Source organism: Sedimentisphaera salicampi (genome assembly GCF_002117005.1).
Lineage (GTDB): Bacteria > Planctomycetota > Phycisphaerae > Sedimentisphaerales > Sedimentisphaeraceae > Sedimentisphaera > Sedimentisphaera salicampi.
Genome location: NZ_CP021023.1, coordinates 2,422,199 through 2,652,884, shown reverse-complemented (window position 1 = coordinate 2,652,884; position 230,686 = coordinate 2,422,199). Strand labels below are relative to the sequence as shown.

174 protein-coding genes, 7 tRNA genes, 1 other RNA gene and 1 pseudogene (2 of these 183 cut by a window edge) are annotated in these 230,686 nt (G+C 47.3%); 68 read left to right on the top strand and 115 right to left on the bottom strand.

Going from position 1 to position 230,686, the window contains the following annotated elements:
• A protein-coding gene (locus STSP1_RS10090; protein WP_123807034.1) for a hypothetical protein crosses the window boundary here: on the top strand, window positions 1-840 show its 3' portion. The gene continues 45 nt to the left of window position 1, outside the view; 840 of the gene's 885 nt are visible here — the last part of the coding sequence; its start codon lies beyond the left edge, outside the window; it ends in the stop codon at window positions 838-840.
• A gap of 152 nt (window positions 841-992) precedes the next feature.
• Here STSP1_RS10090 and STSP1_RS10085 read toward each other — a convergent pair whose 3' ends face one another.
• The 3 genes from STSP1_RS10085 to STSP1_RS10075 form a co-directional block, all read right to left on the bottom strand.
• Window positions 993-2,159, bottom strand: coding sequence for a DNA-binding transcriptional regulator (locus STSP1_RS10085; protein ID WP_085756215.1), 1,167 nt, complete (start codon window positions 2,157-2,159; stop codon window positions 993-995).
• 155 nt (window positions 2,160-2,314) lie between these two features.
• A complete protein-coding gene (locus STSP1_RS10080; RefSeq protein WP_161491710.1) occupies window positions 2,315-5,557 on the bottom strand; it encodes a discoidin domain-containing protein in 3,243 nt (1,080 codons plus the stop codon).
• A 288-nt stretch (window positions 5,558-5,845) separates the two neighbouring features.
• Window positions 5,846-8,833: an LPS-assembly protein LptD gene (locus tag STSP1_RS10075; RefSeq protein ID WP_123807033.1), complete on the bottom strand. Its 2,988-nt coding sequence runs from the start codon at window positions 8,831-8,833 to the stop codon at window positions 5,846-5,848.
• 546 nt (window positions 8,834-9,379) lie between these two features.
• Between STSP1_RS10075 and STSP1_RS10070 the strand changes: the two genes are divergently transcribed.
• Entirely contained in the window at window positions 9,380-11,191 is a 1,812-nt protein-coding gene (locus tag STSP1_RS10070) for a peptidoglycan D,D-transpeptidase FtsI family protein (protein ID WP_085756213.1), read from the top strand.
• On the opposite strand, the gene STSP1_RS10065 is transcribed toward STSP1_RS10070, so the two are convergent.
• Entirely contained in the window at window positions 11,157-12,197 is a 1,041-nt protein-coding gene (locus STSP1_RS10065; RefSeq protein ID WP_085756212.1) for an FAD:protein FMN transferase, read from the bottom strand. The two genes, STSP1_RS10070 and STSP1_RS10065, sit on opposite strands and share 35 nt — an antisense overlap.
• Before the next feature lie 97 nt (window positions 12,198-12,294).
• Between STSP1_RS10065 and STSP1_RS10060 the strand changes: the two genes are divergently transcribed.
• The 8 genes from STSP1_RS10060 (at window position 12,295) to trpB (ending at window position 19,561) form a co-directional block, all read left to right on the top strand.
• Window positions 12,295-13,953: a sigma-70 family RNA polymerase sigma factor gene (locus STSP1_RS10060; RefSeq protein ID WP_085756211.1), complete on the top strand. Its 1,659-nt coding sequence runs from the start codon at window positions 12,295-12,297 to the stop codon at window positions 13,951-13,953.
• A gap of 802 nt (window positions 13,954-14,755) precedes the next feature.
• Window positions 14,756-14,828 (top strand) — tRNA-Asn (locus STSP1_RS10055).
• Window positions 14,829-14,947: 119 nt separating this feature from the next.
• Window positions 14,948-15,214 (top strand): GIY-YIG nuclease family protein, encoded by a 267-nt coding sequence (locus tag STSP1_RS10050; RefSeq protein WP_226997531.1) that lies wholly within the window; start codon window positions 14,948-14,950, stop codon window positions 15,212-15,214.
• 542 nt (window positions 15,215-15,756) lie between these two features.
• Window positions 15,757-16,308, top strand: a complete 552-nt coding sequence (locus STSP1_RS10040) for a DJ-1 family glyoxalase III (protein WP_085756209.1) — start codon at window positions 15,757-15,759, stop codon at window positions 16,306-16,308.
• Window positions 16,305-17,546, top strand: a complete 1,242-nt coding sequence (locus tag STSP1_RS10035; protein WP_085756208.1) for a hypothetical protein — start codon at window positions 16,305-16,307, stop codon at window positions 17,544-17,546. Before STSP1_RS10040 ends, STSP1_RS10035 begins: the two co-directional genes overlap by 4 nt.
• Window positions 17,547-17,562: 16 nt before the next feature.
• Window positions 17,563-17,931 (top strand): STAS domain-containing protein, encoded by a 369-nt coding sequence (locus STSP1_RS10030; RefSeq protein ID WP_161491709.1) that lies wholly within the window; start codon window positions 17,563-17,565, stop codon window positions 17,929-17,931.
• Window positions 17,931-18,329, top strand: a complete 399-nt coding sequence (locus tag STSP1_RS10025) for an ATP-binding protein (protein WP_085756206.1) — start codon at window positions 17,931-17,933, stop codon at window positions 18,327-18,329. The genes STSP1_RS10030 and STSP1_RS10025 overlap by 1 nt, the downstream gene beginning before the upstream one ends.
• A 32-nt stretch (window positions 18,330-18,361) precedes the next feature.
• Window positions 18,362-19,561 carry a tryptophan synthase subunit beta gene (gene trpB / locus STSP1_RS10020; protein WP_085756205.1) on the top strand — a complete coding sequence of 400 codons (1,200 nt, stop codon included), beginning with the start codon at window positions 18,362-18,364 and terminating at the stop codon, window positions 19,559-19,561.
• A gap of 227 nt (window positions 19,562-19,788) precedes the next feature.
• Here trpB and ssrS read toward each other — a convergent pair.
• The 3 genes from ssrS to STSP1_RS10005 form a co-directional block, all read right to left on the bottom strand.
• Window positions 19,789-19,975, bottom strand: a non-coding RNA gene (gene ssrS / locus STSP1_RS10015) — 6S RNA.
• Window positions 19,976-20,023: 48 nt separating this feature from the next.
• The gene (gene pheT / locus STSP1_RS10010) at window positions 20,024-22,036 is read right to left on the bottom strand and encodes a phenylalanine--tRNA ligase subunit beta (RefSeq protein WP_085756204.1); all 2,013 of its coding nucleotides are present in this window, start codon (window positions 22,034-22,036) and stop codon (window positions 20,024-20,026) included.
• Between the two features lie 139 nt (window positions 22,037-22,175).
• Window positions 22,176-27,209 carry a M26 family metallopeptidase gene (locus tag STSP1_RS10005; RefSeq protein WP_085756203.1) on the bottom strand — a complete coding sequence of 1,678 codons (5,034 nt, stop codon included), beginning with the start codon at window positions 27,207-27,209 and terminating at the stop codon, window positions 22,176-22,178.
• A gap of 225 nt (window positions 27,210-27,434) precedes the next feature.
• On the opposite strand from STSP1_RS10005, the gene STSP1_RS10000 reads away from it, so the two are divergent.
• A tRNA-Ser gene (locus STSP1_RS10000) sits at window positions 27,435-27,519 on the top strand.
• A gap of 47 nt (window positions 27,520-27,566) precedes the next feature.
• Here the strand turns inward: STSP1_RS10000 and STSP1_RS09995 are convergent.
• On the bottom strand, window positions 27,567-27,923 hold the full coding sequence (locus STSP1_RS09995; protein ID WP_085756202.1) for a DUF362 domain-containing protein: 357 nt from the start codon (window positions 27,921-27,923) through the stop codon (window positions 27,567-27,569).
• A 39-nt stretch (window positions 27,924-27,962) separates the two neighbouring features.
• A complete protein-coding gene (locus STSP1_RS09990; protein WP_085756201.1) occupies window positions 27,963-28,166 on the bottom strand; it encodes an FmdB family zinc ribbon protein in 204 nt (67 codons plus the stop codon).
• Window positions 28,167-28,476: 310 nt separating this feature from the next.
• Between STSP1_RS09990 and STSP1_RS09985 the strand changes: the two genes are divergently transcribed.
• A complete protein-coding gene (locus STSP1_RS09985; protein ID WP_085756200.1) occupies window positions 28,477-29,271 on the top strand; it encodes a hypothetical protein in 795 nt (264 codons plus the stop codon).
• Window positions 29,272-29,305: 34 nt separating this feature from the next.
• Here the strand turns inward: STSP1_RS09985 and STSP1_RS09980 are convergent.
• The 7 genes and pseudogenes from STSP1_RS09980 to STSP1_RS09950 all read right to left on the bottom strand — a co-directional run.
• Window positions 29,306-29,419 (bottom strand): annotated as a pseudogene (locus STSP1_RS09980) (DUF1698 domain-containing protein); the annotation flags it as partial.
• A 107-nt stretch (window positions 29,420-29,526) separates the two neighbouring features.
• The gene (locus STSP1_RS09975; protein WP_085755470.1) at window positions 29,527-31,149 is read right to left on the bottom strand and encodes an IS1634 family transposase; all 1,623 of its coding nucleotides are present in this window, start codon (window positions 31,147-31,149) and stop codon (window positions 29,527-29,529) included.
• A 214-nt stretch (window positions 31,150-31,363) separates the two neighbouring features.
• Complete coding sequence (gene cmoB / locus STSP1_RS09970; RefSeq protein ID WP_161491708.1) at window positions 31,364-32,329, bottom strand: tRNA 5-methoxyuridine(34)/uridine 5-oxyacetic acid(34) synthase CmoB; 966 nt, start codon at window positions 32,327-32,329, stop codon at window positions 31,364-31,366.
• Window positions 32,330-32,386: 57 nt separating this feature from the next.
• Window positions 32,387-34,693, bottom strand: coding sequence for a CsgG/HfaB family protein (locus STSP1_RS09965; RefSeq protein ID WP_085756198.1), 2,307 nt, complete (start codon window positions 34,691-34,693; stop codon window positions 32,387-32,389).
• Window positions 34,694-34,707: 14 nt separating this feature from the next.
• Window positions 34,708-35,322: a penicillin-binding protein activator LpoB gene (gene lpoB, locus STSP1_RS09960; RefSeq protein WP_085756197.1), complete on the bottom strand. Its 615-nt coding sequence runs from the start codon at window positions 35,320-35,322 to the stop codon at window positions 34,708-34,710.
• Between the two features lie 15 nt (window positions 35,323-35,337).
• Window positions 35,338-35,760 carry a YcfL family putative periplasmic lipoprotein gene (locus tag STSP1_RS09955; RefSeq protein ID WP_161491707.1) on the bottom strand — a complete coding sequence of 141 codons (423 nt, stop codon included), beginning with the start codon at window positions 35,758-35,760 and terminating at the stop codon, window positions 35,338-35,340.
• A gap of 21 nt (window positions 35,761-35,781) precedes the next feature.
• On the bottom strand, window positions 35,782-37,128 hold the full coding sequence (locus tag STSP1_RS09950; protein ID WP_085756195.1) for a COG3014 family protein: 1,347 nt from the start codon (window positions 37,126-37,128) through the stop codon (window positions 35,782-35,784).
• Between the two features lie 194 nt (window positions 37,129-37,322).
• Here STSP1_RS09950 and galB point away from each other — a divergent pair, with 194 nt between their 5' ends.
• The 3 genes from galB to STSP1_RS09935 all read left to right on the top strand — a co-directional run bounded on the left by galB (window position 37,323) and on the right by STSP1_RS09935 (window position 42,436).
• Entirely contained in the window at window positions 37,323-39,812 is a 2,490-nt protein-coding gene (gene galB / locus STSP1_RS09945; RefSeq protein ID WP_085756194.1) for a beta-galactosidase GalB, read from the top strand.
• A 72-nt stretch (window positions 39,813-39,884) separates the two neighbouring features.
• On the top strand, window positions 39,885-41,213 hold the full coding sequence (locus STSP1_RS09940; RefSeq protein WP_085756193.1) for a YcjX family protein: 1,329 nt from the start codon (window positions 39,885-39,887) through the stop codon (window positions 41,211-41,213).
• 11 nt (window positions 41,214-41,224) lie between these two features.
• Entirely contained in the window at window positions 41,225-42,436 is a 1,212-nt protein-coding gene (locus STSP1_RS09935) for a DUF697 domain-containing protein (RefSeq protein ID WP_085756192.1), read from the top strand.
• Between the two features lie 165 nt (window positions 42,437-42,601).
• Here the strand turns inward: STSP1_RS09935 and STSP1_RS09930 are convergent.
• Window positions 42,602-42,685: transfer RNA gene (locus STSP1_RS09930), tRNA-Leu, on the bottom strand.
• A 571-nt stretch (window positions 42,686-43,256) separates the two neighbouring features.
• Here STSP1_RS09930 and STSP1_RS09925 point away from each other — a divergent pair.
• Both STSP1_RS09925 and STSP1_RS09920 read left to right on the top strand, forming a co-directional pair.
• Window positions 43,257-43,541 (top strand): RNA recognition motif domain-containing protein, encoded by a 285-nt coding sequence (locus STSP1_RS09925; RefSeq protein WP_085756191.1) that lies wholly within the window; start codon window positions 43,257-43,259, stop codon window positions 43,539-43,541.
• Window positions 43,542-43,759: 218 nt separating this feature from the next.
• Window positions 43,760-44,920 carry a radical SAM protein gene (locus STSP1_RS09920; protein WP_085756190.1) on the top strand — a complete coding sequence of 387 codons (1,161 nt, stop codon included), beginning with the start codon at window positions 43,760-43,762 and terminating at the stop codon, window positions 44,918-44,920.
• A gap of 9 nt (window positions 44,921-44,929) precedes the next feature.
• Here STSP1_RS09920 and STSP1_RS09915 read toward each other — a convergent pair whose 3' ends face one another.
• The 15 genes from STSP1_RS09915 to STSP1_RS09845 form a co-directional block, all read right to left on the bottom strand.
• Entirely contained in the window at window positions 44,930-48,781 is a 3,852-nt protein-coding gene (locus tag STSP1_RS09915; RefSeq protein ID WP_085756189.1) for a hypothetical protein, read from the bottom strand.
• 170 nt (window positions 48,782-48,951) lie between these two features.
• Window positions 48,952-50,034, bottom strand: coding sequence for a M24 family metallopeptidase (locus tag STSP1_RS09910; protein ID WP_085756188.1), 1,083 nt, complete (start codon window positions 50,032-50,034; stop codon window positions 48,952-48,954).
• Between the two features lie 18 nt (window positions 50,035-50,052).
• Entirely contained in the window at window positions 50,053-50,487 is a 435-nt protein-coding gene (locus STSP1_RS09905; protein ID WP_085756187.1) for a response regulator, read from the bottom strand.
• Between the two features lie 526 nt (window positions 50,488-51,013).
• Complete coding sequence (gspD, locus tag STSP1_RS09900) at window positions 51,014-53,071, bottom strand: type II secretion system secretin GspD (protein ID WP_161491706.1); 2,058 nt, start codon at window positions 53,069-53,071, stop codon at window positions 51,014-51,016.
• Between the two features lie 14 nt (window positions 53,072-53,085).
• Window positions 53,086-53,622 (bottom strand): hypothetical protein, encoded by a 537-nt coding sequence (locus tag STSP1_RS09895; protein WP_123807032.1) that lies wholly within the window; start codon window positions 53,620-53,622, stop codon window positions 53,086-53,088.
• Window positions 53,612-54,157 carry a hypothetical protein gene (locus STSP1_RS09890; protein WP_085756184.1) on the bottom strand — a complete coding sequence of 182 codons (546 nt, stop codon included), beginning with the start codon at window positions 54,155-54,157 and terminating at the stop codon, window positions 53,612-53,614. Before STSP1_RS09890 ends, STSP1_RS09895 begins: the two co-directional genes overlap by 11 nt.
• Window positions 54,157-55,404, bottom strand: a complete 1,248-nt coding sequence (locus STSP1_RS09885; protein ID WP_085756183.1) for a hypothetical protein — start codon at window positions 55,402-55,404, stop codon at window positions 54,157-54,159. The genes STSP1_RS09890 and STSP1_RS09885 overlap by 1 nt, the downstream gene beginning before the upstream one ends.
• Before the next feature lie 32 nt (window positions 55,405-55,436).
• On the bottom strand, window positions 55,437-56,771 hold the full coding sequence (locus STSP1_RS09880) for a type II secretion system minor pseudopilin (RefSeq protein ID WP_161491705.1): 1,335 nt from the start codon (window positions 56,769-56,771) through the stop codon (window positions 55,437-55,439).
• Entirely contained in the window at window positions 56,755-57,516 is a 762-nt protein-coding gene (locus tag STSP1_RS09875; protein ID WP_085756181.1) for a type II secretion system protein GspJ, read from the bottom strand. The genes STSP1_RS09880 and STSP1_RS09875 overlap by 17 nt, the downstream gene beginning before the upstream one ends.
• A 5-nt stretch (window positions 57,517-57,521) precedes the next feature.
• On the bottom strand, window positions 57,522-57,896 hold the full coding sequence (locus tag STSP1_RS09870; protein ID WP_085756708.1) for a type II secretion system protein: 375 nt from the start codon (window positions 57,894-57,896) through the stop codon (window positions 57,522-57,524).
• The gene (locus STSP1_RS09865) at window positions 57,896-58,393 is read right to left on the bottom strand and encodes a pilus assembly FimT family protein (RefSeq protein WP_085756180.1); all 498 of its coding nucleotides are present in this window, start codon (window positions 58,391-58,393) and stop codon (window positions 57,896-57,898) included. Before STSP1_RS09865 ends, STSP1_RS09870 begins: the two co-directional genes overlap by 1 nt.
• A gap of 2 nt (window positions 58,394-58,395) precedes the next feature.
• Entirely contained in the window at window positions 58,396-58,827 is a 432-nt protein-coding gene (gene gspG / locus STSP1_RS09860) for a type II secretion system major pseudopilin GspG (protein ID WP_085756179.1), read from the bottom strand.
• A 7-nt stretch (window positions 58,828-58,834) separates the two neighbouring features.
• Window positions 58,835-60,037: a type II secretion system F family protein gene (locus STSP1_RS09855; RefSeq protein WP_085756178.1), complete on the bottom strand. Its 1,203-nt coding sequence runs from the start codon at window positions 60,035-60,037 to the stop codon at window positions 58,835-58,837.
• Between the two features lie 9 nt (window positions 60,038-60,046).
• Window positions 60,047-61,729: a GspE/PulE family protein gene (locus tag STSP1_RS09850; protein WP_085756177.1), complete on the bottom strand. Its 1,683-nt coding sequence runs from the start codon at window positions 61,727-61,729 to the stop codon at window positions 60,047-60,049.
• 84 nt (window positions 61,730-61,813) lie between these two features.
• Entirely contained in the window at window positions 61,814-62,356 is a 543-nt protein-coding gene (locus STSP1_RS09845) for a hypothetical protein (RefSeq protein WP_085756176.1), read from the bottom strand.
• 250 nt (window positions 62,357-62,606) lie between these two features.
• On the opposite strand from STSP1_RS09845, the gene STSP1_RS09840 reads away from it, so the two are divergent.
• The 3 genes from STSP1_RS09840 to STSP1_RS09830 are packed head-to-tail and all read left to right on the top strand — an operon-like array spanning window position 62,607 to window position 64,645.
• Window positions 62,607-63,548 carry a hypothetical protein gene (locus STSP1_RS09840; RefSeq protein WP_085756175.1) on the top strand — a complete coding sequence of 314 codons (942 nt, stop codon included), beginning with the start codon at window positions 62,607-62,609 and terminating at the stop codon, window positions 63,546-63,548.
• Between the two features lie 9 nt (window positions 63,549-63,557).
• Window positions 63,558-64,154: an RNA polymerase sigma factor gene (locus STSP1_RS09835; protein WP_085756174.1), complete on the top strand. Its 597-nt coding sequence runs from the start codon at window positions 63,558-63,560 to the stop codon at window positions 64,152-64,154.
• The gene (locus STSP1_RS09830) at window positions 64,151-64,645 is read left to right on the top strand and encodes a hypothetical protein (RefSeq protein ID WP_085756173.1); all 495 of its coding nucleotides are present in this window, start codon (window positions 64,151-64,153) and stop codon (window positions 64,643-64,645) included. Before STSP1_RS09835 ends, STSP1_RS09830 begins: the two co-directional genes overlap by 4 nt.
• Before the next feature lie 31 nt (window positions 64,646-64,676).
• Here the strand turns inward: STSP1_RS09830 and ruvB are convergent, their stop codons facing one another.
• From ruvB to STSP1_RS09810, 4 genes are all read right to left on the bottom strand, one after another.
• Complete coding sequence (gene ruvB, locus STSP1_RS09825; protein ID WP_085756172.1) at window positions 64,677-65,705, bottom strand: Holliday junction branch migration DNA helicase RuvB; 1,029 nt, start codon at window positions 65,703-65,705, stop codon at window positions 64,677-64,679.
• Between the two features lie 159 nt (window positions 65,706-65,864).
• The gene (locus tag STSP1_RS09820; protein WP_085756171.1) at window positions 65,865-67,544 is read right to left on the bottom strand and encodes an arylsulfatase; all 1,680 of its coding nucleotides are present in this window, start codon (window positions 67,542-67,544) and stop codon (window positions 65,865-65,867) included.
• A gap of 125 nt (window positions 67,545-67,669) precedes the next feature.
• A complete protein-coding gene (locus tag STSP1_RS09815; protein WP_085756170.1) occupies window positions 67,670-67,921 on the bottom strand; it encodes an AtpZ/AtpI family protein in 252 nt (83 codons plus the stop codon).
• A gap of 87 nt (window positions 67,922-68,008) precedes the next feature.
• Complete coding sequence (locus STSP1_RS09810) at window positions 68,009-69,778, bottom strand: HEAT repeat domain-containing protein (protein ID WP_085756169.1); 1,770 nt, start codon at window positions 69,776-69,778, stop codon at window positions 68,009-68,011.
• A gap of 354 nt (window positions 69,779-70,132) precedes the next feature.
• Here STSP1_RS09810 and STSP1_RS09805 point away from each other — a divergent pair, with 354 nt between their 5' ends.
• Both STSP1_RS09805 and STSP1_RS09800 read left to right on the top strand, forming a co-directional pair.
• Window positions 70,133-70,687 (top strand): manganese efflux pump MntP, encoded by a 555-nt coding sequence (locus tag STSP1_RS09805; RefSeq protein WP_085756168.1) that lies wholly within the window; start codon window positions 70,133-70,135, stop codon window positions 70,685-70,687.
• Between the two features lie 64 nt (window positions 70,688-70,751).
• Complete coding sequence (locus STSP1_RS09800) at window positions 70,752-71,894, top strand: ribonuclease D (RefSeq protein ID WP_085756167.1); 1,143 nt, start codon at window positions 70,752-70,754, stop codon at window positions 71,892-71,894.
• A gap of 2 nt (window positions 71,895-71,896) precedes the next feature.
• Here the strand turns inward: STSP1_RS09800 and ybeY are convergent, their stop codons facing one another.
• The gene (gene ybeY, locus STSP1_RS09795) at window positions 71,897-72,361 is read right to left on the bottom strand and encodes an rRNA maturation RNase YbeY (protein ID WP_085756166.1); all 465 of its coding nucleotides are present in this window, start codon (window positions 72,359-72,361) and stop codon (window positions 71,897-71,899) included.
• The gene (locus STSP1_RS09790; RefSeq protein ID WP_161491704.1) at window positions 72,288-73,862 is read right to left on the bottom strand and encodes an HD family phosphohydrolase; all 1,575 of its coding nucleotides are present in this window, start codon (window positions 73,860-73,862) and stop codon (window positions 72,288-72,290) included. Before STSP1_RS09790 ends, ybeY begins: the two co-directional genes overlap by 74 nt.
• Before the next feature lie 174 nt (window positions 73,863-74,036).
• Between STSP1_RS09790 and STSP1_RS09785 the strand changes: the two genes are divergently transcribed.
• Window positions 74,037-75,662 (top strand): sulfatase, encoded by a 1,626-nt coding sequence (locus STSP1_RS09785; protein WP_085756164.1) that lies wholly within the window; start codon window positions 74,037-74,039, stop codon window positions 75,660-75,662.
• A gap of 2 nt (window positions 75,663-75,664) precedes the next feature.
• On the opposite strand, the gene STSP1_RS09780 is transcribed toward STSP1_RS09785, so the two are convergent.
• The 13 genes from STSP1_RS09780 to STSP1_RS09720 all read right to left on the bottom strand — a co-directional run bounded on the left by STSP1_RS09780 (window position 75,665) and on the right by STSP1_RS09720 (window position 90,443).
• The gene (locus STSP1_RS09780; RefSeq protein WP_085756163.1) at window positions 75,665-75,991 is read right to left on the bottom strand and encodes an FmdB family zinc ribbon protein; all 327 of its coding nucleotides are present in this window, start codon (window positions 75,989-75,991) and stop codon (window positions 75,665-75,667) included.
• Entirely contained in the window at window positions 75,978-76,691 is a 714-nt protein-coding gene (gene grpE, locus STSP1_RS09775; RefSeq protein ID WP_085756162.1) for a nucleotide exchange factor GrpE, read from the bottom strand. The genes STSP1_RS09780 and grpE overlap by 14 nt, the downstream gene beginning before the upstream one ends.
• On the bottom strand, window positions 76,688-77,845 hold the full coding sequence (gene dnaJ, locus STSP1_RS09770) for a molecular chaperone DnaJ (RefSeq protein ID WP_085756161.1): 1,158 nt from the start codon (window positions 77,843-77,845) through the stop codon (window positions 76,688-76,690). The genes grpE and dnaJ overlap by 4 nt, the downstream gene beginning before the upstream one ends.
• Window positions 77,846-78,069: 224 nt before the next feature.
• The gene (groL, locus tag STSP1_RS09765; RefSeq protein WP_085756160.1) at window positions 78,070-79,686 is read right to left on the bottom strand and encodes a chaperonin GroEL; all 1,617 of its coding nucleotides are present in this window, start codon (window positions 79,684-79,686) and stop codon (window positions 78,070-78,072) included.
• 46 nt (window positions 79,687-79,732) lie between these two features.
• Window positions 79,733-80,020 carry a co-chaperone GroES gene (gene groES, locus STSP1_RS09760; protein ID WP_085756159.1) on the bottom strand — a complete coding sequence of 96 codons (288 nt, stop codon included), beginning with the start codon at window positions 80,018-80,020 and terminating at the stop codon, window positions 79,733-79,735.
• A 76-nt stretch (window positions 80,021-80,096) separates the two neighbouring features.
• The gene (gene groL, locus STSP1_RS09755; RefSeq protein ID WP_085756158.1) at window positions 80,097-81,806 is read right to left on the bottom strand and encodes a chaperonin GroEL; all 1,710 of its coding nucleotides are present in this window, start codon (window positions 81,804-81,806) and stop codon (window positions 80,097-80,099) included.
• 216 nt (window positions 81,807-82,022) lie between these two features.
• Complete coding sequence (locus STSP1_RS09750; RefSeq protein WP_085756157.1) at window positions 82,023-82,535, bottom strand: biopolymer transporter ExbD; 513 nt, start codon at window positions 82,533-82,535, stop codon at window positions 82,023-82,025.
• Window positions 82,535-83,305, bottom strand: a complete 771-nt coding sequence (locus tag STSP1_RS09745) for a MotA/TolQ/ExbB proton channel family protein (RefSeq protein WP_226997530.1) — start codon at window positions 83,303-83,305, stop codon at window positions 82,535-82,537. Before STSP1_RS09745 ends, STSP1_RS09750 begins: the two co-directional genes overlap by 1 nt.
• A 7-nt stretch (window positions 83,306-83,312) precedes the next feature.
• Window positions 83,313-84,563, bottom strand: coding sequence for a vWA domain-containing protein (locus STSP1_RS12760; RefSeq protein WP_085756155.1), 1,251 nt, complete (start codon window positions 84,561-84,563; stop codon window positions 83,313-83,315).
• Between the two features lie 130 nt (window positions 84,564-84,693).
• Window positions 84,694-85,962 carry a L,D-transpeptidase family protein gene (locus STSP1_RS09735; RefSeq protein ID WP_085756154.1) on the bottom strand — a complete coding sequence of 423 codons (1,269 nt, stop codon included), beginning with the start codon at window positions 85,960-85,962 and terminating at the stop codon, window positions 84,694-84,696.
• Window positions 85,963-85,977: 15 nt separating this feature from the next.
• Window positions 85,978-86,562 (bottom strand): 5-formyltetrahydrofolate cyclo-ligase, encoded by a 585-nt coding sequence (locus STSP1_RS09730; RefSeq protein ID WP_085756153.1) that lies wholly within the window; start codon window positions 86,560-86,562, stop codon window positions 85,978-85,980.
• 220 nt (window positions 86,563-86,782) lie between these two features.
• Window positions 86,783-87,982, bottom strand: a complete 1,200-nt coding sequence (locus tag STSP1_RS09725; RefSeq protein WP_085756152.1) for a DNA-binding transcriptional regulator — start codon at window positions 87,980-87,982, stop codon at window positions 86,783-86,785.
• 223 nt (window positions 87,983-88,205) lie between these two features.
• Window positions 88,206-90,443 carry a sialidase family protein gene (locus STSP1_RS09720; RefSeq protein WP_123807031.1) on the bottom strand — a complete coding sequence of 746 codons (2,238 nt, stop codon included), beginning with the start codon at window positions 90,441-90,443 and terminating at the stop codon, window positions 88,206-88,208.
• A gap of 288 nt (window positions 90,444-90,731) precedes the next feature.
• Here STSP1_RS09720 and STSP1_RS09715 point away from each other — a divergent pair, with 288 nt between their 5' ends.
• Window positions 90,732-91,955: an IS4 family transposase gene (locus STSP1_RS09715; RefSeq protein WP_085754774.1), complete on the top strand. Its 1,224-nt coding sequence runs from the start codon at window positions 90,732-90,734 to the stop codon at window positions 91,953-91,955.
• A 330-nt stretch (window positions 91,956-92,285) separates the two neighbouring features.
• On the opposite strand, the gene STSP1_RS09710 is transcribed toward STSP1_RS09715, so the two are convergent.
• Window positions 92,286-94,418 (bottom strand): hypothetical protein, encoded by a 2,133-nt coding sequence (locus tag STSP1_RS09710; RefSeq protein WP_085756150.1) that lies wholly within the window; start codon window positions 94,416-94,418, stop codon window positions 92,286-92,288.
• 197 nt (window positions 94,419-94,615) lie between these two features.
• On the opposite strand from STSP1_RS09710, the gene STSP1_RS09705 reads away from it, so the two are divergent.
• The 3 genes from STSP1_RS09705 to STSP1_RS09695 all read left to right on the top strand — a co-directional run bounded on the left by STSP1_RS09705 (window position 94,616) and on the right by STSP1_RS09695 (window position 98,186).
• Window positions 94,616-95,983, top strand: a complete 1,368-nt coding sequence (locus STSP1_RS09705) for a sigma-54 interaction domain-containing protein (protein ID WP_085756149.1) — start codon at window positions 94,616-94,618, stop codon at window positions 95,981-95,983.
• Between the two features lie 158 nt (window positions 95,984-96,141).
• Window positions 96,142-96,477: a thioredoxin family protein gene (locus STSP1_RS09700; protein ID WP_085756148.1), complete on the top strand. Its 336-nt coding sequence runs from the start codon at window positions 96,142-96,144 to the stop codon at window positions 96,475-96,477.
• Window positions 96,478-96,491: 14 nt separating this feature from the next.
• On the top strand, window positions 96,492-98,186 hold the full coding sequence (locus STSP1_RS09695) for an FAD-dependent oxidoreductase (RefSeq protein WP_085756147.1): 1,695 nt from the start codon (window positions 96,492-96,494) through the stop codon (window positions 98,184-98,186).
• A 59-nt stretch (window positions 98,187-98,245) separates the two neighbouring features.
• On the opposite strand, the gene STSP1_RS09690 is transcribed toward STSP1_RS09695, so the two are convergent.
• The 3 genes from STSP1_RS09690 to STSP1_RS09680 are packed head-to-tail and all read right to left on the bottom strand — an operon-like array spanning window position 98,246 to window position 100,764.
• The gene (locus tag STSP1_RS09690; protein ID WP_085756146.1) at window positions 98,246-99,346 is read right to left on the bottom strand and encodes a tRNA-queuosine alpha-mannosyltransferase domain-containing protein; all 1,101 of its coding nucleotides are present in this window, start codon (window positions 99,344-99,346) and stop codon (window positions 98,246-98,248) included.
• 15 nt (window positions 99,347-99,361) lie between these two features.
• Entirely contained in the window at window positions 99,362-100,297 is a 936-nt protein-coding gene (locus STSP1_RS09685) for a GGDEF domain-containing protein (RefSeq protein WP_085756145.1), read from the bottom strand.
• A gap of 2 nt (window positions 100,298-100,299) precedes the next feature.
• Window positions 100,300-100,764 carry an NUDIX domain-containing protein gene (locus tag STSP1_RS09680; RefSeq protein ID WP_085756144.1) on the bottom strand — a complete coding sequence of 155 codons (465 nt, stop codon included), beginning with the start codon at window positions 100,762-100,764 and terminating at the stop codon, window positions 100,300-100,302.
• 462 nt (window positions 100,765-101,226) lie between these two features.
• On the opposite strand from STSP1_RS09680, the gene STSP1_RS09675 reads away from it, so the two are divergent.
• Entirely contained in the window at window positions 101,227-102,015 is a 789-nt protein-coding gene (locus STSP1_RS09675) for a histidinol-phosphatase (protein ID WP_123807030.1), read from the top strand.
• On the opposite strand, the gene STSP1_RS09670 is transcribed toward STSP1_RS09675, so the two are convergent.
• From STSP1_RS09670 to STSP1_RS09650, 5 genes are all read right to left on the bottom strand, one after another.
• On the bottom strand, window positions 102,002-102,946 hold the full coding sequence (locus STSP1_RS09670) for an aldo/keto reductase (RefSeq protein ID WP_085756142.1): 945 nt from the start codon (window positions 102,944-102,946) through the stop codon (window positions 102,002-102,004). The two genes, STSP1_RS09675 and STSP1_RS09670, sit on opposite strands and share 14 nt — an antisense overlap.
• Window positions 102,947-103,080: 134 nt before the next feature.
• Window positions 103,081-103,986, bottom strand: a complete 906-nt coding sequence (locus tag STSP1_RS09665; protein WP_085756141.1) for a TorF family putative porin — start codon at window positions 103,984-103,986, stop codon at window positions 103,081-103,083.
• Between the two features lie 107 nt (window positions 103,987-104,093).
• Window positions 104,094-112,343, bottom strand: a complete 8,250-nt coding sequence (locus tag STSP1_RS09660) for an InlB B-repeat-containing protein (RefSeq protein WP_161491703.1) — start codon at window positions 112,341-112,343, stop codon at window positions 104,094-104,096.
• 35 nt (window positions 112,344-112,378) lie between these two features.
• Entirely contained in the window at window positions 112,379-113,011 is a 633-nt protein-coding gene (locus STSP1_RS09655; RefSeq protein WP_085756139.1) for an InlB B-repeat-containing protein, read from the bottom strand.
• 173 nt (window positions 113,012-113,184) lie between these two features.
• Window positions 113,185-113,517 carry a hypothetical protein gene (locus tag STSP1_RS09650; protein WP_085756138.1) on the bottom strand — a complete coding sequence of 111 codons (333 nt, stop codon included), beginning with the start codon at window positions 113,515-113,517 and terminating at the stop codon, window positions 113,185-113,187.
• 22 nt (window positions 113,518-113,539) lie between these two features.
• Between STSP1_RS09650 and STSP1_RS09645 the strand changes: the two genes are divergently transcribed.
• The gene (locus STSP1_RS09645; protein WP_085756137.1) at window positions 113,540-113,881 is read left to right on the top strand and encodes a hypothetical protein; all 342 of its coding nucleotides are present in this window, start codon (window positions 113,540-113,542) and stop codon (window positions 113,879-113,881) included.
• Here STSP1_RS09645 and aroA read toward each other — a convergent pair.
• Window positions 113,878-115,173 carry a 3-phosphoshikimate 1-carboxyvinyltransferase gene (aroA, locus tag STSP1_RS09640; RefSeq protein WP_085756136.1) on the bottom strand — a complete coding sequence of 432 codons (1,296 nt, stop codon included), beginning with the start codon at window positions 115,171-115,173 and terminating at the stop codon, window positions 113,878-113,880. The two genes, STSP1_RS09645 and aroA, sit on opposite strands and share 4 nt — an antisense overlap.
• A gap of 176 nt (window positions 115,174-115,349) precedes the next feature.
• Here aroA and iorA point away from each other — a divergent pair, with 176 nt between their 5' ends.
• The 3 genes from iorA (at window position 115,350) to STSP1_RS09625 (ending at window position 119,249) form a co-directional block, all read left to right on the top strand.
• Window positions 115,350-117,101 (top strand): indolepyruvate ferredoxin oxidoreductase subunit alpha, encoded by a 1,752-nt coding sequence (gene iorA / locus STSP1_RS09635; RefSeq protein ID WP_085756135.1) that lies wholly within the window; start codon window positions 115,350-115,352, stop codon window positions 117,099-117,101.
• The gene (locus tag STSP1_RS09630) at window positions 117,094-117,672 is read left to right on the top strand and encodes an indolepyruvate oxidoreductase subunit beta (RefSeq protein ID WP_085756134.1); all 579 of its coding nucleotides are present in this window, start codon (window positions 117,094-117,096) and stop codon (window positions 117,670-117,672) included. Before iorA ends, STSP1_RS09630 begins: the two co-directional genes overlap by 8 nt.
• A gap of 551 nt (window positions 117,673-118,223) precedes the next feature.
• Entirely contained in the window at window positions 118,224-119,249 is a 1,026-nt protein-coding gene (locus tag STSP1_RS09625; protein WP_085756133.1) for an acyltransferase family protein, read from the top strand.
• Between the two features lie 55 nt (window positions 119,250-119,304).
• Here STSP1_RS09625 and STSP1_RS09620 read toward each other — a convergent pair whose 3' ends face one another.
• Together STSP1_RS09620 and STSP1_RS09615 are read right to left on the bottom strand one after the other, a co-directional pair.
• The gene (locus STSP1_RS09620) at window positions 119,305-120,213 is read right to left on the bottom strand and encodes an alpha/beta hydrolase (protein WP_085756132.1); all 909 of its coding nucleotides are present in this window, start codon (window positions 120,211-120,213) and stop codon (window positions 119,305-119,307) included.
• 143 nt (window positions 120,214-120,356) lie between these two features.
• On the bottom strand, window positions 120,357-121,328 hold the full coding sequence (locus STSP1_RS09615; RefSeq protein ID WP_085756131.1) for a tRNA dihydrouridine synthase: 972 nt from the start codon (window positions 121,326-121,328) through the stop codon (window positions 120,357-120,359).
• Window positions 121,329-121,511: 183 nt separating this feature from the next.
• On the opposite strand from STSP1_RS09615, the gene STSP1_RS09610 reads away from it, so the two are divergent.
• The 3 genes from STSP1_RS09610 (at window position 121,512) to STSP1_RS12535 (ending at window position 124,673) form a co-directional block, all read left to right on the top strand.
• Entirely contained in the window at window positions 121,512-122,738 is a 1,227-nt protein-coding gene (locus tag STSP1_RS09610) for a glycoside hydrolase family 88/105 protein (protein ID WP_085756130.1), read from the top strand.
• A gap of 95 nt (window positions 122,739-122,833) precedes the next feature.
• Entirely contained in the window at window positions 122,834-124,456 is a 1,623-nt protein-coding gene (locus tag STSP1_RS09605; RefSeq protein WP_085756053.1) for an IS1634 family transposase, read from the top strand.
• 67 nt (window positions 124,457-124,523) lie between these two features.
• Entirely contained in the window at window positions 124,524-124,673 is a 150-nt protein-coding gene (locus STSP1_RS12535; RefSeq protein WP_161491702.1) for a hypothetical protein, read from the top strand.
• 109 nt (window positions 124,674-124,782) lie between these two features.
• Here STSP1_RS12535 and recG read toward each other — a convergent pair whose 3' ends face one another.
• From recG to STSP1_RS09570, 7 genes are all read right to left on the bottom strand, one after another.
• A complete protein-coding gene (gene recG / locus STSP1_RS09600) occupies window positions 124,783-126,855 on the bottom strand; it encodes an ATP-dependent DNA helicase RecG (protein ID WP_161491701.1) in 2,073 nt (690 codons plus the stop codon).
• An 84-nt stretch (window positions 126,856-126,939) separates the two neighbouring features.
• Complete coding sequence (locus STSP1_RS09595; protein WP_085756128.1) at window positions 126,940-128,358, bottom strand: hypothetical protein; 1,419 nt, start codon at window positions 128,356-128,358, stop codon at window positions 126,940-126,942.
• Between the two features lie 198 nt (window positions 128,359-128,556).
• Window positions 128,557-128,856 (bottom strand): co-chaperone GroES family protein, encoded by a 300-nt coding sequence (locus STSP1_RS09590; protein WP_085756127.1) that lies wholly within the window; start codon window positions 128,854-128,856, stop codon window positions 128,557-128,559.
• A 23-nt stretch (window positions 128,857-128,879) separates the two neighbouring features.
• Complete coding sequence (lptB, locus tag STSP1_RS09585; RefSeq protein ID WP_204845135.1) at window positions 128,880-129,620, bottom strand: LPS export ABC transporter ATP-binding protein; 741 nt, start codon at window positions 129,618-129,620, stop codon at window positions 128,880-128,882.
• A gap of 123 nt (window positions 129,621-129,743) precedes the next feature.
• Window positions 129,744-130,457, bottom strand: coding sequence for a DUF4276 family protein (locus tag STSP1_RS09580; protein WP_085756126.1), 714 nt, complete (start codon window positions 130,455-130,457; stop codon window positions 129,744-129,746).
• Window positions 130,454-131,605 (bottom strand): AAA family ATPase, encoded by a 1,152-nt coding sequence (locus tag STSP1_RS09575; protein WP_085756125.1) that lies wholly within the window; start codon window positions 131,603-131,605, stop codon window positions 130,454-130,456. Before STSP1_RS09575 ends, STSP1_RS09580 begins: the two co-directional genes overlap by 4 nt.
• Window positions 131,606-131,730: 125 nt before the next feature.
• Window positions 131,731-131,803: transfer RNA gene (locus STSP1_RS09570), tRNA-Thr, on the bottom strand.
• 292 nt (window positions 131,804-132,095) lie between these two features.
• Between STSP1_RS09570 and STSP1_RS09565 the strand changes: the two genes are divergently transcribed.
• The 10 genes from STSP1_RS09565 (at window position 132,096) to STSP1_RS09520 (ending at window position 147,933) form a co-directional block, all read left to right on the top strand.
• Window positions 132,096-134,966: a valine--tRNA ligase gene (locus STSP1_RS09565; protein WP_085756124.1), complete on the top strand. Its 2,871-nt coding sequence runs from the start codon at window positions 132,096-132,098 to the stop codon at window positions 134,964-134,966.
• Window positions 134,967-135,321: 355 nt separating this feature from the next.
• Window positions 135,322-135,795 (top strand): MarR family winged helix-turn-helix transcriptional regulator, encoded by a 474-nt coding sequence (locus STSP1_RS09560; RefSeq protein WP_085756123.1) that lies wholly within the window; start codon window positions 135,322-135,324, stop codon window positions 135,793-135,795.
• Window positions 135,796-135,822: 27 nt separating this feature from the next.
• Complete coding sequence (kamA, locus tag STSP1_RS09555) at window positions 135,823-137,136, top strand: lysine 2,3-aminomutase (protein WP_085756122.1); 1,314 nt, start codon at window positions 135,823-135,825, stop codon at window positions 137,134-137,136.
• Entirely contained in the window at window positions 137,111-137,986 is an 876-nt protein-coding gene (gene ablB / locus STSP1_RS09550) for a putative beta-lysine N-acetyltransferase (protein WP_085756121.1), read from the top strand. Before kamA ends, ablB begins: the two co-directional genes overlap by 26 nt.
• A gap of 155 nt (window positions 137,987-138,141) precedes the next feature.
• Window positions 138,142-138,645, top strand: a complete 504-nt coding sequence (locus tag STSP1_RS09545; RefSeq protein ID WP_085756120.1) for a sigma-70 family RNA polymerase sigma factor — start codon at window positions 138,142-138,144, stop codon at window positions 138,643-138,645.
• Window positions 138,645-140,195: a FecR domain-containing protein gene (locus STSP1_RS09540; protein ID WP_085756119.1), complete on the top strand. Its 1,551-nt coding sequence runs from the start codon at window positions 138,645-138,647 to the stop codon at window positions 140,193-140,195. The genes STSP1_RS09545 and STSP1_RS09540 overlap by 1 nt, the downstream gene beginning before the upstream one ends.
• Window positions 140,196-140,251: 56 nt before the next feature.
• A complete protein-coding gene (locus STSP1_RS09535) occupies window positions 140,252-142,576 on the top strand; it encodes a LamG domain-containing protein (protein WP_085756118.1) in 2,325 nt (774 codons plus the stop codon).
• A 73-nt stretch (window positions 142,577-142,649) separates the two neighbouring features.
• On the top strand, window positions 142,650-144,953 hold the full coding sequence (locus STSP1_RS09530) for a LamG domain-containing protein (RefSeq protein ID WP_085756117.1): 2,304 nt from the start codon (window positions 142,650-142,652) through the stop codon (window positions 144,951-144,953).
• Between the two features lie 32 nt (window positions 144,954-144,985).
• Entirely contained in the window at window positions 144,986-146,404 is a 1,419-nt protein-coding gene (locus STSP1_RS09525) for a sulfatase family protein (RefSeq protein WP_085756116.1), read from the top strand.
• A 194-nt stretch (window positions 146,405-146,598) separates the two neighbouring features.
• Window positions 146,599-147,933 (top strand): DNA recombination protein RmuC, encoded by a 1,335-nt coding sequence (locus STSP1_RS09520; protein ID WP_085756115.1) that lies wholly within the window; start codon window positions 146,599-146,601, stop codon window positions 147,931-147,933.
• Between the two features lie 17 nt (window positions 147,934-147,950).
• On the opposite strand, the gene STSP1_RS09515 is transcribed toward STSP1_RS09520, so the two are convergent.
• The 7 genes from STSP1_RS09515 to STSP1_RS09480 all read right to left on the bottom strand — a co-directional run bounded on the left by STSP1_RS09515 (window position 147,951) and on the right by STSP1_RS09480 (window position 153,564).
• Entirely contained in the window at window positions 147,951-148,169 is a 219-nt protein-coding gene (locus STSP1_RS09515; RefSeq protein WP_085756114.1) for a hypothetical protein, read from the bottom strand.
• A 44-nt stretch (window positions 148,170-148,213) separates the two neighbouring features.
• Window positions 148,214-149,332: a hypothetical protein gene (locus STSP1_RS09510; protein WP_123807029.1), complete on the bottom strand. Its 1,119-nt coding sequence runs from the start codon at window positions 149,330-149,332 to the stop codon at window positions 148,214-148,216.
• Between the two features lie 554 nt (window positions 149,333-149,886).
• Window positions 149,887-150,828: a nucleotidyl transferase AbiEii/AbiGii toxin family protein gene (locus STSP1_RS09500; RefSeq protein ID WP_085756111.1), complete on the bottom strand. Its 942-nt coding sequence runs from the start codon at window positions 150,826-150,828 to the stop codon at window positions 149,887-149,889.
• On the bottom strand, window positions 150,825-151,433 hold the full coding sequence (locus STSP1_RS09495) for a type IV toxin-antitoxin system AbiEi family antitoxin domain-containing protein (protein ID WP_085756110.1): 609 nt from the start codon (window positions 151,431-151,433) through the stop codon (window positions 150,825-150,827). The genes STSP1_RS09500 and STSP1_RS09495 overlap by 4 nt, the downstream gene beginning before the upstream one ends.
• A 309-nt stretch (window positions 151,434-151,742) precedes the next feature.
• Entirely contained in the window at window positions 151,743-152,267 is a 525-nt protein-coding gene (locus STSP1_RS09490; RefSeq protein ID WP_123807028.1) for a hypothetical protein, read from the bottom strand.
• Window positions 152,268-152,426: 159 nt separating this feature from the next.
• Window positions 152,427-153,188, bottom strand: a complete 762-nt coding sequence (locus STSP1_RS09485; RefSeq protein ID WP_085756108.1) for a DUF3800 domain-containing protein — start codon at window positions 153,186-153,188, stop codon at window positions 152,427-152,429.
• A 91-nt stretch (window positions 153,189-153,279) separates the two neighbouring features.
• The gene (locus tag STSP1_RS09480; protein ID WP_085756107.1) at window positions 153,280-153,564 is read right to left on the bottom strand and encodes a hypothetical protein; all 285 of its coding nucleotides are present in this window, start codon (window positions 153,562-153,564) and stop codon (window positions 153,280-153,282) included.
• A 388-nt stretch (window positions 153,565-153,952) separates the two neighbouring features.
• Here STSP1_RS09480 and STSP1_RS09475 point away from each other — a divergent pair, with 388 nt between their 5' ends.
• The 3 genes from STSP1_RS09475 (at window position 153,953) to STSP1_RS09465 (ending at window position 158,076) form a co-directional block, all read left to right on the top strand.
• A complete protein-coding gene (locus tag STSP1_RS09475) occupies window positions 153,953-155,374 on the top strand; it encodes a sigma 54-interacting transcriptional regulator (RefSeq protein ID WP_085756106.1) in 1,422 nt (473 codons plus the stop codon).
• 22 nt (window positions 155,375-155,396) lie between these two features.
• Window positions 155,397-156,884 carry a TIGR03790 family protein gene (locus tag STSP1_RS09470; RefSeq protein ID WP_161491700.1) on the top strand — a complete coding sequence of 496 codons (1,488 nt, stop codon included), beginning with the start codon at window positions 155,397-155,399 and terminating at the stop codon, window positions 156,882-156,884.
• Window positions 156,885-156,984: 100 nt separating this feature from the next.
• Window positions 156,985-158,076, top strand: coding sequence for a family 43 glycosylhydrolase (locus tag STSP1_RS09465; RefSeq protein ID WP_085756104.1), 1,092 nt, complete (start codon window positions 156,985-156,987; stop codon window positions 158,074-158,076).
• Window positions 158,077-158,133: 57 nt separating this feature from the next.
• On the opposite strand, the gene STSP1_RS09460 is transcribed toward STSP1_RS09465, so the two are convergent.
• Window positions 158,134-159,093: a metallophosphoesterase family protein gene (locus STSP1_RS09460; protein WP_085756103.1), complete on the bottom strand. Its 960-nt coding sequence runs from the start codon at window positions 159,091-159,093 to the stop codon at window positions 158,134-158,136.
• Window positions 159,094-159,163: 70 nt separating this feature from the next.
• Window positions 159,164-160,144, bottom strand: a complete 981-nt coding sequence (gene rsmH, locus STSP1_RS09455) for a 16S rRNA (cytosine(1402)-N(4))-methyltransferase RsmH (RefSeq protein ID WP_085756102.1) — start codon at window positions 160,142-160,144, stop codon at window positions 159,164-159,166.
• 183 nt (window positions 160,145-160,327) lie between these two features.
• On the opposite strand from rsmH, the gene STSP1_RS09450 reads away from it, so the two are divergent.
• Window positions 160,328-162,064 carry a carbon starvation CstA family protein gene (locus tag STSP1_RS09450; protein ID WP_085756706.1) on the top strand — a complete coding sequence of 579 codons (1,737 nt, stop codon included), beginning with the start codon at window positions 160,328-160,330 and terminating at the stop codon, window positions 162,062-162,064.
• Window positions 162,065-162,349: 285 nt separating this feature from the next.
• Here the strand turns inward: STSP1_RS09450 and STSP1_RS09445 are convergent.
• The 4 genes from STSP1_RS09445 to STSP1_RS09430 form a co-directional block, all read right to left on the bottom strand.
• Window positions 162,350-162,420 (bottom strand) — tRNA-Gly (locus STSP1_RS09445).
• A 131-nt stretch (window positions 162,421-162,551) separates the two neighbouring features.
• Window positions 162,552-163,415, bottom strand: a complete 864-nt coding sequence (locus STSP1_RS09440; RefSeq protein WP_085756101.1) for a metallophosphoesterase — start codon at window positions 163,413-163,415, stop codon at window positions 162,552-162,554.
• Window positions 163,412-164,527 carry a glycosyltransferase family protein gene (locus tag STSP1_RS09435; RefSeq protein ID WP_085756100.1) on the bottom strand — a complete coding sequence of 372 codons (1,116 nt, stop codon included), beginning with the start codon at window positions 164,525-164,527 and terminating at the stop codon, window positions 163,412-163,414. The genes STSP1_RS09440 and STSP1_RS09435 overlap by 4 nt, the downstream gene beginning before the upstream one ends.
• A 227-nt stretch (window positions 164,528-164,754) precedes the next feature.
• On the bottom strand, window positions 164,755-165,549 hold the full coding sequence (locus tag STSP1_RS09430) for an inositol monophosphatase family protein (RefSeq protein ID WP_085756099.1): 795 nt from the start codon (window positions 165,547-165,549) through the stop codon (window positions 164,755-164,757).
• A gap of 62 nt (window positions 165,550-165,611) precedes the next feature.
• Between STSP1_RS09430 and STSP1_RS12530 the strand changes: the two genes are divergently transcribed.
• Window positions 165,612-165,773, top strand: coding sequence for a hypothetical protein (locus STSP1_RS12530; RefSeq protein WP_161491699.1), 162 nt, complete (start codon window positions 165,612-165,614; stop codon window positions 165,771-165,773).
• Between the two features lie 101 nt (window positions 165,774-165,874).
• Here the strand turns inward: STSP1_RS12530 and STSP1_RS09425 are convergent.
• A tRNA-Ser gene (locus STSP1_RS09425) sits at window positions 165,875-165,965 on the bottom strand.
• Window positions 165,966-166,101: 136 nt separating this feature from the next.
• Here STSP1_RS09425 and STSP1_RS09420 point away from each other — a divergent pair.
• Window positions 166,102-166,175, top strand: a tRNA-Arg gene (locus STSP1_RS09420).
• An 87-nt stretch (window positions 166,176-166,262) separates the two neighbouring features.
• Here STSP1_RS09420 and panB read toward each other — a convergent pair.
• The 7 genes from panB to argC all read right to left on the bottom strand — a co-directional run bounded on the left by panB (window position 166,263) and on the right by argC (window position 174,491).
• A complete protein-coding gene (gene panB, locus STSP1_RS09415) occupies window positions 166,263-167,114 on the bottom strand; it encodes a 3-methyl-2-oxobutanoate hydroxymethyltransferase (RefSeq protein ID WP_085756098.1) in 852 nt (283 codons plus the stop codon).
• 3 nt (window positions 167,115-167,117) lie between these two features.
• The gene (gene argH / locus STSP1_RS09410; RefSeq protein ID WP_085756097.1) at window positions 167,118-168,527 is read right to left on the bottom strand and encodes an argininosuccinate lyase; all 1,410 of its coding nucleotides are present in this window, start codon (window positions 168,525-168,527) and stop codon (window positions 167,118-167,120) included.
• Window positions 168,528-168,545: 18 nt separating this feature from the next.
• Window positions 168,546-169,601, bottom strand: a complete 1,056-nt coding sequence (locus STSP1_RS09405) for a site-specific DNA-methyltransferase (RefSeq protein ID WP_085756096.1) — start codon at window positions 169,599-169,601, stop codon at window positions 168,546-168,548.
• A gap of 8 nt (window positions 169,602-169,609) precedes the next feature.
• On the bottom strand, window positions 169,610-170,389 hold the full coding sequence (locus STSP1_RS09400) for a restriction endonuclease (protein WP_085756095.1): 780 nt from the start codon (window positions 170,387-170,389) through the stop codon (window positions 169,610-169,612).
• Between the two features lie 68 nt (window positions 170,390-170,457).
• Window positions 170,458-172,734: a Tex family protein gene (locus tag STSP1_RS09395; protein ID WP_085756705.1), complete on the bottom strand. Its 2,277-nt coding sequence runs from the start codon at window positions 172,732-172,734 to the stop codon at window positions 170,458-170,460.
• An 88-nt stretch (window positions 172,735-172,822) separates the two neighbouring features.
• Window positions 172,823-173,455, bottom strand: coding sequence for a metallophosphoesterase family protein (locus STSP1_RS09390; protein WP_161491698.1), 633 nt, complete (start codon window positions 173,453-173,455; stop codon window positions 172,823-172,825).
• Window positions 173,456-173,477: 22 nt separating this feature from the next.
• Entirely contained in the window at window positions 173,478-174,491 is a 1,014-nt protein-coding gene (gene argC / locus STSP1_RS09385) for an N-acetyl-gamma-glutamyl-phosphate reductase (protein WP_085756093.1), read from the bottom strand.
• 554 nt (window positions 174,492-175,045) lie between these two features.
• Between argC and STSP1_RS09380 the strand changes: the two genes are divergently transcribed.
• The 4 genes from STSP1_RS09380 to STSP1_RS09365 are packed head-to-tail and all read left to right on the top strand — an operon-like array spanning window position 175,046 to window position 180,922.
• Window positions 175,046-176,665: an arylsulfatase gene (locus STSP1_RS09380; protein WP_085756092.1), complete on the top strand. Its 1,620-nt coding sequence runs from the start codon at window positions 175,046-175,048 to the stop codon at window positions 176,663-176,665.
• A gap of 17 nt (window positions 176,666-176,682) precedes the next feature.
• Entirely contained in the window at window positions 176,683-178,080 is a 1,398-nt protein-coding gene (locus STSP1_RS09375; RefSeq protein WP_085756091.1) for a sulfatase family protein, read from the top strand.
• Window positions 178,081-178,082: 2 nt separating this feature from the next.
• Window positions 178,083-179,483, top strand: a complete 1,401-nt coding sequence (locus tag STSP1_RS09370) for a sulfatase family protein (protein WP_085756090.1) — start codon at window positions 178,083-178,085, stop codon at window positions 179,481-179,483.
• Window positions 179,484-179,509: 26 nt separating this feature from the next.
• Window positions 179,510-180,922 (top strand): sulfatase family protein, encoded by a 1,413-nt coding sequence (locus STSP1_RS09365; protein ID WP_085756089.1) that lies wholly within the window; start codon window positions 179,510-179,512, stop codon window positions 180,920-180,922.
• A 27-nt stretch (window positions 180,923-180,949) separates the two neighbouring features.
• On the opposite strand, the gene STSP1_RS09360 is transcribed toward STSP1_RS09365, so the two are convergent.
• From STSP1_RS09360 to STSP1_RS09295, 13 genes are all read right to left on the bottom strand, one after another.
• Entirely contained in the window at window positions 180,950-182,086 is a 1,137-nt protein-coding gene (locus tag STSP1_RS09360; RefSeq protein WP_085756088.1) for a MalY/PatB family protein, read from the bottom strand.
• On the bottom strand, window positions 182,062-183,381 hold the full coding sequence (locus STSP1_RS09355) for an alkaline phosphatase family protein (protein ID WP_085756087.1): 1,320 nt from the start codon (window positions 183,379-183,381) through the stop codon (window positions 182,062-182,064). The genes STSP1_RS09360 and STSP1_RS09355 overlap by 25 nt, the downstream gene beginning before the upstream one ends.
• A 23-nt stretch (window positions 183,382-183,404) precedes the next feature.
• Window positions 183,405-185,654 (bottom strand): S41 family peptidase, encoded by a 2,250-nt coding sequence (locus tag STSP1_RS09350; RefSeq protein WP_161491697.1) that lies wholly within the window; start codon window positions 185,652-185,654, stop codon window positions 183,405-183,407.
• Window positions 185,655-185,921: 267 nt separating this feature from the next.
• Complete coding sequence (locus STSP1_RS09345) at window positions 185,922-186,470, bottom strand: flavoprotein (RefSeq protein WP_085756085.1); 549 nt, start codon at window positions 186,468-186,470, stop codon at window positions 185,922-185,924.
• 11 nt (window positions 186,471-186,481) lie between these two features.
• The gene (locus STSP1_RS09340) at window positions 186,482-186,685 is read right to left on the bottom strand and encodes a DNA-directed RNA polymerase subunit omega (protein WP_085756084.1); all 204 of its coding nucleotides are present in this window, start codon (window positions 186,683-186,685) and stop codon (window positions 186,482-186,484) included.
• A 16-nt stretch (window positions 186,686-186,701) separates the two neighbouring features.
• Window positions 186,702-187,256, bottom strand: a complete 555-nt coding sequence (gene gmk, locus STSP1_RS09335) for a guanylate kinase (protein WP_085756083.1) — start codon at window positions 187,254-187,256, stop codon at window positions 186,702-186,704.
• A complete protein-coding gene (locus STSP1_RS09330) occupies window positions 187,246-188,127 on the bottom strand; it encodes a YicC/YloC family endoribonuclease (RefSeq protein WP_085756082.1) in 882 nt (293 codons plus the stop codon). Before STSP1_RS09330 ends, gmk begins: the two co-directional genes overlap by 11 nt.
• Window positions 188,128-188,230: 103 nt before the next feature.
• Window positions 188,231-188,758 (bottom strand): preprotein translocase subunit SecG, encoded by a 528-nt coding sequence (gene secG / locus STSP1_RS09325; RefSeq protein WP_085756081.1) that lies wholly within the window; start codon window positions 188,756-188,758, stop codon window positions 188,231-188,233.
• Window positions 188,759-188,880: 122 nt separating this feature from the next.
• Window positions 188,881-189,651, bottom strand: coding sequence for a triose-phosphate isomerase (tpiA, locus tag STSP1_RS09320; protein WP_085756080.1), 771 nt, complete (start codon window positions 189,649-189,651; stop codon window positions 188,881-188,883).
• A 54-nt stretch (window positions 189,652-189,705) separates the two neighbouring features.
• Complete coding sequence (gene pheA / locus STSP1_RS09315) at window positions 189,706-190,782, bottom strand: prephenate dehydratase (RefSeq protein ID WP_085756079.1); 1,077 nt, start codon at window positions 190,780-190,782, stop codon at window positions 189,706-189,708.
• A 368-nt stretch (window positions 190,783-191,150) separates the two neighbouring features.
• Window positions 191,151-192,446 (bottom strand): transposase, encoded by a 1,296-nt coding sequence (locus tag STSP1_RS09310; protein WP_085756078.1) that lies wholly within the window; start codon window positions 192,444-192,446, stop codon window positions 191,151-191,153.
• Window positions 192,447-192,988: 542 nt separating this feature from the next.
• Complete coding sequence (locus tag STSP1_RS09300; protein WP_085756076.1) at window positions 192,989-193,675, bottom strand: cyclic nucleotide-binding domain-containing protein; 687 nt, start codon at window positions 193,673-193,675, stop codon at window positions 192,989-192,991.
• Window positions 193,676-194,839: 1,164 nt separating this feature from the next.
• Entirely contained in the window at window positions 194,840-196,393 is a 1,554-nt protein-coding gene (locus STSP1_RS09295) for an alkaline phosphatase (protein ID WP_161491696.1), read from the bottom strand.
• Between the two features lie 172 nt (window positions 196,394-196,565).
• Between STSP1_RS09295 and STSP1_RS09290 the strand changes: the two genes are divergently transcribed.
• The 6 genes from STSP1_RS09290 to STSP1_RS09265 are packed head-to-tail and all read left to right on the top strand — an operon-like array spanning window position 196,566 to window position 204,628.
• Window positions 196,566-197,630, top strand: a complete 1,065-nt coding sequence (locus STSP1_RS09290) for an MraY family glycosyltransferase (RefSeq protein WP_085756074.1) — start codon at window positions 196,566-196,568, stop codon at window positions 197,628-197,630.
• On the top strand, window positions 197,599-199,839 hold the full coding sequence (locus tag STSP1_RS09285) for an O-antigen ligase family protein (protein WP_085756073.1): 2,241 nt from the start codon (window positions 197,599-197,601) through the stop codon (window positions 199,837-199,839). The genes STSP1_RS09290 and STSP1_RS09285 overlap by 32 nt, the downstream gene beginning before the upstream one ends.
• Window positions 199,836-201,185, top strand: coding sequence for a peptide-N-glycosidase F-related protein (locus tag STSP1_RS09280; protein WP_085756072.1), 1,350 nt, complete (start codon window positions 199,836-199,838; stop codon window positions 201,183-201,185). The genes STSP1_RS09285 and STSP1_RS09280 overlap by 4 nt, the downstream gene beginning before the upstream one ends.
• Before the next feature lie 6 nt (window positions 201,186-201,191).
• Complete coding sequence (locus STSP1_RS09275) at window positions 201,192-202,592, top strand: excinuclease ABC subunit UvrC (protein WP_226997480.1); 1,401 nt, start codon at window positions 201,192-201,194, stop codon at window positions 202,590-202,592.
• 26 nt (window positions 202,593-202,618) lie between these two features.
• Window positions 202,619-204,046, top strand: a complete 1,428-nt coding sequence (locus STSP1_RS09270; RefSeq protein ID WP_085756071.1) for a dihydrolipoyl dehydrogenase — start codon at window positions 202,619-202,621, stop codon at window positions 204,044-204,046.
• Between the two features lie 21 nt (window positions 204,047-204,067).
• Window positions 204,068-204,628, top strand: a complete 561-nt coding sequence (locus STSP1_RS09265; protein WP_085756070.1) for an LbetaH domain-containing protein — start codon at window positions 204,068-204,070, stop codon at window positions 204,626-204,628.
• A 21-nt stretch (window positions 204,629-204,649) separates the two neighbouring features.
• Here the strand turns inward: STSP1_RS09265 and STSP1_RS09260 are convergent, their stop codons facing one another.
• The 5 genes from STSP1_RS09260 to STSP1_RS09240 all read right to left on the bottom strand — a co-directional run bounded on the left by STSP1_RS09260 (window position 204,650) and on the right by STSP1_RS09240 (window position 211,914).
• A complete protein-coding gene (locus tag STSP1_RS09260; RefSeq protein ID WP_085756069.1) occupies window positions 204,650-207,061 on the bottom strand; it encodes a ComEC/Rec2 family competence protein in 2,412 nt (803 codons plus the stop codon).
• 25 nt (window positions 207,062-207,086) lie between these two features.
• Complete coding sequence (gene serS / locus STSP1_RS09255; RefSeq protein ID WP_085756068.1) at window positions 207,087-208,352, bottom strand: serine--tRNA ligase; 1,266 nt, start codon at window positions 208,350-208,352, stop codon at window positions 207,087-207,089.
• Window positions 208,353-208,500: 148 nt separating this feature from the next.
• Window positions 208,501-209,112, bottom strand: coding sequence for a CDP-alcohol phosphatidyltransferase family protein (locus STSP1_RS09250; protein ID WP_085756067.1), 612 nt, complete (start codon window positions 209,110-209,112; stop codon window positions 208,501-208,503).
• Window positions 209,093-211,018 (bottom strand): 1-deoxy-D-xylulose-5-phosphate synthase, encoded by a 1,926-nt coding sequence (gene dxs, locus STSP1_RS09245; RefSeq protein WP_085756066.1) that lies wholly within the window; start codon window positions 211,016-211,018, stop codon window positions 209,093-209,095. Before dxs ends, STSP1_RS09250 begins: the two co-directional genes overlap by 20 nt.
• Window positions 211,015-211,914: a polyprenyl synthetase family protein gene (locus tag STSP1_RS09240; protein WP_085756065.1), complete on the bottom strand. Its 900-nt coding sequence runs from the start codon at window positions 211,912-211,914 to the stop codon at window positions 211,015-211,017. The genes dxs and STSP1_RS09240 overlap by 4 nt, the downstream gene beginning before the upstream one ends.
• Window positions 211,915-212,034: 120 nt before the next feature.
• Here STSP1_RS09240 and miaA point away from each other — a divergent pair, with 120 nt between their 5' ends.
• The 5 genes from miaA to STSP1_RS09215 all read left to right on the top strand — a co-directional run bounded on the left by miaA (window position 212,035) and on the right by STSP1_RS09215 (window position 216,347).
• Window positions 212,035-212,979, top strand: coding sequence for a tRNA (adenosine(37)-N6)-dimethylallyltransferase MiaA (gene miaA / locus STSP1_RS09235; RefSeq protein WP_161491695.1), 945 nt, complete (start codon window positions 212,035-212,037; stop codon window positions 212,977-212,979).
• Window positions 212,969-213,586 (top strand): nicotinate (nicotinamide) nucleotide adenylyltransferase, encoded by a 618-nt coding sequence (nadD, locus tag STSP1_RS09230; RefSeq protein ID WP_085756063.1) that lies wholly within the window; start codon window positions 212,969-212,971, stop codon window positions 213,584-213,586. The genes miaA and nadD overlap by 11 nt, the downstream gene beginning before the upstream one ends.
• An 80-nt stretch (window positions 213,587-213,666) precedes the next feature.
• The gene (rsfS, locus tag STSP1_RS09225; protein ID WP_085756062.1) at window positions 213,667-214,050 is read left to right on the top strand and encodes a ribosome silencing factor; all 384 of its coding nucleotides are present in this window, start codon (window positions 213,667-213,669) and stop codon (window positions 214,048-214,050) included.
• 5 nt (window positions 214,051-214,055) lie between these two features.
• Complete coding sequence (gene argS / locus STSP1_RS09220) at window positions 214,056-215,810, top strand: arginine--tRNA ligase (RefSeq protein ID WP_085756061.1); 1,755 nt, start codon at window positions 214,056-214,058, stop codon at window positions 215,808-215,810.
• A gap of 117 nt (window positions 215,811-215,927) precedes the next feature.
• A complete protein-coding gene (locus STSP1_RS09215) occupies window positions 215,928-216,347 on the top strand; it encodes an arsenate reductase ArsC (RefSeq protein WP_085756060.1) in 420 nt (139 codons plus the stop codon).
• A gap of 325 nt (window positions 216,348-216,672) precedes the next feature.
• On the opposite strand, the gene STSP1_RS09210 is transcribed toward STSP1_RS09215, so the two are convergent.
• From STSP1_RS09210 to STSP1_RS12855, 3 genes are all read right to left on the bottom strand, one after another.
• Window positions 216,673-219,678: a metallophosphoesterase gene (locus STSP1_RS09210; RefSeq protein WP_161491694.1), complete on the bottom strand. Its 3,006-nt coding sequence runs from the start codon at window positions 219,676-219,678 to the stop codon at window positions 216,673-216,675.
• Between the two features lie 92 nt (window positions 219,679-219,770).
• Window positions 219,771-220,175 carry a hypothetical protein gene (locus tag STSP1_RS09205; protein WP_085756058.1) on the bottom strand — a complete coding sequence of 135 codons (405 nt, stop codon included), beginning with the start codon at window positions 220,173-220,175 and terminating at the stop codon, window positions 219,771-219,773.
• A 402-nt stretch (window positions 220,176-220,577) separates the two neighbouring features.
• Window positions 220,578-220,742: a DUF4372 domain-containing protein gene (locus STSP1_RS12855; RefSeq protein ID WP_085756057.1), complete on the bottom strand. Its 165-nt coding sequence runs from the start codon at window positions 220,740-220,742 to the stop codon at window positions 220,578-220,580.
• A 133-nt stretch (window positions 220,743-220,875) separates the two neighbouring features.
• Here STSP1_RS12855 and STSP1_RS09195 point away from each other — a divergent pair, with 133 nt between their 5' ends.
• Window positions 220,876-221,796 carry an alpha/beta hydrolase gene (locus STSP1_RS09195; protein WP_085756056.1) on the top strand — a complete coding sequence of 307 codons (921 nt, stop codon included), beginning with the start codon at window positions 220,876-220,878 and terminating at the stop codon, window positions 221,794-221,796.
• Window positions 221,797-222,346: 550 nt separating this feature from the next.
• Window positions 222,347-223,270 carry a hypothetical protein gene (locus STSP1_RS09190; RefSeq protein ID WP_085756055.1) on the top strand — a complete coding sequence of 308 codons (924 nt, stop codon included), beginning with the start codon at window positions 222,347-222,349 and terminating at the stop codon, window positions 223,268-223,270.
• 114 nt (window positions 223,271-223,384) lie between these two features.
• On the opposite strand, the gene STSP1_RS09185 is transcribed toward STSP1_RS09190, so the two are convergent.
• From STSP1_RS09185 to STSP1_RS09175, 3 genes are all read right to left on the bottom strand, one after another.
• Window positions 223,385-225,616: a LamG-like jellyroll fold domain-containing protein gene (locus STSP1_RS09185; RefSeq protein WP_161491693.1), complete on the bottom strand. Its 2,232-nt coding sequence runs from the start codon at window positions 225,614-225,616 to the stop codon at window positions 223,385-223,387.
• Window positions 225,617-225,918: 302 nt separating this feature from the next.
• Window positions 225,919-227,541 carry an IS1634 family transposase gene (locus STSP1_RS09180; RefSeq protein WP_085756053.1) on the bottom strand — a complete coding sequence of 541 codons (1,623 nt, stop codon included), beginning with the start codon at window positions 227,539-227,541 and terminating at the stop codon, window positions 225,919-225,921.
• Window positions 227,542-227,767: 226 nt separating this feature from the next.
• A protein-coding gene (locus tag STSP1_RS09175; protein ID WP_161491692.1) for an alpha-mannosidase crosses the window boundary here: on the bottom strand, window positions 227,768-230,686 show its 3' portion. The gene runs 855 nt beyond the window's last position; 2,919 of the gene's 3,774 nt are visible here — the last part of the coding sequence; its start codon lies beyond the right edge, outside the window; its stop codon occupies window positions 227,768-227,770.

Here is a 230,686-nt window from a genome sequence, read left to right as displayed (position 1 = left end):
TGCCCGGACTATCTTGTTGAAAACCTTCTCGCTCGTACTGAGAAAAGCGGGAGCCAAACCGACCTTGAGCTTCTGCTTGAGAAGGAATCGGCTGCCGAAAGCGATAATATTCGCTTCTGGAATAAGGTAGGAAGGATAGCGGCAGCAGCAGCGATGATAGCCATTATCGCAGCTACCTATTTCCCAGCTACGCAAAAAATGAGAGCGGTTGCAGATTCTATCGCCTGCAAACACAATCTGGCAAGAATCGGAACAGGCCTGCACAACTACGCCTTTGATAACGCAGGGATGATGCCGCTTGCAAGCTCAGGCAGTGATTCTTGGTGGAAAGTGGGCTCGCAGAGAGAAGATGAGTATTCGAATACAAGAAATGCCTGGCTTCTCGTTAAAAACGGATACTGCCAGATGGAGGATTTCGAGTGCCCCGCTAGGCCTATAAAAGCCGAAGCCAAACTTGAGAGAGTCGATGTTTGCGATTACGAGCACGACTTCCCGCACAAAGAATTTATAAACTACAGCTTCCCGGTAATAAACAAGAACGTTAAGCTCGAAAGGGAAAATAAAAGGGCAATAGCCGCAGACTCAAACCCCCTTTTCGAAGGAAACTGCCTCGACCAGCAGACTTTCTTCAAAACTGTTCGGCTTGATGAAAAGATGAAAAACTTCCGCAGCATAAATCACAACGGCGCGGGACAGAACATACTCCTTTTGGACAACAGCGTAAAATTCAGCAGAAACAGCTTTTATAACGGCGATAATTTTTACACTGTAGAAGGATTGAAAACATATTCCGGAAATGAAAGACCCAGCGACAAGAATGACACGTTCCTGGCTCCTTAATACATACATAAAGAGTTTTTAGGATTTCCTTTAAGCCCCCTGCTTTTATTGAGCAAGGGGCTTTATTTTTGGCGGAAAAGCTTCGTGCAGGAATGCCTTTCTAAGCACTGCTGAAATTTTCTGCAGATAGGGCATCGGCTCATCGCAACCTCTTACGGCCGGTATCTCTTGCGGTAGTCGGCTGGATTCAGTCCTTTTACAGAGCGGAAAAAGGCGGCAATATGGTCTGAACTGCCAAAGCCGAGCATTTTTGAGATCTGGGTGATGTTCAAATCCGAATAGAGCAGAAGCCTTTCAATCTCGCTTACACGCACGTTTTTGATATATGTGTAAATGCTTGTTCCAAGGTGGAGGTTGAATTTCATATAGAGGCTTCTCTTTGAAACAGCGGCCTCTTCGAGAACATCGCAAACCTGCAGAGCCCTCATTCTGTTGTCCAGAATAAACCGGACTGCCCGAGAAACGTCCGGATCGGGCACAGCCACGGCATCGGAGGATGTTCTCTCCACTACCTTCAGCGGCTCGATAATAATCGTTTTTGGGGTTCTGTTTTTCGATTTGATCATATTATCGAGATGTTCTGCCGCCTCGTAGCCGGCCTTTTCCAGAGAAAGCGATATGCTGGAAAGCTGAGGGTAGGCGAGTTTGCATATAAATTCGTCATTATCCACACCGATAACCGCAATCTGGCTTGGAATTGTGATCCTCTCCTGCCTGCAGAGCGAAATTATCTGGCTTGCTCTGTCGTCGTTGCATGCCATCACAGCGGCAGGTTTTTTGAGCCTTCGAAGCCAGTCTGCCAGAACAAACTGCTCATTATCCCAAAGCCGGCCGTCGTCGTCTTCTGGCTGGCGATACTCAATCACCTCACAACCGTTAGCAGCGGCCTTTGCCCTGAAGCCCTCAAATCGAATTTGAGACCAGTACATCCCCTCGAAGCCCGCAAAGGCAAGTCTTTTGTGGCCTTTGCTTATGAAGTGTTCAGCCGCCATCACACCGATTTGGTAGTCATCAGTGAGGATTACAGACTTACCCTCCTTGCCCCCGCTGTGGAAGCAGCTCTGAATCACGGGCAGGTCAACGGGAAGCCTCCTTTCTTCATCCTCCCACGTTTCTCTTATGATAGCTCCGTCTGAGAGCCACTTGAGAGGCTGAGAGGTTTCCTTGGCGGGAAGTTCCCTGCCCAGATAAAACAGCGGCTCCAGCTGGATAGACCACGGCCCGTTTCGGGAGGCGTAGCGGGAGATGCCCCGCAAAAGACCTCTTCCGAATTCTCGAGAGGTTTCAAGTAGAAGGAGTATCTGTGGGCAGTGAAACATATATATTCCCCGTTTGAACTGATTTGTGCTTAATATTAAGCTCACCTTGCTGTTTGGTCAAGCAGGTTTTAAGATTTGAAAGGCCGAAAGCAAGAAGGGCAAAGCCGAAATACAGCCTTGCCCCTTTTTGTTTTGCAGTTGGATGCTGGTTTTGGCTACTCAGCAGGCAGAAGCTTAATTTCTGCTATTGAGGTATAGTCATCATCTGCGAAGCCTTCTTCAGAAACAATCCTGAAATACTTCGCCTTTACAGGTTTATCAAAGCTCACCAGCTTTTTCTCCATATTCCTTTTGAAGCTGCCCTGCCATACCGGCTTGCCCCAGCTTCCGCTCTGTTTTGCGTAAACGCTGCATTTCTTGATGTAGCCGTTTGTATTGCCGTCCTGCCTCGGAAGTATTGTGAGCCCCTTTATCTTGGCAGAATAATCAATCTTGAGATGTATCTCGTGGGGATGCGGGATTTTGCCGCCGCCCCAGGAAGTGTGCCAGATGGTAGAAGGCTTGCCGTCGAGGACGTTGCTGCCGCTTCTGCCTGAATGGGCGGAGTTTGTTTTCACAACCTCAGCTCCGGCCTTATCCATAAAGCCCGGATCTCTGAAGAGCTTCTGGATCTGCTCGGCGGAAACGCTAACCTCAGGGGAGAACTTATCTGAGCCCATATACGAAAGCAGGGATGCCTTGAGCTGCCTGATTGACGGTGATTTATCGATGCTGGTTGTCATATCAACGCTTGCAGCAAGGATTTTTCCGCTGCCCACTTTCGCCTCGAATACTATTCCGAGCTTCTCGGGGGCGAACCAGTCCGGAACTATCTGCACAATCGGCTCTACGCCTTCCGGGAGTCTCTCGAGCTTCATCGCAGCTGCGTTTTGAATCGGCAGAGACCACTGCCAGCTGCTGTGGTATTCTGTTGGGAAATGCTTGAGGGCAGGGTGCTGCGGGTCGCAGAGTATTCCGAGGGTATGCGGCGCCTGTCCCTGCGTCCAGGCAGTGTTCCAGAAGATAGAGGAGAAGCCTAGTTCCACATCTGTTTTCACAAGGCTCGGGTCTATCTCCAGAAGCACGTTCCCTCCTTCGCTGAGGTGTTCTAATACCTCTGGATTAAGCGAATTGGCCTGAAGCACCTCTTCGTTTTCTGTTTTCACTTCCTCCGGATACACCCAGATATCCCAGCTGTTTTTCGCCTTTGTGCCTTCGATTTCGGTTTTGAGGGTGTATTTGGAAGGCGCAGGGATACCTGCAAGGTCAAAAGATATATCGCCGAAGGTGTAAAGCCCGCCTGCGGGCATATCATACCTCCACATAACGCCTTTCTTGAAGACCTTGCCGTTTTCGTTTTCAAGGCTCCAGTGAAGTTTAACGTTGTTAAGGTTATCCGCCCCGAAATGGCTTACATCAATCTGGGCGTTAAACGTGCCTGAGGTAGTGAATGTGCGTTTTGCCATTCGTGCAAGCGGCACAATCGCCCCTGAAAACTGCCTGTACTCTTCGGGGGATACATAAGGCTTGCTGTCCCAGAACGGATCCAGCACGCCTACAAGAGCCGTTCCCTGCCCGGGGAAATCGTGGAGGTCGAGCAGCTGGAAGCCGCCGAAGCCCTCAGTTCTGAGAGCAGATTCTATATCCTCCTTGTAGCAGAGGGTTTGGAGCTTGCCCGAGGCCATAAGGAAATCTTCCGCCTTCTCAAGCATACCTTTATCCTTGAGAAGGTCTCTGAACACTTCAAAATTCTTCGGCTTGAGGTATCCATCGTACTTTTTGATCTCATCGAAATTCGGATAAACGCACCACTGCCCTATCTCGTGTGAGATGATGGGGGTGTTGCTGTATTTGCTTATCGGCTTTGAATAATCTGTCTGTGTTTCGGGAGGTTTGCTGTTTATCCGGCTGTTCAGCTCTTCGCCCCAGCCCTGAATACGTACATTATGGTGTGTAACGTGGAACTGGTTTTGCTCTATTACAGGCCAGCCGGCAGCGCTTGTAACAAGGCGTCTTGAGTCTTTCTGCTTGTAATGATTTACCCAGTCTTTGAGGTATTTCCCGCCTCGCTGAGGACCTCCGGGTTCGTTGCCGTAGGCGAACAGGATGAATGAGGGGTGGTTGCCGTATTCTTTGAGCACGGCATCAGCCTCATCGTAAATCCATTCATCAATCGGGAGCCCAACGCCGAGCTTAGTGCTTTGATTGGCCCAGGAAGAACATTCCACCTGATAATAGAAGCCCAGCTTGTCTGCTGCCTTAAAGGCCGCTTCCGGCGGGCACCACGAATGGAAACGTATATGGTTCAGGCCGTGAGCCTTGCAGATTTTGATAATCCTTTCCCACTCATCGGTGGTGGTTGGCGGATAGCCTGTTTTCGGGAATATGCAGCATTCGAGGGTGCCGCGGAAGAATATGTGCCTGTCGTTGAGGTAAAACTTGCTGCCTCTTGTTTCAATCTCACGCATACCGAAATGGGCATCAGCTTTTGAAATAAACTTGCCTGCTTTGAGCTCAGCCTCAACCCTGTAAAGGTTCGGGTTGAATTCATCCCAGCGTTTTTCCAGCCCGCTCAAGATAATCTCAGCGGAAGCGGTTTTGCCGGTGAGCTCAAGCTTTTTGCTCTCCGAACAGGCAAGTTTATCCTTGTAAAATGCTTTCACATTTAGCCTGGTTTCCCTGCTGATACCTGCATTGTTCTTTACGGCAATTTTCACATTTGCCTTATCTGCATCAATATCGGGGTAAACCTGAAGATCTTCAATAAACACCGGCTCTTCTGCCGAGAGCTTAATACTGCCTACAATTCCGTTCCAGTTGGATTGGGTATGGTCTGTTACGCTGTGGGAATTATGCCCCACATCAACAATCATCCTGTTATCCACGCGGATAGTGAGGCGGTGCCTGCCCGGAGTAAGAAGCTCTGAAAGGTCGTATCTGTGCGGGATGGAGAGATAATCACAGCTTCCTGCCCGCTTGGAATCAACCCAAACCGTTGTTTCCCAGTGCGGACGTTCAAGGGTGAGAGTGATATGCTTTCCCTGCCAGTCTTGCGGGATAGTAACTGTTTTCTGCTGCCAGGAAGCACCTTTATAGTATTTGTCCGGCTGAAGGAAGAAAGGAAACTTGAAGTTTTCCTCGGTGCGGTATGGTTTGTATTTCGGGGCATCCCATACATCCTGCCTTACATCGCCCACCCAATCGGTGTCCGGGCCAGGGTCTTCTCCGTAGCCTTGGCTCTGAATCGCTCCCGGGAGCTGGATCTTATCGTCTCCTGGAAGCTTGCCTGCAAACCACTCTTTGGAAACACCCGCATCTTTCTCATCGAGCGAAAAACGCCACTGACCGGATAAATCAATAGTCTGTGCGTTCATACACACGGCAGTTAAAAAAACTGCGGCAGCACTAAAAAACTTCATAAGAAACCTCTCTTAAATTATGTTTATTTTTTCAGATTATACGTTTAGAAATGGTATTATACCAACAAAGAGAGGCTGTTCTACGCAGAATTGTATAAAAAAACCGCAAATTTGTGCAAGCATTGCCCCTGCCGCTCTGAGCAGCGATTTCCCCGCCCACGCTTCACAAAAAACAAGCGCAGAATCGCTCAGGCATGCAGACGCTTGAGAAGCCTTCAAATACCCGAGCGAAGCAGGAATTCAGGGCATTTCACAGCAAATTACCGAAGCCGCTGAGTTTCGCCGAGCTTACTCGTATGATGAAGAGCCAGTAAGGCCTACGTAGGTTCTTGAGCCTACAGCAAGCTCTTTAACCCCCTGCGGCCATATACTCACAGTAACTGAGCTGGAATCCAAAGACTCATCGACACTGTAGCCGAGGCTGTAGAGCAGTCTGCGATATCTGCGTATAAGCACGATCTCGCTCCGCACGCTCTGTCCGAAATCGAAATCGTATTCCTGCGCAGCGGTGATTGTGTATCTCGGGTTCAGCTTGTAGCTCATTGCCGTGCGGAAGGAATTGGTGCCGTGTTCGTAGTAGTAGTCCTGATTGTTCGCAGGGGTTTTGTCTATGTCTGTAAGGATAATATTTTTCAAATGCCGCACTCCGAAATACCAGCTCAAATCAGGCCAGCAGTATCTTGCGAGCCCTGCATCGAATCGCTGAAGCTCACTGCTCTCTAAATCGTAGTTTGCATAGCTGCTGAAGGCAAACGTATCTGAGATGTTCCATAGGTAATCGGCATCAATTGTGTCTCTCTGGAGGGAGAAATCTGCCGAGCCCGAACGCCTGTAGAAGGGCTCATAAGGGCTGCTGAAGATGTATCTGCCCGGGAGGATATCGTCGTCTTCGTCTCTGTCGTCTGAGAGAAGTGTTGCGTTTATATCGAGCCTCATTAGGTCTTCAGTTCTCAGATTATCCTGAGAGCCCCGCCTTGTCTGCCATCTCTGCGAAAGACCAAGATTCACCATATTCCGCATTTCCAGCCCGTCTTCATCGCTCTGAAAAACTGCTGCCTCCATATGCGGACGGATGTAATGGCGGATTCCGTTTATGTCCCAGAAATCACTCTTGACAAACTGCTCTGTCTTCCAGAACTGCGAGGACACCCTGATTCCGGCTTCGCCAAGGAATGCCCCGTTTTCAGGGTCGTTTATCTGATCGCCGTCCAGTTCAGTATTGTAGCCGGTATAGTCGTTATATGCGTATGTTCCGGCGGCATAGGGCACATACTTTGTTTCGCCCCAGATAAACGGATAATCTATCTCGTGCCTTGTGCTTGCGGCGGAGAAGAACCCGCTGCCAGCCATAGCAGAATCGCTGTCGTATCTCTGCCTCGCCCTTGAGAGCTTAGTATCGCCGTAGTAGGTGAAATTATCGCCCAGAATGCTTTCTCCTGTGCGGTGGTATTCAAACGTCGGAAGCTGCTCAAGCTGGTTCTGGAAGTCGTTCAGACGCACCTTTCCAAGCACAGAAAATGCCCTGTTGCCCGTAGAGTTTTTGAGGTAGACCACGCTTTCGGGCTCTTTGTCTGTAAAACGCTCTGATCTGTAGAAGCTCTCGAGGAAATTGCGGTCTGAGAGGTAGTTCAGCTCTGCTGAAAACTGCCATCCATCATCCAGGTATTCCCTGTGCTGAAGCTTAAATCTGCCTCTAAGCTCATTTTCGGGTTCGAGATCCTTTCGCCAGAAACGGTCTCCAAGCCTGTCTTCTCCCGTATCGTGGATCACGTAGGATTCGATGCTGCCGAAGTAGCTGTCGGATTCATATTCGGCATCTATTCCCCCTGCCGGGCCGCGTTTGCTGTAGTAATCGAGGTTCAGCGTCGTATCCAGCCCCTCGGGCTCTTTGAATCCAAGCACCCTCGAGAGATACCAGTTCGTCTCGAGAGAGGTTCCGAAGGCGGTGGAACCGCCGATGCCAACGCTCTTTACCGGAAGCTCGGGTCTTTCGAGCCCAGTAATCATATGGTCTGATTTCAGAAGGGTGTTATTGTAGTACTGCAGGGAAACGTCTTCGAGCTCTGCGGAAAAGCTGCCGGCCTGCGGCTTAGTGTCCACGGCTGAGTTGTCCGTTATAACAACCGAAGAGGCATTAACCGAGAGCTGAGGCACTGCAAATTCATCGCTGGAGATCTCCACACCTTCCGCTGTGAACACTGAATCGCTCTTTTTCTGGAGCTTCTCAGCACGGATGAAGATTGGAATATTGCGTTCGGGATCGTAGCGGGTCATCTCGCTGTTTACTACGAGGGCCTGGGAATTCTGGAAGTTGTAGTAGAGCCTGTCTGCCCGGATTGTGCGCAGGCCTTCAGTGAAAACAATATTCCCTTCGATATATGCCGCTTTGATATCTCCCGAGGCGAGAAGGTCTCTCCTGCCTGTTTCCTCTGCACCTGCCTTAACCTCATCCTGCCCGAGAAACAGCACCGCCCTATCAGCCTGAAATTCCAGAATCCTTCCTGAATCGTCCATCTTTCGCCAGATGTAGAATCTTCCCATAACTGTGATCACCGATTCGCCGTCAGAGAGCCTGCTTCTCTCGATAACAGGGGCAGGCTTCCAAAGCGCTGCTACATTTACAGGGTAATCTTTCTGTTCGTCCGGTTTTGCTGATTCCCTCGAGCCGCCAGCTTCCGGGCTCTTATCGGATTGTCTTGATTTGCCGAGGAGCCTTCCAATAATAGAGCCCCCTTTATCTTCCTGAGCAGTTTGCACGCCCGTCTGCTCCCTTTGGGGGCCGGGAGGGAGAGCCTCTCGTTTGAGCTTTAGGCCTTCACGCCTTCCCCTCGCCGCATCAACGGCATTGCGGTAAAGCTCTATTTCAGCAGCATTTACCTGTTGCTGCTGCCCGCATTCGAGAAAAACCTTCCCCGATACGAAGAAGTCTGCTATCATAGACTTGCCCCGCTCAACAAGGAAGTTGTGCACATCTCCGATGTTGTGTTTGCCTTCCCTGCCCACCTTGATCTGATCTTCAAGATAACAGCGCAGCCTGTATGAATGCGATTCCATCCCGCGAACCAGTTCAGTTTCCTTGCGCACCCAGACAACCGCCTTCTCGCTCTGGAAGGTGCTGGAGGAATACTCCAAACTGAAACCTTCCTCGAAGATCAGTATCTGGCTGCCATCTTCTGTACGGCTCATTTTAACCGTATCAGAGGATATGTAGATATTCTGCCCCGCATTTTCAATCTGCCCGTATGCCGAGCAAAATACGAGTAATGAAATTGTCAAAATTCTCAAATGCAGCAACATATAACTCCTGCAGATTATTAAACGTTAAGAATACATTAACAAGCGGATTATACGTATAAACTGCGAAAAATTCCAACAAAAAACAGCTCATTTAATAAATCGTGTGAGACAATACTTTTTTGCAAAGCTTTTTAAAGCCGAATCTGCCCGCCTGCGGCGGAGAGAGGAGATTTTTTTGACGGGATTTACAGCCCCGAACCGCTTTGGCTGCGGGGCAAGGATTCACGGGATAAATATTAAATAAGGAAAAGGCGGAGAGAAATTTTCAGCCGCTAATCAGCACTAATTTTTGTCTAATGATTTTGCCACGAGCCGCGAATCTATCCGTTTGTTCTCCGCCTGCGGCGGACAGGCTCAATAAATAGACAGCAGTAAATTCTGCAAAGCATTGCAGAATGATGATTTGCATTTTGCCCAAAAAATATTGTCGCACATCTTTGATTCTGCTATTATATTGGACAGCAAAACCGTAATTGCTAAAATTATTTCAGCTAAAATAACCCTCAAAAAAAGCAGGAATAGCCCTTGAAAAGAAACAATCACAGGATGAATTTAATATTTGCCTTAATACTTGCAGCTGCCTGCGCTGCGGCAGTTAAGTGTGTTTTGATTGTTTCAGAGAAAAGGCCTGAATTGGAGGAAAGGCTTGATGCTTTCGAGGTTACAGTGGATAAGCGTGCAAGGAGGGGCGTAATTGTTGATGCAAGAGGCAATCTTCTGGCGGTGAGCAAACTAAAGGAAGATGTGTTCATCGACGGCGCTGCAATGCTGAGCCCCTACAAGAATGAATCACGCCGGCATTACATCGCACGTTACGAAACAATCGCAAAGCTCGAAGAGCTGCTCGGGCTCCCTGATTGCAGCATAGAGAAGAAGATTTACAAAACCCCAAAAGACAGATACAGGCATATCATTGTGGCCAGGGGGATAAATCAGGAGCAGAGAACCAAGTTCGATAAGATTTTTGAGTATCGCTGGGATGAAGACTCAGAGGAGATAACCCGCTCAAGACTGTACGGTACAGGGATAGACTACCGCTGGGAACGTGAATACCCTATGGGCAGGCTCTTCTGCCATACTGTCGGGTATGCAGGCCAGCAGAAGGCCGGCAGCGAGGGTCTCGAGAGGTACTATTTCGACCTGCTCTCAGGCGAAAAGGGGATGCAGAGATTTCTCGTTGATTCAGGACGGAGGCCTGTAAGCAGGCTCGGCGGGGAAACAGGGGCAAAAAACGGCAAAAGCATAATCCTCAATCTCGATTCTGTTATTCAAATGTTCGCAAGCGATGCGCTTGAGAAAAGATGCGAAAAGTTCAAAGCAGAATCGGGCTTTGCAATAGTGATGAACCCGCAGACAGGCGGCGTGATGGCGATGGCAAACTACCCTGATTACGACCCCGAAAACCTTGGGCAGTCTGAGCCTTCCAGCCGGCGAAACAGGGCTGTTACCGACCTCTTCGAGCCGGGCAGTGTGGTTAAGCCGCTGATTATGGCTGGAGCTGTTGATATGGGAGCTGTGAGCAAGGGGAGAATAATAGACTGCGAAGACGGGATGTTCTACAGAAGGGGCTCCGGACGGATTCAGGAATACAACTACCACCGCTACGGGAATCTCCCGCTCAAGGAGATCCTGATCAAATCAAGCAATATCGGAATGGCAAAGATAGGCCTTATTCTGAAAAAGAAAGGGCTTCACGAATGCCTCGAAAAGATCGGCTTTACATACAAGACCGACATAGACCTCCCGGGAGAGAGGAGCCCTAAGATAAGGCCTCTGGACAGATGGACGGGCTATTCAGTTACAAGGATCCCCTTCGGGCAGGAAATCGGGATTACAGGCATACAGATCCTCAGGGCATACTGCGCCGTTGCAAACGGGGGGCGGTCTGTTCGGCCTTATCTTGCCAAGGCCGTAATCGATAACGACGGAAACACTGTACAGCAGCTCGGGGCAGACTTTGAGCGTTACGGGAAGATATTCTCAGAAGACACCTGCGATTTCATAATGGATGCACTTGCCGGAGTAGTAAACTCAGAAGACGGAACAGGCAAGAACGCTGCAATGGAGGATTACACTGTTTTCGGGAAAACCGGCACTGCCAACATATACGACCCTGCCACCGGCCAGTACAGCAATAAGCATTACACCGCTTCTTTTGTGGGCGGGGCTCCATTCAAAGAGCCGAGGGCTGTGGTGCTTGTGTCTATAAGGAAGCCGGACAGGAGCCTCGGGATGGGATATTCCGGCGGAAGGGTATCTGCGCCGGTGGTGAAGGAGATTTTAGATAATACGCTGGACTATCTCAACGTTCCTCCAGAGAAGACCTCTGAGAAGTAAGCTTATCCCAGCCGGAAGATTTTATCTGCTCTCCGTCTTTTGCAGCTATCGCAAAACACTCCGCCCCGTCAATCAATTCAATCAGCTTGAGCCCCTTATCCCTGCCCAAAAGCGAGAACGCTGTTGCCAAGGCATCTGCTTTAGCTGCTCTATGGGCAAACACCGTTGCGCTCTTGAAAGCCGAGCTGCCTTCGCCGGTAGAGGGGTTGATTATGTGGCTCGTTTTTAATCCCCCGATTTCGTAAAACCGAAGATAATCCCCGCTGGTTGCTATCGCCCCCGATTCAGCCTCAAGCACGCTTTCGATATCACTCCTGCCGTTTGCCTCAGGGCTTCGAACGCCAATCTTCCAGCCGCCTTCCCTGCCGTTATCGCCGAAGCACAGTATATCTCCGCCTGCGTTTATAAGCCCGCCCTTTGCGCCGGCTTCTTTCATCGCCTCTCTTGCCTTGTCTAATGCGTAGCCCTTGGCAACTGCGCCAAGGTCTATCTCCATGCCCCTTTCAGCAAGCTTTACCGTCCCTTTGGCGGTGCGCGTTTTAATTTTCCGGTAATCAACGAGAGATTTTGCCCTTCTCATTTCCGCCTGCGTGGGCTTTTGCCCCTTTTCCGCTGCCTGAATCCACAAATCAATCACCGGCGCAATGCTTATATCGAATGCACCGCCTGTTTTATCGCTGAACCGTTTTGAGATTTCGATCACCTCAACGATATCGCTGCCCGCCTTAACCCAGCTGCCGGAGTTTGAATTTATCTGAGAAACTTTAGATGCAGGGTCGTGCCTGTCCATAAGTTTTTCTATGCGTTTGATCTGCGCAAAGCCTGCTTCGATTGCTCGCTCTGCATCACTCTGCGAGCCGGCAGAAGCCGTAATCCTCACAAAAGTATCCATATGCATTCTGCTGCTGCTTGTGCTGGTTTTAACGCCTTCACGCCCGCACCCCGCACAGATAAGCGGCAGAACTAATGCCGCTGAAATACAAATTGTTATGTTTAGTTTGTTCATTGCGTCTCTAATTATTCAAGCTGAATTTCAGGCAGGTTTGTTTTGCCTTGATGTTTCGATTATAATCGCTTTGCAGAGTTTATAAACGGAAAACATTATGGCTGATTTCAGAACAGACAAAATCAAAGGGCTGCTGGCTGATGTACGCTTCTCTCCGATAAGGGTTAAGCTGGAAATGCTCGAGAAGGCCGAATCGCTATACTGCCTCCTCGAGACTAGCAAGCAGTATCCTTATGAATTTGTATGCAGCAAAATCACAGGATACAACCCTGGCGGCGAGGGCGAAATCGAGATCCTAGAAGGCAGCAGCGTTCAGGCCGATGTGAGGCTGTTTATCCTTGAGCTCAGCAAAACAGTAAGCCAGCCTGCAGCAATGCTCAATCAGCCTGCATATTCTATTGCCTCGCTCGCAGAGGAGCTTGGGGTTTGTGATAAGACTATCCGGCGATGGAGAAGCTTCGGGCTTATAGTTAGATACCTCGTATTTGAAGACGGCATAAAAAAACTCGCTGTAACTCAGCAGTCCTTAGAGCATTTCAGGAAGCAGAATCCGGAAATAATTAAGAAGGCATCAAGCTTTAATAGGCTTTCAGAGGAAGACAGGCAGAATATCCTTGAGCTTTCAAAACAGCTCAAAGAAAGCCGGCCGGATATCACAAGAAGCAAAGCAGCGAAACTGATCTCTGAAAAAACTAACCGCAGCTTTGAAACGGTTAGAAGCACCCTGCAAAACGCAGAACAAAAAGAGCAAAGCGATATTTACCTCCCGAGAAAAGGCAAGGTGAACAGCAAAATACAGAAGCAGATCAGCGAGCTTTATGCGGGCGGGAAAAGCGTTTGCGATATCTGCAAAATGTTCGGCTGCAGCCGCTCGAGCGTGTACAGAGCAATCAATCGCAGCAAGGCAAAGAGGATAGAAGCGGTGGAGCTTGGTTTTGTTGATTCGCCTGATTTCCAAAAGCCTGCTCAGATGAGAAAGATTGAAGAGAAAAAAATATTTCTTCCATCTCCGGTTGAGGTAAGCACATCGCCTGATGATGTAAACCGGTATATCAGCAGGATAAATAAGATCCGGCCGGCAACCCGTGATCAGGAACGCGAGATGTTTATTAAGTACAACTGTTTGAAAAAGCTTTATCAGCAGGAAAAACAAACGCTGAATCTTTCCTCGCCTTCAGGGAAGAAACTTCAGAAAATGCATAAGAGGCTCGAAGAAATAGAGAAAATCAAACACGCTGTTTTTCAGTCTAATCTGAGGGTTGTAATAAATATTGCTGCAAAGCATATCGGAAAACACATCTCGTTCGCAGAGCTGATAAGCGAGGGCAATATGGCACTATTCCGCGCAATAGAAGGCTACGACTACACAAAGGGATTTCGATTCTCAACGTATGCCGGCTGGGCGGTGGTGCGAAGCTTCGCAACGCTCACTCCGTCCGATTCGCTGCCTCTGGAAGATTCAGTTCATACGGATATGCGGAATGTGGATGCAAGCTCGGTGCCTGTGGTTGAGCAGGCCGGACGGGATTTGGAGGAGGTGATCTCGGCAAATCTCGAGCCAAAGGAGCAGTTTGTGGTGAAAAGCCATTACGGCCTCGATGACCCATCGCTGATTAAGAAAAAGAAGAAAACACTCAAACAGATTGGAAAAGAGCTCGGCGTGAGCCAGGAAACAGCAAGGCAGATTGAGCTTAAGGCCCTGCAGAAACTCCGCCACTGCCTCTCTGTCGATATGTTCGACAAACTCCTGAAATAAACAGATGCAAATAACAGAAGCTGCGAGGCAGAAAATGCCGGCAGATGGGAGCTGGTGCACTGCGAACAGTACAGCACAAGATCAGAAGCTATGAAACGTGAAGCTTGGCTGAAAACCGGAATCGGAAGAGAATGGCTTGATTTCAACACCGGCAGAACCTGTCCGCCGCAGGCGGATTAACCGCTGGGCTGTGGAGTGCCAAGATTACGCTGCTTGAAATTCCAGCTCAATTTTATGTGTCCTGCGGGAAGGGCAGAAAATTTCACAGTTTTTATGTTCTTTTTTGATTTCTCCGCTTGACACCGAACGTCAAATTAGTAGTATATCCCGTCTATTGCACGCTGAATAGCGTTTATTCCTCGATAGCTCAATCGGTAGAGCGAGTCCGCCGCAGGCGGATTAACCGCTGGGTTGTGCAGTGCCACGATTACGCTGCTTGAAATTCCAGCTCAATTTTATGTGTCCTGCGGGAAGGGCAGAAAATTTCACAGTTTTTATGTTCTTTTTTGATTTCTCCGCTTGACACCGAACGCCAAATTAGTAGTATATCCCGTCTATTGCACGCTGAATAGCGTTTATTCCTCGATAGCTCAATCGGTAGAGCGAGTCCGCCGCAGGCGGATTAACCACTGGGTTGTGCAGTGCCAAGATTACGCTGCTTGAAATTCCAGCTCAATTTTATGTGTCCTGCGGGAAGGGCAGAAAATTTCACAGTTTTTATGTTCTTTTTTGATTTCTCCGCTTGACACCGAACGTCAAATTAGTAGTATATCCCGTCTATTGCACGCTGAATAGCGTTTATTCCTCGATAGCTCAATCGGTAGAGCGAGCGGCTGTTAACCGCTAGGTTGTAGGTTCGAGTCCTACTCGAGGAGTTTTATAATACTCAACCGCTAGGTTGAAAGAAAATCTTAAGTATCATTGAACAGATTAATAATGCGCTGCCGGAGAAATCTTGCAGTGCCTTTTCAATGGAATCTTGGAATTGTTTTGGGTGTATGTAATCATAAATAAAGAAGCTGGCAAGCGATATATCGGTCAGACAGAAAACCTTGGCCGAAGGCTCGCAGAGCATAACGGAGCCAGCATAAACAAGCATAGATTCACTTCAAAATATGCCGGCAGATGGGAGCTGGTGCACTGCGAAAAATACAGCACAAGATCAGAGTCTATGAAACGAGAAGCGTGGCTAAAAACCGGAATCGGAAGAGAATGGCTTGATTCCAAGATCGGTAGAGCGAGTCCGCCGCAGGCGGATTAACCGCTAGGTTGTAGGTCGAAGATTGGCCGAAGGATAAATCGAGTCCTACTCGAGGAGCTTTATAGGGTTTTGCAGGGAAATGCAAAGCCCTGTTTTTTTGCCGCAAAGTCTTGCAATCGCAAGGGTTTATATCACCTTCCGCTTTACCTTCCTGCGTTTCCTTGCAACTGCTTACAGCGGATTTGTGCAGACTTTTTTGCAGACCACCTTTTGCGGTCTCGATTATCTGCTTCTTTCATTTCTGAATCTGTTACCTGTCCATAGTGTTTCAGCGCAACGCCGGCAGAATTACCAATCCAAGCTGTCGCTGCAACAATACCAACTTCTTTGATTAGCTCAGTCACTCTGTGGTTAATATATATATTTCCTCCTGAGTCTGTCCACCGCAGGCGGGACGGAGCACAAAGCTTTGCCCAAAAATAATGTCTCACGCCCGTACTGCCGTATCGTAACATTTTATTTTCTAAATTTGAAGTCTTTGTTATAATGCTCAGGAGCCGGAAAGAAATTTTATTCTGAACTCAAATAGAGGAGAAGAAAAAATGAGCAAAACAGCGCTTTTACCCATTGCAGAGGGCAGCGAAGAGCTCGAAGCTATTACTGTTGTCGATGTTTTGAGGCGAGCCGGCACTGAGCTTACAATAGCTTCGGTGGCCGATATTTCTGTAACAATGAGCAGAGGCACTAAACTCGTGGCTGATGCCCCTATAGAGGTGTGCTCTGGGAATGAATACGATCTTATAGTTCTTCCGGGAGGAATGCCCGGGGCCGAGCATCTGAGAGATTCCAGAATTCTAACCGAGATGCTCAAAACTCAGGCTGAGGCGGGTCGCTTGTATGCTGCAATATGCGCATCGCCAGCGATAGTGCTTGCCTCTCACGGGCTTATGGCGGGCAAAAAAGGCACCTGCTACCCCGGGCTCGAACATTCACTTGCAGACAGCTATCTTGAAGGCGAGGATGTTGTGGCAGACGGAAACTGCATAACAAGCAGAGGCCCCGGAACGGCTATGGCGTTTGCCCTCAAGCTTGCGGAAATGCTCGAAGGAAAAGATACTGCCGAGAATACTGCCAGAGGTATGCTTGCTGAATGAAGGTTTATATAAAATTACTATTGGCAGCCGCCGCCCTTCTAACAGCAGGCTGCGGGAAAACAGCAGACACCACTGAAGCAAACCTCCAGAGCCAGGAGCAAAGCAGTGAAGCAGAGTCTCAAGAGGCCGGCTTAACGTTTATGCTTGAAAAGCTTCCGGCTGTTGAGTCTGTGCAGCTGTGGGAAAATGCCTTCGCAGAAGGCGGGATTGTTATAACCACAGAGCATTATGCGGTGCATTCAACGCTGAAAGACTTCCTGCTCACCCGAAGGATCCCGCTGTTTCTTGAAACGCTTCACAGCCGCTTTCAGGAGGTATCGGGGATAAGCACGGTTTCCCGACGCCCGAGTGATGTGTATCTATTTGCCGAGCGGGAGCAGTGGGAGCTGTTTACCGAGGGCTTCACAGCGGAATACTGGCCGTATTTCAAGAACATAAAAAACGGCGCCTTCTACCACAACGGTGTCTGCGCAGCTTACAATTTGGGACTGAACAAAACGCTCTCGCTTTTAGCCCACGAATGCTGGCATCAGTTCAGCAGAAGGCATTTTCGCTATCAGCTTCCTGCATGGATAGATGAGGGGATGGCGATGAGCTTTGAAGGCGTACGCTTCACCGACGGCGGATTTGATTTCAACCCGAAATACAACAAGCTGCGAATTCAGGGGCTAAGCAAGGCAGCGGCGGATAATTATGAGATATCTTTCACCGAGCTATTGAAAATCAACCCCACCTCGCTTTTCAAAGAGCCCAATCCTGAGAGAACGAACGCCTACTATTCCAAGCTTTACAGCTTTATCAGGTTTCTCAGGGAATACGACAAAGAGAACTACGCCTCCAAGCTCTTTTCCCTTATTCAAGACGGAGCGGAAGGCAAATGGGACATCAGCAGAAACATACTTGTAAATCTCGAAGACAGGAATGTAACGCTGAATACAGCCGTAAACCGCAAAGCGGGAGTAGCTGTGTTCGAGGAGTATTTCGGTTCGAACTACGAAAAGATGGAAAAGCAGTACCAAACCTTCAGCTATTCGCTGATAACAAAGGGCGGCAAAAAAAGCTCAGCCAAAGGCGAACTGGACAGTCCAGGGCTTAGTAGATATAATAAAGGCGGAAGAAATACAGGAAATAAATCCGCCGGGGGAAGCTCGAATGCTTCAGGCAGATTCAAGGGCTTCGGGGAAAAACCCGGCCTCGGCGGCTTCGGCTCTAACAAAGACACTCAGCCCCGGCTGTAAATATCAGGAGATAAATATGAACAACCCAGTAGTAAGTGTCAGATATGCAGGGAAGGTGGTAATAGTAGAGATTACCATCCCAAGGCTTCTTGAAGATGCTCAGATTTTGTCATTGGAAGAAACGCTTAACCCGCTGGTGGAAGAATGCAGGCCTACGAAGATGATTATAGATTTCAGCCGAGTAGAACATCTCAGCAGTTCAGCGCTTGGTGTTTTGATTCGGATAAACAGCGAAATCAAAAAGCAGGGCGGCTTCTTGAGCTTGTGCGGAATTAATAAACGTATCCTGGAAATTTTCAAAATCACCAAGCTCGACCAGGTGTTCACCATTCGCAAGGATGTAAGCGAATCGCATAAGGCAATACTGCTTTCAATTAACGAGTAATGGAGAAATCTGAAACATTGTGCGTCAGTTATCCTGCACAAACCCAGCAGCTTTGCGATAAGATTTTTGCTCCAGCAGGCAGCGAGATTTCATCCGACACTGTCTGGTGGCTGAGGCTCGCGGTTGCTGAGGCTCTTAACAATGCGATTGTGCACGGTAACAAGCGTGACCCGGCCAAGAAGGTTACTGTAAACTTTTCCTGGACAGACCAGGCCTTTTCTGTAACAGTAACCGATCAGGGGGAGGGTTTTGAAAGAGAAAAGCTTATAGACCCTACTGCAGATGAAAATCTGAATAAAACAACGGGCAGAGGTGTTTATATAATCAAATACGTTATGGATGACGTGCAGTATAACGATAAAGGCAACAGCATTACGATGACAAAATATTTTAGTTAAGTTTTAATAAACAAAATTCAGAGGTACTAAAAATGGCATTAGAATTCAGCGCAATGCCCGATAAGGAAGGCTATTTCGGGGAATATGGAGGCCAGCAGATACCGCCTGAGCTGAAGGCGGTTATGGATGACATCTCTGCGGCTTACGAGAGAGTAACAAGCACCGAGGATTTTCAGGCAGACCTTGCCAACCTCTACACTGATTACGTAGGCAGGCCGAGCCCGATCTATTTTGCCAAAAAGATCACAGAAAAGGCCGGCGGGGCAAATATCTACTTAAAACGCGAAGACCTCAACCATACCGGAGCACACAAGATAAACCACTGCCTCGGCGAGGCGCTTCTTGCAAAATATATGGGCAAGACAAAAGTGCTTGCGGAAACGGGCGCTGGGCAACACGGAGTGGCTCTGGCTACAGCGTGCGCGCTGGTTGGAATTGACTGCGAGATCCATATGGGAGAGGTGGATATTGTTAAAGAGCATCCAAATGTTACCAAGATGAAGATTCTCGGATGCAGGATTGTGCCGGTCTCGAGGGGAACGAAAACGCTGAAGGATGCCGTTGACAGCGCATTTGAGGAGTATCTAAGAGACCCAGACAACTTTATGTATGCAATCGGCTCGGTTGTGGGGCCTCATCCTTTCCCGAAAATGGTTCGGGATTTCCAGAGCGTCGTGGGCAGGGAAGCAAGGCAGCAGATTCAGGAAAAAACAGGCAGACTCCCTGACGTTGTTACCGCCTGCGTAGGCGGGGGGTCTAATGCTATCGGCATTTTTACGGCCTTTCTGAATGATGAGGATGTAGAGCTTGTGGGCGTTGAGCCGGCCGGCCACGGACTGAACACAAATGAACACGCCGCTACTATAACAGCAGGGAAAAAGGGAACGATACACGGCTTCAAATGCTATAATCTACAGGACGACAAAGGCAATCCCCTTCCGGTTTATTCGATCGCCTCAGGCCTGGATTATCCGGGCGTTGGCCCGCAGCACTGCTATCTGAAGGACATCGGAAGGGTTCGCTATGAAACTGCTGACGATGAGCAGTGTCTTGAGGCATTTATGCAGCTCTCTCACCTCGAGGGGATAATACCTGCTTTGGAAAGTGCTCATGCCTTGCATTTTGCGATGCAGGAAGCCGCAAGGATAGGCAAAGGCAAGAATATCCTCGTTAATCTCTCCGGAAGAGGGGATAAGGACGTGGATTTTGTAGCTGAAAAGCTTAATCTCTAATATCACGTTATTGCAGAACAAGATTTTATAAGCCGGAAAAAGTTTTTCCGGCTTTTTTTGTTTGCCCTGAATGTTCAACAACTTGGTGGTGCAAGTCCACTGCCGGCTCGGCAGTAGAGACTGCCCCCTTTAGTGCGTCTAAAAGGAGATTCCTTTTCTGAGCTTTATGCTTAAAACCGCTCTGCGAAAAAAAAACAGAGCCCGCCAGAAGCGAGCCCTGCTGATATCTAACCTCCGCGGGTGCCGTTCGGAAAGCGATTGCAAGAACCCTTGCAATCAACGTGGGCAGCCGGCCAAGCAGTTTGAAAGTCCTGGTTTTTCAGGCATTTCCTCCCCGCAGGGCTAACGAGCTTCCCTATATAAACTTCATCGGTTCTCCAATTAAGCTGACCGTAACGAACACCGCAGAAGCTCAATTCTAAAACAGATTATATCATTGCCGAAAGGCCAATTCAAGCAAAATCAGCTTGTTCTCAGCTCTGCATTGAAATTGTTAGTTAAAGCCTTTATGAGAGGCTTTTCAAACTCATCCACCTGTTCGTGGGTGAGTGTGCCGTCGTCATCCCTGAAAACTAACTGCATTGTAAGGCTTTTCCTGCCTGAAGGTATTGGTTTGCCTCGATATGTATCTACATAATCATACTGCTCAAGCTGCTCCGGGGCGTTTTCTTCGATTACCCTTTCGATATCGAGCCATCTGAGCTCTTCAGAAACTATAAGCGAGATATCCCGCTCCACAGACGGAAACTTCTGAAGCCTTGCCACTTTGAACTGCTCGCCCATGAGTGAATAAATCTTATCGAAATCTATTTCAAGCATCGCAGGCTTGGTATCTTTGAGGCCTATCTTATCGCATACGCTTTTTGAAAGCCTTCCGCAGATGCCGACGCTCTCGGAATTTATAAACACCTCGCCTCCCGGCTCAGCCCAGCATACAGAAGCAGGACGCACCTGAACCGATGCTGTTTTGCTGTAGCGGCGAACAAGCCCTTCGACAATGCCTCGCAGCTCTCTGATTTCTGCCTCAGCTATGAATGCGAGTTTGGTTTTTTCGTTTAGTTCAGAACCGTCGAGTTCATAGGTGTCTGCTATCTCGTAAAATTTGCAGCCGGCATTTCCGAAGTTCTTGTTGTTTTTCATAACCTCAGCAAGACTGCCTGCGAGAGTTTGCCTTAAAAGATTAGAGTTTTTCCGCGAAACATCTTTCACTGCCATATATTCCTTCTTAGATCTGCCCGTAAACAGTTTTGCGTTCTGCGGATCTGTGAAGGTTATGCCGAGAGTTTCGAAATAGCCGCAGGCGTTGAGGTATGTGCCCACCTGCTGCATACATTTTTGGCGCGGGTCGGCCTTTGCTGCACGGATTGTAATTTTATCTTCCACAGGAATCTTATTATATCCGTAAACCCGTGCGATTTCTTCAATCAAATCGATTTCTCTTGTGATATCGTTTCTCCAAGTTGGAGACTTACACTTCAACTCACCGCTTTTCTTGTCTGCCTGAGGATTGAAGCCTAAGTCCTCGAGAATGCTGAAAACCTTTTTCTCCGGCACATCAAAGCCGAGAATCTGAGAGAGCCTTGCCGGCCTGAGCGTAATTTCGGGGATATCTTCAAGCTCTGCACAGCTGTCTGCAATGCCCTTTGCTGCCGCCCCGCCGGCAACTGAAGTGATAAGCTGAGCGCACCGGCGAGATGCCCACTCGATGCTGCGGATGTCTATATTCCTCTCAAACCGGAAGCTCGCTTCAGAACCAAGCCCCAGCCTTCTTGCGGTAGTGCGCACACTGACGGGATCGAAGAACGCCTCTTCAAGGAGAATTTTCGTTGTGGTCTGGCTTACTTCTGTCTCAAATCCGCCCATCACCCCTGCAATCGCTACAGGATTCTCCTCATCAGCTATCACAAGCTGATCGGGCTTGAGCTCGCATACGCTGTGATCTATCGAAGTGAGCTTCTCGCCTGAGATTGCCTTGCGTACGTTTATCGTGTCGCCTGAGAGCTTATCATAATCAAAAGCATGCGGGGGCTGTCCGCACTCAAGCATAGCGTAGTTTGTGGCATCAACAACGTTATTCACGCTGCGAAGCCCGCTGGCCTCGAGCCTGCGAACCATCCATTCAGGGCTCGGACCAACCTCAACACCCTCGATATATCTTGCTGTATAACGTTTGCAAAGTTCGGTCTCGTTTATGTTTACCGCCAGATGACGGCCAACCTCAGAATCCAGCTCCTTAAGGCTCACTTCAGGCAGCTTCAGAGGGCTTCCCGTGGCAACGGAAAGCTCCCTCGCAACGCCCATATAGCTAAGGCAGTCGCCGCGGTTGCTCGTTACCTCGATGTCGAGAACCGTATCATCGCCGAAGCTGATCATCTCCTCAAGCGGAAAACCAAGGTCGCTGAGGATATCCCCAATCTCTTCGGGGCTTATGTTCAGGTCTATATAATCCTTTAACCATTCCAGAGAAATCTTCATTTCATCACCAAATTAAATTAGCTTATTTTGCTTGTAAAGCCCTGAATTGTACTGAACGAATTCAATTTCTCAAGGAAAAGCAGTCAGATTCAGATGAAAGACGGGTCTGCATGAGGCAAACCCGCCGCTAACTATTGTTTTAATGTTCCTCTTTAAAATCTTTTGTGTAAATTGCAAAATCCAGCATATCCACTATTCCGTCAGCGTTTATGTCATCGTAGTATTCAGTGCCTTCTGTAAGCCAGCTATCGAGCAGGAGGTTCAGGTCTCCATAACCCACGGCTCCATTCCTGCTGATATCTCCGCCCCACAACGCTCTGAATCCTGCGATAGCAGGCGGGCTGTCCGGTATTGGGATCCATATATCTTCCGTGCCGTTATCAGATTCATTGATAAGATCCCAGCCTTCCTCTTTTAAATCTGAATCAGTAAAGCTGGAAGATTCAACCCCTTCGGGAGGATCGAAATTAGACGGGCATTGATAGTCATAGTCGTAAAGACATGCAATATGCCTGCCATCTGAATAAACCGCAGAGCCGTAAATCTCGCTTACTGCATCGGGGTAAGAGAAATCGGCGAATTGTATTTCAATATCATTTTCCCAATGTTCTGGGAAATTCGTCCAGCTGTCGGTGTATGAGTATTCGATGAGTCCGCTGTTTCTAAAACAGAAACCGGCAAACTTGTCATTGAAATATTCGTTTCCAGCCCCGAGGCCTCCCTGATAATAGCAATTTGATATAGCTGAATTTCTGTCGTTAGCTCCGCAGAAGCCGGCAATCTGGCCGGAAAAGTCTTTGCCGTAAACGTCTGCTTCGCACCAAGATTTCTCAATAATGCCTCCTGATTCGTTGCCTCCGGCAAATCCTGCGGTGTATGTTGAGGCATACCCGCCCACTGCTTCGGCCTTGCTGCATGTCATAGTGATATATCCGCCTGAGTTTACTCCCACAGCCCCACCGAGCATCCATGAACCGTCTGAACCTGTTATGCTGCAGCTTGAGGTGCATTTGGATTCTTCAATTGTGCCCGAATTTCCGCCTGCCAGACCGCCTGTGTACCATGCGCCTTCGGTTGATTCTACTCTGCTGTATTGGAGCTTGCAGTCATAGATAATTCCGCTGTTGAGGCCTGCGAATCCGCCGGTATAATCCCAACCGACAATCAGAGAATTATAAATTTTGCAGCACTGAATTACGCCTTCATTCACATCTGCCAGCGATCCAAGGTTTGGTTGAGTTTTAGAGATTCTGGCGTTATCAATGATAAGATTTCGCACTGCCCCATCTGCAGCGATCTCGCTGAACAGACCTCCTTCGCAGCTCTCGCCGTTTGATTTGAGGTTGAATAATTTAAACCCGTCTCCATCGAACTCACCTGAAAAGGACTCAGGCATACTCGCAGAATAGTTAAAGCCCTTGCAGTTTATATCTTTGATAAGCCTGAAAAAGCCTTGAGGGAAGTCTTTAATTTCAGACAAATCTCCAATTGAGGCAATAAGCAGAGGGCTGGATTCCGTGCCTTCGCCTTTCTCAGATGCCGGGCGGTACTGCGCGGTAACGGTGAGCTCACCGCTTATTACACTGAAATCTGAATCCCAGCCTGTCCACCACCATCCTGAATCCGGCTCAATCAGAGGCGAGCTTGCTGACAGCCCATTCTTTACCTGCTGCACAGAATCGTCTGAGACTATCTGGCCATGCAGACCTGCTGAGAAGGTAACAGTGAATTCATCCTCCTGCTGGTAAGAAAGTTTGGGCAGCTCCCCGGGCACATAATGCCATATATCTTCTGAACCGTTTCTGTGGGAGCCTGCAAAATCCCAGCCGGCATCAAGGAAAGTATCTAAAGATCGCATCTCAGAATCACTTTTACCTTCAGCAGCGTCTTCGCTGGAGGCATCAAAACCCGACTCCGGAGCAGTATTTTCATAATTCCAGAAACAGCTATAAACATAAGAACTGTTGTGATGGATAAATCCATAATTTTTATTTACCTCGTACTTATAATCAAGGTATCCAGAGCTGTAGCAGTTGATAATTATTCCTTCCGGTTCACTTCCTACGAAACCCCCAATATCATTATAAAGATGGGATTGAATTTCAGGTACTGTTATATCTGTGTGAGAATAACAGTTTTGAAATTTGACAACATCGCTAAATAAATAAGCACAGAAACCGCCTGCCGCATAGCCATCTCTAATATTGATGCTGCCCGCTGAAAAACATTGATCGAATAAGGAGAAAGGGCCATAAACACTACTCCCTGTACCACCGGCATAACCTGAAAAACCTCCGGAACTACTCCCGTAATTGCAAATCAAAGGCAACGAGCCGCAGCGAAAGAATTCAGAATTCTCTGTTCTGCCAACTAATCCTCCTAAGCTAAAACCTTCTTTGCAGTAAATTTTTGCTTCTGATTCAGAGTATTCAGTCGAACTGAACTTAGCATGCCCGATCATACCGCCAGCATCTCTGGTCAAAGATATTTGTTTTCCATAAACGTATTGATCTTTATGAATAGAAGTTAGCTCGACAACGGATTCTGAAAAACACTCTGTTACATGGCATTCATTAATTTTACCGATGAGCCCGCCTATTTTCTGCGTTCCAGTTACTGATGCATTTGCTGTGCAGCCTGTAATCGTGCAGTTTTCCGCTGAACCAGCAACAGCCCCAACAAGAATAAATCCATTAGCACTCCCTGAGACGGAGCAGTTTTGGATTTGTCCGCCCTCCTGCAGGCCAATGAGACACGATACCTCGTTCACACCAATCGAGGTAACATCAATCGAATGGCAGTTTATCACATCACTTTTGCTTAAGGCAATCGGGGCGGTTTTGAAATCGCCGGTATTATCTGAGGGACGGTCTGCCTTAATCTTGCAGTTTCTGAAGGTAAGATTTTTTATTACGCTTCCCTCCGCAGTTTCCCTGAATATACCAACGTTTGGGGATGAGAGATCTGCCTCAACTAATGCATTGAAGATCTCGAAGCCACCTCCATCGAATGAGCCGGAGAATGTTTGATCTATTACTGCATTGCTTAAACTCAAGCCCGCAAGGTTTATGTCGTTAACCATTATGTAATGGGCAGAAGGGGCCTCATTAACCGCAAACAAATCTTCCGGCGTTGCTACCTTGAACGGATCTTCGGAAGTTCCGCTGCCTTTGTTTTCTATGGGCTGATAGGTTGCTGTGAAGAACGTATCTGAATTTATTGAGCTGAAATCGCCGTCCCAGCCTGTCCACCAAAGCCCCTCCTGCGGGGTTACAATAGGCGAAGCAGCGCTTGCGCCGCCCAGAACTTCCTGCTGGGCAGAGCCGGAAGTAATTTCGCCGCTATCACCTGCTGAGAAGCTAACACTGAAAAGATCATTCGTATTTTCCCAGAAAAGCTTTGGCGCATCAGCGCCGGCAGGCATATACCAAAAATCATTTGTGCCGTTGAAATCATCCTCCATAAAATCCCAGCCTGCTGCAAGGAAGGTTGACCGGTTCGCCATATTAGCAGAAGGCAATCCCCCAATAAGATTAACATTTTTGAGTTCCGTTTCAGGCAATTTGTCAAGATTCCAGAAATAGCCATTTAATGTCTTAAAACAGCCGGAACTGTCGATACAGTCAGGATAAGAAAGTATTTCGCCGGAATGGTTGATGGTCATATTTGCATGGCAAAATCTGATTTGACCATCCGAAGCGCTGTTGCCGATAAATAAATATAATCCTTCGCAACTCTCACCTTGTTGCGTTTGAATAGTTCCATCACAATAACAGTTTGCAACAGTTTGTTCATTTTCAGCAACAAACCCCGCTACTATTTCCAAATAGGAGTCTGCTGTGATTATTGAACTGCTCTTACATCTTGCAATTTTGTTTTTGTTTTTTGCGCAGAACCCTGCAATTAATACGTTAGCCCCCTCACAATTTATGCTGCATTCTGCAGAGCAATTGAATAGTGATGTTTCGTTTACACCAGCAAACCCTGCTACGATGTTATTTTTGCCCGAAATATTTATAGCTATCTGGCTGCTGCAGTATTCAGCGGAAGTTCCTGCAAGAGTTTTGCCGGCAAATCCACCTACGTAAGAGCAGTTCGCAGCTGAGTTGATTTGCCCCTGTGAAGATAGGCAGCTTGTTAGAGTGCTCTCTTCAATAACACCAGCAAAGCCGCCAAGATTAGAGATTTCTCCTTCAAAAGCCAAGTTCGCAGTAACCTGACAATCACTCAATTCGCAGCCGGCGTCTATTTTACCTGAAAAACCGCCTACAGAATTGCTTGAGTTTCCTGAAATATTTATTGTGCCATTTTCAGCAGAGCAGTTTTCGATTTGGGTGCCGAAAGACAGACCGCTGAAACCGCCGTTATACAAATTTGATCCAGCCGATTCGGGTGCATTGATTGTTATATCTGGCTGGGATGAGCAGGAGGAAATTGTGCAGAGGTAATCCTTGCCGATAAACCCGCCCAATCTCTCTGAAACTTCTGTCATTGTGAATGTGCAATCTGCGGTGCAGTTTGCGAATGTGCATTCGCTGGCTCTTCCGGCAAGTCCGCCCACGGCATTAGTATTCTCGCCGGCGGCATCACCTGTTTCAATGCCGGCAGAGGATGAGCAGTTTGATACTGTACTGCTGAATCCAACGCCGAGTAGTCCGCCATAGGCCATTCTGCCGGAAACTGTTCCGCCGGAAACTGTGCAGTTTTCTATTGATGCGCCGCTGAATTCGCCGGCAAGTGCGCCGAGGAAATCCAGCCCGCTGATTTGAGGCGATTGAAGCGTAAGATTTTTCACTGATGCCCCATCTCCAAGCCTTCCGAAAAGACCCTTATAGTGGCGAAGGGAATCCTCCGAGTTTTCCGGATAGCTTACGTTGAGCCCGATTATCGAATGCCCCTGCCCGTCTAATGAGCCGGTAAAGGCGGGCAGATCGGTTGTGAGCCCATCCTCTCCGTTTTGCGCATAAGGGGCTACTGGGCTGCTGAGATACGAATTGCCGGAAAGGTCAATATCATTAACGATGAGGTAATGAGCATCAAGTTCGTTATTCACCGCTTCGAGGTGATTGGAGGTTGAAATCTGGTATGGATCAGCCTGAGTTCCGCTGCCTCCTGAAAACCCCATTGCCAAAACCGGAATTACCAACGCTGTTAAAAAAGCAAACCTGTTCATTTTTTCTCCTTAGTTTAATTAACGTACTGAAGATATTATATCTCGTTCCTTAAACACCGCAAGAAAATTTGCCAGAAAATTGCTTTTTATCCGTTAGATAACTGTTTGCTGTAGTTTAGGGCAAAATTTCAATGAAGGCTTTAAGGTTTGGAAGATTTTGTGAAAAACGGTTGATATCCAATCACATTTTTTTATAATTCCTCTCTCGCTCAGGGAAACTCTAACGGAGGAGTGACCGAGTGGCTGAAGGTGGCGGTTTTGAAAACCGTTGAACGGAAACGTTCCGGGGGTTCGAATCCCTCCTCCTCCGCTTTTACAGAACCGCTCAGCGGTTCTTTTTTTTTGCCCGCAGGGCGTTTAAGTTTGTTCGTCCTGCATCTGCTCGATTCGTTCGATCGTCATATTAGCAACTTTCGCCTTCATTCTGTAAAAGCGTTTAATCCTCTCGAAAAAATCGCTCTTATCCTGAAGTGTTTGAAAGTGGTTTAATTTCTGCTGAACATCAGATAAATTTTCCTCAATCAGCAAAGGGATTTTCTCGCTGTCGTGCCGGACGGCCTCTTTCGGGCATACATCATGACACTTTCCGCAACGAATACATACAGCCTCATCAATCTCCGCCGAAACTCCCTTAACCACAGAAATCGCATCCACGGGGCACTCTGCCTCGCAGATCCCGCAGCCTACGCACATATCTTCATTTACCCACGGCATAATTACTCCTGTCTAAAACATATTTTCGATTAGCACTGTTTATGAAAACGGACACGTACCCGTCGGGCAGCTTCCTGAATCCGAAGAGCCCGAATCGCTCACTGCCGAAAAGCTTGAAATCAGCTTTCTTACCTTGGAACTGCCGCATTCCGGGCAGGTCTGCTTCTTCTCTGAGCGAATAGACTTTTGGAAAAACTGAAACTTCTTGCCGCAGTCTTCGCAGCTGTACTCATACATCGGCATAAATTTCTCCTTTCAAAAAGAATTAACAATTTTGCGTTTTTGAGATAAATCGGCAAAATCCGTGCCGAAAGGTACGAAAATTGCACCTTGCAAACCTATTGAAAAGAAAAGGCTAATTTGCCAATTCAGGTATGCGCAAACTTGCAGTTATTAGCGCTTATTTGTTGATTCGGGTTGGCGCTGATGTAATATGAAGGCATTGAAATTAGAAAGATATTCACGGCGAAACATCAATACGTTATAATTGCTATGAGAACAAACGGACATTGCTAAAGTATCCTGAGATATACTTATTAAACAAAGGCAGTAAATGAGAAAGAAAATAAACGATACATTAAAAGAACTGCTCAAGCACTCACCATACACCTTCGGGGGGGCTGCTATTGGTCTGCTGTGTATGATTTTGTTTAATAAAATTTTCCCTGATTCCGGACACGGATTGTTTAAGGTTTTTCATCCCGGCCATATCATTCTATCGGCATGGGCTACCACGCTTTTATTTAAGAGCAAAACCTTCAGGGCTTCCTTCTGGAAGGTGTTTCTGGCCGGATATATCGGCTCTATAGGCATAGCAACTCTGAGCGATTCGGTGATACCGTTTATGGGTGAGGAAGTGATGGGGATATCAGTGCCCGTACACGGCCATGAACATCACCAAGAAGGCAGCGGCCAAGATGCACATCAAAACGCCCATAATGAACACGAACATAACATTGCTGAGAAGAGCCGTAATCACAGCGAAGATGCAGACCACTCTGCGCACACTGAACATAATCACAAATCTAAAGGCGTGCATATAGGCTTTATTGAAGAGCCGCTTCTGGTGAACGGCTCAGCGATTTTTGGAATCATTCTGGGATTTTTGTCTCATTCGGCATCACGAATACCGCACTTTGTGCACGTTTTAATAAGCATTTGGGCATCAACGGCGCATATAATGATGAATACTGCCAAGGAGCTTACTCTGCTGAATTACGGAGGTATTCTGATTGTGCTTTTTGCGGCGGTGCTTGTGCCTTGCTGTTTGAGCGATATTATTTTCCCAACGCTTGCGGCAAAATATACGGGCAAAGATCCGTCAGAACTGAGCCATCATCACCATTAAAATCGAATTCAAAATTATTCATATCCGCATAAAATTACTTTGAGGCTGTAAAAGCTGCTCTTATAGGAGCTTGGTGGCCTTCTATGGTTTTGGTTTTGTCTTGCGGATCGAGAAAATCGTCGAGCGATTCGAAGCTCATCCAGTCGGTTTTTCCTGACTTCGGCGGTAAATTTTCATAAGTGCCTGTCAATAAAGGACTCGATTTTTTGCGCAGGCACTACAACCCTGTTTTTTTGAGTTTTTTCAGGGTCTGTGTTACATCTTATAGGGTGTGGTATCTGCGCTCAGATTAACTGTTTTGTAGAGTTTCCTTGCGTCCTCGTTAATCTTTGATGGCAGCACATATTTGCATTCGCTTTTCTTATCCCAGAGGATGCTAAGCTGCACGTGGTTTAGCGCATTTACCATTCTTGCCACAGACATCGCCTCGAATCTTAGCCTAACCCTGTATGCCAGATTCCTCGCGCAGGTTAGAGCGATAAAGCATATCAGTATATGGGCTTTGATTCGTTTCGGTGTCCAGTGATATATCGGCCGTATCTTCAGCTCGTGCTTGCTGATCCTGAAGCACTCCTCAATTAGCCAGAGCTGCTTGTAATGCTCTACTACTGCCGAATCATCCATATCCTTAACATTCGTTATAACGCCGTGAAGGCCATCAAATTTCGCTGCCTGAGCATATTTCTCTTCATTTATCTCGCAGTTTACCTCGCCGGTAACTCGCATAAATTTCTTGTAGCCGTAGTTGCTTATAAGGGATTTGGGGTTACTGCTCTTTTCAAGCTTCTCACGAAGTTTTCTTATAGCTTCGTCCCTGTCGTGTTTATTCTTTTTGGCGAGCTTGTCGCTGTAGGTAACAATTAGCCTTCTGTTCTTGCCGTAATCAAAGCTTCTGAGAGGAGCAACGGATTCTGTAATCTTTGCTTTCCATTGATCAGTGAGGCTTTTTAGCCTCGCTGCTACGATATATTCCACTTTCTGCTCTTCAAGGTAATCCAGATTAGCCTTGCTCAGCATTGCGCTGTCTGCGGTAAATATAACACGCTTGAGGTTGTATTTCTCTTTGATCTTAGGAATAACAGTGTGCAGAGTATGCCCTTCATACTGATTGCCGGGGAACACCTCATAACCAACTGGAAGCCCCTCTGATGTTGAGAGAAGGCCAAGCACAACCTGCGGCTGATTGAACTTCATATCCTTGCTGTAGCCGTTCTTTTTGAGCTCATCTTCTGTAAATGATTCAAAATAGAGGGTGGTGCAGTCGTAAAACAGAAGGTTTATCTCTTCGCCTAAAAGCCCTTTAGCAGCCTTGTGAGCGTGGTTTTGAGCCTTGCTGATAATATCATCTGTGATGTTGTCCATCATCCTGTAAACGCTGTCAAGAGAGAGACTGATGCCGAAGTCTTTAGATAGATCCTGAACACTGCCTCGCTTACTGACCGGATTTGCAAGCCTTGCCATGGTAATGTGGCGAAGGTTTCTGCGAGCAGCCTCTTTGCGTTTATCAAAAAGATTGTTAAATCCGAGCTCGTCATAGATGCTTCCGAACACCTCATGGATGCCGGTGGTGATGCGTGCCTGCTCCTTAATATCCTTCAGATTTACGTTTATAGGCTCATCATCGATCTTTTTGCGGGCTTCTATAGCAGCCTCTGCAAGCTGCTCAGGCTTGAAAAGTGCCGGCGTTATCTCCGCCTCAAGTTTAGCCTTCTCGAATTCGGCGAGATCTTTGAGACGGGTAACATCCTCTTCTGTGAAGGCAGTGCCCATATGACGTACTATACGCTGGCGAGGCTGATTCTTCTCGTTGCGATAGCTCGCAACAATCTGAACAGATCTCTTTGGGCTGTTTTTTGATTTTTTTACTCGTATAAACATAAACACAGATTATACGAAATAAAAATATTATGTCAATATAAAAATAAAATTAGGCACTACAAGGAAGCCAGCCCAAAACACCACCCGTAACAGCCTCAAAACGCACTTTTCGATGAGTTTTCCGCAATACAACCGCCGAAGTCAGGAGATCCGTCAGAACTGAGCCATCATCACCATTAAAATCGAATTCAAAATTATTCATATCCGCATAAAATTACTTTGAGGCTGTAAAAGCTGCTCTTATAGGAGCTTGGTGGCCTTCTATGGTTTTGGTTTTGTCTTGCGGATCGAGAAAATCGTCGAGCGATTCGAAGCTCATCCAGTCGGTTTTTCTCTGCTCTTTTGAAGTTGTGGGGGTTTTATCTATCATGGAAACGTTCTTGAGCCCTGCATTTTCGAGCCAGCGCATAATCACAGAGGGAGAAGCAAGATTCCATACGTTTCTCATTTTGGCGTATCTGCCCTTCGGAGCGAAAATCACATCTTCGCGTGAATCAATAATCAGCGTTTCCAGCACCACCTCTCCGCCTTTACGCAGGTGGCCGGCGAGAGAATTGAGGTGCTCTAATGCATCTCTTCTGTGGTACAATACGCCCATAGAAAAGACGGTATCGAAAGCCTCTGAATCTTTAGGAAAATCATCAATCCCCAAAGGGAGGACGAAATTCCTGCTTGAATCGAAATACTTATTCAAAGCAAGGAACTGAGCCACGAAAAGGAGGGTAGGGTCTAATCCTAAGACAAGCTCCGCCCCGCCGGCGAGCATACGATAGCCGTAATACCCGTTGCCCGAGCCAACATCCAGCACTTTCCGGCCGCTGAGGGAAGAGATTTTATCCTTTATTCTCTCCCATTTCAGCGAGCTCTTCCATTCGGCATCAATATGTACACCGAAAATATCGAAAGGCCCTTTTCGCCAAGGGTGGAGCTGCTTGAGTGAGCGGGAGATTTTCAGCTGTTCTTCAGCAGCAATCTTAGCATTTGCCGCTGCAAAATCCCCGCTGAAATCCACGCTTTCAGGCCTAATATCCGGCATATCCTCAACTGCCTCAAGCCAGCGGTCAAAATCTCCGTGGGAGGGAGCTGAGAATACGGCATCAGACTTCTGCCTGACCTTAGAAACTAATTCTTCCGGAAGATTATCTTTTAGCCGTTGAAAAAATAAGTTGTATGCGTTCATATTGCTGAATAAAAATACAGGCCGCCGACTAACAGCCAGCAGCCCTAAAATCATAAATCAATTATCATAAGGGAGACGCACTCCCCCGCTTGTGCTTTTCTCTACATTCGGTTTTCTTCCGCGGGGAGGCCTCGGGTGGTGAATGTAGCGATGGTCTTTTATCGGCCGGCAAATATTGCCCACTGCGATATCACCCTGAGTGATCTTGCCATAGGAAACCTTCGCATTCACCTTGTCTATGTAGATCGTGCCGGCAGGATTCTCAAAGCTCCCGAGCGATTTGCCGGAATAAGGATCTGTCATTTCCTCGCCGCGGGAGTAAACCTTCAGCTCAGTTCCCGGGGCAAGAACTGCCTCACCTGCATTTACAGCCGCCCTGCCTGAGGCCTTACCGACAACCTGAATGGGATAGAGCTGGTCTATGAATTTGCTGCAAACTTTAGACGCCGCAGAGCCAAGGAGGCTGCCGATGGCCTTGTTTTCCGCAAGGTCGCGTTGGTCTGAGTATGTAAGACCGGGAACCACATCCTTAACGCTGCGGTCATCCCAAGCGATGTCCATAGAATCAGCAAATTTTATCTTCCTCGTTTTCAGCTCAATGATCCTATATTCATAGCGGAAAAATGCGCTGTATTTATCGTAATCCATTCCGGCGGCTTGTATCTCGATATTTTCCTTTTTGAGATAGAAATTGGTTATGCTTCCTGCAAGCAGGTAATCTGCTCCTTCCACAGAATCCACAGCTCCCATAATTTGATCTACTGTTGAGCGTTTCATAAGAAGGTCGATTTCACGGTCGTATTCTCTTTCATACGCCCTGTCGAGCACCTGAAATCTCTGGGTTTTGCTCAAAGCAGAGGTGAGCGAGGAGCTGAAGCGTGAGGCCATAATATCAGAGGGTATCAGGGTGTCGTAAAGCCTGTATTTATCAGAAAACACCCTCGGGGGAAGAACAGCAATTGTTTTGGGCTCTATAGAGACATCTGCCTTGAGCATCTTATCCTGCTGAACGCCTGAAGACTGCTTTGCAAGATCATTTTTGATGGTGCGAGGCTGGATTTGCTTTCTGTTCTTTCTGGACTGCTCAAGCTTCCTGCAGCGGAAACCCTTCTCAATATCACCGGCTTCACCGCGTACTACCCTGCACCTCGTGAGGCTTTCCATAGGTTCAACCACCTCTAAAAGGGCTATTGGTTTATCAGCAGAGCCTAAAGACAGCCCTGTTTGAGGGTCTGTAACTTCCTCGCCTGAGCGGTAAACCTTCAGGACATCTGTATCTCTGAGGACGCCTTTGCCCTGATTAACAAAGATATCCTCTCCGGACACCTTCGCCACCATAGGCGGATATACATAGCTGCTGATTTTAGCTGCAATTTTCTCCGCAGTCATATTAGCAACTGAGGAATTAACTTCCTCAAAATCCATCTCTAAATCTGTGGGCACATCTCTTGGGATAAGATCATTAATCTGAGAGGGCGTTAGCGTTATATCGAGATTATCGGAAAGCTTAACCGACCTTTCCGGCACTGATATCAGGCTGCAGCTCAGCTCGGATTCGAGCTTGTAGAGCTTGAGCCTTCGGGAACTTTGATTTCTCACAGCATCCTGATATTCGTGCTTTTCCAGCCTGCCCGATACCATCATATCAGCTCCGAGGACGTTTGCGAGCCTCGCCTTTTCCTCTATATCGCCATCAGCGCTGAGCCATATATTTCTCTCTCGGGCAAAATCTTCGGCGTTCTGCCTGTCTAATACGTTGAAATTGTTTGTTTTGGAGAGCTTTGCAATCAAGCGGGACTGAAGCTTATCGGCATAATCTTTTGAGCCCGCCGCAGAATCAAAGGGCATCACTACAATCCGCACCCTCTTGTCTTTCGGTTCTTCAAATGCAGGCTTGTACTGATACACCTCAGCACGAACCTTCACAAAGAAACGCATAATGTAGCGGGATTTTGACGACTCATCATCTAACTGGCCGTCAACTTCCAGCTCGCCCGCCTTTTCTTCCTGAATCTCAAGCTCAGCCCTGCCTTCGAGCCTCGATTTTCTCCTCTCAACTTTGCCGGTAAACTGAACCTTCTGCTGACCGGAATCGATTATTTCATAGGTCTTTATATAGCCGTTAAAACGCCGCTCAATCTGCGGCCTTGAATAATCGGCTCCGCTTCGAGGCGTAAATTTGGGCTCTATGCTTAGCCCGCCTGCCTTGCTTACCGCGTTGCTCAAGGCATCATACAAAGCACCGTTTTCGGTTGCTCCATAGCCTTCAGCCTCTACGGCAGTTATTTGTATCTTCTGAACTCCCTCGCCTGCTGCCATCAAGGCGGCGGAGACGATGAGTAAAGCTGCTGTAATTCGTTTCATTTTATGCTCCTAAATTACCATGAAACTGACTTGCTGCTTCCTCGCTTACCGAGAACCACTTCATTCTGCCAGTATCTCATTCCTGTTGTGAGATCTGTAAGGGAAAGCTGGAAATAATACTCAACCTGCTGGGTGTTCTGGTCGTACGAGATGTTTCTCTGGATAATCTTCCCGGAAATGCTCAGCTCCGGTGCTATGAGCCTGCCTTTGTCTATCGTAGTTGACTGATCGAACTCGTCGGATTCGCGGAGTTTTCTGGTTTCTTCGATCATCTTATCTGTAGCGCCTTCCTTGCGTCCGCTCACAGCGGATGTAAAAACCACCTTGCCCGTATTGAGCATTTCAGATTCAATCTTGGCCATAAGCTGGTCTGTATCGAAATACTGCGTTGTGTCATTTTTTATATCACCGGTTGCTACGACATACCTCGAGCCGTCGGGCTTTGTGAGAACGCCTTTCTGCACCATATCCTGAACCATCCTGCTGGCAGCCTGATCAAAGTCTCTGTAGTCCAAAGCCATAACAGCCTTGCCTTCATCATTTCTCACATCAATGTTCCTTGTTGGCGATGTACATCCTGCCAGCAGAACAAATGAGGAAACTGCTATTAAACATATTGCTTTTTTCATCGTTTACGCTCCTGTTTAAAATTTGTCTCTTGTTACAACTCGGAAATTTTTCGCCTCACTCCGTGGGGCAACACCTTTGATTGTGGCAGTGGAATTGCCGCTGATGCTGAACGGAAGCCAAGTGCTTGTTTTCGTAGGCACAAGAGCACCGCTTTCATCTAACCACTCAAACTTGTACTGAAAACGTTTGGTCTTGTATGATTCGTTACTCAGGGTAATATCCACCTGATAGAAGCCGTTGGAATTTACCGATTCGGTAACAGTTTCCACCTTCACCCCCTGACCAATCAGATCGCTGACAGCCTTTGTGATGGGCGATAGAACAGGACTGCTTTGAGAAACGCCCTCACCCATCTGAACGCGCGGGTCTGTATTCTGCTGAGCGCATCCGCCGGCAAACATAACCATCATAACAGCAATTGATAAATAAAATCTCATAATATTCTCCAAATCAAACATCTAATTTAATTCTATCATCTCACAGCTAAGCTCCGCCCTGCTGCTGACTGCCCTGACGAAAACCAAGGCGTCTTTCTCCGGGGGAACTTCAACTTTCTTCTCTCTCTTTGTTCCGGGCATAAAAACGATCTCGCCGTTTTCCGGCCTTTCCATTCTGAGCACCTGAAACTCCTTTGGAAGAGAAGACCAGCTCCTGCAGTCTGCTGAAGTTGTGGCGAAGGAGTAGGCCGCACCGGCAAGCGAAAGCCAGGAACCGCCCTCTTTATACAACGCATACTGCATAGCAGCTTTCATTGTTGCAGAAACCACGGCTCTTGTAAAAATTGCGGCGTAGGTTTTGCCGAATTCCGCCTGTATCACCCTGTCCATGCTGCAGAAAGGCTCAGTAAAGTATAGATCTCCCCCTGCGGCGGCTTTTAGCCTCTCAACAGGAGCAGAGCGGTATTTAAGTTTTGGAAGAGCGATGCCAACGTAATTTATTCCGCTGGATTCAAGCATTATCGGAAGATCTATTCGGAATTCTTCTTTGTATGCTGCGAGTCCGTTTTCGAAAAAGATCCAAACTCTCGGGCTTTTATACGATTTGCCGGCTCGAAAGTTCTCAAAGTCTGAAACTGCATATCTGCTCTCGCTCACTGCCCCCGCTGCCTGTTTCAGCAGAAACTCAGCCTTGTCATCCTCGCCGTCATACTTAAAGTATATGCCCGCTGCATACGAAAGGAAAGGGTTTATATAATCGCCGTAAGGCTCGAAATTTTTAAGAGATGGGTATTTGCTGTATAAGGCCTGTTTGAGCTGGTTTCTCTGGAGATTTCGCTGAGCAAGGCTTTCCTGCTTTGCATCATTTCTTGCGGCCTGAATCTTTTCGGCGAAAAAATTCTTTGCCCTTCTCTGCCTTTCAATCGCCCTGTTGAATTCGATTCTCGCATTATCCCACTGCCCCAAAGCAAGCATATTCAAGGCTTTATAGGTGTTCAGCATCACAGCTTCGCAGTTCATAGGGTAGTAAGGCAGGATGTTATCATTTACAGCAGCTGCAGCGGCCTGATTAGCTGCTTCGTTTTTTTCCAGATTGAATTCCTTAAGATCTTCCTCTGCCTCGCTGAAAAAATCACTGCTCTTTTCATAGAGCCCTACTATTCTTGAAGCAGTGCCGGCCTGCATATTCCAGAGAACATCATTTTTTGAGGCGTCTGATTTATCTTCAACGCGGGATTCAGCATACATCAATGCCCGGCCGTAATCCCCTGAGACAATCCTTGAATCAAAAGACCTAAGGACATTACTGCTTGAGCAGCCTGCCAGAAATATAATTGAGAAAACAAAAAGTAAATAAGATTTCTTCATAAATGGAGCTCATATAACACAACTGTCGGCATTGTAACAAAACAGCAAAGAGAGTCAATAATGGCATTTTAATAAGTTCTAACAAATTTACGCTTTCCATCCCATCTTGGTTTATTTTTTCAGGAAAAAATGTAGTATAGGAACATAATAAGGTGAGTGTTTAAATAGAAATTATTATTACTGGAGAAGATAAAATGAGAAAAATCCAATTCGCTGTTTTACTCTGTCTAAGCGTATCACTTTTCGGCGGCAGAGAAAGAATTTCTTTCGACCAAGGATGGAATTTTTTCAGGTGCGGCAATATGCCGGACGGAACTACCAAAGCTGAGCCTGAAGGACTTGAAAACCCCTCTTTCAGCGACGACGGCTGGAGAGAACTGAACCTCCCGCACGACTGGGCTATTGAAGGGCCGTTCAGAATGGATCTGCCGAACCGTACGGGGAAGCTCCCCTATGCAGGAATCGGCTGGTACAGAAAAGACTTCAAGCTGAGCAAAGAAGATAAGCACAAAGAGATCTACCTTATGTTTGACGGGGCAATGTCTGATACGGAGGTCTGGGTGAACGGGGAATATGCAGGACGCTGGCCCTACGGATACAACTCCTTCTACTTCAACATAACAGAACACCTGAATTACGGCGAAGAAAATGTTGTTGCAGTGCGTCTTGATAACAAACCCGATTCATCAAGATGGTATCCGGGCGGCGGGATTTACCGGCACACATATCTGATAAAAACAGAACCCGTGCACGTTGATATATGGGGAACATTTGTAACAACACCGCTCGTGCAGACAAATAAAGCGATTGTTGAAATCAAGACCGATGTAAATAATGCCGCCGGCAAAGACTCAGGGGCAGAAATAACCCATCAGATAGCAGCACCGGATAGCGGGGAAATTGTATGCTCTGAAAGCAGGAAAATAAAAGCTCAAGCCGGCGAAACCGAGAAAACCGAGATGAGCCTTACGGTAACCGACCCGCATCTATGGAGCGTTGAAAGCCCAGACCTATACACACTTATTACAGAAATCCGGCAAAACGGCGAGACGGTTGATAAATATGAAACAAAGTTTGGGATAAGATCGGTGAAATTTACCGCCGACGAAGGGCTTTTGATAAACAATGAGCCGGTAGAGATTAAAGGCGTCTGCCTGCATCACGACCTAGGACCGCTTGGCGCAGCTATACACAAAAGAGCGATAGAGAGAAAGCTCGAAATCCTGCAGGAAATGGGCTGCAACGCCATAAGAACAGCCCACAATCCGCCTTCGCCGGAACTGCTGGAGCTTTGCGATGAGATGGGCTTTCTTGTGATGGATGAGGCGTTCGACTGCTGGGAAGAAGGCAAGACAGAAAACGACTACGGCAGGTTCTTCGAAGAATGGCATAAGAAAGACGTAACTAACCTTGTCCGAAGAGACAGAAACCACCCCTCTGTGATATTCTGGAGCTCAGGGAATGAAGTAAAAGAGCAGCGTCAGGGAGAGGAAGGCAGAGAAGTTTCCCGCAAACTGACGGGAATATTTCATGAGCTCGACCCCACAAGACCAGTAACAGTGGGCTGCAATTCATGGAAATCGGGATTTAACGGCTTTCAGAAAACTGTCGATATCATAGGATTCAACTACAAGCCGCACATCTACGGAAAATTCGCAGAAGAAAACCCCAATATGCCCTTCCTCAGCTCTGAATCAGCGTCATGTGTAAGCTCGATGGGCGAATACTTCTTCCCCGTAAAGCAGAAAAAGGATCAGGGCTTTTTCCAGTTTCATGTAAGCTCATACGACCTTTATGCCCCAAGCTGGGCAAGCAGGCCTGATCTGGAATTTGAAGGGCAGGACAGAGTTCCGCAATGTATTGGAGAATTCGTCTGGACGGGCTTCGATTATATAGGAGAGCCAACCCCATACAACAAAGACAAAACCAACCTGCTGAACTTCCAGAGCGAAGAGGAAAAAATCGCTATGCAGCAGAAGATGGATGAGATTGGCGGTAAAGCACCTTCAAGAAGCTCTTATTTCGGGATAATGGATCTCTGCGGATTCAAGAAAGACCGCTTCTACATCTATCAGGCGCGCTGGCGTCCGGAGAAGCCTATGGTTCATATCCTCCCGCACTGGAACTGGCCTGAGAGAAAAGGCGAAATTACCCCTGTACACGTTTACACCTCCGGCGACGAGGCGGAGCTGTTTCTCAACGGAACATCTCTTGGCAGAAAGAAGAAAGGTGAATATCAGTACAGGCTGGTTTGGGATGAAGTAAAATATCAGGCAGGCGAGCTGAGAGCTGTGGCCTACAAAGACGGTAAGAAATGGGCTTCCGAGGTTGTAACAACCACAAACGAACCGGCAAAGATTGAGCTTGAGGCAGGCAGTAAAACTATCAAAGCTGACGGCAGCGATCTGAGCTTTGTAAAAGTTAAGATAACTGATAACCTTGGAAAACTCGTGCCCCGTTCTGATAATATGGTTTATTTTGAGATTGAAGGACCCGGCGAGATTGCGGCTGTGGGCAACGGAGATCAAACAAGCCACGAACCGTTTCAGGCAAGCCGAAGGAAGGCCTTCAACGGCCTCTGTCTTGCAATAATACGTTCATACAAGGGCGAAACGGGAGAGATAAAATTAACCGCAAAATCCAGAAATCTTTCTTCCGATTCAGCAGTAATTACTGTAGAATAGCGGCTTAAAACCCCCGGAGGCTCAGAGAAGCCTCCGGATTTGCATTATTCTTTCAGTTTGATTGCTCCATATATGAAAAAGATTCTCAGCAAAAATGACAACATAGCGGTTACAGGAATAGCAAGAGGCGGAAAAACGGTGTTTCTCACATCCCTGCTCGCCCAGCTCGAAGAATTTGATCAGGCAGACTTCTCATTTGCCGGCAATTCGAAGATCGAGGCATTCAAAGAGCTGAGAACGAGATCTGACTTTATCCGCCAGTTCCCGCTGGACAGATACCGAGATTTTCTCGCTATGCGGGGAAGCTGGCCTGAGAAAACCTCAGACGCTTATTGCTACAGCTGTGAATACTGGCGTTCTGACTGGAAATTCTGGAAGCAAAGGCTGAATTTCTTTGACTTCCCGGGCGAGCGCATTGCAGACAGCGCGATCGCTGCAGTACCAGACTACCGGAAGTGGTCTGAACATATTCTAAGTCATCTGAAAAATCACAAATCCCTTTTTGAGGATGCCAGAGGGTATTTTGAAATACTTGAAAATCCAAGCGCCCCGCTGGAGGAGATAATCTTCGAATACAAGCTTACCCTCGCCCGGCTTATCCTGAATTTCAAGCCGCTGATTACCCCCTCCACGTTTCTCTTGAGCAAAGAAGGGATAACGGCAAAAAAAGGCTCTGTTAACGAGCTTGCCTCTCAGCGAGCTTCCGGGCTGGATTTTGACAGCGAATTCGTTCCGCTGAGCAGAGAATACTGTGAGCAAAATCCCGAATACGCAGAGAGAATGCACAAGAATTTCAGGCTGTACAGAAGAAATGTGGTGATGCCGCTGTACCGAGAGCTCGGGAAGTGCAGGAAGCTGATTGTGCTGATAGACCTGCCAACCCTGCTTGCAGGAGGCGTTGGGCAGTATAATGATAATCGGCAGATCCTCCAAGACCTCTTCCAGACCCTTCGCCCAGACTCATCAATCGGAAGAAAACTGGCAAGCACGATAAAATTCTGGCAGCGTCCGCTTGAGAAAGTCGCGTTTGCGGCTTCCAAGGCCGATATGATTTACAACGATGATATCGAAAACGGCACAGCCGAAGGGCTCTTAAGGCAGCTTACAAGCAAAGCCCGCAAGATTGTTCCCGAGGCTGAATACCGCTGGTTTGTATGCAGTGCGTGTCAGTCGAGCGTTAAGGGAGAAAAGCCCTATACCCTTCGAGGACGTCCTGCGAGAAACAACCCCGAAAAGCAGATTGTAGAATTCGAAGTGCCAAGGCTGCCGGAGAACTGGCCGGACAGCTGGCAGCCGGGAGACTACCGCTTCAAGGCCCTGCTTCCGGAAGTGCCGAAGAACACGCAGAAACCCCCAAGGCATATCAATCTTGATGCTGTATTCGATTTTATTGCAAATTGAAGGGTTAAAAAATGTACGAAGAAAATGACAATCTCGGAGACCCGCTCTCCGAAGACTTCAGCAAAAAGAAAAGTGAACAGCAGCAGACTCAAAAAAATCAAGGCTCGCAGCCTGAAACAAGCGAAGAGCCTCAGCAGGAAAAAAATGAGCAATACCGCCCGGGGGATGACGGGCTCGGTATGCCCGAGCAGGAGGCTGAGGATATCAAGGTTATCAAAGAGCAGGCGGGCGTTCTTGAAGATGAACAGCAGCTAAGCGAAAGCGAGCAGCAGGAGCAGTTTGAGAGGAAGCTGCGAGAGCTGGAAAGGTTCACCAGATTCTTCCGCTTCCCCGCTGGCCTGAAAAAAATCCTCACTCTCATACTTCTGATTGCAGCGGGCGTTTGCGGGCTTTTGATAATAAGCCAAGGCTGCGCATTCTTGAACGAGCTCAATCAGCTCACTCAGGGCTCTGAAATCCTGAGGATCTCGCTTTTGAGCCTCTTCGGCCTTTTCTCACTGCTGATTCTTTTCAGCATACTCCGTCTTCTTTTTTTCACAGGCAAACTAAAAACCTCAAAGGGAATAAACGTTCGGGCGCTTAATACGCTCTCCGAGCGGACTGAACTGCAAAAGGCTGCAAGAAAACGAAAGGCCGAGGCACGCAGAGAGCTTCAGCAGTATTTAAACGATTATCCCCTGAAGCGGGATAAAACAGATGAGCTTATCGCCTCAGGACTGAAGAAGGAAGATATTCACGCACTTACAAAAGCCAGAGACCGCCTGCTTGACGAGAACACGCCGCTCAGCGATACAGAATGGCTGAATGAATACAAACGTATGTTCCAGAGCACTCTGGACAAAGCTGCGGCGAGGGTTGTGAGCCGGTATTCGCTGAAGGCCGGAGCTGCAACGGCCGCCTCACCAGTGTCTTTTGTTGATCAGGCGATGGTGATATATGTCTGCGTTTCGATGACGCAGGACTTGATCCGAATCTACAACCTCCGCCCAGCTGCCGGACAGAGCCTCATTATGCTCTCGTTCAGCATTATCAACATCTATATCTCCGGCGCATTGGAGGAATCTACAGAGAGATTTATGGAATCTGTTTCCGAAAACATCCCGGGCGGTATTTCAGGCACATTCCAGAGCATCCTCGGAAAGGCCTCTGAGGGAACATTGAACGGCCTGTTAATCTGGCGTCTCGGAAGGAGAGTAACCGGATTTCTGAAGCCTGTGAAGTGATTAGACCTGCCGAGGAAAGTCTGCAAAAAAGTCTGCACAAATCCGCTGTAAGCAGTTGCAAGGAAACGTAGGAAGGCAAAGGAAGCAGTGATGTAAACCCTTGTGATTGCAAGAGTTTGCAAAAGAAAAGCCCCTCTCTGCAAAACAGGGCAAAAAGGGGCTATTTAGCCAAGGTGGGACTCGAACCCACACGACCTTTCGGTCAGGGGATTTTAAATCCCCAGCGTCTGCCCATTCCGCCACTCGGCCATAAATATAAGACATGGAATTATACTGAGAAACCCCTCCATTTCAAGATGTAAGATTGGCCGGCGGAAATCGGAAAAGAAATACTCACTGACTCTCACAATCACTCACGGACTCTTGCAGGGGAATAATCGCGAATCTGTAACAGTCCGTGTTGGTCGGTGCAGGCAAAAAAACGCGGGCAAGAAATCTACTCTCTGCTCGCAGCAAAAAAAGCGGCCGCACAGAAACTGCAGAACCGCTTTAACCCTTTAATCCCAGCCATATTTACCTGAGACAGTTTACGATTATAGAGAACGCAAACCTCGTTTCAAAACCATTACACGTATTTTAATAACCATTTTGCGTTCCAGACCATACATGCAAGGCTGAATGGCTTTTTGTACTGAGTTTTAATCAATTTATTCATCATTGAAAAGAAATATTGTTATTTTTTTGATATTAGTGTATATTTGTTTTGCATATACCCCAATCAACCCTATAATGCGAGCTTGATGGTTTATGTAAACCCTTTCCAAGAGACCCGGAAAGAGAAAGAAACGGGTCATCGCCCAGTAGCTATCAGGAGATTCAAATGGGCAAGAGTATCTATGTCGGCAACCTTAACTATAAGGTTGAAGCAGGCCAGCTTGAGGATGTTTTCTCAGAGTTTGGCGATGTTGTAAGTGCGAGAGTTATTCTCGACCGTGAAACAAAAAGAAGCAAAGGCTTCGGTTTTGTTGAAATGGGCGATGATGATTCTGCTGCCACTGCAATCGAAGAATTGAACGGCCACGAGTTGGAAGGAAGAACTATGAAAGTCAGCGAGGCAACTCCAAGAGAGGAAAAACCTCGCAGGTCATTTAATAGAAGAGACTAATCCAGCTATCGAGAAAGGCGGCGATAACTTGCCGCCTTTTTTTATGCGCTGAGATATAAGTAAACCGGCGCACAGCAAGATTTCATATTTCCCCCACCTCCATAAGCAAAAGCAAAAAATTTTCGGCAATCGCAGCAAATCATGAAAAATTATCATCCAGCCCTTGATTGTTCGGGTTATGTTCGGTATCATAGAGCAAAGTAAACAAGGACTGGTTTATGGCAGCTATTATCAAAAAGCCCGACTTAGAGCAAAAGCTCAGCCTCCTGAGCAGGGACGCCCAATACGACCTCGCCTGCGCGTGCAATGTGAGCGGGGAGCAGAGCCGCAGACCAGGCAGCGACGGTAACTGGATCTACCCTGCAACGCTTCCCGAAGGCGGCAGGAGCCTGCTTTTCAAAACGCTCCTCACAAACTCCTGCACAAACGACTGCAAATACTGCCCCCTGCGCGGCGTGATGGGCGGGCAGCGATTCAGCCTGAGCCCCGAGCGAATCAGCAGCGTTTTTATGGACTATCTCCGCCAAGGCAAAGTGCACGGTCTGTTCCTCAGCAGCGGCGTGCAGAGGAGCCCAGACTTCGCAATGCAGCGGCTTATCGACACCGCCGAAATCCTCCGCAAAAGGCATCGCTACCGCGGATACATACATCTCAAGATTATCCCGGGTGCAAGCGCAGCAGCGATCGAAAAGGCGGTATCGCTCTCGAGCGCGGTATCGCTGAATATTGAAACTGCGGGCGAGGAGAACTTCCGCAGGCTATCAAGCAGGAAGGACTATCTGCGGGATATCGTGCAGCCTTTAAAGCAGATAAACGAGCTCACCTCAGCCGGCGGGCGATACAGCAGGGTAAAGCAAACCACGCAGTTTATCGTGGGAGCATCAGAGGAGAAAGACAGCGAACTGCTGGCCTATATGCAGAGACTGTACGACAATATGAATATGCACCGGATTTATTTCAGCGCGTATCAGAAGGGGCTCGGCAGCCCAGATCTACCCGGGGAAAGCAACCCTGCAACTGCAAACCAGCTTCGCCTGCGGGAACACCGCCTCTATCAGGCAGACTATCTCTTCCGAATTTACGGCTTCAAGGCTTCAGAGATACCCCTGCTCAAAGACGGAAGTATGCCGGCGGAGAAAGACCCGAAGCTCGCATGGGCAAATCAGCACCCCGAGAGTTTCCCTGTGGACGTGAATTCAGCGGGAAAAACCGAGCTGCTTAGAGTTCCCGGGATTGGACCGGCAGCAGCGAAAAGGATAATCCAGCGAAGAAAGCAGGAGCGTTTGAGAGCCCTGTCTGATATAAGCAAAAGCCCTGCCGTTCAAAGCAGGGCCTGTCAATATGTAACATTCAGCGGAAGGCGGGCTTCGCTATTCTAACATTAATTTCTAATCGCTTATCTTGAGCCAGTCCTGCGATGTTTCTTTCAGGTCTTCGAGGAAGTAGTTTGCCTGCCAGAAGCTTGAAAGCTCAGAGAAATCTTCCATATCTACCGATCTGCTCTGATCCAAATCGCCTGTATGATAAATCTCTTTTGCCTCAATCAAAGCTCTCTGAAGAGCGCAGTTGTTCCACCAGCCGGCATCGATATACACAGCCAGCGGATGGCCTACTGCGGAGGTTTTGTACTTTGAGCTGAAGTAAACCGAAACATCAGCATACTCATCCGCCGGCGGATAAACCTTTTGAGATACGATATCTGTATTGGTATCGGCGTTTTGCAGAGTTAGAGTGATGCCTTTGCCTGCGGGATTTTTCGCCCGAACCCTGAGATAGTATTCAGTATCGGGCTGGACAACTGCCGATGTGTCTTTCCAGATCATATTGTGTTTAGAGCCGTTGCCCCAGCTGTATAGCTCCATCCATATTTGGCCGTCTTCTTCGATAATCTGAATTCCTCCGGTGTCATCGCCCGGTTCGTCGGGCGCCTCGGAAACCTCGTTCCAGCCGGCGGTAGTATCGAGAGCATCGCTCCACGGGGAGGTTGAGTCTGTTTCGTCGTAGTTTTCCTTGATCAGCTTTACATCATCAATGAATATGCAGCCGTTTTGGCTTGTCCCTGAGGTTATGAAACGAATCTGCGATACGTTGTAGCCGTAATCGGCAAGCCTCACTTCCGCCTGCTTGAGCCCGTCGGGGATGCCTGCGGCTGCGGAGGAGTCTAAGCCGTTGTTGTAGTATCTCGCTGTCCATACAGGCCTCCAGCTCTGGTCTGCGAAATCATAGATCTGGGCGGCTGCCCATTCGCCCGGGGCGAGGAGATCTGCATCATACTTAAAACTGAGCAGCCAGCTCCATTCGGGGTCTAATTCACGGGTTATGCTTGCGCTGCCGGCAACCTTGGCGGAATGATTTCCATTCAGCGAAGAAACAGATGCGCTGCCGGAGGCTGCCCAGCTTCCGTTCCAGCCGCTGCCGCCGGAGAAATTGCCGGACTGAAAATCATCCACGGCATCAAAAGGCCTCGGCCGAAGAACCGCCTGATTGCTGAAGCTGCTCAGCATACCGGAGAGATTCTCCGCTGCTGCAAAATACCTGTATCTTGCAAGCTCCACAACATCAGTATCGATGAAATTTGGCTCCTGAAGATTAGAGGTGATCTGTTCTATCGGATTGTTGTTTTTCAGGCGGTATATATTGAAGCCCGCAAATTCAGGACTTGCCTCGTGCTCCCAAGTGAGCTTGATCCCGCCGTCAACTACATCTCCAGTTAAATTATACGGGGCAGAGGGGGATGTATTCCCCGCAGGCCCACCATCCTGAAGATTCCATACCGCTTGCTGAGAAATATCAGATGAGGCGGCAAATCCGGGCTCGCCTGAAGAATCAATGATAAGTCTGCACGGGTCATCCTGCCTCTGAAGGCCGATATTTTCGAGATAGTAATTATCCCCCGCTTCAAGAAGCTGCCATTTGGCGAAGTCCTGATTATTATCAGTATCGGTTAGGATCAGCCCGCCCGTTGATGAGCTGGCCGCAAGCCTCTTATTCGAGGCCGAATCTATATTGTCTATATAGTAGAAGGCTCCCGCCTCCACAAACTCCCAGCGTGCAGAGTCTTCGCCGTAAGCAGCGGGCTCGGTATCGAGGTTTCCGTTTTCAGCATTGAGCCTTAAATTTCTGCCCTCATTCAACATATACATAGTGAAGTATTCCGGGCAGCGGTCAGACCAGGTAACCTCCAGATGTTTTTCAGTATGAGAGCCAACATCAATTTCCCAGCTTCTCATCGGCCCTTCGCCGCTAAAGAAAACGTCTCTGTCCATGCAGCGGAATTTCCATCTGCTGTTTAAGGCGTTTCGCTCGTTTCCGGCGCCGAACGCCCATACCCTTTTCTCGAGATCCCTGTAAACGCAGCCCGCTGTCCAAGTGGGCTCGTGGGTTTTATAGCCAAGGCGTTTGCCTCTGAGGGCTTTGGAAAATATTCCTCGGGTTTCGTCTATCTTGCCCCAGTAAATCCCGCCTTCGCCGGCGAAGCCGTGGTCTGAGCAGTTTGCCTGCACCATAAGCTCAACAATATTATGAATCTCGGGGTTTAGAAACGGTTTGCCGTCTGCGTGAGATTTGTCTAAAGACCATATTAGGCTCTCAAGCGAACCGTTTATAACGTGTGTACCGCAGATATCGGTGTACTGCGATGTAGCGGAATACCAGCTTTGGAAGCTGTTTGAGCTGAGCGTTGAAGGGCCGAGAAGCGGAATCGAATCCAGCTCCGGCCTCGTCCTGTATTCGGCCATTATATCGGCCATCGCAGATTTTGTGGCCACAGGCCAGTCCCAATCCGGCTCGTTGAACACCTCAACGAATGCCCAGTCGCTCATTGAATAGCCGTAGGTACTGTTTACGTAGTTAATCGCTGCTATAAGCGCATCAACCCAGCGGTCGGGGATAATCTCGCCATCGGAGATATACCAGTCTGCCACTTCGTGGTGCACATCGGTAGGAAGAAGCATTATAGAGAGATCGGCCTCGCTCGCCCGCCCTGCCTGAGCCATAGCGCTGTCTATGGTATTTTTGGCTGAATCTGGGAGCTTGGGCTCCCCGCCTTCGTAAGTGAGAGGCTCTATCACCCTGGAGCTTATCCGCACAACATCGAGAAGTGAGCCCAAATTATCTAATGCTGCGTCCATATTATTGCTGGTGATCCAAGTCTGATCTGTTCCCCAGTAATCAAGGGATTTGTCTTCCCCTGCGGCTTTAGCGGAGAAGTAAACGGTGTTTGCTTCAGGCGGATTTGCCTCAATGCAGACCTTTCTAACAGCTAAATTGCTCCACCAGCCAGGATTGATTTCAATTCCAAGTGTCTTGCCGGCAAGCTCTGGATTCTCTGCCGTATCAAAACGCACCTCGCAGCTGCTGAAGTTTTGGGTAGAGGGGTAAACGGTTTCCGCCGCTATTACCTCCTGAGGGTTATCAGCATTGAATATCTTCAGCTCAACAGGATCGCTGTTATCGTAGCTCAGGATTTCCGCTGTGAGGCTGTATATTGTTCCCGGGCGGGAAGCTGCATCAGTTGCTCTGCTTATTTTTACCCTCTTAGCCCCATCCCACCAGCTGTTCAGGCGGAATGACATATCACCATTTACTTCTGCCGCTCTTATTCCGCCGGTATCATCGCCGGCCTCATTCTCGGCCTTCGAGTCTTCTGTCCAGTCGGCGAGCGTTTCTGCGGGGTCGGTGAAAAGCCGCAAAGCTGCAGCAGCAGGACGCCCTGTATCAAGATGAATCTTGCGTATGCCCAGATTATTCCAAGAGCCGGCATTGATCTTTATCCCGATCGTTTTGCCGATAATATCGGGATTTTGATCAGTGTCAATACATACCTGAAAGTTCCTGAAGCCGTCTGTTTCAGGATAAACGGTACGTGAATCAAGAGTTTCCGAGGGCGCGCCGGCATTGAATAAAGCAAGCGTTACAGGCTTGCCGTCTGAATAGCTCTCGATTTCTGCTGTAAGGCAGTAGATTTTGCCGGCTTCTGCATCTATTGATGTGTTTTTCGTGATTTGTGTGCTTTCTGCCCCGTCCCACCAGCTGTTGAGCTGGAAAACAATTTCTCCGTTCTTCACAACAGATCTGATACCGCCTGTGTCATCGCCGGCCTCATTTGAGGACTGCGAGTCTTCTGTCCATCCCGCGAGAGTGTCAGCGGGGTCTGTGAAAAGCCTTTCGCCGCTGACAAAAGCGCTGCATACACAAAGCAGCAAAGCCTGAAACAAAACTGTACGCATTTTCAAACACATATTATAGCCCTTATATAAACTCAAATTATTCGTAAATGCTTTCAATAAGCCTTATATTATATATCTTGGAGGCTGGATTTTTTCTAAATTCTGCATTTTCTATAAGAAAAAAGCCTGCACCATTTGTTCGGACAGGCCTGTATTTCAAAAAATGATAACGCTAAACACTTCTAAAGCTTGATTATCTCCATCTCAGGGCTTTTCTCGCCTCGTGAGAGTATTTCCCGCCCTTTTTCTGTTACGAGAATATCATCTTCGAGCCTTATGCCGAATTTCCCGGGCAGATATATCCCGGGCTCAACAGTAACAACGTGGCCCGGGGCGAATACATCCGGGCTCTTGCCCGAAAGGCGGGGCTGTTCGTGTATATCGAGGCCGAAGCCGTGGCCTGTGCCGTGTCCGTAAACATCAAAGCCGCTGTCTTTAATCGCTTTTCTTGCCGCTTTATCCGCCTCCGACATCCTAACGCCCGGAGCTATCATATCGATTGCTGCCTTCTGAGCCTGCTTTACCGCTTCATATGCCTTGCGGTATTCCCTGCCGGCTCTGCCAACAGCAAAGCTTCTGGTTATATCGCTGCAGTAGCCCTGCCAGGATGCGCCGTAGTCTATGAGGATATAGTCGTTCTTGCGAAGCTTTCTTTTTCCCGGGATGTGGTGCGGCTCGGAACCGCCTGCTCCGAAGCAGGCGATAGTTGTGAAAGCCCTGCCTGCAGAATGCCTTCTCATTTCATACTCGATAAGGCCTGCGAATTCGCTTTCAGTAATTCCCGGCTTTAGCTCTGCTAGGGCCGCCTGCAGAACGCTTCCTGAAATCTTAACCGCTTTTCTGATATTTGCGATTTCCGCCTTGTCTTTTATCGCCCTCACTGAAGAGATAACGCCCTCTATCGGGTGGAGCTGAACGCCAAATTTCTCTTCGATATCCTGAGAAGCACCGTAAGGCATATCCCGCTGAACAGCGATATTTTTTACAGTCTTATATTTCTTGATAATCCTGCCAGCCGCCTCAATCATTGAGCCTTTCCTCGAAATGATCTTACATCCGAAGCATTCTCCCTCTGCCTGCTCGGTGTATCTTGAGTCCGTGAGAAGGAACACCTGCCTCGGCGTAACCATCACCCAGCTGTCATCCCCGCGGAAGCCCGTGAGATAGTTCACATTCGCCCATGAGGTAAATATTCCCGCCTGACATTTTTGCTCATAGATATTCTTGCGTACGCTTTTAATCCTCTGCTGGAAAAGCTCTTTCATAACAGAATCTCCAGATAATTACACGTTCCCTGCATCCGCCTGACTGCTGAGCCAGATAGATTCGATCTCTTTTACAATCTTAGTAATACCATCAAATTCCAGCGGCTTTATTATAAACCTGTCTGCGCCGGCCTTAAGGCAAACCTGCCTGTCTGCATCTGCGTCCGATGTGGTAAAGACAATAGTAATAATTTTTTCTGTGAGTTTATTTCTTTTTATCTCTTTTACGACTTCCCTGCCGTCTTTTCTCGGCATATTGAGGTCTAATATTACAATGTCCGGCTTCGGGGAATCTGCAAAGTCGCCGGCATTATGAAGAAAATCCATAACCTGCACCCCGTCTGTAACCCAGAAAATCTGAGCATCCAGACTGCTTTTATTGATCCCAATTTCAAAAAGCATCTTATCGGCAGGATTATCTTCGGCTAGAAGTATATTCACTTTTCTTCCCATTATTCCGCCTGTTAAATCTTTCACTGTACACTTACTGGAAATTCTATTATTGTTCCGTTTAGAATTATGTCAATAGAATGTTTCCCGCAAGCGATTAAAGGTGCGGGATAAAGCCGGCAGACCGAGAGAGGCTTATTTTGTAAATCCTAAACTGTATGCCTAAAAGATATCCCCGATATCCCTGGAAAGTGAATTTCGGGGATTTCAGGGATATGAATTCAGGTAGAGAGAAAGGAATAATACACCATGCAGTGAACCTGAACTCAAAAACTTTCCCCTAATTCCCCAAACCGTTCAAAGTGGGGAAAATGGGGGAGTCTTTTAAGGAATAATAATTCCGCAAGAAGCGGGGAATCTTAACGCAGCGATGAAAGATAAACACTACCCCTCACGGACAATCACGGACTCTCGCAAGAGCTTGCGCAAAAAGATCGGCGTAATCTGCGTTTTAAAAGACCAAGCTGGAATTAAAACTGGCCGGAACATTAAATCTTCCGGCCAGAATTCACCAAGCACTGCAATCGTATCACTGTTTCGGCTGAGACTGCATATTCTCAATATGCTTCTTGAGCGCTGGGTTGCTGTCGATCTCTGAGATACTCTCGCTGTTTGTCTTTTCGTTCTCTGAGATCTTCATTAGATTTTCATTCCTGTCAGCCACGTGCGGCGTGAGGAATATAAGCAGTTCAGTTTTCTGCTTTTGAATATCCCTGCTCTTGAAGAGCTCGCCGAGAATTGGGATATCGCCAAGCAGAGGTACCTTCTTATTCACTTCCTTATCATCATCCTGCATAAGCCCGCCGATAACGATTGTCTGGCCGTCCTGTATCGCCACCCTGCTTTCGGAAGAACGCTTGCTGAACACAGTAGCATCCACGGTTTCTGATATCGGCACGGTTTCTGTAGTTGTATTTGAAATTTCCGGGGCAATATCCATAGTAACAAGTCCTTCATCGTTTATCACAGGCGTAACTTCGAGAATAATTCCAATATCCTCATACTGAATCGTATTGATTGTCTGGCCTGTTTCGGTGGTTCTTGTATCGGTAATAAAGGGGACTTCCTTGCCTACGTTTATCGTAGCTGTCTGATTGTTGCTGGTTAGGATATAAGGCCTTGAGAGAACATTCATCTCACCAATGCTGCTTAAAGCCTTGAATGCAAACTCCAGATCGCCTTCAAGAATCTTCACTGCCCCGCCGTCGCCGAGATCTGAGGGAAGAAATTCAGTACCGTAAAGTTCGCTGTCTGCCTGAAGCGAATCGGCTGTGCCGTCCCCGTCGGTATCCACAAATCCTTTGCCGCTGAGAACAGAAAATTCAGTGCCGAGCTCGAAATCATCATTCCTTGCAACCTCGGCAATAAGCACCTTTATCAGCACTTGAGGCACAGGCTCATCAAGCTCATCGATAATAGGCTTAATCTTATCATAATTTTCCTGCGATGTCATAATAATAAGCGAGTTGGTATCCTCCTCTGCCTCCATATACACCTCTTCAGACAAATCGGTTTCTGACGAGCCGGAGCCCCCTCGCCGGATATTGCCGCGCCTGCCGGAAGACTCTCTGTCGTCTTCATTAAAATCTTCCATCTTCTCGAAAAGATTATTAAGGACATCTTTTAGATTTGCGGCTTCGGCATTTTTGAGCTTGTAAACAAAGAACGAACGCTCCTCAGCGGGGTTTTTGTCTATCTTTTCCACAACCTCTGCCACTATCTCCAGCGTATCGGAAGGCCCGCTTACCACAACTGTATTTGTGTCTTCATCTGCCGCTGCACGCACCTTGATATTCTGCGAAATAACCCCCGCACCGCTGGAGCCGTTATCATCGCGGTCTCCCATTCTAGATCTCATCATACGCTCAAAGGGATTCCGCCCCCTTCTGCCCTCCTCCTGAGTATCCTGCTCAAATACTTCATTTATCAAATCGGCAGTATTGTCTGCCTCAGCGTACACGAGGTTAAACACCTTAACCGAAGCGATTGATGCCATTCTCGTATCAAGGGCCTGTATGATCTTTACAATCCTTCGGATGTTTGAGGCGGTATCGGTGATAATTATGCTGTTGCTCGCTTCGTTTGAGGTAAAATCAGCCTGTTCGGAGATAAGCGAGGCAATATCATCCTTAACCTTCACCGCATCTGCATACTTTATCGGGATGATATGCGTGATCACCTCATCAGTCTCCGGCACATCCTCAAGCTCACTGCCGGAGCTAACAGGTATGCTGCTGTATTTGGCTCTGCTTATATCAAGGATCTTGAGCGTTCTGCCCACTCTCACCGCCGCATAATCCATATCCACAAGCACGCTGTTTATCAGCGAAACCACCTCATCGGCATCCAGCGGCTGCTTGCTCACAACAGTAACGCGGTCGGTAAGCACTACATCAGAAACCACAACAAACCCGGCCTCCTGCGAGAGATAATCCAAAACATCAGCAACTGGGACATCCTGAAAATTCAGCTTGATCTCAACATCTTCAGAGAACTTTGCCGGCTTATCTTCGGCCGCCTGAGCCATGCAGAAACAAGCGGATATAAGAGCCGCTGCGATAATATATAATTTCTTATCAATTTTCATTTGCTTAAACCTCATCATTTATCTAACTGACGTTTTCTTCTTTCTATTAATTTTTTCAGTATCTCGCTTTTATCCGAATCGCCGGCAGGCTCTGTTTTCTCATCATCCTGCTCAGCAGGCTCAGAATCCTGCTGCACGAAAACAGTTTTCTCTGTTTCCGATCTGCCGAGCTCGCCCCCTATTTTCACCTCAGACTCTGAATCACCTTCTCTGCAGACAATCGCATCCTTGCTCACATTCAAAATCTCTCTGCCTGCAATCTCCTCTCCCGGGCCTACGATATAAACCTTTCCCGAAACTTCCTCCTCTATGAAAGCTGAAGGCTTTGAGCCGCTGAAGGCAGTGCCTTTCAGAACATAAACGCTGATCACCCTGCGAACCTTCTTTTCAGCTTCCTCTGTTTGTTCCGGAGGCAAATCAGGGATTCTGTTTTTGGAAAATATATTTTTTTTGTAAATTACGCTGTAATCCTCAAGGCTTGATGCCTTTTCTTCTTCTGAGGCAAAGAGTGCGAGCGTTATCAGCAGTACAAGCAGAACCTTATTCATCATTATCCTCCTTTGCAGGTTTTATAAAAAGAGCGCTCAAATCAATCTGAACCGATATCTCTGTGCCGTTTTCATTGGCCGCTCCGAGCTGAAAAGATTCCGTCCTCACGGGCATATCGGATAAAGCCGCTTCGTACATAAATTCAGTAACCGCTCTGATGCTTCCCTTCCCTGAAATAGACATTTCCACCAATCCAAATCCTTCCTTCACCTCCGAGACATCCGGCTGAACAAAGGATATATCAAGGCCGGCGGAGCTGGAGGTTTTATCGATGAAATCAAGAAGCCTGCTCTCGAGCTGCTGAACATTTTCAGTCAGCCCGTTTTCCTGCATCCGATCCCACTGCGGCTGGAAGAGCTTCTTTCGCTTTATCAGATTCTGAGCCTGCGCGAGGTCTTCTTTATTTTTCTCACCTGCATTTATAATCTCAGCCCTTTTTCCCAGTCCTGGAGAAATGATATACTTATCGCACAACAGAATTGCTATCGAAGCAAGGGCAATAATCAAAATTCGCTTTTCTCTCAACGTCAGATCCATCAGCCTGCCTCCTCAAAATCAAAACTCACCGCAAATTCAAATATTCCGCTTCCCTTGCCGGATTTTCTTATGTAAAGCGTTTTCACCGATTTCATACCCGAGCCGTCTTTGATGCGGTCTATAGTTTTGTTCACAGCATTCTCGCTCTCCGCTCTGCCCGTAACGACCTGCCCGAGAGCAGAATCAGAGGCAATCGAATTCACCCAAACGCTGCCTTCAGCGGGGAAGGCATCTGTGAGTTCCTTGAGCATATCAAGCCTTACAGGCTCATTGTCAAACCAGCCTCGTGCAAACTGAACCCTTCCGATAATCTTCTCAGCCTCCTCAGCCTGCTGAGATATCTCTGAGAGCCTTGTTTGCGAGGCTTTCATATCCTTGAAACGACTCCACGTATCATAAGCAAAAACACCCGCCAAAATCAAAACAGCCGCCACTGCTAAGCCCGCTTTTAAGATAAGGGGGCGGGAGACCTTCCCATTCTCAGGCTGGAGCCTTCCGGCAAGAAAATCAATCTTGAACGCTGAGCTTAAATACTGCTCTGCCCCGATCCTTGCAGCCTGCTGATCCATTGTTTCAGACGGTTTTTCCGGCATATTTACCGGCGATTCCTCTGGCAGAGAGCCTTTGAGCTTCTGCGCCTGGACATAGCTGCGTACAGCAGATTCAGGATCATCACCTGCATTTTCACTGCTGATAAAATCAACATCGCTCAAGGCCGAACCCGTCCGGCAGGCCAGCTCAAAACCGCCTGTTACAGGAAATACAGAAAGACCCTGCTCCTCAGGCTGCAAAACCGACGCTATACAGCCGGCCGCAACGGGGGTAAGCCCTGCTGAACGGAGAAAATCAAGGCGTTCTTTTAATGCAGCCTTTGTGATAACAAAGACATTCAAAGCTCCCTCTGAGGCAATATAATCCGCTTCAATCTGTTCGAAGGGAATATCCAGCGAGCTCTCAATTTTCAGCCTCGCTGCACCGGCAAGCTGAGCCTGCTGGAGATTGCCCGGAACGTCAAATCTGCTTGCCATTATGTGTCTTGAGCTTAAAGAGAGAACCGCCTGAGATGCGGAGAACCCCTCATTTTTCAAAAACTCCCTGAACCGGCCGGCTTCATCTGAAAGCTTATTATGAAGCTCGAATTGAGCAAATCCAGTTTCTTCAAAATGCGTCCTTCGCCTGTGAACCTCGCAAACCGAAACGGCCTTTGAGGTAAACACTATGCCAAGTATTTTTCTGTTATTTTTCATCTATTCGCCTAAATAAAAAGCTATCGTCCTGATTATTCTAATTCTTTTCCGCTTTTGAGCGTTTCAAGAATCTGGGCATCCAGAGGCCAGCCAAGATGTTTTAATGATTGCCTGTAAATCACCTGCGGGCTCTGACCGGAGGCGGTGTCGATAATAATGAAGTATCTTGCAAACGCCCTGCCGTCGGAGGCAGCAACCACCAAATCCGCCGAATACTGATGCGAGCTTCCTGTTATGAAGCTGCCAATCTCCACGGCCTTAGCCTCTTCAAGAACCTCTGTAATCCAGATAATGCTCCCCTCTTCCGGCGGATTCTCTGCCCTGTATTCAACCAAATCCTCCACCTCAGACTCCTCAAGCCCGGGCAGGCAGAGAAGCACTTCGGAAGGAGCAGAATTTACATTTATAAGCCCGTTTATCGTATCCTCATCGCTTGTGGTAATATTCGCACCTAACTTTTCGAATTCTTCAAGGGTCATTCCGCTGGTATAGTAGAACTCAATAATATTATCATAACTCTGCTGAGTTTGAATTGCGGCAAGGATTTCGTATGCCCTCTCTTCTCCCTCGTTTTCTTTTAGAAGATTAAATATTTTCATACTGTTGGCCTGATCATTAACGTTTATCATCTCCCCGCCTCCGCTGGCCTCATTGGGCTGGCTGCTGCAAACTGTAACATAATTGTAAAAGCCCGGATCGAGCTTTCCGTCTCCGTCGTCGTCGGGGGCTGAAGCCGCCCCGTCGTTTTCATTCTCATCAAGCAGGCCGTTTCTGTTTGTATCCTCGCCGAAGAGTATATCCTTCTCTGCTCCCTTCACCAGAAGCACCTCTTCAACAGTTTCGAAATCATCATCCTTGGCCGAATACGGCTCATCCAGCAGCAGATAATACTCGCTTTCAGCCCCGCCCGGGCTCACCTCCTGATCGCCGTCGCGCCAGTCAATTATCGAATAGGCAAGCTCGCTTGTCATTCCGGGAAGCTTGGTGAGCATATCGTAGGAAGCAGTATTAAGATTAACTTTCCCCGCCTCGTCTATAAGTCCATAGGAGAGATGATCTTCATCCGACAGATCAGGCGAAATCGCCCAGAAATAACAATCCCCGATTCTCATCGCCTCAAACGCCGTTTGTTCATACTCCACCGAAGAGTCTTCCTCGCTGGAAATACTGGTTAAAACGTAATCAATCGCTCCCTCAGCTGCCGCCTCACACTTCACCGTTGAGAGGCTGTTTGCTGCAAACAAGGCATCCACCCGCAGAGACCTGCCCATAATAATCACAAGCCCGGCAAGCAGGAGCGTAACCCATATCGTAACGATAAGCACTGTGCCTTTTCTTCGGCTGTGTATTTTAAAGCTGGCCGGCATTTGCTTCTCCCTGAGAGTCTTCACTGGCTCCTTCATAACAGCGAAGAAGAAAGGTTTTGGAATAAACGGGGTTATCACCATTATTATTGAGCCTCTTATGCACCTCTTTCTCCTCATTTTTCTGAGAGTCAGAGAGCTGAATACTGAATCTCACCGCTTGAGGGATAACGCCGTCTTTTTCTTGAGAATCCCACTCTTCGAGCCACTCGCCCTGATAGTAATATTCAATCTCAAGCGATCTGACACCTTCAAACAGTATATCCTCATTGAGCTGTTCGGCATCCTTTGAGAGCGGATTGTACCTTACGTATCTAACAAGCAGGTTCTTCTTCTGCTCGTCTATGTTTACCCGCGCAGGGGCGGGCACCTCATCCAGCCCTGAGGTGAGGGCGTAGGTTATTTCTGCAATATTGCAGGTTTGCTTTTCTGCTTCCCCGCTTAAGCTTGCTGAAAAAAACGAAAGCTGATCAGCCGGAAAATCGCCCTGCTCATCAGATTCGCCTGTAAACTCTCCAAAAAGTGTTCCATCAGGCGAAGGGGTGCAAGTTAAATCACGCCTTATGGATTCAAACACAGGAACAATCGTTCTGTACGGCTGAAGGGCCGTTTCAGCGGAATCTTTAGCCCTGAAAGCAATATGCAAAGATGAATAAAGGCTCAGCGCAATGATATTTATAAGAGCCATCGCCATAACGAGCTCTATAAGCGTGAAAGCACATTCTCTGTTTGCACCTGCCTTTTTCATCTGTGTCAGTCCGTTTCCTGCTTCACGAGAGTAGTAAGCTCAATACTGTCTCGCTGGATATCCTCGCCCCAGTAAACAGTAATACTTACCTCCAGAAGCGAGGGGTCTGTCCAGTCTTCTGCTCTCATTAGCCAGCGAAAATCTTTAAACCCTTCTTCTTCAAAATCCCCGGTCTGCTGGCTTTTTGTCCAATTCTCTTCCAGTCTGATCTCTGCGAGCCGGTTTTCTGCGAGGATACCCGCACGCTGGATTTTGGCAGAATTTGAAGCCACCCGAACTGCCATAGAGATCCCTGAAACAGCAGCGGGAAGTATGATTCCCACAAGCACCACTGCCGCAAGAACTTCGATCAGTGTAAAGGCTTTCCGCAGACCTTCCATCAGTTCCTCCGTAAATTCTCAAGCTCTATGCTGGTGAACTTTCTGCCCAATCCTCTAAACTGTACAAGGAAGCGGTTGCCCCTTGAATCTTCAAGCAGTGCGCTGCAGTCTTTGCAGTCTCCAAGCGAATCAAACTCAATGTAGCGGGCGTTTCCTTCACGCTGGAAACCCTCAAATGTGATCTCAACTTCCTTCGGGATATCCCGAGGTACAGACATACTCTCCTTTGTATGCTCATCCTCTCGACCGGGGTTGTCTGCCACCCAGTAACTCTTTCTGGATTCATCAATCATAAAGCTGTAAGGTCTGCTTTCGGAGATAGCCTGAAGACGGGCGTATCTTGCCGAGACCACAAACATCTCAGCAAGCTCGCCGAGCTGCCGCGAAGAGAAAAAGCCTCTGAGCGAGGGCGCAGCAACAGCGAGCATCGTACAGATGATCACCATCACTAAAATAAGCTCAATAAGCGTAAAGGCTTTTGTTCCAGCAGAACGCATTTTCAGTTTCTGTCCTCATCCCAGTTTATTATGTCATCGTCAGTGCCGCCCCTTCCATCGGGACCGTTTGAATAGAGGTCGTAGCCGTATTCATTATGCCTGCCAGGATACTCATAATTGTATTCATTTCCCCACGGGTCATCAGGCACGCCGCGTTTGAGATAAGGGCCTTTCCATCTCTCAGAATCATTGCCCGAAGGTTTGTCAACAAGAGCCTCAAGCCCTTCACTGTCTGATGGGTAATCGCCTGTATCGATCTCGTATGAATCCAGAGCCAGCTCGATATTTGATATATCTGTTTTAGCTGCGCTCACTCTTGCCTCTTCACTTCTGCCTGTAAACTTCGGTACTACAACAGCCGCTAAAACCGCAAGAATCACCACGGCAAGCAGAAGCTCTATGAGCGTGAATCCTTTTCTTTTGTTTTGTTTCATATTTCCCTCAATGAATAAGTTCCTGTAAATTAAATATTGGAAGAAGCATCCCCACTACAATCGTTCCCACAATTGAAGCCATAATAAAAAGCATCAGCGGCTCGCATACCGAGACAGCAGTTTTGAGCTTTCTGTCGAGCTGCTTTTCATTCATCTCTGCAAGACGCTGAAGCTCTTGATCAAGTCTTGAACTTTCCTCAGCAATCGAGATCATTTCAATATTGGCTCCGGAAAAAAGCTCCGGGCATCTTCTCAAACTTGCCGAAAGAGAGCTGCCCTTCTGCACATCTTCAACCGCAACACTCACAGCTCTTGAGAGTACGTGATTGCCGATCGCCTCCCTTGCAACCTTGAGAGAATCCACCAGCGGAACGCCCGCCCCTATCAGAGTTCCGAGCATCCTTGTAAAACGCACAAACGCAAATTTTGCCGTAATCGTCCCCGCAATAGGTATCGAAAGGAGCGTTTTCTCATATCTTGCTCGTCCCTGCGGCGTGGAGATATAGTTTTTGAAAAATACAACACCTCCAAAAACAGCAAAGAGGATTATGTACCAGTAGCTCATAATGAATTCGCTTGCCGCAACTATTGTTTTGGTAAGCCCGGGAAGCTCCCCTCCAAATTCCATAAAAATGGAAGAAAAACGCGGTATAAAAAAAAGCATAAGAAATACAAGTATAGCAAAGCAGAATACGCTCAGGATAATCGGATAAATCATTGCAGACTGAACCCTGCTCCTCAGCTCATTCTCGCTTGAACGGAAATCTGCAATCTGATTGAGCACAAGATCCAGGAATCCGCCCATTTCGCCCGCCCGAACCATAGCTGAGTACACAGGCGGGAAATATTTCGGCCAACGGCTCAAGGCATCTGCAAGGCTCGCTCCGTTGGATATATTCTCTGAAACATCCTTCCAGAGATTTTTGCTGGCCGGCTTATCCGATTCATTCTCAAGAACCTTCACTGCCCTGCTCAGCGGCATCCCGGAAGTAAGCAGGCTGCCAAGCTCCCTCGTGTATGTTTCGATATCGTTCTTTGAAACCCTGCCTGCACGCTGTGAAGCGGACTGCTTATCGTTCTGCTGGATTTCAGAAGGCATAAGCCCTTTTGCTGCAAGAGTATCCAAGGCGGCCTTGCGTCCTGCCGCCTCGAGCCTTCCGGACACCGCTGCACCTGAGCTGTCGAAAGCTTTGTATTCAAATAAAGGCATATTCCCTCCTTACACCTTCGTTACTCGGAGCATTTCTTCTACGGTAGTCTCGCCGGCATCAAGATACCTCTGCACGTCTTCCCTGAGGGTTCTCATGCCCTCTTTCTTCGCCTGCTTCTTGATGTCTGTAACCGAGGCGTTATCCATAAGAAGAGCTCTTATATCATCGCTTACAACAAGCTGCTCAAAGATTCCTGCCCTGCCTCTGTAGCCTGTCCCCTGGCAGTTTCTGCAGCCTGCCCCTTTGTAGAGCGTTTCAGGGATTATCTCGCCGTATTTATCCCTGAGGGCATTAGCTTCATCTTTATCAATCTCTTCTCGGCAGTATGGGCAGATCTTCCTGAGAAGCCTCTGGGCGAGCACAGCTTCAAGCGAAGAAGCCACAAGATACGGCTCAACACCCATATCCACAAGCCTTGTGAGAGCTCCGGAGGCGTCGTTTGTGTGCAGTGTGCTGAATACCAAATGGCCGGTGAGCGATGACTGCACAGCGATTCGTGCTGTCTCAAGATCTCGTATTTCGCCCACAAGAATAACATCCGGGTCGTGCCGGAGAATAGAGCGAAGCCCCGCTGCAAAGGTAAGCCCGCGCTTATTAGACACCTGTATCTGATTTACGCCGTAAAGCTGATATTCGATCGGGTCTTCTATAGTGATAATCTTTCGCTCAAGATCGTTTATCTTCGAAAGAGCAGCGTAAAGCGTGGTAGTTTTGCCGCTTCCGGTCGGACCGGTAACGAGAATAATCCCGTGCGGCTTCGTTATCACATCAGAGAAAATTTCCCTGTCCTCGCGGTTCATACCGATATTCTCAAGCCCAAGCAGCATTGATGAGCAGTCCAGCAGCCTCAATACTACCGCCTCGCCATAGAGCATCGGGATAATCGAAACACGGATATCCACCTCTTTGCCCGAAAGGAGCACCTTAATTCTTCCGTCCTGAGGCACCCTCTTCTCGGCTATATCCAGATTGCTGAGAATCTTTATACGTGAAACAATCGCCGCCTGAAACTGCTTCACCTCAGGCGGTACTGACGCCCCCTGAAGCACTCCGTCCACCCGGTATCTCACACGCAGTTCATCTTCAAACGGCTCGATATGAACATCCGTTGCTCTCTTTTCTATGGCCTCTGTAAGCAGCTGATTGACAAATCGAATTATCGATGCGCCTTCAGCCTCATCTTCAAGGTCTATATCCTGCTGTTCAATCTCGCTGAGTATCGTAAGCCCGCTGCTTTCAGCCTCATCTACCATAGTCTGGATCGTATCGGCGCCCAGGCCGAGATGGGTTTTGATAAAGCGGTCTATATCAGACCTGCAGCAAAGCGCAATCGGGCAGTCCAGTCCTGTTGATATGCGCACCTGATCAATCCCTCTGCTGTTGAAAGGATCGTTCACGGCAATATGCAGCCTTTCGTCAATCTCTACGGGAGCTATGCAGTGTTCAAGCAGCAGCCTCGCTGGGAATTTTGCAAGCATATCTCGAGAGGGCAGGAGACTTTCCAGAGAGCTCAGGTATCTGCAGCCGATAATATCAGCGATCGCCTCCAGCAAACTTGGTTCATCCAAGTCCGTATTCGAACTTACAGCACCAAGAATGGTGTTGTTTTTGGAGATTGATTCATCAACGGCAAGAGCCTGAGACGCACTTATCAGGCTCTTTTCCTTCAATTTCTGCGATAAAAAACTCATTAGCAGTAGGTCCGGAAAAATAGTTTTTTTATGTTCACTGCCGGCCGCAATTAACGCAGCCGGCACTGTTTTTTATTTACAGAGCTATTTGAGAAGCCCCATTGATACCATCTGCGCCTCCTGCACAACGGTAAGAATTTCCTTGAGCTTTTTCTGAGCCTCAAGAAGCTTCTGCTGCTCCTTGGCCCTTGCAGCACGCAGTTCGCTGAGCTCTTTTTTGATCTCATCTACATCAGGATTTTCCTTTTCCAATGCCTCTTCAAGCTCTGCGGCCGCTTTGCGTGAACCTTCAAGCTCCTCGATGTTTCTTTCAGGGCCGCCTCTTCTTCTAAACACATTCATCATTCCTCTGTTTTCACCAAGCTGCGCCTTCTGCTTGAGCTCCATCACCGTCTCAACACGCGGCTTAACAACAGCCCACTCATCATCGTTCACAGCGAGTTTGTCCTTGATTGCGGTCATAATGCGCTGCTGCATCATCTTCCGCATCTCGTCCATATCGCGCCTTGGCCTTCTGTTTCTGTCCGGCCTTGCCCTGCCTCTGTCTTCACGGTCTCCTTCAGCAGCGAACAGTCCGCCTGATAAAACTGCAAAAAGCAGCATTGTAAACACTAATTTCTTTTTCATTTTTCAATCCTTATTAACTAAAATAAAATTATACGGTTTGTATTCATATTAAACTGTTTTCTTATATTAGACGTATAGAGAGCAGGGTATATTTCAAAAGGTTTAATAATATTAAAAAATTTTCAAGATTATTCTAAATTTATTTTTTTTATGTTACATTTAAGCCTGTCAAAGCGTATTACAAAATGAGATCATCCTTAAGGAAAGATATACAAAAATCAGGCATCAAACTTAACGAAAGGGATTAAAAATGAAGAAAATTTTAACTGCAATTATAGCCATTACATTCATTGGCTCTGCAGCCACAGCAGCAGAATTGAAAATGAACCACATACCCGCAGATTCAAAGTGGGTTTTTCACTGGAATTCAGACCGGTTCAGCGAAACCGAATACTGGGAGATGGGCAAAGGAGACATACCCGCAGACAAAATGGAAGAGATTGAGTGGCTCTCAGATTTCCTCGGGTATGATGTGCTGGAGCAAACCCATGGAGTCACGCTGTACGGACCGGACTCAAAAAAACAGAACGCCGTTTTAATGGTTTATGGAGAGTTCGACAAGCCGCATGTAATTTCTCAGCTTGAGGAAAATGAAGAATATGAGCTTGAGCTCTACAGAAGCGAGAGGATTCATCAATGGAGAGACCAAAAGGACAACAGACTCAAATCCGGTATATTCGCAAGCCCGAAACAGGTGGTTGTTTCAGAGAACAGAAAGGCTCTTAAGAAGTTTATTGATATGAAAGCGAAAGACCGGGAAAGCCTAAAGACAGCGGGTTCTTCTTCTCTCGGCTCTCTTCTTGAAGCAGCAAACGATGATGCCTTTATGATTATCGGGATAACCGAAATCAGCAACCTTGACAAATTCGGCAAGAAAAATGCCATTTTCAACAATTCCAGTATGCTCGCTGTTGTGAGCGGAGAGAAGGAAGGGAAAACATATATAGATCTTGACCTAACAACGAAAGATAAAAAATCTGCCAAGCAGGTTGAAAAGATGATTTCCGGTATCAAGGCTTTCTTAATGCTGAAAAGCAAAAACAACACTGATGCTCTTTCAATTCTTGAAAAAACCACTCTCACCCGCGATAAAAACCAGCTTTTTATGAGTATTGAAATACCATCTGAAAAGGTTTATAAGGCAATCAAAAGACACGCAGAAAAAGAAAAAGCTGAGGACTCTGATAAGTAACAAACTTCGATGCACGATAACCTGAAAAATATTGATGACAGCAGGCTTGCCCGGTTCGCCTCTAACGGCAACCGGGCGGCTTTCGATGAGCTTGCAGACAGATTTACAGGAAAGCTGCTTTTATTTGTTTCCTCGAAAACGAATAACTATCATGATGCAGAGGATATTGTGCAGGAGACTATGATTAAGGCATACAGGAATATTGAAAAGTTTGACAGCAAGAGCAGCTTCAAGACATGGATTTTTACAATCGCTTACAGAACGCTTGTGTCTAATACAAGGAAAAGCAAGCCGGTTCTAATGAGCGAGGAATCTCAGAGAAATCTTGAGATTACTGAACAAAGCCATGAAGATTACGGCTGGGTGTGGCAGAAGGCAAGAAAACTCGGCGAAGAAGCATTTCTGGTTCTATGGCTGAAATACAAGCAGGAAATGAGCGTATCTGAGATAGCAAAGGTGATGGGCAAAACAAACGCAGCTACAAGAGTTCTTCTTTACCGCTCACGAAAAAAGATGGCCAAAAAGCTCTATGCCGAGCAGGAAAAAAGACACAACAGTTTTTTTAGATCAGATGAGGGGGTTAGTTTTGAAAGGGCAAAATTATGAAAATTAAGCTTTTCAGCTTTATGCGAACGGATGAAAGCAAAAATCACCGCAGAAGGCTCACTGCCAGCCAGATAGATGAGATAATGCACCAAAGCGATATAGGTATATCTCAAAATCAGAAGGAAGAGGTTTATAAAAAAATTGAATATAAACTAAACGAAATTGACAGCAGCCAAAATGCCGAGCCTTCCAGAAGGGCTCTGCCGAAATTGAAATTTGCTTCGTCTATAGCAGCAGGAATACTCCTGCTTGCCGGTGCGTTTTTTATCTATTCCAACACAACACCCCAAAAGCCTGCTCAGGCGAATAATGCCGGCAAACATTTAAATTTCAGCACGGCTCTCCCGGATATCTCATTTACTCCGGAAACAATGTATGAAAGGGAAGTTGAAAATATAGAGCAGGACATCAAAAGCGGGATAGATTTTCTGCAGGGCTGTATGCCCAAAGGAGTAAATCAGCCTAACAGCAAAAGCGATTCAGAAACCTAAAGCCTATTCTAATAAAACCTTAATACCGCAGCTATTCGAAGAGCGGCTGGTTGTTTGGAGCTTGAGGAGATATGCCCAAATGAGAATAGGCCAGCGGCGTGGCCTCTCTGCCCCGCTTTGTTCTTCTGAGGAAGCCTTCCTGCAGCAGGTACGGCTCTACAACATCCTCCAGCGTATCCCTTTCCTCGCCCAGCGTGGCAGCGATTGCCTCAATGCCCGCAGGTCCTCCGCCGTAAACTGTGATCAGCGATTTGAGAAAGCTCCTGTCGAGCTGGTCTAAGCCGGCAGAATCAATCCGCTCCATCTCAAGCGATTTGTTCACGATCTCCGTTGTAAGTTCGCCGGAGCCCTTAACCTGTGCATAATCACGCACTCTCTTCAGAAGGCGGTTTGCAATTCTCGGCGTGCGTCTGCTCCTCGCAGCAATGAGCCTTATAGCTTCCTGCGAACCCTTCAGTCCGAGCATATCAGCCGAGCGGTTGACAATTTCCGCAAGCTCATCAACTTTATAGTATTCCAGATGATAGAGCATCCCAAACCTGCTTCTAAGAGGAGAACTCAACAGCCCTGCCCTTGTTGTAGCTCCGATAAGCGTAAACCGCTTGAGCGGGAAGTTTATCGTTTTGGCATGCAGCCCGCTGTCAACCGTGAAATCCACCTTAAAATCTTCCATAGCGGGATAAATAAACTCCTCCACAGCAGAATTCAGGCGGTGTATTTCGTCTATAAACACAATATCGCCCGTATTGACATTGCTCAAAAGCCCCATTATATCGCCCTGTTTGGCAAGAGCGGGGCCTGAGGTAACGCGGATAGCCGCATTCATCTCACGGGCTATGATGTTGGCGAAAGTGGTTTTACCGAGCCCGGGAGGGCCGTAGAAGAGTATGTGCTCGAGCGGCTCGTCTCGTCTGCTTGCCGCCTCTACTGCAATACGAAGCTTCTCACGCACATTCTCCTGCCCGATACACTCCGAAAGGCTCTGAGGGCGTAGGGCAGCATTAAAGCTGTTTTCCGCCGGGTTCTTCTCTTCTGCGCTTAAAACTCTCTCTATTGCCATCTGATTCCTGCCAAAATTGATTCTTTCGTTAATTGCCGATTATATTCGGCCTGACGGTAATTATAACTCTCAGAGGTATTATTTCAAAACGTTTCGGCAGGAAAAAGGCGTATAAAAAATCTCGGGTCTGAAGCAAACCCGAGATTTATATGTTCTGCGTTATTTATTTCCTCTGGATTGAGCCTTAGTTCGCACTTTCCACCTTTGCCACTCATTCGAGAGAGATTTTACAACCTCGGGGTGCTTATCCGCCACGTTCTCGGTCTCGCAGGGGTCTTTCTCAATATCATAGAGCTCCCATTCGATCGGCTCGGGGAATCTCTTGCCCCAAACCATCTTCCATTTGCCCTTTATAATTGCCCTTGCCTTCTGGTGATTGTAGCAAAGTGTGCGAGGTTCGAGCTTTCCGCCGGGCTCGAAAGTTTTGGTAAGGCTCACACCCTCCATAGGCTGAATCCTGCTGCCGTTATAAACCCTTGGATACTTCGCCTTGGCGACATCCAGCAGAGTCGGCATAACATCAATAATATGCGTATAATCGCGAACCCAGCGGTCTGTAGAATTCAGTCCTGCAGGCCAGTGCACGATAAACGGCGTTACAATACCGCCCTGATGGGTAAAGTGCTTGTAAAGGCGGAAAGGCGTGTTGCAAAGATTCGCCCAAGCAGATCCGTATGCGTGGTGCGTACCCGGGCCGCCCATCTTCTTGAGCTCTTCGCCCTTGTGCAGTTTCGTTATTCCTGCTCTGGAGCGGCCGTCGAAGCCGAAAGGCCCCCATTCATAGCATGCACCGTTATCCGAGAGGACCATTATGATTGTATTTTCATACTCCCCTTGGTCTTTGAGCTTCTGAACGATCTTGCCAATACCTTCATCCACGTGCTTAACCATAGCTGCGTATATAGCCATTCTGTGGGCGAGATCTTCCTGACGGTCTTCCGGCAGCGAATCCCAAGAGGGGTTTGGCTCTCCCGAATAGCCGTTTGCGATCTTGTTGTTATTCTCAACCGGCACGAGCGAGCGGTCTGTTAGTTTCCAGCCGTCGTGATTTACCAGTCCAATCTCCTTCTGCCTTTCGAACCTCTGCTCTCTCAATTTATCCCAGCCCTTGCGGTAAGTATCAAGCAAAGGCTTCACTGATTCGTAAGGAGCCTGGACGGGGAAGTGAGGCGAGGAGTGAGCGAGATACATAAACCACGGCTTATCCTTCTTTTTCGCCTGATCGAGGAACTCAAGGGTGTAGTCGTTGAAGGCATCTGTGGCGTAGAAATTTTCCTTATCGTATGTAATTTCGGGCTTGCGTCCTTCGGGAAGTCGGTGATATTTGTCCGGCTCCCACTGATCCTGCGCATAGCCTCGATAGAAGCCGTAAAATTCATCAAAGCCGCGGTCTGTTGGGCGAGTGCCCTCTTTTGCTCCAACGTGCCATTTACCAACGTGATATGTCTGATAACCGCTTTTCCCGAGCGCCTCACCAAGGGTTACGCAATTGTCAACGAGTGAACCGCCGAAATTCGGGATGCCGGTCTGCCCGGGATGAAGCCCTGTAAGGAGGCTCGCCCTTGATGGGCAGCAGCGTGCGGAGTTTGTCATATGTGTGTAGCGAAGCCCGCTCTCTGCGAGCTTATCAATATTGGGCGTAGGCAGTTCGCCGCCGTAGCAGCCTAGATCACTGTAGCCCAGATCATCAAACAATACCAGAAGAATATTCGGCCTTTTGGCGGCCTCGGCTGCCCCTGATATGTTTGCAGAATTCGCACCAAACGCATTGATATGACCGGCAAACGGAGCAGCAACTGCTGCAAAACCGGCCCTCTGCAAGAATTTTCTGCGATTCATATATCCTCCGAAAAGTCTAAATCTTATTTAGTAAACCCGCTAAACACAGCGGCCTTACTATTAAATAGCAGGATGGTTAAATTTTTTACAAAAAAATACAGATATGTTTATGATTTCACGCTAAATCAGGATTTATCCTCAGAATCGCCGCCGGAGTCCTCATCCTCTCTGTTTCTTTTAAGCACTATATAAAGCTGAAGGGCAAAGCCCGAGAGAGCCCCGATAATGATAAAGCCGGGCTCTGTGTTTTGGATCTTATCCAGAAGCGAGCCGAGAAATGCACCGAGCATCATTAAAACCGCATACTCTATGCCCACGGTTACCCAGCGGTAGTAATCGCCATGGCTTTCGCTGTTTTTATCCTTTTCATCTTTCATAAATCATCCATAAAAAAACAGTGCATCGCCAAAGCCTTTTCCAGCCGGCAGATGCACTGCTTCAATTTCCTGTAATTCTGGCTTAGTTCAGCTTCTGGCCTGATCGAGTATCAGAGTTTTCACCTTCTCGCTCGGGAGGTTCAGCGAACCGTAAGCACTGGCTGATGATTCTCTCAGCTCAGGATCTACCGCCCTCGAAGCTGTCATTGAATAGAGTTTGTCTATCTGTTCATCTGTTAGCTTGCTGCCGTTGAGCTTGGCCGAATTGATGAGCGAATCGAACACGCTCATACGTACGGATTTATCAAAATCCTCGCTCAAGGCAACATTCGCAATGGACTTCTGAGCCTCTGCTGTTTTGAGATATGCGAGCACCTGAGCCGCTTCAATGCGGTATTTATCGCTGTCTGAGCGGATAACCCTGATCAGAGGCTTCTGAGCCTTAGACACATCCACAATCTTATTCCTCGCAGAGCAGAGCTGATCGAGCACATCAAATGCCCTGTCAGCATATTCTGCGGCCTTATCCTCGCCGAGCTCTTCGGCACTTTCCTGCATAATCGCAGTGCTGAGACGCTCGATTATAAGTGAGCTGCCAACGAAATCCCTCGTTGGATTCGCCCCGCCCAGAGCGATAGCTGCGCTGAGCTGCACGGCGGTGTTATCGTATTCAAGTGCATCCACAAGCGGCTGGCTCGTTCCAAAGCTTTCAAGCAGGGAAGCCTCGCCGGAACTTGCTGCAAGCGCCTCTACGAGATTGAGGGTGATATAGTTGTTCTTATCCTTTATCGCACGTGAAAGGGCTTGATGGAGGTATTCAGGGCCTGCTGTTACAGCATAGGTCATAGCGTCTGCATGACCATCACCGAAATACTCAGGCATCGCAATTTCGGTCTGCTGAGCCTTGAAGAAGCCGTCGAGCCAGAGGGCAATTGCCTCGCCTGTTTCGGGATCTGCCTTGAGAGACCACTCACAGCTGCGCATACACATCAGCTCAAAGAAATATCCGCGTTCAACCTTTTCGCGGGAGAGTCTTTTCTGAGTTTTATCCCAAAACCAAACATTTGCAAAATCAAATTCTGCGTTCGGCTTGAGCGAATCCTTATGGTAGTAGTAGTCTTCACCAAGGGCGAAGAACAGATCAGATGCAGAAACCTGAAGGGAAGAGCCCTTGATCTTCTGCAGGTTTTTAGCTGCAAGCTTTTTGAGCTCTTCCGTTTCAGCAGTTTCATAAACGTGCTTGAGATACGGAAGCGCCTCTGAATAACCGATGCTCCCTAGAGCACGAACCGCCTCAGACTTAACCGCCACATCCTTCATCTGCAATGCTGCGCAGAGCGGCCTCACTGCATCCCTGCCCATCTTCCCAAGGGCTGCTGTGATATAAGGCATCTCGTCCTTGCGGGACTCATCGCCAATCGCATCAAGCATATAAGGCACGGCAAACTCGCCTGAATTTCGAAGCCGCTTCTCGGCCTTGATTCGGCCTCTTATAGTTGTGCTGAGGCGTTTAATCTCCTGCCTGATGATTTCCGGGTCAGTCCTTTTGATGTAACGCCCTTCTTCAATAATATCGATAATCGATGAGGCGGCGTCTTTGAGCTGTTCGTTGCTGTTGTAAACCCTGAGCAGGATCGAATATCCGCGGGGATTTTCCTGAGTGAGCTCAAGCATCTCTACCGGATCCGGCTCGCTTTCTATAATCGCCTCGGCCTTGCTCTTTGCAAGCTCATACCGGCCAATTGCTGTGTAGTGCAGGAAGTCGTTCCAGTTTTCTTTAGTAGTAGCAGCGCTGAGCAGCGATGTAAACGAAAGCATTGCCGCCAGCAAACATATCTTACAGATTTTAATAGACATCTATTGTCTCCAAAAAGGTGTTCGCCGAACTTTAAAAACGAATAATTACTTTCAAAGGATTATAATTTGTCTAATCGAGGTGTCAATTAAAAACAAATCCCCCAATCCCCAAAACTTGAAACATATCACTTATTACTTAAAACTTATCACTTATTACTTAAAACTTATCACCCGGCCATCCCGCAAGTTCATATATTTTTCGTTGAGGGCTTGTTTATTGTGTTAAAACGCACTTTTCCTGAAGGATTTCTATCGCCCCACTTTGCATTTTTTCTGGCTTTTGTTCAATTGGCAGTTTTTTGCTCATTTTTCAATTACTTGATTATTCTCCTCAGCCGGTTTACAATTTCAGCTATGCCTTATATAGAAATAACAGCCCTTGCTTTAGGCCTTGCGATGGATGCATTTTCCGTATCGCTGGCAATCGGGGCAACATACAAAGAACTGAAATTTTCCCGATCAATGTTTATGGCCATGATGTTCGGGCTTTTTCAGGCTCTAATGCCTCTTGCCGGTTTTTTTGCAGGAGGTTTTTTTTCTAAATACCTTCAGAATGCAGCAAATCTGCTTGCATTTGCGATCCTGTCATTTCTGGGGATAAAAATGATATACGAAGCTGGCAAACTGCTTCATACCGGAAGAGCGGGAAAAGTCAGAGCAGACGTAGCGGCAATTATAGTTCTTGCTTTTGCCACCAGCATTGATGCTCTGGCCGCCGGCTTTACAATAACCCTGTTTGATGCGAGCGTGTGGTTTGCCGTTACGATTATAGGCGTAATAACATTTTTATTGAGCATTATCGGCACTGAATTAGGCTGCAGAGCGGGACATCTTTTCGAGAATAAAACCGAATTTGCCGGAGGGATTATACTTATAGCTCTGGGCATAAAAATCCTCATCTTCGGCTGAGAAAATTTACGGGAGTTAACAGGCAGGATTGACTTGTTTAGCAATTGCTGGTAATATCCTTTTTATGAATATGATTTCTTATAAATACATAGACACCCAAAGCCTTATTGACAGGCTCGAAAAAGATATTGCCGCCTCCAGCTTCGCAGCGGTGGATATCGAAGGAAATTCAATGCACGCATACTACGAGCGAGTTTGCCTTATGCAGATAAGCATTGAAAATGGCAGTTTCATCGTTGACACCCTGAAGGATATTGATTTCTCCCGCTTTATTAAAACGCTCGAAAAAAAGCTTTTAATCCTTCACGGCGGCGACTACGACCTGAGAATGCTTGATAAAGATTTCGGTTTCAAACCGAAACACAAAATCTTTGATACACAGCAGGCCGCCTCACTTGCAGGTATTGAGAAAACGAGCCTTTCTAATCTGCTCCAAGAGTTTCTCGGGGTGGAGCATCCAAAAGATCAGCAGCTTTCGGACTGGACAAAAAGGCCGCTCAGCGAGAAGCAGCTCTCTTATGCAGCAGCAGACACTGCCTTCCTCAAACCGCTTGCCGACAAGCTCACAGAGCTGCTTGAGGATATGGGCAGAAGTGAATGGGTGAGCCAGTCTATGAAAGACAGGGCAAAGAACACGCCGAAATACAAGGAAAAGAACTCCCCTGAAAAATGGAGGGTGAAAGGCTATTCCGTTCTAGAGCCGACTGAACTGAGATACCTGAAGGTAATATGGAGCTGGCGAGAGGAAATTGCCGCAAAGATAGACCTGCCCCCGTTTAAGGTGATGAGAAGCTCATCGATGATTGAGCTCTCAAAAAAGCTCTCAGGGGATGGCAAATACAGCCTTTCAAAAAGTAAATTTCTTCCCAGAGCATGCAAGGGCGAGTTTTACGGTCTGCTGAAAAAAAGAATCGATTACGCAAAAAGACTCCCCCAAGAAAACTGGCCTGATAAGTATGTAAAAAAGGATAAGCCTGCTGCCTACGACAAGGCTCTTATGAAAGAGCTTCGGGGCTTTGTTGCGCAGGCTGCGGAAGAGAGAAGAATAGACCCTTCAATACTTGTGAATAAAGCCGGCATTGAGGAAGTGTCCCGCAGGAAACCCCAGACAGTTTCCGAGCTTAGAAAAGTACTCCAGCTTAATGACTGGCAGCTTGAGATTATTGAAGACCGGTTCATCAGCATCATTCTGAGCCACAGCGGCTAAAACTAACCCTTGGGCTCGAATTCCCTATTGCCGAATATGCGGCCTACACCGAATTCCTCGAGGATATCATCTTCCTCCTTGTGCATTTTATAAAAAGCCTCTTCGGTGGTATCGTCGAAGCCGAGATTGTGCAGCAGGCCGTGCAGTGTGTAGAGCAGCAGCTCATCTTCTGATGAATGCGGGCTGTCTTGAGCGGTTCTTTCCGCCATTTCGTAATTCACGATAATCTCGAAATTCAGCTCCCCGCTATCCGGCTCAGTTAGGTCAAAGCTTATAACGTCTGTGGTTTTATCGTCAGCCATAAAGAGCCTGTGCACCTCGCTTGCAGCCTCATCGCCCACTACCGCAATGCTTATCAAGGCATTTTCAAGCTCGAATCTTTCGCAGGTAAACTCAATCAGGTTTCTGAATCGCCTCTCGCTGAGGCTGAGATTCGGAAGTTGAATGTTTATTTCCGTTTCCACCATTCCCGTTTTCAGCTTTCTTTTCCTCGTCTTTATCTTCGGGATACTTAACTCTGCCGTGATAATGAGCTGTTAGGCTTTTAACCAAGGCCTTCTCAATCTTGCTCAGCTCTTTTATAGTTATCTCGCAGTCGTTAAACTGCCCATCCCTCAGGCGGGACATCAGAATATTATGCACCACCGCCGATATTTTTGAAGGCGTTGGTTCGGAGAGGGCTCGCGTAGCCCCTTCTGTTCCGTCACAGAGCATCAGGATAGCCGCCTCTCTTGTGCTGGGTTTCGGCCCTGGATACCTGAAATCATCTTCCGAAACGTTCTCCTCGCCCCTCTGTTTTTTGGCTTCTTCGTAGAAATATTTGATGATTGTTGTGCCGTGATGGGTTTCTATAAACTGCCTTATCGCAGGCGGGAGGTTGTATTCCTTGGCAATCTCAATCCCGTCTTTCACGTGCCCCACAATCACAAGCTGGCTCATAGCAGGGGTAATTGTATCGTGCTTATTTGCCTGCCCCATCTGATTTTCCACAAAATACTTGGGTTTATTGGTTTTTCCGATATCGTGGTAATATGCCCCGACCCTGCATAGCAGGCCGTTTGCCCCGATCGCCTCGGCAGCGTTTTCAGCGAGCGAGCCGAGCAGAAGGCTGTGGCTGTATGTTCCCGGGGCCTCCATAGCGAGCTTCTTGAGAAGGGGCTGGTTTGCATCGGAGTAGTCCAGCAGGGTCATGCTCGTTACAACTCCGAAAACCTTCTCTATCACCGGCAGAATCCCCTGAATTATCACGCCTACAAAGAACGTGGATAAGGCAGCCGTTCCAGCCCTCTGGACTACCTCAAGCCCCTCAAGCCGATTGATAACACCCATCGAAACCGATACCGCCATCACGCATATAGCAGCGAACATACTCACCTGTATTAGCTTCCAGCGGTTGCGTATTTCCTTCATCGTAAAGCAGCAGGCAAATATCCCCGCAACCATCGTTAGAAACAGCTCCACCGCCTCCTGCCCGGGCAGTACAAACGAAGCCATAAGGGCATACAACAGGGAGATCGTGAGCGAATAACGCTGGGAGTAGGTGATAGTGAGGATCATAGCTGAAACCACCCCAGTACCTGTTGTAAGGTAAACCCATTCCTCAGAGCCCGATCCTGTTTTTGCTATAAAAAGCAGCAGAAGAAGAAGTCCTGTGAGGGCGAGAAGCCTTGCCCTTTTGCGGATAATTCTCGGGCGGAAAAGGTATGTATAAACACCCATCCCGGCTGTTATAAGCAGCATCAGGGCGAAGTATGCAAGAAATTCAGCCGGGCCGGCTATTCTCACTAACGAGCCTTCTACACTGAAGGAAAGAACCGCGCTGCAGAGAAATGCGAATATAACCGCCGTGATAACGGCTGCCATATAGCCCTGCCTTACAAACTCGTTGTATTTTGATGCCCGCTCCGCAGCCCGCGTGTTGCGTACCTGCTTCCTTCGGGCATTTACTTTTTTTCTAAATATCTTCATAATTAAGCTCTCAGGCCAAAACAGCATTTTAAAACTAAAACCGGGATGTTCAAGCTTATTCCAAAAATCGATTGCCGGCGCCAAAAAAACTGCCTCCCAACAAAAAAGCAGAAAAATTTGCGGCTTAATAACATACTTAATTGAAAGAAATGTTTTAAGGAAAGGATTATACTCATGAAAAGAAGAACTTTTCTGAAAAGTGCAGCATCATTTTCCGCCGCAGCGGGGTTTGGCTCGCTTTGGCCTTCGGGGGCTTCGGCCGGTGAAAAGCAAAGGCCTAACGTACTTCTCATTGTCTGCGACGACCTCAACGACTACGTTCAGGGGATGGGGGGCCATCCGCAAGCAAAAACACCGAACATAGAGAAGCTCGCAAAATCGGGCACGCTCTTCAAAAGGGCATACAGCAACAATCCGGTATGCGCTCCCTCCCGCGCGAGCTTTCTAACAGGGATATATCCGCAATCATCAAAGAACCTTTTCTTCAATAAGTGGTTCAAAAACCCCGTGCTGAAAAATTCTAAGTCTCTGATGAAATACTTCAGCGAAAACGGCTACAAAACAGCCGGCTCTGGCAAGCTTATGCACCACTGCCGTCCGAATGAATGGAACCAGCACAAGTACCACCCCGATTACGGGCCGTTCGTTTTTGACGGGGAAAACAGGATTGCTCATCCTTCCGTCCCCGAGCCCTACAGCGAGATAGGAGCGGTTGACGGCTCATACGCCCCGCTCAGCGATGATCCTTTCCCTAAGGATAAATCGGGCGAAAAGGGCTGGATTTACGGCTACCCTTGGGGCGAAAACAAGAAGATGGAATACGAAGACTCCGAACACAGAGACCCAACGCCGGACGAAAGAAATGCAGACTGGGCTGCCGGCAAGATAAGGGAGTTTGAGAAATCAAAAGACAGCCGCCCGTTTATGCTGGGCGTAGGCTTTGTTCGCCCGCATACGCCTTTCCACGTTCCGAAGAAATACTTCGATATGTTTCCAGTGGAGGATGTGAAGGTGCCTATGATAAAGCTGGGCGATAAAGAAGACACCCACTACCTCGACGTTTACGATGATGACCAGAAAGGCCCAAGGTATTTCAAAACGCTCGGAGAATCATATTCAAGCATTGAAGAGGGGCTCAGGCACTTCACGCAGGGCTATCTTGCGAGCGTAGCCGCTGTGGATGACTGCATCGGCAAAGTTTTGAATGCCCTTGAGGCCAGCTCGTTAAGGGATAATACAATCGTCGTGATGACCAGCGACCATGGCTGGAATATGGGCGAGAAGGATTATCTTTTCAAAAATTCGCTTTGGGAAGAAAGCACGCGCGTTCCTCTGATTGTGCGGGCTCCCGGGCTTACCAAACCCGGCACAAGGGCAGAACATCCTGTATCGCTGATTGATATATACCCTACCCTCAAAGATCTCTGCGGGCTCAAAGGAGACACACGCAAAAATTCCAAAGGTGCAAAGCTCGATGGATTCAGCATGAAGCCGTTCCTTGAGAATCCGAAATCTATGCATTGGGACGGCCCAGAGGCGGCTATTTCAATGATCTATGCTGGCAGGGAAACAGGCAGCGATCCAATGAAGCAGAACTGGTCTGTTCGAACTGTCAACTACCGCTATATTGTGTATCGCAACGGAGCTGAGGAGCTATACGACCACAGGAACGACCCATACGAATGGCATAACCTCGCCGAGCTCTCCTCAAGCGAACCAATTTTGAATTCACTGGGCAGAAAGCTCGCCAGTATGCTCGGGGGAGTGCCAGAAGGCCTGAAGAAAGCGAGCCGAGGGTAATTTCAGGCGGATTTTGTATCCGCGGGTTTGCTGCTTTGTGATTTTGATTGAGAGCTGGAAGTTTTTTCGCTTTTTGCGGAATCCTTCCCGCTCTTTTTCTCTGATTTCTTTTCGGCAGCCTTTTTCTCGCCTTCCTTATAGCTCTCGGAGCGGTAATCGGTTTCGTAGAAGCCTGAGCCTTTGAAGATTGCTCCGGCGCCTGTGCCGATAAGCCTTTTGAGCGTCATCTTCCCGCACTCTGGGCACTTCCTGAGAGGCGAGGCGGTTATCTGCTGAAACTTCTCAAACTCATACCCGCATTCAGCGCACCTGTAATCATACGTCGGCATCGTTTTTATCCTCCTCGCTCTGGTTGTTATCATTTTCCTGTGAGGCGTCTTTCTCGGAGCCTGCCTGCTCCGGATTTTCCTGCTCCTGCCCGGCCGGCTGTTGCTGAGTCTGCGGCTGCTTTTGAAGCTTATTAACTGCCACCATTGCCGGACGAACAACTTTATCCTTAATACGGTAGCCTTTTTGTATCTCCTCAAGCACTACGCCGTCTTCTCTGTCTTCAAGGCTCTGATTCACAACAGCCCTGTGTACAGACGGGTCGAATTGCTCGCCCTTCGCTGCAATCTGTTCAAGCCCCTGAGTTTTCAGTATCTCCAGCAGGTTCGCATACACCATCTCAACACCTTCAACAACGCCTTCTACATTCTCGCTGTTTTCAGAGTGCTTTATGGCATGCTCAAAATTATCCAGCCCGGGCAGAAGAGCCTTTATAAAAGACTCTACCTTGTAGTTCACCTCGTCCTGAATCATCTTCGGAACGCGCTTTTGATAGTTGGCGTAGTCTGCTCTGAGCCTCTGGAACTTTTCTTCAAGCTCGTTATACTCCTTCTGGAGCTTTTCAATCTTTTCTTTTTTACTGAGCTTTTTTTGTTCCTTCTCGCTGTGCTTATCAGCCTTTTTCTCTTCAGCCTTAGCGTTTATATCCTGAGCCTTGTTCTGCTCTTGGTTTTGAGTGTTTTTGTTTTTTTCTTCTGTCATTTTTTATTCCCGAAATAATCTTTCAACTTTTTGAAAAAATTATCCCTCTCAGGAGACACATGCTTATCTTCAGTTTGTGCAAAATCATTAAGCAGCTGCTCCTGTTTTGGTTTCAGTTTTTTGGGTATTTCCACAGTTACTCGAACGAGTTCATCGCCCTTTCTCGAGCTCCTGAGATCGGGCATACCCTGCCCTTTTATTCTAAATACATCCCCATACTGCGTTCCGGCAGGTATAGTAAGCTGTTTTCTGCCTTCAAGGCTTGGAACATCAATCTTCGCACCTAGCGCCGCTTGAGTAAAGCTCACCGGCACTACGGCTATCAGATCGTTTCCGTCCCTAACGAGGAACGGGTGCTTCTTTATGTCAACATAGCAGTACAGATCGCCGTTAGGGCCTCCGTTCACTCCCGGTTCACCTTCACCGGCCACCCTGACCGCCTGTCCTTCATGTATTCCGGCAGGAATCTTAACAGTAACCTTCCTCTTAACGGGCATCCTGCCGCTGCCTTTACATTTACTGCAAGGGTTGGATATTACTTTGCCTGTGCCTTTACAGTTTGGGCAGGTTGAAATAGTTTGGAAAAAGCCGCCCATTCGTGTTGTGCTAACCTGTCCGTTTCCGCCGCAGGTTGGACAGGTTTTCGGGTTTGTTCCGGGTTCGCAGCCGCTCCCGCCGCATTTATCGCACTTATCCTGACGGGTAAAGTCTATCGTTCTCTTGCTTTCTTTGGACGCTTCTTCAAGGGTAAGCTCCACACTTGTTTCAAGGTCGAGCCCTTTACGCGGGGCATTTGGGTTTGCTCTTCTCCCGAAACCTCCGCCGAAACCGCTGCTGAAGCCGCCTCCGAATATATCGCCGAAAATATCACCGAAGTTCGAGAATATATCATCAACGTTCATATTCGAATAATCATGAACGCCTGAACCCCTCAGCCCTTCATGACCGAACTGGTCGTATTTCTTTCGTTTCTCGGGATTGCTGAGAACCTCGTATGCCTCAGCGCACTCCTTGAATTTCTCCTCAGCCTCTTTATCGCCCTTATTCTTATCAGGGTGATACTTAACTGCGAGCTTTCTGTAAGCCTTTTTTATCTCATCTGCGCTTGCGTCTTTGCTGACGCCCAGTATTTCGTAATAATCTCTTTTTGTCATAACTTCTGCCCGTTGTTTTTAATTCGCAGCCCGACTCAAGGGCCGAGCTCAAGCTCTAATTTCCGCCTCGCCTGTTTACAAAAGAAACCCGCGTGCCTTGCCAAGCCCTGAGACACGGGCAACTCCGAACAACTCGGAAAAGCTGCGTTTATGAAAAAACCGCAGGGCAAAACTCAAATAATTTCCGAGCTAAAGGCCCTGCGGTCTGGCTGATTCAATATCTTTTAGTGAACAGAACCCGGTATATCAGCTTCGTCTTCCTTCTGCTCGTAATCGGTAATCATAACGTTTGTTGTAAGCATCAGGCCTGCAACAGACGCTGCATTCTGAAGGGCGATTCGAGATACCTTTGCCGGGTCTATAATACCTGCCTGAATCATATCTACGAATTCACCTGTAGCAGCGTTGTAGCCCTTGCCTCCGGTCATCTCGAGCATCTGCTCGGCAACAACATCACCGTCGCCGCCGCCGTTTTTCACAATCTGAATCGCCGGGGCTTTTAATGCATTTATCATTATATCAAAGCCGAGCTTCTCGTCGCCGCGAACCTTGTTTCTCGCTTCGCTAACGCTCTTGATTGCACGGAGGAAAATAACTCCGCCTCCGGCAACAATACCTTCTTCGCTTGCTGCCCTTGTAGCGCAGAGGGCATCGTCAAGCAGGTCTTTGCGTTCCTTCATTTCCACTTCCGTAGCAGCGCCGGCCTTGATAACCGCCACACCGCCGGTAAGTTTTGCAAGACGTTCCTGAAGCTTTTCCTGATCATAGCTGCTGGTTGATTTTTCCAGCATCGCCCTGATCTGCTCACAGCGTGCCTTGATGTCTTTCTTTTTGCCTTCGCCTTCGATTATAGTTGTAGTTTCCTTGCCCACAACCACTTTCCTTGCCTTGCCGAGCTGAGAAAGCTCCACAGACTCAAGCTTTACGCCGAGGTCTTCCGTGATAACCTCACCGCCGGTAAGCACTGCAATATCTTCCAGCATTGCTTTTCTGCGGTCTCCAAAGCCTGGAGCCTTTACAGCCGCAATCTTAAGAACGCCCTGAAGGCGGTTTATAACAAGAGCTGTCAGCGCCTCGCCTTCGATATTCTCAGATATTATAAGCAGCGGCTTGCCAGACTGAGAAACCTTTTCCAGAAGCGGGACAATCTCTTTTACGTTAGTAATCTTCTTCTCGTACAAAAGCACGTAGGCATCTTCAAGCTGCGCTTCGAGAGATTCGGTGTTGGTCATAAAGTATGGAGACAGATAACCGCGGTCGAACTGCATACCTTCGACAACGCTAACCTCTGTCTGCATTGCCTTGCCTTCTTCTACCTCAATCACGCCCTCTTTGCCAACCTTGTCCATAGCATCGGCAATCATCTCGCCTACTTCTTTGTTGTTGTTGGCGCTGATTGATGCGACCTTGGCTATGTCTTCGTGGCCGCGGACTTTCTTGGAGCTCTGCTCGATAAACTCAACAGCCGCTTCAGCAGCCTTGTTTATCCCCCGCTGAACTGCCACAGGATTCGCTCCGGCAGTTACGTGCTTGATGCCTTCTGAGAAGATAGCTTCAGCGAGAACTGTAGCAGTGGTAGTACCGTCGCCTACATTATCGCTGGTTTTATTGGCCACCTCATTAACCATCTTGGTGCCCATATTCATGAACGGGTCTTCAAGCTCGATTTCTTTGCTCACAGACACGCCGTCTTTTGTTACCTTCGGGGCTCCGAAGCTCTTTGAAAGGAGCACATTCTTACCAGTTGGCCCCATCGTTACTTTCACTGCAGATGCAAGGGTTTGAAGCCCTTCAAGAAGCTGCTTTCTCGCATCTGTATCGTACATCATTTGTTTTGCCATTTTATATCCTCCGGCCGGCTAAGGCCATTAAGTCAGTGTCAATGAATTACTCAATTACGCCCAGAATATCGCTTTCGTGCATAATCTTGTACTCTTTGCCGTCAACCTTGAAATCGGTGCCGGCGAAGCGGCCGAAAGCCACAAGATCACCAACTTTTACGCTCATTTCAGCAGTTTCGCCGTTCTTGAGCATTTTACCCTCGCCTACGGCAGTAACCTTGCCCATAAGGGGTTTTTCTTTTGCTGTATCCGGGAGAATAATCCCGCCCTGTGTTACTTCTTCAGCCTCTGAAGGCTCAATCACTACTCTGTCACTGAGAGGTTTTATTTTCATTTTTCTATCTCCTGTATAATATTTGGCAGACAGTTAGTATTGTCAAAAAATTCTATAAGCTAATCGGGAGCAGGGACTACATCATTCCCATACCGGGCATACCGCCCATTCCTCCCATGCCGCCCATGCCGCCCATGCCGGGCATACCGCCCATACCGCCCATGCCGCCGGACGGATCCATTCCAGCGCCTGCGCCGGAATCTTCATCAGGGCTCTGTGTTACAACGCAGTCTGTTGTCATCAACAGGCCTGCAACGCTTGCACTGTTTTCAAGGGCAATCCTCGTAACCTTTACCGGATCAATCACACCAGCCTCAATGAGGTCTTCGTATTTTCCGGTGTTTGCGTTATATCCATAGCCCTCTTCGCCTTCCAAAACGTTATTAACAACGAGATTAGCAACAGCACCAGCATTTTCTGCAATGCAGTGGCAGGGCATTTTAAGAGCATTGGCAACAGCATTCGCTCCGGTTTTTTCATCACCTTTGAGCTTGAGCTTCTTCACGGCATCCATGCAGCGAACAAAGGCAACGCCTCCGCCTGCTACAATACCTTCTTCAAGTGCCGCTCTTGTTGCGTGAAGGGCGTCTTCGATTCTTGCCTTCTTTTCCTTCATCTCGGCTTCGCTGCCGGCGCCAACGTTAATCTGAGCAACTCCGCCGGTTAGCTTGGCCATTCTTTCCTGAAGCTTCTCACGATCGTAATCGCTTGTTGTGGCTTCGATCTCGCTCTTAATCATATTTATGCGGGCCTCGATATCGCTTTCAGCCCCAGCACCTTCAACGATTACTGTACTGTCGTTATCAACAACTATTTTCTTGGCCTGTCCGAGCTGTGCAAGCTGAAGGCTGTCGAGCTCAACGCCCAAGTCCTTCATCACAGCCTCTCCGCCAGTGCAGGCAGCAATATCTTCGAGCATTGCCTTCCTGCGGTCGCCGTAGCCGGGAGCCTTAACAGCGCACACATCAACCACGCCTCTCATCTTGTTTACCACGAGAGTTGCAAGGGCCTCGCCCTCAACATCTTCTGCAATGATAAGAAGAGGCCTTTTTGTCTTGGCAACCTCTTCAAGGAGAGGAACAATCTTCTGCACATTGCTGATTTTGTCCTCATAGATAAGTACGTAAGGCTTTGACATCTCGCAAAGCATACTGTCGTTGTTGGTGGCAAAATGCGGGGATAAAAAGCCCCGGTCAAACTGCATACCTTCTACGTAATCGACTGAGGTTTCAAGGCCTTTGCCCTCTTCCACAGTAATCACTCCGTCCTTGCCAACCTTCGTAAATGCCTCGGCCATCTGCTTGCCGATCTCTTTATCGTTGTTAGCAGAGATTGAAGCGATGCTCACAATATCCTTCTTGCTCTCAATGTTTACAGGCTTTGAGATCTTAGCAAGCTGCTTTACAGCAGCATCAACGGCCTTCTTAATGCCCCTGTTCATTGCCATAGGGTCTGCGCCAGCTGCAAGATTCCTGTAGGCCTCTTTGAAGATGGCCTCAGCAAGTACTGTAGCAGTGGTTGTGCCGTCGCCTGCTTTTTTGTTTGTTTTGCTCGCAGCTTCCTTAACAAGCGAAGCGGCCATATTCTCATTCTTATCGAACAGCTCGATCTCTTCTGCTACCGTAACCCCGTCTTTGGTTACAGTCGGGCTTCCCCAGCCCTTGTCTATGATTGCGCAGCGTCCCCGCGGCCCGAGTGTTGATTTAACGGCCGCCGAGAGCTTTTCAACACCGCTAAGCAGCGATGCTCTCGCATCGGTTTCGAAGGAAAGTTCTTTTTTTGCCATATTTTACTGCTCCTGTAATATCGATTTTTACAATTTACGGATTACTATTCAAGCAACTATAATGCCAGCATATTCAGAAACCTCAGTGCAATGGCAGAATATTTACTGTAAAGTCTTGCTAATAAAGGTTTTAAACTGTTAAGGAAGGTATGGTTTGCTGCCGGCTAATTCTATTTGCCCGCCTGCTTATTAAAGGGGAAATGTCAAATTGACAGACTACTCTCCTGCTTGGTCAGTTTGAGGGGAGTTATTCCCTACTGCGGAGCTTCGATCCTTCTTTTCCTGAAGGCCGGAGATAATCATCTCTGAAGCATTGCTGTTTGCTATTGCCGTGATAACTGGCCTGTATTCGCTGAACACAAGGCCTCTGTCCATCCTGAGATTTATCAATGCCTCCCCGTGCAGAAGCTCAATCCCTCTGTTAATCATAGTTTCAAGCTCGAGCACAGTACCCCGACCCGGCTCGAGTGCAAGTTTTGAATCCTGAAAGATGCACATTATCGTTCCGTCATCCTCCCGCATAACATTCAGCACCACCTCACCGGGTTTGGCGCCTTCATCTGCCACAGATTTATGCATCTGCTCGGGCACTTCCACAGGATAGTTCTCAGAAGCGATAAACTGCCCGAGGAAAAGCAGGAAGATAATAAGAATAAAGATAATATCAATGATAGCGGTAATATTAAATTCTAAATATCCCGCAGCATTTCTCAGCTTTTCGAGAAGCATTAATAGATATCCTCTATCTTATCAAGCACTGTTTCCGCCTCCACAGCGGCCTCACTCGCCATTGCTTCAAGTTTATTTCTCAGATAGCCGTAGATAAAGAGCGAAGGAATAGCCACAAACAGCCCCCAGAACGTGGTTACAAGAGCAACCGAAATACCGCCCGCAAGCTGTGAGGCATCCGGCTGGCCGCCCGCCTCAACAATCGTGTTAAACGACTTAATCATACCAAAAACTGTACCGAAAAGACCAACCATAGGAGAGATGTTACCAGTAAGGTTCAGCCTTTCAACCTTTCTCAAAATCTCAAGCGTTCTCTCCTGAAGCACATCAGAAATCATCTGCTGAAGGCCCATATACCCAACTTCCTTGGTTTTTACGAGGTTGAACGCCCTTGAAAGCGAATAACTGAGCAAGTCATCCTGTTTTGCTGCGGCGCTTTTAATCACCTCTTTATCTCCCTTCTCCGCAATTTTCTTGAGCTGTTCGGTATTTTCCTGCGGCAGAAGTATTTTCCTGCTGGTTTTGATGCTCAAATCAATGGCCTGATAGCACGAATAGAAAGAAAGAGGCATAAGTACAAACCATACAATCGGCCCGCCCTCTATAACAAACTGCCTCAAGAATGAAACGCCCTCATCGTAATCGCCTTCCAGAACGGCGCTTTCATCCAGCGAAGACTCCTCACCTTGAGCCTGAAGCTGAGCCGAGAGGCCAATAAGTACGAAAAGGCTTATTACAAGCAGCCAAAGTCTTGTCCAGTTCTTGTTCATTTTCAATTTAATTTACTCCCTCAGAATAAAGTGTAAACTTACCGCCGCTGTTCTCGGCCATACGCCTGAGCATAGCAGCGTCTTTACTGTTAGTTCTAAAACCGATTGTATGTATCTTTACAGCCGGCGCATATTCTTTCCTGTACCGCTCAACTTCCATCGAGAAGCCGGCATAATCGAATCCGTCTGTAAGGAAATATATCACTCCGGCGTGATCGCCGATGCTGTCTTTGTATTCTATAGCCTTCTTAACAGCTTCCATGGCATCCGGTCCGCCCATAGGCATAGGAATAGATTCCACCATCTGAAGGCCTGTTTGCTTGCCTTTATCACTCGCCCTGATGAGCTTTCCCTGCTCAAGCTCTAAAATGTCCGAACCTCTGAAAACTATAATCGCAAAGAAATTATCCTGCTTGAGATTTGTTATGGCCTCATTGAGCCTCTGTTTAACCTCACCGAAAAATCCGAGCATACTCCCCGAGCAGTCAACTACAAAACATACCTTCCTAGCGCTGGCTACGTTTCCGAAAAATTCAATCCTGTTGGATTTTGTGGCGGGCCGTTCTTCAGTTGCCTGAGGCACTCCTGCGATCTGTCCGCTGAGCCTCGGCCCTGAAACACGGTATGTGCCCTGTTTTCTGAGCCCTCCGCCGGCTTCTCCGCCTCCGCCGCCTTCACCTGCGCCGGTTGCGGAGCCTTCACCGCTTCCTTCACCGCCTGCGCCGGTTCCTTCACCGGCCTGGCCTTGCCCTTGGCCGCTTTCGCCGCCGCCCTGGCCAGTTCCAGAGCCTTCGCTGCCCCCGGCACCGCCGCCCTCACCGGCTGCTGCGCCGCCAAGACCTCCGGCACCGCCTGCGCCGCTTGCTCCGCCTTGACCTCCGGCACCTCCGCCGGGGCCGCCTTCACCGCCCGCACCTTCAGGGCTGCCCCCTGAAATCCCGAGCACAGAGCTTAGGCTGCCTGCTCCGGACAGGCTCGCTACTCCCTCGCTGCGCATATTTACATCAACATCAAACTGACCTGAACCGAAGCCTGCGCTGCTGTAGCCCGAACGCTTTACTGAAGGGGTATCTACAATAAAATCTCCCGAGCTGAAAAAATCCAGCTCTCGAACCGCTACCACAGCAGGGTTGTTCAAAAGCTCCTTGAAGCCGCCTCTTGAGAACTGTATCAAGGCAAATGTGCCCAGAAGCACAACGTGCACAAACACAGTGAGGGCAAGGGCGATATAATCTATTTTTTTCTGTTCAATTACCATCAAGTAAAAAATGTACTCATAAAATTAGTAAAGCGATAGATTATAATCCCTGTTAAGGTTATTGAAACAAAAAAAAGCATTAGAATTCGGTTTCAAATCCGTAAACACCCGCAGCAGTTTTTTGAATAAATCAATTTATAATCTGTACATGAGATTCGCCCGGCATCATAAGGTCGTAAACCTCTACAACATCCTCGTTGGAGAGCCTTATACAGCCTCGACTGCTCTTCTGCCCAATGCTTTCCGGCTCGCTTGTCCCGTGAATAGCAAATCCAGTTCTGCCCTTTGCCTCCCCGGAGATGCCCTTAAGAGCTATCCATCTCTTTCCAAGAGGGTAGTCCGGATCCATAGCGTCATAAGTCCTGCCGGAGTCCGGGTCTGTCCAAGTTGGCGAAACCATCTTGCCGCCCGGTTTTACAACCCACATCCCTGTCGGTGTGGCGTGTTCTTCTCTGCCTATTCCTATTGGGTAGGATTTTACGTAGAGATTATCAAGGTATAGATCCATATTGTAGGTGCTCTTGTTGACTATCAAATTGAAAGGCCCTTTAACCACCTTGATATCCTCGCCGGCACGAAGCTGCTCTGGCCTGAGCATATCGTTTATCTTCAATAGAAATTCCCAAGGCACATTATACTCATCACCTATTCGGCTTAGCATATCGCCTCTCTCTACGGTGTAATAATGGCAGTGCGGATCGCCCTTGAGTACCTCCTCGCTGAAAAGCCAGCTCTCCGAGAGCTTCTCGAGCATATCCTTCAGCGCACGTCTCTCAAGAGAATCGGGATACCTGCTGAGCGTGTTGTTGAGCATATCTCTGGCCTCTATAACCTTTTCTGAGCGAACAAGCGAACGTGCCTGTGAGATTTTGTCGCTGATTATGTCAGACTCATCGGAATATCCCTCTGAATACTCAGAATCTGAGGGCTCCTCTTTGCCGATCGTATCACTGTAGGCTGAATCCTTTTCTTTGCTCTCTGATGTATCCGCAGGGGCTTGCTCGTGCTCTTCTTTTTCTGTATAGCCGGCCTCTTCGCCTTTGGTTAAAGGCATCTCACGTTCAGCACGGGCTTGCTCTTCAATCTGCTGCTCAGCCTCGCCTACAAGATAACGGGGAGCCTGCTCTGATTGTTCGGATTGTTCGGAGCCTTCTTCAAATTCTGCGGGTTCTTCTGTGGAAACCTGCTGTTCAGCCTCGCTTGCAGTTTCAGCCGGATCGGATTGTTCTCCCAGTTCAGCTGTTTGAGAAGATTCGGGGCTCTCTGTTTCCTCTGCCTTGTTGAGAGCCTTGAAAGCAAAGAATATCCCCGCCGCAATGATTACTGCTATAACTGCAAAAATAAATGTGTTCTTTTTCTTCTGCCTTGAACTGTAAGGCACATAGCCCTTCCTTGCCATTGTCAATCCTTTGTCTTATGGACGTGTTAATATTCTCTTTTCTGTTATTATAGTGTCTGCCGGAATATCTCTATCCCCCGCTGCGGTCTGCTCAAGAAGCTGAACCTCAAAGCAAACCCCGCAACGAAGCGTTTGGAGCCTTGCAGTACTGAGGAAACGGTCGTAGTAGCCCCCGCCTTTTCCGAGCCTTCTGCATTGAATATCGAAGGCCAGACCGGGCAGGAGAATTAAATCAAACCGCTCCGGGGAAACCTCAGTGCGTTCTTCCGGCACTCTTATTCCAAATTTATCTTTTTTAATGCAGTTTTCAAGCGAATTAAGCCGAACAGCACGCATTTTTCCCCGCTCCGCCTGAACTTCAGGGACAGCTGCGGTTTTTCCCTGCTTTATCGCATCGGCGAGAAGGCTGTCCAGATTAACCTCTTTGCCGTAAGCCAGATACCCCATCACAGTCCTTGCCTGCCTGTATAAGCTGAGCTGCTCAATCCGACTGCAAATCTCAAGCGATTTGGCCTGCACCTGTGCCGGCGTAAGCTTTGATAAAGCCTCTTTAATCGCGGCCCTCTGCTCAGCCTTTTTCTTTTTCAGCTCTGAATACAAACGAAATTGTCCTGAATTTGTTTCATTTCTTTACCTTGCATATATATTCTAAGCCGCCAGCGATAAATATAAATCACAAAATAAAAATCTTTCCCGCTCTGCCCCCAGATTTTTCTCAGCGAGTTGATGCTCCGCAAAAATCCTGCCAAAAATTGCCATTGAAAATTAGCGGGTATTAGCTGTGAGTAAATCCTCAGAGAATCTCAGCACTGCTGAGCGGCTAATCAAGGTCATCAAATTTTTCTGTTCCAAGAGGTTGATATTTGTGGCGGTATTCTTTCGGAGTAAGGCCTACGTAATCTTTGAAATACTTGGAGATATGGTTTGAGTCAGGGAAGTTCAGCATATATGCGATTTCGGTAACTGGGAGTGTAGTTTCCAGAAGCAGAGTAGTGATCGCCTTAACTCTTGCCCTTTTAATGCATTTATGTACCGATTTGCCCAGTGCGTTCATAAATTTTCTATGCAGATACTGCCTTGAACAGCAGGAAAAATCGCAAACTTCCTGCACCAGAATCGGACGGTCGGAATTGAGCCTTATAAACCGAAGCGCCGCCGCTACGTCTCTGTCTTCCACTGCCACAAAATCAGTTGACTGGCGAATCACAACTTCTCTCGGCTTCACACGAATCATCCTTGGCGGAATTTTTCTGGTTTCTGTAATCTTATCAATAAGCTCTGCTGCCTCATAGCCTGCGCTGTCTGTATCGAGATCTATGCTTGAAAGAGTGGGTGATGTAAAATCGCATACAAGATCGTCGTTATCCACCGCCACTACAGATATATCATCCGGCACATCCAGCTCGGCTTTTTTGCATGCACTTATCAAATCTGCTCCGCAGTTGTCGTTGCAGGCCATAATCCCTGTGGGTATTGGAAGAGTTTTCAGCCAGTCAGCTATTTTCTCCAGAGATTTGGTGGTTATTCCGGTGCTCTTGGGCTGTTTATAGTATAAATATTTTAGCGGCCGTTTTTCAGCAGGCAAGCTCTTCTCGAAGCAGCTTCGCCTTTCATCAGCCCATACAACACCTTTATAACCGATATAAGCAAAGTTTATATTTCCCATGGTGCGAAGGTGCTCGTAAGCAGCCCTGCTTACAGTAACAGGGTCTGTGGTGATTGTGTATTTATCTTCGATCTGGGAATTGTAAACATATGAATGCACAATGGGTTTATTTAGCTTTTTAACTTTATCCAGACAGGTAAGCTCTACCATAATTATGCCTTGAGCATCATCTGCAGCCTCCATAACGCATTCTTCAAACTGCTTTCTATTCAAATAAAGCGAGTTTTCAGAGTCTATTACAGTAAACTCCAGATAATCTTTCTTTTTCCCGTATTGTACAATGCCTCTCAAGAGCTCGCGGCCGTTGCTCTTTGTCCTGTTGATAACTAAGAGTATTTTCTTTTTTCTGCGCATAGACCTTCTGCAGGCTGTAAAAATCACAAATCTATCTCAATCCTAAGTGAATTATAACTTTTCAGCCGATGTTTACAAATCCGAAGCTGAACCTGAAAATTGACAAAAAGCCTCAGCCGCAAAGAGGGGAGACTTGCCAATAAGCGATTTTACCCCATATAAGCCCCAGCGTTAATTACAGCTGCAGCGAAATTATTTATTAAGCACTCACAATTTCGACAAATCAATCAAGCCAGTTTTCCGCTAAAACCAGCAAATCATCTGTATTGATATATCCGTCTTGATTGAAATCAGAGCTGCTGCACCCCGGTTTGTTTAAGCAGTCCTCGGCAAGCCACCAATAAGCAAGATGTGAAAAATTCAGGTAGTCCAGTTTTGAGTCGTCTGGAACTATAGTTACAATTCCCTCGGTATAGAGCATTGAAGTGTCCCACATAAGCCCTTCCTCCAGCTGCGGCAGGATTTCAAGATAGAATTCCCCGCTCATATGGTCTGCACCTTCGATTAGCTGAAATGATGCGTGGGGCTCAAGGCTTATGCTTTCGTGCGGATTGAAGAATAATCTGCCGGTGATGTAAGTTTGGCACCCCTGTTCAAAGTGAAGCGCCGATAAGCCATCCACTTCTAAAGTGCCGTTATTCATTATGAAAGATTCTTCAATATGAACGCTGCCTTGCCCCCGGACAGCAAGTTTCTTGTAATTCAGATTAATTTCATCTGTAAGGTGAAGCTCTGTACCCTCATCAGCAGAAATATCGGTATGACTGCTGAGCTCAACAGGAACTGCTATCTCGTGGCTGCCCCTTTGAACTTCAATTATGCCCTGATAGTCATCTGATTCAAGGCTGATGCTTCCTGACCCGCCAATAGTATAAGACGAATCGTTTCTAAACCGAATTCCTTTAAAGCTGTAATCCTTATTCATCTGAGCCGCTGCAGGAGAATCTGCCGCGCTGCCGAAATTTGCGATTTCGTAATCTGTATCCGGCCTGCCACGGTAATACCAGTTGGTTAATTCTTCCCAATTTCCAGAGCCGTTTTTAGTCCAGCTTCTTTCTCCCTGAGCAGGCTGAGAGATTGCCAAATCTGATGTCTGGAACTGCGCAGGCGATTGGGCTGGTGAATCAATGTAATTGCCCATCGCATCAAAACGCAGTATTTTCCCGTTCTGCTGACGAACATAAACATCTCCATTATCGTCCTGAGCAACTGCATCTGGGCTGTTAAGCGGCTCGCCGTCAAAAGTGCTGCCCAAAACGAAACTGCCAAGAGGGGCATCCTGATGCTGCGTTCTTTCGTATCTCAGAATAGCGTCGCTGCCTGAATCTACAGCGAGAAAATGCTCAGGCGATGCGTTTCTGAAGTCTTCAATTCTGTGGAAGGTGAGCAGATTGCTGTCGTGCCCTCTGGGCGGTTTTCTCTCGCCGCCGCCAACATCGAAAGCCGTTCGGGAAGCAATCACCATATCATCCCCATCGAAATCAAAATTGAAATACTGAAACCCCTCGCCGAAAGAGCTGTTGTCAAGGTTTTCGGTAAAGATGAAAATCTTTTTCAGCTCCCAATTTATCAAGTCTTCTGAACAGAGCAGTCCTCCCGCAGTGCGAACAAGCTCAGGCGGAGTGCCCTCTCCCTTATGCACATCCAATACAGGATTGCTCAACACATAAAATTTGTCTGAAACAGGATCGTAAGAAGCTCCGAATTTTTTCTCTCCTCCCGGCAAGTGCGGGAAGGCGTTTTCAGCAGAGGCATTGAAGCTTAGTTTTGTTGCTGAGCTGGCTCTTATACGAGCGGTATGGGGAAGCCCGCGAATTTTCGGCAGGATGTAAATCCCGCTTTGAGCAGAGGCCACTGCCTGACCTTCAGTCCAGCCTCCATCCCATTCATCACCAAGCGGATGGCCGGTGTTTGAAGGCCAGTTGGTCATTGTCCACGAGCTTGCTTTTAGCAAATCTGCGCCGGTTGGGGCGGAGATCAGTCGTCTTGTGGCTCCAGACCAGATGCGCCCGTTAAACACCACAGGATTATTCGGCGAGCCTACACCGTGACTGCCCAGCAAGCCTGTTTGCGAATTGGAGGCATCTGTCCATGTACTGCCGTTATCAGTGGATTTTCGGATTACATTCTGCCCGCCGTCATCGTTGTATGCTCCCAGAAGATACAAATCTCCATTGTGAACAAAAAGGCTTGCCCTGAGAATGCCGTTAAGATTGGTAAGGTGCGTCCAGCTTGCGCCTCCATCTGAAGAACGAAACACGGAGGTTTTGCCCGTCTCGCTTGAATCAGAGCCCCATCCAAAACGGGCGTGGGAGGCAATGTAATCACCGTTAGGCAATACTGTTATGGATGGATCAGAGATGTAAACTGGATTCACCGGCACGCCGAAAAAACGTGAAGGAGCTTCAATGTAGTCTATAACACTGCCCGGTACGGAATCAAAATTAACAGCGTTAGCCATATAGAAAAAGCTTAAAAACAAAACAAAAACCAACTTTTTCATGATAAACCTCAAAAAGCGTGAAAAACTTTGATAAAATTATTCAAAAACATTTCTACTATATAATGTTCAGGCGGAGTTAATGTTTGACCTTTTTTTAATTTTGTTTGCTTGACCGGCAGATTTAATGATTTAGAATTCAGTTCACAGCCATCCCATAGAAGAACAAAATATAAGATGTTTCTTTGAAAATAGCGGGGTATGAGTTACACTAATTTCAACAAACTAACCAAAAATTAGGAGTAACTCATGACACCCGCTAAGCATCAATATACAGTTCTCAAGCAGATATGCCAATATATTCCTGCTTATCTTGTTTCAAAATTATCCCGGTTTTACGGTATTGACAAGCAATCACGAACATTTTCGTGCTGGTCTCACATTGTATCTATGCTTCATGTCCAGATTGCTCACAGCCTCTCGCTGAACGACGTTGCCGACACATTGCGTAATCATTCCGGAGCTTTGATTCCTATTCGCCGTGCAACCCCACCAAGCAGGAATGGGCTTTCTCATGCAAACAGGGTTCGAGATCCTCGTATGGCAGAGACTCTCTTCTGGGAGGTGCTGTCCCATATCCAAGCCCAGCATCCTAATTTTGGCAGAGGTCATAAATACTCCGGCCTTCCAAGGCGTTTTAAGAGAGCAATATATGCGGTTGATTCAACAACGATTCAGCTTGTAGCCAACTGTATTGACTGGGCTAAACATCGCAGACGCAAAGCCGCTGCAAAGTGCCACATGCAGCTTAATCTCCAGACATTCCTGCCTCAATTTGCTATTGTAAAAGAAGCCTCAACCCATGATTCGACAGAGGCTTATCAGCTCTGTCAGAACCTTAAAAGCGGCGAAATAGCGGTTTTTGACAAGGCTTACGTGGATTTTAAGCATCTGGCTGATCTTGACAGGCGAGAATTATTCTGGGTTACCAGAGCCAAAGACAATATGAAATATCGTTTTGTTAAACAGAATACAGAACCAAAAGGTGATATCCAATACGATGCATTAATTGAACTTGAAATGCCGAAAAGCTATGAGGCCTACCCGAAGCAGCTCCGTTTGGTTAAGGCTTATGTGGAAGTTAACGGCGAGAAAAAGCTTATGAAATTTATCACTAACAATACTCAGTGGGCGCCGAGCAGTATCTGCGGCCTATATAAATGCCGATGGGGCATAGAGGTGTTTTTCAAGCAAATAAAGCAGACTTTGCAGCTAAGCGATTTCCTAGGGCATAGCCAAGAAGCGATTCTATGGCAAGTATGGACGGCAATGCTTGCTTATATTTTAATACGGTATATAGGTTTCCTCGGCAAATGGAAAGGAACATTCAGTCGATTGTTTACTTTGCTGAGGGGTGTATTATTCAGCCGGCTGGATGTTTTTAGCGTTATGGCTGCCTGTGGGACAGCACGTGGTTCACCGCGTATGGTTGCAAGCCCTCAGCAGGCTTATTTGCCAGGTTTTAATATGTAGCAAGATTTTACGCAAAGAAAGAGGTGAAAAAAGAGTGGGCAGTATTGAGCAAATAACTGACAATTGAACAATAGCCAAAAAAATGCAAACTGGGGTGATTGAAATCCTTCAGGAAAAGGGCGTTTTAATACAATAAACAAGCCCTCAACGATAAATCTATGGACCTATGGGATGGCTGTGAATTCAGTTAGAGCATTCAAATGGCAAAGTATATCTTGAGGAATTTATGGCAGATTCAAGCAATCTTAATTCACATTTCAGGGAAGCCATGATAGAAACAGTTCCCTGCTCGGTTTTTGTTATGGGAGCAGGCAGAGTACGAGTATTGAATTATTCCTCGTACACTATAGTTACAATTCCCTCGGTATAGAGCATTGAAGTGTCCCACATAAGCCCTTCCTCCAGCTGCGGCAGGATTTCAAGATAGAATTCCCCGCTCATATGGTCTGCACCTTCGATTAGCTGAAATGATGCGTGGGGCTCAAGGCTTATGCTTTCGTGCGGATTGAAGAATAATCTGCCGGTGATGGAAGTTTGGCTCCCCTGTTCAAAGTGCAGCGCCGATAAGCCATCCACTTCTAAAGTGCCGTTATTCATTATGAAAGATTCTTCAATATGAACGCTGCCTTCCCCTCGGACAGCAAGTTTCTTGTAATTCAGATTAATTTCACCTGTAAGGTGAAGCTCTGTACCCTCATCAGCAGAAATATCGGTATGACTGATGAGCTCAACAGAAACTGCTATCTCGTGGCTGCCCCTTTGAACTTCAATTATGCCCTGATAGTCATCTGATTCAAGGCTGATGCTTCCTGACCCGCCAATAGTATAAGAAAAATCATTTCTAAACCGAATACCCTTAAAGCTGTAATCCTTATTCATCTGAGCCGCTGCAGGAGAATCTGCCGCGCTGCCGAAATTTGCGATTTCGTAATCTGTATCCGGTCTGCCACGGTAATACCAGTTGGTTAATTCTTCCCAATTTCCAGAGCCGTTTTTAGTCCAGCTTCTTTCTCCCTGAGCAGGCTGAGAGATTGCCAAATCTGATGTCTGGAACTGCGCAGCCGATTGGGCTGGTGAATCAATGTAATTGCCCATCGCATCAAAACGCAGTATTTTCCCGTTCTGCTGACGAACATAAACATCTCCATTATCGTCCTGAGCAACTGCATCGGGGCTGTTAAGCGGCTCGCCGTCAAAAGTGCTGCCCAAAACGAAACTGCCAAGAGGGGCATCCTGATGCTGCGTTCTTTCGTATCTCAGAATAGCGTGGCTGCCTGAATCTACAGCGAGAAAATGTTCAGGCGATGCGTTTCTGAAGTCTTCAATTCTGTGGAAGGTGAGCAGATTGCTGTCGTGCCCTCTGGGCGGTTTTCTCTCGCCGCCGCCAACATCGAAAGCCGTTCGGGAAGCAATCACCATATCATCCCCATCGAAATCAAAATTGAAATACTGAAACCCCTCGCCGAAAGAGCTGTTGTCAAGGTTTTCGGTGAAGATGAAAATCTTTTTCAGCTCCCAATTTATCAAGTCTTCTGAACAGAGCAGTCCTCCCGCAGTGCGAACAAGCTCAGGCTGAGTGCCCTGTCCCTTATGCACATCCAATACAGGATTGCTCAACACATAAAATTTGTCTGAAACAGGATCGTAAGAAGCTCCGAATTTTTTATCCCCTCCAGGCAGCTCGGGCAAAGCATTTGGTTTAGAAGCATTAAAGCTTAATTTACTTTGGGAGACAGCTCTTATCCGAGCAGTATGGGGCAGACGCATTTGCGGCAGAACATAAACCCCGCTTCGGGGCGAGGCCACTGCCTGACCTTCAGTCCATGCCCCATTCCATTCATTCCCAAGTGTGTGGCCTTTTATGGAAGGTTTGTTGGTCATTGTCCACGAGCTTGCTTTTAGCAAATCTGCGCCGGTTGGAGCGGAGATCAGTCGTCTTGTGGCTCCAGACCAGATGCGCCCGTTAAACACCACTGGATTATTCGGCGAGCCTACGCGAGAGCCTCCGCCATGACTGCCAAGCAGGCCTGTTTGGGAATCGGAAGCGTCTGTCCATGTACTGCCGTTATCAGTGGATTTTCGGATCACATTCTGCCCGCCGTCATCGTTGTATGCTCCCAGAAGATACAAATCTCCATTGTTAACAAAAAGGCTTGCCCTGAGAATGCCGTTAAGATTGGTAAGGTGCGTCCAGCTTGCGCCTCCATCTGAAGAACGAAACACGGAGGTTTTGCCCGTCTCGCTTGAATCAGAACCCCATCCGAATCGGGCGTGAGAGGCAATATAATCGCCGTTAGGCAGTACCGCAATAGATGGATCGCAAACATAAACCGGACTTATCGGCAGACCGAAAAAACGCCATGGAGATTCGATATAGTTTATAACGCTGCCCGGTACGGAGGCTAAATCAGCGTTAACAAAGCAGCAAAGCCCTAACAGCAAAACTGAAACCAATTTTCTCATAATTAGACTCAATATAATTGCATCTTATAAAGTTTCACGATAATTGAACGAAGACATTTTAAGTATATAATGTTCAGGCGGAGGTAATGTTTGACCTTTTTTTAATTTTGTTTGCTTGACCGTCAGATTTAATGATGTAGAATTCAGTTGGCGCAGAGTTAGCGCATTCAAATGGCAAAGTATATCTTGAGGAATTTATGGCAGGTTCAAGCAATCTTAATTCACATTTCAGGGAAGCCCTTATAGAAACAGTTCCCTGCTCGGTTTTTATTGTTGATAAAAACCGCAAAATCATATTCTGGAGCAAATCCGCTGAGCAGCTCACCGGATTCAGTGCAGAGGAGATCCTCGGGAGCACCTGCTACAAGCTCAGGATGAATATATGTGCGAGCAAAGACCCTGAAATCCGCAAAACTTTCTGCCCTCTTGAATCGGGTAATGAAGGGGCGGAGGTAGAGTGCGAGATGATCCGCAAAGACGGCAGCACAGTTCCCGTCATGAGGCGAAGCAAGCCGGTTTACGACGATTCAGGGCAGATGATCGGTGCTATTGAGGCGCTTATAGATGTGAGCCTGATAAAGCAGGCGAGAACTGAAATCAGTATACTCAAGCACGAGATTGCAAGAAGGGGCAGCTTCGGCCAGCTCGTTGGCGGGTCTGCGAGGATGCAGAAGCTCTACGAAACGATCAAAGTGGTCTCGCAGACAGATGCGAATGTTGTGGTTGAAGGGGATACCGGCACAGGAAAGGAGCTGATCGCCAAAACAATCCACAACGAGAGCCTGAGGTCTAAGGGGATTTTTCTCGCCGTAAACTGCGGGGCGCTTCCCGAATCTCTTCTTGAGGCAGAGCTGTTTGGCCATGCTAAGGGAGCTTTCACAGGCGCTGTTCAGACACGTACGGGATGCTTTGAGGCCGCCGGCGGAGGAACACTTTTCCTCGATGAGATTGGCGAGATGCCGCTTACATCTCAGGTAAAGATACTGCGGGCGATACAGGAGAAGGAAATTACAAGAGTAGGAGAAACTGCCCCGCGCAAGATTGATGTGCGAATTATTGCGGCCTCAAACCGAAATCTCTACAAGATGGTTCAGGAAGGCACTTTTCGTGAAGACCTCTACTACAGGCTTAATGTGGTTAATCTGCGCGTGCCATCACTTTCCGAACGAAGGGAGGACATCCCCGATCTGGTTACTCACTTCATCCATCAGTTCAATTCCGAGTACGGCAGAAACATTGAAGGCTGCTCGCCCTCTGCGATGGAGAATCTCCTCAGCAGAGACTGGCCGGGGAACGTACGCGAGCTTAAGCATTCCATAGAGCATGCGTTTGCGGTTTCGCTGAAGGGACAGAAAACTATCACAGTTGAATCTCTGCCGGCCGTAAAAACAAAATCAATTGATTTTGAACAAGAACAGACCAGCCTTCCTTCAGATCCCAAAACTGAACTTCTTGAGGCTTTGAAAAAGACAGACGGCAACAAAACCAAAGCTGCAAAACTGCTCGGCATAACAAGGGCTGGGCTCTACAAGAGAATGAAGCGCTTTGGCATAGACGCTGGTTAGCGCTAACCGCATATTGTTAGCGCATATATAATTAGCGCATGGCATTATTCCCCGCAAATGAAAGGCCTTTAGGGCTTTATCACATCGCATACTGTCATCTTTATTTTTTGGCATACTTCTTTCTTAGCTCTCTGCAAATGGTTATACAAGGCTGTTAAATGAATCAAGAGAGCAATCAAACATCCACAAAAGATCTCAGCAACAGAATTAAAAGCGGCACATGGCTTGTAATGTTTGCTGCAGAGTGGAGCAGTCCGTGTATGCGTCAGGCTGAGATACTCGATGCAATAGAAGACAGCCTGCGCGAAATGGGTTTAAGGACGGCTCAATTAAGCTCTGAAGTTTTTCCGGAACTTGCAATAAGCTGGAACATTCTTGCATACCCCACAATTCTTATTCTCAGAGAAGGCAGGGTTAAATGCCGGCTTATAGGTGTGCAGTCTGCTGAGGCTATATGGAAAGCAGTTGACAGAATTAACAAAAAATCAAATTAACAAAGGAGATGGCAATGGGAAAAGGTATGAAGGTAGTGGTTATCGGTGCAGTGGCCGCGGGGCCGAAAGTGGCTTCGAAGATTATAAGGCTTATGCCTGAGGCAGAGGTAACCTGCGTCGAGAAGGGCAGGTTCCTTTCGTATGCAGGCTGCGGACTTCCGTACTACGTTTCAGGTGTGGTGGAAGATCAGGCAGAGCTTATGAGCACGCCGGTGGGGGTTGTGCGTGATCCTGTGTTTTTCAGGAATGTAAAAAACGTGCACGTGCTCGAGCAGACAGAGGCCGTATCGATAGACCGCAGCGGAAAAAAGGTTTACGCAAAGGATATAAGAACGGGAAACGAGATTTCGCTTGATTACGACAAACTTGTGCTTGCAACAGGTGCTTCACCTTTTATCCCTCCGATAGAAGGGACAGACCTGAAGAACGTATTCACGCTTCACGGCGTTGATGATGCAGAGGGCATAAAGGCAATGCTCGCAGAGCATAAGGCAAGAGATGCAGTGATAATCGGTGGCGGGCTTATCGGCGTAGAGATTACTGAATCGCTAGTGCATACCGGCTGCAGGGTAACGATGGTTGAGATGATGCCCCAGATCCTAACTATGTTAGACTGGGAAATGGCAAAGCTCGTTGAGCAGCATATGGAGGCCAAGGGCGTTAAGGTGCTCACAGGAACGAAGGTTGAAAAGGTTGAGGGCGAATCAGGCGTTGTTCAGGCCGTGCAGACTTCCAACGGGAAGATATGCACCGATATGGTTATTATGGCGGTAGGGGTTCGCCCGAATACTAAGCTTGCCAAGGACGCAGGGCTTGAGCTTGGAGTTGGTGGCACGATTAAGGTTAATGACCAAATGCAGACAACTGACCCCGACATCTACGCCGCAGGGGACTGCGTTGAGATGGAGAACCTCATCACCAAAGACAAGTGCTATGTGCCGCTGGGCTCCACTGCCAACAAGCAGGGCAGAGTGGCGGCTAATAATATCTCAGGCAGGAAGGATTCGTTTCCCGGGATTCTTGGAAGCGCAGTTTGCAAGGTATTCGATTTCTGCGTAGCACGTACCGGCCTGAGCGAAGAGCAGGCCGCAAGCGCAGGCTATGAGGTGGAAACAGTGCTTTCGCCTTCGCCGGATAAGGCGCATTTTATGCCCGAGGCGAAGATGCTGATGCTCAAACTGGTGGCCGATAAGAAATCCGGCCGGCTTCTGGGACTTCAGGCAATAGGGCCTGGGGCAGGCGATAAGAGGGTGGATGCAGCAGCAGCGGCAATATCTGCCGGTATGACTATGGAGCAAATTTCTAATCTCGATCTCTGCTACGCCCCGCCCTTCTCGCCGGCTATGGACAACCTCCTCACAGCGGCCAACGTTATGCGGAACAAACTCGACGGAGATATGGAAGGCATCTCACCACGCCAGCTCAAAGAAAAAATTGACGACGGAGAAGATATGTTCCTGCTCGATGTAAGGAGCGAGGGGGAATTCAATGAAGTGCGGATACCCGGGGCAGTGAATATACCGCTGGGTATGCTCCGCAAGAGGCTTGATGAAGTGCCCGAAGATAAAAACACGCAGATTATTGTTTTCTGCAAAATATCCCTCAGAGGATACGAGGCAGGGCTGATACTCGAAAACGCTGGCTGGAAGAATGTGAAGATTCTAGACGGCGGAGTTGTAATGTGGCCTTTCGAAAAAATTACACCATAACACTAATTACCTATTACCACTCCTTGCAAGGGGCGGCGCAACGGCCGTCCCTTCTTTTCTCATAGCAGAACGGCATTGAGAAGCTCATAGTCTATGAGATTGGCGGTCTTTCTAAGGTCGAATTGGGCAGCGATGTCTATTGCCTCTCGGGCGTTCTTTTCGCGCAAGCCTTTGTCTGCGATGAGGCTTTTGAGCCTCTCGGCAAGGTCTTCTGCGCTGCTTCCGTAGAGCAGCAGTTCGCTGTTATTGAATGTTTCAGGATATGCTAGCCTGTTTGGAACGGCGGCAGCGCATCCTGCAGCAGCCCCTTCCAGAGCTGATATCCCGAAGAATTCGTGATTGGCAGTGGATACAAATATATCGCTGCCTTTGAGAACCTCCAGATACTCCCGCTTTGATTCTTTAAAGCCCCAATTCTCTATAACATCTGCAAATTCAGCCTTTGCCTGATTGAAAATTGCAGGTGCGTTTGCAAAGCTCTGGCCTAAAACATTCATCCTGAATTTATACCCCTGCTCTCTTAGAATCCTTGCGGCAAGGAAGAAGTCTTCGGGGTTTTTATCGTGTTCCCATCTTGCTGCCCAAGATATTTGCGGAACATCTCGAAACGGTATCCTGCTTTCAATATTCCTGCAGATCCCCGGATATGCAACTTGAGACTTATCCCTGATTCTACCGAGAATTTCGAGGCACTTGAAGTCCGGCATCTTTTTGAGAACCTTCTCTGATTCGCTGAGAAAATCTTCTAAATGATATCTCGAATTGAAAAGCACCTTTTCAGCCGCCAGAGCGCTTGAGAGGTTGGTTATTCCAAACTGAAAATCCCTCTTATCTTTAATCTGATTGGGATAGGTGAACTGATTCTCATGGAAATAAATAACAGATGGCACATTCGCTTCCGGGCAGATCCCTTTGAGCTCTGCAAGGTTAAGCATATCGGAGCAGAAGATTGCATCAAATCCGTGCCCTTGGGATTTCAGCTCAGAAAGCCTTTTTGCCATCTCGAAAGCGCTTCCCCGCATTCGCCATTTCCATTTCCTCGCCGGCATTGAGAGCAAACGAGTATTGTGCTGGGAGTTTTCGCAGAATGCTTCTATAAACGCCTTGTGGCTGCCATCAAAATAGGGCTCTATTATCAGTACGCTTAGTTTTTTTTCCATTGGGGCTGATTAGTTTTACGAAAAAAGTATTGTATGTTTGCCGCTTTTCTTGGCCTTCATAAGGGCGTTGTCTGCGGATTCAAGGAGTTTATGCAGATCGCTGCCTCCCTCGGGAAAGGAAGCCATCCCGCCGCTGAGGGTTAGCCGGCCGCGGGATGTTTCCACCTCAACAACATTTTCGCTGATTCTCCTTGATATCTCCGAGCTTTTAACTGGATGTTTGTAGTAATGACGTCTTTCATCTCCGCCAGTTTCGATAGATTCGTTTTTGATTTCGAAATCCCATATCATAACAGCAAACTCATCCCCGCCAATCCTTGCGAGCAGATCGTGGGGACGGAAGGAATTTCTAAGGGCGTTGGACGTATCTTTTATGATCTGGTCCCCAGCTAAATGGCCATACTGATCGTTGTATTTCTTGAAATCGTCTATATCGAAAAGAAAAACTGAAACAGCAATTTCGCAGCATTCGCTGAGCCTTAAAATCTGATTGCCCGCTTCTGTGAAAAATCGCCGTCTTCTAAGGCCTGTAAGTTCGTCGCAGTAGGCAATTGTGCTGAGCTTGCGGATTCTCGCTTCGTATGAATTTGATTCAACTGAATCAAGCTTACCGTTCTCAAGTATCTGGCTGAATTCAGATTCTGTGAGAGGGAGAATATAGTAGCCGCTGCATACGCCCTTATCCGATACTCTCTGCATTATCGGCTCGAAAATAGTTTCGCCAAGAAGATAGATTGAAGCCTCGGGGAAATTTGATGCTGTTTCTGCCAGTTTGGTAAATCCGAAATCAGCGGCTGAATCGAGAATGAAGAAAATCTTTGAGGGCTGCTTTGCTCTGGACTGCCCCCAAGCCGGGCATTCTGAAACAGCAAGCCTGCCTGCAATATTATCCGGCAGTCCCCAATATCTGCCTTCAGGGGCAACTATCAGTATATCGTCTTCTGTTTTCATATTTACTTCTGCTTTAGTTCGGGCAGGCTCTCAAAGGCCTTCGTTACGATCATATAATGGTCGAAGGCGAAATCCAGCTCGCCGAGCTTTTCTGCTGGAATCCAGCGAGCCTCTGCTGCGTCGTCTGCACCCTGAACCTCAGGCCTTCTGCCTGTAACCACTGCAATATAGCATACAGTTATCAATCTGCCGCGGGGGTCTCTTCCCGGGCGGCCGAATGCTGCAAACTGCTCAGCCGCATCCAAGCTCAGTCCTGTTTCCTCTTTCAGCTCTCTGAGGGCACCTTCCATTAAGTCTTCATCCATTTCAAGAAAACCGCCCGGAACCGCCCATTTATCCTTGAAAGGCTCTTTGCCCCGTCGAACCAGAAGAATGCTAACCTCCCCGTCGGCGGCGGAGAATACAAGCGTATCCACAGTTACCATCGGTCTCGGCCATTTGTATGTATATTCTCCCATTTCTGCCATACAGCTCTAAGTTTAATCTGATGATAAAATAGTATAAAACAACATCTTTTGCGGAAAAATTATGCAGCTTATCAGCCATTTTACAATTTTTACTGCAATATGCAAAATAAGTGGGTGATTCAAAAAATGATTAACCATCCTTATTTCGCAATTACCTCAGCATCTAATCTCCGCTAAATTTACTTGAAATTAATCTGTATTATTGATTGATTTTGAAGAGTTATAAATTTTAAAAGGTGCTGATGAGTGCTCTCCTGAGTCTTTCTGCAGCGTGCAGTTCTTTTGCAGAGTGAGATCCAGATTTCGGCCATGTTGGAAATGGAACGATTGACATCGGCAATTTCGTCATGCTTGCCGCACACAGTAGATTGATTAGAATAGCGTTAATCCAAGCAATTCTCTTAGCAGTTCGAGGAATATTCTGTAAAATACAGTGAGCTTGAAATTTTGAAGAAAGAGATTATGAAACAGAATACAACAAACTACCATACACATACATATAGATGCAAACACGCTTTAGGCGATGCGGCAGACTACTGCTCCGCAGCAGAGAAAGCAGGTCTCAAAGCGATTGGAATAAGCGACCATACTCCCCTGCCGGACGGGAAATGGGCGTCTGTGCGGATGGAAATGGATGAGCTGCCGGACTATTGCGAAAAGATTGAGGATGCGAAGAAAGAATTTACCGGCAGGTTAGAGGTGTATTCGGGGATGGAATGCGAATACTTTCCTAGATACGAGAAATTTTATAACGATACGCTTCGAGAGGAATTCGGCATTGAATACCTCGCTATAGCACTGCATTTCTATCCGCTGGGCGGCGAGGAAATAAGCACACATGCCTTCCCAATGGGGAAAGATGCGTTGAAGAGCTATACCGATTTGTTTGTTGAGGGGATCAAGACGAAGATTTTTGATTTCGCTGCTCATCCGGATTTGTTTCTCGCCAGATACCCAAGCTGGGACAGCTATGCAGAAAGATGCAGCGAGAGGATTTGCACCGCGGCCGCTAATTCGGGGGTGGCTTTGGAGATAAACGGCTACGGCTTCTGCCGTGATGATTTTTCGGGCTATCCCAACGATAATTTCTGGAAGATTGCAGCAAACTGCGGAGCGAAAGGTGTTATCAATTCTGATGCGCACTGCCCTGAGCATATAGATATCGGTTTCGAACGCTGCCTCGATCTGGCTGAGAGAATGGGTGTTTCGGTGGTTGATCCGGTTCGCACACAGGCAGCTAAACCTTCCTGATGGCAAACTGCGGACACGCAGATACGCAATAACCGCATTGCAGGCAATTCTCGCTGCTGATATCGGCCTTGCCATCCTGCATTGAGATGGCGCTGTTCGGGCAGGTTTCGATGCACTTCCCGCAGGCCGTGCATACAATGCGGACAACCTGAAAACTCTTGCTGCAGCCCTGCAGAGCGGGCAGGTTTTCTCTCTGACCGGAGAAATACTTTACGTTGCAGTCTATCTCCTCAAGGCTCACCATCCCGATTGAGATTGAGTGATAGCCTTTCAGGCTGCGGGCGTATTCGAGACAGTCTGAGTATTTATCCACATAATTCCCGCCGCCGAGAACCTTCATCAGATAAACGCCTTTGCCGGCATCGCTGCATTTCTCTATCGCTTGCTCCATATCCCCGCGGGTGCCGTTTATGATGCCGATTCCGCCGAGGCTGATAAGAGCGAACACCACATCTATATCATCCTGCTCTGCGGCCGCCGATACAACTTCGGGGCCGTGGCAGCTTATACCGACAGATAGAACCTTGCCGGCTCGCTTATTCTCTTTAAGGCATTCAAGTGCCCCCCTTCTCTGCTGGAATATTTCAGGCGTCGCCCGTGCTGCGTGCATATGGAAGATGTCTATGTAATCGATTTCGAGCTGCTCGATGGCCTCGTCTATCGCAGCCTGCATACTGTCGAAATCCGGAGCAGTGGATTTTGTGGCGATTACTGGGCGTTTGCCAGTGAGCTTCATTGCCTCGCGGATTGGGGCGTAAGTCTGATACATCTGGGCGGTATCGATAAAATTTATGCCTCGATTTATCGCTTCTGCTGTGAGGCGTGCGTTGAAATCCACCGGCTGGTCCTTCTGAAGAGGCCCCATCGGCAGAGCGCCGAAGCAGAGCTCTGTTACCTCAATACCCGTATTCCCTAAAACATTTTTCTTCATTATTTTCCTAACTCTATGATACCTGCAATTTCAGCTTACTATTCTAATCTCTATAAGCAAAATTTCAAAAATGAGCCGAAAAAAAGCCCGCCTGCATAATGCAAACGGGCCTTAAATTCGTTTTGGTTTTTCTTTTAGAAATCAATTGAGTAGGTGATAGCGGCGAACCAGTCGTCATCTACCATATTGCCCATCTCATCATCGAGAGCGAACTGATAGTAAACTGCCGGCTTAACCATACCAGGACCTACTACCATCTGCGTGCCAAGGCCGGTGAGGATTCTCTTGAACCCTTCATCTGCTGCATCATTTCTGCCGTCTTCGTAGATCGCATCAACACAGCCGTGCAGAGGCATCATATCAATATCCATCATTGTTTTGATGCCGATGGTATGCTCGAAGTAGTTAACGCCTTGGCCAAACGGAACCTCCTGATCGAGATCAGAATTAGGGCCGCCTCCGTATCCGCCGGCTTCAAAGATATATGAAAGCCTGTAATGCGGAACAATATATTCAGAGATCATATTCGGAAACTCAATCCCGAGAGAAAGCTCCTGGAGGTCTCTGTCTTCGCCAGACCAGTCAAGCGTACGCTGATTGATCGGGCCTGCCATTGTGTTGAATGTCTCATACCTGCTCACATCACCAAAGTTGTAATAGGTGTAAGAGAGGTCCGCATCCATCTGCATAGCATCGCCCTGCATCATAGAACCCTCCATTCCGAAGGTATAGTCCCACTCATCGCTCTGACCAACCGGATAGCCTGTGTTTGTGTTGGCAAGACCCTGGAACTGATCATCGTAAGCAGAAGCGGACCCGGTAGGCATAACATAACTCAATTCTGCATAAGCTCCGCTCTCCTGATGAGCTACATTCAATGTTGTCTTTACAGCAGGCCTGTCATCGTACATATCAAAGCCATGCCATAGGTATTTGCTCATAAAAGTAGAGCTGACATTAAACTCGAAGTCTTCTGCTGCGCCTGCAAGCGATACAGCGAACACTACCGCAAGAATAGATACTAATTTTGTAATCTTCATAATTTATTCCCTGTTTAAAGTTACTAACAACAGTTTATACGCAACTTGCAAAAGCTATCATTTACCTTGCTCCACATTTGCGAGTTAAACAAGTTTAAAGTTTCCTATTATTCGCCGCCGCCTGTAACTACATCAGAATCAGATACAGAACCGGATGGGCTCGACCCAACGATTCCCACTGTTCCGCCTGTATAAATACCGCTGTAGCTGCAGCCGCTCACAGAACCTCTGTTGGTTCCGGCGATACCGCCGACTACATCATCGCCGCTCAATGTTACATCAGAGCTGCAGCCAATAATCTGGCCTCTGTTCTCTCCGACAAACGAGCCAACGAACTTCTCGCCGGTTACATTGCCGCTTATTGAGCAGTTGCTGATAGTGCTGTCTGCGAAATAGCCAGCAACACCCCCGACTACATTGCGGCCGGTTACGTCAACGTCGAAATCGAGGTTCTCTATGAGAGCTCCGTTGGATACTACAGCAAACAAGCCTACGTAATCAAGGCCAGAGGCATCAAATCCGTAAGACAGGGTTGCGCCGGTTTCTGAGTACAGATGACCGGTAAAAGGCACTTTAAGCGGGTTAGTTAGAGGATTTGATCCGAAATCAACATCCCCGGTAACCTTGAAGTGGTCTGAAGGTGCATCAATAATCTTCTGCCAGTCTGTTGGGTCGTCAATTATCCAAGGATCTTCTTCAGTTCCATCTTCATCTTCGTCGCCGGTACCTTCTTTATACTGAGCGGTTACTGTTAAGTCGCTTGTAACGTTATCGAATGCAATATCCCAGCCGTCAAATTCATAGCCGACTATAGGCGTAACTGTTGGCTCTGCAGCAGCCCCGCCGTAAACAACGGTCTGTACCGAATCGCCTGCAGTTATAAGTCCCTTGTCGCCCGGCAGGAATGTTACAGTAAACTCAGCTGTTTCGTACAGAGCGGTTACTGTAAGGTCGCTTGTAACGTTATCGAAAGCTGTGTCCCAGCCCGTGAAGGTATATCCGGCATCCGCTGTTACAGTAGGCTCTGCAGCAGCCTGTCCGTGAGGTACAATCTGCGAATCATCACCTGCTGTTATGCTTCCGTTCTCTCCCGGGAGGAAGTCCACGGTGTATCCGGTTACTTCGTACTGAGCTGTTACTGTTAAATCTGATGTTACATTAGTAAAATCAGCATTCCAGCCTGTGAAGGTATATCCAGCATCCGCTGTAATAGTAGGCTCTACCGCATCGCCGCCTGATGGAACTGTCTGCAGCTCATCGCCTGCTGTTATGGCTCCGTTATCGCCTGCCTGGAATACTACCGTATAAATAACATCGGTATATTGAGCAGTGAGCGTACGGTCTGAGATAACATTTTCAAAGCTGCCGTCCCAGCCGATGAATTCCCAGCCCTCGTCTGCTTCAACAATCGGCTCAGTGGCATTCTCGCCAAGATCAACGGTTTGACTGGTCTGCCCCAGAAGTGTTCCATTCTCCCCAGACATAAAGTTTACGTCGTAAGAATTCGCCTGCTCGCCTGAAACCGTGAACTCTTCAAGAGAGGTTACGTTTCCTATTTGAGCATCGGCCTGGAAGTCAAGCGTTTCGTTTATATCGTAAACGGTATCAGTTGCTGCATCGTAAACCTTGAATATCAGCCCTGTAAATGAATCCTCGTCGCTGAAAATTGTGAGCGGGAAGTATTTAGTTCCTGAAGGATTCGCTGCCACTTCAGCTACGCCTGCAATGTTTCCAGAAGGAGTTATTGCAGCAAGAAGGCTTCCGTCCGGCTTAGCGATCTGAACGCCGCCCTGGGTAACCATAGCGTAAACCTGCATTTGATTATTCAGGCCGCTTGGAGACTGCCAGTCCGGTGCGTTTTCACCGATTGTGTAAACCTGAAGAGTGAGGACATTACCAAGATCGGTGTCTGCCTCGAAGTCCAGCCTCTGGATAATCTCATAAACCTGATCAGCGTCAGCATCGTAAACCTTCAGTCCCATGCCCGGAACAGATGTTTCATCGCTGTACACTACAAGCTGGAAGTGATCATCAACCGGTCCGGAGACAACTTCATCTGTAACACCTGCAACCTGTCCTGCGGGTGTCCATGCTGAGAGCTGACTGTTATCAGCTGTTGCGATCTGGTCGCCATTCTGATCAACAACCTTGGCGTAAACCTTCATGCTGTTCATCAGCCCCGTAGGACTCTCCCAGTCCGGCACATTAACCGGCATACCGGCATCTGTGCTGTAAACCTGAAGGGTAACAACATTGCCCAGCTCGGTGTCCTTCTGGAAATCTACCGTTTGAACGATATCGTAGATTTTATCTGAATCGGCATCATAAACCTTCAGATCCATACCCGGAACCGAGTTCTTATCGCTGAAAATAACGAGCTGGAAGTGATTTCCGGCAGGACCGAGAATCACCTTGTCGGTAGCACCGGCAATGTTGCTCGGGTTGTCCGGAGTCCAAGCAGAAAGCTCGCTGCCGTTTGCTGTTGCTATCGGATCGCCATTTTCATCAACGATCTTGGCATAAACCTTCATCTGGTTTGAAAGCCCTTGCGGAGCATCCCAGTTAGGTTTATTAACAGCGGCTGTCTCGATAGACATTGCTTCAAGCGGAGAAACCTGATGTGTATAGCTGAATCCCTGAGCTTTAGATACGTTGAATTTATATCCAACACCCGGCTCAAGCGTATCGAGAGTTCCGTACCACTGATTTCCGTAGTACTGAGCAACCTCACCATTCGGTGCTATAATCTGATCCAAGTCTTGGACATCAAGATGCTGGAAGGCATCCTGCACAGACATGCTCTGCTTCTGGAAGAACGGCAGCCAGTTCCAGCCCTGATAAAGATTCATAGCTCCATCAGGTCCTACCTCGCTTCCGGAAACTTCAAACGTACCGCCGTTTGCACTGTAAAGCACATACATTCTTGTAGGTACAATATTCTGAAGCGTTCCGTACCACTGGCCGTTATAATACTGAGCTGTTTTGCCGTTAGAGGCTGTTATATTATCGAAGTTCTCTACAATCTCTTCGTAACCTTCCATTACATTGGCAAGGCTCTTGTCTTCAGGCAGAACAGGGAATGAGATCCAGTTGTATCCCTGTACGAGATTGTATGTAAAGCTGTCTTCAAAACTCTTGAGCCAGTTATTGCTGAATAGATAGAAGTCGCCGTTGTCAACCCACTGGTTGCTGTCTATATCGCCGAACTGATCGCCTGCAAAGAGCTCTGCTGCGGTTTCGCTTGCGAGCGAACCTTCAGCCGTCAGATAGGAATCAAGCATAACCGCAAGATCCTCAGGACCTACATACTTATCGCCGTTGAAATCTGCATCTGCAGGTTCCGGATCCGGCTGGAGAGAATATGCAGCCGTGAGCTCCATATTTTCTGTTACATTCTGCAGCTCGGAAAGTGAATACCTTGTATCGCCGTTATACCAGCCTTCAAATCTGTACTGGAAGTCCGGCACGAGCATTGGAAGCTCTGCCGCCTCGCCTTCATCTACCTGCTGGCTTGAACCTGAGAGTATCTCCCCGTAATCGCCTGCATAGAAGTTTACGGTGTAAACATCAGGCAGCTCGCTGTAAACAGCTGTTACTGTGAGGTCGCTGGTAACATTATCGAAGATCATATCCCAGCCTGCAAACTCCCAGCCTTCGTCTGCTTCAACAGTCGGAGCTGTCGCTGAGCCGCCGTAAGCGATTGTCTGCTCGGTGTCGCCTGCGGTTATAGTACCGTTAGCACCCGGCATAAACGTTACGGTATATGTAATCTGCTCATACTGTGCTGTTACTGTCAGGTCAGACTGAACGTTTGTGAAGTCTGCATCCCAGCCTGTAAATTCCCAGCCTTCGCTGGCTTCAATTGTCGGCTCAACAGCGTCTTCGCCTTCGTAAACACTCTGCACTGCATCGCCTGCTGTTACGCTTCCGTTGGCTCCCGCATCAAATGTAACTGTGTACTGCGGAATTTCTGAGTATGTGGCTGTTACAGTTATGTCGCTTGTAACGTTATCAAAAGCTGTATCCCAGCCGGTATGCTCCCAACCTTCGTCTGCTTCAACAGTCGGGGCTGTCGCTGAGCCGCCGTAAGCGATTGTCTGCTCGGTGTCGCCTGCGGTTATAGTACCGTTAGCACCCTGCATAAACGTTACGGTATATGTAATCTGCTCATACTGTGCTGTTACTGTCAGGTCAGACTGAACGTTTGTGAAGTCTGCATCCCAGCCGATGAATTCCCAGCCGGTATTCGCTGTAACTGTCGGCTCAACTGCGTCTTCGCCTTCGTAAACAGTCTGCACTGCATCGCCTGCTGTTACGCTTCCGTTGGCTCCCGCATCAAATGTAACTGTGTACTGCGGAATTTCTGAGTATGTGGCTGTTACAGTTATGTCGCTTGTAACGTTATCAAAAGCTGTATCCCAGCCGGTATGCTCCAAGCCTTCGTTAGCTTCAATCGTCGGAGCTGTCGCTGAGCCGCCGTAAGCGATTGTCTGCTCGGTGTCGCCTGCGGTTATAGTACCGTTAGCACCCGGCATAAACGTTACGGTATATGTAATCTGCTCATACTGTGCTGTTACTGTCAGGTCAGACTGAACGTTTGTGAAGTCTGCATCCCAGCCGATGAATTCCCAGCCTTCGCTGGCTTCAATTGTCGGCTCAACAGCGTCTTCGCCTTCGTAAACAGTCTGCACTGCATCGCCTGCTGTTACGCTTCCGTTGGCTCCCGCATCAAATGTAACTGTGTACTGCGGAATTTCTGAGTATGTGGCTGTTACAGTTATTTCGCTTGTAACATTATCAAAAGCTGTGTCCCAGCCTGCAAACTCCCAGCCCTCATTAGCTTCAATTGTTGGAGCTGTCGCTGAGCCGCCTTCGTAAACAACTTGAACGCCTTGTCCGCTAGTTATAGTACCATGCGGGCCCGATTCGAAAGTTACTATATACTCAGGTAAAGATGAATAAGTGGCATTAACAGTAAGATTACTTGTAACGTTATTAAATGCCTTATCCCAGGCTTCGAAAACATAACCTTCAGCAGGCTCAACGGTCGGCTCTGCTGCTGCTGAGCCGTGGTCAACTTCCTGCGTTTCATTACCTGAAGTAATTGTTCCGTTCTCGCCGGCAACGAAAGTTACCGTGTAAGTCTTAAGCTCATACTGAGCTGTAACTGTAAGCTCGCTTGTAACATTATCAAAAGCGGTGTCCCAGCCTACAAACTCCCAGCCTGCATCCGCTTCAATTGTTGGAGCTGTCGCTGAGCCGCCGTAAGGAATGTTCTGTACCGCATCGCCGGCTGTAATTGTTCCGTTAGCTCCAGCTGCGAAAGTTACTGTGTAAATCTCTTCTGTATATTCTGCAGTAACTGTAAGGTCGGACTGGACGTTTGTAAAATCTGTGTCCCAGCCTGTGAAATCCCAGCCTGCATTTGCAGTAACTGTTGGAGCAGCTGCGTCGTCGCCTTCATAAACAGTCTGCACTTCATCGCCTGCTGTTATGCTTCCGTTGGCTCCCGCTTCAAATGTAACTGTGTACTGCGGAATTTCTGAGTATGTGGCTGTTACAGTTAAGTCTTCTGTTACATTATCGAAAGCTGTATCCCAGCCGGTATGCTCCCAGCCTTCATCTGCTTCAATTGTCGGAGCTGTTGCTGAGCCGCCCTCGTAAACAATCTGCTCGGTATCGCCTGCGGTTATAGTACCGTGAGTTCCCTCACTAAATGTTACAACGTAATAACCGCTTACAAGCTCATACTGAGCTGTTACAGTAATACTGGATTGAACGTTTGTAAAATCAATGTCCCATCCGGTAAATTGCCAGCCTTCATCTGCTTCAATTGTCGGAGCTGTTGCTGAGCCGCCTTCTTCTATTTCCTGAACTGCATCGCCGGCTGTTATTGTTCCATGATCGCCGGCATCAAATGTAACAGTATAGGTTGTTGTTCCCTGCGTTATCTGTTTTTCAACAGGGTTAACCACATTACCGACCGAACTGTTTGATTCAAACTTAAAGGCACCCTGTATATTGTGAACAGCGTCTGCTGCTGCGTCATAAACCTTTAAGGTCATTCCCTCCAATTCTGTTTCATTGCTGAAAACCGTAAGCGGGAAGTATTTCTTGGATGGCCCGTCAGTTATTTCTGTAACTCCTGCAATTTCTCCTCCCGGGGTCCAAGCAGAAAGCAGACTGCCGTCTGCGACGGCAATCTGCTGCATATTTTCGTCAACCACGTAAGCCGTGATTATCATATTGTTCTGGAGGCCAGTGGGTGAAGTCCAGTCAGGTGCCCCAGCTGGGCGAATTTCGCCAGAAAGCTGCGGGTCGGACTGGCTTGCTGGAGCTACGGCACCATCAAAAAAAAAAGACTGTGCTGTTGCTGCGTTAAGTTTATACCCAACACCGGGCACTAACGTATCCAGCGTTCCATACCAAGCTCCCTGATAATACTGGGCAGTCTGGCCGCTCGGAGCAACGATTGTATCGAAATCGCTGAGCTGAGCGTTCTGGAAAGCATCATCAAGGCTTACAGGATCCTGAAGCGTAGAACCGATCCAGTTCCAGCCGGAAACGAGAGTAATCTCTGTCTGCGGGTCAACAGGGAAACCATTTACATCAAAGCTTCCGCCAGCTCCGCTGTTAAGTATATACATCTTACCCGGCTCGATAACTTCGAGCGTACCATACCAGACTCCCTGATAGTACTGAGCAGTTTCGCCTGCTGCAGATACGATTGAGTCGAAGTCCTGAGCAATATTGCTGTAGTCAGCAAGTACGTTTTCGAGTGAATCATCATCCGGGAGAACAGGGAATGAAATCCAGTTGTACCCCTGATCCAGATTGTATGTCATAGAGGCTCCGCCAATCTGGAACGTGAGTACCGGATAGGCAGCTCCCATAGACCAAATTTGAGCGAAATTGAAGTTCGGGAAATTTCCCTCCTGCGCCATCTGGGCTGAGGTAAGAGCTGTTGAGCTTGTCTCGTTCTGGTCGCCCCAGCCGATAAACTCGCTAACGCCTGCCAAGTCGCTGTCGTAGTGAGCGCTGTCAAGGCTTCCCCCATTATTCCAGCCTATTACTGCACCGAGGTATCCTTCGCCGTCCGGCTTGTCCATTATAGTGCCTGCATAGTGCACGTACTGAACAGGGGCTTCGCCGCCGTTTTGGTTATCTGTTTCGTTTAGGCCAACTACACCGCCAAGTACTGTGTTATCGCCGCTTGTCTCATTGGCCACAACATTACCCGCTGCATAGCAGTTTGTTACCATTCCGCTTGAATTGCGTCCGGCAACTCCGCCTGCATAGCCGAGGTAGCCTGTTTCAACGTAGCCAAGAGAAGCAGCTTCGCTAACTGCTGCGCTTGCGCCGGCAGTTGAAATTCCGCTGTAGCCCACGATACCGCCTGTATCGCTGTAGCGACCGCCTATTACTGAGGCAGACTCAGCGAGTACGGCCTGCTGAATTGAGCTGTCAAGCGCCTGGCCTGCGATACCGCCGACAATTGAGCCGGTGAAAGGAGCGGATGGAACTGTAATGCTTCCGCCTGCCATTTCAGCGCCGGTTACTGTGCCGGACTCGAGATAACCAACAACGCCGCCTGCTACCACACCGCTTGCATCAGCGATGATTTCAGCATTAACAGAAAGGTTGGTATTCTCAGCACCGTCATAAGCGTAACCAACGATACCGCCCGCTATTGTCGGGTTTTCTTGGTCGTCTATGCTCGCAAATCCGGAATCTGCCACATCCATATTCCCCATGAATGAGCATTCTTCAATCATACCTACCGACTGACCTGCGATACCGCCTGCATTGCAGCCGTAGTCTGTTGCGATAGACACCTCAGACTCGCAATTCTGAACAGTACCTGCGTTTGAAGCGGTGATACCGCCCACAGCAAGGCCTGTGTCCATAGCGCTGATTGAACCGGCAACCGAGCAGTTGTCGATCAGGCCGCCGTTATTGAAACCGGCAACACCTGCTACAAAACCCCAGTTACCGCTGTAAGCGTTGAGGTCGTAGTCAACATTTACGAGTAAATTCTTGATAACCCCCTGCGGCCCTAGCTCTTGGAACAGAGCGTCATCACCTGTGAGATTACCTTGATAAGAAACGTCAATACTGTTGCCGTTTCCATCAAAACTACCATTAAAGCTACCGCCAATAACAAAGTCAACACCTGTGATGCTGCTTGTAAGAACGAAGTAATCGCCGGAGTTAGGATTGTTAGTCGCTATTTCCTGCAAATCGTCCGTATTGGCAACCTGATAAGGATTAGCCTGTGAGCCATCGCCGCCTGAGAAGGCAAGTGCGATAGAGGCCAGAGCCATAATACTGAGAGAAACTAATTTGAATCTTTTCATTTTAATCTCCATGCATCTATTTATAACAAACAGCATTAGTTGGAATTCTTTTTTCTTAATCTTCTCGCCGCGAGCCCTGCAGCTCCTGCCGCCAGTAATGTAACTGTAGCAGGTTCAGGGATGATCGGATTTGGATTCACATCAGAAGGCCTTCTGTAATCAGGAGCGCTGACATTAGTAACATCAGGCTTGGAAAGTGTACCCGGGCTTTCTGCTGCCGCGAGATAACTCTCCACACTGCTGCTGTAGTCTGTACTGCTGATTGAATCGTTATATCCGATGTTTGGAGCAGGTATGTTGCGGCTCCTTCCGCCTTCTTCCAAACTTTTAATTCCTACCTCAACAGCCTCGTCTGATTCAGCCACCTGAAAAGACGCTACCACGTACCTCGGTCCGTCCATAACCACTCGGGTAGATCTGCTGTCTGGGTTTTCTACATCGCCAATCCAGCACACAAACTCATACCCTTTATATGGCTGAGCTGCGATAGTAACCACTTCGCCTTCTTCGTAGTAGTGAGCCTGACTCACCGAAGGAGTTACCACGCCGGCCTGTGCGAGTGTCGAGTCGGTGTAGAGCATGTAGCGTTTTGCCATCGCTGTTCCGCTTGCCAGCAGAACCGCAATCAAAACCAAGCCGCTACGGCCAATAAAACTTTTTGCACTCATTTTCAACCTCTTACAGATTAGTATAATTTCGTTTGCTACTCAATATACAACTTTTGAAACAGCTATTCAAGCAAAAATTTTTAAAAAGTTGATTTTTTATTTCATTAAAAATTGTTATAATTCCTTCAGCAAAGGATTTTCAGTATCTGAGTTAGCCTATTATTAACACTTTATTATAAAAAAAATAAAATGCAAGAAAAAATATACTCATTTTTCGATTCTGCCTCAAACAGCCTCAAACCTGAGGAATTCTGGGCATTAACGGCCACAGAAGCCATTATACCCCTAATAGTATATATGACAATAGGGGTTTTGTATTTATGCTGGGGCTGGAAATTTTTTAAAGTTATAACAGCGGTAACTTTTACTGTTACCGGTTTATTCCTCGGTTTTAAGCTCGGAGAATTTTTGGGAAGCCCGGTTCTGACAGGCATAATTTTTTCAATAATTTTTTTATTTTTCTCTTTTCCAGTACTGAGATTTGCCGTTTCGCTTCTGAGCTGCATTATATTTTCCGCCTTAAGCTGTATGTTCTGGATAGATCAGGCTATGCCCGAGAAGTACATCATAGCTGTGTTTTTTGCCGGCCTGATACTCGGCGGGCTCTTGGGCTACTATCTCTTCAGGGCAGCTATAATCCTTATAACCAGCTCAGCAGGGGCATACTTCCTTATTGCAGGGATTTGGGGAGTGCTCAGGATGAGCTCTGATTACACAGGCATAAACGCAGAAGAACTTTTCGATCAGATCTCCGGCAGCGGGGTTTATATCCTGATGTTCGTTTTGCCTGCTCTTGGAGGGGTTTTGATGCAGATGCGTGAATTCCCGCTGAGAGAAAAGAAAAAGGAGAAAGAAAAAGAGGAGAGCTAATTCTGCTCAACCCTATCGATCTTGCCGCCAATGCTTCTCATCAGCTCAGGGAATGTGGGGAATGTAACGTCAACGGCCTCAGCGGTGTCTATATCGAGCTCAATCCCGCCTGCAATCGCTGCCACAGCCATAGACATAATTATGCGGTGATCGTAATGACCGCTCACCTCGCCTGAAGAAAGCTTATTACCGCCTCTTATAATGAGCCCATCAGGGAGCTCCTCTATATCAGCACCAATCTTACTGAGAACTTCTGCCATACATTTTATTCGGTCTGTTTCCTTGTTCCTTGCCTGAGCTACATTATAAAGGCGGGTTGTTCCATCTGCCAAAGCAGCTGTAACTGCCATAATCGGAAGCGCATCGGGGGTGCGGTTCATATCTATATCAATGCCCGTCAGCGAAGACGCCCTAACGGCGGTGCTGCCGTTTTCGTTAATCTCTATATCCGCTCCCATCTTCCTTAGATACTCTGCAACCGCCTTATCCGGCTGACTGTCTGAATAGTCCAGCCCTTCGATTACCACATCTTCGCCGCAAAGCGCCGCAGCACACAGAAAGAATGAAGCGCTCGAGAAATCTGCCGGCACGGTCTCATCAAATCTTCTGTAGCTCTGGCTGCCTTCAATACGAACATTTGAAAAATCTTCCGTGCAGGAATACTGGATTCCCTGCTTATCAAGCCAGTCGAGTGTGATGCCCACGTAATCAGGCTCATACAGCAGAGGCACTTCTATCTCACTGCTCTGCTCTGCAAGCGGGCAGCAGAGGAAAAGGCTCGAAAGATACTGGCTTGTTCTGCATTCGATGCTTGTTCGGCCGCCTTTGAGCGTTCCTTTTATCTCTACAGGCGCACAGCCGTCGCTGTTTATCGAAACCGCTTCTGCTCCAAGGTCGCTGAGCGAATCCAGCAGTGGCTGAAGCGGTCGCGAGCAAATCTGATGGTCTCCTGTGAACCTTACCGCCCTGCCTCCATCATTTAAGGCTGCTAGGCCTGCGGCGAGGCGGAGAGTTGTACCTGAATTGCCCACATCAATCTCACCAGCCGGAGCAGATGGCCTGCCCGCAACTCCCGAAATCTTCCAAAACTCATCATTGCACCTGTTTATCTTTGCCCCCATTGCCTCGAAGGCATTCAATGCACTTATTGTATCGCTGCTAACAAGCGGACTGCGAATCAAGCTCTCCCCCTTGGCAAAGCCGGCAATAGCGGCAGCCCTTATCGTATGAGACTTAGACCCGGGAATCTTTACCTTACCCGAAAGACGGGATGCGCTGGATTTAATTTTCATAATAAGCACCTTTAATTTTCGAACATTTACATAGAATAATACATATTACAGCAGGCAAAACAACCCAGAGAAACTCGCTTCTTCAATTTTCATATTTAAAAGATTATTTCAAAAACAGCAAAAAATCAGTATATTACGCCGGCTGAAAAAATTAAAAAAAGAAAAGGAGACAAATCTTGGCGGAACTTTTATCAGGTAATGCAGCCATTGCCAGAGGTGCATACGAGGCCGGAGCAGTCTTAGCGGCAGGCTACCCGGGCACTCCATCCACCGAAATTCTGGAGAATGCTGTAAAGTACAAAGACGACATTTACCTCGAATGGGCTCCAAATGAGAAAGTGGCTCTCGAGGTAGGTGCGGCCGCAGCGATGGGCGGGACGAGAAGCATCGTTACGATGAAGCATGTTGGGCTGAATGTGGCGGCGGACCCTCTGATGACGCTTGCCTATATCGGCGTTGAAGGCGGACTGGTGATCTGCGTTGCAGACGACCCGGGCATGCACTCCTCCCAAAATGAACAGGACACCCGAAACTATGCAAAATTTGCCAGACTGCCTATCTTTGAGCCGTCCAGCAGTCAGGAGGCGAAAGACTTCATCCCAATGGCAATGGAGGTTTCTGAAAAGCACAAAACACCCGTAATACTCAGAAGCACAACAAGGGTGAGCCATTCAAGGAGCCTCGTGGAGCTGGGCGAAAGAAAGGAACATAAAAGCAAAGGCTTCCAGAAAGATGTACAGAGGTTTGTTACTGTCCCTGCATTCTCAAGGCAGATGCGGCTGAAAGTGGAAAAACGCACACCTGAACTCAAGGCGGAAACAGAAAGCAGCCCTGCAAACAGGATTGAGATGGGCGATAAGAGCCTCGGAATCATAGCCTGCGGGATAACATATCAGTATGTTAAGGAAGCATGGCCTGAGGCTTCAGTGCTGAAGCTGGGCTTTTCTCAACCTTGGCCGGACGATATGATAAAGAAATTCGCAGGCTATGTTGAAAAGCTTCTTGTAGTAGAAGAGCTCGACCCGCTGCTTGAAGAGCACATCAAGGCGCTGGGCATTAAATGCCACGGGCGCGATGTTGTAAGCGGGATTGGCGAGCTTAGCATAAGCTCGCTTCGTGAATCAAGGGCAAAGCTTGAAGGCCGGCCAGTTGAAAAATATGCCTACGAAAATATGGCAGACAAGCTGCCGGGAAGGCCGCCGGTGCTTTGCGCAGGCTGCCCGCACAGAGGCGTTTTCTACGCACTCACAAAACACGATGTGGTTGTGGCAGGAGATATCGGCTGCTATTCACTCGGTGCGTTCAAGCCGCTGGAAAGGCTGGATATTATCCTCTGCATGGGCGGAGGCGTTTCCATGGCCCACGGACTCGACAAGGCCGGCGAGAAAAAGAAGGTTGTGGGGATCGTTGGCGATTCCACATTCTTCCACTCCGGCATAACAGGCCTTCTGGATATAGCATACAACAAGGGCAAATCTACGATCATCGTGGTTGACAACCGCACCACCGCAATGACAGGCCATCAGGACCACCCGGGCACAGGACGCACGCTTATGGGCGAGCCGACTGTGGAGGCTTCCATTGAGGATATAGGCAGAGCATGCGGGATCAAACGAATCAGAACACTTAACCCGTACGATCAGGAAGCAACGCAGAAGGCCCTGGACGAAGAGATAAACGCCGATGAGGCGAGCCTTGTGATATCAAAAGCCCCCTGCATACTTCACGACAGAAGCGGCGTAAAACCGGCGTTTGAGATAGACAGCGAGCTATGCAAAAACTGCCGTATGTGTCTCAAGCTCGGCTGCCCGGCTATCGAGGCATCCGAAGGCGAGAAACCGGCTATCAGCTCAATTCTCTGCACCGGCTGCGGGCTGTGCAGGCAGGTATGTAAATTCGGAGCAATCAGCGGAGGTGAAAATGAGTGATACAACAAGCGTAGTACTTGCAGGCGTAGGCGGGCAGGGGATCCTGCTCGCAAGCGAAATCGTTGCTCAGGCTGCGAAGATTTCCGGCTTCGATGTTAAAACAAACGAAGTGCACGGGATGGCTCAGAGAGGCGGTTCTGTGATAGCGCACGTCCGCTTCGGCGAGAAGGTTTACAGCCCGCTTGCGGCAAAGGGCGAGGCGAAGGTGCTCGGAGGGCTGGAGAGAATCTCAGCCCTGAGATACGCAGACTACCTCTGCGAAGGCGGACTCGTGGCGGTGAACAGCCAGATGATGGTGCCGGTTACTGTATCGATGGGTATGGGCGAATATCCGGCAGATGCGGAAAAGCTGCTCAGAGATAAATTCGAAAACCTCATCTACATAAACGCCTCAGAAGAGGCAAGAAAGCTCGGGAACGTCCGGGCGGCGAATGTTGTGCTGCTCGGGGCTCTCTCTAAAGGCCTCGATAAACTCAGCGAAGAGGCTTGGCTTGAGGCGGTGAAGATCAGCGTGAAGCCGAAATTTATAGACCTAAACATCAAGGCCTTCAAAACCGGAAGAGATATTTAACCGAAAGCGATAAATCAACGAACCCCAAAGCCCCGGCAGAACCAACTGCGGGGCTTTTATTTTTCCACTGCATAAAACAAAAGCCATGGGAAAATTCAATTCACAAAGATTACACGAAATTGCACGGATTTAATCCTTTATCTTACTACGCAGTTCACTATGCGCACGAAGGTGCCCAAGCAGTCGGAATGCCGTAAATTTCAAAATCGCTGTTGGTTTGCCAATTAGGGTATTCAAATAAATCAGTAAGCCATATAGCATGATCTGTCCCCCTCCAAAGTGAATTTGATTTATACCGAGCCTGTCCGCCTGCGGCGGAGAGGAAGACTGATATATTATATTTAAAAACCTCTGTGTAATCGGTGTAATCAGTGGATTAAATATATTTTCTTTGCGTCTGTCCGCCTGCGGCGGATAGACTCGGTTTTAAAAAGCTTTGCAAAAAAAAAGAATGTCGCACACCCTGTGAAATAGGCGACCAAAAAGTCTTGATTATTTGTATGAGTCAGATTATATTTATCTTTATGATTACTATGTAAGAGGAAGCGTTTTTGGAAAGACTGAAATACATAGACTGCGCAAGGGCACTTGCGATACTTCTGGTTATGCTGGAGCATGCAATTGAGGTTACAGAGTATTTTGGCTGGCCCTTGGTTATCACCAGTAAATGCTTTTCCACCTTCCATATGCCTGTATTTTTTACAGCAGCCGGCTTTATGCTTGCTCTGGGAGGACGGGAAAAGTTTTCGCCGAATAATTACCTCTCATTCGAGAAGAAAAAATTTATGCGGCTCATTATTCCTTTGTTTGTGATAACGGCAATTACGTTCACAGGTGAACTGGCAATAGGTGAGTCTTCGCTGAGTGAGGCCGGGGATGTTTTTTACAGAATGATATTTTACCCCCTAAGCAGTCCCGCCGGGCATGGGTGGTTTCTGATAACGCTTATGAACATATTTCTGATCTTTCCATTTATTATAAGACTTTGTGATAAGTCTAAGCTTACTCTCATTGTTGTTTTTGCGATTTGTATGATGCCCGCTTCTCTTCCAAAGCACGAATATGCCTGTTTCCTTGAGCTTGAGCGGACAAGATGGTATCTGATGTTCGTTTTATTCGGTTACTATGTTTTCGCAAGGCTGGAAATCAATAGGCGGGGCAATATGCTTGCTGCCCTGAGTTTTACAGCTATCGCAGCAGCGGGGTGTATGCAGGTGTCTGAATGGGTAAGTGCGGGGCAGTCTTGGGTTACTTTTGAAGTTCTCAGGCTTATGAAGCTTTTATTCAGCTTTACAGGTATGCTCGGAATGTTCTATCTGGCCTCATGCATAGCAGGCAGGGGCGGTATGATAAAGGCGTTTTTCTCAAAGCTGGGAAGATTTTCTTACGATGTTTACCTCTATCACCTTATAGCAGGAATGGTTTGCGGAGTTATCCTTTCCAAGGTTGGCATCCCTGAAGAATACAGCTGGCTTATGCTGATAATTATCTACGCAGCTTCGGGAATCGGCTCGTTTATATTCGGCCAGATCCTGAGAAAATCCCGCCTGCTGTCCAAGATTATGCTTGGAAGCTGAAAAACCTGCCGGGCTTAAATAGACAGCTTGCGGAAAATTCTGAAATTGTTTTTGCTTAAAAGTTTTCCCTTAGGAAACTGCCCACTACAGGCATAAGGTTTGTCTTTGCAGCTCGGACTGAGAAACCGTGGCCGGCGTCTTCAATAAATTCATACTCAAATGGAAGCTCTTTCTCCTTGAGCAGCTTCACTAAATCCCTTGATTGTTCGATATCAACCACTCTGTCTTTCGCTCCGTGGACAATCAGTATAGGAGGCTCGCTTCCCGCTAGATGTTCCACAGGCGAGGCAAGCGCCCATTCTTCCGGGCTTTCATCCCTTGATGAATCAATAAACATCTCCCCGCCCTGCGTTCTCACATCCGGAACGCCGTAGAAATTGATTATGCAGCTTACATCATTGCTCTTATCCTTATACAGCCCGCCTTTATTGAGCTCCTTACTTTCTGCTGAATAGCCTAAGAGCATTGCAAGATGCCCGCCGGCAGAGGAGCCCATTACAGCTATCCTTTCGCTGTCTATATTCAAAATTCCCGATTTCATAAAGCGAAGGGCGCTTTTGCAGTCGTAGATGTTCTGCCTCCATGCGCCTTCAATCTTCTTTCTTTTTCGCCCTCTCCCTTCAAACTCACTGAGCTTATAGTCTATGCTTACTGCCACATACCCCTGCTCCACGAAGAATCTCGCCCAGTCTCGTGCATTTTTCATCTTTCTGTGGCCGGCTCTCCAAGCACCGCCATGGATGAAAAGCACAGCAGGACGCTTTTTGGTTATGGTGCTGACAGGGGAATAAATGTCGAGCTTTTCTTCTCTGTCTTTGCCCAAATATTCAACGCCGTCGTAGAAATGATACTCCACACCGGATTCATAAAACTGGATTTTATAATCCTCGAGAACCTCTTGCGGCTCTGCTGCCCATACTGAGAGAGCTGCTAATGTAAATAAAAGCAGACCGAATGGTTTCATACTTTTCTCCTTAAAGACATAAAAAATCGCTTAAAAATTTTTTGACTTGTATTATTTTATCTTAACAGACGATATTAGTAAACGAATTATTCCCAAAAAACGCATATGTTAATTGCACGAATTTCAACTTAAAACAGATTATTTCAGCAGCCGAAATTTCGCTTTATTATCTCGATAAGCTCTGATTCGATTTCTGCAGCCATAATCTCCAGCACCACCTTCTTCCTTTGCGGATGCCGCTTGCAGTACTGCGAGGCGAACTTGCGGAAGAATCTGGTTACCCTTCCTTCCTCCTGAATCTGCTGGAGCATACTGATATGCCTGAGCATCACCTCGCCGGCCTCCTGCACCGTAGGCGGGGCGGGCTTTTCTCTGCCTTCAACAATCGCCCTTGCCTCGCTGATAAGCCAAGGATTGCCCACAACCCCCCTTGCAAGCAGAACGCCGTCTATCCCGGCATCAAGCTTTTCTGCCGCTGCCTCGGGGGTGAAGATATCGCCGCTGCCTATTACTGTAAGCTCCGGATGGAGGCGTTTTATTTCATATATCGGCTGCCAGTTTGCAGAGCCGGAATATTTCTGAAGCGTTGTGCGCCCGTGGATAACAAGAGCATCTGCTCCGAGCCGGGTTAGCGTTTCGCAGATTTGATAGAAGCTCTCCAGCGATTCGGCGGTTTTGTCGTATCCTATTCTGAGCTTCACCGATATCGGCAGGTCTATGCTCCCCCGCACTCTATCTAAAATCTCGCCTACAGCCTCTGGCTTTCCGAGCATATGACCGCCTCTTCCCCGCCTCAAAACCTTCGGTGCGGGGCAGGCAAAATTGAGATCTATCAGGTTGTAGCCGGTCTGTTCGAGGTCTTTCGCTGCCTTTGCCATAATCTCAGGGTCTGTGCCCATAATCTGGGCGCCTAGAAGCTCCTCGCCCGGGTATGGCCGGAAGCACTGCTTGCTGAGCACCTTCGGCATCGCAGCGGATTTAGCCAGGAACACCCCGGGGAATGTAAGCTCTGCCCCGAAGTCCCTGCATATATTTCGCATTGCCCAGTTTGTATAGCCGCTGAGAGGAGCGGCTATAAGCGGGCAGGAGAGTTCTAAGTTTCCGATTTTCAGCATAGCGGGGTATTAGATTTAGAAGGAGGGTTAAGTCAAGCGAAATTCGGGAAATCGGCGGCCAATTTTTTATTGCAGAGAGATAAGTTTTTTTGTAAGCTCTGTCTGCGGTAAATGAGCCTTTGACAGAGGGTGGTTCAACAGGCTCAAAAATTTTGATATGGTTTTTTATTAAAGGGTTTAGAAATGCGGACAAACTATCTCACAGTTTTATCATTTTGTTTCACACTTCTTATCGCCTCAAGCTCAATTGTTTTCGGTGCAAACGATTCATTTCTGTGGCTCGCAAACGCAGATATGAGCGTATATAAGAAAGAGGGTATCTTAAGCACGATGCGGATTGCAAATGATTATTTCATGGAGAAATGGCCGAACCCGGGCGAGGATACTGTTACAGACAAACGAAGACCGAGCAACATCTGGACACGCGGGACATACTACGAAGGCCTTATGGCTCTTTACCAAATCGAGCCGAAGGAGAAACTCAGGAAAAAGTATTACGATTATGCCGTAGAGTGGGGAAAATCGCACGATTGGGGCATGTGGGGAGGTACGAAAACCCGAAACGCAGACAATCAATGCTGCGGACAAACATATATCGAGCTCTATCAGATTGAGCCAAAGCCCGAAAGGATTGCCAAAATCAAAAAAAGCATTGATCGTATGGTGAGCAGCGAAAAAATTGACGACTGGAACTGGATCGATGCGATTCAAATGGCGATGCCCGTTTTTGCAAAGCTCGGGGTGGTATGCGGGGATGATAAGTATTTCGAGAGGATGTATGAGATGTATTCTTATACCAGAAACAAACACGGCGATAACGGGCTCTACAACCCCGAACACGGATTGTGGTGGAGAGATAAGGATTTCGACCCGCCTTACACTACCCCGAACGGGAAAAACTGCTACTGGTCCCGCGGAAACGGCTGGGTGTATGCTGCGCTTGCAAGAGTGCTGGATGTGCTTCCGGAAGACGCACCGCACAGGAACGAATACATCAAGGATTTCAAAGATATGTCTAAGGCGATTAAGGAGGCTCAGCGGGGAGACGGGTTCTGGAACGTAAGCCTCCACGACCCCCAGCATTTCGGCGGCAGAGAGCTAAGCGGAACCGCTTTCTTTGTTTACGGAATGGCTTGGGGGATAAATAACAGCGTGCTCGACCCCTCTGATTATATGTCCTCAGCCGGCAAAGGCTGGACTGGAATGATAGAAAACGCCCTGCATGAAAACGGCTTTCTCGGATACGTTCAGAGCACAGGCAAACAACCCTCAGACGGGCAGCCTGTAGGCTTTGATAAAAAGCCGAATTTTGAGGATTATGCCCTCGGGGCATTCCTCCTTGCAGGCAGCGAGATTTATCCTGACTTCGGCGGTTGTATTGCGGAAAACTCATCGAAAAGTGCGTTTTGAGGCTGTTACGGGTGGTGTTTTGGGCTGGCTTCCTTGTAGTGCCTAATTTTATTTTTATATTGACATAATATTTTTATTTCGTATAATCTGTGTTTATGTTTATACGAGTAAAAAAATCAAAAAACAGCCCAAAGAGATCTGTTCAGATTGTTGCGAGCTATCGCAACGAGAAGAATCAGCCTCGCCAGCGTATAGTACGTCATATGGGCACTGCCTTCACAGAAGAGGATGTTACCCGTCTCAAAGATCTCGCCGAATTCGAGAAGGCTAAACTTGAGGCGGAGATAACGCCGGCACTTTTCAAGCCTGAGCAGCTTGCAGAGGCTGCTATAGAAGCCCGCAAAAAGATCGATGATGAGCCTATAAACGTAAATCTGAAGGATATTAAGGAGCAGGCACGCATCACCACCGGCATCCATGAGGTGTTCGGAAGCATCTATGACGAGCTCGGATTTAACAATCTTTTTGATAAACGCAAAGAGGCTGCTCGCAGAAACCTTCGCCACATTACCATGGCAAGGCTTGCAAATCCGGTCAGCAAGCGCAACAGTGTTCAGGATCTCTCCAAAGACTTCGGCATCAGCCTCTCTCTTGACAGTGTTTACAGGATGATGGACGGAATAACAGACGATATTATCAACAAGGCTCAAAACCACGCTCACAAGGCTGCTAAAGGTCTTCTTGGAGATGAGATTAGCCTTCTGTTTTACGACTGCACCACCCTGTATTTTGAATCATTTACTGAAGATGAGCTCAAAAAGAACGGCTACAGCAAGGATATGAAGTTCAATCAGCCGCAGGTTGTGCTTGGCCTTCTCTCAACCTCAGAGGGGCTTCCAGTTGGTTATGAGGTGTTCCCCGGCAATCAGTATGAAGGGCATACTCTGCATACTGTTATCCCTAAGATCAAAGAGAAATACAACCTCAAACGCGTTATCTTCACCGCAGACAGCGCGATGCTTAGCAAGCCTAATCTTGACTACCTTCAAGAGCAGGAAGTTGAGTATATCGTAGCAGCGAGGCTTAAAAGCCTCACTGACCAATGGAAATCAAAGATTACAGAATCCGCTGCTCCGCTGAGAAGCTTTGATTACGGCAAGAACAGAAGGCTAATTGTTACCTACAGCGACAAGCTCGCCAAAAAGAATAAACACGACAGGGACGAAGCTATAAGAAAACTTCGTGAGAAGCTTGAAAAGAGCAGTAACCCCAAATCCCTTATAAGCAACTACGGCTACAAGAAATTTATGCGAGTTACCGGCGATGTAAACTGCGAGATAAATGAAGAGAAATATGCTCAGGCAGCGAAATTTGATGGCCTTCACGGCGTTATAACGAATGTTAAGGATATGGATGATTCGGCAGTAGTAGAGCATTACAAGCAGCTCTGGCTAATTGAGGAGTGCTTCAGGATCAGCAAGCACGACCTGAAGATACGGCCGATATATCACTGGACGCCGAAACGAATCAAAGCCCATATACTGATATGCTTTATCGCTCTAACCTGCGCGAGGAATCTGGCATACAGGGTTAGGCTAAGATTCGAGGCGATGTCTGTGGCGAGGATGGTAAATGCGCTAAACCACGTGCAGCTTAGCATCCTCTGGGATAAGAAAAGCGAATGCAAATATGTGCTGCCATCAAAGATTAACGAGGACGCAAGGAAACTCTACAAAACAGTTAATCTGAGCACCAATACCACACCCTATAAAATGTAACGCAAACCCTGAAAAAAACTCAAAAAAAACAGGGTTGTAGTGCCTGCGCAAAAAATCGAGTCCTTTATTGACAAGCACTTATGAAAATTTACCGCCGAAGTCAGGACAACCCTCAGACGGGCAGCCTGTAGGCTTTGATAAAAAGCCGAATTTTGAGGATTATGCCCTCGGGGCATTCCTCCTTGCAGGCAGCGAGATTTATAGACTTGCTGAGTAAAAAAGACAGCGGCCTCTTGTTGAAACAGTATTTTTCGGCGTCTCTGAGGGCAAACGGTATGCTTTAAGAGCTTATTTTACGCCTTAAGAGTTTGCTCTTTTGGTAGAGATTAAGCTATGTCCGTGAGCCCCAGGCGGGCGCCGAATTTCTTGATAATCGCTTTCTTGATGTTCTGATTTTCCTGCGATTGGAGGAACGGGTCTTCTTTCAGCGTTTCTTCGGCGTCTTTTTTGGCCATCCTGAGCATCTCAAAATCTTCTACAATATTTGCAAGCTTCAGGTCGGGAAGGCCGTGCTGCCTTGTGCTGAAAAGCTCGCCCGGGCCTCGAATTTCGAGGTCTTTTTCTGCTATGTAGAACCCGTCGGTGCTTTTCTGCATCACCTCCAGCCGCTTTATTGCGGTTTCATTATCAGATTCAGAAAAGAGGAAACAGAAAGAATCGCTCGCCCCTCTGCCGATTCTTCCCCTGAGCTGGTGGAGCTGGGCAAGGCCGAAATTGTTTGCGTTTTCTATAACCATAACCGTGGCATTCGGCACATCCACCCCCACCTCTATCACCACAGTTGACACGAGGATATTCACCTCGCCCTTCCTGAACCGCTCCATAACGTTTTTCTTCTGCTCCTGAGGCATCTGGCCATGGAGCAGTTCCACGCTGAATTCGGGATATACGCAGGTTTTCAGCAGTTCGAATTCTTCTTCAGCGCTTTTGAGGTTGCGGTCTGATTCGCCCGATTCAATCCTCGGATACACAAAAAACGCCTGCCTGCCCGCCTTCACAAGCCCCCTGATATATTCCATTGCCTTCTTTCTGTTCTCAGGGGAAACGAGCTTTGTAGTAACCTTGCCTCTCCCGGGCGGGGCTGTCTTTATCACAGAAACATCCAGATCGCCGAAGACAGTCATCGTCATTGTGCGGGGGATTGGGGTGGCCGTCATAACGAGGCAGTGAGGGGCTTTATCTTTGCGGAGCTTTGCCCGCTGCTCAACGCCGAATTTATGCTGCTCATCTATCACCGCAAGGCCGAGATTGTGAAAATCTATGCCGCCCTGAATAAGGGCGGTTGTCCCGATTACAATATCAACCTCGCCTTTGCTGATTTGTTCCGTGAGCTGCTTTCTCTCTGAAGCGGGCATTTTGCCGGTAACGAGCTCCGTTCGAACCCTGCTGCCTTCGAGGAATCGGGAGATGCTCTGGTAATGCTGACGTGAAAGGATCTCCGTAGGCGCCATAATCCCCACCTGCGCCTTGTTTGCAATAGCCATAAGAGCCGCATAAACCGCCACAACCGTTTTCCCAGAGCCCACATCGCCCTGAAGGAGCCGATTCATCGGCTTGGGCTCGCTCATATCGGAAACTATTTCCTCTATCGCTTTGTCCTGATCTTCCGTGAGGAAAAACGGGAAACGCTTTCTTATCCTTCGGTCGAGCTGGGAAGAGAATTTCATAGCTATCGAAGGGGCGAAATTCCGCATTCGGTATCTGCGAACAGCAAGCCCGAGCTGCATAAGAAAGAGCTCTTCGTATTTGAGCGTTCTTTTCGCTGCTGAAAGATGGCTTTCTTCCTGCGGGAGATGAATCAGCCTGAAGGCCTCTTTTCTGGGAAGCAGGTTCTTCTCTTCCCTGAAAGATTCAGTGAAATACTCCTTCACGCAGGCGGAAAGCTCATCTATATTCTTTCGAACTATATATTTGAGCATCCCGCTTGACATTGAAGCGGTTGCCGGATAAACCGCTCCTCCAAGCTGCTTGGGATCCTGCTCGGGGATGTCTTCTCGCAAAATCTTGAACCGCGGGTTTGTCATCTGGAGCTGGTGCTTGTATTTTGTAACCTTCCCGTATGCAGCGAGCCTCATCCCGGGATGGAGCTGGTTTGCGAGGTAGCCGCCGTTGAACCAGATTATCCTCAACGCGCCGGTCTTATCAATCAGATAGATCTCGAATATGGGTTTTCGCTTAAACTTATGGTAATCTGTGCTCTCAATCACACCGCATACACAAACGTTGGCATTTGCCGTAAGCTCGGATATCTGCGCAGTTTCCGGGAGGAACTCCCAGTCTCTGGGAAAATATTCCAGCAGGTCAGCGCCGTTACACACTCCTAATTCCTGAAGTGCTGGCGCCTTGCCCGGCCCAACTCCCTTGAGCATCTGGATTTCAGTATTGAGGTTGATTCCCATAATTTCCGCAAAACGCTGAGAGCTGAATAAAAAAAGGCCGGAAGCAGAATAACAACCGGCCTGAAGATTCATTATCAGAGCAAACTATTTAGTCTGATTGTTTTTTATTTCCTGATTATAGCCGATAAGGCTCTTGAAGCGTTCGGTATTGAATACCGGTATCGAAAGCGACTGTGCCCTTTCGATGGCAGAGTTGTAAGTCTCGTATTCATCCAGCGATTCCTGATACTTCTGCTCTGCCAGTGCTGAATCGAGCTCATCTTCCTGCGGCTGCTGGTAAACCTCCGGAGGCTGCCCTGCTACCACAAAATCAGTGTTGATGTCTATCTTGTCAGCCACAATTCCGCCCCACTGCTTGATCAGATGGCGAACCTTATCGCCTCCGTACTCATCGATTGTGCCGTTGCCGTCGAGGTCGAAATTACCGGCCACATAGAATGTATTCGGCTTTTCCTGATCCCATATAAGATTAACGATTATATCCTCCGGCAGAACAGGGTTGTTTTCTTCCTGAGAAATTATCTTGGCAACAGAAACCTTAGACCGAACATCATAAATCTTGATCTCCGCCTTGCCCTTGCCGTCTTTAGGCACTGGGTTTGCCCTGTCGTAAACTGCGAAAGTAAGGCCGCGGTAGATATGAGCATCGCTTCCGAGGTCGAGATAAACAATATCCTGCTGAGCATTCACTGAAACTATCCTGCCGTCGGGCTTGTACGCTGCTACATCCATATCCGGGCTCGGCTTGATCTCTTCAAGCTGCTTTTCGAGCTTCTCTCGATACTGCTTCTGCTCTTTGAATGATGCCTGAAGGTCAGCAAGCTCATTTTTTACCCCTTCAAGTTCACTGTTTTTCTCAGCAAGCTTTTCTTCAAGGGCATTGATATTTTCCTGAGCGTTCTGCTCGGCCTGAGATTTCATCTGGTCAAACTTGGCCTGAATCTGGTCTGCCTGTTCGATAAGCTTTTGTTTCTGCTCGATAAGCTTTTCCTCGGCAACCTTGAACCCTTCTACATCTCTCTGCCAATCTTCTTCCATCTGAGCGATTTTTTCCTGCAGCGAGCTGACTGTCTGCGCTGAACGGACATACTCACCTGCAAGCGTATTGGCTATAGGAAGAAGTCCTGAATTCTGAGAAAACATATTAGGGAATCTGCTTCGTACAGCTTTAACATCCAGCGAGATGCTTTCTGCTGCTGCTTGAATGTTTTTATCTGCTCTTGAGCTTCCTGTTACCTCTTGATAAACCTCATCAAATCTTTCAATTACAGTGCCCAAGTAGCTCTCTGCTGTTTTCTCCCCTACCAGCGATTCAAACTCGCTGACCTGCTGGTCGGTAGCAGCTTCTCTTCGGTTTGCAATCTCACGCTCAGCTATAGTTGTTTTTTCGTCCCATTTGACATAGAAAAACACTGCTGCAACTGTTGAGAGCAGAAAAAGGACCACAAATACTACCAAAGCTATGGTTGTGGCACTTCCCTGACTCTGTTTACCTGCCGGCATACCAATTCTCCTTGAATATCCGCATTATGTTTCAATATATTATAAACTGAAAATACAGCCTAAGAGTATCTTATAAAATCACCTTTACGTCAACAAAAAAACAAGTATGAAGCTCGCTCAACTCATATTTTGAGGCTGTAATACTGTAAAATTAGCTTTCACCCTGAAAAACCGGCCTTGAAAATGGCCAACTAATGCTCAGGACTTCCTGAATACAGCTACGATGTTTTCCACATCCACCACAAAAAGCCTGTTATCCCCTTCAAAATCGACGGGTATAGCGCCTTTCGGATTAAAGAGGACCTTATCATACTGGCTCAGCGGCACTTCCGGGAGATTTGCTACCTCAGCAGAGACCTCCACAATCCTTCCGGTTATGTTGGGGATCTCCATATTGTCAGGAAGCTGGATTCCGCCTTTTGTCTGTTTCTTATCTTCATCTTTCCTGATCAGCACTCTCTTGCCGATCGGTTCAACGGTCTCAAATTTTTCTGTCATACAGTAATTCCCAAGTTAAGGGACTAATCAAACTCATCACCTTTGAATGTCTTGCCCAGATAGCTCTTTCGCACCAGCTCATCCTTAATAATCTCAGCTGGCCGGCCTGAGGCAATCACACTGCCGTGATCCATAATATATGCCTTATCCACGATTTCCAGTGTCCTCTCCACATTATGGTCTGTTATGAGTATGCTCACGCCGGAGCTGTGGAGGTTTTCAATTTCTTTTTGCAGCTCTTCAACCGCTATCGGATCTACCCCGCTGAAAGGCTCATCGAGAAATATCAGCGAGGGGTTTGTTGCCATTGCCCTTGCGATTTCGAGCTTGCGCCTTTCTCCGCCGGAGAGGAGCCTCGCCTGCGAGCGGTAAACCTCAGTGAGCCCGAAGGTTTCGCAGAGTTCTTCGGCCTTGAGAATGCGCTGCGCCTTTGTCATTTTCAGGGTCTCGAGTATAGCGAGCAGATTATCACGCACAGAGAGCCTCTGGAATACGCTGGGCTCCTGAGATAAATACCCCATCCCCTTTCGCGCACGCTTATACATCGGCATCCGGCCTACCTGATGGCCGTCAAAATACACCTGTCCCTCGTCGGGGATGATCATTCCGATGCACATCCTGAATGATGTGGTTTTCCCTGCACCGTTTCTGCCCAGCAGACCCACAATCTCTTTCTTCCTCACAGAAAGCGAGACATGGTTTACCACGGCTCTGCCGGAGAATTTCTTCACCAGTCCTCTTGTTTCAAGCAGTTTATCTGACACGTTTGTTCCCTGTTAGCAAATAGTTTAAGGGATTATATTTAATGAAACAGTTTTAGCAAGAACGGCAACTGCTCTGAAGGATTTTAATATCGAAAAACCAAACTAAGCCTGTCCGAGCTCAAGTCATTTTTTTGACACGGTTTCGCAGAAGTTCAGAAACTCCTGAAAGCTTACCAAATCGGAAGGGTCGTACATTACCCTCCGCATAAGACCTTTCAAAAACTGCTCATTGGATGCGTATCTCGGATTTCGTTTGGTGTAAACCATATTCTGCTCCTTGAATACCTCCTGAAGGTAGTCGGTATGAAATCTTGCAGTAGTGGAAAAATGCGGGCCTTCCTCTCGGGCATCGGTATCGTCAACGTAATTTGGCATATTTTCGGGGTTGTTGAAATTGATGTCGTAGTAGTCTATGTATCTTTTGAGCTTCTCCCGCTTCGGCGAGGGCGGAATCATCTCCCGATTGCCCAAAAGCCATGTTTCGATGCACCTGTTCTGCACTACCACCTGCACCTTCACATTACCAAGTTCCCGCTTATATCGACGCTGCACCTCTGCAACCTCGCTCTTTCTCTGCTCTACGCTCAGCTCCTCGGCGTCAACCACTACTACCAGATAATCGTATTTCTCTTTCAATCTGGCCACATCAAGGATAGCGTTCGGCAGGTGATTCTTTATCAGCGAGGGGATTCCGTAGCCGCTGACAATGTAGTAATTGTTCTGCTCTACTTGATCGAAGCTGTACACCCTCTCGAATTTCGGCAGAAGCACTGAAAGCCATGCCGGATAGAGCTTAAACTCAGTACATTTGCCTTCTACTAAGATATAAAGATTCATTGCAAGCTGATTCCGTCGATGTAGTCCTGAGTGTTGATTAGCTGTATAAACGCCTCGTGATTCGATTTGCCGAGCCCGAGGCTCTCAGCATCTTTTATACGCACCATCCCCTTATTGCGAACTACAACCCGCCAGAAACGCTGGTCGATATTGTTTATTATGTAGGGGTGATGGCTGGTTATGATAAACTGAAGCCTGCGGGACTGGCCGAGGATTATATCCGTAAGGATGTTGATGCAGTTGATCCCGAGGCTGTTCTCGAATTCGTCGATTAGAATTACCGAGCCCTCCGGCCACAGGTGAGACTGAGTGATCTGGTAGAATGTTTTGTGCATACCTGCTGAGAGCCGCTTCTGGTTTACCCAGCCCGGAACTCCCTTCTCCTTCACAAGCACCGTTGGGCATACCACAAACCGCCCGTTGATGAATTGCTCGTTGCTGTTTACCACAACATCCTCCACCTGCTGAAACACATCGATAAACTCATCGCGTATTTCCTCGAACGTATCGAAGCAGTTGGAGAATATAAGGCTGAGCTTAATCCCGATCGAAAGCTCACTTTCCCGGATTTTCTTGAGCGTATCAAGCTTGGAAACTGCAAGCTCAAATTCGTTCAGGTTCAGCATAGACATCTCCGGAGCCTCGTTGTAGGCCATGGAGCTGCTGACAATCTTGTTCATCTCCTTGCTGGCCGGGGCTATGAGATCCTCGAATTTAAGAAGATTTAAGGCGCTCTGGCTCGAATCGAGCTTTGGCGTTTTCCGGCCGTTAAGGACTATTGATTCGGCATCTCTTTCCAGAATGGTTTTGCCGTTGAGGCTGAGAAATTCACGCTCGATTTTGGGCTTTTCCGCCCCATGGCTCACAAAATCGGGCAGAGATATACTCTGTTCTGCGATGTGCTCGAGGGTTTCAAAGCCTGCCTCCCAGCGGTATTCATCTTTACCGGATGTTTGGAATACCAGCGAAAAGCTTATGCCGTTGTATGTCTCACCGCCAGCTATCTGCGATACCACACGAAGCGAATTGAGGATCTGCGTTTTCCCAACGCCTGAGATACCTACAAGCAGGTTCAGATCGTTGAAATTCGACTCAGCAAGTTCCCACTTGTTTATGGTATCTGAATATGAAAAACTCTTTATCTGCATAATATTCCCTTCCCAGAGACAATCCGGTTTTACAGCGGCAAGCTAAATATAAACCAACAGCGAAAAAAATGCAATATTAGTGTTAAATTAAAAAATCCGCCTTGCACGCTGAAGAGGGATGAAAATGCCAATGGTGAGACTCGAACTCACGGCCCCTGCTTTACGAAAGCAGTGCTCTGCCAACTGAGCTACATTGGCGATTGGGAAAATTATATTCCTTTGTGCTTTTATCGCAAGCTTTCTCGTTTTGGCATACTCGCCGCCTCCGCCCTGTTCTCTGCGTCCTGAACTAAAATCTGCATTGCAGCTGCGCAAGGCCTTCGCTTTATACAATTGTGATTTGTCAGTTTTTGCTTTGAAGATTCCTTACAGCATTCAGTAATCTCTTATGCACGCCGGCGTCCAATTGCTTCGGTTATTGCTTTACACAAACGGGTAATTTGATACCATTACGCTGAAAATTATCAGCTTGAATTGGTACAGGTTAATTATGGCAAAAGAACTATCGAAAGTTTATAACCCTCGAGAAATAGAGCAGTTTGCAGAAAAGCTTTGGCTTGATGCCGGCAGCTTCCATACAGAACCGCCTTCAAAGGGCGGTAAAAACAGCAAGGCATACACAATCGTAATCCCGCCTCCGAACGTAACGGGAATGCTGCACATGGGACACGCCCTGAACAATACGCTGCAGGATGTGATTATCCGCTTCAAGCGTATGCAGGGCTATAACACCCTCTGGATGCCCGGGACAGACCACGCCGGCATTGCCACTCAGAGCGTAGTGGAGAAAAAACTCCATTCTGAGCAGGGCAAAACCCGCCACGATGTGGGGCGCGAGGGTCTTGTCCAGATGATATGGGACTGGAAGCAGCAGTATGGAGACACAATCCTCGAGCAGCTCAAGGGAATCGGCGCAAGCTGCGACTGGCAGCGCACACGCTTCACCCTTGATGATATGTGCGCAAGGGCAGTTCGCAGAACGTTCTACAAGCTATTCAGCGACAGGCTCATATACAAGGGCAAAAGGCTTGTAAACTGGGATCCGCACCTCCAAACGGCAGTGGCTGATGATGAGGTTGTGCATAAAACAGTGCAGGGGAATTTCTACTATATGAAATATCCGCTCTCAGATGGAAGCGAAGAAGTTATGATCGCAACCACAAGACCTGAAACAATGCTCGGGGATACCGCAGTTGCGGTAAACCCCAAGGATGAGCGCGCAGAGGAGCTGGTGGGCAAGATGATAGACCTCCCGCTAACGGGGAGAAAAATACCGATAATAGCTGATGATTATGTAAAGCGAGGCGAGGGAACGGGCTTTCTGAAAGTAACCCCTGCCCACGACCCAAACGATTATGAAATCGGCCTGCGACACGATCTCGAGAGAATCAACATCCTCACGCCGGAGGGATACATAAACGAAAACGGAGGTGATTTCCAAGGGCTCGAGAGATTCGAGGCTCGCAAGCGAGTAGTGGAAAAGCTTGAGGAGCAGGGGTTATTAGTGAAAATTGAACCTCGGGAACAGGAAGTTGGCCATAGCGACCGCAGCGGCGTTATTATCGAGCCTTATCTCTCAGATCAATGGTTCGTGAAGGTTGCACCGCTCGCTGAGCCTGCGATTGAAGTGCTCAAGGAAGGCCGGCTGAAGTTCCACCCGAAACGCTACGAAAGCGCATATATCGACTGGCTTGAGGGAATAAGAGACTGGTGCATAAGCAGGCAGCTCTGGTGGGGGCACAGGATCCCGATATGGAGCGTTGAGCTGGAGGTTGACAGGCCTGTGGAGCACGCAAACGAAGACCCGATACCGGACGAAATCAAAACCGCCCTGAGCAACAAAACCGGCGTAAGCTGGCTCGAATTTACCGAAGACCTCGGCGAATTTTCCGTGCAGATGTTCCCTGATGAAGAAGAGCCCACAAAGGTGCGCATTGATATATGTATATCAGAACAGGACAGCACAGCAGAATCCCTGCTCGAGAAGCACGGCTTCCAGAGAGACCCGGACGTACTCGATACGTGGTTCAGCTCTGCGCTTTGGCCCTTCAGCACTCTCGGCTGGCCGGAAGAGACAGAAGAGCTCAAATTCTACTACCCAACAGACCTGCTGATCACCTCACGCGATATCATCACGCTCTGGGTGTCCAGAATGGTGATGATGGGGCTGTACAATATGAAAGATGTGCCTTTCAGCGATGTTTTCATACACGGCAAAATTCTCGACGGCAACGGCGAAACAATGAGCAAAAGCAAGGGCAACGGCATAGACCCCCTTGCAATTATCGATCATTACGGTGCAGATGCGATGCGTTTCAGCCTCGCCAATATGACCACCGAGAATCAGGATATGCGTATGCCTGTGAAGCAGGATGACCAGGGCAGGAATATCAGCAGCAAGTTTGACATAGGCAGGAATTTCTGCAACAAGCTCTGGAACGCATCTCGCTTTGCAATGATGAACCTCGAGAATATGAGCCATGATCAGTTCGATCCTGATAAGATGGATATTACAGACCGCTGGATTCTATCCCGCCTTGAAGATACGGTGTGTTATGTAACCGACATGCTGGGCGAGTATAAGTTCAGCGAGCCGGCAGGAGCGATTTACCGCTTCTTCTGGAACGACCTTTGCGACTGGTACCTCGAATGGGGCAAGCCGCGGATGAAAGACGAAAGCCAAAAGCCGATATTCCAGAACGTGCTTGCGTTTGTCCTCGATAATACGCTGAGGATTATGCATCCGTTTATGCCTTTCATTACTGAAGGCATATTCCAGACGCTCTCAGAATACACCAATGGAAGAGGGTTGAAAGGGCTAACAGATATAGACACTGAAAATCTGCTGATCGAGGCAAATTGGCCGGACAGTGATCTCAAGCAGTTCCGCAATCCCGATGTTGAGCAGCAGATAAGCGAAGTGCAGACGATAATAAAGAGCATTCGTGAGGTGAGAAGTCAGTACAATATCGCCCCGAAGCAGAAGATAAAGGCCGGAATCTCAGCCCCTGAGAGCTATCATAAGCTTTATGAGAGCTGCCGCGGGCTTATTATGAATCTTGCTGGGCTCGAGAGCCTCGAAGTAGCCGAAAACATACAGCGGGAGGGAACAACCGCCACAAACGTTATCGGCGAGATTGAAGTTTTTGTACACGGCGTGATAGACCCGGAGGCCGAGAAGAACCGCCTCGAAAAACAGAAGCAAGACCTGCTCAAGGCCGCTAAGGCTGTAGAGGGAAGGCTCTCCAATGAAAATTACGTAAAAAATGCCCCTCCTGCTATCGTGCAGGATTCGAGAAATAAACTCGCAGAGCTTAGCGAGCAGATTGAGGCAGTTGAAAAGCTCATTGCAGAACTCTGAATTTGTTTGGAAGCTGCAGCAATCTGCTCCCGTGAAGTCTTATCGAAGCGGAAAATGCCCGCGGAAAACAGCGTCGGAGCGAAGGCTCCCAGCTGTAAGATTGCGAAACGTGAAAAGCCGGCGGTAAGCAGCATGTGTTCTCTGTGCGAATGTTTAACGGGTTCGCCCTTGCGGACTACGCTAAAGTAATTATCATTTTTTGCAGCACAGGAGCAGGCTATAAACAGGGATTTAAGTTTCTTGAGTTCGCTGGTTTTGTATTCCCCCTTATATTTTGGCTTGACATTGTGCTTTGATGTGATATAATTTGTGTAGAAATAGTTTTGGCAAAAACCTTTCTGGATAGAAAGCAATTATGGAAATCAGCGAGACTGATTACGAAGTTAGAATACTTCGCTCTGTTAGAAGAATCATCAGAGCGGTTGATATTCATTCCCGCAGGATCAATTCAAAATTTAATGTTACAGTTCCACAGATGTTGTGTCTTTATTCCCTGGCGAGGAGACCTGAAAAGACGATGTCTGAGCTGTCCAGAGATGTTAATCTCGGCGCAAGTACTGTAAACGGAATAGCCGACAGGCTGGAGGCCAAGAGCTTGGTTCGGCGGCAAAGATCCAAAAAGGACAGAAGGAAGGTTTATCTGGAACTCACAGATCATGGAAAAGAAATAATCAAAAAAGCTCCTCCTCTCCTTCAGGAAACGGTGGAAAAGCAGCTTAGAAAGCTCCCTGAGCTTGAACAGGCAGCAATTGCCCTTTCCATGGAGAGGATGGTACTGCTTATGGAAGCTGAGGATATAGATGCCTCGCCTAATTTGCTTCCGGGATAAATTTGTGGTTAAATTGAAAGGAATTTTTTGAAACTTACTTCGAATCAAAGACAAATTTTCGACAATATAGACAGCGATGCCGCTCTTTCTAAGTGGCAGGACTGGAAATGGCAGATAAAACACTGCGTACACGACCTTAAAACTTTTGAAGAACTTCTGGAAGTTAAGCTTCCGGAGGAAGTTCACGAGCAGTTTAAGAAAACTGTAAAGAAGTTTCCGATGTCTATCACCCCTTACTATCTCTCTCTGATAAACACCGATGATATTTTGAACGACCCGATATTTATGCAGGGTTTCCCCTCCGGCAAGGAGCTGGATATTGATGAATACGACATGGAAGACCCCCTCCACGAAGACAACGACAGCCCCATGGAGTGCATCACCCACCGCTACCCGGACAGGGTTCTCTTTATGGTGTCCAATACGTGCTCGATGTACTGCAGGCACTGTACCCGCAAGAGGAGAGTGGGCGATAAAGACAGCATACCCAACAAAAAGGAGCTTCTTGCGGGAATCGAATATATAAAGAACCACCCGCAGATACGCGACGTGCTTCTCAGCGGCGGGGATCCGTTCCTGCTCTCCGATAATATGATAGACTGGCTGCTCACCGAGCTGCGCGCTATTGAGAGCGTTGAGATCATCAGGATCGGCACGAGAACTCCAGTAGTTCTCCCCCAGAGGATTACCCCAGAGCTGGTTGAAATACTCAAAAAGCATCAGCCTGTTTGGGTTAATACACACTTCAACCACCCGAGGGAAATCACCTCCTCATCCAGAAGGGCATTGCGCCTTATGGCAGACGGCGGCCTCCCTCTCGGGAATCAGTCTGTTCTGCTTGCAGGCGTGAACGACTGCCCTCGTATTATGCGTGCTCTTGTGCATAAGCTTGCATACAACAGGGTTCGGCCGTATTACCTGTATCAGTGCGACCTTTCCGAAGGGCTGAGCCATTTCCGCACACCAATAGGTAAGGGAATCGAGATTATCGAGAGCCTTATCGGCCATACCAGCGGCTTCTGCGTGCCTACGTACGTTATAGATGCCCCGGGCGGAGGCGGAAAGATTCCTGTTATGCCGAATTATCTCATCTCATGGTCCACCAACAAGGTGGTGCTGAGGAATTATGAAGGCGTTATTACAACATACAACGAGCCGAATTCATACGAGCCGTCATTTTGCGACAGGAAATGCGAGAAGTGTAATCTCCAGCTGTCCCTTGATGATGCCGATGAATATAAGAGCCTCGGCATAAGCAAGCTGCTCGGCGATTACGATGAGACCATCTCACTTGTGCCGGAGAACAACTCGCGACATGAGCGGAGAGATTCTTATCAATAATCAAAACAACAGCGAATATCAGGACAGGGTTATCGATTTCGAAGGCGCTCAGGTGCAGTACGGCGTCTTGAGCGACAGGGTGTATATCATGGACACCGGAAACGCCGCTTTCCCTGATTTCCTGATTAACATAGAGGAATTTGCAAGAGGTGAAGGTCTTGGCAAGATTTTTGCCAAGACGCCTCTTTCCAAAAGCTCACATTTCCGCAGGCAGGGCTTCAGAACGGAAGGCCTTATCCCAAAATTCTACAGCGGGAAAGAACACGGAGTGTTTATGAGCAAATTTCTCAAGCCGGAAAGAGCCCGCAGCGACGAGCTGGACTTGATAAACGAGATCGTGTCCAAAGGTGCGGCCATGAAACAGTCGCTGAAAAAGCTTCCTGAAGGCTTTGCTCTGCAGGAATGCCTCAGGGAAGACTGTGAAAATATGGCCGAGGTTTATCGCAAGGTATTCGAGACCTACCCTTTTCCTATTCACGACCCCGATTACCTGCTGGAAACTATGCACGACAACGTGAGTTATTACTGCGTCCGCAATGAAAATGGCGAGATTATCGCCCTGAGCTCTGCGGAGAAAGACCTCGAAAAGAATAATGCCGAGATGACAGATTTCGCAGCCCTGCCCCAGAGCAGAGGTATGGGGCTTGCCGGCATCCTGCTTGCAGAAATGGAGAAATGCGAAGCTGCTAAAGGCATTAAAACCGCCTACACAATTGCAAGAGCCGTTTCGCACGGTATGAATTTCACCTTCGCCCGCGCCGGCTACAAATACGGCGGAACACTCATCAACAACACAAACATCTCCGGACGAATCGAATCAATGAACCTCTGGTACAAACCCTTAGGCTGAAAAGCCTCTACATAACAAATCCCACATAAACTATTATTCAAAGCCTGAATAAACTTTTTATGAATTTTTTCAAATAATAATAATTTTTTTAGAAAAAACTCATTTCGTATGCGAATACTTTGTAGGATAGCAGATTCAAGGCTTAGGATAATTTTATGAATTCAGAACAGTTCACCCAAAAAATTCTGACTGAAAGCAAGTTCATCTATCAATATATTATATTTTTAGTTCCCAATGCCTCAGATGCAGAGGACATTCTTCAAGAAACCACTCTCATAATGTGGAGAAAACTCGATACTTATGACGACAATAGCAGTTTTGTAGGATGGGGAAGAGGCATAGCGAGGAATTGCATCAGAAATTTCTGGCGAAAAAAAAGAAGAATGAACTATCTTGGAGATGATCTGGTGAAACTGATAGAGGAAGAGTCTTTTTCTGGAGGCAATAATGAAACCCAGCAGGAGAAACTTCTCCAGGAATGCATCCAGCTTATATCCAAAAACGAGAGAAAGATGCTCTTTATGAGGTATGAAAAAGGTAGTACATTAAAGGAAATAGCCTGCAATCTTGGTATGTCTATTAATATGACATTCCGAAAGCTGGCTAGGATTCACGATACACTAGCAAGATGCATAGGCAGAAAAATCTCTGAAAACTAATGGCAAAGAAGATAAACAAAGGTTCGCTAAGCAGATTGATTCTAAGCAGTCTTGAGGGCAAGGCCAGCCCAGAGCAGATGGAATCTATGTTTAAACTGTTGGAAAATAGCTCCGAAGCAAGAAAGTATTATTACGATTATCTCACTGTTTTTACTAAGCTTAAAAATGGGGATGCTCTTCTAAAATATGAGGCTGATAATTCTTCAGATATTGAACAGGATATTAATCTGTGGCTTGAGCTTGCATCATGGGAAAAAAAAGCCCCGTGTTTAAGACGGGGAGTTAGAGATGAAACTCAGGAAATAAAGAAAACAGCTTGCAAAATTCCTGCTGCACCAAGAAAGATTGAAGGCAGGGGAAAACGGATCTTCTGGTTAGCGGTTGCTGGTTTGTTATTTTTAGTCTCCATGATTGCCGTAGAGAACTATGTAAGAACGAGCGGAAATTCAGGGCAAATCAGAAACTTTCAAGATTCTGCTGTTGTAAAAGATGTAATCAATTTTGGCCCTAACTCTGAAAATGAATTAGAAAAAGGTAAAAAGATATTCCCCTCTGACGGCTTATTCAAAATTCAGTCAGGAATTATCAAGCTTTCATTTGATAAAGGCACACAAGCTGTTATAGAGTCTCCTGCGAATTTCAAGCTTTTGAAGGAAGGGAATATTGAACTGAAAAGGGGCAGCTTCTACGCAAAAGTTCCAGAAAGAGCAATAGGGTTTCAGGTTTTTACTCCTAATTCTAAGATTGTAGATTTAGGAACCGAATTTGGAATTTTTGTGGATGACGACGACGATTCTACTGAGCTGCACGTTAAAAAGGGAAGAACCAACTTCTACCCTAAAAATGAAAATGAGGAGTATTCTTCAGTTTTGGAAGTGAAAGAGGGAGATGCCTGTACGCAGGTAGCTGATATGTGGACACAGTGGATTGACCTAAAAAAGAATTTTTTTACTGAAGATTTTTCTTCTGATAAAGGCGTAATTTACAGAGGAAACAAAGTTATTGAAGTTGGAAAATGGCAAAGAAGAACGCTCAAATCTCTTGAAGATGGCTTTAATGTTGAAGGGAAAATTATAAAGGCAGAGAATTTTGGGAAGGATGCAGTTTCAGTTAATACAAAGGGCTTAAGTTTTGTTGCTGACCGCAGTTTTTACTCCAACAAAGCAACAAGAATTTCCCAGACACAAGAGATTCCTGCCGGCAGCAATGAATTTTCTAATAATCTCTTTTATTCATATCTGGATATTAAAGCGGCTTCAGGAAGAAGAGTGATGATAAAAATCAACAATCTTGTTCCAGAAAAACGCTACAAAATATCTCTCATAGTAGGTTTAGAAGACAAGTGGAGCGGGATCAATTTTTATGGTGTCAATAGAGAGTATATGTGGTGGTTTTCCAGTGATCCAAATAATTACGGTGTAGCAAGCTTCGAGTGGAAAGCTCACAGAGAAGATGCAGAGATAATGATTTTAGCATCAAAGGATAAGTACACGAAATCCAGATTGTTCGGCTATTTCTTGGAAGAAATTGAAGCCACTGAAGGCGAATAACATTGCAAAAGTATTTGGTTTTTAACAGTTTTTTTAATTTTTTAATGAGGTGAATTATGAAGAGAGTAACGTTTTTTTTGGTTGCAGTTATGGCAGTTTCCTGTTTTTCTGGGACATGGGAGGAGGATCGCAATGTAGATCCCACTGATCTGGGTGTCTATCTGGATTCAAGCGGCTATCAGATCAAAGCCAGTAATCTGGCAAACGAGCCTAATGAAGCAGAAATAGCCGGTGTTAATTTTGATACTGATTACAGCAACATATCAGGCAGCAATTGGTATTCGGACGGCTTAGGCTATTATTCAGGGGCCGATGAAAATTATGACAGATTTCTGAACCGTGCTTCTGTTTTCAAAGAATACGGTATGACAATCTCATTCAGCGACCTGATACCGGGAGTTGAATACCGTTTTCAGATTGTAACTGCATGGCCATGGGGATGGCTTAAATACGCAATTGATGCCCCCCAGGGTGAAAGTTTGGTATTTAATTTCGGATCTGGAGATAATGCAAATGCTCTAAATATTGGCACTTATGAATGGGTGGCTGATTCGGAAAATGCGGAGTTTTTCATATACAGCAAGAAGAACAATAAACCAGTTCACGCTTTTGGATATGCACTTTATTCGCCGCTGAATCCTAATCAGGCTCGTGCTCCAGAGCCGGCTGATACTCCTCTGGACGAAGAAGGTGAAGTTGTTGAGCGTGTGGATAGTTACAAGGAAATTCAGCTAAGCTGGATCGCTGGAAATGATGCTGTGAGCCATGATGTATTTTTTGGCGAGTCTTTCGAAGATGTTGATTCAGCAGACACATCAAGTCCAGAGTATGTGGGCAATTTTACGTTAGGCAATGAGAGTTTAGAGGCGGCTATTGAGCCCGATACCACTTATTACTGGAGAATTGATGAGGTAAACTCAGACTCTTCAGTTTCAAAGGGTATTGTCTGGACTTTTTCTTCTTCTGAAGTAAACAGCTACATCCAAGATCCGCTGGCGGTCAATTGGACTGCCAATTCAGCGGCTTCAATGGAGAATGACCCAAATTTCATTCACTGGGATCAAAACGAGATGGAATACGGAGCACTTGCAGTAAATTACGACACCTCAATGTCTCCGGGATATGCACTGGTTACAAGGTCTTTTGCAGAGCCGCTTGATATGACAGAGTTTACTTTTGCTTACAATTCAATGTTTTTCCTATCAGGCAGCGGCTCAGACGAGGCTCCTGTATATGTTGAGTTCGAAGACGGTTCATCCGAATCTGCTGTGATGGAAGTGGATTTCCCTTCATACCTGAAATGGGCTGAAGCAAGATTTTTAAATAATGAGCTGACTTCGCTCGGCGTTGATGTAACCGATATTATCAGCATATCTATCCAAATAGGCAGCAGCGAGAATCCCGAGTCTGGTTTGAGCGGTACACTTTATGTGGACGATTTCAGGGTTATGCCGCCGTTCTATGCAGCTGAGAATTTTCCCGAAGATTTGAATCAGGATGAACTTCTTACCTTTGCGGATTTCTCATGGTTTGCGGATAATTATTTTGCCGCAGATGAGACAGTAAATGCGGTAAAACCTTCCGAAGATCCCAACTATTTGAGGTGCTGGTATAAATTTGATTCTGCCAGCGGTGAACAAGTGGTAGATCATTCAGGGAATTCAGCTGACTGTAATAACGAAAATATTATTTGGGACACCGAGGACAGCTTTGATGAATCTGTAGAAGGTAATTCGAGCATAGTATTTGACGGGAGTTATCTGCTTTATGTATGGGGGCTTACATTTGGCGAACTGGCTGAACCAGAAGAAGCAACCGTTTCAATGTGGGTTAAATCTCAGCAGCAGGCTCCAGCAAATGCAGGAGTTTTCAGATTGTACGTAAATAGTACCGGTGATAACGTACTTAGGGCTTCAGTACCTAATTTTGGCGGAAGCTTGGTTATGAATACCGGCACTAACGGATATCTTGCCTCACACAGCTTTGACCCGGTTGATGCGGTTGGCCAGTGGCATCACTATGCCTTTGTTCAGGATGCCGTTGAGGGAACAATGAAGATATATGTTGACGGTGTTCTCACCGCTGAGAAACGCGGTGCCGATGAACCTACACTTCTTGCCGATTCAAATATAGCTCTTGTAGGGGCAAACAGCTGGTCTGATTATTTTACAGGAAAGATGGACGAATTCAGGGTTTATTCCTACGCATTAACTCAGGAAGAAATTGTTTATCTTGCAAAAGGCGAAACTGGCAGCGTTGTCCAGCCGTACGATATGCCTAAATCCTGCGATTTCGATCAGGATGGTGATGTAGATTCCGACGATTTAATCAATCTTTCAGAGCTTTGGCCAGGAGAGCTTCTCTGGCCGGTATCTAAATAAATTCCGCTTATTTTAAACAAAACGAACAAAGGCCTGCTCTGTTTTTCAGGCAGGCCTTTTTTAGGGGAAAAGAATGAAGATACATACTGTTATAATTGTTCTTGTTTTTCAGCAGTTTGCCGCAGCAGGCTCTTGGCAAATAAATAAGAATTTTACGAATCCGGAAGATGCTGCTGTTTTGAGCGGATACGAAATAACAGCAGTAAATGTGGGGAACCCTGGAAACAGTCCGCCTGATGCGGTTGATGTGGAAGTTCAAGGCTTTAGCTACGATAATTCGAATGCAGGTTTGAGCGGTATGGATAATTATGGGGATAAATATTCAGAGGGAGGAGTTTATTATACCGGTGATAATCAGGATTTATTCAACCTTCTTAATACCTACGCAATTGGCCATGATTATCAGGATATGAAGATTAATTTCTCCAATCTCCCTGTTGGTTTTGAGTTGAAAGTGCGTATTTTCCTTGCTTGGCCTTGGAACTGGTGCAAATTCTCGGTAACAGGGGCTGAAGGGGAAAAGAACAATATAAAATGGAGTGATGGGGATAACAGCAATTCAATCATTACCGCTGAATACTCGTGGGTTCCAGACTCTCCGAATGCTGAAATCTCTGCTGTAAGCGAAAAGTCCGGCAAACCGTTTTATCTTATGGGTTATGCCCTTATTAGCGAACAGCATTTATCAGCCTCCAGAGCCCCCTTTCCCCGAGATGGAGGATTTTTGTCTTCCTGTGAGGAAGATTCCCTTTCGTGGATTCCGGGAATCAATTCGGCAGGTCAGATATTATATATTGGAGAATCTCAGGAGAGCGTAGAGCAGGCGGTTAACAGCTCTGAAGATGTTCAAGCATTTAATCTTGGCCCCTTGGTTAAGGATTTTGACATAAGCGAACTTCTTTGTTCAGGGAAACAGTATTTCTGGCGCGTAGATACAGAAACTGATAAACAGAATATTATTAAGGGCGATGTTTGGAGTTTTTCATTGAGTGAAGAGATTGAGATTGAGCAGTGCCCTGCAGCAGATATGTTTACAAGCAGCAGCATCTCTTTGAGCAATGATTCTGATATATGGCATAATCCAGAAGGCGGGGAGTCTTCTTTGAAAATTGATTATCAGCTGGACTCCGCTGAGTTTGGTGGTTTTATGGAATATACATTTGATAAACCGGTCAATCTGGGGATTTTCCAAAGCTCTGTTTTTAATTTTGAAATCCTTTGCGCCGAAGAGAGCGAGCCTGCAAAACTGAAAGCAGTTTTTACTGATTCAAACAATGAAAGCGAAGAGATTTTGCTTTTGAATGATGTTTCTCAGCTCCCGCATTGGCGGTGGAGCCCACAACGCATTGTTTTAAGCAGCCTTTCGGAAGATATAGATGTTTCGAGCATTGTTTCATTTGCTTTTTATTTAGAAAATATTGCAAATTCTCCAGCCAATTCTTCAGGCAGTTTGTGGCTGGATGATTTCTATCTGATGCCCTCTGTGTATATTGAGGAAAAGTTCCCGCAAGACTTGAACTTAGACAGGAGGATTGATCTCAAAGATTTTGCGAAAATGGTGTTTGATTACGATACAGGGGGGCATTGGGTGTATTCTTCGCCTCCGCCGGAATCATCAGGCACTTTAGAAATACACTACAAATTTGATGGGCAGGGGCAATTAGTTCAGGACAGCTCTGGAAATGGCAGGGATGTTATCTGTCAGGAAATAGTAAGAGATTATAATGACAGCTGGGCTAAATCGGATGAAAATGTCGGCTGCGTTTATCTCGACGGAACTTACAGCATATCTTTCTTTGATTGGGGCGGTGATCAAGCCGGCTCTATTACCGGAGGGGCCTCAGGATTCACAGTCGCCTTTTGGTTTAAGGGTGAAAGAGATTTTCTCGAAAAAATGTGTGTTTCAAATGGGGCCTACAAACAGGACAAACTGGAAAGAATTATGTTTCCCGGTAATGAAGGAAATATTGCTTTCGGCAAGGCCTGCTTAAAGGCTGCCCCGCAGGACTGGTCGGAAAGATGGCATCATCTGGCCTTTGTCTTTGAAAAGTCAGAAAAAACATTAAATATTTTCCTTGACGGTGTTTTGAAAGTTGCACAGCAAAAAGAAAAAATCCCTTCTGGCTTTAATCTGTGGCGGGGTTTTAAATTGGGCAAGGATCCTGATCTTGGGTTTTACAAGGGAAAGATTGATGAACTGAGAATCTATTCAACTGCTTTAACTCATCAGCAAATACTCTCTTTGACATCTTGGACAGGAACAAATTCAGCTCTCCAACCGCCTGAAGGAGATATAAATGGAGATGGTGTTTGCGATTATCATGATCTCTTGGGCTTGGCAGCAATTTGGCTCGAAAGTGATTTGACCTGGCCTTAAGAACTGATGAAATTAAAAAAAAGGATAATTATATGAGTGTTACAAGAAGAGAATTTTTGAGAATTTCTGCCGCCACGGCAGCTTCGATAGCTGCCTTGAACGAAAGCTCGAAGGCATTTATAAGCTTTAAAAAATTTAAGAGGCCTAAACGCGTATTGTTTTTAATGACAGACCAGCACAGGCCGCAGGCAATGGGAATCAATAGCGACCCCTACGCCAGAACTCCCGCTTTAGATCAACTTGCCTCTGCTGGAATATATTTTAACAGGGCATACTGTCAGTGTCCGCTTTGTGTGCCGAGCAGAAATGCAATGATGCAGGGATGCCCGTCTCATACTACAGGGGTATGGGCAAACTCTAACTATTCTCATACAGATCTGAAAAGCTATACTCAAATTATGAGAGAGAATGGTATGACAGCAGCTCTATACGGCAAACTCCATATCTTTGGCCGAGACGAGATAGATTGGGATATAAAAAATGGATTGTGGAAATATTCACTATGGAGGCACTTCGAAGAACCGGATGATCTGGAAAATTACAGGATCTCCTCGGATCCCCCTAAAGATAACAGCCCGTCTGTATATACCAAAGAGGCGCATTTCGAATATCAGGTGAAGGAAAGGACAATTCAGTTTATGCGGGATAATATGGATAAAAGCTGGTTTATACAATGCTCCTTTCTGAAACCTCACGGCCCGTATATGCCGCCTAAAGAAAACTGGGATGAGTTTGAAGGTGTGAATTTTCAGCTTCCTCAATATCCTGCTGACGACCTTGATGATGCTCATCCGTATCTTTCATCAGAAGGCGAAGTTCCGCCGGATGATGAAAAAAATGACAGAATGAGGGCATATTACGCAGGATTGAAGTTTTCTGATGATATGTTCAAAGAAGTCCTTGATGAGGTTGACCGTCTCGGAATCAGGGAGGATACTCTTATTGTGTATGTCTCAGACCACGGCGAAATGCTTGGATGCCATCACAAGTGGGGTAAGATGAATTTTTTCGAGGAATCTGTCAGAGTTCCAATTATTATGAGTATGCCTGGTTTAATTCCGCAGGGCAAAAGAAGCGAAGAGCTTGTTGAGCTGATAGATTTATTCCCAACTTTTATGGATATGCTCAAATTTGACACCCCTGAAAATGTTCAGGGCAAGTCTTTGCTGCCCTATCTTATAGGAGAATCAAATAGCCACCGTTCTTTTGTCAGAAGTGAAATGCAGTATTGGGGATGGGGCAAAGCCGTTATGCATTTTGACGGAAGGTTCAAGGTTATCTATGAGCCGGAGCTGGATTCTGTTGATATGTATGATTTACAAAATGACCCCTTAGAAATTACCAATATCTCGGATAATCCAGCATATCAGGATATGATCCAGCAGGTCGTTGATTCTATCAAGAAGTGGTCTAAAATAGACACGAGAGATACGCTTTGGGGGGCTAAGTAAGGTCTCTGAAATTTTATCTACTAATTGTCTTTATTTTTTACTTTACTGACTTGCAAAATAAAATGATTTTACAATACAATTGCTATAATTGGCATACTATTCAGCTCCATTGACTTGCCTGTAATGCAGGCGAGCTTTACGCCTTAGGAAATTCTGATACAATTTGCCTTTGGTTATTATTTCTTGAGGTATAAATGGGACCCACAGAGATTATTATAGCATCGCTTTTTGCCGCAGCGGCTGCTGCTGCGGTTAAACTTTTTCTTTGCCTCTCAGCCAGAAAGGCCGCTGAACAAAAGCTCGCTGAGGCGCAGGAAAGCCTCTCTTCGCTTGAAGGAGAGCTTGAGAGTTTGCGCAACGAAAATTTCGAGCTCAAAACAGAAAAAACATCACTCAAAACCCAGCTCGAAGAGAGAGCGAATGCCCATAAACGAGAGGTTGAACAGCTCAAGGAAATGAAAAAGCAGCTTGAGGATTCGTTCAAGTCTATATCCTCGGAAGCTCTGAGCAAAAACAGCGAGGAATTCCTCAAACTCGCCAAAGAAAGCCTCACAAAACACCACGCAGAGGCAAAGAGCGAGCTGGAAAAGAAACGTGATAAGTTTGATGAGCTCGTGAAGCCTATAAAGGAATCGCTCGGGAATATGGACAAAAAGCTTGCTGAATCTGACAAGGCAAGATACAGCTCGTTCAAGGTTCTCGGCGAGCAGATAAACGCATTGAAGCAGTCTGAGGCGGATATCAAGCGAGAAACTGCCAAGCTCGTTACCGCCCTTCGCAGACCTGCGGTGCGGGGCAGATGGGGCGAGATACAGCTAAGGAATGTTGTGGAGATTGCTGGTATGAGCAGGTTTTGCGATTTCTCCGAGCAGACCACAGCCGAAGGCAGCAGGGACAGGCCGGATATGATTGTGAACCTGCCGAACGGCAAGAAGATTGTGGTGGATTCCAAGGCGCCGCTTGAGGCATACCTCGATTCGCTCGAGGCCGAGCAGGAAAGCGAGAAAGAGAAGCAGCTCGATCGCCACGCAGGCCATATCGCAGACCAAATAGATAAGCTCGGGAGCAAACAATACGGCAAACAGTTTGAACAGAGCCCTGAATTTGTGGTGCTTTTCCTCCCGGGTGAGATGTTCTTCAGCGCGGCTTTGGAGAAAAAGCCCGATTTGATAGAACGCGGGATCAAAAAGCAGGTGGTCCTCGCCACCCCTACCACGCTAATAGCTTTGCTTAAGGCTGTGGCTTACGGCTGGAAACAGCAGGAGGTTGCAGAACAGGCTCGAAAGATTCACGACGAGGCGCTCGAGCTTTGCAAACGCCTCAGCACTTTCTCTGAACACCTTGGAGATATTGGGAAAAATATCGATAAAACTGTGCAGTCTTACAACAGCTCTGTATCTTCGCTGGAAGCTCGCCTTATGCCGCAGGCGAGAAAAATCAACCAGATGGTGCAAAACGATAAAGATATAAAACAGCTCTCTGAGGTGGAAAAGAGAACCAGAACACTCAAAGAAAACCAGCAGGATTGATGCTCCAATTAGAAAAGCTAAAGCCTTGCCAAAGAAAAGACGCTATCAAACCTGACCGCCTCGCCAAACCCGCTGCCGTAAACGTATTCATCCTCGCCGGCCAGCGTTTCGCCGGAATCGGCAGTGGTGAGCTCCTTCACGCAACGGCCGAGCGTATCATATAGGCGGTACGTTTCCACGCCGCCCGAGCTTGCCGCAACCCTGCGCCCCAACGCATCGTATTTGTATTCGATCATTTGTCCTCCAGAAGATACAGAAGCCAGGCATTGTATGCTGCACATTATTTGCTTATCTCATCAGCTGATGCCGCATAAAAAGCTGGAGCTTTGCCATCACAATAAACCGTTATAAGGGCGTTGCCGCTGCGTGCAGTATCATCGATCAGGATGTTTTGGAAATCATTGCAGCCTTCCGGCCGCCACTGATAAACAACGCTGTTTTCCGGTTTCCAGTATATGAGCCCGCTCCCTGAGAATGAAGCAATTGCTGCATTAAGGTTTTCGTTCCAGTAATATTTTCCGCTCCGGTTGCCCAAAGACTCTAATTCTACGGTATTTCCATCAGTTCTGCACGCAAGGGTTAAGTTGTTTGTCTTATCGGAAAAGAAGTCGTAAACAATGCCCGAGCCTGTAAATAGCCCGTACACAGCCGTGGGAGAATTTATAAAATCAGTTTTGCCGCTCTTGCTAACCGCAGCCAGCCCCTTTCTGCCTTGATTAAACACTGAGGCGATAATATCTCCATCTTCGTTTATATCGCATATAAAATGATAAACCGGAAAGCTAACTTCCTCGATCTCTTCCGTGCCCAGTTTGCCGAATATTATTTTATCGCCTGCATCTTTTTGCGGCTCAGCGGCGTACATGCCGTTATCAGCTAACGCTTTGATCTTGCCGTGGAAGGCCGGCTTTTCAATCTTTCCGTCTTCTGAGATAACAAAAGGACGAACAGTTCCCTCGTAGCTTTCGGAATATCCAACCAAGTGAAACTTTTTCTTCTCAAGCAACATATCAGCGCCGGAAATTGAAGTTCTTTGAATCTCAGTGCTGCCGGGAACTGCCTTAAACAAAACAAATCTGCCTGTATCCTTATCCCGCAGCACGCCGGCAATAAGCCCTGAATCAGTTATGAAACACTTCTGTTCAATCCTTTGATTCAGCTTTATTTCTCTGGCAATCGAATCATTGTTTACATCATAAACAGCGAGAGATGATTCGCCGCCGCGTTCAGCCAAACCAACAATCAGGCCTTCAGAATTTATCGAGTAAACTTTTGTAAAATCATAATTGATCCTTTCTGCTGTGAAAGGCTTGGTCTCATAATCCTGAGGCGTTTGTTCTGAGCAGCCGGTTATGAAGATCAAAAGAGTGATTGTTAGAACGATTAAACTCTGCCGCATTTTTTGTTCTCTTTTATACATATCTCAACAGCTCCAATTTCAAAATGAATATTAACACTTGCTCCAATTTTCTCTTTCAGTCAGCGTTTATCCTCGATTTTGCTTTTCCTGCCGGAACATCGAATCCAAAGAATGTAGAATCCCCAAGGCAGTGAAATCAATGATGATAATAAGCCGAAGCCCGGCAAACCAAAAATGAAAAGCCCGTCATTTAACACATAAGCAGCCCAGAAAACATACAGCAAGAGCAAGATTACAATATCATAGAAAAACGGCCAAAAGTAGTATCTCGGCTCACATATCGCAAATATAACAAAGCCGGCAATCAATGACGTTCCAAATAAGAACAAGACAAAAGAGCCGGCCTCAGAAATGGACAAGAAATAAAGAGGAACAGCCAAAACGATTCCTCCAAGCAGGTTGTAAAATGCAAATTTCCAGCCTCTTTCCCTCATAGCAAACAGGGAAAATAACGCTATGAATACCCCAAAGCAGCAGATAATTAAATGTTCTTTGTTATACATCTTTCAACAGCTCCACCTTCATAATGAATATTAACAGTTGCTCCAATTTTTTCTTTCTTTACTCCATTGTCTGCCGGGTTTCCAAATAAGTTCAAAGCTTTTACTTTCTGCCAAAGCTCTGAGCACCGGAAGAATAAAATCTTTTATTTTGTCTGCTGCTGATGGAAAAGAAATCTCTTTTAGGCTATTTTTTGAGATAAAAGCTTCCCACTGCCTCTGTTTCAATTTGTCCTCGCAGAATTCTTTGGTAAACGCAGTGGGAAGCCCTTCTGGTATCACTGTCCCCCTTCGCTTGAATGTAGTTTGAATCGCCTGAGCTAAGAGTTTGCCGTCGAATTCAAATTCTCCCGCAAGCTGATACACATCGTAAAAGTCTTTCATCCGACTGTTTGCAAAACCAAGAGCTGCCATTGCTTCAACCTTTTCCGCCACTGCCAGTTCATATGGATACACCCTGAGCTCGGGGGCAGGCATATTCAGGATTGAGGGGAAAGCAACCATCTTTGCAGAAGAATCAACCGCATCTCCAAACCCAATATCTACCTGCATAAATTCTCCCGTACGCCCTATTCTGTATTCAAGCTTAATCCTTACGCCGTCATACATATTATCTTCCCGAATTGCCTGCCCTCTCACAGATTCCGCTTTATATATGATGCCGTCCTGCACATCAGTTTCGACCCGGCAAATATTTCTGAAAACCTCCTCCAGCTGGGAAACATCAGGATTGCCGAACCCAAGCAAATCAAGATCTCTCGTTGGCCGGTAAGGATTATTCCCCCATACCCGAAAAAGCTGCGCTCCCTTGAGAACAAACTGACCGGCATATTGAGAATTGCTCAATCGATAAAGAAAACGCTCTATTGCATAATTTGTTAGCGTAAGGCCGCGATCTTCCCTTTGCATCTGCGAATAATTTTTCAGACGCTGTAAAATGGAATCAGCTATGTTTTTCTTTTCCCGATTGCTCATAATGCAGTAATGCTTTCAAGATATGGCTGCATCACATTGCTCACCCTGCACACTTTGGCGTATTTCCAAAGCTCATCCATTGTAAAACGCTTTTCCCGCCAGCCTTCTCTAAGGGCTTCCAGAGCCGTATCCAGCCCTATCTTGTTGCGATATTTAAAACAATCCGCCACCGTCTTTGCCGGCGAATAAACTCGCACCTTAAGCTGATCTATCCGTTTCTCCTGTATCCCGTCGGTAAATGCTCTTTGCGAAAACCGAACATACCTCACCTTAGCAGAAGCTTTAATTTCGGGTTTGCGGGAACGATTTTCTATCGCAATCCAAACCTCAAATGGATTCTGTGTTGTAAATCCGTGAAAACGCAGAGCAGAAAGAAGGCAGATTACACCTTTGGGCACCTGTTTTGAAACCTCAGCAATGCTCTGCATTGGCGAGTAATCATTGTTGGGAAGAGTGTAGAGGCCGCGGGAAACCCTCTCCACAGTTCCTTGTACCGTAAGCTTTCGAAGATACTCCTTCGAGATGCCAAGCTCAACGATTTCTCCTGTTTTGAGCATCCCATACTGCCTAAGATTTTCGATAAGTTTTTGAGCCTTTATTCCCATTTGTACTGCCTTGTTGACTAACTGTTCATACATATTAACATATATCAACACTTAGTCAACTTACTTTTGACCTCCCCTGCCGGCCAGCGTTACGCCGGAATTATTCGGGGCGCAATGCTTCATATCTCGCCCCATTGTTTTATAAACATAAATAGCAGTAATATTTCCACCTGCTTTCATTCAATTTGCCTTTCACAGCGAATATACGGATTAGTGAGCCTTCAGATTACCGAGGGGTAAGTGAAGCCAGATTGAGAAAATCTAAGACGTTTCCCTCCGTATCTTCAAGTTCAATAATTCCTCTTTCGTTTACCAAAGCTTTATACATATTTTTTCTAAGACAGCGAAATAATTCTCTTCATGTGCGCATGGCGGCGGTTTTATGCCGAACTGTCTGAAAGGTATTACCATATGCGCCATTCCCTTGTGAAATTCATATGTAGGACGGAGACGGTCATTTGTGAGCAGGTCCACCCTTTGATCCCCAAATTCGTATGAAATCTTGAAGACATCCACCGCCTTATCAACATATTTAACGATTACGCTCCAGTAATCACATTCCGGATTACATTGCTTAACATAAGACATAACTATAACAGGGTTTGCCCTGCCTTGAGTTCTAAGCAGCTCTTTTACAGATTTCCTGATCCTTTCTCCTTTTCCCTCCCAATCCCGCGGATTCTGCATAATTGAGTTCTGCAGATTTTCAGCTACCCCTTTATAATAATTTTCAGAAGGCTTGGTATATGGCCTTGACTGCTGCGTAAAATGATTCCAAAACGCCCAAAATACCAAAACTGCAAAGCCCAAAATGTATAGTATGTATTTTCTCATAAAGCCTGAATCTTTCAGAAAACGATTACATCACGGCAAGCTTTTACTTACTTTTTTCTTGAACAATCCGCAAGAAAATCCATAATGATAAGTGCGTGACCGAACTGGGCCTTACGCCTAGGCCTGCTCAGCAGGCCGGCCACGCTATTTTTATGCGCTCTAATTTAGAGGATAATACACTATCCCTAAATCATTACTGCTTGACACTTCTTTCAAGGCCACGGGCTCGAGCATATTGTATAGTTCCTTCAGCTCTGGATATTTCTCGGTCGGCTCAATCTTACGAAACAAACAATAAGCAATGTAATCTACCAACTGGATGAATTGAGAATGAGCCGAATCTCTAGGAACAGGGTCTTCTATGAGACTGGTAAGGGGAAGATTTCTGGATTTGCCATATTTACTGGGGACATAATTGTAAACCCTAATCTTTCGCATTAATTTTCTAATTTCTACATCGTGGCCCGTGTCGTGAAAAACTATCCCATAATCTTTGTCCGTACTTTTTCTGGATATAAAATTGTCAAACCTTTGCAGCATAAACCTCCAAGCAGTGTCGTGTATATCACGTCCGCTTTTCCTTTCAAGTTGAGAAGAGCTTTTGTTAATGCAAATACTCATAGTTTTCGCTCCGGGCATTTGAGAAATGGCCTCTAAAACTGCCTTGAACAGCTTCACCCTCATTTCTTTAGAATACCTAGTTCCCCAAAGCGCCCCGCGTCCTGCTATATTTTTGTTGGCATGCAACTCGTCGTTACGGTTGATCCCATATTCCTGTTTTAAATTTGCTCTAAGCTGCTTTATCAAACCAAAACACTCATGCCACCTGCTCTCATGGACTAATAAGGAAGAGAGTATAAAGTAATTGCCTTGGTTTGATTTACCGGGATCCCCAGATTCATCTGAGTACAGTAAATACATTTAATCTCCTCTGTCATTATGTAAAAGATTCTCTAAATTTGCCAAACATACCAGCTTCATCACATTAGCATTATCACGGATATTACCCTTCTCATACGGGTTGGCTTCCCGCTATTGAGCAGAGCTCCTTCACGCAGCGGCCGAGCGTATCATACAGGCGGTACGTTTCCACGCCGCCCGAGCTTGCCGCAACCCTGCGCCCCAACGCATCGTATTTGTATTCGATCATTTGTCCTCCAGAAGATACAGAAGCCAACGCACCATCGGCGAAATATTCATACTTATTCTCGCCGTCGTAGGTCATATTGCAGGCATCATCATACTGGATTTCGGAATCGCTTTCAAGAGAATTCAACTCGGCGATTTGTTCAGCCACTAATCAGCACTAATTTTCGCTGATTATTTTGCCACGGGCCGCTGGCTGCTTGCCGCACGCCACGAATCTATCCGCTTGTTCCCCGCCTGCGGCGGGCAGGCTCTCCGCCTAAGGCGGGCCTCCACGTGCGGCTCGGTTTAAATGTTCGCCTCGTAAAATCGTTGCGGAATACTAACGACAATCAGAGCCACGCATGAAGTTCGCCGCAGGCGGACGAAATAAGTGGACAGCAGGTGCTCATCACAGACTGGCCGCAGTAAATGCTTCGCGAGTCCGCTACGGAGGACACCGCTCCGCTGCAGTACGAAGAATCTTTCGCTGAGCAGAGAGCCAGCAGGCGAACAGCTCAACCGTTTGACATTGCCCTCAAAAGCTGTACAATAAATGTATGGAAACTCTTACAAAAAATGAGCTCAGTTTCATATCTTCCGCTTTTGAAAGCGTTTTTGCCAATCCATTTGCAAGCGATAAAGGGGACAATACGCTCCAAGACAGCCTCCCGCAAGAGGAGCTTAATGAAAAGCTGCTCCAGATTATAAAGCGTTTGGAGGAGAGCGGTCTTGAGCTGGTTCAGGACTTCCCGTTTCAAGAGAAGGGTATAGCAGAAAAGCTTTTCATCAGCTCATCCTATCTGCGATTTGCCTGCAAGCTTTCTTCCAAAGCCTGCGAGGCATTCAAGGCGGAATCCCCCCTGTCGATAGATTTCGGCTCCGAGGGGCTTTTAAGCCTTGAGAAACACGGCTTCGAGAAAAGCAAAGCAAACCGGATTTTCTCATCCTTCTTCCAGCTTGAAAGGGCTAAGGGCTGTATAGAGGATTCTATTTCGGGACACGGGAGAGTAGCCGAGGATTTCAGAAAGCAGCTTTGGGATTGTGTGTTTTCATCCAGCTTTGAGAATTACATCAATTTCTTCTCAGAGAGCTCGGTGCATTTTCCAATACTTATTTGCAGCCAGCCGGGCTGTGAAAGGACGAGGGCTGCGGAAGCGGCCGCTTTAAGCGGCTTCATCGGATACAACGAAAAGAAACAAAGCTTCAAAACAGATATGCAGAAGCTTTACGCCTCTGCCGATATGTCAGGCTGCCGAGAAGATGAGGCAGAATCTTTTATATTCGGAAGGGGCAAAGGTGCATTTCTCTGGGCAGATTCGCCGGCAAAAGGGGTGCTGGATAAGCCTTCTGCCGGAGGAATTGCCTTTATAGACGGCATCGAAAATCTCACTGCCCGTCTTGCAGAAAAGCTCAGGCTCGCCTTAGAAACAGGCTTTTGCTCCCCTGCCGGCGATACAAAGCGAAACGCCCTTGAATCAAGAGTTTTCGCAGGTCTGACAGAAGATACAAGCCAGCTCGGCTCAGGGCTGAAAATGTGCTTTGCCAAAACGCTTACAGTGCCTCCGCTGAGAGAAAGAATAGACCAGAGCAGAGACAACCTTGCTTTGATTGCTTCAAAAGCCCTTGAGCAGTGCACGGGCATAAGCAATCCTGAAGCAGCAGAAAAGCTCAGTGAACAGCTTATCGTAAAGGGCGGGCTTGAATACAGCTGGCCTGAGAACGAGCGGGAACTTTCCTGCTTTGTAAAATCCTTCCTGCTTTCAGGCGGCGAGGAGCTAATCAGCGAATCAGATAATTCTCATGGAAAAGATTTCCTAAGCTCCCGCCCCACAGCAGCAAAACTTCTCTCGGACTACTGCAAAATGCTCTATGAAGAATACGGCTCTTACGAGCAGGCGGCCCGCACTGCAGGGCTCGACAGAAGGACTGCCAAAAAATACATTGAAATGGACGAAACTGCCCGAAATGAGCCAAGCTGAGATCCGAGGCGGAAACCAACATATGAAAGCACCCGCAATTATCTTTATACTATTCGCTGCCAGCATTTCGTATTGCCGGCTTTTGCCCGGGGAAGTAGCTGTTGTGTGCAATACTGATGTCCCCGGATCGCTGAGCATCGCCAATCTTTACACCAAAACACGCAAAATCCCGGAGCAGCATATAATTCAGCTCCGCTTAGGAGCTCAGGCAGGAGATTCCATTTCGAGGGAGAAATACAGCAGCAAAGTTTACGCTCCCGTAAAAAAGGCTTTGGATGATCTGCCCGAGGTAAGGTGTCTGGCAGTTGTTTACGGCGTGCCTTATAAGATAAGGCGGCAGGACAGTTCGGATGAAAACAGCAGCCAGCTAAGGCAGCTTATCGTGATTCGCGAGAGGCTTAAGGACGAGATAAAAGGCGTTTTATCAAGGCTTAATGATCCGCAGCTCAACGATTCAAAGCCGTTTCTGATGGCTGTTAATTCACTGCTTTTTGAGGCTTTAGAGAAGGCGGCAGACCAAGGCAGGGCCGCTCAGATTGAGTTTATGGATACCGTGAGCCCTCTCTACGGCAGCAGGCTATCAAGAAAAATGGCAAGGGAGGAATTCGGAATAAAATTCTACTCCCCTGCGATAAAATCCACCTTCTCAGACAGCGATATTTACGATCAGCTCAGCCAGAAGCATTACAACTATTCACAAAGGCTGAAACGGGGATATTACGAGGCCGCCGAGAGGCTTTACGGCAAGCTCGAGGCCTATAAGGCGTGCAGGGATGATATTGAGCAGATTAAGGGCATCAAAACCGGAGCTGCTCTGGACAGCGAACTTTCATTGCTGGATTTTACCAACTACCGCATCCACGGATATATCGAGAACGAATTCTTTCGGAACGGGCAGGCCCTGGATAATCAAAACGCAAAAACGCTGATGGTTTCCCGCCTCGACGGACCTGGGGAGGGGATCGTTAAGAGGATGATAGCTAATTCAGCAGAAAAGGGCTACTACCCGGGGGAAAAATGCGTTTTTGACCTGCAGAATGCCGCCGAACAGGGGCTGGCTGATGCTTATGTGAGATACGATTCCTACATTCAGAAGGCCGCTGATATCTTCAGCAAAGAAGGCTGCACAACAGAGATTGAAGAGACATCCGAACTCACAAACTCCCAATCGGCGTGTATGTTTTACATCGGCTGGTACAGCCCCAGCAGATACAACTGCAAGCTTGAATTCATTCCGGGCTCGATTGCATATCATATTACAAGCTTCGGGGCGAGCGAGCTGAGGGATAAGCAGAGCCGTTCGTGGTGTCCAAATCTGCTTTCAGACGGAGCGGATGCCGTAATCGGAGCAGTGGCTGAGCCCGTGCTCACGGCGATGCCGAGGCCGGATCTCTTCGCCGGCGCACTGCTGGACGGAAAAACCCTTGTAGAGGCCTTCTACTACAGCAAACCTCAGAATTCGTGGAAGGTGCTGCTTATAGGCGATCCGCTGATGACGCTGAACTACTGATAAATCAGGCTGCATCTGGACAATTTTTGAAAAAATTTACATTCAGAGATATTCTAATAATGCAGTCAGCTTCATTAGAATTTAGATAAAGGAACGCTTTATGAGAAAAATAACTCTTTTCCTGTTGGTTTTAATTTGCGTCTCGCTGTTTGCGGCACTGCCCGCCGAAGAGATAAAGGAAGGACTCAAGGCGAGAAACAAAGCCCTTCACATCAAAGACGGCTGGATAAGAGATCCGTATATCATCCTTATGCCGGACGGCTGGTATTACCTTACCGGCACTACAAAACTCCCGGAAAACCCTAAACACCTCAGCAACAAGTACAACAAGAACGTTTCTCCGAATAGAGTGGGACATATTATGCGTCTCTGGAGGAGCAGGAACCTCATAGACTGGGAGTATATCGGGGCACCTTATTCCCTTGCAGACGGGATCTGGCCGAAGGTTTATCCTGAAAAACACCGAGAGATAAACGACTGGAGGCTCTGGGCGCCGGAAATGCACTTTATAGACGGACGCTGGGCGATTGTTCATACGAGCCCCGCACCCGTGAACGGCGCTAACCTATCCTTAACAAAGGGCAGAAAGCTTGAAGGGCCTTATCTGAATCCCATGGGCAAAAATATACGCAAAAGGCACGACCCTACACTCTTTCAGGATGAAAGCGGAAGGGTTTGGCTTATCTGGGGGGCGGCCAATATTGTCCCGCTCAAGGAAGATTTTTCCGGCGTGGCCGGGAAGTGGGCTCGCATTTGGCCTTCTAACAGAAAAATCGGCCATGAGGGCTGTATGATAAGGAAAATCGGTGATAAGTTTGTGCTCTTTGGAACGGGCTGGTCAACAGATAAGATGCGCAAGGGCTCATACAACCTTTACTACTGCGTTTCTGATAAGATAAACAGCGGATACGGGAAAAGGAAATTTGCAGGCAGGTTCCTCGGCCACGGCACCCTCTTCAAGGATAAAAGCGGGAAATGGTGGTGCACTGCGTTTTACAATGCAAACGTTCCCGTAATCAGCCGAGAAGAAGCGAAAACCAAGGATCTAAGCGATACCGCCTACACCGTGAACAAACAAGGCGTTACGATTGTGCCCATGGACATCCGTCAGCTTGAGAGCGGGGAGATTCACGTTGAGCCGCTGGATCCTCTCTATGCAGAGCCAGGGAAAGAGGAAGCACAGGAATTCTGACCAAAGCCTGCGAAACTAATCCTTATATAATACTCGAATTGTGCAGAACCAGCGGATTTACAGGTATTCGATATATTCGTGATTGAAGCTTCCCTCGCTGTTTAAGTCTAACAAGCCGAAGCCTGCCTCGCAGCCTCTGTGCGGGCCGCGCCACCAGCCGCCGGATACAGCTCCGTCGCAGATATAGCTCACTCCCATATAGTCAATTCTGTCTCTGCGGTGCATATGTCCGCTCAGGCATAGCTTTACGTTTTTGTGTCTTTTGAAAAGCTTTGCTGCCTTTGGCCCGTCGTAGCATATCCAGCCGGGATTTATTCTAGGCAGATTCGCCCCTGAATCCAGAAGCTCAAAATTTGTTACTGTGAGCAATGGGATATGCGAAATAATCGCCGCAGGCATATCTGAAGGCATCCCAGCAAGCACGTTCTCAAGCCATGCAAACTGCTTTTCTCCAATCCCGCCTATGTATCCGTTCTTATCGTTCGGGTCCGGCTTAACTGTGTTGAGCATAATAAATTTCCAGCCCGAATGATTGAACGAATAATATTCGCCCGGGAGGCCGTAATGCTCAATCGCCCATTTTGCTCCCCATTTTGCCTCTTCGCCTGTGGTTTTGCTCTTGGATTTGTTCCAGCCCCAGAGGTCGTGGTTGCCGAGGCAGTATTTTACAGGGATATCCGTTTTCGCCATTAGGCTGTCAAGCACCTTATACTGCCTTTTCACCTGCTTCTCAGGGGTTGCGAAGGAATCCATAATATTGTCTCCGCCGGTAACTATGAGACTGGGCTTTGGCGTTAATGAATTGATTCGCTTGATCGCCTTTTCGAAAGTCTCGGGGGCATCTCTGTGAGGGGTGATATGAATATCTGTTAGGTGGCATATTCTAAAAGTTTGCTTGGAGGCTTCACTGCTGTTCTGCGCGGCTTTCGCCGCCGCACCTGAATTCACCATTATACCTGCTGCCAAGGCCCCTGCTCCGCCAAGGAAACTTCTTCTGTTAATCTCTTTACCGCTCATTTTTTTGCCTTTCCTTAAAAAATAAATTTAATTACAGCATCGCTAAATTCTACGTTCGAATATTAACATTTTATTTACTCCTCACCGCCCACCTGAATTTAGCAGAAGAGCTGCGGGGGTTTTGGGTAATCTCCTTAGGTGCAGGTAAGGCGGCTTTTTTTGAAATAGACGAATAAATTCCCTCATCCAGGCCTTTGCGTAATGCCTGCTTCACAAGCCGGTCTTCTCCCTGATGGAAGGATATTATTCCAATCCGTCCGCCCGGATTCAGGAGATCCGGTGCGGCTTTAAGTAAATCGCTGAGGGCTCCCAGCTCATCATTGACTTCTATCCTTAGAGCCTGAAACACCCTTGCTGCCGGATGTGAAGAACCAAATGGATTTTTTTTATTCTGCTTCTGCCAGGTATTTCTCGAATAGCCTTTGGCATTGAGAATTAAATCGATAAGTTCGTTTACGTTTGTAAGCGGGAAGGCCTTCCTCTGGCCTGCAATGAGGGAGGCAATTTGCTTATGATCTGGTTCATCGGAGTACTTATCGAATATTTCTGAGAGCTTTTCCTCGGGATATTCCCGAAGAATCTTCTCACCTGTCAGCTCAAGGCGTGTGTCCATACGCATATCCAGAGGCCCGTCTGCTTTGTAGCTTATTCCCCTCTTGGGATTATCCACCTGCATACTCGAAACGCCTAAATCCGCAAGTATTAAATCAAACCCGCTGATCTCAGCCTCGCTGAGCGTTTCTTTTATGAACCGGAAATTCCTGTTTATCCCCCAGAACCGGCACTTCACCGAGCTGAGCCTCATTTTGGTTTTCTCAAGCTCTTGGCTGTCTATATCAAATCCGAAAAGCAGCCCGTCTTCGCCGAGCCTTTCCATAATTTTTCTTGCATGCCCGCCGTAACCGAGCGTGCAGTCTGCAGCAGTTTCGCCCGGGCAAGGGGAGAGCTTTTCGAGAACCTCCCTCTCGAGCACAGGCCTGTGTGTTCCGGGTTTTGTTTTTCCCTTTGCTCTCATAGGCGAAGCAGCTATTTTCTTCTTTCTCTCGGTCATACTGTCTTGAATTGTTCTTTTAACACCGCTGCCTTAAATAATCAGCTTTCAGCCGTAATTATCCACACTTTTCGCTTAAATGGCAAACTTAATTTCCTTTTGAAAACCGCCTTTTTGGTTTAATATGATTTCATTACGATTATAATATTTTGAAAGGAAATATTGTTTTTCGGAGAGCTTATTTTGGAAACGCTTATTTTATTAGCAGTCTGCTTTGCCGGGTATATCGTTGCCTACAACACCTACGGCAGATTCCTTGCCCGCAAGATCTTCCGGCTTGACAACAAAAGAGAAGTTCCCAGCAGAAAGATAAACGACGGAATAGACTATGTTCCCTCCAAGCGGGGGATAATCTTCGGCCATCACTATACCTCAATTGCCGGAACAGGCCCTATTGTCGGGCCTGCTATCGGGATCATCTGGGGTTGGCTGCCGGCAGTCTTATGGATCTTGCTCGGCTCGATATTTATGGGTGCAGTTCACGATTTCGGCTCGCTTGTAGTATCAATGCGCAACGAGGGAAGGAGCGTATCGGAGGCCGCAGCAAAATACATCAACAAACGAGTGCGTTTTATATTCTTTGCGGTTGTATTTTTAACCCTGCTGATTGTGATAGCGGTTTTCGGGGTTGTAATTGCGAGCGTATTCACCCTCTTCCCAAACTCTGTGATCCCTGTTTGGCTGCAGATCCCAATTGCAGTGGTTCTCGGGAAGGCGGTTTACAAAATGGGAGCGAATGTGAATATCAGCACAGCCGCAGCGGTTATCGCAATGTATTTGATGATAATTGCAGGTTCGTATTTCCCGATAGAGATTCCGGCTGTAATGGGCATACCCAGCTCAGGGGTTTGGGTGATACTTCTGCTTATTTACGCATGGATAGCTTCCACCCTGCCGGTAACAACGCTTCTCCAGCCCAGAGACTATATCAACGCATGGCAGCTCTTCATCGCCTTAACTCTGCTGATTGCAGGAGCGGTTTTTTCCGGTTTTTCAACAGATTTTGCCATTTCCGCCCCGATGATCAACAAGGACGTGCCTGATACCACACCGGCTCTCTGGCCGTTTATGTTTGTAATCATCGCATGCGGAGCGGTCAGCGGGTTTCATTCACTCGTAGCCTCGGGGACAAGCCCAAAGCAGGTGGAGAAGGAAAGCGATTCGCTGTTTGTTGGATACGGATCGATGCTGTTGGAGGGAGTGCTTGCGCTTCTGGTGATTGTATGTGTATCAGCGGGAATCGGGATGGCCCTGGAGGTTGACGGGCAGATTCTCACCGGCTCAGCGGCATGGAACGAGCAGTATTCAACATATATCGGCTCGCACGGGCTGGACAGCAAGCTGAGGCCGGTTGTATTAGGGGCGGCGAATATGATGGGCTCTATCGGGATCCCCGCTGCCGTTGGAACTACGCTTATGGGCGTCTTTATCGCCTCCTTTGCAAGCACCACGCTGGACACTTCCGTAAGGCTTCAGAGATATGTTGTGGGCGAGCTGGCTCAGGATTTCAAAATTGGATGGCTGAAAAACCGCTGGGCAGCCACGAGCCTTGCAGTGCTCACAGCAGCAGGGCTGGCGTTTGCAAACGGCGCAGGCGGAAAAGGGGCTCTGGTTCTCTGGCCGCTATTCGGAAGCGCAAATCAGCTCCTCGCTGCTCTGGCTCTGCTGGTTGTAACGCTTTATCTGCGAACCAAAGGTGGAAAGAAATTCATCTTTGCCCTGATTCCATGCATCTTTATGCTCATTATCACAAACTGGGCGATGGTGCTCAATGAGATAAGATTCGCTGATAACGGAAACACCCTGCTGGTGATTATAGGCGGGCTGGTTTTCGTGCTTGCGCTCTGGGTAACAATAGAGGCAGCTGTCGTATTCTGCAGAAAACCCGCAGAGCAAAAAAGCAGCGCTTCACCGACATAATCCAACAGTTACTGCAAAGTGATAATCCATGGATTTAATTTGTTTTACTGCTTTCCGGGCGAAGATAACGATGGAATTTAAGTTTATTAGTTATGGAAAGCTTTGTTTCTCTGCCGCTGCGCCCTGCCTGAGCTGTTTGCCCTATACGTCCTAATTTGAGCCGCAGGGGTGAGCCTGCACATTAGCGATAATCGGTGCTTAGCGGGCGGGCTTAGAGCTGCGAGGAAATTTCTGCGTACTACAGAGTAATTCGTCTTCTGTGCAGAAAAACGGCTTGTAATCAAGAGCGGGTGATGGGAATCGAACCCACATGACCAGCTTGGAAGGCTGGGGCTCTACCATTGAGCTACACCCGCATTTTGAAGGACTGCTAAATATATTGAAAGCGGTACAAATGTCAATCTGTTTTGCAGAATTTTGGATGAAAATGCGAAATTCTGCCTGTGCGCAAGTTCAGGCATTTCAAGACCGGCAATGCTTTCGGTCATCAGGCGAGGATTCTGTTGTTCACAGCCTGCGAGCCGCTATTCCATTTTAGAACGTCGATATTTCCCGTCGGCCATATTTTGAGAAAATCAGATTTCGAAGTTGTCCATGATCCGCTGTTGAAATACCAGTTGCCGAACATACCCGCCTGATGAGTATGTGCTGAGATCACAGTTTTGCCCTGCTGGGAAGACTGGTGCTCAAATTTCCTGATTCTTTTTGCGTTGTGTTTTCTTGCCAGCAGGCTGAAGATGAGTTCCGGCGATATCTTTTCGAGCCCTGTTTCTGCATCAATGAATGTATCCACAACAGTATTCCATATAGCCAGCAGAAACGACTCAACCCTGAAGAATCCTTCCACAATCACATCCGAATTGAATATCTGCCCCCTTGCGAAATGCTCCACCGGCAGGACAGAATGCCCGAGCGTTTTCCCGAAAGACGGCCTGATGTATTTGTTGAGCATATCCATCTCGTGGCCGTGCCAGAAAGCTATGTCCCTCTCACCAATCTTCATTGAGAACGGATAGGTAATATTGTCAAACAGCGGGTATTTGCTGCGGTGGAATTCAGGGTTGTTCAGTGAAAGGTCGTGATTCCCCGGGATAAGGTAGCAGTCCATCTCACCCAAACGGGAGATAAGCTCGTCGTGTTTTTTGAGTATGCTCTTAAAGCTGAATCTCCACAAGTCCATAAAATCGCCGAGGATGATAATCTGGCCGTCTTCCTTGTCAACTTCATTGAGAAAACGATGGAATTCTGCCATCTTGTCCGGACAGGAGAAGTTGTCCCTGCTCTTGCCCGAGCCGATGTGAAGATCACTGACTATGTAAAGCGGTACATCTCTTTTTCGAAATTTTTTCATAAGCCTGAAAGCTCAACACTTCTTTCGTATTTTGGCAACCTTGCCTTTCCGCCAGTAACATCGGCCAGCACGCCGGCCAGAATGCTGAAGTATGCGTCGTTGTTCGGGCGAAGCATATCCTTATGCCCGAATGAAGGCGTTTCCCTGAGCCATTCAAGGTAGTTCCCAAGTACATTTTCATCAATCTTATCCACATACGCCCCAGCACCCATTCTGTCGAGGTGGTAGGCGTTTATCATCTGTTCAACCTGATTTTGAATCGGTTTAACCAGCATCCTTTTCCCGAAATGCAGGCATTCGCTTATAAGCGAGAACCCGCCTGAAGCGATCACTCCCTTGCAGCTTGCCAGATCTCTGAGGAAATTCTCTGTGTTCCGCTGCCTGAACACGCAGTTGCCCTCTACACCTTCAATCCCGAAGCCGTAGAGCAGGAATTCCTGCTGCGGGAACTTCTTGAAAACCCTGTAGAAATCATCAAGGCAGCTCTCAGTAGTAGCATAGCAGATCACGTGGTCGCCTTCGCTGCTGGGCGTGTGCTTTGCTACCTCGTCTCTCATCACAGGAGGAGAAAGGCGGGCATTATCTGCTAGCGGGCAGGCATTGAAGAAGTTCAAAACTATATATTCAGAAATATCTTTAAGGTAAATCTTTGTTACCGTATCACTCATAAGCCTTTCGAACCAGCCTGTCTCCGGGCGGTCGAATTCAAATTTACACATCAGGTGTTCGTGGTCTATGCTGATGCACGGGACATCGTTTTTGCAAGCCCAGTGAGAAGTGAACGGGTCGAAATCTGTTATCACTACATCCGGAGCAAAATCTTTCACTGCCCCGTTAAACGTTTTATTGTTGATCTGCAGCATCTCAGGAAGCTGAGAAAAATTCGAGAAGAAAGTTTTTGGAAGATTCACTGTGGAATTTTCGTAATGGAAAGTGAGCCCGTGAATTTTGCACACCTTCCCGGGGAAATACCTGTTGAGGTATTCCAGAGATTTGTTGGACGCTGCAAACAGAACCTCATGCCCCGATTCTATGAGCATCTTGCCTGTGATATGTGCTCTGCTGCTGTGGCCGAAACCTTCACCGGCCACTCCATATAATATTCTGGCCATCTCTTTTCCCTCGAAAATTTAATTTTCAGCCTCTATTAAACAAAAATTTATAAGCGTTTAATCAGACAAAAGTTAGTTGTATATTAGCTTGAGATTAGTTTTTCCAGCAATTTACTAACAAAAAGCTAACAAAATAAGACTTAACACTCTCTGTCTGCTTATATCTCTTATTCTAACATAAAAAAAGTTACGGGCAAGGAAAGCGATAAGGAACTCTGCCTGAGGGCTTAGCTTATTAAAGCACCTAATACTCTGTTATGTATTACCTTATTTGAGGCTGTAAGTTCGAAATTCTTTTCTGAAGCGGTCTTTGGATTAAGCGGAACTATATCAGTTCCATCCTGATAAGTAAGCCTCCCCCCTGCTTCCTGAATCAGCATAGCCCCGGCCGCAAAATCCCATATTCTGTTCTTGTTTACAATGCAGGCATTCATAGACCCAGCGGCCACATAAGCAAGATGCAGTGCAGTTGAGCCGAAGTTTCTAAGCTTGCATTTGGTGCACAGCTCTACAATGCCCTGCGGGATCCCTTCCGGCCAGCAGCTGTCGATGGCAATCATTGATTGAGGCTCCACGCCTTCTTCGCTGCAAAACCTCCTGATTCCGTTGAGGAACATTCCGCCGTTCAGGCTTGCCTCAAACATTTCTTCGCTCGCCGGATTATATACCACTCCAGCAGCGGGGCGTCCACCATCGAAAAGGGCAATCGAAACGCTGAAGAGCATAACCCTTCTGCTGTAGTTGTTCGTTCCGTCTATAGGATCAATGATCCACCATCTCCGGGAGCCTTTCGGGGGCAAAACAAGAACGTTTCCGTCCTCGCCTTCCTCAGCGATAATGCCGTCTTCAGGACAGTGTCTGGTTATCTCGTCTATGATAATCTCCTGACAGAGCGGATCTGCCTGAGTTACCACTTCGTTGCCGTTTTTGAAGCTGGTTTTGATGTTCCCAAGCTCGCTCAAGGCCTTTTCGCCGGCAAGCCTCGCAGCTTTTTTGGCAATTCTTACGTCTTTAGAATACACGGATTTCCTTTAAGAGTTTCAAAAAAATTCCCCAAAACAAGATATTATCAGGTAAATGTAAAATGTCAATTTTGACGGGAATCGGGCTCTATGCGGCAATTGCTATGACACTTACTAAGCCATTGCTATGCAAGGATTTGCAGAATCTCCTGTCTAACAGTTATGAAAATCCCTGCAGGGGGCAAAAGAAAATTCCAAACGTTAAAATCAGAGATATCCCGTAAAAAAGCGTATGGATGCCGAAGAAATGCAGAATATCAGCGTGAGGCTGCTGAACCGGCATATTCAAAGGTAATGATAATTCGGATGAGCCTTTAAAGAAAAACGGAGAGGGCGGGATTCGAACCCGCGGTACGGGGGATACCCCGTACGACGGTTTAGCAAACCGCTACCTTCAGCCACTCGGTCACCTCTCCGTAAGAGTTTTGCCGACGCAATTGTACGGCGAGAGGAAAAATATACAAATTTAATTGCGGTATGCAAGATAATTCGCTTGAAATCTGCCAAGATTTTTGTAAATTACTGCATTCCTGCAAGCCGGCAGAAACTGATGCGTCAGTAGCTCAATTGGATAGAGCGTTGGTCTACGGAACCAAAGGTTGAGGGTTCGAATCCTTCCTGACGTATTTTCTCTTTATCCCCTCTCAAGCCTGCCCCCGCTTTTATGAAACGATAGATTTATGATTCCCCCGCTTCACGGTTCTCAATGCTGATTATGACATCTCCTTGAGCATATCATCGAGCTTTTGTTTTTCCTGCGTTTTTATATGGTAGGATTCTGTGTCCTGCGGGTATGCGCCGGAAACCACATCTTCGTGGTATGCATTTGCGGCGGCGGCGATGCTTGAGCCGATTTCTGCGTATTTCCTTGCGAATTTCGGGGCAGGCCCGTCGAACATTCCCATCACATCATTCACCACAAGCACCTGACCATCGCATGAGGGGCCGGCTCCGCAGCCGATAAGCGGGATAGAGAGCCTGCTCTGCATCAGCTCTGCTGTTTCCCTTGCAGCGGCCTCGAGAAGGATAAATCCTGCACCCGCCTCTTCCAGCGCAAGGGCGAGTTTGATAAGGTCCACAGCATCCTCGGCGTATGTGCCTTCTGCCTTGGGCCTGCCCTTGAGCCCTATAGACTGCGGCCTCAGGCCGATATGGGCTATAATGCAGATTCCGCTGTCTGCCGCCGCACGCACGGTTTCCACCTGCGGCCAGCCCGATTCAATCTTCACAGCATCTGCTTCCGCCTCGGCAACAAATCTGCCTGCGTTTATAAGAGCCCGCTCTATGGAAGGCTGGTAAGACATAAACGGCATATCCGCGGCAACGAGCTTATCAGGGGCTCCCCTTTTCACAGATTTAGTTAGGGCTGTGAGCATATCCATTGAGATGTTGAGGGTATTGTTCTCGCCGAGAATCATCTGCGAGGCAGAATCGCCCGTGAGCAGCATATCAACATCCGTTTTGCTGAGGATCCTCGCCATTGTATAATCGTAGCAGGTGAGCAGGGAAAAACGCTCGCCTTTATTTTTCTTTTCGTATAAATCCGCAACTTTCTGCTTATTCATTTTCTATTCCTCGCCCTTTACCGATGAAAAAGTGTTCAGCTTTTCCTTCCAATATTTAATTCTCTGTTCAGACTGCGTTTTGCCCGCCGCTCCCGGGCTTGTGTATGCCCTTGCAACGTTAGCAGCAGTGAGGCTTTCATACACGTCTTCCTCCACCGCCTCAGAGAGATTTCTGAAATCTTCCAGCTCCAGCTCGCTTAGCTTGAGCCCTCTTTTCTCGCAAAGGGCTACTGCAGTGCCCACTATGCCGTGCGCCTGACGGAACGGAACGCCCTTTTTAACGAGGTATTCAGCGAGGCTTGTGGCATCGAGAAAGCCTTCATCTATTCCGGAGGCAATTTTATCCGTCCGGAACTGCGTGTTAGAAACTATGGCCGCTGCCATTTCGAGGCAGTTATTCGCGTAGTCCGCTGCATTGAAAATATGGATCTTTTCTTCCTGAAGGTCGCGGTTGTATGTGCTGGGCTGAGCCTTGAGCATCATCATCAGTGCGCTGAGCGAGCCGAACACGTTTCCGGTTTTCCCGCGGATGAGCTCGAGCATATCGGGATTGCGTTTCTGCGGCATCATACTTGAAGATGTGCAGTATGTATCGCTGATCTTCACGAAGCTGAATTCTGTGGAGCTGAAGATTATGAAATCCTCTGCGAGCTTGGAGAGGTGGGTCATAATCATTGAGCAGGCGAATGTGAATTCTGCGCAGAAGTCGCGGTCTGAAACTGCATCTATGCTGTTTTGGGTTATGCCGGCAAAGCCGAGTTTCTCTGCTGTGAGATTGCGGTCTATCGGGAGGGTAGACCCGGCAGCCGCCCCGCTGCCCAGAGGCGATATATTAACCCTTGCAGCAAGGTCTTTAAGCCGGCCTTTATCTCGCTCGAACTGCTCCACGAAGCTGAGAAGGTATGCAGCTATCACAATCGGCTGCGCCCGCTGGAGGTGCGTATATGAGGGCATAACGTCTTCGGTGTATTTCTCTGCGAGCTCAGCGAAGGCCATCTGCAGGCAGCAGAGCTTCTCCAGCAGTCGGTTTATCTCGTCTCTCATCCAGAGCCGCATATCGGTTGCGATCTGGTCGTTGCGGCTTCTGCCGGTATGGAGTTTGCGGCCGGGGTCGCCTGTTTTCTCAATCAGAGCCGCTTCAACGGCCATATGTATATCTTCCTGAGACACATCAAACTCGAAGCTGCCCGCCTCGATCTCAGCCTGTATCTCCAGCAGCCCCTTAACTATCTGCTCACGCTCAGAAGAGCTTATCAGCCCCTGCTGCTCGAGCATCTCGCAATGGGCAATCGAGCCCTGAATGTCGTATTTATAGAGCCTTTTGTCGTACGATAAAGACTCAACGAAATTCATCGAAAGCTCGTCGGGAGCATTTTCCAGCCTGTTCTGCCAGCTTTTCTGTTTATCTGTCATAATTAATTGTATTCTAAATTAAACCATCGACTGTTCTGAAATATCCAACATTTCATACATACTGCAAGAATCAAAAAGGGCAGTTGAAGACGAATCTTCACGCAGATTTTTCTGCGCTGTTTCTATTGCCTGCGGCGAACTGTCTATCCCTATCCAACTTCTGCCGAGCTTTTCCGCAGCTCTCAAGGTGCTTCCGGAGCCGCAGAAACAATCCAAAACAGTGCTGTTTTTCAGCGAAGATGTCTTAATTATCATCTCCAGCATTTTTGAATTTTTCTCAGTGGGGTAGGTGGGGTATTGCGGGTCTTTGAATTCCCATATATCCTGCACCCTCTTGCCATCCTTTTCGTCTGCATATATTATTTTTCTCGGGTTACCATTGGAAGACCATTCCAAAAGCCCCTGCTCATCCCAGCTCTCAAGCGTTTGAACATCCACCCGCCAATGCCTTCCGGCTGGGGGCTTCATCCCTTTGAATTCTTGAGAAGACCTTCCGTTTTTAGTTTCGCCCGGGGCATGGATAGGTACTGTGGTATATCGCCTGCCCTGTGAATCTGTTTTTGGGAACAGCTTTTCTTTATCCTTCTCTGAGTAATCCTGCCTGGGCTCATTCCAGATTGGATTTTTTGCTTTGGAGTAGAAAAGAATCATATCTTTTATATTGCTGAAACCAGTTCGATTGAAATTTTTCGGGTTACATTTTATCCTGCTTATATCATTCCTGAAATTTTCAATCCCAAAAACCTCATCCATCATTACCTTAACGTAATGACCGATTTTACAGTCAGTGTGCAGATAAATAGAGCCTCTCTCAGAAAGCAATCTTTTCAGCAGGATAAGCCTTTCCCTGAGGAACTCTATAAACTCGCTGCCCTTTATTTTATCCGAGTATGCTAAACTGCCCCCATTTGCTGAGCTTACGGTGGAGCTGCGGTTTAGCGACACCTTGAAATCCGTTCCAGTTGCAAAAGGCGGGTCTATATAGACTAAATCTATACTGCCTTCAAGCCCTCTTTCTTCCAAGAGAAGCTTCAAGGCTTCCAAATTTTCACCTTTTATTAAAAGATTTTTCATCATTTACCTTATAAACTGTATAAGAATTCCCTGAGCAGCAATGCACTCATTATATTCTTTTCAGCAGAAATTTCAGTTAGCTCTGTGTACATTTTGTTTTTTCCCCGGATGTACAATACGCCATCCAATACCGCAACAGCAACCGCATCAACCTCGGCATCCAGCGTTGCCAGAGCATCTCTGAACTGCGAATTTTGATGGCCGCCGAAATCTGTAAGAAATTTTGCTTCCCCGATTACATATTTACCATTAAATCTTGCAACTAAGTCAAGCCCCTTATTGTGATTATATCCTAAATGTTCTTTTGCGAAACGCATCAACTGCACATCACTGCCTTCAAGAACAGCATCTTCATTATTGGAGACAAATTGCTCCAAAGAGCAGGGCTTCAGACCTAAAGATTTGCTTGCCGCCCATTTTCGAAACATAGGCCCTATCTGACGGTTTGTTTCTTTCGCCTCGCTGCATTTCTGATAAATCAAATCCAACCCCATCTCATAAAGACGGCCGGACAATCTGTTAATTGTTTTTGGGTTTCGCTCCAGCGAGCTTTTATCCCGACGCAGGTACGCTACATAACTGTCCTTAATTGGGAATAAATCAAACTCAAGAAGCCGCTTAATTAGTTCGTAATTATTGCCCTTGTTGAATGCGGCTTCTACCTTGCCCCAAGCCTGCTTGTCTATGTTTCTAATACCTTCAGGAATAGTAGGATAAACAGAATACAAATCATCAAGGTAAGACCTTTGGTTAGCGTATTCAATGCTTAGTTCAAGGTATCTATTCATATTTAATTTTTTCACTCCTAAGGAAAATCAAACAATTTCATAAATTATCGCCTTTAAGAAGCATAATGTCAAAGCTCAATATTGAGGCCTTCGCCGAAGGTGTTTTTGGGTTGTGGTTTCTTGTCTGGTTTTGGTTTTTTGTTTCCCGGCTTTCTGGGGCTTTTGCGGGGTTCTTTGCCGGCGGGGGATGGTTTTTGTTTGGCGGTTTTGCCGGGTGCAGCGCGCATACTCAGCGATATTCTCTTCCGCTCGGGGTCTGCGTCTATCACGGTAACCATCACCTTCTGATGAACTTTCACTACGTCCATCGGGTCTTTGATGAATTTATCGGCCAGCTCGCTGATATGGACGAGCCCGTCCTGATGAACGCCCACATCCACAAATGCACCGAAGGCGGTTACGTTTGTAACGATGCCGGGAATTTTCATTCCGGGCTTTAAGTCTGTAATTTCATTGAGTCCTTCTGCGAAGCTGAAAATCTCAAACTGCTTACGCGGGTCTCTGCCGGGCTTTAGCAGCTCTGATTTTATATCCAGCAGAGTTGGCCTGCCAATCTTATCGGTTGTGTATTTATCGATTTCAATCTTAGAAACCAGCTCTTTGTTTGCGATAATTTCGCTGATTCGGCTTCCGATATCCGAGGCTATATTCTCAACAATTGAGTAAGATTCAGGGTGAACTGCGCTTGCATCGAGCGGGTTGTTCCCGCCTCTAATCCGCAGGAATCCGGCGGACTGCTGGAAGCATTTCTCTCCCACTCCCGAAACCTTCTTGAGCTCTTCTCTGCCGGAGAACGCCCCGTTTGTATCGCGGTATTCGATTATCCTGCCGGCGATTGCAGGCCCGAGGCCTGATACGTAAGTGAGCAGCTGCCTGCTTGCCGTGTTTATATCCACGCCCACACTGTTCACGCAGCTGATTACCGTATCATCGAGGCCTGCCTTGAGCTTTTTCTGGTCAACATCGTGCTGATACTGCCCTACGCCTATCGATTTGGGGTCTATCTTCACGAGCTCTGCGAGAGGGTCCATAAGCCGGCGGCCGATGGATACCGCCCCTCGTACCGTTAAATCCTTCTGCGGGAATTCCTCCCTCGCCGCCTCCGAAGCCGAATACACAGAAGCGCCCGATTCATTCACCATAACCACAGGGATCTCCCTGCCGAAATCAATCGCCTTGAGGAATTCGCCCGTTTCACGGCTCGCTGTACCGTTGCCGTAGGCAATGGTCTCGATGTCGTACTTTTCGCAGAGGGTCTTGATCTTCTCTTCAGCCTCTTTTCGTTTCGCCTCGCCGGTATGCGGGTAAACCACATCATCATAAAGCAGCCTGCCCTGCCGGCTCAGGCATACCAGCTTGCAGCCGGTACGGAAGGCGGGGTCTAGGGCGAGCACGCGTTTTTCGCCGAGTGCGGGAGAGAGCAGGAGCTCTCGAAGATTCTCGCTGAAAACCTTGATCGCCTGCTCGTCTGCGAGCTTTTTGGTTTCGAGGCGGATTTCAGTTTCCATAGACATACTGAGCAGCCTTTTGAAGGCGTCCTCGCCTGCAGCCCTCACCTGCATTGAAGCCTCATTTGCAGCTGTAATATATTTTTCTTCGATTATCGAAACCGCCTTATCTGCGGGGGCTTCGATATGTAGAGTGAGCAGTTTCTCAGAAGCGCCTCTGCGCATAGCAAGCACCCTGTGCGACGGGGCAGTTTTTACAGGCTCAGACCAGTCGAAATAGTCCTTGAATTTTTCCGCCTCCTCTTCTTTGCCCTTTACAACCTTCGTTATAAACCGGCCTTCCCTGCGGAAAAGCTCGCGGATTTTCTCACGTATATCTGCGTCCTCGTTTATCATTTCTGCGATAATATCCCTCGCCCCGGCAAGAGCTGCCTTCCCGTCAGGCACTTCCTTCTCTTGATCGATGAATTTCTCTGCCTCTTTTTCAATGCTCTCATCTTCCTGCTTAAGCAGAAACTCTGCAAGCGGCTCGAGGCCTTTCTCCTTGGCGATGGTTGCCCTGGTTCTTCTCTTCGGCCGGTACGGCAGGTATATATCCTCAAGCTTTGAGAGCGTTTCGGCGGCCATTATCTCGGCCTTTAGCTTATCTGTAAGCTTGCCCTGCTCCTCTATTGTTTTGAGGATAGTCTCTCGCCGGGAATCCAGCTCCTCAAGCTGGGCAAGCATATCACGCACAGAAGTGATCGCTACTTCATCGAGATTGCCTGTAGCCTCTTTTCTGTACCTTGCGATAAACGGTACGGTACATCCTTCGGTCAGGAGTTTGGCAGTTGATTCAACCTGCCCGGAGCTTATGCTCAGGCTGGCAGAGATTTTAGATACGTGGTTTTTATTCATTTCAAATCCCATATTTAATAAAAAGGTGCAGCCGAACATCATACGGACTGCACTGAAAGAATATAGTTGTAAGCTGGATTAGAAAACTTTAGCTATGAAACTCTGCTCCGGAAAATTCGAGATTATTATCAAGGGTAACCGTTGCAAAGCGGCCTTCCAGCCAAGCACCAGGATTTATAAATACGGTGCTTCCGATTTTCTGGCTGCCCCAAGCCTCGTGCACATGCCCGCTAACCGCTAATACGGGCTTATAGTTTTCAGCGAATTTGCGGATATTCTTGTTTCCCTTGCGGGAGCTGCTTCTCCCGCATCGCTCTGTTCCGAAGGCAGGTTCGTGAGATATAACCGCAAGCGAGCGGCAGTTTTTCTCGGCGATGGAGTTTTCGAGGATATCGTAGAAGTTCAGCGGGAGCCTTCCCCGCTCCACCCCGCTCACGCCTGTAATGCAAAGGCCTTCGGCAAAGCCTGCCTGCCCGTGCACGCTGACACCGAGATGCTCAATCATGCGGGCAATCTCGCCCGTATCGCAATTCCCGCCGACAGCAAATACGCTCTTGCAGAATTTTTGGATATGGCTGATGATCGCTTCGCCCTCGTCGTAAGAGCCGAAACCTGTTATATCTCCGGAGATCAAAACTGCATCTGCCGATTCAAGCTCTGCCTCAAGCTTATCGCTTCTGGGAAACCTTGAGTGGATGTCTGAGAGTAATACTAATTTCATACTGCTCCTTTCGGAAACGGTATCAAAGCAGGCCTTCCTTTTCATCAATCCCGAACATAATGTTCATATTCTGGATTGCCTGTCCGGAAGCGCCCTTCACAAGATTGTCTATCGCGGCGAAAACTGCAATTCTGCCCTTAACCGCTGCCGGATATATATGGCAGTAGTTTGTCTTGGCAACGTTTTTCACCTCTGGGGGACTATCCAAAACCTGCACGAAAGGTTCGCCTTCGTAGAAATCTTCAAACAATCTTTTGAGCTCTTCCTGCGATAGATCCTTTGACGGGCGGGTGTAAATAGAGGAAATTATGCCTCTGTCGAAGCTTCCTATGTGCGGCTGGAACAGCACGTTTACCCCGCTTCCCGCAACTCCTTCGCAAATCTGTTCAATCTCGGGCATATGCCTGTGCGAGCCGATTTTATATGGGCGGATGTTTTCGTTGTGGTTCGGGAAATGCAGTCCGGGCGAGGGCTTTTTGCCCGCTCCCGTCGCACCGCTTACAGCGTTTACGCATATATCCTCCGGATCTACGGCTTGAGCCTTCAAGAGCGGGGCAAGACCGAGAATCGCACCTGTAGGGAAGCAGCCCGGGTTCGCCGCAAGATCTGCCGAGGCAAGCTCGCTGCGGAAAAGCTCAGGCAGGCCGTAAACTGCTCTGGAGATATTTTCCCTGTCGGTATGCGGGGCGTAGTGCTGCTCATAAACCTCTACGTCTTTAATCCGATAATCAGCGCTGAAATCCACAACCTTCAGCCCCTTTTCCAGCATCCGGGGCACAAAACTCATCGAAACTTTGTGCGGAAGACAGCACAGCGCAGCATCCGCTGTATCTGCGAGCTTATCGAAATTTAACGGCTCTATATCCAGCCCGCAGCGCCCCGTAAGCCGGGGGTGCATAACGCTCGCCGGCACAGACTCATCCGATGAAGCTGTCAGATAGGTAACCTCAGCAAAACGATGACTGAGAAGCATCTCTATTGTATCTCTTCCTGTATAGCCGGTGGCACCGATCACTGCCGCACGAACTTTTTTCATATTTTTTCCTAAATTTTACTTGACCTTAAGAATAAGTTTGATATTTTTATATCAATAATAAAATATCAAACACAAAGCCAACACTACACTAATTACAGACACCTTTTACATTTAGCCGGGTTCACCACACCCGGCTGCTCTTTTTTAAATACTAACAAAATTCGATTATCCTTCAAGCATTACAAAATCTGCGAATTATATGTGTGCCTCAATATCTCCGGGAAAACCCTTTCGAAGCGATGCTGAGACTCGCTAAGGATTTACTAACCGCTATTCCCCTGTTTAATCGGATAAACACTTGCACTCACGGGCAGACAATGACATACACAAGTGAACGCAGACACTCAGGTACATTCGTATATTTCATATCTCTACAAAAAATTTCTCTCTGCGTAGGCAAAGCCTTTCAATTCAACATTTTATAATTCCAATTCACTTTTTTAATGTTTTTTTTGAAAAAATTTACAGCAAGATGCTATTTAATGTTATAAGCTTTAATTTTAACCGTTTAGAAGTAAAATTTATTCTTATGCATAACAAAATGGAGCGTTTTAATGGACAAAAAGTTTTTCAGCAGAAGAAATTTCCTCAAGGCCACAGGAGCGGGCGTTATAGCTGCCGCAGCGGGGAGCTACGGCTTAGCCGCTCCCACAGACAGGCCTAATATAGTTGTTGTGCTCGTTGACGATATGGGGTATTCGGATATAGGCTGCTACGGCGGCGAAATCGACACGCCCAATCTGGACAACCTCGCCCAGAACGGAGTTCGTTTCAGCCAGTTCTACAATACAGCAAGGTGCTGCCCGACACGTGCAAGCCTTATGACCGGCCTCCACCCCCACCAAACCGATATCGGCCATATGACAAACCCGCCGAACAGCAAAAAGCATGATAAAGGCGTTGAGGGCTATCGCGGAAGTATGAACAAGAACTGCGTTACCATAGCAGAGGTGCTTAAAACCGCCGGCTATCATACATATATGGCAGGCAAATGGCATTTGGGTATGTCTGAACGGCATATGTGGCCTCTTCAGCGCGGTTTCGACAGATTCTACGGCATATTAGCGGGAGCTTCAAACTTTTTCCGCCCCGAACCTCCAAGGGGGATTACACGGGATAATGAACAGATTGAAATCAACGACCCCAACTATTACACAACCGACGCTTTTACGGATAATGCGATAAAATTCATTAAAGAGCAGAAAGATCAGGAGCCGTTCTTCCTGTATCTGGCCTACACCGCTCCGCACTGGCCTCTTCACGCAAAGAAGGAAGATGTGGAGAAATTCCGCGGCAAGTATATGAAGGGCTGGGATAAGATTCGAGAGGAAAGAAACAAGCGTCAGATTGAGATGGGGCTTCTGAAAGACTGGGAAATGGCTCCAAGGGATGCGAGGCCTTGGGATTCGCTCAGCGAGAAAAAGAAAGACGAAATGGACTACCGAATGGCAGTTTATGCCGCTCAGGTTCACTCGATGGACTACAATGTTGGCAAGCTGGTTGAGTCTCTCAAGAAGCAGGGCAAGCTGGATAACACGCTTATTCTGTTTATGAGCGATAACGGAGGCTGCGCAGAAGGCGGCGAGCTCGGAGGAGCTCCGCTGGATAGAGTGAACAACCCGAAATACTACGGCTGCATCTCCTACGGCAGGGCATGGGCAAATGCCTCCAACACGCCTTTCAGGAGATACAAGCATTATGTGCATGAAGGCGGGATTTCAACGCCGCTTATCGCACACTGGCCAAAAGCAACAGCGAAAACCAAAGGCACAATCACCCACGAAACAGGATATCTGATTGATATTATGGCAACATGCACCGACCTTGCGGGAGCAGAATACCCTGAAAAATTCAAAGGGCATAAAATCCCGAAGAGCGACGGAATCAGCCTTGTCCCTGCAATAACCACAGGCAAAAGGCAGGGACATAAGTATATGTTCTTCGAGCACGAATATCACGCAGCAGTGAGAAAGGGCAAATGGAAAGCCGTTCGCCACAAGCTCTGGGAAGATGAAAACAAATGGGAGCTCTACGATATGGAGGCCGACAGAACAGAGCTCAGCGACCTTGCAGAAAAGAAGCCTGAACTCGTTAAAGAGCTCTCGCAGAAGTGGTATGAGTGGGCAGAGAAAGTAAACTGCATACCTAAACCCGGCAGAAAAGTAAAACGCTAACGGCAAGGGGCGATAAAATGAAACGAAGAGATTTTGTAAAATACGCCTCAGCAGCGGCCTTCAGCCTCGGAGCGGGAAGTCTGCTTGAGGCGGCAGGACATTCAGAGAAACCGAATTTTGTTTTCATTATGGCCGACGACTGCACATTTCGAGACATCGGCTGCTACGGCGGAGACGCCCACACACCCAACATAGACAAGCTCGCAACGCAGGGAATGAAGATGAACAACTGCTTTCAGGCTGCCCCGATGTGCTCGCCTACAAGGCACAACATCTACACAGGCCTGTACCCCGTTAAGAGCGGGGCGCATCCAAACCATACCTGCGCCAAAGAAGGGACAAAGAGCATAGTTCATTATCTCAAACCGCTGGGCTACAGAGTTGCCCTTTCCGGCAAGCGGCACATACATCCAAGAAGCGTTTTCCCGTTTGAATACAGCAAGAAAAACAACAACCCTGATATGAAGGTGATTGAAGAGCTTTTCCACGACTCCAGCGAGAAGGGCAATCCATTCTGCCTGTTTGCATGCTCAAATGAGCCGCATACGCCATGGAACAAAGGCGATCCATCTCAGTATGATGCTGAAGATTTAAAGCTGCGTTCTTATATTCCTGATACGCCGGTTGTTCGTGAATCTCTTACCAAATACCTTGCGGAAGTAACCTACTTCGACAAGCAGGTTGGTCAGATTCTCGATCTGCTCGATAAACACAACCTCTCAGAGAACACGATGGTTATGGTGGTTTCAGAGCAGGGCAACGCCCTTCCGTTTGCCAAATGGACTTGCTATGAAGACGGCCTCGGCTCGATTATGATTGTCCGCTGGCCCGGAAAGGTTAAGCCGGGAAGCCAGAGCGATGCTATCGTGGAGTATGTTGACGTAACGCCTACCTTCATTGAGGCGGCAGGCGGCAAGACCCCGGAAATCCTCGACGGCAAAAGTATGCTCGGCCTGCTCACCGGCAAAACAAACAAGCATAAAAGATACACCTTCGGCATTCAGACAACTAATGGGATATTTTTCAGTGAACAGCCGTATCCAATCCGCTCTGTTAGGGATGAGCGGTACCGGCTGATCTGGAATCTTATGCCTGATAACAAATTCGAGAATGCTGCAACTGAGCGGTCTAAAGAGTTTGAGTCTATGCTGAAGCTTGCAGAAAAAGGCGACAGGCACGCAAAGCACTTTACCCATAAATATCAGCACCGCCCTGAATTTGAGCTTTACGATGTTAAAGCAGATCCTGCAAATATCAACAATCTCGCAGACAATCCGGGCTATGAAGACACCTTCAATCGCCTGAAGGCAAGGCTTGACGAGTGGATGGCTCAGCAGGGAGATAAGGGCATAGAAACCGAACTCAATGCAGACAAACGCAAATGGAAGTTCGTTAAAAAACACAGGGACAAATAAATATGAAACGAAGAGATTTTGTAAAATACGCCTCAGCAGCGGCCTTCAGCCTCGGAGCGGGGAGTCTGCTTGAGGCGGCAGGACATTCAGAGAAGCCGAATTTTGTTTTCATTATGGCCGACGACTGCACATTCCGAGACATCGGCTGCTACGGCGGAGACGCCCACACACCCAACATAGACAAACTCGCAACGCAGGGAATGAAGATGAACAACTGCTTTCAGGCCGCCCCGATGTGCTCGCCCACAAGGCACAACATCTACACAGGCCTGTATCCGGTGAAGAGCGGGGCATATCCCAATCATACCTGCGCAAAAGAAGGGACAAAGAGCATAGTTCATTATCTCAAACCGCTGGGCTACAGAGTTGCCCTATCAGGGAAACGCCACATCCAGCCCGAAAGCGTTTTCCCGTTTGAATACAGCGGCAAAAAACACAACCCTGATATGAACGCTATCGACAAAATGTTCTCTGAGTGCACAGAAAAGGGCGATCCGTTCTGCCTGTTTGCGTGCTCAAATGAGCCGCATACGCCATGGAACAAAGGCAACCCTTCTCAGTACGATCCTGACAAGATTGTTTTGCCTCCATATCTGCCGGATACGCCGGTTATGCGTAAAAGATGGGTTAAATATCTTGCTGAGATAACCTATTACGACAATCAGGTTGGGCAGATCCTCGAGCTGCTGGATAAACACAACCTCTCTAAGAATACGATTGTGATGGTGGTTTCAGAGCAGGGCAACAGCCTCCCCTTTGCTAAATGGACTTGCTATGAAGACGGGCTCGGCTCGATTATGATTGTCCGCTGGCCCGGGAAGGTGAATCAAGGAAGCGAGAGCGATGCTATTGTGGAGTATGTTGACGTAACGCCTACCTTCATTGAAGCAGCGGGAGGTAAGATGCCGGAAATACTCGACGGCAAAAGTATGCTCGGCCTTCTCACCGGCAAAACCGACAAGCACAAGGAATATACATTCGGCCTCCAGACTACCAGAGGAATTTACTACAGCAAAGAGCCTTATCCAATCCGTTCAGTGAGAGATAATCGCTATCGTTTGATTTGGAACCTGATGCCTGATAATGAATTCCAGAATATGCTCACTGAAAGGCCGTATCCGGAATTTAAGTCTATGATGGAGCTCGCTGAGAAGGGCGATAAGCATGCTCAGCACTTTACCCATAAATATCAGCACCGCCCTGAATTTGAACTTTATGATGTTAAAGCAGATCCCGCAAATATCAACAATCTCGCAGACAATCCGGGCTATGAAGACACCTTCAAACGCCTGAAGGCAAGGCTTGACGAGTGGATGGCTCAGCAGGGAGACAAGGGCATAGAAACCGAGCTCAATGCAAAGAAGCGTCAGTGGAAGAATGTAAGGAAACAAAAGAACAATTAGCTTAGAATTGGAAAGGTATAACAAAAATGAAACGAAGGAATTTTCTCAAATATGCCCTGAGCTCAGCGGTGGCCGCAGCAGCGGGAGGCACGCTCAGCAAAGCAGCTTCGGCGGATAATTCTCGCCCTAATGTGCTTTTGATAATGGCAGACGACTGCACCTACAACGACCTGCCGATTTACGGCGGGCAGAATGCGATAACGCCTAACATCAACAAACTTGCAAACGAGGGGTTAGTATTCAATAAGGCATATCTCTCAGAAGCGATGTGCCTGCCGTGCCGGTCTGAGCTTCAAAGCGGGCTTTATCCAGTAAGCAATGGTGCGAGCTGGAATCATTCTTTTTGCAGGCCGGACATAAAAACAGCGCCGCACTATCTCGACAAACTGGGATACCGTGCAGGGCTTGCAGGCAAGAGGCATATCAGACCGGAATCTATCTTTCCGTTTGAATTCCTCAACGGCTTCGATCAAAACTGCGTGAGAAATCCCACCCAGCCTCACGATACCAAATATATAAAGCGTTTTATGGAAGACGATTCTGCTCCGTTCTATCTTACTGTGGCCCTTGTTGAGCCGCATGTCCCGTGGGTTATGGGGGATGCGAGCCAGTATCCGAATAATGATATAAAGCTCCCGCCAAACCTTGCAGATACACCTAAAACCCGCACGAATTTCGGGAAGTATCTCGCAGAGATAACCTATATGGATTCGCAGGTGGGCGATGTGCTTCAGGCTCTTGAGGAAACCGGCAAGGCCGACAATACACTTGTGCTTTTCTCTTCAGAGCAGGGCTCACAGTTCCCGGGGAACAAATGGACAAACTGGGATACCGGAGTGCATACAGGATTGATAGCCCGCTGGCCGGGAGTTACGCCGGCAGGCCAGCGAACAGATGCATTAGTTCAGTACTGCGATTTCCTGCCTACGATACTCGATCTTGGCGGAGCAAATCCGAAGCAGTTCAAGTTTGACGGAAGCAGCTTCCTCGAGGTGATAAAGGGCAATACAAACAAACACCGCGACTACGTTTTCGGGATTCACAACAACGTGCCGGAAGGGCCTCCGTATCCTATAAGAACCGTTTTCGACGGGCAGTACAGATACATCCGCAACCTCAGTCCAGACAGGATTTACATCGAGAAACACCTGATGGGGAATATGGACTACTGGCATTCGTGGGTGTCTAACTGTTTCAACAATGAAGATATGTACGACCTTGTGGAGAGATACGTCCGCAGGCCTGCAGAACAGCTCTACAAGACAACCGATGACCCGTACGAGCTAAACAACCTCGCCGAAGACCCGAAATACGCAACGATTAAGCAGAGGCTCAGCGACAGGTTAGATAAGTGGATGGCTGATGAAAACGACCCGGGCGCACCTATTGACACAATGGAGGCTCTTGAAGCATCCAGAGATCTTAATCACATATACTAAAGCAATTTAACGTCTCTAATTTTTACCTTAAAGGCTCTGATTATTCAGGGCCTTTTCTATGCGCTCAAGAGCAAGATTCAGAATGCTGCGCGGCGAGGCAAAATTGAGCCTCACCCAGCCCGGGGCATCAAAATCTTTGCCGTCTGAAAGCCCAACGCCATATCTTTCGAAATGCGCGTGCGGGTTTTCGAGGCCGGTTTTCGTGCAGTCCAGCCAGTAGAGGTATGTGGCTTCAGGCTCGGCTGGAACAATGCCGTATTTGCTGAGCCTTTCGGTTACCAGATTGCGGTTTTGCGTGAGGTATTCAAGCAGGGCTTTCCGCCAGCTTTCGCCATGCTGATAGGCAGCTTTAGCAGCCTTAATTCCGAATACATTCGGATGAGAGGAGAGGTTTTCTTTGGCATAGGCGAACCTCTGCCTTATCTTTCTGTTTGGTATAACCGCAAAGCCTGTCATCATACCGGCAATGTTAAAGGTTTTCGATGGAGACATAAGCGTTATGGAGTTCTGCTCTATTTCCCTGCCGATAGAGGCGATTGGTGTATGCCCGCTTTCGCCCAAGAGAAGGTCGCAGTGTATCTCGTCGCTGCAGAGCAGTGCGCCGGTTTCGAGGCAAATCTGGGCAATCCTTTCAAGCTCGCTGCGTTTAAAGCATCTGCCTGAAGGGTTGTGCGGATTGCAGAATATAAACAGTGAATCCCCGCCTGAGAGTGTCTGGCGAAGGTTATCAAAGTCTATCTCCCATCTGCTTGCGTTCAGGGTGAGCCTGCTTTTCTCCAAGTTCATACCCTGAAAAGGCGGAACGCTCAAAAACGGCGGATAAATCGGCGTGTTTACTGCAGCTCTGCTCCGATTTTCTGCTGCCCTGCAGGAGCAGTTCAGCCCAGATACAACGCCTGCCGTATAGACAATCCAATCCGGATCAATCTGCCAGCCGTAAAACTCCGCCATCCTCTCTGCGATGATCTCGTCCAGCTCTTTGGCAACGGTGTATCCGAGAATCGGATGCTCTGCCCTCTGCCTTACAGCTTCAAGCACCTCCGGCGGGCAGGCAAAATCCATATCCGCCACCCACATCGGCAAACACTCACTTTTGCGGTATTTGTATTCCTTCAGTGCATAAGTGCCGGATTTATCGATTATTCTGTCAAAGTCTGGCTCCATCTCCGCCCCGGGCTGCTTTTGCAATTAATTGCTCTGTCCTTCTCAATAGCTGGGATAATCTGCTCTATTGACAGATTCTCGGGCAATATCGATTCATCCTTGAGGCCGTAGAACAGGGCGAAAGAGGTATCCTGCGTGTGTTTGCCTGTGAATATTCCCTTGGATGAGATTTTATTTGTTGCGAAAGATGCCTTGAGGTTGAAGCCGCTGTTGCCAACGAGCACTATGTCCGGGCCGTGCTTGGCCTCAGGCCCGTGATATATATCCTCCCCGCGATAGATATCCTTGACAACCTTCTTGCCGTTAACTTTCCAGCCCGCAAACAGCTCCATAAGCTCCTCCGAGACCTTCGGCCTGTCCGATCTGGAAACGCTGCCCTGCGGGTACTTATCTTTGAGATTTATATATATCCTTGCAGGATCGAGGGCGAAAGCCTTGCTGTGGTAGGCAATGTTTTCCCAGCCGGGCTTGCCTGCGAATTCAAGATAGCCGTTTTTGGAAAGGAAGTTGTTCACATAAACATCGTAATCAAGCTTCTCGAAACCGTGGTCGGACATAAGCACAAGCAGATCATCCTCGCTCATCATCGAAGCAATCTCACCTATAATCTTATCGATTCTGCTGAAATGAAGAGTGAAAGCGCTGCTGCAGCGGTGATTGTCATCTTCAAAAGCATCAAATAAAAAGTGCATAAGCCTGTCTGTGCCGGTGAAAACGAGCATAAAGTTCTGCCAGTTGTTGTATTCGTTCCAGAGATACCTGTACACAGAGATTCTTGCATCCAGCGTTGCCTCAACATCATCCAGAAAAGCGTTGATTGATTCGTGAGCTTTTCTTGAATCCACATCAAGGCGATAGTCGTAGCTTTTTATATCGTCGAGGATTGTAGGCGGGTAAACGCTTTTGTTGATGTCTATAGACACGAAGCCCGAGATATGTGCCCCGTTCATCTTTCTCACAGGATAAGTAGCAGGGACATTGATTATAACAGACTCACCTGGCCATTCATCCCAAAAGGGGCTGGCCTTGAGGTTTTTGTAATTTGGAAAAGTGAGCTGGTATGAGTTTGGCTTGAGCTCGGTAAACCCGTATATCCCGTGTTCTCCCGGGTTTTTGCCTGTTATTATAGAAGACCAAGCGGTGCTCGAGACTTCAGGTATAGCGGAGGATGTTTGGCGGAACGCCCCCTTCCTGACGAGCTCTGCCATATTGGGCATAATCCCCATATCAACGTACTTCTCAATAACCTTTACAGGTACTCCGTCAAGTCCTACCAGAACAATTTTGCCGCTCATTGATCGCCTCCCTAAACGATGAATTAAAAATTCACATCCATACCCTCAGCAAGCATTTTGGCTTTCAAAACTATAAGTCCCATCTCAAGCTGAGGATCAGAGTTCACTGTTTCTTCTGCACTGTGTTTCTTCTTTCGGTCTTCATCTTCACTGAAGACATGACCATCCTGAACTAATATGTCATTGCCCTGCTGCACATCAAAGTAGTCCTCGAATTCGCTTCCGTACATCTCAAGCTTCACATCCGGAGCGATGCCCCAGTCTTTCCTGCCCATCTTCTCAAGCTGATATCGATTTTTAACAGGCTGCCCTGAAGGCAGGTAATAAAAGGCCATCGTATATTTTAGCTGAGCCCCTTTGCCCGGAGCCGCTGTAACGGTTTGAACGCTTCCCTTGCCGTATGTCCTTGAGCCAACCAGCGTAGCGCGTTCGTATTTCGGATCGCTGAGGGCGCCTGATACAATCTCCGATGCCGAAGCTGAGCCTTCGTTAATCAGAACCACAAGCGGGCAGTCCGGCAGGAATGTCTCGTGCTGTGCAAAATGCTCCTCGGGAAGCCCCATTCGCGGCTTTGTGCTCACGACAGGCCCTTTTTCAATGAACATATCAACGATGTCAACCGCTGTGGAAAGAAGCCCGCCGGAATTGTATCTGAGGTCTAATATCAAGCCGTTGAGGGCGTCTTTCCGCATATTTTTAATAGCCTTTTTCATCTGCTCGGTTGTTGCTTCTGAGAAGCTCGTAAGGCGGATGAGGCCTATATTATTTTCCTCGTCTATCAGGTAAGACCAGTCTTCCTCTTTCTGTCTCTTCCAGCCCTTAACCGTTGGAACAACAATTCTGCCTCTCTCAATCTCTATGATTTCGGTTTTGTCCGAACCCTTGTGCCGCACTTTGAGGCTCACGGCAGTGCCTTCGGGGCCGCTTATCTTCGAAACAGCGCAGTTTATGCTCATTCCCTCAGTGGACACGCCGTCCACCTCAAGTATTACGTCTTCTGCATCAAGGCCGGAACCGAATGCCGGCGTGTTTGGAAGCAGGCTGTTTACTATAAGCCTTCCGCCTTCCTTGCTTATCTCCACGCCGATGCCGGAAAATTCCTGAGTGATCGATTTCTGGAACTCCTTCACGAAGAAAGGCCATACAATATTTGTGTATGGGTCAAGCTCACTGAGAACCGATTCGGTGAATTGCATTATCAAAACTTCAGAAGGGAGCTTAAGAGTTTTCTTGTTCAAAGCCAGCACTTCATTGAATGCCTGAAAAACCTGCGTATGGTAATAATTCTCGAGTATGGAGGAGGTGTACTTATCCTTTATCTTCCGCACTCCTGCAACGTAATCATTGATCCCGCTTTTATCAAAACTCACAGCAATATCTTCATCGGGGAAAGAAAGCACCTCTGCAACCGTGATACATCTGTCCAGCCCTGTATGAAGCATTTTTTCGAAATCGAGCGGGGTGATGTAGGTGTATGTAAGCACTTTGATCGTGCGTTTGAGCATAATAAGCTCAATGCCCTCTGCCCTGTTTTCGGCTGTCTCGCAGGGGGAATCAATGAAGCTGCTTTTCACTGTCATTTTCTCAAGCAGGTTATCTGCCTTATTCTCATACTCCTCATTTTCTTCGTAGAGGGTGTTCAGCCAGTAGTAGCAGCCGGTGTAAGACTCTGCCCACTTGCCTTCATCCTCCAGCTCCATAGCCTTTGAAACTGATGCTTCCTTGAGATTTTCCATCAGCTCACTGCTTAGCAGCTTTTTCTGCTGGGCTTCTGTGGCGTATTCTTTGATATTGCTTACAGCCACAAAGAAATCGATAAGCGCTTCTGTTTCGCTGTCTTTTTCCTCTTCATCAGTGCTGTTCTGCGCTGCGGGAGGCGCTATGTTTTCAGGGTTCTCAGAATCCTGCTCCTCTTGAGATTCCTGCTCTTTTTCTTTATTCTCAACGTACTGCTCTGCAAATTCCTCAAGCTTAAGCATATTGGACAGCTCGCCCTTGAGGCAGTCGTCAATGAGTTCCTGAAGCTCTTTCTGCTTTTCTTCGTACTTATCTTTACGAAATTTCTCACGCCTGCCGGAAAACTCTTCGTAGCTGCTCAGGAGCGTTTGAACTTTGGCAATACCATCTTCAGAGCTGTTCTGGGCTATTTTCTCCGCCTTGCTGAAGTTTCCTTCTGAAATTGCGATGCAGGCTGAGTTTAAGTCTTCGCCGGCCATCGCAGCAGTAAAGGCAATAAGGATGCTTGCAGCAATTATGCTTAGTCTGTTTCTCACGATAAAACCCGAAATTAATGTTAACATTTTACAGAGTATTCTACAGATAGAGCTGTTTATGACAATCAGCTTTTTGGACTTTAAAAAAATCTGCCTTCGGCAGACTCATAATAAGTATTCCTATTATCTATGCCGATTTTTCCTCTCAGTTCGCAGCTTTTTGAAATTCTTCCGGCAGAAATCAGCTTATAAGCCTTAGTATTGTGCAGATAATTATGGTATGATTCATATCAAGCTTTAAGAAACAGACAAATTTCCGGCCGGGCTTTACTCATCTTCACCAAAGAATCTGCAAAGCTCTTCTACAATCTCTTCAGGCTCTGACATTCTGCCTATATTGCTTGTCCCGCAGGCAAGGTGGCCGGATTGAGGACCTATAGTTCTTACTCCGGCATCCTTCAAGAGCTTTATATTCCTCTGAGTTGCGGGATTGCTCCACATATTATTGTTCATGGCAGGAGCGATAAAAAGATTCCTCTCCCAGCCTGCACATAAGGCCGAGCTGAGCAGATCATCGCAGATGCCGGAGGCCATTTTGCCGATAATATTTGCAGTAGCAGGGGCCACAAGAATCAAATCACTGCTGTTTACAGGGTCCAGATGGGTTATAATATTTTCTTTTGAATCCCACATGGAGGTATAAACAGCTCCTGCGCTTACAGCCTCAATGAGTTTGGGCTGGATAAGTTTGCAGGCGTTTTCAGTCATAATCGTTTTCAGCAATGCACCTTTTTTCCTGAGGCGAGAAGCGATGTCCGCTGATTTGTAAGCCGCAATACCGCCTGTTATTCCGAGAAGTATGTTTTTGCCCTGCATAAAACTGCCTGCTAATCTTCTTCTATCTCGTATGTAATTTTATCTTCGAGGATCTCCTCCACAACGATCTCTATCATTGTTTTGTCTACAGTATCCTCGATAAGCGGGCGGGCGCCGTCCATAAGCTCCCGCATCCTCTTCTGAATAAGAGCTGAAAGCTTAAAGCTCCCGCCTACCTTGCGATATATTTCATCCCGTTTCAGTGCTTCAATCATAATAAAGACCTCTGATTTAATGTGAGTTTATTATTTCCTGTACTTCGCTTACGGCTTCATCCAGCACGTTATTAACTACAAAATGCTGGTAATTTTTTTTACCGATTTCAATCTCTTTCTCTGCCTCTTCGAGCCTTTTTCTTATAGTTTCTTCGCTGTCTCTGGCCCTGTTTCTTATTCTTTTTTCCAGCTCCAGCATATCGGGCGGCATTATAAAGATCATCCCCGCCTCCGGCCACTTTTTCTTTACCTGCAGTCCGCCCTGAACATCTATCTCGAGAATAACGTTTTTCCCGCTCTCCACGGCCTCCTGCGTTTTGTCTGTGGGGGTTCCGTAAAGATTCCCGAACACCTCGGCATATTCAAGGAACATCCCCTTTTCGATGCGTTCTTCGAATTCGCTGCGGGAAATGAACCAGTAATCAATGCCGTCTTTCTCGCCCTTGCCGGGCTGTCTTGTGGTAGCTGATACGCTCAGAACAGCGTCAGTTTTATCGAGCCTTCTTACGATAGTGCCCTTACCTACCCCGCTCGGTCCGCTGACTACAAACAGTTTACCCTTACTCGACATTCTGAACCTGTTCTTTAATTCTGTCTATCCGGCTTTTTACATCCACAACAAGCTGGCATATCCCCGCATCCGAGGCCTTGCTGCCTATCGTATTTGCCTCACGAAACATCTCTTGAGCAAGGAAGTCCAGACGTTTGCCAACGCCCCCGCCCTTCTGGCAGATATCACGAAACTGCTTTATATGTGATTTGAGCCTTGAAACCTCTTCCGAGATATCAGAGCGGTCTGCAAAGACTGCCGTTTCACGGATGAGAGTATTCTCATCAACGCTTATCTTGGCATCCTTCATAAGCTCATTGATTCTTTTCCTGAGCCTCTCTGTGTATTCCTTAACCACTATAGATACCTTCCCTGCAATATCATTCAGGAAAGACTCGATTTCATCGCAGTTTTTCAGCAGATCCTTTTTCAGCTCTGCGCCCTCTTCGCCTCGCATAGCTGTGAGTTTATCGCAGGCCTTTGCTACAAGCTCCGCTGCGGCTTCATTGATTTTCGCCTTCTGCTCATCATCAATCTCATAAGGCTCTATCACGCCCGGGAGATGGAGCAGATTTGCGGCGTTGATCCTGAGCATACTGCTCTTATCAGAATAGCTGCTGAGCTGCTTTATATAGTAGTTCAGGGCAGATTGATTGAAATCTATAAGGGGCTTTTCTTCGAGTGATTTAACAGAGAGCGTGAGGGTTATATAGCCTCTTGTAAAATGCCCCCTGAGCAGTTTGTCAATCCGTTCTTCCAGAAAGCAAAGAGTTTCCGGGAGCTTCAGGCTGGTTTTGAGAAATTTATTGTTTACCGCCCGAACCTGCACGGAAAAAGCCATCCCGCAGCTCTCAAGATAGGCCTCGCCGTAACCTGTCATACTGTAAAGCATTTCAGAACCTTTAAATCAATGAATGCTTATTTCAAACTACACGAGCAGCAGAGAGTTTTCTCACTGCTGCCCCTGTAATTGTTTTTTTCACTTTTAAGCAGCTTTATTCAGTATTATCCTGCTGCTCTGCCGCCTCTTCAGCGGCCTCGCCGGAAATGGATTTGAGCTGCTCTTCTGCCTCGCCGGCAGACTGCTCTGCAGACTGCTGAACATCATCAGCCGTACTTTCAAGCTCGCTCTGAAGCTCCTGACCAGTTTGCTCAGCATTTTCGCCAGTTTCCGTTTGGCCGGACTCTTCAGCCTCTTCATCTATAAGCATAGACTCATCCACAGCCTCAATGTCAGGCTGTTCCTGCTTGAGCTGTTCCAGATCCGTCGGGCGGTAATATTTGGCCATCACCACACTGAAAATAAGGAACACCGAGACAAGCCCTATCGTTACCCACGTAAGGAAGTCTCCGGTTTTAGTTCCGAGCAGGCTCGTCGAACCAGCCCCGCCAAAGGCAGAACCAAGCCCTCCGCCTTTACCCTTCTGGATAAGGATGATAAGTATCAGCAGAAGACCCGAGAGAGCCCATATCACCGCAATGATACTCATTATTACCGGTACTTTGGCAAATGGTAGAAGCATTTGTTATCCTTTAAAATTTCCTTCAAAGGCCGGCGAACAACCTGTTAAGTGCAGTTCGCAAGGCTATTATTATATCATTAAAATACTAACTGAAAGCGTATAAAGGCAGAATCCCCTTATACTTACTTATAGAGCTCTTCGGTTATTTTCACCATTTCCGAGAAGCTGTCAACCTTGAGCCCTGCCCCGCCTACGAGAAGGCCGTCAACATCCTTGCAGCTCATAAGCTCTTTTGTGTTCTTAGGCTTGGCAGATCCGCCGTACTGAATGATGATATTATCCGCTGCATTCTTGCTGTAAAGGTCTGCGATAACGCCTCTTACAAACTCGTGAACTTCCTGAGCCTGCTGCGAGGTGGCGGTTTTGCCGGTGCCGATAGCCCAAACCGGTTCGTATGCTATGGTTACCTCTGCAAGCTGCTCTTCGCTGATGCCCTTGAGCCCTTCACGAAGCTGCCTCTCGCACACCTGACTGGTTTTATCGGCTTCTCTTTCTTCCAGAAGCTCGCCGATGCAGAGGATAGGCTTGATGCCTGCCTCAAGAGCGGCTATGGTTTTCTTGTTGATAAGCTCATCGCTCTCGCCGATTACGTGCCTTCTCTCTGAGTGGCCTGTGATAACGTATGAGCAGCATACATCCTTGAGCATCTCGCAGCTTATCTCGCCTGTGAATGCCCCGTTGCTCTCGAAATATACGTCCTGCGATCCAACTGCAACGTTTCCATCAACAGAGAGGCTTTTCGCAACAGACTGAAGGTAAACAAAAGGCGGGCATACCGCTACGTTCACGCCCTTCACATCTGCGATTGCCTTCTCAAGCCCTGAAGCGAGCTCCACTGCATACTGGCTGTCTGTATTCATCTTCCAGTTGGCTGCTATGAATGGTTTTCTCATTATAATTTGCTCCATTTATCTATTTTAAAATTCATATCTGTAAAGTTTTGTTTACTAATCCGTCTCACCTGTATACCTCGGGAAACTGCCGAGTATCTGAACCTGTATAGTCCTGTCGTGAAGTTTTTCAAGCGCCTTGATAATATTCTCATCGGTCTTATGCCCGTTTATATCTGCAAAGAAATGGTATTCCCAGTTCCTCGTTTTATTCGGGCGAGATTCTATTCTTGTCAGGTTTATGTCGTATTTATCGAACACACCGAGCACATCAAATAATGCCCCGGGTTTGTGAGGCGTTGTAAAAACTATCGCCGTTTTATCGTCGCCTGTTTTGGGCGTATCTCGGCTCGAGATAATCAAAAAGCGGGTTACGTTATCCGGTTTGTCCTCGATTTTCTCGTAAAGCACGTTCAGCCCGTATATCCTGCCGGCCAGCGAAGAGCCTATAGCTGCGCAATTATCTGATTGTGCGGCAAGCTCTGCTGCCCTGGCGGTAGAGGCCTCGGTGATTATTTTGCCCTCAAAGTGGTTTTCTGTAATCCAGTTGCGGCATTGGGCAAACACCTCGGGCTTTGAGTATATCTTTTCGATCTCTTCAAGCCTGCATTTTGCGAGCAGGTTGTGGTGTATGGGCATTTCCATCTCTGCGCAGATCATAATGCGGGTTTCGAGGAAGGCATCAAGCGTTTCCACAACGCCTCCGCCCGAGGAATTCTCCACAGGCACCATACCGAAATCGCACTGACCGCGGGCAACCTCATCAAAAACACCCCTGATATCTGCAAGCGGCAGATAATCCACGCTCTGCCCGAATTTCTTCATCGAAGCCTGATGCGAATAGCTCCCTTCCGGACCGAGAAACGATATCCTCAGAGGCCTTTCAATGAAGAAAGACCCGCTCATAAGCTCACGCCATACTGCCACGAGAGTTTTATCCGGCAGAGGCCCCTTATTCAGCTCGCATATCTTCGATAGAACCTGCGTTTCCCTGTCAGGCGCATACACAGGCACGCTGCCGCTGCGGCGCTTAAACTTGCCTACCTCAACGACTACCTCCGCACGCTCGTTGATTAGCTCCACGAGACGGGCATCTATCTGATCTATTTTTTTTCTGAGCTCTTCAAGTTCCATAATACACCTGCGGGCTTTGCAGCCTGCCGGAAGCTTCTATATACAGTACTTCTGCGAATAAAACATACTAAATAGCAGGGGATCCTGAGCATAAAGCGCAAAATGTCCCCAGCAAACCACGGACTTATAACAAAAAAACGTTTTTTAGTCAACAAAAAACGCTCCCCAATTCCCCCAAAGCCTTTCGGTTTGTGCATTTTTCGGCAGTTTTTTCACGGACTATTTAGACATTTCTGGTTGACATTCATTCTGATTTAACGGCAATTTGTTTTATTTGTGTTGCAATTACAGTTATTTTACTTTTAACGCGGGTATTTGGATGCACTTCTCCCGCAGTTGTATTTTAAGATGCTTGAATTTTAGATTTTTCAGGCTCTGCAGTTTACAAGTGATCGCATTTTTTTATGCTTATTTTCCATAACACTGCCGTAAGCTATGCCAAGCATAGTTATCAGTGCCATATCTACACGAGTCCTCATCTTCTCCAGCCCCCTTATGTAGTGATTTTCAAATCCAAAAGATACATCAAGCCTGCTGAATGTACGCTCTACTGAGGAGCGTTTTTTATAAAGCCTTTCCCATTTCAGGCTGCCCCTGGCTACGGCTGTAAATATGCGGGGATTAAGGGCTAAGGGGATTCTGATACTCGAAGCTATACTGCAATTCTCGGCATTAGGGCAGCCAATCCCGTAATGTTTTACGGGACAGCGGTATTTGAGGGTCTCTCTGTTCTTTTCAAAGCCAGCAAATGGCATATTTTTCAGTTTTAAGTTGCCTTTTTGGCGGCAGTAAACTCTGCCCTTCTGATCGTAAAAAACAGTAAAGGAATCATCTACAGGCCAGTAGTCAGCCTTTCCCATTTCCCGGGAGTCGATCACTGCCTTAATACCATCTTTGCGTAAAAGCTTTTTATTAAGATCTCCAGAGTCATAGCCTTTATCTGCAATTAAGTGTTCAATTTTATCTTTGACCTTGGGGTTGCAGCTGCCAACAATTTCTTCTACCTGTTTTACTTCTGATTCATTTCCTGGAGTTACCTTTCGCTGAATAGGAAGCTCGTACTTTGCATCTACGAGTAGATGCAAAGTATAGCCAAAAACGCTTACCTTTTTAGTAACCTTGCCTTCTTTGTTAGTGTAACTCTTTACTGACCAGTCGGCATCGGTGTCTCTTCGCCCGTCATCAGAAGATTTATCTGTTTCCTTGATTGCAAGACTTGGAATTGTTTTGCCGTCAATAGCGACATCTTTTCCAAAATTAGGAAGCTTTTCAGAAAGCTTGGATACAAGATTTTCAAAAATATTTGAAAGCTTATTTTCGTGTTTTGAAAGCAGCTTAAAGAAGTTTGTGTATGCATCATCTGAAGGAACTGCCGATTGCCCCAATGCCGGATTGAAACCGCAAAGCTGGCGGAGCAAGGGATTGCGGCTGAGCTCCCTGCGAAGGGAAGCTATGCTGTTATGCTCAAAGACAAATCCTGCCAGAAGTGAATTCCAAACTGCCCGGATGGGATAGTCATTTCTGCCCCTGCCTCGAACTTTCTCCAGTGAACGCATTAATTTTTCATCCGGCAGATGAGAAAGCACAAACTCAAGGCGTTCTAAATCTTTGGAATTTTCTAAATTTTCCCATGAAAATAAATATTTGTTTTGTATAATAGCCATTGGTAAGTCCTTCTGTTTTAATTACTTGTGAATTGTATATTTTAAAATATACGCAGGGGACTTACCACTTTTTTTTGCTGTTTGATGGGGTAAAATTTAACTTTTTTTTGACTATGCGACGAAACTTTAGGCCTGAAGCATTCAAAAAATGGATAAAAATGTTTTTAAGCCAAATACTAAGCCTTTAAATTCAATAACTTACGTGCAAACCGAAAGGCTCCCCCAAAGTGTGCGACATTATTTTTTGGCAAAGCCGTTTTCAGCCGCTAATCTCCGCTTAGATTTATTAGCCGCTGAGCAGCTCTAAGATACGCTAAGGTTTTTTAATGCAAGATTAGCCGCTAATCAGCGCTGATTTTTCTCTAATGATTTTGCCACTCGCTACCCTGCCATCCGCCTCAGGCGGACTTGCAGCTCTGCCACTCTGCCTCAGGCGGACTTGCAGCTCTGCCACGAGCCACGAATCTATCCGATTGTTCTCCGCCTTCGGCGGACAGGCTCGGGAAAAAACATCAAAGCTGCGGGGTAAAGGTGCGCTGGTCTCATTCAATTAACCCTTCTCGCCGCTTTCGCACCCATTCGAGGAATTCGGCGTTTTCCCTGCTGCCTGCGGTGAAGATCGCAATCCGAAGCTCGTATGCCCTGCTGGCGTAGTTCTCCCCGCCCGGCTTCATCCCGAGCCTATCGGCAATATACTCACGAAACTCCTTCATAGTGAAATCCCCGATATCCCCGCGAGTTTTCTCTCTCCCGCCATGGCCGGAAGTTTTTTCTTCCGAAGGCGAAGAACAAAGAGCCCCTCCGGAAGGCTCTTTTGTTCGAGACGCCGCCTTTTCTTTTTTATTTCTTTTATTTTTTAAATTATGTGTGTCAATCTGACACTTTTCAGTGACAGCCTGACACCCCTTAGTGACATTCTGACACGACTTAACGCCATCCTGACACGTGTCATTTTGTCGCTGTGTCAATCTGTCATACCCTGCAAGGCGGTTGTCTGCTGTGAATATGGTTCGATTGCTGCCGGATTTGTGGACTCTGATCAATCCCGAATTCTTGAGCTCCATCACAATCCTTATCAGAGTTCTCAGCGAGACGCCGCAGATTCCGGCGAGCTGGGCGTTGCTCATTCTGCAGCCCTTCGGCAGCCTTCCAGCGGCGAGCACGAGCTTCTCAGCACCGGTCAACGGCAGGTTCAAAATGTCTGAATCGATCTTGATATAGTCGATCATTTCCTTCTCCTCATTAACGAATTTTTCGATTTTCTGGCGGTTTAGGGCAGATCGGAAACGAGGCCAAAAAAAAACAGAATTTTCTCAATCTGCCATAGCCTATAAAATAAAAATGACTCTCACCCTTGGCGAGATGTTAAGGGTTTGCGCGAAAAATCCGGACTGAATGAATGGAGGCAATCCCATAAAACCCTGCGAGATAATGAGTAAGAAAAATTGAAAAATTTTTGTTTTTCGCAGCTCTTGAGCTATGAGATTTTAAGCCGCTAATCGGCGCTGAGATTTATAAGCCACTGAGCAGCTCTAAGATACGCTAAGGTTTTTTAATGCAAGATTAGCCGCTAATCAGCACTAATTTTTCACTAATGATTTTGCTACGAGCCACTTGCAACTCTGCTACTCGCCACGAGCCATCCGCCTCCGGCGGACAGGCTCTCTGCCTGCGGCGGACTCCACGTGCGGCTCTGATTGTCTTTAGTATTACGCAGCGATTTCACAAAAAGAGATATTTAAACCGAGCCACGCATGTAGGCCCGCCGCAGGCGGGACGGAATAAGTGGACAATAGACGTTCATCACAGACTGGCCGCAGCAATTACGGACTGAGTCAGAGGCACACAGAGGTTATTAAATAAATATATCATTCTCTCCCTCCGATTACTTCGATGTTTTAAATCAAATTTACATCAGAGAAAACATTTTCATAAATGAGGGGAGAAGCTCTCTGCCGGCAAGTACGCTGCTACCGCAATACATAATCCTGCTCTGATGTGGACAGTTTTTTTGACAGAGCCAGTCCGCCTGTGGCGGAGAGTTATCGGAGGAAACGGAGGGGATATATTTTTGACAGGATTTACAGCCCCGAACCTCTTTTGCTGCGGGGCAAGGATTTACAGGATAAATATTTAATATAGGAAAAGGCGGAGAGAAAATTTTTCAGCCGCTAATCATCGCTGATTTTTCTCTAATGATTTTGCCACGAGCCACTTGCAACTCTGCCACTTGCCACGAGCCATCCGCCGCAGGCGGACTTGTTCTCCGCCTTAGGCGGAAAATAAGTGGACAATAGGACGCAGGGGAAAAATATTTAATCAACAATAAATGGGTAACTGTCCCTATTAAAATTCCGCTGCAAAAAGCCTACAGTCTGCAGCGGTTTCCGCCGTTAGCGGGCGTCGCTGTTTGCAGCAAGCTTTTTGCGGGAAGCGGGAAAATCTTCGATACCCGCAGCCTCAGCAATCTTTAAGGGCAGATCAGTATTATCCATATACTCGCCGAATTTCTCTGCGCCCGCTCCGGAAGCATATATCGGAACCGGAATCGCCGTATGGCTGAATGTTGTCCATGTGAGCCCGGCCTTCTGGTTGAACATATGGGTAGCCGCTACGGTAATCGGTTTGTATCCGCCAAAGCGGAGTCTGGCTTCCTGCCTGTGAAGACCGCTTTCGCCCATCGTTGCATCATATGCATCTTCGAGCCTTTGTTTATCGTAATCGGAGAGCTTGGCATATTCGAGCCCGAATACATCCTTCAAGGCATCCTTCACGGAGCCGTTCATATCAATGGAAGTATCCCACTCGCCGCCAACCTCTTCAAGCCTTTTGCTCTTATGCTCATCAAGGAACGACTTGTTGAACATTTGGTATGAGGCCGTCTGGGAGTTTAGCATAGTGCAAGCTGTTTTGTAGCCCGTGCCTGCCCAGCCCATAGTCATACCGCCTGTTTCGTGGTCTCCTGTTACAACAATAAGCGTTTCTTCGGGATGTTCATTCATAAACTCAACCGCCTCACTGATTGCCTCATCCAAGGCAATCACATCCCTGAGGGCTGTAAAGGCATCGTTGGCATGGCAAGCCCAGTCTATTTTTCCGCCCTCCACCATCATAAAAAAGCCTTCCGGATTATCGAGAAGGCGAATCCCTTCTCTTGTATAATCAGCTAAAGACATTGAATCTGCCGGCCTGTCGATCTCATAGGGCATCGCCATACTGCTGTCCAGCGTGTCCGGCTCGAAGGCATAAACTTTCCGGCCCGGGCTCACCTCCTGAAGCTCTTCTTTGCTGCAGGCAATCTTGTAGCCCGCCCTTCTGGCCTTCTCCACAGGGTCATTTTCCGGCGCTGCCTTTTTCTTCCCCGGCATAAAGACGCGTTTTCCGTCTTCCACCCTCGCCCCTTTCATTCCGCCGCCGGCGAAATAATCATAACCGCTGTCTGAAAGCTGGTTTGCTATATGCCAATAGCTGTTTCGTGAGGGCTGATTTGCATAAAAGCAGGCTGGTGTTGCGTGGTCTATTGAAACAGTGGAAACAATTCCGATTTTCAATCCCTTTTCCTTCAGAGCGTTTGTAATTAAAGGCAGCCTTCTTTCCCGCTGAGGACCCATGGAGATTGTTCCAACTGAAGTCTTCTCGCCGCAGGACATTGCAGTGCCCGCTGCTGCGGAATCGGTGATGAGCCTGTTTGTGGCGTAGTTCCTGTGAGAACCGGCAGTATCAAGATTGCTCATAGCGAGCTTTTTCATCCTTGAGCCGCTGGAATCCTCAATACGTCCGTTTTCAACCATAGCTTCAGCTGCATACACCTGAGTGCTGGCCATTCCGTCTCCAATGAAGTAAAAGATATATTTTGCCTGCAACTTGGAATCAGGGCAGGTTTGCGAGGCGGGGAATCCTGAAGCTGCAAACGAAACGATGAAAAGAAAAAGCATTATTTTTTTCATTATAATCTCCTCGACTGCTGAAATCCTGCTCATAGCAAGATTGTTGACATTCAGCGAAATATTTTTACCCTTCAGCTTAGTAAAATATATAGTATTTCGGCCTGCATAATTTACCCAAAGGCCGAAAATAAGTTTATACAAAATTAGTTAATTTTTTATTAGCGGTTTTAAAATGAGCAGATTTTTAATCCCCGCATTCTTGGTTTCCGCTTTTTCCTCTGCAATACTCACCCTACTGGTAAGAAATATATCCCTTAAAAAGGACTTTCGGTCTATCCCGTCAGAAGACAGATACAATCCTCATTCAATAGCCCTCGGGGGCGGGATTGCCATAATTATATCAATAATACTCAGTTTTGCGATATTTTTCCCGCTTGCAAATGTTTTTAATCCCGAGCTTATGGCTATTTCTCTTTTGGCAGTTTTTCTGTTCGCAGCAGGCCTTACGGACGACATTAAAAACCTTTCACCCCTCCAAAAGCTCATATTCCAGACTGCAGCAGCAACTCTTGCCGCATTTTTTGGAGGCGGCAGGGTTGAGCTGTTTATCGAAAGCAGACTGATCACAGCCGCGATGAGCATTTTCTGGATTGTCCTGCTTATAAATTCATTTAATTTTCTTGATAATATGGACGGGGCGAGCGCCGGGATAGCGATTATCGTATCCGCTGTTTTGGGCAGTGCGGCCTGCATAAGCGGAGATTTGGAAAACGCTGTCTTTGCGGCAGTTATCTGCGGAACCCTTGCAGGCTTTCTGATATTCAACTTTCCCCCCGCCAAGATATTTATGGGCGATGCGGGGTCTTTGGTGATAGGGTTTCTTATTGCTCTTCTCACGCTCCGAATCACATACTACAATGAAACATCCGCCATAGACAGCCGGGCAGCGGTATTCGTTCCGCTAATTGCAGTGGCAGTGCCGCTGTATGATTTTATAAGCGTTACGCTTCTGAGGCTAAGCCAAGGAAGAAGCCCTTTTCTCGGAGACACTCAGCACTTCTCCCATCGCCTCAAACGCAGAGGACTTAGCGAGAGGCAGGCAGCGCTTACGCTCTATCTGGCCACGATATGCACTGGGCTCGGGGCGGTATTTCTCAGCAGGGCAACTCTCATTCAGGCGGGCGTGATTTTCACTCAAACTCTGATGATTCTTGGTATAATAGCAATACTCGAAAAAAACAATATAAACAAAGAAACCATAATAAATGGCAGCGAAAAAGAAGAAAAAGACAACTAAAAAAATGCTCCTCCTGTGCTGCGGCTTTTTCCTTGCTATGGCCGGAGTGAGGCTTACTACCGTTGAAGCCTTAGGGATAAACAGAATAGACCCCTTATCTGATATACCGGTAAATTTCAGATTCCTGATGATTACCGTATCGTGCCTCATTGCATTCTGCATTTATCTTTTCTCCCGCCTGCGTTCTTCGAGCCCCGGCTGGGCGAAAAACGGCTCGGAGATTCCGGCCTTGATCTTTGCGGCAATCGCAGGGCTGCTCTGCTTTTTTGCATCTGAGAAAAGGGCTGCTGTCAACCACAGCCTTATGCTCATCTCGGGGCTGTGTCTTTTTCAGCTTATAACCCAGCTTGAAGACAGAAAACTCGCAAGCAAACTCATTCTCGCTTTGCTTTTCGGGGCGTGCGCGGTGAATTTTGCGGAGGGGATCTTCCAGCTCTCTCAGAGCAATGAATATATTATCAAGGCCTACGAAGAGAACCCGCAGGCTCAGCTTGAAGCCCTTTCGATCACCCCGGGAACTCTTGATGAGTTTATGTATGAACACAGGCTTTATTCAAACGAAATCAAGGGATTCTTCACAAACAGCAATGCGATGGGCTCTTTGGCTCTGCTTTGCTTTTTCCCGTCGCTTGCTTTGTTTCTCTCAAGCTTTCGTGAGAAGAGCGAAGCCAAATCACGCCTGCTTCTCGGCGTTCAGACAATCTGCATACTCGCAATGGTTGTTCTTGCCTCGAGTAAAGGCTGCTTTCTTGCCCTTATTGGAGGGCTGGTTTTGTTTGGGGCCTGCTTCCTTTTCAAAGCCGCAGGAAGAAAAAAGTCTTTGGCCTTCTGGGGCATTGCAGCAGCGGGGCTTTTGGCAGTTTTGACTGCAGCAGCTTATGCAGGGCTCAATCAAACCCTCCCGGGCGGAGGCTCAATGCACGTTCGCGGGCAGTACTGGTTTGCAGGGGTTAGAATGCTCGCTGATAATATCTGGGGGGTTGGTGCAGACAACTTCCGCTTCTTCTATCCCCATTTCAAGCTGCCTGAGGCTATGGAAACCGTTACAGACCCGCACAACTTCATTCTCAGCCTCGCCTGCCAATTCGGGATTTTAGGGCTTGCAGCTATTCTGGCAGCATACGTGTTGCCAATCTGGAAGAGCTTCAAGAATGATTCAGACAATCAATCGCTTCAGGCTGAGAGCTACAAACCAGCTGCCTTACTGGCAGGCGCAGGGGCATTGGCTATGATTATTCTCCGCCCACTGCTTATCCCTGTGCAGTACAGCGAAAATTCAGGGGCGAACAGCTATGCAGCGGCTATTATGTTCATCTTTCCTGCAGTTGTATTCTTCGGCTGGGCGTTTTTCCTCTCCAAGCACGGCGTGAAGAAACTGAATTTCTCAAACCTTAAAACAGGTCTGCTCTGCGGGATCGCCGCCTTACTAATCCACAACACTATAGACTTTGCAATCTTCGAAACGGGCAATTTCCTCGCATTCTCCGCTGCCTGCGGGCTGCTTTTTGTAATAAGCAGACAGCAGAAAACTGAACCCGTTAAAGGACTAATCCCTAAAACGCTAATGTTTTCTTCAGCAGCCGCTATTATGGCAGGGGTTATATTTTTCGCTGCAATCCCAGCTTGGAAAATGAAAAACACCTTCCTCGCAGCAATGCAGACACGATTCCAGAATGATGCGGCTTTGAACAGATTCGCAAATTCTGATCCGCTCAGCAGTTGGCCGGCATCGCTTACAGGGAAGGCCTATCTGAGAAATTTCAGAGAAAACCAAAACGAAAAACTGCTCGAAAAGGCAGAACAGATGTTCACAAAACAGGCTATGCTGAACAGAGCGAGCTTCAAGCCGTACCTCAGGCTGGCTGAGGTGAGCGAGCTGCAGGCGGAAAATTCAATCAGCAGAGGCAAAAAAGACAACCTGAAGGATGCGTGCAGCTACTACCAGATGGCAATTATGCGATACCCGGGCAAGGGCGAAATTCACCTGAAATACGCTCTGGCACTAAAAAAACTCGGCAAGGATGAGCAGGCTCTGAGAGAATTCAAGGCGGCAAAAAAAATTGAGCTGATGTTCAGGGAAGAATTCAGGAGAAACTACCCCGAAGAGGAGCTTATCTCAAGAATAGGCAAAGAAAAATTCAATATAATTGAAGAAAATATAAGCAAGCTCAGCGAAACCCTTGAATTAAGCACGGAAACAGATAAATGAAAAGGTTTGTTACAGCAGCCGCAATCACCCTGATAGGCTCAATCTGTTTTGCAGAAAGCCTGAAGCTGCCTGAAGCCGGCGGATTTGAGATAAGCTTCAAGGCGGATTTTGAAAAAGGAAGTGATATCGGGCTGATTATGTGCAGCAGGGAAAATCCATTCTCCTTCTCCAGCACTAAACCAGCCGCAGAAAAAGCCCTGGGCATAGGCCTTCAATACGAGGAAAAAGATGACAAAAAGAAACGCTCATCAATCTTTCTCACAAGCAGCGGACTGATACTCGAGAACAAGCCGAGCACGCTTAAATTTGAAGGCAGGCGGGAGATTAAAATAAAGCTTACGCCCGTATGCGGCGGGCGGGAATTAACTCTCTGGACTGACGGCATCAAGCACAGCTTTTACAGTGATTATTTCCTGCCGGATGCGGTCTATCCGCTCAGCCGGTTATATTTCAGCGAGAAGGCCGAGGTTATGGATTTATCAGTAGAGAAAACAGGCGAGGGCTTTCAGAATTCAAAGCCGAAAGAGCTGCGCTGGGAGGGCTCAGGATACTGGAACAGGAGCTCAAAAACCCTCAGCCTCCCTGAAAGCCTCGAAGGCATCGGCAGGGTTACTCTCGACTGGAGGCTTATCCCGAAAAACGACCCGTGGGACAGGGTGAACAGGCTCTTCGCAGAAGAGAAAGGGCAGGATTTTGAGATTGCCCGCATCATCACAAGCTACAATGAAGCCGGGGGCAGGTGGAAGCAGGATATAACACCTCTTGCCAAGCTGCTCACAGGCGAAAGAAAGCTTGCCATGCAGGTTGACGGAAATTTCGGCTGGGAAATCACTTTGCGGTACTACAAAGGCCAAGGAAGGGAGATTCCCCGCAAGATCTTCCCGCTATGGAACGGGAAATTCCGCTACGGCACGCCCGAGGTGAAAGGGCTTGAGGGCATAGAGCCTAAAGAAATAAAGCTTCCGGACTGGGCAGAGAGAGCAGAATTTTTCAGCATATTCACAGGCCACGGCTGGAAAGGAAATAAAGGCCACGGCGCTGAATTTATAAGGAAATGGCGCAAGCTCAGCGCAGGCGGGAAAGAGTTTATGAGCTATCTCTGGCAGAGCAACAACGAATTCAACCCAATAGACCATCAGGGCGGGACATGGCATATAGACAGAGCCGGCTGGCGTCCCGGATGCCTTGTGAGGCCTTGGATAGTGAGCGTTCCAGCCGAAGGCGGCAAAAAGCTGAAATTAGATTACGCCGCCGAGCCGTACTCAGCAAACTTCAAAAAAGACTCCCAAGGCAGAGGATACCATGCCCAGCACATTGCAGCATCCTGCCTTTTAGTTTATGATTAATACGCAATGGCAGAAGATAAAGGCAAAATTGAGCAGATTCGCGAGCAGATAAGGCAGTTCCCAACCGCCCCCGGGCTGTACTTCATGAGAGACAGCAAAGACGCTGTGCTGTATATCGGGAAGGCGAAGAACCTTCGTTCCAGAGTCTCGAGCTACTTCCTGCCCAGCTCAGACATCCATTCATCCCGAGGCCCGAAGATTGCAGAAATGCTTGAGCAGGTGTGCTCTGTGAGCTTTCTGGAAACTGAGAGCGAAGTTGATGCAATACTTCAGGAGGCGCGGCTGATAAAAGACATAAGACCGCCCTACAACACCAACCTGCTCGACGACAAGACCTTCCCGTACCTCCAGATTACCACATACGAAGACTTCCCGGGCGTTTATATCACCCGCAATCCGGGCGAGAAACGCTGCCGGCTGTTCGGGCCGTTTACGGCAATCAGAGAGCTCAGGGGGGTTTTGGTGCTATTGCAGAAGATATTCAAATTCAGAACTTGCAGGCTGGAAATCTCAGAAAACGACGAGAAACGAAGATTCTTTCGCCCCTGCCTTCTGCACAGCATTAATCAATGCACCGCCCCGTGCGCTGCAAGAATCAGCAAGGAAGAATACCGCGAGATAATCGAAGAGCTCACAAGATTTCTCCGCTCAAAAAGGAGCGTGGTTCTCAGGGAGCTCAAAGAGAAGATGCAGAAGGCCTCCTCCGAGCTGCGGTTTGAAGAGGCCGCTGAATACCGCGATAAGATAAATCTAATCTCCAAGCTTGAGAGCCGTGGAACTGTAAGCGAGAATGTGCAGCCTGAGCTGTTTGTTCATAATCTCTCTGCGGCAAATCAGAAACTCGCCGAGATGCTGGGCTCTGCCGATCCGATAAGGACTATTGAAGGATTTGATATCGCCCATCTGGGCGGTTCGGAAACGGTGGGCTCGCTGGTGAAATTCATAGATGGAAGCCCCTTCAAACACGGCTACCGCAGATTCAAGATCAAAACAGTTGAAGGAATAGACGACTACGCCTCAATGCAGGAGGTGATAAGGCGAAGATACAAACGCGCTTTAGACGGCCGCGAGCTTTTGCCTGATATGCTGCTCATCGACGGCGGGCTCGGCCAGCTTCACGCAGTGGAGAATGTGCTCAACGAATTTGAGGGGCAAAAGCCCTATCTCGCCTCGCTGGCAAAAAAGGAAGAGATCATATACGTATCGGGCAAAGACAAACCCCTGCGCCTGCCGGCAAATTCGCCGGTAAGAAAGCTCTTCCAGTATATACGCGACGAATCCCACAGATTCGCCCAGCACTACCACCACATACTCAGAAGAAAGGCCTTCCTTGAAGAGGCAGAAAACAAGGCCAAAAAAAGCAGGACAAAAAGAGAAAAGAAAAGTACGAATAAACCTGAAGAATAAATTTGTTTTAGATATCGGAGGATTGTATGACAGAGAAAGACGCAGTAATTATCGGAGCAGGCAGCGGCGGACTCTCCGCACTGAGGCAAATCAAAAACGCAACAGACAACTACCTTATGATAGACCCGGGGCCGCTTGGAACGAAATGCGCGAGAGTGGGCTGTATGCCTTCGAAGGCGCTTATAAAGGCTGCAAACGATTTCCACAGAAGGCATAAATTCCAGAGCGAAGGGATAAGCGGAGCGGAAAGCTTAAGCATAGATCCCGATTCGGTGATGGAGTATGTACGCGGGATGCGGGATAAATTTGCAGGGAATATGGAGAAGGTTACCAGAAAGCTCGCAGGCGATAATCTTATTGAGGCGAAGGCAAAGATTTTAGCTCCGGATATGGTGGAAGCAGGCGGCGAAAGGATAAAAACAAAGAGCATTGTGATTGCAACCGGCGCATCGCCTCTTATCCCGAGCCCTTGGCGGGAATTCGGCGATAGGATCCTCACCAGCGAAACAATCTTCGAACAGAAACACATCCCGAAAAAGATTGCCGTGATTGGGCTTGGAGTGATAGGGCTCGAGCTCGGACAGGCGCTTAGCAGAATAGGGACGGAAGTAGTGGGCTTTGATATGAAGGAAACCCTCGGTGGGCTCACGGATGAATCTGTGAAGAAGAGGGCAATAGAAGCGGTTGGCAGTGATTTCCCGATACATCTCGGCGAGGCTGCAAGGCTTTCATCCACGAAAGACTGCAAAATCACCGTCTGCTACGGCGACCACTGCGACTGCTACGATGCCGTGCTTGCGGCTATGGGAGTGAGCCCGAATATCGAAGGGCTCGGGCTTGAAAATCTTGGTGTTGAACTGAATGATAGAGGACTGCCGAATTTCAACCCCAAAACAGCGCAGATATCCGATCTGCCGGTATATATAGCTGGCGATGTAAACGGCTGCAGGCCGATACTGCACGAGGCGCTCGACGAGGGCTTCATAGCAGGCAAAAATGCAGCAGCAGGACAAGACGACTGCTTCTGCAGACGCGTCCCGCTGAGGATTGTCTTCAGCGACCCGCAGATTGCTGCTGTGGGGTATATGCGCGAGGAGCTCGAAACAACCGGCAGGGAGTTTGTTGTGGGCAGGGAGGATTTCTCCGATCAGGCAAGAGCCGCCCTCGAACAGAACAACAAGGGCCTGCTGCATATCTATGCAGACAATCAGACTGCCCGTTTCCTCGGGGCGGAGATGGCTATCCCGGGAGCAGAGCATATCGCCCATCAGCTCGCTGTAGCGGCGCAGAATCAGATGACTGTATTCGAGATGCTTCAGTCTCCGTTTTATCATCCCGTGCTGGAGGAGGGCCTTCGTTCGGCTCTCAGAAATGCCGCATCAAAACTAAAAGACAAACATACTCAGCCCGAGCTTCTGGTATGCGGGAGCTGTCCGGAATCTCCATTATGCTGATAAATCAGGAAAGGCTTCAAAATGATACATAAAGGACCATACGGCCGTGAGCCGGAAATTGCTCAAAGCGCATTCGTTCACCCCAGCGCAGTGATCATCGGGAATGTGAAAATTGGCGAAAATGTTTTCGTTGGGCCGAATGCCTCGCTCAGGGCCGATGAGTCTCAGAGCACAATTACTGTGGGCAATAATTCAAATATTCAGGATAACGTGGTGATGCACTGCCTTGAGAATTCCTCAGTGGATGTAGGCGAGAACTGCACGCTCGGGCATAATGTAATCCTCCACGCCCCCTGCAAAACCGGAACGCACTGCTCTATCGGCTTCGGCTCGATTCTCTTCAACTGCACGGTGGGCTCGAAGGTGGTGATAAAACACAACTGCTCGATTGATAACATCGAAATCGGCAGCAACAACCTCGTCGATTCGGGAATGATAATCGGAGGCGAGAAAGACATCTATAAGATACGCGAGCTCGATGTGAAAAACAGGGAATTCGCAGAAGATGTGCTGAAATGCTGCCTCGATCTGGCAAAACGCTATAAAAAGATAGAAGCTGAGATCCAAAGCAAATACCAATGATTGAGGTGCTGCTGAAATCTTTCATTTGAGAAAAGTTTCAATTTGGGTCTTTCCTGAGCGGGTAATTTTAATCTGCACTGCCCCTGCCTGAGCGGTTTTATATACGGGAAAATCATCGGATTCATAAACGCCCCGGAAATCCTGAAGCTCACCGCAGCTTGCTACGCAGGCCTCAGGCGAGAGCTTCTCGGGGAAGCTCAGATCTAACGTAGTGAGCAGACCGTGGTGCGGGAGAATGAGGAAATCCGGCGATATCCCCTCGTCCTCGAGCCTTTTGAGCAGCCAATGCTGGCTTTCCTGCTGCACGTCCGCTGTTACGGCTGTCGTTTTGCCGGCGTATTGTATAATCTGAACGAGCGAGCGGTTGTTATCTTCGTCCGCTGCCTTATTCTGCCAAAACAGAATTCTGCATCCGCCTGACTGATAGGCCTCTGGAGCTGTTTCGAGAGGGCTCTTGCAGCTGATTATATCGGCGGAGTATATACGGCCAACTTCGAGATTGCCCGCAAGGTAGTCAACGCCGCTGTAATGGTCGCTGTCGTCATGGCTGAGTGAAATGAATTCCAGCGAATCTATGCCCTGCTGCTTGAGGAATGGCTGGATAATCTTTTTCCCCGGGCGGGAGTATGTGGAAGACCCGCAATCGAGCATTGCAGTTTCCCCGCCGGGCATCTCAAGCACAATCGCCTGCCCAGCCCCAACTGAGAGCACCGTCATTTTCAGAGGCCTCTCAAACGCTCTCTCAGCAAGCGGAAAGAGAAACAGGCCAGCAGCAAGAAGCCCTGCCACGCCGGCTGCAAGTTTCCATTTTCTCCCTGCGCGGTAAAGCGAGAATGCCGCAAGGCCGATAGCTGGATAATACGCCAGAAGCGCATAAGAAGGCGGCCTTGCCAATGCAAGCTCAGAGCCGGGGAGAAGGGATAGCCTCCGCACAATTTCCGCAAACACGCCCGTAATCTGCCTGCTTATCTCGAGCGTAAAATCCAACGCGGGCAAAACAGCAGAAACCACAGCAGAAATCAGCCCGAAGGCGAGATTGAGCGTAAGCAGGGGCGAGAGGAGGATAGTATTCAGCGTGGAGTACGGATATACCGCATAAAAATGCTGCCAGATTACAGGGGCAGTGCCTGCAAACACCGCAAGGCCCACAGAGAATGCCTTAATAAGCCAAGAAGCAATTCGCTTCCCGCCGGGCATCTCAATCGAAGCGCCGGCAAACCGAAAACCGGTTAGCTTATTCAAAAGCAGATTGCAGGGTTTGGTGAATACGATAATAGAGAAAACGCTGATGAAAGAGAGCTGCCAGCCGGCGCTGTAGAGCTCGAGGGGGCGAAGCCCGAGAGTAACGAGGCAGGCAAGGGAGAGCATATTCAGGGCATTCGCCCTCCTGCCAAAGGCAATCGCAGAGAGATAGAGCAGGCAGATAAGCGTTGCCCGCATTGCAGGGCTCCTATACGGAATAACGATCATATAGAGGATGAGAAATGCCGCAGTGATTAGAGATTTCCCGCGCGTGCCGAGCCCTGTGAGGCTTAGCAGCAGCCAGACGATGCCGGCAAGTATGCCGATGTGCATACCTGAAAGGCTGAGAAGATGCATAAGGCCGGTTGTTCTGAAATTCTGATACGTTTCATCGCTGAGGTTTTCCCGCCGGCCAATCAAGAGAGCTGAAAGCAGCCCTGAAGACGGGCTCTCCTCAGGACCCATCACTGTGCGAACGGCAGTTCTCTCAAGGGAATCGAAAAGCGACGGCCTGCCCCGCTCGAGAATCTCGATCCCGTCGGAGCGAACGTTGAGGCTTGTTTGTATGCCCTTCGTGCGAAGGTATGCAGCGTAGTCAAACTGCCCGGGATTCTTTGCCTTGGAAATCGGCTTGAAAACCGCATACATAAACGCCTTATCGCCGGCCTCGGGCAGCTTGTCTTTACCGCTTACTATCGAGATATAGCAGTTTGAGCGTCCTTTTACAGCCATAAAATCCCTGCCGGCAGATTCGACAGCGAGCAAATTTACAGTACAGAATGCAAAATCCCCCCGCTCATTGATGCGCGGATTATTAACGAATTCAGCCTCAACCTGTGCGAGGGTTCTCTTGGAGATAAGCGAATTGATATGATCTGGCGGAAAATTGCGGAAGCTGGCTGCCCTTTGCATGCCCAGAAGAGATGAAGCTATGAACAAAACCGCCGCAAACCAGCAAAATCCCGCTCCCTTTTTTCGCAGAAAGGCGGCCAAAGCAAGCAAAGCCGAAAACAGCAACAGAAAAACAGCTGCTGGCAAAACCGCTGCGCCGGAGAGGATTATGCCGAAAATAAAGCCTGAAGCAGCGAATAAGAGCGGGCAGAGCCTCGCCTTCCGAGCTGCCAGCTCAGCTGCAGGCACCAGCGAAACCTCAGCCAATGCCAGATTGGCCTGTATCTGTTTACGGTTCACAAAGCCTTCCCCGCAGGGTTTGTTTTCAGCCTATCTTTTCTTTGCCTCCCATATACGCTCTCAGGGGCTCTGGGATTGTGATTGTTCCGTCGGAATTCTGATTGAGCTCCATAAGCGGAATAAGCACTCTCGGCGAAGCTATTACGGTGTTGTTGAGCGTATGGCAGAATACGTTCTTCTTGTTTTCGTCTTTGTATCGCAGGTTCATTCTGCGTGCCTGAAATTCGTAGAACCGGCTTGCAGAATGCGTTTCGCCGTAGCTGTTTCTGGAGGGCATCCAGCTTTCAATGTCGTACTTCTCAGCCTGCCCCTTGCCCAGATCGCCCGTACAAACGCTTACTACTCGGTATGGTATGCCCAAGGCCTTCATAACGCCCTCAGAGTTTGCAAGGATCTCATCGTGGAATTTGCGGCTTTCGGCTTCATCATTCTTGCAGATTACAACCTGCTCAACCTTCTCGAACTGATGGATGCGGTAGAGCCCGTGCGTGTCTTTGCCCGCAGCGCCGGCCTCTCGCCGGAAACAGCTGCTCATTGCGCAGTATTTCAGCGGGAGCTCATCCTCTGAGAGGATCTCGCCGGAGCGGTAGGCCGTTAGCGGCACCTCCGCCGTGCCCGCAAGGCTGAGCTCATCGCGCTCGAGCATATATGTCTGCTCCTCTGCGCCGGGGAAATAGCCGGTACCCCGCATTGCCTCCTCACGCATCAGAAGAGGAACGCACATTGGCGTGTAGCCCTGATTGATCATATAATCCAGCGAAAAACGAAGCACAGCCCAGTGTAGAAGGGCGCCATCACCCTTGAGGAAGTAGTTCCGGGTGCCTGCGAGCTTAACGCCTCTCTCGAGGTCTATTATGCCAAGCGCCTTGCCCAGCTCCACGTGGTCTTTGGGCTCGAAATCGAATTCCGGCAAAGCACCTTCAACACGCAATTCCACATTCTCGCTGTCATCCTCGCCTACCGGCACATCTTCATCCGGAGGCTGCGGAACAAGCAGCATAAGCCTATCAAATTCCGGCTGGAGCTCCTTGAGCTTCTCCTGATAACCAGCTTCTGATTCCTTGATCTCCGAGAGCTTGGAGATTGCGTTTTGCTTCTGGTCTTTATCCAGCTTGGGAATCTCTTTGCCGATCCTGTTCTTCTCGGCGGTAAGCTCCTGCATATTCGTTTTGGTTTTGCGGATAAGCTCGTCAAGCTCGATGAGCCTGTCTATATCCACTTCAAACTTCTTATTCGCAGCAGCCTGCTTAAAATGTTCCGGATTTTCTCTAATAAGCTTTATATCAATCATTTACTTCCTCTGAGCTCGTTTATGTAATCTGTTTGGGAGTGAAAATCTTATCAAATAAGCGGGTGATTTCCATAAAAAAATTATTACTTGGAATAAACTATGTAAATGGTTAATGAAGAAAATTTTTAAATTTCAGAAAAAGTGAGTCTCAGGCCGGGGTATTTTGGTTTATGTATGCCTTATAGAGGCGGAGGGCGGCTTCAATTCCTGAGCCGGCAGTGGCAGCAGCGGTGAAAATGATGCCTGCTGCGAGAAGGCAGTCTGAGAGCATTGAGCCTGTAAAAATCGCTGAGTGCAGAAGCACATACGCCCCGAGGATACACTGCGAGAACATCTTAATCTTCCCGAACTTTGAGGCGGAGAAATCAAAGCCCTTCTTCTCGGCAATCTGCCTTACAATCGTAACAGCGGATTCCCTGAGCAGTATTATCAAAGCCAGCGACCATCGAAGGGCGTCTGCGGCGCCTGGGGGAAGATTCTCCATCACTGGAATCTGCTGGAATGCGAAGATTATAAAGCAGCCGGTTATGAAAATCTTATCGGCGAACGGATCCGCCACCCTTCCAAACCTTGATTCCACCTTCCATCTTCTTGCGAGGAAGCCGTCGAGGAAGTCTGTGGCAGAGATAACTGCAAAGAAAACAAATGCCCAGAAATACAAACTGCCCCGAGAGGCGTCTATACCAATCAGCAATGCAAAGAGCAGGATTGTGAGAGCTATTCGGGAAATGGTGAGTATGTTAGGTATGTGCTTTTTCATACAAATTATTATCTCTTATTCTTGCCTGAACCTGTCTGCTGATCTCTTCACTGCCCACACAGCACCTTTCAAGCTGCGTTTTTCTCGAGGCCTTATCGATATATTCATCCGGCGCTGCAAGACAGAACACGTTTTCCGAAGAAACGCCCGCCTTGGAAAGCTCCTCCAGCACAGCCGAGCAGAATCCTGCTGCCGCTCCGTGGTCTTCAAGGCAGAAAAGCATTTTCCCCTCTCTTGCAAGCTCCACGATCTGCGGATCTATGGGCTTGGCGAATCTTGCATTAAGCACATCGCATCGCAGCCCGCTCTGTTCGAGAATCTTCGCAGCTTCCACCACCTCTGTAAGCACTGCCCCATAAGAAACCAATACAACATCAGCATCACCTGCCGATAGTAAAACACTCTTTCCCGTTTCGAAATCTTCGCTCAGGCTTTCGATATCGCTGAGGTTCTCCGGCAGCACATCCCGCGGGTAGCGTATTCCTACAGGGGCCTTCGTTTTCTCAGCATACATAAGAGCGCTTCTCATTTCCTCCCCGCTTGCCGGAGCGCAGAGTATCATATTGGGCAGCATTCTGAGCATACCAATATCGAGCATACCGTGGTGAGTTGGGCCGTCATCACCCACAACCCCAGCCCTGTCGATACAGAATACAACGTGCAGATTCTGCTGGGCGATATCGTGAGCAATCTGATCGAATGCCCTCTGCAGGAATGTTGAATATAGGCACACAAAAGGCGTTAGGCCGGTTTTTGCCATGCCGGCGGCCATATCCACAGCAGCGCTTTCGCATATCCCCACATCGTAGTATTTATCGGGGAAATGATCGCGGAAGATATTGAGCCCCGTACCTTCGGGCATAGCTGCTGTTATAGCGGCAACACCGGAATTCTTATCAGCTGCAATCTCGCAGAGCGCTTCGCCGAGCACCTTTGTGTAGCTCTTCTTTCCAGACTTCTTCGATTCGCCGTTTATATAGAAAGGGCCTGTGGAGTGGTACTTCGAGGGATTATCCCCGGCAGGTTTATAACCTTTGCCCTTGTTTGTGTATATATGCAGAACTGCTGGGTGATCGAGGTCTTTCAGGGCGGTGAAAAGCTCTATGAGCGAGCCGATGTCGTGGCCGTTTACCGGTCCGAAATACGAAAGATTCAGGCTTTCAAAGAGCTGGCCGGCGCTTTGCTGCATCCTGATAGCCTTCTTAAACCTCTGAACTGCCCCTTCCACCTGCTTTCCAATCAGCGGCATATGCTCAATGATAGTCTTGGCAGTTCTGTTGAGCTCTTCGTAAGTGCTGTTGAGGCGTATTTTGGAAAAAATCTTGGCTACAGCTCCTCTTGTAACGTCGATGCTCATATTGTTGTCGTTGAGCACAACGAGCATCTGCCTCGGCAGACCGGGCAGATTGTTGAGAGCCTCGAATGATGCCCCGTTTACAATGCTCCCGTCTCCCACGAAGGAAACCACCTTATCATCCCTGCCCTGATCCATAAGCCCCCAGCCAATGCCGAGACCCGTTGCTATGGAAGTACCAGCGTGTCCGACGCGGAAACGGTCGTAGCTGCTCTCTGAAGGCTCGGGAAAACCGCTCACGCCGCCCTCCTTGCGGAGAAGGCTGAATTTGTCCTTCCTGCCCGTTATTATCTTATGGGCGTAGCACTGATGCCCCACGTCCCAGAGCAGGTAGTCTTTAGAGAAATCAAAAACGTAATGCATAGCGAGCGTGGCTTCTATTGTACCTAAATTGCTTGCAAGATGCCCGCCTGTATCGCTTACTGTGCTGACTATAAAATCCCTGATCTGTTCTGCCAGCTCACCGAGCTGAGGTATTGAAAGCTGCCTGATATCCTCAGGGGAGTTTATTGCATCAAGCAGCGTTTGTTTTTCAGTTTCTCTATCGTTCATTTTTTTCTGTCATAAAGTAATTGAGTAAGGCTTTTGATATTGTCTGCTCTTTGACCGTATATTTCAAGGATTTCTGCAGCTTTGCCGGCAAGAGCCTTCGCCCTTTTTTCAGATTCTTCCTTCCCCGCCGCAGCAGGGTATGTAGCCTTGCCCTGCTGGAGATCTTTTCCAGTGGATTTACCGAGCTCTTCGGGGGTAGAGCTTTCATCAAGCAAATCATCCACCACCTGAAAACAGAGCCCTGCGTAAATTCCCCACTGCATCATATTGTGAATATCCTCAGATTTTCCATCCCCGCATACAGCCCCCATAGCGGCTGAGGCTGCAAACATCATCGCAGTTTTGTGGTTGTGGATATATTCCACTTCTTCAATGCCGGAATGCATATTTTCCGCCTCCATATCTGCAGCCTGTCCGGAAATCATCCCCCCTGCTCCTGAGAAACCGCTCAAGATACCGATCAGTTTAATTGCCTTTTCGCTGTCTTTGATTTCCTTTGCGAGGATCTCGAAGGCAAGGCTCTGAAGGGCATCTCCCGCGAGAACCGCCGAGGCTTCGCCGAATTTTACATGCACAGTGGGCTGGCCTCTGCGGAGCTGGTCATCATCCATACAAGGCAAATCATCATGCACAAGCGAATATGCATGCATCATCTCCACACTGCACGCAGCGGTAATGGCATCCTGATTTATGCTGCCGCTGAAGAGCCTGCAAACCATCTGAATAACCGCTGCCCGAAGCCTCTTGCCCGGAGAGCTTGCGGCATAAACCACAGCCTCCTTGAGCTTGGGATGGATATCATCGCGATTTTCGAGATATTCGCTGATTCTCCGGTTTACTATTTTTGCAGCAGCCTCAAGCTGTTTTGGGAGCTGCTGTTCTGTATTAGCTTTCATTTATCAAACTCTTGTTTTAATGAGAGGTAGAAAATATTTGCCAAAACAGTATATTATATTCCTGCAAGAAGCAATATCACGAAAAATGTTTCTGCTGAGGGCTAAAATAAGAGGACAATATTGAGCGAAAAGAAAGTCATAATCACCGGCGTTACAGCAGGCGGAAAGAGCTCGCTGGCCTACGGTCTTGCGCAGAAAATCGGCGCTGAGATTATAAGCATAGACTCCATGAAGGTTTATAAAAAAATGGATATCGGCACTGCCAAACCGCCGCAGGAAAGAAGAGACGTGGTAAAATACCATCTGACTGATGTTGTGGAGCCGTGGGAGGAGTTTGGCGTGAGCAGCTTTCTTGAGCTGAAAGATAAGGCTCTTGAAGATATTTATTCAAGGAATAACAGGGTTATAGGCGTCGGCGGAACAGCGATGTATCTCAAGAATATGCTCTACGGCCTTTTCGATGGCCCGGGAACATCCAATCAGCTAAGAGACAAGCTCAGAAAGAAGCTCGAAACTGAAGGCAAACAGGCCTTCCACCAGCAGCTAAGCAGGATAGACCCGCAGGCCGCAGACAAAATTCACCCAAACGATACCAAAAGGCTCATCAGGGCAATGGAGGTTTACGAGCTTACAGGCAGGCCGATAAGTTCTTTTCAGGTGCATTTCAATTCCTCGCCCGACCCGAGCTGGATTGTGATAGGTATCCGGCGGGAAAAGGAGCTTGAAAGCCGGCGGATAAATGCAAGGGTGAAGCGAATGATAGAGACGGGGCTCGTTGAAGAGGCCGAGATGCTCTACAGCCTCGACAAACCGCTCAGCAAACAGGCCGCCGCTGCGATCGGCTATGCAGAGCTTTTTGAAGTGTTCAAAGGCAATATGGAGCTTGAAAAGGCTGTGGAGCAGATTAAGATTAACACCCGCAAATTCGCAAAATCCCAGCGGACGTGGTTTAAGAATTTTCATAATATCAAATGGATCAATGCAGGGCAGGACGAATCTGAAGTCTCTATTCTGGACAGGGCAATGAAGATCTTGCAGCAGGAAGGCGGGCTGGATGATGGCTGAAAAACTCCTTCTATTTGGCGGGACATTCGATCCCGTACATAAAGGCCATACAAATATCCTTCAGGCTGCCTACCAGCAAGGCGGATTTGACAGAGCAATTGTTCTGCCCAACGCAATATCGCCGCTCAAAACTGGCTCACCCGAGGCCTCCAATGCCCAGCGTTTTGAGATGCTGGAGCTTGCATTTTCCGGATTAGAATGGTGCAGCATTTCGGATATGGAATTCAATATGCCCCAGCCCAGCTACACCGTCAACACGCTGGAAAAACTCAAGAGCGAGAGCCCATCTGCCCAGCTCTTCTGGCTCTGCGGGGCGGATGTGATAAAAGAATTCCATATGTGGTACAGGGCAGATAAGATTATCGAGCTTGCCTCGCTGGCGGTGGTTAAGAGGGATTCTGCCAGACGGCCTGATTTTGCAGAAATTGAGGCGAAGCTCGGCAAAAAACTGCCGCATATCATCATAGATTCGCCTCTTTACGATATAAGCAGTACAGAAATCCGCCGCAGACTAAGCAGCGGAAATGTAATCTCAGGGCTTGTACCAGAAGCTGTGGAGCAGTATATAAAGGAAAATAATGTTTACTCCGCTAACTCAGCAGGTTGATATAAACTGCTATTAAGGTAAAATTATACGCCGGCAGCGCTTCGGGCAGAGATTGAAACGCTAATAATAAAAGAAAATTTTTGGAGCTTCTTGTATTGATACCAGAAAAAGAAAAGAAAAAAGCTGAGAATTTTGCAGTAGAGATGGCTCGTCTGGTCTCAGACAGGCACTTCTCAGATGTGGTTGTGCTTGATTTATGCGGGCAGAATCCGGCAGTTGAGTATTTGGTAATCGCAACGGGCACAAGCGACCGTCAAACCAGAAGCGTTGCAGAGGAAGTTCTTAAGGAGGCCAAGCAGACCGGCTTTCAGGCCTTTGGAAAAGCCGGCTTCGAACAGGGTAGATGGATACTGCTTGATTTTGTGGACGTGGTAGTACATCTGTTTGAGAGCGAATTCAGAGAATACTACGACCTCGAACTGCTTTGGGGCGATGCGAAACAGATTCAGTGGCAGGAGAGTTAGAGCGGATGAAGCTAACAGCAGACATACTCGAGGAAAGACTCAGCTCTGTATTGAAAGAGATAACCGGCAGCGAATTCCCTGCGATAGTACGTCCTTCAGCAAACCCCAAATTCGGCGATTATCAGTCTAACGGTGTTATGGCTGCGGCCAAAAAAACAAAGCAGAATCCAAGAGGGCTCGCTGAGAAGGCTGCAGATAAGCTTGATGTATCGGATATATGCGACGAGCCGGAAATTGCAGGCCCTGGATTTATAAATTTCCGCATAAAACCTGAATTCCTCAGCAAGGCCCTTTTAGAAACTGCATCTGATCCTGAGAGGCTCGGTATCGAGAAGGTTCAGTCTCCTGAGAAGGTTGTGGTGGATTATTCCGGCCCGAATATCGCAAAAGAGATGCACGTAGGCCATTTGAGGAGCACTATAATCGGAGACTGCATCTGCAGGCTGCTGGAATTTGCCGGGCATAATGCGGTAAGGCAGAACCATATCGGCGACTGGGGCACTCAATTCGGTATGCTCTGCGCACTTCTCGAACGCAAGAAGGAATCCGGCGAAAAGGTATCAATGGCCCTTTCAGACCTCGAATCCTTCTACAGGGAAGCGAAAAAGCTTTACGATGAGGATGAAAAATTTGCCCAGACAGCAAGAGCCGCAATCGCAGGCCTGCACAGAGGCGAGCAGTTCTGGAAGCAGAGCTGGATTGATATAATCGAAGAGAGCAGAAAACATTATTCACTGATCTATCAAAGGCTCAATGCAACTCTTACAAGAGAAGATGAGCGGGGCGAAAGCGCCTATGCCGGCCAGCTGCAGGAGATTGTAGATCACCTCAAAGAGAAAGGCTGCGCAGAGGTGTCTGATGGAGCGGTATGCGTTTTTCCGGAAGGGTTCAAGAACAAAGACGGCTCGCCCCTTCCGTTTATAGTGCAGAAAAGCGACGGGGCATTCCTCTACGCCACTACCGACCTTGCAGCCCTCAAATACCGCATTGATAAGCTGGGGGCAGACGAGATAGTTTACGTTACAGATGCAAGGCAGATCCTGCATTTCAAGATGCTTTTCGCCACAGCAAAACTCGCAGGCATAGCACAGAACCAAAAGCTCAGACACGTAACCTTCGGCACAATGCTCGGTGAAGACGGCAAGCCCTTCAAAACCCGTTCCGGGGATACCGTTAAGCTCAAAGACCTGCTGGAAGAGGCCGTTGAGAGGGCTTATTCTGTGGTTAATCAGAAGAACCCGGGGCTGAGCGAGGATGAGAAGAAATCAATAGCAGAGGCTGTGGGCATAGGTGCGATAAAGTATTCAGACTACTCCAACAACCGCACCACCGACTACATCTTCAGCTTCGATAAGATGCTCTCGATGGACGGGAATACAGCACCATATATGCAGTATGCCTGCGCAAGGGTTAAATCTATAGAGAAGAAGGCCAAAGAAAAGGGAATCGATACTCAGAGCGAAATTGACGGGCTTGATAGGCTCGAAGTGCTGGAAGATGCCGAAAGGGATCTGGCAGTTCATCTGCTCAAATACGGGCTCGCAATAAGAGGCGCACTTGCGGAATACAAGCCGAACTTCATCACCGCTTATCTCTACGAGCTTGCTCAGAAATTCAGCGCCTTCTACACTAACTGCCCTGTGCTCAGCTCAGAGGGAATTACCAGAAGCTCAAGGCTTACCCTCTGCCGGCTCACCCACCAGACCCTCAGGCACGGTTTGGAGGAGATTCTTCGGATAGACGTTCCTGAGCAGATGTAGCGGAAGGCGCCGCTGCGTTTAGCTGCTGGGCAGCTTTTATTTTGCATTTTTCAGGGCTTAGAGCCCTGTTTAAGGCATTTTTGGGATTTTAAAATACATAATGAGAGAGAGAAACCAATGGCGAAAAAGAAAGTTCTTTTTCTGTGTACGGGTAATTCGTGTCGAAGCCAGATGGCAGAGGCGTGGACAAGGGAGCTGAAATCTCAAACTGTTGAGCCCTTCTCCGCAGGCCTGAACCCCAAGGGGATAGACCCCTTTGCTGTTGATGCGATGGAAGAGGCAGGGCTCGATACTCAGATGCTCAGCTCGAAATCACTGGAGGTTTTCCTTGAGGAAACCTTTGATATGATAATAACGCTCTGCGATAATGCAAAAGAGAGCTGCCCAGTTTTTCCGGGGGCGGAAAAGGTGGTTCATAAAAGCTTCCACGACCCGCCCGAGATGGCATCTGCATATCATTATCAAGACCTCAAACTCGACTGCTACAGAAAAGTGCGGGATGAGATCAGGGATTTTATCAAAACGCTAAAAATTTAACTCCTGCGCCAAAATTGTGCAGATTCCCTGCTGTTCCCTGATCTTTGACAGCATCAATCGGCATCCCGTGCAGTTTTCAGCTGATGGGAGAGCTACAAGCTTTTTACTATTAAAAACAGGTAATTACCTCCTATTTACCCCCCCCTATTTCTCATACGTTATTTTCTTCGCCTTAGTATTAATCCGCCAATGCCTAAAAAAGCAGCAGATATAGGTTCGGAAATAGGGGACAGTTACTAATTAATTTTCTATGCCGCCAAATCTCATATCTCGCTTATGTAAAAGATTTTATATTACTTAAATAGGTAACTGTCCCCTATTCCCCCTATCTTTGAATTGGTCTAAGCTGTAATCCTAATATTTCAGAAATCTGTTGTTTCGTTTTGTAAGCTAAATGGTTGTTATAAACATATGATATAACTCTTGCCTTTAATATTTTCAGTGCAACTGGATTGTTATAAAACTTTTCAGCATGATCTTTAATTTCTTTGACAGACACCCCATAGTAGTATGACCTAATACTAAATGTTACTAATTGGGCTGCAGGGGTATTAATATTATTAGCTACTTTTGAATATATTTCTCTGACTTTACAGTCGTCAATACCAGCTGACTCAACCAATTTAGAAAATATACTTAAGCATATTTGAAGATTAATTATTTCAAAAAATCTATAAACTTTTTTTTCAATTACTGAGCGATCTATGGGTTCTGCCATCAAGTATTCTCTGTTTTTAGCCCTTTTTTCTATATCGTCAATGATTGAATTAACAAGATCGTTTAAAATTTCGTCTTTAGCATTATTATAGGTTTCGCCTATCGCCCCAATCATTCTGAATCCTGTAAGATATATCTCGTTAATGTAAGTTACCAAATCATCTTTTTTTAAATAGCCGACACGGTTTTTTATTATTTGAGAAACAATATCTATAGCTTTGAAGGCTGTAATATATGGCCTAACAACGTCATTTTCAGTAAAATCATTATCATTTAATTTTTGGTAATTATTATCGACCTCGCCTAAATCTTCTTTCCTTTTTTTACTAGGTGATATATCAGCTTTTAAAATTTCTTTTTTAATATCTTCCGCTAATCCCGATATCAAAGAGTAATATTTACAATCTTTTTTTAGTGTTATTGGTTCAATACATTCAAAAGGCTCCATTGCTTTTATCACAGACTTTTCAATAAAATCATTGTCTTTTGTATGGTGTGTGACAAAAACAAGAATATTAGCATTTTCTTCAAGGTATAATTTATCAAACAAGCCTTTAATTATTTTTTTGCCCTCTTCTGTATTAATGAGGCCTGCAATGTGTTTTGCAGCTAAAAAATAATAGATGTATTTATAGCCAAATTGATATGTATTATCGTATTTTTTTAGAACATAAGAATCCAGAAGAATTTTTTCTAATGTACAAAAATCATCAATAAAATGGTTTTTCTTGTATTCCTCATAAAAATAACACAAATAAGTATCATCAAAAAATGTTCTATTTGTTTTAAATAAGTCAAATGCTAATTGTTCTATAAAGGATAAATAATAACTTAATTGATTTTCTTCTAACTTGGCTTTTGATTTAAATGCAAAGTAGAGCAACGACTCATAGCAATAACCATATGATGTTTCATTTAAACTAAATGTAGCTTCATCTAAAGTTCTTAATAAAGATAAGATAAACACAGGATATGAAGGTAATATTTTATCCCCTAACAGGCTCCTGACCTGATTAAAGGAACTTTTTATTTTTGATAATTTTGCCTGCTCTCCTAATGTAGAAAAATCACTTTTGCATTCAAAATAATTGGTTATTAATTCATCAGTTTTTATATATCCAAGGGGTTTTATTGTCAGTTTGTCATAGTCATTGAACACAGATTGAACTTCTGCTGATAATTCAACAGACGAATCTGTAACAATAATAATTTTAGCATATTTATTAGAAATCTCTTCGATAAATTGTTTTAATCTTTCGCCATTTAGTTTATTTCTATAAAAATCATCTATCAATATTACTTTCTTATTATTTTCTATCTGTAAATACCTATCAAGCTGAGAATTATTATCATATATTTCATGAAAATGTTTTCGTATTAATTCATCTATACTCGTAATGTTTATATCTTCACCGTTTAATAAAAACGGATAATGTCCCAATTTATAGAACTCCTTGAAAAGTATTGATAATAAAGACGTCTTTCCTATTTGACTATCTCCATCTAAAATTACTTTGCTAAATTTTGTATTTTCTAACAGTTGCCTGGAATCAATGTAACTATCCAACTCATTGAAATCTTCCTTTCTTTCTTCAAGATCTGGATATACATATACTTGCGATAATGAAATTTGCCTTTTTTCAATATGTAAAGGAATTTCAATGTCATCAAGTTTGTCCAAAAAATGCTTTTTTATATTAAGCTTTCGATTTGATGTTTTTTGTATCGAAATTTCTCTTTCATGATTATCATTGATGTATAAATCATCGTTCCAAAAATATTTTTTTAATAATATTTTATCCTCTTTAGGTTTAATTTTGAATATTTGGAATCCCGAATGAGAATCACTGTTTTTATTGAAGATTTCACCTGAAAACTCCAAGACATTAATATTTGTATCCAAATCTGTTCTGGATATTGATTTATTCTCATGTTCATGCCCAATTAGCTTAAGGTTTGAAATTCTATCTAGATAAGCTTGGAACTCATTTCTATTATTTGTTGTTTTATTCGGAGAAAACCAGTTTAAAGGGTGGTGAAATACCGAAATTGAAATATCAGTACTATCCCCCAAATTTTCAATTATTTTTGTAGGAAAGAATAAACTTCCAACTTTCTCATTTTTGCTAGACATCCATGAAGTATTAAAGCATATAAAGGATATATTAATTCCGTTAAAACTATCAACGATTTTATATGCAAGATAATTATCTGGCTTCTCATTAAATTCAGAATAAAAATCCCAGAAATCTTTTTGTACTTCTGTTGCCTGTTTTATTACCGAGTCATCATTACCAATAGTATCGTAATCAATATTACTTATAATGTTTTTTCTGATCTGGTTATTAAGGTCAAAATTACAATCATGATTTCCAGGGACCATTATTAGATTGTCGATATTGCATTTTTCTGAAATATTTTGAAATATTTCTTTTGCTTTAGCATATTCTTCTGCTTTACCTTGATTGACAAGATCTCCACTAATAACCAGATATCTTTTTCCAGCAGTTGATAGTTCGTTATTTGTAACTGAACATAACGATTTGATTTTATTTGCAATATCTGTTTTACTTTCCAAGTGAAGATCTGTTAAGTGTATCAACCCTATTTCCACAATACCTCCATTACTGTTCAATTATCATTTTATGTATAACGTCAAGATCACCGGCGGCGATTAGCCGTCCGGTGAATCGTCTTTTTAGTTGCTTACTTGTCCGTATCTGCACTATGTACAACCCACGAAACGGGTTCTTCAAAAGGTGATAGGCCAAGTTCTTCTCTTATCACGTTTCTTATGCTTTTAATCAGTTCTAATGCGTCTGCACTTTTTTTTTCTTTTATTGCTTGGCAATACTCAATTGCCATTTTCTGTTCTCGACACGTTCCGTAACACTGACTGTTGTGAATAGCCATCGACAACTGTACGTTGATTTCCTCATTCTGGCCTTCTATCATCGCCCGGCCAAACCAATCATACGCCTCCATGAGCTTTTCTAGGCGTATTTCGCGCTTCTTGTTCTCACGTTCACGTATAGAACTGAGCAAATGCCCCAAGATCCAACCAAGGACTGCAATAACAACTGGAATGACCAATTTCAGCACTTCCATCATTTTTCAATACCCCCGAACAATAAATAGACTCATCCGCATAAGATCCGCATAATATGCGGAGTTCTTTGTTTCTGCCATATAAGACGCCTTTGATTGCGCCGCTCCGAATGCGTCAATTTCTTGTTTTTCAATGTCTTACCGCCTATCATCTCAGTTAAACGAAGATAATCACGCCTCTCTTAAAATATTCCCACCATCATAACACATATTTCCTGCACAGGCTCTTTCTGTTCTTGGTATAATAATCGCAATTTAACGCCAAAAACAGCAATTGCAAGAAAAAAAGTAATTTTTTTTATTTTGCAGCCTATTAGAACAATTTTGGTGCTTAAAAATAGGGGGCAAATTAGTCCCCCATGCCGGCCAATTCCCTATCTCATTATTATATAGAGCTTTTTACTGTTAAAAATAGGCAGCCGCCTCCCATTTCCTTACGTGAGACCAGCAAGAAAATGTTCTTGATTGCTTGTCAATACCGAAAGACCGAGACAATTTTGAAACAAGATGAGCAGGAATATGTTGGCATATTTGCTTGAGAATTGTATATTGTTGTTTGGCGGGTGTCATGAGTTGCTCCTGTTTTTGTCGAAATTAGTGCAGCTCATACACCGCTAACTTTAAAGAAACATCTTATATTTTGTTCTTCTATGGGATGTTTGTAAAATTTAATATGCAAGTTTAGTTTTTTTGAAGGAATCACATGGGCATTATCAATAAAACTCTCATCCTTATAACAATCCTTTTTTTAATGACGCCGGTTTACTCAAAACCTGACCGCAAATTAAAATATCAGCCGGTTATTGAAGGCGTTCAGGTTTTAAATGACAACGTCTGCCTTGAAACTGTTATCTACAAAAAGATCGGCTCACTCGAACTTGCCGCAGACATCTATTGGCCGAAAGGCAAAAGACAAATTAAACGACCCGTCATAATCTGGGTTCACGGCGGCGGATGGGTTGCAGGCTCACGCACAGGTGAAAAACAAAAAGCTCTTGAACTTGCCAAAAAGGGTATCTCATTAGTCAGTATCGACTACAGGCTCTACGACTGGAAAAATGATCGCCACGCCAAAAAGATCGAAACAGGCCAGTTTGATAGGGCAGCCTCCGATATCGCCGACGCTCTTAGATGGGTAAAGCATAATGCCCAAACCTATGGTTTCGATAAAAACAGAATCGCAATGGCAGGGGCTTCGGCCGGCGCGCAGCTTTCCTCCACATTTGCCCAGAAAAATCCCGACATCAAAGTTTACGTAGGACTTTGCGGCCTCTATGATCTGGTTGACGTAGGCCAGGGCAGATTCGGCAAAACATGTGAAAATTACGGCATAGAAACCCTCGAAGACAAAAAAAACGCCTCCGCAATTTATAACATCCCCCAAAAACCTCCCCGCGTTCTGCTTATGCATGGAACCGCTGACACTACCATAGATTATCTGCAGGCCGTCAGGTTTGCAAAAGCCTTAAAGCAAAAGGGCTCCCATGTACAGATCGAACTTTTCGAAGGGCTGGGACACGGCTTCTTTTATCAGAGCCGGAAAACTGAAAAAAATGCAATGCCGATAATGCTCGACTTTATCACCAAAGCTTTTGACCAGATCAAAAGGGACAAAAATGAATAGACGAAAATTTATCTGGAAATGGCGGACAGACGCAGGGGAAATATATATAATCCACAGATTACACGGATTGCACAGGGATTTTTGAATATGAGAGGCAGCCGCTAATCAGCGCTAATTTTTCACTAATGATTTTGCAACGAGCAACCCGCCGCAGGCGGACTTGCAGCTCTGCCACTCTGCCACTCTGCCACTTGCCACGAGCCAAAAATCTATCCGCTTGCTTTCCGCCTCCGGCGGAAAGGCTCTTCGCCTTCGGCGGACTCAACGCACGGCTCTGATTGTCTTTAGTATTACGCAGCGACTTGACGATACGAAATATTTAAACTGAGCCACTCATGAATCCGCCTTCGGCGGACAGGCTCAGTAAATAAATAGCAGTAAATTCTGCAAAGCATTGCAGCATGATGATTTACATTTTGCCCAAAAAAATTGTTGCATACAAATGCGCGAAAAGCCAAAATTTTTCTTGAAAAGCGTTTTTAAATTTGGTAGAATAAAAAATAAGATAAATTGTATATTTTAGTAATTAATTAAAGTCGAAAGGTAAGTTATGAGGTGTTTTACTATTTCAGTGTTTTTGGCAGCTTTACTGCTTTCGGTAAATGCGTATTCTTTTGAAATTATAGACTTTGAGCCGCCGCATTATACGGCATCTCAAGGCTTGCCGGCGCCTTGGACTGCTGGAACGGAAAATGCTGGGATCACAGATGTTGGTCCTGTCTTCGGCACTCAGTCACTTTATTCGGGCGGCGGCGGTTCGACAACTTCGGGAACGATATGCACATATCCATTTGACTTACCCGAAGGCGATGAGTTTACTTTTACTTTAACATTAAGAGTGCCTTCATACAGTCCGAGTAATTATGGACATGGCTATGTCGGTTTGGGCAGGGCAAGATTTACAGGAGCTAATGCCATTGGTTCCAGGCTTGGAAACATATATTTTGATTTGCAAAAGCCATACGGCTCATCGGTTAGTCCTTCTCATTACAAGATAGTTTACGTAAATTACGATTCTTACCCCTTCACTACAATCGGCAATTTTGTAAGTGGCGGCACATATACCCTCACCTACAATATCAATTGGCAGCAAAAAACTTCGTCGCTAAATATTCAAGGTACAGGCGGAGTTGATATTACCGTAGATGCTCAAAACGGGTTAAGCGGAATTAATAGAGACGACTTTGAGGGTGTTGGGCTGTCTGGGCACAGCATCCCTTCTTCTGTAGGAAATTACAGTGTGCTTTATGATGATATTATAATCGGCGAAGAGCCAGAAGAGCTGGTCGGAGATTTCAATTCCGATGGAGTTGTTGATTATGAAGATTTTGCTGTTTTCGCTGATTGCTGGCTAAGCGAGCTTGGCGGTTCAAATTGGACTGCAGCCTGCAATCTTGATATTGAAGGCGATAGCGGAGAAAAAATAGACATCGCAGATTTGCTCATTTTCAGCGAAAACTGGCTTGGAGAATAGGAAACGAAATAGGGGGACACAGTTACAAATTAATTCCCCAAGCCACCAAATCTCATATCTCGCTTAAGTAAAAGATTTTATATTACTTAAATAGTTAACTGTCCCCAATTTCAACTATCGCTGCGGCAGTAGTGAAAGATACAAGTCTTGTATTTCCCCGCTGCTCAAGGCATCATCATACACTCTTAACTCGTCAATTATGCCTTCGAAAGGCAAATGCCCGCTGCGATTAACGCCAAGCTGGAGCCTGTCTATCTGCGTATCGCCGGCGCTGACGCTTCGAACGAAACTGCCGTTATAGTAGAGATCGGCAGAGCCGCTGCTGAACGAAACCGCAATATACGTCCAGTCATCTTTCACCGTGCCGATTATCCCGTCTGCAGAGCCGTGATACCTGTAGCTGCCCGGATTCCCGCCGTCAACATCAATCTGGAAGGTATTTGCGTTATTATTGCTGCTTGTGTTGAATAAGCCGCTGTAATTGGCCTGCCCTAAATGCGATGTCTTCACCCAAAAGCTTACCGTATATTCCGGCCACTCGCTGCCGGCTAAATCTAATGTAACTTTATCATCAACTCCGTCGAAATAAAGGCCATCGCCGGAAATCCCCCGCACAGAGCTATCCTGAAAGTTTGTACCTGAAAGAGTTCCAATTCTTGAATTCCCGCTTGAATCGCCTGCCTCCTGGCCTGCTGCCTGCTCAAACTCCCACCAGCAAAACAGGTTATTATAAAATCCCGGCCATTGCCCCGAAAATGCGGATAAATCAATCATATCTACAAATCCATCACCAGATGGAGCTGGGGCGATGTCTGCGAACACATTATCCGGCGAAGAGAGCCATTCGTCGCCGAGGAGCATAAAGTCTTCGATATCCACCTCTAAATCAGCATTTATATCCGACTTGCTCATAACTGCTGTTATCTTGGTAAGCGAGAGACCGGGGACGTTAAAGCTGATCTGATTATCCTGATTCAAAGAAGGGGACATTCTTACCGACCTGTGCCAGCCGTTATCGCCCTCTGCAATAGAGGTTCCGGAAACAAACTCCGGGCTGATATCCCCAAGGTTTATCGTAAAATCCCTGCTCTCGCTGGTATCTTTGCTGAGGACAAGAATTACTATTTTCGGATTCTTGGCTGTCTCGCTTCTCTTTGCATGTGCCCCCAACACAATAGCATTCTGAGCATCTGAGCTGAAAGAAAGCACCTCCTGCCCCTGAATCTCCTTGAACATCTGCATCGCAGTGAAGCTCGGCCTGTGTTTGTATGGTTCGAATTCGACGAGATTTCTGCCGGTCCCGGGCCAGTAAATAGGCCATACGCATGCCATATCCACATTTTTCTCAATGAACATCATCATAATCTCAGACATAACCATAGCCTGATCGAAGAAATTCCCGTTCTCGCTGCTGGTTCCCGCTGAGCCGCCGAAATTCCACTCCATAAATCCAAGCTGGATGTGCTCATTACCGGTATCTTTGCAGAACTGATGGAAGCTGTCTATCTCTGATTTGTACCCGTCAACCGTAAAATCATTGAGCCAATCATTTCGCGAATATTCGCCCCAAACGCCTGTATTGTAGTACAGGTGTTTGTCTATCACATCGAAATACTGCCCGTAATCTCGGACAAGATCTTTGACTGTCCAATGCGTGAGGCCGTGTATATAGTTGCATATAAGCTTTATGTTCGGGTATTCGTTTTTAATACCAATCGAAAACTGCTTCACAAGCTCGGGATATGCCCCTGCATCTATATGATTGGGAAGTCCTCCCTGATGGCCGACCTCATTATCAAGATAGAGGTAAGTTACATCGAAATCATTCTGCTCGCAGTAATCAAGCATTGCCACAGCCTCATCTATCGAATCCTGAACGCGGCCGAATTTGTATCCCGCAAGCACGTTTACCCCGAGAATCGGCTCAATATCGAGAGTTTTGCATTGCTGGATATACTCATCCAGATCCATAAAGCCTGAATACTGCTGCTCTCTTACCGCCCTTGAGTCGAATGTTTTTGACGGATCCCATAAATCCACCCATCCGCCGGCGAAGGGGTCGTCCCAGTGCCAGAAGGATACAATATGCCCGCCCGGATAGCGAAGCGAGGTAACGCCGAGCTCCTGCATCGTTTGAGGCAGATACTCCGCCTGCCACCGCTCGTCCGGCATGAAGCCGTCCTCCGGCTGGTCGGGAACGCAGTAAAGAGTATTGTAGCCGAAGAGAAGCTCGCTAACTGTTTTGTCCGGAGCAGACAGATAATCGATATTCACATCTGCGAAAACGGCTGCTGCACAAAAAGAAGCTGCTGTAATTAAAATCGCTTTTGTTAATGTATTTTTCATAATTGTCCTCATAGGATTAGATATCATTTTAAAAATAATATGTTCTTATGTATATGTCATTTAATTTAATTTTTTTCCTCAAAAAACGTGTACCTGAATTCTTTTGCAAAATAAGAAAAAAACACTCTTTTACTGCTGCCGGCGGGGAGGTATGAAAAACGGGCATCAAAAAAGCGCGGCAAAATATGCGCCGCGCTCCTGACTTCGGCGGTAAATTTTCATAAGTGCTTGTCAATAAAGGACTCGATTTTTTGCGCAGGCACTACAACCCTGTTTTTTTTGAGTTTTTTTCAGGGTTTGCGTTACATTTTATAGGGTGTGGTATTGGTGCTCAGATTAACTGTTTTGTAGAGTTTCCTTGCGTCCTCGTTAATCTTTGATGGCAGCACATATTTGCATTCGCTTTTCTTATCCCAGAGGATGCTAAGCTGCACGTGGTTTAGCGCATTTACCATCCTCGCCACAGACATCGCCTCGAATCTTAGCCTAACCCTGTATGCCAGATTCCTCGCGCAGGTTAGAGCGATAAAGCATATCAGTATATGGGCTTTGATTCGTTTCGGCGTCCAGTGATATATCGGCCGTATCTTCAGGTCGTGCTTGCTGATCCTGAAGCACTCCTCAATTAGCCAGAGCTGCTTGTAATGCTCTACTACTGCCGAATCATCCATATCCTTAACATTCGTTATAACGCCGTGAAGGCCATCAAATTTCGCTGCCTGAGCATATTTCTCTTCATTTATCTCGCAGTTTACATCGCCGGTAACTCGCATAAATTTCTTGTAGCCGTAGTTGCTTATAAGGGATTTGGGGTTACTGCTCTTTTCAAGCTTCTCACGAAGTTTTCTTATAGCTTCGTCCCTGTCGTGTTTATTCTTTTTGGCGAGCTTGTCGCTGTAGGTAACAATTAGCCTTCTGTTCTTGCCGTAATCAAAGCTTCTCAGCGGAGCAGCGGATTCTGTAATCTTTGATTTCCATTGGTCAGTGAGGCTTTTAAGCCTCGCTGCTACGATATACTCAACTTCCTGCTCTTGAAGGTAGTCAAGATTAGGCTTGCTAAGCATCGCGCTGTCTGCGGTGAAGATAACGCGTTTGAGGTTGTATTTCTCTTTGATCTTAGGGATAACAGTATGCAGAGTATGCCCTTCATACTGATTGCCGGGGAACACCTCATAACCAACTGGAAGCCCCTCTGAGGTTGAGAGAAGGCCAAGCACAACCTGCGGCTGATTGAACTTCATATCCTTGCTGTAGCCGTTCTTTTTGAGCTCATCTTCAGTAAATGATTCAAAATACAGGGTGGTGCAGTCGTAAAACAGAAGGCTAATCTCATCTCCAAGAAGACCTTTAGCAGCCTTGTGAGCGTGGTTTTGAGCCTTGTTGATAATATCGTCTGTTATTCCGTCCATCATCCTGTAAACACTGTCAAGAGAGAGGCTGATGCCGAAGTCTTTGGAGAGATCCTGAACACTGTTGCGCTTGCTGACCGGATTTGCAAGCCTTGCCATGGTAATGTGGCGAAGGTTTCTGCGAGCAGCCTCTTTGCGTTTATCAAAAAGATTGTTAAATCCGAGCTCGTCATAGATGCTTCCGAACACCTCATGGATGCCGGTGGTGATGCGTGCCTGCTCCTTAATATCCTTCAGATTTACGTTTATAGGCTCATCATCGATCTTTTTGCGGGCTTCTATAGCAGCCTCTGCAAGCTGCTCAGGCTTGAAAAGTGCCGGCGTTATCTCCGCCTCAAGTTTAGCCTTCTCGAATTCGGCGAGATCTTTGAGACGGGTAACATCCTCTTCTGTGAAGGCAGTGCCCATATGACGTACTATACGCTGGCGAGGCTGATTCTTCTCGTTGCGATAGCTCGCAACAATCTGAACAGATCTCTTTGGGCTGTTTTTTGATTTTTTTACTCGTATAAACATAAACACAGATTATACGAAATAAAAATATTATGTCAATATAAAAATAAAATTAGGCACTACAAGGAAGCCAGCCCAAAACACCACCCGTAACAGCCTCAAAACGCACTTTTCGATGAGTTTTCCGCAATACAACCGCCGAAGTCAGGAAAAACGGGCATCAAAAAAGCGCGGCAAAATATGCGCCGCGCTTACAGTTAATCGTATTATGTCCTTAGAATTTGAGCAATCAGTCTTCAGCGATAATATCTATCTCGCTGAAGAATGTTCCATGATTGCGGTAATCGGTAAGCCACATCAAGTATCTGCAATCCATACCTTCGGGAAAATCAATTGAGCTGACGTGGATATCTCCCTCGCCGAGCTCGGATGTATCAACATCAGCAATAAGCTTCCAGCCCTGCGGGTTTTCTTTGCTGAGATCTTCTTTCGGAGAAGCCGCCTGCGAGCCTGCCCAGAGGCTGAACCTCTGCGGAGACCTGTCTGAGTGGTGGCGAGAGAAGGTATTAACCTTCTGCACCTCAGTATTCTGCTTCAAATCTGCGATGAATCTGCCCCTGCCCCCGTCGAAGAAAACGTTCTTTGAAGGCTGGTCTATTTCCTCTGGAACTTCAGAATCGTTGAGCATATCCATAGTTCCCTCTGTAAGGTCCAGCGGGCGAACATCAAAGCGGAATTCATTCACAAATGAAAACTCAACCTCACTGCCTGAGGAGCTGTCTGCAAAATCCGAACCGCTTGGCTGAACTTGCAGCTCATCGAAAGACTCGCCTTTCTCAAACCACACATCACCCAAAGGCTCTTTACCTTCGACTGGGTCCTTGAAGTCGCCGGTGAGGCGCGGGTTGTCATTTCGTATTTCGATTTCTTCCCTGCCCTCGAAATTATCGTAAAGACAGGCAGCGGGTTTAATCGGCTGGGGCTCTTTGCTAAGGCTAACTGCGAATACCTTAATCCCCGGAGAATCTGGAAGCGTAATCTCGCTGCACCCTCGGGGAAGATCGAAGCCGTATCTGAATAGGTAGCTGAAATCGTAGGCCTCGTTTTCGCCGGCAGAATCGTGGCGGTGCGTACAGAACCATGCGAGGGTATCTCTCTTTATATACCCCTTCTCTATCCCTGATACCACGTTCGGAATTTCCGGATGCCATACTCTGTTGTCCCATTGGCCGATAAAGCCAGTCCATTTCTGAACAGAGAAAGGCCTGCTTTCACCGGCAATCTTTATACTGCTTGAGGTGTCTTCTTCAGCGGCAGCCAGCAGGTAAACCCTGTTGTAATCACCTTCCGGAAGACTGATTGTCTGGCCTGCACATTCCATCGCAGCCCCGTTTGCCGGAAGTTCAAACTCCACCGAACCGCTCACGAGTTTCTCCGGCAGCATTTCCGCCGGTATTGCCTTGTTATCCGGCGCAAAACCTTGTGTTACGGCCTCGCCGTCTTCTGTTGCGCATTTTGTATTGAAGGCAAGCTCAACTTTCTTGGAGGATCTGTGGATTTTCTCTTCCATAGCGTTTGCAAATTTAACAGCAAAGCTGCGGATACCGTTTCTTTTTAGATTGAAGTGAAGTTTGCCGTCTCTGATCTTCGCATCACCTATAATGTTTTCCTGCCCATCAACCTCGCGTGCATCAGAGATATCCAATGCTGAATCGAATACTGCTTCGCCGGTATCCTTCCCGAAAAGCTCTTGGAAGCGGAGGATTGTCCAGCCGCCCTTTTCAGCCTTTTTCATTGCCCTGAGGGCAACCTGACTGGTGTTTATATTCAGCATTGAAAATTCTTTACCGATGGAGCCGCTGTGTTGGCCGGCAGTGAATGCTCTGATCGGCTGGTTGAGCCGTCTTGCCTTCTGCTGGGTGAGCCCGTTTTGCCATGAACCTTCATGGCCGTAAAGGGCATACACGAAATTATGCCTTCCCCAGTCCTGCGTGAACTGATCAGGATAGCGATCTACATCGCCTCCAGGGGTGTAGAGAAGCGTCAAACGAAGCGTATCCTCTGAGGGTTTGTCCGAGCCGAATTTGCAGTCTTCAAGCACTGAAACACCATATTCGCCTGAAACATCGGTAAGGTCGAACCATTGATGCGAGAGCATCTCGAAAATATTCGGATTGTTTGTGGGTCTTTGTATTGTCCCTGCGCCTTCTGTATATGTGGCAACCTGATTATTAACCGTAAGCGGGAAGCTGGCCTTGAGCACCTTTGCAGATTCCTGCCAGTCTATATCGTTGTGCACTTCAATCCGCCTCCCTGCACTGCCGGCAGAAAGTCTTATCGTCTGAGTAAAGAAAGAGTTCCTTGCCTTGCGTTTTACCCGTATCGCAGCAAAGGCAGGTCCTTCCTGAACGACCTCTATTTCAGCAGGCCCGTCAACGTACCCAAGCGGCGGGATAGCCCTGTCTTCCCAGTCCATATTCCAAGCAGGCCATACTTCCGTAGAACCCTCGAGGAATTCGAGCCTTGCAGGAGATTTAAGCATATTCCTATCAGCGAGCTTATCGTAGATCTGGGCGATATCGCCCGCCTCGTTTATTGTTACAGTGTAGAATGTGTTCTCAATCTTTTGCCCTTCAGCCTTAACACCTGTATTGAGATTGCAGGGCTGGGATGAAGGCTGCACATCATACACCTCAAAGCTTGCAGGCTTCATCTTTGCGCAGAAGGCAATTTTCAGGCCGGAATCTGTTCTTTCCAATATCTGAGATGGGGCTTCTGTGCCGATGGAAGAATAAACCCTTATATGCTCCGGCGTTTCGCCTGCATATTCAATTTCCGCTGTTACCAAATCCTCGCGTTCAAATTCAAGCGGATTATAAAGCACTAGCGGCTTTCCTGCCGCTCTTGTATCAAGCATTGAAGCCACAGACTGAACCGAATCTGTGAGAACGTCAGCAAGGTAGTTCGCTGCGATTATCTCATCGTTCCAAGAATATTCGTAGGCCTTGGGAATAGATGTTCCCGGGAGGATATCGTGCATCTGGCTTGCAAGCACTCGTTCCCAGCCGGCCTGAATCTTATCTAACGGGTATTTATCGCCGAAAAGCATTGCTGCGCTTGCAGCCCTCTCTGCAGCGTCTGCGAGCTGCTCATTCTTCCTGTTCATCCGCTTTACGTAGCACTGAGAGGTGAGAGTGCCGAAGGAATG

Excerpts from the sequence above, each read along its gene's own strand:
- STSP1_RS10085 (WP_085756215.1), bottom strand. The coding sequence starts at position 2,159 with ATGTTTCACTGCCCACAGATACTCCTTCTACTTGAAACCTCTCGAGAA.
- STSP1_RS10080 (WP_161491710.1), bottom strand. The coding sequence starts at position 5,557 with ATGAAGTTTTTTAGTGCTGCCGCAGTTTTTTTAACTGCCGTGTGTATG.
- STSP1_RS10065 (WP_085756212.1), bottom strand. The coding sequence starts at position 12,197 with ATGAACAAACTAAACATAACAATTTGTATTTCAGCGGCATTAGTTCTG.
- STSP1_RS10060 (WP_085756211.1), top strand. The coding sequence starts at position 12,295 with ATGGCTGATTTCAGAACAGACAAAATCAAAGGGCTGCTGGCTGATGTA.
- STSP1_RS10040 (WP_085756209.1), top strand. The coding sequence starts at position 15,757 with ATGAGCAAAACAGCGCTTTTACCCATTGCAGAGGGCAGCGAAGAGCTC.
- STSP1_RS10035 (WP_085756208.1), top strand. The coding sequence starts at position 16,305 with ATGAAGGTTTATATAAAATTACTATTGGCAGCCGCCGCCCTTCTAACA.
- STSP1_RS10030 (WP_161491709.1), top strand. The coding sequence starts at position 17,563 with ATGAACAACCCAGTAGTAAGTGTCAGATATGCAGGGAAGGTGGTAATA.
- STSP1_RS10025 (WP_085756206.1), top strand. The coding sequence starts at position 17,931 with ATGGAGAAATCTGAAACATTGTGCGTCAGTTATCCTGCACAAACCCAG.
- trpB (WP_085756205.1), top strand. The coding sequence starts at position 18,362 with ATGGCATTAGAATTCAGCGCAATGCCCGATAAGGAAGGCTATTTCGGG.
- pheT (WP_085756204.1), bottom strand. The coding sequence starts at position 22,036 with ATGAAGATTTCTCTGGAATGGTTAAAGGATTATATAGACCTGAACATA.
- STSP1_RS10005 (WP_085756203.1), bottom strand. The coding sequence starts at position 27,209 with ATGAACAGGTTTGCTTTTTTAACAGCGTTGGTAATTCCGGTTTTGGCA.
- STSP1_RS09995 (WP_085756202.1), bottom strand. The coding sequence starts at position 27,923 with ATGCCGTGGGTAAATGAAGATATGTGCGTAGGCTGCGGGATCTGCGAG.
- STSP1_RS09990 (WP_085756201.1), bottom strand. The coding sequence starts at position 28,166 with ATGCCGATGTATGAGTACAGCTGCGAAGACTGCGGCAAGAAGTTTCAG.
- STSP1_RS09985 (WP_085756200.1), top strand. The coding sequence starts at position 28,477 with ATGAGAAAGAAAATAAACGATACATTAAAAGAACTGCTCAAGCACTCA.
- STSP1_RS09975 (WP_085755470.1), bottom strand. The coding sequence starts at position 31,149 with ATGTTTATACGAGTAAAAAAATCAAAAAACAGCCCAAAGAGATCTGTT.
- cmoB (WP_161491708.1), bottom strand. The coding sequence starts at position 32,329 with ATGAACGCATACAACTTATTTTTTCAACGGCTAAAAGATAATCTTCCG.
- STSP1_RS09965 (WP_085756198.1), bottom strand. The coding sequence starts at position 34,693 with ATGAAACGAATTACAGCAGCTTTACTCATCGTCTCCGCCGCCTTGATG.
- lpoB (WP_085756197.1), bottom strand. The coding sequence starts at position 35,322 with ATGAAAAAAGCAATATGTTTAATAGCAGTTTCCTCATTTGTTCTGCTG.
- STSP1_RS09955 (WP_161491707.1), bottom strand. The coding sequence starts at position 35,760 with ATGAGATTTTATTTATCAATTGCTGTTATGATGGTTATGTTTGCCGGC.
- STSP1_RS09950 (WP_085756195.1), bottom strand. The coding sequence starts at position 37,128 with ATGAAGAAATCTTATTTACTTTTTGTTTTCTCAATTATATTTCTGGCA.
- galB (WP_085756194.1), top strand. The coding sequence starts at position 37,323 with ATGAGAAAAATCCAATTCGCTGTTTTACTCTGTCTAAGCGTATCACTT.
- STSP1_RS09940 (WP_085756193.1), top strand. The coding sequence starts at position 39,885 with ATGAAAAAGATTCTCAGCAAAAATGACAACATAGCGGTTACAGGAATA.
- STSP1_RS09935 (WP_085756192.1), top strand. The coding sequence starts at position 41,225 with ATGTACGAAGAAAATGACAATCTCGGAGACCCGCTCTCCGAAGACTTC.
- STSP1_RS09925 (WP_085756191.1), top strand. The coding sequence starts at position 43,257 with ATGGGCAAGAGTATCTATGTCGGCAACCTTAACTATAAGGTTGAAGCA.
- STSP1_RS09920 (WP_085756190.1), top strand. The coding sequence starts at position 43,760 with ATGGCAGCTATTATCAAAAAGCCCGACTTAGAGCAAAAGCTCAGCCTC.
- STSP1_RS09915 (WP_085756189.1), bottom strand. The coding sequence starts at position 48,781 with ATGTGTTTGAAAATGCGTACAGTTTTGTTTCAGGCTTTGCTGCTTTGT.
- STSP1_RS09910 (WP_085756188.1), bottom strand. The coding sequence starts at position 50,034 with ATGAAAGAGCTTTTCCAGCAGAGGATTAAAAGCGTACGCAAGAATATC.
- STSP1_RS09905 (WP_085756187.1), bottom strand. The coding sequence starts at position 50,487 with ATGGGAAGAAAAGTGAATATACTTCTAGCCGAAGATAATCCTGCCGAT.
- gspD (WP_161491706.1), bottom strand. The coding sequence starts at position 53,071 with ATGAAAATTGATAAGAAATTATATATTATCGCAGCGGCTCTTATATCC.
- STSP1_RS09895 (WP_123807032.1), bottom strand. The coding sequence starts at position 53,622 with ATGATGAATAAGGTTCTGCTTGTACTGCTGATAACGCTCGCACTCTTT.
- STSP1_RS09890 (WP_085756184.1), bottom strand. The coding sequence starts at position 54,157 with ATGGATCTGACGTTGAGAGAAAAGCGAATTTTGATTATTGCCCTTGCT.
- STSP1_RS09885 (WP_085756183.1), bottom strand. The coding sequence starts at position 55,404 with ATGAAAAATAACAGAAAAATACTTGGCATAGTGTTTACCTCAAAGGCC.
- STSP1_RS09880 (WP_161491705.1), bottom strand. The coding sequence starts at position 56,771 with ATGCCGGCCAGCTTTAAAATACACAGCCGAAGAAAAGGCACAGTGCTT.
- STSP1_RS09875 (WP_085756181.1), bottom strand. The coding sequence starts at position 57,516 with ATGAAAAAGGCAGGTGCAAACAGAGAATGTGCTTTCACGCTTATAGAG.
- STSP1_RS09870 (WP_085756708.1), bottom strand. The coding sequence starts at position 57,896 with ATGGAAGGTCTGCGGAAAGCCTTTACACTGATCGAAGTTCTTGCGGCA.
- STSP1_RS09865 (WP_085756180.1), bottom strand. The coding sequence starts at position 58,393 with ATGCGTTCTGCTGGAACAAAAGCCTTTACGCTTATTGAGCTTATTTTA.
- gspG (WP_085756179.1), bottom strand. The coding sequence starts at position 58,827 with ATGAAACAAAACAAAAGAAAAGGATTCACGCTCATAGAGCTTCTGCTT.
- STSP1_RS09855 (WP_085756178.1), bottom strand. The coding sequence starts at position 60,037 with ATGCCTTTATTTGAATACAAAGCTTTCGACAGCTCAGGTGCAGCGGTG.
- STSP1_RS09850 (WP_085756177.1), bottom strand. The coding sequence starts at position 61,729 with ATGAGTTTTTTATCGCAGAAATTGAAGGAAAAGAGCCTGATAAGTGCG.
- STSP1_RS09845 (WP_085756176.1), bottom strand. The coding sequence starts at position 62,356 with ATGAAAAAGAAATTAGTGTTTACAATGCTGCTTTTTGCAGTTTTATCA.
- STSP1_RS09840 (WP_085756175.1), top strand. The coding sequence starts at position 62,607 with ATGAAGAAAATTTTAACTGCAATTATAGCCATTACATTCATTGGCTCT.
- STSP1_RS09835 (WP_085756174.1), top strand. The coding sequence starts at position 63,558 with ATGCACGATAACCTGAAAAATATTGATGACAGCAGGCTTGCCCGGTTC.
- STSP1_RS09830 (WP_085756173.1), top strand. The coding sequence starts at position 64,151 with ATGAAAATTAAGCTTTTCAGCTTTATGCGAACGGATGAAAGCAAAAAT.
- ruvB (WP_085756172.1), bottom strand. The coding sequence starts at position 65,705 with ATGGCAATAGAGAGAGTTTTAAGCGCAGAAGAGAAGAACCCGGCGGAA.
- STSP1_RS09820 (WP_085756171.1), bottom strand. The coding sequence starts at position 67,544 with ATGAATCGCAGAAAATTCTTGCAGAGGGCCGGTTTTGCAGCAGTTGCT.
- STSP1_RS09815 (WP_085756170.1), bottom strand. The coding sequence starts at position 67,921 with ATGAAAGATGAAAAGGATAAAAACAGCGAAAGCCATGGCGATTACTAC.
- STSP1_RS09810 (WP_085756169.1), bottom strand. The coding sequence starts at position 69,778 with ATGTCTATTAAAATCTGTAAGATATGTTTGCTGGCGGCAATGCTTTCG.
- STSP1_RS09805 (WP_085756168.1), top strand. The coding sequence starts at position 70,133 with ATGCCTTATATAGAAATAACAGCCCTTGCTTTAGGCCTTGCGATGGAT.
- STSP1_RS09800 (WP_085756167.1), top strand. The coding sequence starts at position 70,752 with ATGAATATGATTTCTTATAAATACATAGACACCCAAAGCCTTATTGAC.
- ybeY (WP_085756166.1), bottom strand. The coding sequence starts at position 72,361 with ATGGTGGAAACGGAAATAAACATTCAACTTCCGAATCTCAGCCTCAGC.
- STSP1_RS09790 (WP_161491704.1), bottom strand. The coding sequence starts at position 73,862 with ATGAAGATATTTAGAAAAAAAGTAAATGCCCGAAGGAAGCAGGTACGC.
- STSP1_RS09785 (WP_085756164.1), top strand. The coding sequence starts at position 74,037 with ATGAAAAGAAGAACTTTTCTGAAAAGTGCAGCATCATTTTCCGCCGCA.
- STSP1_RS09780 (WP_085756163.1), bottom strand. The coding sequence starts at position 75,991 with ATGCCGACGTATGATTACAGGTGCGCTGAATGCGGGTATGAGTTTGAG.
- grpE (WP_085756162.1), bottom strand. The coding sequence starts at position 76,691 with ATGACAGAAGAAAAAAACAAAAACACTCAAAACCAAGAGCAGAACAAG.
- dnaJ (WP_085756161.1), bottom strand. The coding sequence starts at position 77,845 with ATGACAAAAAGAGATTATTACGAAATACTGGGCGTCAGCAAAGACGCA.
- groL (WP_085756160.1), bottom strand. The coding sequence starts at position 79,686 with ATGGCAAAACAAATGATGTACGATACAGATGCGAGAAAGCAGCTTCTT.
- groES (WP_085756159.1), bottom strand. The coding sequence starts at position 80,020 with ATGAAAATAAAACCTCTCAGTGACAGAGTAGTGATTGAGCCTTCAGAG.
- groL (WP_085756158.1), bottom strand. The coding sequence starts at position 81,806 with ATGGCAAAAAAAGAACTTTCCTTCGAAACCGATGCGAGAGCATCGCTG.
- STSP1_RS09750 (WP_085756157.1), bottom strand. The coding sequence starts at position 82,535 with ATGCTTCTCGAAAAGCTGAGAAATGCTGCGGGATATTTAGAATTTAAT.
- STSP1_RS09745 (WP_226997530.1), bottom strand. The coding sequence starts at position 83,305 with ATGAACAAGAACTGGACAAGACTTTGGCTGCTTGTAATAAGCCTTTTC.
- STSP1_RS12760 (WP_085756155.1), bottom strand. The coding sequence starts at position 84,563 with ATGGTAATTGAACAGAAAAAAATAGATTATATCGCCCTTGCCCTCACT.
- STSP1_RS09735 (WP_085756154.1), bottom strand. The coding sequence starts at position 85,962 with ATGGCAAGGAAGGGCTATGTGCCTTACAGTTCAAGGCAGAAGAAAAAG.
- STSP1_RS09725 (WP_085756152.1), bottom strand. The coding sequence starts at position 87,982 with ATGCGCAGAAAAAAGAAAATACTCTTAGTTATCAACAGGACAAAGAGC.
- STSP1_RS09720 (WP_123807031.1), bottom strand. The coding sequence starts at position 90,443 with ATGGCTAACGCTGTTAATTTTGATTCCGTACCGGGCAGTGTTATAGAC.
- STSP1_RS09715 (WP_085754774.1), top strand. The coding sequence starts at position 90,732 with ATGACACCCGCTAAGCATCAATATACAGTTCTCAAGCAGATATGCCAA.
- STSP1_RS09710 (WP_085756150.1), bottom strand. The coding sequence starts at position 94,418 with ATGAGAAAATTGGTTTCAGTTTTGCTGTTAGGGCTTTGCTGCTTTGTT.
- STSP1_RS09705 (WP_085756149.1), top strand. The coding sequence starts at position 94,616 with ATGGCAGGTTCAAGCAATCTTAATTCACATTTCAGGGAAGCCCTTATA.
- STSP1_RS09700 (WP_085756148.1), top strand. The coding sequence starts at position 96,142 with ATGAATCAAGAGAGCAATCAAACATCCACAAAAGATCTCAGCAACAGA.
- STSP1_RS09695 (WP_085756147.1), top strand. The coding sequence starts at position 96,492 with ATGGGAAAAGGTATGAAGGTAGTGGTTATCGGTGCAGTGGCCGCGGGG.
- STSP1_RS09690 (WP_085756146.1), bottom strand. The coding sequence starts at position 99,346 with ATGGAAAAAAAACTAAGCGTACTGATAATAGAGCCCTATTTTGATGGC.
- STSP1_RS09685 (WP_085756145.1), bottom strand. The coding sequence starts at position 100,297 with ATGAAAACAGAAGACGATATACTGATAGTTGCCCCTGAAGGCAGATAT.
- STSP1_RS09680 (WP_085756144.1), bottom strand. The coding sequence starts at position 100,764 with ATGGCAGAAATGGGAGAATATACATACAAATGGCCGAGACCGATGGTA.
- STSP1_RS09675 (WP_123807030.1), top strand. The coding sequence starts at position 101,227 with ATGAAACAGAATACAACAAACTACCATACACATACATATAGATGCAAA.
- STSP1_RS09670 (WP_085756142.1), bottom strand. The coding sequence starts at position 102,946 with ATGAAGAAAAATGTTTTAGGGAATACGGGTATTGAGGTAACAGAGCTC.
- STSP1_RS09665 (WP_085756141.1), bottom strand. The coding sequence starts at position 103,986 with ATGAAGATTACAAAATTAGTATCTATTCTTGCGGTAGTGTTCGCTGTA.
- STSP1_RS09660 (WP_161491703.1), bottom strand. The coding sequence starts at position 112,343 with ATGAAAAGATTCAAATTAGTTTCTCTCAGTATTATGGCTCTGGCCTCT.
- STSP1_RS09655 (WP_085756139.1), bottom strand. The coding sequence starts at position 113,011 with ATGAGTGCAAAAAGTTTTATTGGCCGTAGCGGCTTGGTTTTGATTGCG.
- STSP1_RS09650 (WP_085756138.1), bottom strand. The coding sequence starts at position 113,517 with ATGCAGCTCAGAAGCGAAACGGCAAATCTCAGTACTGGAAAAGAGAAA.
- STSP1_RS09645 (WP_085756137.1), top strand. The coding sequence starts at position 113,540 with ATGTTCTGGATAGATCAGGCTATGCCCGAGAAGTACATCATAGCTGTG.
- aroA (WP_085756136.1), bottom strand. The coding sequence starts at position 115,173 with ATGAAAATTAAATCCAGCGCATCCCGTCTTTCGGGTAAGGTAAAGATT.
- STSP1_RS09630 (WP_085756134.1), top strand. The coding sequence starts at position 117,094 with ATGAGTGATACAACAAGCGTAGTACTTGCAGGCGTAGGCGGGCAGGGG.
- STSP1_RS09620 (WP_085756132.1), bottom strand. The coding sequence starts at position 120,213 with ATGAAACCATTCGGTCTGCTTTTATTTACATTAGCAGCTCTCTCAGTA.
- STSP1_RS09615 (WP_085756131.1), bottom strand. The coding sequence starts at position 121,328 with ATGCTGAAAATCGGAAACTTAGAACTCTCCTGCCCGCTTATAGCCGCT.
- STSP1_RS09610 (WP_085756130.1), top strand. The coding sequence starts at position 121,512 with ATGCGGACAAACTATCTCACAGTTTTATCATTTTGTTTCACACTTCTT.
- STSP1_RS09605 (WP_085756053.1), top strand. The coding sequence starts at position 122,834 with ATGTTTATACGAGTAAAAAAATCAAAAAACAGCCCAAAGAGATCTGTT.
- recG (WP_161491701.1), bottom strand. The coding sequence starts at position 126,855 with ATGGGAATCAACCTCAATACTGAAATCCAGATGCTCAAGGGAGTTGGG.
- STSP1_RS09595 (WP_085756128.1), bottom strand. The coding sequence starts at position 128,358 with ATGCCGGCAGGTAAACAGAGTCAGGGAAGTGCCACAACCATAGCTTTG.
- STSP1_RS09590 (WP_085756127.1), bottom strand. The coding sequence starts at position 128,856 with ATGACAGAAAAATTTGAGACCGTTGAACCGATCGGCAAGAGAGTGCTG.
- STSP1_RS09580 (WP_085756126.1), bottom strand. The coding sequence starts at position 130,457 with ATGAATCTTTATATCTTAGTAGAAGGCAAATGTACTGAGTTTAAGCTC.
- STSP1_RS09575 (WP_085756125.1), bottom strand. The coding sequence starts at position 131,605 with ATGCAGATAAAGAGTTTTTCATATTCAGATACCATAAACAAGTGGGAA.
- STSP1_RS09565 (WP_085756124.1), top strand. The coding sequence starts at position 132,096 with ATGGCAAAAGAACTATCGAAAGTTTATAACCCTCGAGAAATAGAGCAG.
- STSP1_RS09560 (WP_085756123.1), top strand. The coding sequence starts at position 135,322 with ATGGAAATCAGCGAGACTGATTACGAAGTTAGAATACTTCGCTCTGTT.
- ablB (WP_085756121.1), top strand. The coding sequence starts at position 137,111 with ATGAGCGGAGAGATTCTTATCAATAATCAAAACAACAGCGAATATCAG.
- STSP1_RS09545 (WP_085756120.1), top strand. The coding sequence starts at position 138,142 with ATGAATTCAGAACAGTTCACCCAAAAAATTCTGACTGAAAGCAAGTTC.
- STSP1_RS09540 (WP_085756119.1), top strand. The coding sequence starts at position 138,645 with ATGGCAAAGAAGATAAACAAAGGTTCGCTAAGCAGATTGATTCTAAGC.
- STSP1_RS09535 (WP_085756118.1), top strand. The coding sequence starts at position 140,252 with ATGAAGAGAGTAACGTTTTTTTTGGTTGCAGTTATGGCAGTTTCCTGT.
- STSP1_RS09530 (WP_085756117.1), top strand. The coding sequence starts at position 142,650 with ATGAAGATACATACTGTTATAATTGTTCTTGTTTTTCAGCAGTTTGCC.
- STSP1_RS09525 (WP_085756116.1), top strand. The coding sequence starts at position 144,986 with ATGAGTGTTACAAGAAGAGAATTTTTGAGAATTTCTGCCGCCACGGCA.
- STSP1_RS09520 (WP_085756115.1), top strand. The coding sequence starts at position 146,599 with ATGGGACCCACAGAGATTATTATAGCATCGCTTTTTGCCGCAGCGGCT.
- STSP1_RS09515 (WP_085756114.1), bottom strand. The coding sequence starts at position 148,169 with ATGATCGAATACAAATACGATGCGTTGGGGCGCAGGGTTGCGGCAAGC.
- STSP1_RS09510 (WP_123807029.1), bottom strand. The coding sequence starts at position 149,332 with ATGCGGCAGAGTTTAATCGTTCTAACAATCACTCTTTTGATCTTCATA.
- STSP1_RS09500 (WP_085756111.1), bottom strand. The coding sequence starts at position 150,828 with ATGAGCAATCGGGAAAAGAAAAACATAGCTGATTCCATTTTACAGCGT.
- STSP1_RS09495 (WP_085756110.1), bottom strand. The coding sequence starts at position 151,433 with ATGGGAATAAAGGCTCAAAAACTTATCGAAAATCTTAGGCAGTATGGG.
- STSP1_RS09490 (WP_123807028.1), bottom strand. The coding sequence starts at position 152,267 with ATGAGAAAATACATACTATACATTTTGGGCTTTGCAGTTTTGGTATTT.
- STSP1_RS09485 (WP_085756108.1), bottom strand. The coding sequence starts at position 153,188 with ATGTATTTACTGTACTCAGATGAATCTGGGGATCCCGGTAAATCAAAC.
- STSP1_RS09475 (WP_085756106.1), top strand. The coding sequence starts at position 153,953 with ATGGAAACTCTTACAAAAAATGAGCTCAGTTTCATATCTTCCGCTTTT.
- STSP1_RS09470 (WP_161491700.1), top strand. The coding sequence starts at position 155,397 with ATGAAAGCACCCGCAATTATCTTTATACTATTCGCTGCCAGCATTTCG.
- STSP1_RS09465 (WP_085756104.1), top strand. The coding sequence starts at position 156,985 with ATGAGAAAAATAACTCTTTTCCTGTTGGTTTTAATTTGCGTCTCGCTG.
- STSP1_RS09460 (WP_085756103.1), bottom strand. The coding sequence starts at position 159,093 with ATGAGCGGTAAAGAGATTAACAGAAGAAGTTTCCTTGGCGGAGCAGGG.
- rsmH (WP_085756102.1), bottom strand. The coding sequence starts at position 160,144 with ATGACCGAGAGAAAGAAGAAAATAGCTGCTTCGCCTATGAGAGCAAAG.
- STSP1_RS09440 (WP_085756101.1), bottom strand. The coding sequence starts at position 163,415 with ATGAAAAAATTTCGAAAAAGAGATGTACCGCTTTACATAGTCAGTGAT.
- STSP1_RS09435 (WP_085756100.1), bottom strand. The coding sequence starts at position 164,527 with ATGGCCAGAATATTATATGGAGTGGCCGGTGAAGGTTTCGGCCACAGC.
- STSP1_RS12530 (WP_161491699.1), top strand. The coding sequence starts at position 165,612 with ATGTCAATTTTGACGGGAATCGGGCTCTATGCGGCAATTGCTATGACA.
- panB (WP_085756098.1), bottom strand. The coding sequence starts at position 167,114 with ATGAATAAGCAGAAAGTTGCGGATTTATACGAAAAGAAAAATAAAGGC.
- argH (WP_085756097.1), bottom strand. The coding sequence starts at position 168,527 with ATGACAGATAAACAGAAAAGCTGGCAGAACAGGCTGGAAAATGCTCCC.
- STSP1_RS09405 (WP_085756096.1), bottom strand. The coding sequence starts at position 169,601 with ATGAAAAATCTTTTAATAAAAGGTGAAAATTTGGAAGCCTTGAAGCTT.
- STSP1_RS09400 (WP_085756095.1), bottom strand. The coding sequence starts at position 170,389 with ATGAATAGATACCTTGAACTAAGCATTGAATACGCTAACCAAAGGTCT.
- STSP1_RS09395 (WP_085756705.1), bottom strand. The coding sequence starts at position 172,734 with ATGAATAAAAACCACGTATCTAAAATCTCTGCCAGCCTGAGCATAAGC.
- STSP1_RS09390 (WP_161491698.1), bottom strand. The coding sequence starts at position 173,455 with ATGAAATTAGTATTACTCTCAGACATCCACTCAAGGTTTCCCAGAAGC.
- argC (WP_085756093.1), bottom strand. The coding sequence starts at position 174,491 with ATGAAAAAAGTTCGTGCGGCAGTGATCGGTGCCACCGGCTATACAGGA.
- STSP1_RS09380 (WP_085756092.1), top strand. The coding sequence starts at position 175,046 with ATGGACAAAAAGTTTTTCAGCAGAAGAAATTTCCTCAAGGCCACAGGA.
- STSP1_RS09375 (WP_085756091.1), top strand. The coding sequence starts at position 176,683 with ATGAAACGAAGAGATTTTGTAAAATACGCCTCAGCAGCGGCCTTCAGC.
- STSP1_RS09370 (WP_085756090.1), top strand. The coding sequence starts at position 178,083 with ATGAAACGAAGAGATTTTGTAAAATACGCCTCAGCAGCGGCCTTCAGC.
- STSP1_RS09365 (WP_085756089.1), top strand. The coding sequence starts at position 179,510 with ATGAAACGAAGGAATTTTCTCAAATATGCCCTGAGCTCAGCGGTGGCC.
- STSP1_RS09360 (WP_085756088.1), bottom strand. The coding sequence starts at position 182,086 with ATGGAGCCAGACTTTGACAGAATAATCGATAAATCCGGCACTTATGCA.
- STSP1_RS09355 (WP_085756087.1), bottom strand. The coding sequence starts at position 183,381 with ATGAGCGGCAAAATTGTTCTGGTAGGACTTGACGGAGTACCTGTAAAG.
- STSP1_RS09345 (WP_085756085.1), bottom strand. The coding sequence starts at position 186,470 with ATGCAGGGCAAAAACATACTTCTCGGAATAACAGGCGGTATTGCGGCT.
- STSP1_RS09340 (WP_085756084.1), bottom strand. The coding sequence starts at position 186,685 with ATGATTGAAGCACTGAAACGGGATGAAATATATCGCAAGGTAGGCGGG.
- gmk (WP_085756083.1), bottom strand. The coding sequence starts at position 187,256 with ATGTCGAGTAAGGGTAAACTGTTTGTAGTCAGCGGACCGAGCGGGGTA.
- STSP1_RS09330 (WP_085756082.1), bottom strand. The coding sequence starts at position 188,127 with ATGCTTTACAGTATGACAGGTTACGGCGAGGCCTATCTTGAGAGCTGC.
- secG (WP_085756081.1), bottom strand. The coding sequence starts at position 188,758 with ATGCTTCTACCATTTGCCAAAGTACCGGTAATAATGAGTATCATTGCG.
- tpiA (WP_085756080.1), bottom strand. The coding sequence starts at position 189,651 with ATGAGAAAACCATTCATAGCAGCCAACTGGAAGATGAATACAGACAGC.
- pheA (WP_085756079.1), bottom strand. The coding sequence starts at position 190,782 with ATGGAACTTGAAGAGCTCAGAAAAAAAATAGATCAGATAGATGCCCGT.
- STSP1_RS09310 (WP_085756078.1), bottom strand. The coding sequence starts at position 192,446 with ATGGCTATTATACAAAACAAATATTTATTTTCATGGGAAAATTTAGAA.
- STSP1_RS09300 (WP_085756076.1), bottom strand. The coding sequence starts at position 193,675 with ATGATCGACTATATCAAGATCGATTCAGACATTTTGAACCTGCCGTTG.
- STSP1_RS09295 (WP_161491696.1), bottom strand. The coding sequence starts at position 196,393 with ATGAAAAAAATAATGCTTTTTCTTTTCATCGTTTCGTTTGCAGCTTCA.
- STSP1_RS09290 (WP_085756074.1), top strand. The coding sequence starts at position 196,566 with ATGAGCAGATTTTTAATCCCCGCATTCTTGGTTTCCGCTTTTTCCTCT.
- STSP1_RS09285 (WP_085756073.1), top strand. The coding sequence starts at position 197,599 with ATGGCAGCGAAAAAGAAGAAAAAGACAACTAAAAAAATGCTCCTCCTG.
- STSP1_RS09280 (WP_085756072.1), top strand. The coding sequence starts at position 199,836 with ATGAAAAGGTTTGTTACAGCAGCCGCAATCACCCTGATAGGCTCAATC.
- STSP1_RS09275 (WP_226997480.1), top strand. The coding sequence starts at position 201,192 with ATGGCAGAAGATAAAGGCAAAATTGAGCAGATTCGCGAGCAGATAAGG.
- STSP1_RS09270 (WP_085756071.1), top strand. The coding sequence starts at position 202,619 with ATGACAGAGAAAGACGCAGTAATTATCGGAGCAGGCAGCGGCGGACTC.
- STSP1_RS09265 (WP_085756070.1), top strand. The coding sequence starts at position 204,068 with ATGATACATAAAGGACCATACGGCCGTGAGCCGGAAATTGCTCAAAGC.
- serS (WP_085756068.1), bottom strand. The coding sequence starts at position 208,352 with ATGATTGATATAAAGCTTATTAGAGAAAATCCGGAACATTTTAAGCAG.
- STSP1_RS09250 (WP_085756067.1), bottom strand. The coding sequence starts at position 209,112 with ATGAAAAAGCACATACCTAACATACTCACCATTTCCCGAATAGCTCTC.
- dxs (WP_085756066.1), bottom strand. The coding sequence starts at position 211,018 with ATGAACGATAGAGAAACTGAAAAACAAACGCTGCTTGATGCAATAAAC.
- STSP1_RS09240 (WP_085756065.1), bottom strand. The coding sequence starts at position 211,914 with ATGAAAGCTAATACAGAACAGCAGCTCCCAAAACAGCTTGAGGCTGCT.
- nadD (WP_085756063.1), top strand. The coding sequence starts at position 212,969 with ATGATGGCTGAAAAACTCCTTCTATTTGGCGGGACATTCGATCCCGTA.
- argS (WP_085756061.1), top strand. The coding sequence starts at position 214,056 with ATGAAGCTAACAGCAGACATACTCGAGGAAAGACTCAGCTCTGTATTG.
- STSP1_RS09215 (WP_085756060.1), top strand. The coding sequence starts at position 215,928 with ATGGCGAAAAAGAAAGTTCTTTTTCTGTGTACGGGTAATTCGTGTCGA.
- STSP1_RS09205 (WP_085756058.1), bottom strand. The coding sequence starts at position 220,175 with ATGATGGAAGTGCTGAAATTGGTCATTCCAGTTGTTATTGCAGTCCTT.
- STSP1_RS12855 (WP_085756057.1), bottom strand. The coding sequence starts at position 220,742 with ATGACACCCGCCAAACAACAATATACAATTCTCAAGCAAATATGCCAA.
- STSP1_RS09195 (WP_085756056.1), top strand. The coding sequence starts at position 220,876 with ATGGGCATTATCAATAAAACTCTCATCCTTATAACAATCCTTTTTTTA.
- STSP1_RS09190 (WP_085756055.1), top strand. The coding sequence starts at position 222,347 with ATGAGGTGTTTTACTATTTCAGTGTTTTTGGCAGCTTTACTGCTTTCG.
- STSP1_RS09185 (WP_161491693.1), bottom strand. The coding sequence starts at position 225,616 with ATGAAAAATACATTAACAAAAGCGATTTTAATTACAGCAGCTTCTTTT.
- STSP1_RS09180 (WP_085756053.1), bottom strand. The coding sequence starts at position 227,541 with ATGTTTATACGAGTAAAAAAATCAAAAAACAGCCCAAAGAGATCTGTT.